Annotated in this window: 178 protein-coding genes and 4 pseudogenes (1 of these 182 cut by a window edge); 89 read left to right on the top strand and 93 right to left on the bottom strand. The window is 73.8% G+C overall.

Annotated features, from left to right (window positions below; translation table 11 throughout):
- On the top strand, positions 1-2226 hold a 2226-nt coding region (locus tag ACFVXH_RS14560), incomplete at its 5' end, for a tetratricopeptide repeat protein (protein WP_387823325.1).
- On the opposite strand, the gene ACFVXH_RS14555 is transcribed toward ACFVXH_RS14560, so the two are convergent.
- Together ACFVXH_RS14555 and ACFVXH_RS14550 are read right to left on the bottom strand one after the other, a co-directional pair.
- On the bottom strand, positions 2154-2993 hold the full coding sequence (locus ACFVXH_RS14555; RefSeq protein ID WP_241852881.1) for a helix-turn-helix domain-containing protein: 840 nt from the start codon (positions 2991-2993) through the stop codon (positions 2154-2156). The genes ACFVXH_RS14560 and ACFVXH_RS14555 overlap by 73 nt on opposite strands.
- A gap of 68 nt (positions 2994-3061) precedes the next feature.
- A complete protein-coding gene (locus ACFVXH_RS14550; RefSeq protein ID WP_074002532.1) occupies positions 3062-3841 on the bottom strand; it encodes an SDR family NAD(P)-dependent oxidoreductase in 780 nt (259 codons plus the stop codon).
- 195 nt (positions 3842-4036) lie between these two features.
- Here ACFVXH_RS14550 and ACFVXH_RS14545 point away from each other — a divergent pair, with 195 nt between their 5' ends.
- Complete coding sequence (locus ACFVXH_RS14545) at positions 4037-4699, top strand: NADPH-dependent F420 reductase (protein WP_387823321.1); 663 nt, start codon at positions 4037-4039, stop codon at positions 4697-4699.
- A 28-nt stretch (positions 4700-4727) separates the two neighbouring features.
- Here the strand turns inward: ACFVXH_RS14545 and galK are convergent, their stop codons facing one another.
- Both galK and galT read right to left on the bottom strand, forming a co-directional pair.
- A complete protein-coding gene (galK, locus tag ACFVXH_RS14540) occupies positions 4728-5855 on the bottom strand; it encodes a galactokinase (protein WP_387823318.1) in 1128 nt (375 codons plus the stop codon).
- Positions 5852-7024 carry a galactose-1-phosphate uridylyltransferase gene (galT, locus tag ACFVXH_RS14535; RefSeq protein ID WP_387823315.1) on the bottom strand — a complete coding sequence of 391 codons (1173 nt, stop codon included), beginning with the start codon at positions 7022-7024 and terminating at the stop codon, positions 5852-5854. The genes galK and galT overlap by 4 nt, the downstream gene beginning before the upstream one ends.
- A 111-nt stretch (positions 7025-7135) precedes the next feature.
- Between galT and ACFVXH_RS14530 the strand changes: the two genes are divergently transcribed.
- Entirely contained in the window at positions 7136-7963 is an 828-nt protein-coding gene (locus tag ACFVXH_RS14530) for a DeoR/GlpR family DNA-binding transcription regulator (protein ID WP_387823312.1), read from the top strand.
- A gap of 14 nt (positions 7964-7977) precedes the next feature.
- Here ACFVXH_RS14530 and ACFVXH_RS14525 read toward each other — a convergent pair whose 3' ends face one another.
- From ACFVXH_RS14525 to ACFVXH_RS14505, 5 genes are all read right to left on the bottom strand, one after another.
- A complete protein-coding gene (locus ACFVXH_RS14525; RefSeq protein ID WP_074002529.1) occupies positions 7978-9042 on the bottom strand; it encodes a LacI family DNA-binding transcriptional regulator in 1065 nt (354 codons plus the stop codon).
- 71 nt (positions 9043-9113) lie between these two features.
- Complete coding sequence (locus ACFVXH_RS14520) at positions 9114-10949, bottom strand: glycoside hydrolase family 36 protein (RefSeq protein WP_387823307.1); 1836 nt, start codon at positions 10947-10949, stop codon at positions 9114-9116.
- A gap of 2 nt (positions 10950-10951) precedes the next feature.
- Positions 10952-11779, bottom strand: coding sequence for a carbohydrate ABC transporter permease (locus ACFVXH_RS14515; RefSeq protein ID WP_053111977.1), 828 nt, complete (start codon positions 11777-11779; stop codon positions 10952-10954).
- Entirely contained in the window at positions 11776-12609 is an 834-nt protein-coding gene (locus tag ACFVXH_RS14510) for a carbohydrate ABC transporter permease (RefSeq protein WP_387823304.1), read from the bottom strand. Before ACFVXH_RS14510 ends, ACFVXH_RS14515 begins: the two co-directional genes overlap by 4 nt.
- A gap of 187 nt (positions 12610-12796) precedes the next feature.
- Positions 12797-13075: a hypothetical protein gene (locus tag ACFVXH_RS14505; protein ID WP_387823301.1), complete on the bottom strand. Its 279-nt coding sequence runs from the start codon at positions 13073-13075 to the stop codon at positions 12797-12799.
- 365 nt (positions 13076-13440) lie between these two features.
- Here ACFVXH_RS14505 and ACFVXH_RS14500 point away from each other — a divergent pair, with 365 nt between their 5' ends.
- Together ACFVXH_RS14500 and ACFVXH_RS14495 are read left to right on the top strand one after the other, a co-directional pair.
- The gene (locus ACFVXH_RS14500; RefSeq protein WP_380662667.1) at positions 13441-14298 is read left to right on the top strand and encodes a helix-turn-helix domain-containing protein; all 858 of its coding nucleotides are present in this window, start codon (positions 13441-13443) and stop codon (positions 14296-14298) included.
- Entirely contained in the window at positions 14298-14519 is a 222-nt protein-coding gene (locus ACFVXH_RS14495) for a DUF397 domain-containing protein (protein ID WP_380777496.1), read from the top strand. Before ACFVXH_RS14500 ends, ACFVXH_RS14495 begins: the two co-directional genes overlap by 1 nt.
- A 139-nt stretch (positions 14520-14658) precedes the next feature.
- On the opposite strand, the gene ACFVXH_RS14490 is transcribed toward ACFVXH_RS14495, so the two are convergent.
- Positions 14659-15135 (bottom strand): GNAT family N-acetyltransferase, encoded by a 477-nt coding sequence (locus ACFVXH_RS14490; protein WP_387823296.1) that lies wholly within the window; start codon positions 15133-15135, stop codon positions 14659-14661.
- A gap of 124 nt (positions 15136-15259) precedes the next feature.
- Here ACFVXH_RS14490 and ACFVXH_RS14485 point away from each other — a divergent pair, with 124 nt between their 5' ends.
- The gene (locus ACFVXH_RS14485) at positions 15260-16000 is read left to right on the top strand and encodes an ArsR/SmtB family transcription factor (protein WP_387823293.1); all 741 of its coding nucleotides are present in this window, start codon (positions 15260-15262) and stop codon (positions 15998-16000) included.
- 88 nt (positions 16001-16088) lie between these two features.
- Here ACFVXH_RS14485 and ACFVXH_RS14480 read toward each other — a convergent pair whose 3' ends face one another.
- The 3 genes from ACFVXH_RS14480 to ACFVXH_RS14470 all read right to left on the bottom strand — a co-directional run bounded on the left by ACFVXH_RS14480 (position 16089) and on the right by ACFVXH_RS14470 (position 18833).
- The gene (locus ACFVXH_RS14480; RefSeq protein WP_074002521.1) at positions 16089-16874 is read right to left on the bottom strand and encodes a DUF2785 domain-containing protein; all 786 of its coding nucleotides are present in this window, start codon (positions 16872-16874) and stop codon (positions 16089-16091) included.
- Positions 16875-17240: 366 nt separating this feature from the next.
- Positions 17241-18608, bottom strand: coding sequence for a diaminopimelate decarboxylase (lysA, locus tag ACFVXH_RS14475; RefSeq protein ID WP_387823290.1), 1368 nt, complete (start codon positions 18606-18608; stop codon positions 17241-17243).
- Positions 18609-18659: 51 nt separating this feature from the next.
- Entirely contained in the window at positions 18660-18833 is a 174-nt protein-coding gene (locus ACFVXH_RS14470) for a hypothetical protein (RefSeq protein WP_158077702.1), read from the bottom strand.
- 314 nt (positions 18834-19147) lie between these two features.
- Here ACFVXH_RS14470 and kdpB point away from each other — a divergent pair, with 314 nt between their 5' ends.
- Both kdpB and ACFVXH_RS14460 read left to right on the top strand, forming a co-directional pair.
- The gene (gene kdpB / locus ACFVXH_RS14465) at positions 19148-21334 is read left to right on the top strand and encodes a potassium-transporting ATPase subunit KdpB (protein WP_079272120.1); all 2187 of its coding nucleotides are present in this window, start codon (positions 19148-19150) and stop codon (positions 21332-21334) included.
- A gap of 189 nt (positions 21335-21523) precedes the next feature.
- Positions 21524-22009 (top strand): universal stress protein, encoded by a 486-nt coding sequence (locus ACFVXH_RS14460; protein WP_049650056.1) that lies wholly within the window; start codon positions 21524-21526, stop codon positions 22007-22009.
- Between the two features lie 37 nt (positions 22010-22046).
- On the opposite strand, the gene ACFVXH_RS14455 is transcribed toward ACFVXH_RS14460, so the two are convergent.
- The gene (locus tag ACFVXH_RS14455) at positions 22047-23213 is read right to left on the bottom strand and encodes an alpha/beta hydrolase (RefSeq protein WP_380742947.1); all 1167 of its coding nucleotides are present in this window, start codon (positions 23211-23213) and stop codon (positions 22047-22049) included.
- Positions 23214-23731: 518 nt separating this feature from the next.
- Between ACFVXH_RS14455 and ACFVXH_RS14450 the strand changes: the two genes are divergently transcribed.
- Positions 23732-24196 carry a hypothetical protein gene (locus tag ACFVXH_RS14450; protein WP_117487037.1) on the top strand — a complete coding sequence of 155 codons (465 nt, stop codon included), beginning with the start codon at positions 23732-23734 and terminating at the stop codon, positions 24194-24196.
- Here the strand turns inward: ACFVXH_RS14450 and ACFVXH_RS14445 are convergent.
- From ACFVXH_RS14445 to ACFVXH_RS14420, 6 genes are all read right to left on the bottom strand, one after another.
- Positions 24184-24807, bottom strand: coding sequence for a hypothetical protein (locus ACFVXH_RS14445; protein ID WP_380742944.1), 624 nt, complete (start codon positions 24805-24807; stop codon positions 24184-24186). The genes ACFVXH_RS14450 and ACFVXH_RS14445 overlap by 13 nt on opposite strands.
- Positions 24808-24898: 91 nt before the next feature.
- Positions 24899-28690 (bottom strand): ATP-binding protein, encoded by a 3792-nt coding sequence (locus ACFVXH_RS14440; protein WP_387823283.1) that lies wholly within the window; start codon positions 28688-28690, stop codon positions 24899-24901.
- Between the two features lie 55 nt (positions 28691-28745).
- The gene (locus ACFVXH_RS14435; RefSeq protein ID WP_387823280.1) at positions 28746-29150 is read right to left on the bottom strand and encodes a cupredoxin domain-containing protein; all 405 of its coding nucleotides are present in this window, start codon (positions 29148-29150) and stop codon (positions 28746-28748) included.
- Entirely contained in the window at positions 29150-29605 is a 456-nt protein-coding gene (locus tag ACFVXH_RS14430) for a hypothetical protein (protein ID WP_049650061.1), read from the bottom strand. The genes ACFVXH_RS14435 and ACFVXH_RS14430 overlap by 1 nt, the downstream gene beginning before the upstream one ends.
- 274 nt (positions 29606-29879) lie before the next feature.
- Positions 29880-30077, bottom strand: coding sequence for a DUF397 domain-containing protein (locus ACFVXH_RS14425; protein ID WP_387823277.1), 198 nt, complete (start codon positions 30075-30077; stop codon positions 29880-29882).
- Between the two features lie 13 nt (positions 30078-30090).
- Positions 30091-30942, bottom strand: coding sequence for a helix-turn-helix domain-containing protein (locus ACFVXH_RS14420; protein ID WP_387823274.1), 852 nt, complete (start codon positions 30940-30942; stop codon positions 30091-30093).
- Positions 30943-31131: 189 nt separating this feature from the next.
- On the opposite strand from ACFVXH_RS14420, the gene ACFVXH_RS14415 reads away from it, so the two are divergent.
- Positions 31132-31476, top strand: a complete 345-nt coding sequence (locus tag ACFVXH_RS14415) for a hypothetical protein (protein WP_387823271.1) — start codon at positions 31132-31134, stop codon at positions 31474-31476.
- Positions 31477-31485: 9 nt separating this feature from the next.
- Here the strand turns inward: ACFVXH_RS14415 and ACFVXH_RS14410 are convergent, their stop codons facing one another.
- Positions 31486-32367 carry an alpha/beta fold hydrolase gene (locus tag ACFVXH_RS14410; protein ID WP_387823268.1) on the bottom strand — a complete coding sequence of 294 codons (882 nt, stop codon included), beginning with the start codon at positions 32365-32367 and terminating at the stop codon, positions 31486-31488.
- Positions 32368-32423: 56 nt separating this feature from the next.
- Here ACFVXH_RS14410 and ACFVXH_RS14405 point away from each other — a divergent pair, with 56 nt between their 5' ends.
- From ACFVXH_RS14405 to ACFVXH_RS14395, 3 genes are all read left to right on the top strand, one after another.
- The gene (locus ACFVXH_RS14405; RefSeq protein WP_387823265.1) at positions 32424-33023 is read left to right on the top strand and encodes a TetR/AcrR family transcriptional regulator; all 600 of its coding nucleotides are present in this window, start codon (positions 32424-32426) and stop codon (positions 33021-33023) included.
- Between the two features lie 55 nt (positions 33024-33078).
- The gene (locus tag ACFVXH_RS14400; protein ID WP_310593110.1) at positions 33079-33309 is read left to right on the top strand and encodes an e9imm peptide; all 231 of its coding nucleotides are present in this window, start codon (positions 33079-33081) and stop codon (positions 33307-33309) included.
- Between the two features lie 112 nt (positions 33310-33421).
- A complete protein-coding gene (locus ACFVXH_RS14395) occupies positions 33422-34042 on the top strand; it encodes a plasmid pRiA4b ORF-3 family protein (RefSeq protein WP_387823262.1) in 621 nt (206 codons plus the stop codon).
- A 104-nt stretch (positions 34043-34146) separates the two neighbouring features.
- On the opposite strand, the gene ACFVXH_RS14390 is transcribed toward ACFVXH_RS14395, so the two are convergent.
- Entirely contained in the window at positions 34147-34641 is a 495-nt protein-coding gene (locus tag ACFVXH_RS14390) for a hypothetical protein (protein ID WP_387823259.1), read from the bottom strand.
- A gap of 148 nt (positions 34642-34789) precedes the next feature.
- On the opposite strand from ACFVXH_RS14390, the gene ACFVXH_RS14385 reads away from it, so the two are divergent.
- Complete coding sequence (locus ACFVXH_RS14385; protein WP_387823256.1) at positions 34790-35155, top strand: hypothetical protein; 366 nt, start codon at positions 34790-34792, stop codon at positions 35153-35155.
- Between the two features lie 172 nt (positions 35156-35327).
- Complete coding sequence (locus ACFVXH_RS14380; RefSeq protein ID WP_049650069.1) at positions 35328-35867, top strand: GNAT family N-acetyltransferase; 540 nt, start codon at positions 35328-35330, stop codon at positions 35865-35867.
- Positions 35868-36001: 134 nt separating this feature from the next.
- On the opposite strand, the gene ACFVXH_RS14375 is transcribed toward ACFVXH_RS14380, so the two are convergent.
- Positions 36002-36919 carry a phosphorothioated DNA-binding restriction endonuclease gene (locus tag ACFVXH_RS14375; protein ID WP_074002505.1) on the bottom strand — a complete coding sequence of 306 codons (918 nt, stop codon included), beginning with the start codon at positions 36917-36919 and terminating at the stop codon, positions 36002-36004.
- Positions 36920-37082: 163 nt separating this feature from the next.
- Here ACFVXH_RS14375 and ACFVXH_RS14370 point away from each other — a divergent pair, with 163 nt between their 5' ends.
- A complete protein-coding gene (locus tag ACFVXH_RS14370) occupies positions 37083-37511 on the top strand; it encodes a DUF5959 family protein (protein WP_387823251.1) in 429 nt (142 codons plus the stop codon).
- On the opposite strand, the gene ACFVXH_RS14365 is transcribed toward ACFVXH_RS14370, so the two are convergent.
- The gene (locus ACFVXH_RS14365) at positions 37503-37889 is read right to left on the bottom strand and encodes a hypothetical protein (RefSeq protein ID WP_387823248.1); all 387 of its coding nucleotides are present in this window, start codon (positions 37887-37889) and stop codon (positions 37503-37505) included. The genes ACFVXH_RS14370 and ACFVXH_RS14365 overlap by 9 nt on opposite strands.
- 206 nt (positions 37890-38095) lie before the next feature.
- Between ACFVXH_RS14365 and ACFVXH_RS14360 the strand changes: the two genes are divergently transcribed.
- Positions 38096-38347, top strand: coding sequence for a hypothetical protein (locus tag ACFVXH_RS14360; protein WP_387823246.1), 252 nt, complete (start codon positions 38096-38098; stop codon positions 38345-38347).
- Between the two features lie 79 nt (positions 38348-38426).
- Here ACFVXH_RS14360 and ACFVXH_RS14355 read toward each other — a convergent pair whose 3' ends face one another.
- The 3 genes from ACFVXH_RS14355 to ACFVXH_RS14345 all read right to left on the bottom strand — a co-directional run bounded on the left by ACFVXH_RS14355 (position 38427) and on the right by ACFVXH_RS14345 (position 42466).
- Positions 38427-39092: a lysophospholipid acyltransferase family protein gene (locus tag ACFVXH_RS14355; protein ID WP_387823243.1), complete on the bottom strand. Its 666-nt coding sequence runs from the start codon at positions 39090-39092 to the stop codon at positions 38427-38429.
- Between the two features lie 109 nt (positions 39093-39201).
- Positions 39202-40803 (bottom strand): purple acid phosphatase family protein, encoded by a 1602-nt coding sequence (locus ACFVXH_RS14350; protein ID WP_387823240.1) that lies wholly within the window; start codon positions 40801-40803, stop codon positions 39202-39204.
- Between the two features lie 151 nt (positions 40804-40954).
- A complete protein-coding gene (locus tag ACFVXH_RS14345; RefSeq protein WP_387823237.1) occupies positions 40955-42466 on the bottom strand; it encodes a purple acid phosphatase family protein in 1512 nt (503 codons plus the stop codon).
- A 574-nt stretch (positions 42467-43040) separates the two neighbouring features.
- On the opposite strand from ACFVXH_RS14345, the gene ACFVXH_RS14340 reads away from it, so the two are divergent.
- Entirely contained in the window at positions 43041-43652 is a 612-nt protein-coding gene (locus ACFVXH_RS14340) for a transglycosylase family protein (RefSeq protein WP_387823235.1), read from the top strand.
- Between the two features lie 143 nt (positions 43653-43795).
- On the opposite strand, the gene ACFVXH_RS14335 is transcribed toward ACFVXH_RS14340, so the two are convergent.
- From ACFVXH_RS14335 to ACFVXH_RS14320, 4 genes are all read right to left on the bottom strand, one after another.
- Positions 43796-45817, bottom strand: a complete 2022-nt coding sequence (locus ACFVXH_RS14335) for an amino acid transporter (RefSeq protein WP_375877115.1) — start codon at positions 45815-45817, stop codon at positions 43796-43798.
- Positions 45818-46066: 249 nt separating this feature from the next.
- Positions 46067-47710 (bottom strand): multicopper oxidase family protein, encoded by a 1644-nt coding sequence (locus ACFVXH_RS14330; RefSeq protein WP_387823231.1) that lies wholly within the window; start codon positions 47708-47710, stop codon positions 46067-46069.
- Between the two features lie 146 nt (positions 47711-47856).
- Positions 47857-48369, bottom strand: a complete 513-nt coding sequence (locus ACFVXH_RS14325) for a hypothetical protein (RefSeq protein WP_387823228.1) — start codon at positions 48367-48369, stop codon at positions 47857-47859.
- 94 nt (positions 48370-48463) lie between these two features.
- Positions 48464-49357, bottom strand: coding sequence for a LysR family transcriptional regulator (locus tag ACFVXH_RS14320; RefSeq protein ID WP_387823225.1), 894 nt, complete (start codon positions 49355-49357; stop codon positions 48464-48466).
- A gap of 143 nt (positions 49358-49500) precedes the next feature.
- Between ACFVXH_RS14320 and ACFVXH_RS14315 the strand changes: the two genes are divergently transcribed.
- Complete coding sequence (locus ACFVXH_RS14315) at positions 49501-50574, top strand: YncE family protein (protein ID WP_387823222.1); 1074 nt, start codon at positions 49501-49503, stop codon at positions 50572-50574.
- A 37-nt stretch (positions 50575-50611) separates the two neighbouring features.
- Here the strand turns inward: ACFVXH_RS14315 and ACFVXH_RS14310 are convergent, their stop codons facing one another.
- On the bottom strand, positions 50612-51658 hold the full coding sequence (locus ACFVXH_RS14310; protein ID WP_387823219.1) for a VanZ family protein: 1047 nt from the start codon (positions 51656-51658) through the stop codon (positions 50612-50614).
- Between the two features lie 401 nt (positions 51659-52059).
- Here ACFVXH_RS14310 and ACFVXH_RS14305 point away from each other — a divergent pair, with 401 nt between their 5' ends.
- From ACFVXH_RS14305 to ACFVXH_RS14260, 10 genes are all read left to right on the top strand, one after another.
- Positions 52060-52200, top strand: a complete 141-nt coding sequence (locus ACFVXH_RS14305; protein ID WP_387823216.1) for a hypothetical protein — start codon at positions 52060-52062, stop codon at positions 52198-52200.
- Positions 52201-52235: 35 nt separating this feature from the next.
- Positions 52236-52553, top strand: a complete 318-nt coding sequence (locus ACFVXH_RS14300) for a hypothetical protein (protein WP_387823214.1) — start codon at positions 52236-52238, stop codon at positions 52551-52553.
- 173 nt (positions 52554-52726) lie between these two features.
- Positions 52727-54367 (top strand): Rieske 2Fe-2S domain-containing protein, encoded by a 1641-nt coding sequence (locus tag ACFVXH_RS14295; protein WP_387823211.1) that lies wholly within the window; start codon positions 52727-52729, stop codon positions 54365-54367.
- Positions 54368-54378: 11 nt separating this feature from the next.
- Positions 54379-55449, top strand: a complete 1071-nt coding sequence (locus ACFVXH_RS14290; protein WP_117487059.1) for a glycosyltransferase family A protein — start codon at positions 54379-54381, stop codon at positions 55447-55449.
- The gene (locus ACFVXH_RS14285; protein ID WP_380777314.1) at positions 55446-56543 is read left to right on the top strand and encodes an NAD-dependent epimerase/dehydratase family protein; all 1098 of its coding nucleotides are present in this window, start codon (positions 55446-55448) and stop codon (positions 56541-56543) included. The genes ACFVXH_RS14290 and ACFVXH_RS14285 overlap by 4 nt, the downstream gene beginning before the upstream one ends.
- 20 nt (positions 56544-56563) lie before the next feature.
- Complete coding sequence (locus ACFVXH_RS14280; RefSeq protein ID WP_375877123.1) at positions 56564-57583, top strand: decaprenyl-phosphate phosphoribosyltransferase; 1020 nt, start codon at positions 56564-56566, stop codon at positions 57581-57583.
- Positions 57577-58740 carry an endonuclease/exonuclease/phosphatase family protein gene (locus tag ACFVXH_RS14275; protein WP_387823206.1) on the top strand — a complete coding sequence of 388 codons (1164 nt, stop codon included), beginning with the start codon at positions 57577-57579 and terminating at the stop codon, positions 58738-58740. Before ACFVXH_RS14280 ends, ACFVXH_RS14275 begins: the two co-directional genes overlap by 7 nt.
- On the top strand, positions 58733-59752 hold the full coding sequence (locus tag ACFVXH_RS14270; protein ID WP_387823202.1) for a glycosyltransferase family 2 protein: 1020 nt from the start codon (positions 58733-58735) through the stop codon (positions 59750-59752). Before ACFVXH_RS14275 ends, ACFVXH_RS14270 begins: the two co-directional genes overlap by 8 nt.
- Entirely contained in the window at positions 59749-60807 is a 1059-nt protein-coding gene (locus tag ACFVXH_RS14265) for a lysylphosphatidylglycerol synthase domain-containing protein (protein WP_387823199.1), read from the top strand. The genes ACFVXH_RS14270 and ACFVXH_RS14265 overlap by 4 nt, the downstream gene beginning before the upstream one ends.
- Positions 60782-61741: an aldo/keto reductase gene (locus ACFVXH_RS14260; protein ID WP_074002486.1), complete on the top strand. Its 960-nt coding sequence runs from the start codon at positions 60782-60784 to the stop codon at positions 61739-61741. Before ACFVXH_RS14265 ends, ACFVXH_RS14260 begins: the two co-directional genes overlap by 26 nt.
- Positions 61742-61805: 64 nt before the next feature.
- Here ACFVXH_RS14260 and ACFVXH_RS14255 read toward each other — a convergent pair whose 3' ends face one another.
- The 3 genes from ACFVXH_RS14255 to ACFVXH_RS14245 form a co-directional block, all read right to left on the bottom strand.
- A complete protein-coding gene (locus tag ACFVXH_RS14255; protein ID WP_049656999.1) occupies positions 61806-62783 on the bottom strand; it encodes a helix-turn-helix transcriptional regulator in 978 nt (325 codons plus the stop codon).
- Positions 62784-62960: 177 nt separating this feature from the next.
- The gene (locus ACFVXH_RS14250) at positions 62961-63779 is read right to left on the bottom strand and encodes a hypothetical protein (RefSeq protein WP_074002485.1); all 819 of its coding nucleotides are present in this window, start codon (positions 63777-63779) and stop codon (positions 62961-62963) included.
- Positions 63776-64309 carry a SigE family RNA polymerase sigma factor gene (locus tag ACFVXH_RS14245; protein WP_049661368.1) on the bottom strand — a complete coding sequence of 178 codons (534 nt, stop codon included), beginning with the start codon at positions 64307-64309 and terminating at the stop codon, positions 63776-63778. The genes ACFVXH_RS14250 and ACFVXH_RS14245 overlap by 4 nt, the downstream gene beginning before the upstream one ends.
- 228 nt (positions 64310-64537) lie before the next feature.
- On the opposite strand from ACFVXH_RS14245, the gene ACFVXH_RS14240 reads away from it, so the two are divergent.
- Entirely contained in the window at positions 64538-67936 is a 3399-nt protein-coding gene (locus ACFVXH_RS14240; protein WP_079272116.1) for a S8 family serine peptidase, read from the top strand.
- Between the two features lie 218 nt (positions 67937-68154).
- On the top strand, positions 68155-68556 hold the full coding sequence (locus tag ACFVXH_RS14235) for a YccF domain-containing protein (protein ID WP_074002484.1): 402 nt from the start codon (positions 68155-68157) through the stop codon (positions 68554-68556).
- A gap of 79 nt (positions 68557-68635) precedes the next feature.
- Here ACFVXH_RS14235 and ACFVXH_RS14230 read toward each other — a convergent pair whose 3' ends face one another.
- The 8 genes from ACFVXH_RS14230 to ACFVXH_RS14195 form a co-directional block, all read right to left on the bottom strand.
- Positions 68636-69067, bottom strand: coding sequence for an SRPBCC family protein (locus ACFVXH_RS14230; protein WP_049656735.1), 432 nt, complete (start codon positions 69065-69067; stop codon positions 68636-68638).
- A gap of 64 nt (positions 69068-69131) precedes the next feature.
- On the bottom strand, positions 69132-70763 hold the full coding sequence (locus ACFVXH_RS14225) for an AMP-binding protein (protein WP_074002483.1): 1632 nt from the start codon (positions 70761-70763) through the stop codon (positions 69132-69134).
- Between the two features lie 141 nt (positions 70764-70904).
- Positions 70905-71144: a chaplin gene (locus ACFVXH_RS14220; protein WP_079272115.1), complete on the bottom strand. Its 240-nt coding sequence runs from the start codon at positions 71142-71144 to the stop codon at positions 70905-70907.
- A gap of 98 nt (positions 71145-71242) precedes the next feature.
- On the bottom strand, positions 71243-71599 hold the full coding sequence (locus tag ACFVXH_RS14215; RefSeq protein ID WP_074002481.1) for a hypothetical protein: 357 nt from the start codon (positions 71597-71599) through the stop codon (positions 71243-71245).
- On the bottom strand, positions 71596-74166 hold the full coding sequence (locus ACFVXH_RS14210) for an Hsp70 family protein (protein ID WP_074002480.1): 2571 nt from the start codon (positions 74164-74166) through the stop codon (positions 71596-71598). Before ACFVXH_RS14210 ends, ACFVXH_RS14215 begins: the two co-directional genes overlap by 4 nt.
- A 31-nt stretch (positions 74167-74197) precedes the next feature.
- Positions 74198-74965 (bottom strand): nucleotide exchange factor GrpE, encoded by a 768-nt coding sequence (grpE, locus tag ACFVXH_RS14205; RefSeq protein ID WP_074002479.1) that lies wholly within the window; start codon positions 74963-74965, stop codon positions 74198-74200.
- Entirely contained in the window at positions 74962-75384 is a 423-nt protein-coding gene (locus ACFVXH_RS14200; RefSeq protein WP_049656716.1) for a hypothetical protein, read from the bottom strand. Before ACFVXH_RS14200 ends, grpE begins: the two co-directional genes overlap by 4 nt.
- Positions 75385-75510: 126 nt before the next feature.
- The gene (locus ACFVXH_RS14195) at positions 75511-79737 is read right to left on the bottom strand and encodes a hypothetical protein (RefSeq protein WP_387823189.1); all 4227 of its coding nucleotides are present in this window, start codon (positions 79735-79737) and stop codon (positions 75511-75513) included.
- A 292-nt stretch (positions 79738-80029) separates the two neighbouring features.
- Here ACFVXH_RS14195 and ACFVXH_RS14190 point away from each other — a divergent pair, with 292 nt between their 5' ends.
- On the top strand, positions 80030-81826 hold the full coding sequence (locus ACFVXH_RS14190; protein WP_074002477.1) for a protein kinase: 1797 nt from the start codon (positions 80030-80032) through the stop codon (positions 81824-81826).
- Between the two features lie 45 nt (positions 81827-81871).
- Here ACFVXH_RS14190 and ACFVXH_RS14185 read toward each other — a convergent pair whose 3' ends face one another.
- A complete protein-coding gene (locus ACFVXH_RS14185) occupies positions 81872-82414 on the bottom strand; it encodes a hypothetical protein (RefSeq protein WP_074002476.1) in 543 nt (180 codons plus the stop codon).
- 162 nt (positions 82415-82576) lie between these two features.
- Entirely contained in the window at positions 82577-84823 is a 2247-nt protein-coding gene (locus tag ACFVXH_RS14180; protein WP_387823185.1) for a heavy metal translocating P-type ATPase, read from the bottom strand.
- A gap of 311 nt (positions 84824-85134) precedes the next feature.
- On the opposite strand from ACFVXH_RS14180, the gene ACFVXH_RS14175 reads away from it, so the two are divergent.
- Both ACFVXH_RS14175 and ACFVXH_RS14170 read left to right on the top strand, forming a co-directional pair.
- Positions 85135-85416, top strand: coding sequence for a metal-sensitive transcriptional regulator (locus ACFVXH_RS14175; protein ID WP_049651130.1), 282 nt, complete (start codon positions 85135-85137; stop codon positions 85414-85416).
- Between the two features lie 66 nt (positions 85417-85482).
- Entirely contained in the window at positions 85483-86382 is a 900-nt protein-coding gene (locus tag ACFVXH_RS14170; RefSeq protein WP_074002473.1) for a hypothetical protein, read from the top strand.
- Between the two features lie 139 nt (positions 86383-86521).
- Here ACFVXH_RS14170 and ACFVXH_RS14165 read toward each other — a convergent pair whose 3' ends face one another.
- Positions 86522-87223 (bottom strand): NAD(P)-dependent oxidoreductase, encoded by a 702-nt coding sequence (locus tag ACFVXH_RS14165; protein ID WP_074002472.1) that lies wholly within the window; start codon positions 87221-87223, stop codon positions 86522-86524.
- Positions 87224-87346: 123 nt separating this feature from the next.
- Here ACFVXH_RS14165 and ACFVXH_RS14160 point away from each other — a divergent pair, with 123 nt between their 5' ends.
- Positions 87347-88063, top strand: coding sequence for a TetR/AcrR family transcriptional regulator (locus ACFVXH_RS14160; protein WP_074002471.1), 717 nt, complete (start codon positions 87347-87349; stop codon positions 88061-88063).
- 224 nt (positions 88064-88287) lie between these two features.
- Here the strand turns inward: ACFVXH_RS14160 and ACFVXH_RS14155 are convergent, their stop codons facing one another.
- The 4 genes from ACFVXH_RS14155 to ACFVXH_RS14140 form a co-directional block, all read right to left on the bottom strand.
- Positions 88288-88788 (bottom strand): hypothetical protein, encoded by a 501-nt coding sequence (locus ACFVXH_RS14155; RefSeq protein ID WP_380745557.1) that lies wholly within the window; start codon positions 88786-88788, stop codon positions 88288-88290.
- A gap of 135 nt (positions 88789-88923) precedes the next feature.
- A complete protein-coding gene (locus tag ACFVXH_RS14150) occupies positions 88924-89319 on the bottom strand; it encodes a contact-dependent growth inhibition system immunity protein (RefSeq protein WP_380745555.1) in 396 nt (131 codons plus the stop codon).
- Between the two features lie 46 nt (positions 89320-89365).
- Positions 89366-90295 carry an SDR family NAD(P)-dependent oxidoreductase gene (locus ACFVXH_RS14145; RefSeq protein ID WP_380745553.1) on the bottom strand — a complete coding sequence of 310 codons (930 nt, stop codon included), beginning with the start codon at positions 90293-90295 and terminating at the stop codon, positions 89366-89368.
- Between the two features lie 40 nt (positions 90296-90335).
- On the bottom strand, positions 90336-91223 hold the full coding sequence (locus tag ACFVXH_RS14140) for an SDR family NAD(P)-dependent oxidoreductase (RefSeq protein ID WP_380745551.1): 888 nt from the start codon (positions 91221-91223) through the stop codon (positions 90336-90338).
- Between the two features lie 72 nt (positions 91224-91295).
- Between ACFVXH_RS14140 and ACFVXH_RS14135 the strand changes: the two genes are divergently transcribed.
- Positions 91296-92234, top strand: coding sequence for a LysR family transcriptional regulator (locus ACFVXH_RS14135; RefSeq protein ID WP_387823177.1), 939 nt, complete (start codon positions 91296-91298; stop codon positions 92232-92234).
- 24 nt (positions 92235-92258) lie between these two features.
- Here the strand turns inward: ACFVXH_RS14135 and ACFVXH_RS14130 are convergent, their stop codons facing one another.
- The 3 genes from ACFVXH_RS14130 to ACFVXH_RS14120 all read right to left on the bottom strand — a co-directional run bounded on the left by ACFVXH_RS14130 (position 92259) and on the right by ACFVXH_RS14120 (position 94322).
- Entirely contained in the window at positions 92259-92582 is a 324-nt protein-coding gene (locus ACFVXH_RS14130) for a hypothetical protein (RefSeq protein ID WP_380745547.1), read from the bottom strand.
- A gap of 50 nt (positions 92583-92632) precedes the next feature.
- Complete coding sequence (locus tag ACFVXH_RS14125; protein WP_380745545.1) at positions 92633-92797, bottom strand: hypothetical protein; 165 nt, start codon at positions 92795-92797, stop codon at positions 92633-92635.
- A gap of 88 nt (positions 92798-92885) precedes the next feature.
- A complete protein-coding gene (locus tag ACFVXH_RS14120) occupies positions 92886-94322 on the bottom strand; it encodes an MFS transporter (protein ID WP_380745131.1) in 1437 nt (478 codons plus the stop codon).
- A gap of 279 nt (positions 94323-94601) precedes the next feature.
- Between ACFVXH_RS14120 and ACFVXH_RS14115 the strand changes: the two genes are divergently transcribed.
- Complete coding sequence (locus ACFVXH_RS14115; protein ID WP_387823174.1) at positions 94602-95507, top strand: NADP-dependent oxidoreductase; 906 nt, start codon at positions 94602-94604, stop codon at positions 95505-95507.
- Positions 95508-95610: 103 nt separating this feature from the next.
- On the opposite strand, the gene ACFVXH_RS14110 is transcribed toward ACFVXH_RS14115, so the two are convergent.
- Positions 95611-96744 (bottom strand): CU044_5270 family protein, encoded by a 1134-nt coding sequence (locus ACFVXH_RS14110; protein WP_387823171.1) that lies wholly within the window; start codon positions 96742-96744, stop codon positions 95611-95613.
- Positions 96741-97433 carry an RNA polymerase sigma factor gene (locus ACFVXH_RS14105; RefSeq protein ID WP_387823168.1) on the bottom strand — a complete coding sequence of 231 codons (693 nt, stop codon included), beginning with the start codon at positions 97431-97433 and terminating at the stop codon, positions 96741-96743. The genes ACFVXH_RS14110 and ACFVXH_RS14105 overlap by 4 nt, the downstream gene beginning before the upstream one ends.
- A 129-nt stretch (positions 97434-97562) precedes the next feature.
- Between ACFVXH_RS14105 and ACFVXH_RS14100 the strand changes: the two genes are divergently transcribed.
- Positions 97563-99149 carry a serine protease gene (locus ACFVXH_RS14100; protein WP_387823165.1) on the top strand — a complete coding sequence of 529 codons (1587 nt, stop codon included), beginning with the start codon at positions 97563-97565 and terminating at the stop codon, positions 99147-99149.
- A 177-nt stretch (positions 99150-99326) separates the two neighbouring features.
- The gene (locus ACFVXH_RS14095; protein WP_387823162.1) at positions 99327-99680 is read left to right on the top strand and encodes a hypothetical protein; all 354 of its coding nucleotides are present in this window, start codon (positions 99327-99329) and stop codon (positions 99678-99680) included.
- Positions 99681-99760: 80 nt separating this feature from the next.
- Here ACFVXH_RS14095 and metF read toward each other — a convergent pair whose 3' ends face one another.
- Entirely contained in the window at positions 99761-100693 is a 933-nt protein-coding gene (gene metF / locus ACFVXH_RS14090) for a methylenetetrahydrofolate reductase [NAD(P)H] (protein WP_387823159.1), read from the bottom strand.
- A 231-nt stretch (positions 100694-100924) separates the two neighbouring features.
- On the opposite strand from metF, the gene ACFVXH_RS14085 reads away from it, so the two are divergent.
- The 3 genes from ACFVXH_RS14085 (at position 100925) to ACFVXH_RS14075 (ending at position 102046) form a co-directional block, all read left to right on the top strand.
- The gene (locus tag ACFVXH_RS14085) at positions 100925-101245 is read left to right on the top strand and encodes a heavy-metal-associated domain-containing protein (RefSeq protein ID WP_387823156.1); all 321 of its coding nucleotides are present in this window, start codon (positions 100925-100927) and stop codon (positions 101243-101245) included.
- A gap of 117 nt (positions 101246-101362) precedes the next feature.
- On the top strand, positions 101363-101644 hold the full coding sequence (locus ACFVXH_RS14080) for a metal-sensitive transcriptional regulator (protein ID WP_375875564.1): 282 nt from the start codon (positions 101363-101365) through the stop codon (positions 101642-101644).
- A 99-nt stretch (positions 101645-101743) separates the two neighbouring features.
- Positions 101744-102046 (top strand): hypothetical protein, encoded by a 303-nt coding sequence (locus ACFVXH_RS14075; RefSeq protein WP_387823154.1) that lies wholly within the window; start codon positions 101744-101746, stop codon positions 102044-102046.
- A gap of 11 nt (positions 102047-102057) precedes the next feature.
- On the opposite strand, the pseudogene ACFVXH_RS14070 reads toward ACFVXH_RS14075, so the two are convergent.
- The 3 genes and pseudogenes from ACFVXH_RS14070 to ACFVXH_RS14060 form a co-directional block, all read right to left on the bottom strand.
- Positions 102058-102513, bottom strand: a pseudogene (locus tag ACFVXH_RS14070) (MOSC domain-containing protein); the annotation flags it as partial.
- Positions 102514-102686: 173 nt separating this feature from the next.
- Positions 102687-102773: pseudogene (locus ACFVXH_RS14065) on the bottom strand (MOSC domain-containing protein); the annotation flags it as partial.
- A 92-nt stretch (positions 102774-102865) separates the two neighbouring features.
- Positions 102866-103261 (bottom strand): DUF4345 domain-containing protein, encoded by a 396-nt coding sequence (locus tag ACFVXH_RS14060; RefSeq protein WP_387823151.1) that lies wholly within the window; start codon positions 103259-103261, stop codon positions 102866-102868.
- 101 nt (positions 103262-103362) lie between these two features.
- Between ACFVXH_RS14060 and ACFVXH_RS14055 the strand changes: the two genes are divergently transcribed.
- Together ACFVXH_RS14055 and ACFVXH_RS14050 are read left to right on the top strand one after the other, a co-directional pair.
- Positions 103363-104001 carry a TetR/AcrR family transcriptional regulator gene (locus ACFVXH_RS14055; RefSeq protein ID WP_387823148.1) on the top strand — a complete coding sequence of 213 codons (639 nt, stop codon included), beginning with the start codon at positions 103363-103365 and terminating at the stop codon, positions 103999-104001.
- 102 nt (positions 104002-104103) lie between these two features.
- The gene (locus ACFVXH_RS14050) at positions 104104-105363 is read left to right on the top strand and encodes a cytochrome P450 (protein ID WP_387823145.1); all 1260 of its coding nucleotides are present in this window, start codon (positions 104104-104106) and stop codon (positions 105361-105363) included.
- Positions 105364-105464: 101 nt separating this feature from the next.
- On the opposite strand, the gene ACFVXH_RS14045 is transcribed toward ACFVXH_RS14050, so the two are convergent.
- Positions 105465-106691 (bottom strand): Dyp-type peroxidase, encoded by a 1227-nt coding sequence (locus ACFVXH_RS14045; RefSeq protein WP_387823142.1) that lies wholly within the window; start codon positions 106689-106691, stop codon positions 105465-105467.
- Between the two features lie 31 nt (positions 106692-106722).
- Between ACFVXH_RS14045 and ACFVXH_RS14040 the strand changes: the two genes are divergently transcribed.
- Positions 106723-108084 (top strand): right-handed parallel beta-helix repeat-containing protein, encoded by a 1362-nt coding sequence (locus ACFVXH_RS14040; protein WP_387823139.1) that lies wholly within the window; start codon positions 106723-106725, stop codon positions 108082-108084.
- Positions 108085-108142: 58 nt separating this feature from the next.
- Here the strand turns inward: ACFVXH_RS14040 and ACFVXH_RS14035 are convergent, their stop codons facing one another.
- Positions 108143-110677, bottom strand: coding sequence for an SdrD B-like domain-containing protein (locus tag ACFVXH_RS14035; protein ID WP_387823136.1), 2535 nt, complete (start codon positions 110675-110677; stop codon positions 108143-108145).
- Positions 110678-110969: 292 nt separating this feature from the next.
- Here ACFVXH_RS14035 and ACFVXH_RS14030 point away from each other — a divergent pair, with 292 nt between their 5' ends.
- The 3 genes from ACFVXH_RS14030 to ACFVXH_RS14020 all read left to right on the top strand — a co-directional run bounded on the left by ACFVXH_RS14030 (position 110970) and on the right by ACFVXH_RS14020 (position 113862).
- Entirely contained in the window at positions 110970-111704 is a 735-nt protein-coding gene (locus tag ACFVXH_RS14030) for a sulfite exporter TauE/SafE family protein (protein WP_117487094.1), read from the top strand.
- A gap of 177 nt (positions 111705-111881) precedes the next feature.
- Entirely contained in the window at positions 111882-113153 is a 1272-nt protein-coding gene (locus ACFVXH_RS14025; RefSeq protein WP_387823133.1) for an MFS transporter, read from the top strand.
- 121 nt (positions 113154-113274) lie between these two features.
- Entirely contained in the window at positions 113275-113862 is a 588-nt protein-coding gene (locus ACFVXH_RS14020; RefSeq protein ID WP_387823130.1) for a hypothetical protein, read from the top strand.
- 94 nt (positions 113863-113956) lie between these two features.
- Here the strand turns inward: ACFVXH_RS14020 and ACFVXH_RS14015 are convergent, their stop codons facing one another.
- A complete protein-coding gene (locus ACFVXH_RS14015) occupies positions 113957-115165 on the bottom strand; it encodes an MFS transporter (protein WP_387823127.1) in 1209 nt (402 codons plus the stop codon).
- A gap of 433 nt (positions 115166-115598) precedes the next feature.
- Between ACFVXH_RS14015 and ACFVXH_RS14010 the strand changes: the two genes are divergently transcribed.
- Entirely contained in the window at positions 115599-115817 is a 219-nt protein-coding gene (locus tag ACFVXH_RS14010; protein ID WP_049652169.1) for an MbtH family protein, read from the top strand.
- Positions 115818-115921: 104 nt separating this feature from the next.
- Entirely contained in the window at positions 115922-116932 is a 1011-nt protein-coding gene (locus tag ACFVXH_RS14005; RefSeq protein WP_117487099.1) for an ArsR family transcriptional regulator, read from the top strand.
- A gap of 68 nt (positions 116933-117000) precedes the next feature.
- On the opposite strand, the gene ACFVXH_RS14000 is transcribed toward ACFVXH_RS14005, so the two are convergent.
- The 3 genes from ACFVXH_RS14000 to ACFVXH_RS13990 are packed head-to-tail and all read right to left on the bottom strand — an operon-like array spanning position 117001 to position 120458.
- Positions 117001-117570, bottom strand: coding sequence for a flavin reductase family protein (locus tag ACFVXH_RS14000; protein WP_387823123.1), 570 nt, complete (start codon positions 117568-117570; stop codon positions 117001-117003).
- Positions 117567-118877 carry a cation:proton antiporter gene (locus ACFVXH_RS13995; protein WP_387823121.1) on the bottom strand — a complete coding sequence of 437 codons (1311 nt, stop codon included), beginning with the start codon at positions 118875-118877 and terminating at the stop codon, positions 117567-117569. The genes ACFVXH_RS14000 and ACFVXH_RS13995 overlap by 4 nt, the downstream gene beginning before the upstream one ends.
- A gap of 30 nt (positions 118878-118907) precedes the next feature.
- Complete coding sequence (locus ACFVXH_RS13990; protein ID WP_074002444.1) at positions 118908-120458, bottom strand: tryptophan halogenase family protein; 1551 nt, start codon at positions 120456-120458, stop codon at positions 118908-118910.
- A 294-nt stretch (positions 120459-120752) separates the two neighbouring features.
- Between ACFVXH_RS13990 and sbnB the strand changes: the two genes are divergently transcribed.
- The 4 genes and pseudogenes from sbnB (at position 120753) to ACFVXH_RS13970 (ending at position 124291) form a co-directional block, all read left to right on the top strand.
- A complete protein-coding gene (gene sbnB / locus ACFVXH_RS13985) occupies positions 120753-121835 on the top strand; it encodes a 2,3-diaminopropionate biosynthesis protein SbnB (RefSeq protein ID WP_387823116.1) in 1083 nt (360 codons plus the stop codon).
- Between the two features lie 310 nt (positions 121836-122145).
- Positions 122146-122946, top strand: a complete 801-nt coding sequence (locus ACFVXH_RS13980; protein ID WP_387823113.1) for a BTAD domain-containing putative transcriptional regulator — start codon at positions 122146-122148, stop codon at positions 122944-122946.
- Between the two features lie 13 nt (positions 122947-122959).
- A pseudogene (locus ACFVXH_RS13975) lies at positions 122960-123343 on the top strand (LysR family transcriptional regulator); the annotation flags it as partial.
- Positions 123344-123346: 3 nt separating this feature from the next.
- The gene (locus ACFVXH_RS13970; protein WP_241852889.1) at positions 123347-124291 is read left to right on the top strand and encodes a substrate-binding domain-containing protein; all 945 of its coding nucleotides are present in this window, start codon (positions 123347-123349) and stop codon (positions 124289-124291) included.
- On the opposite strand, the gene ACFVXH_RS13965 is transcribed toward ACFVXH_RS13970, so the two are convergent.
- The 4 genes from ACFVXH_RS13965 to ACFVXH_RS13950 form a co-directional block, all read right to left on the bottom strand.
- Positions 124183-125541, bottom strand: coding sequence for an FtsX-like permease family protein (locus ACFVXH_RS13965; RefSeq protein ID WP_049652161.1), 1359 nt, complete (start codon positions 125539-125541; stop codon positions 124183-124185). The genes ACFVXH_RS13970 and ACFVXH_RS13965 overlap by 109 nt on opposite strands.
- On the bottom strand, positions 125541-126368 hold the full coding sequence (locus ACFVXH_RS13960; RefSeq protein WP_387823109.1) for an ABC transporter ATP-binding protein: 828 nt from the start codon (positions 126366-126368) through the stop codon (positions 125541-125543). Before ACFVXH_RS13960 ends, ACFVXH_RS13965 begins: the two co-directional genes overlap by 1 nt.
- 78 nt (positions 126369-126446) lie before the next feature.
- The gene (locus ACFVXH_RS13955) at positions 126447-126674 is read right to left on the bottom strand and encodes a hypothetical protein (protein WP_387823107.1); all 228 of its coding nucleotides are present in this window, start codon (positions 126672-126674) and stop codon (positions 126447-126449) included.
- 66 nt (positions 126675-126740) lie between these two features.
- Positions 126741-127082 (bottom strand): winged helix-turn-helix domain-containing protein, encoded by a 342-nt coding sequence (locus ACFVXH_RS13950; protein ID WP_049652158.1) that lies wholly within the window; start codon positions 127080-127082, stop codon positions 126741-126743.
- Positions 127083-127243: 161 nt separating this feature from the next.
- Here ACFVXH_RS13950 and ACFVXH_RS13945 point away from each other — a divergent pair, with 161 nt between their 5' ends.
- From ACFVXH_RS13945 to fabG, 8 genes are all read left to right on the top strand, one after another.
- On the top strand, positions 127244-127504 hold the full coding sequence (locus tag ACFVXH_RS13945) for an acyl carrier protein (protein ID WP_049652157.1): 261 nt from the start codon (positions 127244-127246) through the stop codon (positions 127502-127504).
- A 37-nt stretch (positions 127505-127541) separates the two neighbouring features.
- Positions 127542-128783, top strand: a complete 1242-nt coding sequence (locus tag ACFVXH_RS13940; RefSeq protein WP_049652156.1) for a beta-ketoacyl synthase — start codon at positions 127542-127544, stop codon at positions 128781-128783.
- A complete protein-coding gene (locus ACFVXH_RS13935; RefSeq protein ID WP_387823103.1) occupies positions 128780-129583 on the top strand; it encodes an alpha/beta fold hydrolase in 804 nt (267 codons plus the stop codon). The genes ACFVXH_RS13940 and ACFVXH_RS13935 overlap by 4 nt, the downstream gene beginning before the upstream one ends.
- The gene (locus tag ACFVXH_RS13930; protein WP_380742025.1) at positions 129580-130545 is read left to right on the top strand and encodes a hypothetical protein; all 966 of its coding nucleotides are present in this window, start codon (positions 129580-129582) and stop codon (positions 130543-130545) included. Before ACFVXH_RS13935 ends, ACFVXH_RS13930 begins: the two co-directional genes overlap by 4 nt.
- Positions 130542-131663: a beta-ketoacyl synthase N-terminal-like domain-containing protein gene (locus tag ACFVXH_RS13925; protein WP_387823100.1), complete on the top strand. Its 1122-nt coding sequence runs from the start codon at positions 130542-130544 to the stop codon at positions 131661-131663. The genes ACFVXH_RS13930 and ACFVXH_RS13925 overlap by 4 nt, the downstream gene beginning before the upstream one ends.
- A gap of 103 nt (positions 131664-131766) precedes the next feature.
- Positions 131767-132162 carry a hypothetical protein gene (locus ACFVXH_RS13920; protein ID WP_049655096.1) on the top strand — a complete coding sequence of 132 codons (396 nt, stop codon included), beginning with the start codon at positions 131767-131769 and terminating at the stop codon, positions 132160-132162.
- On the top strand, positions 132159-132656 hold the full coding sequence (locus ACFVXH_RS13915) for a 3-hydroxyacyl-ACP dehydratase FabZ family protein (RefSeq protein ID WP_049655093.1): 498 nt from the start codon (positions 132159-132161) through the stop codon (positions 132654-132656). The genes ACFVXH_RS13920 and ACFVXH_RS13915 overlap by 4 nt, the downstream gene beginning before the upstream one ends.
- Positions 132656-133390: a 3-oxoacyl-[acyl-carrier-protein] reductase gene (gene fabG, locus ACFVXH_RS13910; RefSeq protein ID WP_049655090.1), complete on the top strand. Its 735-nt coding sequence runs from the start codon at positions 132656-132658 to the stop codon at positions 133388-133390. The genes ACFVXH_RS13915 and fabG overlap by 1 nt, the downstream gene beginning before the upstream one ends.
- Positions 133391-133590: 200 nt before the next feature.
- Here fabG and ACFVXH_RS13905 read toward each other — a convergent pair whose 3' ends face one another.
- Positions 133591-133890, bottom strand: a complete 300-nt coding sequence (locus tag ACFVXH_RS13905) for a helix-turn-helix domain-containing protein (protein WP_387823095.1) — start codon at positions 133888-133890, stop codon at positions 133591-133593.
- A 161-nt stretch (positions 133891-134051) separates the two neighbouring features.
- Between ACFVXH_RS13905 and ACFVXH_RS13900 the strand changes: the two genes are divergently transcribed.
- Positions 134052-134765, top strand: coding sequence for a 2-hydroxychromene-2-carboxylate isomerase (locus ACFVXH_RS13900; RefSeq protein WP_387823092.1), 714 nt, complete (start codon positions 134052-134054; stop codon positions 134763-134765).
- Positions 134766-134837: 72 nt separating this feature from the next.
- On the opposite strand, the gene ACFVXH_RS13895 is transcribed toward ACFVXH_RS13900, so the two are convergent.
- Positions 134838-135566 carry an aspartate/glutamate racemase family protein gene (locus tag ACFVXH_RS13895; RefSeq protein WP_053112228.1) on the bottom strand — a complete coding sequence of 243 codons (729 nt, stop codon included), beginning with the start codon at positions 135564-135566 and terminating at the stop codon, positions 134838-134840.
- A 187-nt stretch (positions 135567-135753) separates the two neighbouring features.
- Between ACFVXH_RS13895 and ACFVXH_RS13890 the strand changes: the two genes are divergently transcribed.
- From ACFVXH_RS13890 to ACFVXH_RS13830, 13 genes are all read left to right on the top strand, one after another.
- The gene (locus ACFVXH_RS13890) at positions 135754-136482 is read left to right on the top strand and encodes a DUF4097 family beta strand repeat-containing protein (RefSeq protein WP_049655082.1); all 729 of its coding nucleotides are present in this window, start codon (positions 135754-135756) and stop codon (positions 136480-136482) included.
- Between the two features lie 111 nt (positions 136483-136593).
- A complete protein-coding gene (locus ACFVXH_RS13885; protein WP_049655080.1) occupies positions 136594-137523 on the top strand; it encodes a 3-oxoacyl-[acyl-carrier-protein] synthase III C-terminal domain-containing protein in 930 nt (309 codons plus the stop codon).
- Positions 137523-138914 carry a hypothetical protein gene (locus ACFVXH_RS13880; RefSeq protein WP_387823087.1) on the top strand — a complete coding sequence of 464 codons (1392 nt, stop codon included), beginning with the start codon at positions 137523-137525 and terminating at the stop codon, positions 138912-138914. The genes ACFVXH_RS13885 and ACFVXH_RS13880 overlap by 1 nt, the downstream gene beginning before the upstream one ends.
- On the top strand, positions 138911-140197 hold the full coding sequence (locus tag ACFVXH_RS13875; RefSeq protein WP_387823084.1) for a type III PLP-dependent enzyme: 1287 nt from the start codon (positions 138911-138913) through the stop codon (positions 140195-140197). Before ACFVXH_RS13880 ends, ACFVXH_RS13875 begins: the two co-directional genes overlap by 4 nt.
- Positions 140198-140240: 43 nt before the next feature.
- A complete protein-coding gene (locus tag ACFVXH_RS13870) occupies positions 140241-140510 on the top strand; it encodes an acyl carrier protein (protein ID WP_049655074.1) in 270 nt (89 codons plus the stop codon).
- A gap of 2 nt (positions 140511-140512) precedes the next feature.
- Positions 140513-141418 (top strand): hypothetical protein, encoded by a 906-nt coding sequence (locus tag ACFVXH_RS13865; RefSeq protein WP_387823081.1) that lies wholly within the window; start codon positions 140513-140515, stop codon positions 141416-141418.
- On the top strand, positions 141415-142110 hold the full coding sequence (locus ACFVXH_RS13860) for a hypothetical protein (RefSeq protein ID WP_387823078.1): 696 nt from the start codon (positions 141415-141417) through the stop codon (positions 142108-142110). Before ACFVXH_RS13865 ends, ACFVXH_RS13860 begins: the two co-directional genes overlap by 4 nt.
- Positions 142107-143261, top strand: coding sequence for an acyl-CoA dehydrogenase family protein (locus ACFVXH_RS13855; RefSeq protein WP_387823075.1), 1155 nt, complete (start codon positions 142107-142109; stop codon positions 143259-143261). Before ACFVXH_RS13860 ends, ACFVXH_RS13855 begins: the two co-directional genes overlap by 4 nt.
- 191 nt (positions 143262-143452) lie before the next feature.
- Positions 143453-144472 carry a 2,3-diaminopropionate biosynthesis protein SbnA gene (gene sbnA, locus ACFVXH_RS13850; protein WP_049658253.1) on the top strand — a complete coding sequence of 340 codons (1020 nt, stop codon included), beginning with the start codon at positions 143453-143455 and terminating at the stop codon, positions 144470-144472.
- Complete coding sequence (locus ACFVXH_RS13845) at positions 144472-159429, top strand: amino acid adenylation domain-containing protein (RefSeq protein WP_387823072.1); 14958 nt, start codon at positions 144472-144474, stop codon at positions 159427-159429. Before sbnA ends, ACFVXH_RS13845 begins: the two co-directional genes overlap by 1 nt.
- Positions 159423-160241: an ABC transporter permease gene (locus tag ACFVXH_RS13840; RefSeq protein ID WP_049649277.1), complete on the top strand. Its 819-nt coding sequence runs from the start codon at positions 159423-159425 to the stop codon at positions 160239-160241. The genes ACFVXH_RS13845 and ACFVXH_RS13840 overlap by 7 nt, the downstream gene beginning before the upstream one ends.
- A 56-nt stretch (positions 160242-160297) precedes the next feature.
- Positions 160298-161551 (top strand): cytochrome P450, encoded by a 1254-nt coding sequence (locus ACFVXH_RS13835; protein WP_387823068.1) that lies wholly within the window; start codon positions 160298-160300, stop codon positions 161549-161551.
- 95 nt (positions 161552-161646) lie between these two features.
- Positions 161647-162588, top strand: coding sequence for an ATP-binding cassette domain-containing protein (locus ACFVXH_RS13830; RefSeq protein ID WP_117487111.1), 942 nt, complete (start codon positions 161647-161649; stop codon positions 162586-162588).
- 17 nt (positions 162589-162605) lie between these two features.
- Here ACFVXH_RS13830 and ACFVXH_RS13825 read toward each other — a convergent pair whose 3' ends face one another.
- The 3 genes from ACFVXH_RS13825 to ACFVXH_RS13815 form a co-directional block, all read right to left on the bottom strand.
- Positions 162606-163604, bottom strand: coding sequence for a Gfo/Idh/MocA family protein (locus ACFVXH_RS13825; RefSeq protein WP_387823064.1), 999 nt, complete (start codon positions 163602-163604; stop codon positions 162606-162608).
- A 51-nt stretch (positions 163605-163655) separates the two neighbouring features.
- Complete coding sequence (locus ACFVXH_RS13820) at positions 163656-166292, bottom strand: tetratricopeptide repeat protein (RefSeq protein ID WP_387823061.1); 2637 nt, start codon at positions 166290-166292, stop codon at positions 163656-163658.
- 149 nt (positions 166293-166441) lie between these two features.
- A complete protein-coding gene (locus ACFVXH_RS13815; protein ID WP_074002428.1) occupies positions 166442-166636 on the bottom strand; it encodes a hypothetical protein in 195 nt (64 codons plus the stop codon).
- A 228-nt stretch (positions 166637-166864) separates the two neighbouring features.
- Between ACFVXH_RS13815 and ACFVXH_RS13810 the strand changes: the two genes are divergently transcribed.
- Together ACFVXH_RS13810 and ACFVXH_RS13805 are read left to right on the top strand one after the other, a co-directional pair.
- A complete protein-coding gene (locus tag ACFVXH_RS13810; protein ID WP_074002427.1) occupies positions 166865-167221 on the top strand; it encodes a hypothetical protein in 357 nt (118 codons plus the stop codon).
- A 142-nt stretch (positions 167222-167363) separates the two neighbouring features.
- Complete coding sequence (locus ACFVXH_RS13805; RefSeq protein ID WP_049649284.1) at positions 167364-167792, top strand: hypothetical protein; 429 nt, start codon at positions 167364-167366, stop codon at positions 167790-167792.
- Between the two features lie 165 nt (positions 167793-167957).
- On the opposite strand, the gene ACFVXH_RS13800 is transcribed toward ACFVXH_RS13805, so the two are convergent.
- The gene (locus ACFVXH_RS13800; protein ID WP_387823057.1) at positions 167958-169574 is read right to left on the bottom strand and encodes a tannase/feruloyl esterase family alpha/beta hydrolase; all 1617 of its coding nucleotides are present in this window, start codon (positions 169572-169574) and stop codon (positions 167958-167960) included.
- 656 nt (positions 169575-170230) lie between these two features.
- Between ACFVXH_RS13800 and abc-f the strand changes: the two genes are divergently transcribed.
- From abc-f to ACFVXH_RS13785, 3 genes are all read left to right on the top strand, one after another.
- Complete coding sequence (gene abc-f, locus ACFVXH_RS13795) at positions 170231-171865, top strand: ribosomal protection-like ABC-F family protein (protein WP_049649298.1); 1635 nt, start codon at positions 170231-170233, stop codon at positions 171863-171865.
- A gap of 85 nt (positions 171866-171950) precedes the next feature.
- Complete coding sequence (locus ACFVXH_RS13790; RefSeq protein ID WP_387823569.1) at positions 171951-173657, top strand: ABC-F family ATP-binding cassette domain-containing protein; 1707 nt, start codon at positions 171951-171953, stop codon at positions 173655-173657.
- On the top strand, positions 173654-174217 hold the full coding sequence (locus ACFVXH_RS13785) for a CGNR zinc finger domain-containing protein (RefSeq protein WP_380741129.1): 564 nt from the start codon (positions 173654-173656) through the stop codon (positions 174215-174217). The genes ACFVXH_RS13790 and ACFVXH_RS13785 overlap by 4 nt, the downstream gene beginning before the upstream one ends.
- 87 nt (positions 174218-174304) lie before the next feature.
- On the opposite strand, the gene ACFVXH_RS13780 is transcribed toward ACFVXH_RS13785, so the two are convergent.
- Both ACFVXH_RS13780 and ACFVXH_RS13775 read right to left on the bottom strand, forming a co-directional pair.
- Positions 174305-174505 (bottom strand): hypothetical protein, encoded by a 201-nt coding sequence (locus ACFVXH_RS13780; protein WP_074002423.1) that lies wholly within the window; start codon positions 174503-174505, stop codon positions 174305-174307.
- Between the two features lie 14 nt (positions 174506-174519).
- Positions 174520-175698, bottom strand: a complete 1179-nt coding sequence (locus ACFVXH_RS13775) for a glycosyltransferase family 2 protein (RefSeq protein WP_079272107.1) — start codon at positions 175696-175698, stop codon at positions 174520-174522.
- Positions 175699-176138: 440 nt separating this feature from the next.
- Here ACFVXH_RS13775 and ACFVXH_RS13770 point away from each other — a divergent pair, with 440 nt between their 5' ends.
- Entirely contained in the window at positions 176139-177125 is a 987-nt protein-coding gene (locus ACFVXH_RS13770) for a glycoside hydrolase family 16 protein (protein ID WP_387823052.1), read from the top strand.
- A gap of 193 nt (positions 177126-177318) precedes the next feature.
- On the opposite strand, the gene ACFVXH_RS13765 is transcribed toward ACFVXH_RS13770, so the two are convergent.
- The 3 genes from ACFVXH_RS13765 to rpe form a co-directional block, all read right to left on the bottom strand.
- Positions 177319-177930 carry a hypothetical protein gene (locus ACFVXH_RS13765; protein ID WP_387823049.1) on the bottom strand — a complete coding sequence of 204 codons (612 nt, stop codon included), beginning with the start codon at positions 177928-177930 and terminating at the stop codon, positions 177319-177321.
- A gap of 175 nt (positions 177931-178105) precedes the next feature.
- The gene (locus ACFVXH_RS13760; RefSeq protein ID WP_387823046.1) at positions 178106-179065 is read right to left on the bottom strand and encodes a pirin family protein; all 960 of its coding nucleotides are present in this window, start codon (positions 179063-179065) and stop codon (positions 178106-178108) included.
- A gap of 179 nt (positions 179066-179244) precedes the next feature.
- Entirely contained in the window at positions 179245-179928 is a 684-nt protein-coding gene (rpe, locus tag ACFVXH_RS13755; protein WP_049649291.1) for a ribulose-phosphate 3-epimerase, read from the bottom strand.
- 316 nt (positions 179929-180244) lie between these two features.
- On the opposite strand from rpe, the gene ACFVXH_RS13750 reads away from it, so the two are divergent.
- Positions 180245-181096: a hypothetical protein gene (locus ACFVXH_RS13750; RefSeq protein WP_049649292.1), complete on the top strand. Its 852-nt coding sequence runs from the start codon at positions 180245-180247 to the stop codon at positions 181094-181096.
- Between the two features lie 97 nt (positions 181097-181193).
- Here ACFVXH_RS13750 and ACFVXH_RS13745 read toward each other — a convergent pair whose 3' ends face one another.
- From ACFVXH_RS13745 to ACFVXH_RS13720, 6 genes are all read right to left on the bottom strand, one after another.
- The gene (locus tag ACFVXH_RS13745) at positions 181194-181868 is read right to left on the bottom strand and encodes a C39 family peptidase (RefSeq protein ID WP_387823041.1); all 675 of its coding nucleotides are present in this window, start codon (positions 181866-181868) and stop codon (positions 181194-181196) included.
- A gap of 61 nt (positions 181869-181929) precedes the next feature.
- Complete coding sequence (locus ACFVXH_RS13740) at positions 181930-182469, bottom strand: DUF4188 domain-containing protein (protein WP_049649301.1); 540 nt, start codon at positions 182467-182469, stop codon at positions 181930-181932.
- Between the two features lie 93 nt (positions 182470-182562).
- On the bottom strand, positions 182563-183210 hold the full coding sequence (locus ACFVXH_RS13735; protein ID WP_380777825.1) for a TetR/AcrR family transcriptional regulator: 648 nt from the start codon (positions 183208-183210) through the stop codon (positions 182563-182565).
- A gap of 109 nt (positions 183211-183319) precedes the next feature.
- Positions 183320-184306, bottom strand: a complete 987-nt coding sequence (locus tag ACFVXH_RS13730) for an aldo/keto reductase (RefSeq protein ID WP_387823037.1) — start codon at positions 184304-184306, stop codon at positions 183320-183322.
- Positions 184307-184376: 70 nt separating this feature from the next.
- Positions 184377-185216 (bottom strand): ABC transporter permease, encoded by an 840-nt coding sequence (locus tag ACFVXH_RS13725; protein WP_079272106.1) that lies wholly within the window; start codon positions 185214-185216, stop codon positions 184377-184379.
- Positions 185216-186202, bottom strand: coding sequence for an ATP-binding cassette domain-containing protein (locus ACFVXH_RS13720; protein WP_375875524.1), 987 nt, complete (start codon positions 186200-186202; stop codon positions 185216-185218). The genes ACFVXH_RS13725 and ACFVXH_RS13720 overlap by 1 nt, the downstream gene beginning before the upstream one ends.
- 104 nt (positions 186203-186306) lie before the next feature.
- Between ACFVXH_RS13720 and ACFVXH_RS13715 the strand changes: the two genes are divergently transcribed.
- Positions 186307-187092: a TetR/AcrR family transcriptional regulator gene (locus tag ACFVXH_RS13715; RefSeq protein WP_234348181.1), complete on the top strand. Its 786-nt coding sequence runs from the start codon at positions 186307-186309 to the stop codon at positions 187090-187092.
- On the opposite strand, the gene ACFVXH_RS13710 is transcribed toward ACFVXH_RS13715, so the two are convergent.
- The 4 genes from ACFVXH_RS13710 to ACFVXH_RS13695 all read right to left on the bottom strand — a co-directional run bounded on the left by ACFVXH_RS13710 (position 187089) and on the right by ACFVXH_RS13695 (position 191661).
- Positions 187089-188465, bottom strand: coding sequence for a pyridoxal-phosphate dependent enzyme (locus ACFVXH_RS13710; protein WP_380780519.1), 1377 nt, complete (start codon positions 188463-188465; stop codon positions 187089-187091). The two genes, ACFVXH_RS13715 and ACFVXH_RS13710, sit on opposite strands and share 4 nt — an antisense overlap.
- Positions 188466-188633: 168 nt before the next feature.
- Positions 188634-189365, bottom strand: coding sequence for a hypothetical protein (locus ACFVXH_RS13705; protein WP_387823032.1), 732 nt, complete (start codon positions 189363-189365; stop codon positions 188634-188636).
- A gap of 483 nt (positions 189366-189848) precedes the next feature.
- A complete protein-coding gene (gene zapE / locus ACFVXH_RS13700) occupies positions 189849-190925 on the bottom strand; it encodes a cell division protein ZapE (RefSeq protein WP_387823029.1) in 1077 nt (358 codons plus the stop codon).
- 370 nt (positions 190926-191295) lie between these two features.
- On the bottom strand, positions 191296-191661 hold the full coding sequence (locus ACFVXH_RS13695) for a hypothetical protein (RefSeq protein ID WP_049654214.1): 366 nt from the start codon (positions 191659-191661) through the stop codon (positions 191296-191298).
- A gap of 141 nt (positions 191662-191802) precedes the next feature.
- Between ACFVXH_RS13695 and ACFVXH_RS13690 the strand changes: the two genes are divergently transcribed.
- The 3 genes from ACFVXH_RS13690 to ACFVXH_RS13680 are packed head-to-tail and all read left to right on the top strand — an operon-like array spanning position 191803 to position 193567.
- Complete coding sequence (locus tag ACFVXH_RS13690; RefSeq protein WP_049654212.1) at positions 191803-192162, top strand: hypothetical protein; 360 nt, start codon at positions 191803-191805, stop codon at positions 192160-192162.
- Positions 192159-193181 carry a hypothetical protein gene (locus tag ACFVXH_RS13685; protein WP_387823024.1) on the top strand — a complete coding sequence of 341 codons (1023 nt, stop codon included), beginning with the start codon at positions 192159-192161 and terminating at the stop codon, positions 193179-193181. The genes ACFVXH_RS13690 and ACFVXH_RS13685 overlap by 4 nt, the downstream gene beginning before the upstream one ends.
- Positions 193178-193567 (top strand): roadblock/LC7 domain-containing protein, encoded by a 390-nt coding sequence (locus ACFVXH_RS13680; protein ID WP_049654211.1) that lies wholly within the window; start codon positions 193178-193180, stop codon positions 193565-193567. Before ACFVXH_RS13685 ends, ACFVXH_RS13680 begins: the two co-directional genes overlap by 4 nt.
- 192 nt (positions 193568-193759) lie before the next feature.
- Here the strand turns inward: ACFVXH_RS13680 and ACFVXH_RS13675 are convergent.
- Positions 193760-194470, bottom strand: a pseudogene (locus ACFVXH_RS13675) (vWA domain-containing protein); the annotation flags it as partial.
- A 119-nt stretch (positions 194471-194589) separates the two neighbouring features.
- On the bottom strand, positions 194590-195156 hold the full coding sequence (locus ACFVXH_RS13670; RefSeq protein WP_181970525.1) for a hypothetical protein: 567 nt from the start codon (positions 195154-195156) through the stop codon (positions 194590-194592).
- Between the two features lie 151 nt (positions 195157-195307).
- Between ACFVXH_RS13670 and ACFVXH_RS13665 the strand changes: the two genes are divergently transcribed.
- Complete coding sequence (locus tag ACFVXH_RS13665) at positions 195308-196450, top strand: serine hydrolase domain-containing protein (RefSeq protein ID WP_387823021.1); 1143 nt, start codon at positions 195308-195310, stop codon at positions 196448-196450.
- Positions 196438-197004, top strand: coding sequence for a hypothetical protein (locus ACFVXH_RS13660; RefSeq protein WP_074002410.1), 567 nt, complete (start codon positions 196438-196440; stop codon positions 197002-197004). Before ACFVXH_RS13665 ends, ACFVXH_RS13660 begins: the two co-directional genes overlap by 13 nt.
- An 88-nt stretch (positions 197005-197092) precedes the next feature.
- Here the strand turns inward: ACFVXH_RS13660 and ACFVXH_RS13655 are convergent, their stop codons facing one another.
- A protein-coding gene (locus ACFVXH_RS13655) for an alpha/beta hydrolase (protein WP_375875518.1) crosses the window boundary here: on the bottom strand, positions 197093-197255 show its final stretch. The gene runs 1232 nt beyond the window's last position; 163 of the gene's 1395 nt are visible here — the last part of the coding sequence; its start codon lies beyond the right edge, outside the window; its stop codon occupies positions 197093-197095.

The raw sequence follows: 197255 nt of genomic DNA, 5'->3' as shown, positions 1-197255 counted from the left end.
GCCGCAGCCGGGCGCCGAACTCCCGCCAGGCGTCCTGCCCCCGGCCGGTCGGCGGGGCCGGCCCCCCCCCCCCCCGGGCGCCACGGCAGCGCTGTTTCCGGATCCCATAATGGACGCCACGACACGCAGGGCGGCGGGGGCGAGCAGGTGCAGCAGGGGTGGCAGGTCGGCAACGGTATCGACGGCGGGACCGTCAACGGCGATGCCTTCCAGGCGGGAGAGATGACCTTCAACCAGTACGCCGCACCGAGTAACGAGGTGCGGTGGCCGGTGGTGATCGGGCGGATTCCGCCGAAGGCGACCGCCTTCCAACCCCGGGAGCAGCTGCGGCAGGAGATCGACGCGGCGCGCGGGCAGTACGGGACGGTCGTGCTCAGCCAGGTGCTGGCGGGTGGCGGGGGCGTCGGGAAGTCCCAACTCGCGGCGCACTACGCGCGCGAGGCCGTCGAGGCGGGCACCGACCTCGTGCTGTGGGCCGACGCCGCCGAGCCCTCCGCCGTCACCGAGCTGTACGCCCGGGCCGCCGTCGAACTCCGGGTCCCCGGGGCGAACGGCGAGGCCGAGCAGGACGCCGAACGCTTCCTGGCCTGGCTCGCCACCACCGAGCGCGGATGGCTGATCGTCCTCGACAACACCACCGAGCACACCCCGGAACAGCTGTGGCCCGTCACCAGCCGGGGCGGACGCGGACGGGTCATCGCCACCACCCGCCACCGGGGCGCCGCCAGCACCGGCGGCGACCGGACACTCATCGACATCACCACGTACTCCCCCGCCGAATCCATCAGCTACCTGAGCGAGCGCCTGGAGCGGGCGAAGTGCACCCGCTTCCTCGACGAACACACGGCCGAACTCGCCGAAGAACTGGGCCACCTGCCACTCGCGCTGGCCCACGCCGCCGCCTACATGGTCAACACCCGCCGCACCTGCGGCCGTTACCTCGGGCTCTTCCGCGACCGCACCCGCAGCCTGGACGCCGTCCTCCCCGACCGCACCGGCGCCGACGGCTACCAGGGCCCGGTGACGGCGGCCCTGCTGCTGGCCCTGGACGCGGCGCAGCAGGAGGAGCCGGTCGGGCTCGCCGGGCCCGTGCTCCATGTGGCCGCGTTGCTCGACCCCGCCGGCCATCCGGAGAACGTGTGGAGCACCGAGGCCGTGCTGGATCACCTCGGTAACGCCCACGGCACGCCCGTCACGTCCGACGACGTGCTCGACGCACTCGCCGTACTGCACAACTACAGCCTCGTCACCCTCACCGAGACCCCCCACCGGGAGGTGACGCTCCATGCGCTCACCGCCCGGGCCACCCTCGACATGGGGCCCGACACGTCGCGATCCAGCCGGGCGGTCGCTGATGCCCTACTCAAGCTGTGGCCGAAATCGGATTACAGCGTGCAGGGATTGGCGACGACGCTTCGGGCCAACACCGAGGTGCTGGCCGGGCACGGTGCCAAGGAGCTGATCAAACCGTCATCAGGGGTTCACGATCTCCTGTTCCGGTGTGGGAAAAGCCTCGTGGACGCAGGCCTGTACACCACCGGAGTTCAGTACTGGAGCAATCTCTCCGCCACGAGCACGCGGCTTCTGGGCGACAAGCATCTTGATGTCCTCACCGCCCGCCACAACCTCGCGCACTCGTACTGGGAGGCCGGACACACCGACAAGGCCGTCAGCATCCAGGAACAGGTCTTGTCCGACCGCCAACAGATCCTCCCCGGCGATCACCCCGCCATCCTCATGGCCCGGAACAACCTCGCCGCCACCTATCTGGAGACCGGCCGGACCACCGACGCGATCAGCCTCCTGGAACAGGCCCTCACCGACCACCGACGCATCCTCGCCACCGACCACCCCGACACCCTCCTGGTCGGGAACAACCTTGCCGTCGGTTATTTGAGGGCCGGACGCACCACCGACGCGATCGGTCTCCTGGAACAGGTCCTCGCCGGCCGCCAGCGCCTCCTCGGCGGAGATCACCCCGATACTCTCGCGACCCGCAACAACCTCGCCGTCATGTACCGGGATTCGGGGCGCCCGGATCAGGCGGTGCACATGCTCCACCAGGCGGTGGCCGACCTCGACCGTGTCCTCGGGCCGGACCATCCGTCCACCGGTCTGGTCAGGAGAAACCTGCTCGATGTGACCCGGGAAGGTCAGCCCGAGGCCGCCCACGACAGCAGTACCCGCAGCCCGTCGTCCGAGGCCGAGCCCGGGTCGGCGGTGTAGGTGACCAGCGCCTGTCCGGAGTCGTCGGCGGGCCGCAGCGTGTCGTAGGCGAGGTCGAGCGTCCCGGCGAGGGGGTGGCGGAAGGACTTCCGGCCGGAGGTCTTGTCGGCGACCGGGTGGTCGGCCCACATCTGGCGGAACTCCTCGCTGCCGAGGCAGAGTCGGCCGACCAGTTCGGCGAGCAGGGGGTCGTCGGGGCGGCGGCCGGCTTCGAGGTGGAGGAAGGCGACGTTCTCGCGTGCGCAGCCCGCCCAGTCGGCGTAGAGCTCGCGGGAGGCGGGGTCGAGGAAGGTGATGCGGGCGATGTTGCGGTCCTCGACGGGCAGGGCGCCGTAGTCGCCGAACAGGGCGACGGCGGCGCGGTTCCAGGCCAGGATGTCCATCCGGTGTCCCATCACCACGGCGGGGGTGTGGTGGAGCTGTTCCAGCAGGTGCAGCAGGGAGGGGCGCGGCTGCTGGCGGACGGCGGGGCGGCGGCGCGGCCTGGGCGTGGGGCGGGCGAGGCGGTGGAGGTGGCCGGACTCGTCGGGGGCGAGGCGCAGGGCGCGGGCGACGGCGTCGAGGACGGCGTCGGACGGGTTGCCGACGCGGCCCTGTTCGAGGCGGGTGTAGTAGTCGACGCTGACGCCGGCGAGGTGGGCGAGTTCCTCGCGGCGCAGTCCGGCGACGCGGCGGCGGCCGCCGTAGTCGGGGAGGTCGACGTCCTCGGGGCGCAGGCCGGCTCGGCGGGTGCGGAGGAATTCGCTCAGGGCGCTGCTCGGGTTCACGTCATGGATTCTCACCCGGACGGGTGCCGCCGTGCCTGGTCCTGCCAGGACCAGGCACGAAGAGGCACTCAGCCGGTCAGCGACGGGAAGGCCGGGACGAGCCCGCCGTCGATCACGACGTCCTGACCGGTGATGTAGGAGGAGCGCTCGGAGAGCAGGAAGGCGACCGTCTCCGCGACGTCCTCGGCGGTGCCCAGCCGGCCGAGTGGGACGTGGCGGCGGATCGGCTCGTGGTCGGCCGGGTCGGGGACGGCCGCGTGGAACATCTCGGTGACGATGTAGCCGGGGCTGACCGAGTTGACCCGGATGCCGCGCCCGGCCAGTTCGCTCGCGAGGGTGCGGGCGAGGCTGAGGACGGCGGCCTTGCTGGCGGCGTAGACGGCGGCGCCGGGCAGGCCGCGGTGCGGGGTCCAGGAGGCGTTGAGGACGACCGATCCGCCGCCGGCGGCGTCCAGCAGCGGCAGGGCGTGCTGGACGGTGAAGAACACGCCCTTGAGGTTGGTGGCGACGATCCGGTCGAACTCGGCCTCCGCCACCTCGCCGACCGGTTGGAAGCCGGCCACGCCCGCGTTGGCGAAGACCCCGTCGAGGCGGCCGTACCGCTCACCCACGGTGTCGGCCAGCCGGGCGAGGTCGGCGGGTACGGAGGCGTCGGCGCGGACGGTGAGCAGCCGGTCGCCGGCGTCGAGGCGGGCCGCGGCGCGGGCGAGCCGGTCCTCGTCGCGGCCGGTGATGACGACCCGGGCGCCGGTGCCGAGGAGGTGGCGGGCGGTGGCGAAGCCCATGCCGCTGGTGCCGCCGGTGACGAGGACGGCGGGGGTGGTGGCGTCGGAGGAGATGTTGTTCATGGCGTCCACCCTCGTGACCGGTGCCGGGCCGGCACCAGGCCCGGTCCGACCGTGGGTCCCGGAGGACCACCCTCCGAAAGACACCTCTGGAGAACGGCTCCGGAAAACCGCCCTCCCGACCGGGAATCGGAGCGATCACCGGGTGGTTGGGCCAAGGCGACGGTCCACTACGGCACTCGCGAAGAAGGACTTCCCATGAAGATCGGCATCATCGGCGCGGGCAACATCGGCGGCAACCTGACGCGGCGGCTGACCGCGCTGGGGCATGAGGTGGCGGTGGCGAACTCCCGCGGCCCGGAGACGCTCAAGGCGCTGGTCGACGAGACCGGGGCGACGGCGGTGACGGTCCCCGAGGCCGCCCGCGGGGCACAGGTGGTGGTGGTGACGGTGCCGCTGAAGAACGTGCCGGACCTGCCCGCCGGGCTGCTGGACGGCGCCGCCGAGGGCGTCGCGGTGATCGACACCGGCAACTACTACCCGAAGGAGCGCGACGGCCGGATCGACGCGATCGAGGACGGCGGGCTCACCGAGAGCCGGTGGACGGAGCAGCACATCGGGCACCGGGTGGTGAAGGTGTTCAACGGCACCTACGCCCAGGACCTGCTGGAGCGTCCGCGCCCGGCGGGCGACCCGGAGCGGCTGGCCGTGCCGGTCGCCTCGGACGACGAGGCGGCCAAGCGGGTGATCCGGGCGCTGGTCGACGAGTTGGGCTTCGACACCGTGGACGCGGGCGGCATCGACGAGTCCTGGCGCCAGCAGCCGGCCACCCCGGTGTACGGGCTGCGCGCCGGCGTCGAGGCGGTCACCCGGGCGCTCGCGGAGGCGTCCCCGGAGCGCCCGGCGGCCCACAAGGCCTGACCCCGCCCAAGGAGGCGGAGCCGGCAGCTCACCGGAGCCGGCGCGCCCCCTCCGCCGGGACGGCGGTGAGGGTGCGCGGCTCCGCGTACCCGGCCGCGCGGAACGCGGCGGTGACCTCGGCGGCGACGTGTCCGGCCGCGTCCGCGTCCACCAGGGCGATGACCGAGCCGCCGAAGCCGCCGCCGGTCATCCTCGCACCGTGGGCGCCGGCGACCACGGCGGCCTCGACGGCGAGGTCGGTCTCCGGGCAGGAGACCCGGTAGTCGTCGCGCAGCGAGGCGTGTCCGGCGGTGAGGATCGGGCCGAGCGCGGCGGGGTCGCCGGCGTCCAGAAGGGCGACGGCGGCCTCCACCCGGGCATTCTCGGTGACCACGTGCCGCACCAACGGGACCAGCTCCGAGGGGAGTTGGGCGAGCGCGTCGGCCAGCCCGGACGGCTGGAGCGAGCGCAGCGCGGACAGCCCGAGCAGGGCGGCGGCCCGTTCGCAGCCGGCCCGCAGCGCGGCGTAGGCGCCGTCGCCGAGGTCGTGCTTCACCCGGGTGTCCAGGACCAGCAGGGCCAGGCCCGCGCCCGCCAGGTCGACGGGCACCTGACGCATCGTCAGATCCCGGCTGTCCAGGAACAGCGCGGCCCCGGGGCGGCAGCACATGGAGGCCATCTGGTCCATGATCCCGCAGGGCACGCCGACGAAGGCGTTCTCGGCCCGCTGTGCGAGCACCGCCAGCTCGGCGGCCGAAAGGCCCAGCCCGTACAGGTCGTTGTAGGCGGCGGCGACGACGCACTCCAGGGCGGCGGAGGAGGACAGCCCGGCGCCGCTGGGCACGTCGCTGTCCAGCCGGAGGTCCGCCCCGCCGACCGGGTGCCCGGCCTCGCGCAGCGCCCAGACCACCCCGGCCGGGTAGCCGGCCCAGCCGGGCACGGAGCCCGGCGCGAGGTCGTCGACCGGGAGCGCGACGAGTTCCCGGCCCTGGGCGGACCAGAGCCGCAGCAGTCCGTCCCCGCTGCGGGCGGCCTGGGCGCGGACGGTCTGCGGCAGGGCGATCGGGAGGACGAACCCGAGGTTGTAGTCGGTGTGTTCGCCGATCAGGTTCACCCGGCCGGGGGCGGCCCACTCCCCCTCGGACGGACGGCCGTACAGCTGCGCGAAGTCGTTCATGCGGTGGCCTCCCGCAGCCGGCGGGCCGCGTGCTCGGGGGTGACGTCGTTGACGAAGGCGTCCATGCCGGATTCCACCCCGGCCAGGTACTTGAGCTTGTCGGCGGTGCGGCGGATGGTGAACAGCTCCAGGTGCAGGGCGAGTTCGTCCCGCTGATCGGCGGGGGCCTGGTGCCAGGCGGAGATGTACGGGGTGCGGCCGGTGCCGAAGAGCCGGTCGAAGCGGCGCAGCAACTCCAGGTAGAGGGTGGGGAATTCGTCCCGCTGGTCGGCGTCCAGCGCGGTCAGGTCGGGCACCCTGCGGTGCGGGTACAGGTGCACCTCGTACGGCCAGCGGGCGGCGAAGGGGACGAAGGCCGTCCAGTGCGTCCCGGCGAGGACGACGCGCTCGCCGTGGGCGCGTTCGGCGGCGAGCAGGTCGTCGAAGAGGTTGCGGCCGGCGGTGGCGCGGTGCTCGGCGGCGCGGGCGGCCATCCGGGCGGTGCGCGGCGCGGTGAAGGGCAGGGCGTAGATCTGGCCGTGCGGGTGGGCGAGGGTGACGCCGATCTCGGCGCCCCGGTTCTCGAAGCAGTAGACCTGCCGCACGCCGGGCAGGGCGGAGAGTTCGGCGGTGCGGTCGGTCCAGGCGTCCAGGACCAGCCGGGCCCGCTCGGGGGTGAGGTCGGCGAAGGAGGCCTCGTGGTCGGCGGTGAAGCAGACCACCTCGCAGCGCCCGGCGCCGGGGCCGCTGGTCCACAGGCCCTCGGCGGCCCGGACGGGCTCCGCGGGCGGGCCGGCCAGCGAGGGGAAGCGGTTCTCGAAGACGGCCACCTGGTAGTCCGCGGTCGGGATCTCGCTGTGCCGCCCGTCCCGGGACGGGCAGAGCGGGCACTCCTCGGGCGGCGGCTGGTAGGTGCGTGCCTGGCGGTGGGCCGCGATGGTGACCCAGTCGCCGGTGGCCGGGTCGAGCCGGACCTCGGAGCCGGGGGTCTGCGGGTCGAGCGGCCGTTCGTCCACGGCGTCGCGGCGGGCGGCCGTGCCGCCGTCGCAGGCCGTGCCACCACCGCAGGCCGCACCGCCGTCACAGGCGGCGTCGCAGGCCGCGCCGCTGTCGTAGTAGATCAGTTGCCGACCGTCCGCGAGGGTGGTCACGGTCCTGACGGTGGGCTGGGTCAGGGACGTCCCGGGCATGGCCCTTCTTCCTCTGAGCTCTGAGTGGAACACCGGAATCAACAGAAAGCTACAATCTCAAACATTATCCACCAGGACCACGCACCGGACGTGGTCGAAGGAGGCCTCCCGATGGCTGACAGCGCCCAACCGCTCGCCGGACAGCGCCGCGTGCTGATCCTGGAGCAGATCCGCGCGCGCGGCGGGGTCCGGGTCACCGAACTGGTCCGCGACCTCGGGGTCTCGGACATGACGGTCCGGCGCGACCTGGACGCGCTGGCCCGCCGCGGCCTGGTGCACAAGGTGCACGGCGGCGCGGTCCGGGTCGAGGCACCGGCCACCGGCGAGCCCGGGTTCGAGACCAAGGCGCACTGGGAGCTGCCCGCCAAGGAGGCGATCGCCCGGGCCGGCGCCGCACTCGTACCGCCGGGCTCGGCGGTCGGGCTGGCCGGCGGGACGACCACCTACGCGGTCGCCCGGCGGCTGCGCGCGGTCGAGGGCCTCACCGTGGTGACCAACTCGCTGCCGATCGCCGAGCTGCTGGAACAGCCCGCCGAGGACGGCACCCCGTCCACCGCCACGGTGATCCGCACCGGCGGCGTGCGGACCCCCTCGGACGCGCTGGTCGGGCCGGTGGCCGACCAGGCGATCCGCTCCCTGCACGTCAACCTGCTGGTCCTGGGCTGCCACGGCCTCTCCCCCGAGGCCGGGCTGACCACCCCGAACCTGGCCGAGGCGGAGACCAACCGCGCCTTCCTCAGCTCGGCCCGCCGGGTGGTCGTGGTGGCCGACCACACCAAGTGGAACGCGGTCGGCCTGGCCTCCTTCGCCGACCTGGACCAGCTGGACGTCCTGGTCACCGACGACGCCCTGCCCGCCGAGCAGCGGGCAGCCGCCGCCGGACTGGTCGGCGAGCTGATCGTGGCCGCGACGGCGGACCACACGGGCCGAACCGGCTGACGGATCCGAAGGATTCAGCCGGGCCGGCCCGAACTCCCCCGCACCACCAGCTCGGTGGGCAGTTCCAGCCCTTCCCCCGCCGCCGCCTCCCCGCGCACCTGGTCCAGCAGCCGGCCGACCAGCGCCGTGGCGATCGCCCGCAGCGGCAGCCGGACCGAGGTCAGCGCGGGGTGGAGGTGGCGGCAGAGCGGCGTGTCGTGGAACCCGGTGACGGCCACCCCGCCGGGCCCGACCACCAGCCCCTCCGCCCGGACCGCCTCGTACACGTCCAGCGCCAGCAGGTCGCTGCCGGCCGCGAAGGCGGTGGGCCGGTCGGGCCCGCGCAGCAGCGCCCGTACGGAGGCCACCACGGAACCCGCGGCGGCCGTACCGGAACTCCCCGCCCCGGAAGCCCCCACCGCCACCGCGGACAGGCCCAACCGGCGTGCCTCGGCCAGGAATCCGGCCCGCCGCGCCGCCATCCAGGGCAGCTCCTCGGCGGCCCCGAGGTAGCCGATCCGGCGGTGGCCGAGCGCCGCGAGGTGCCGCACCACCTCGGCCATCGCCGCCTCGTTGCCGATGTCCACCCAGCGCTGGGGCTCGCCGGGCCCGGTCCGGCCGAAGCTGGCGAACGGGACGCCGAGCCGGGCCGCGTGGGCGATCCGGACGTCCTCGTGCAGGACGTCCGCCAGCACCAGTCCGTCCACCTGACGGGCCGCCACCAGTTCGTCGATGGCGGCCACCGGGTCGGCCGCGCCCTGCCCCGGCCGGAACAGCAGCACCCGCTGCCCCGCCGCCCCGGCCGCGTCGACCAGGGCCTCCAGGAAGCCGGCCATCAGCGGGTTGGGGTCGAGCGGGTCGTCCACCGGGGCGAGGTAGCCGAGGGTGCGCCGGGCGCCGCTGCGCAGCGAGCGGGCCGACTGGTCGGGCTGGTACCCGAGTTCGCGGATCGCCGCGTTCACCCGGTCCAGCGTCTCCGGGCGGACCCGCCGCGGCGCGTTGAGCGCGTTGGAGACGGTCTGCCGGGAGACCCCGGCCGCCCGGGCGACCTCCTCGATCGTGGTGGCGCCGCGGCGCGGCCGGTGCGGTCCCTCGGGCATGCGGTTCTCCAGACGTGGTCGGTGCGCGGAGCGGGCCGGGGCCCGGGGCCGGCCGGCGGCCCCGGAGGCGGTCAGCGACGCAGGGTCAGCAGCCCGCCGCGCGGCACCGGGATCACGTCCGCCCGGTCCAGCTCGACCTCGCCCTGCCGGACGATACGCCCCCGGGAGTCCTGCACCGTCACCGCCACCTGCCCGCGGCCGCCGGTGAGCCGGACGTCCGGGTCGGCGTCGGCGTTGGCCACCAGCAGGGTGCGCCAGTCGTCGCCGGAGGCGTCCACCGGCAGCGCGGCGTACCGGGCCACGGCCACCGTGCCGGTGTCGGTACCGGCGCCGGTACCGCCGCCGGTGCCGCGCGCGGTGACCATCGGGTAGCCGAGGTCCGGGCGGGCCGGGAGCAGTTCGCCGAGCTGGAGGGTGTCGGCGTGCTCGCGGAAGACGCCGAGCCAGAAGGCGATCGCCTCGCGCTGCTCCTCGCTCTGGGCGGCGAGGTCGACGGAGATCTGCGGCACCGAGAACAGCACGTTGATCAGGTGGCAGGCGACCTGCTCGGCCGGTTCCTCCCGGTGCCACATCAGCATGTCGGCGTGGACCGGGACGGGCCCGGCGGCCAGCCGCACGTCGATGGTCCGCTGCCGGTTCTCCTGCGGGCTGAGCGGGCAGTCGGTGGCGCGGATCATGGTGGCGTACGGCCACAGGCCGGGGCTGACGTACGGCTGGCGGTGCTCGATCATCGCCTCCGGGTTCGCGGCGGTGATCCGGCCGCGGATCGCGGCGAGCAGCCGCTCCACGCCCTCGTCCACGCTCGCGCAGTCCGCGCCGGGGCGGGCCGCCGGGGCGTCGTCGCGCTCCGCGGCCCGGGCGAACCAGTCGACGAAGTCCACCTTGAGGCCGTCCATGCCCCACTCCTCGACGGCCCGGACGAGCCGGTCGGTGAGGAAGGCCCGGACCTCGGGGTGGCGCGGGTCCGCGACGATCGCGCCCATGTGGGCGGCGTCGGCCAGCGCGAGGTGGCCGATCTCCCGGTACGCGGCGCTGTCCTTGCCGATGAACGGCAGCGCGTACCAGAGCATGTAGCGCACCCCGAGCTCGTGCACCCGCCGGACGTGGGCGGCGGTGTCGGGCAGCGAGACCGGCTCCCAGTCGCCGCAGTGGGCGTAGCCGCGGGTGCGGTCGGCGGTCATCCAGCCGTCGTCCACGATGATCACGTCCAGGCCCAGCTCCTTGCCGAGCGCGGCCTGGGTCTCGACGCCCTTGGGGGTGATGTCCTGGTGCATCGAGTACCAGGTGGAGTACGCGGGACGGCGGGCGGCCTCCGGGATGTCGGCCGTACGGCCCTCGCCCCACCAGGCGGCCAGGTCGGCCAGGGCGCGCCCGAAGTGCCGGCGCGAGGTGTCGATCCGGACGGTGAGCCGGTCGGTGGCCTGGGCCCAGAACCGGAACTCGCCGGTCTCCTCGACCACTCCGGCCCCGGCGAGCACGTCCGGGCGGCCGGCCGCGAAGGCGCTCAGGGCGACGTCGCCGGTGCCGACCAGCGCGGCGATCGGCGCGCCGTTGGCGAGCGAGGTGCGGCGCGGGGCGCTCCAGGCGGCGGGCAGCCAGCCGGTGCCGCGCGGCTCGGGGGTCCAGAGGGCGGTGGCGTCGACGCAGGGCACCCGCCACTCGATCCGGACCTCGCCCGGGCCCTCGGCCGTCACCTCCACCACCCCGTCGGCGACGCCCCGGGCCGTGCCCGTGCCGCTCACCCGCAGGTCCAGCCCGTCGGCGTACAGCGGGCGCAGGCCGCCGGCGGCGGTGGGGGCGTGCGGCTCCCAGACGTCGGCCGCCGCCGCGCCGGCCGTCGTCCCGCTCGTACCGGCCGTGGCGCCGGCCGTGCTCACGGTCGTGCCGGTGTCGTTCGTCTCGGTCATGGTCAGCCCTTCGTGGCGCCGGCCAGCAGGCCGGAGATGAACTGCCGCTGGAGGACCAGGAAGAGGACCATCATCGGCAGGGTGGACAGCGCGGTGCCGGAGAGGATCGCGCCGTAGTCGGTGTTGGACTTGTTGCCGTGCAGCGTCGCCAGGGCGACCGGCAGGGTGTGCATCTCGGGGCTGCGCAGGGCGATCAGCGGCCAGACGAACTGGTTCCAGGAGCCCAGGAAGAGGAAGATCGACAGGGCCGCGAGCACCGGCCGCATGACCGGCACCACCACGCTGAACAGCACCCGGAGTTCGCCCGCGCCGTCGACCCGGGCGGCGTCCAGGAGCTCGTCCGGCAGGCTGCTCAGCGACTGCCGCATCAGGAAGATGGCGAACGGCACGCACAGGCCCGGCAGGATCAGCGCCTGGTAGGTGTCCAGCAGGCCGAAGTCCGTCATCATCTTGAACAGCGGTACCAGCACGACCTGTTCGGGCACCACGAGGGTGGAGAGCAGCAGCGCGAAGAGCAGGGTGCGGCCGCGGAAGCGGAACTTGGCGAAGGCATAGCCCGCGAGCAGCGCCACGACCAGGGCGCCCAGAGTCTGGACCCCCGCCACCAGCAGGGAGTTGCCGACCACCCGGAGCAGGCCGATCTTCTGTTCCAGGTGGCTCAGGTTCTCGCCGAGGCTCCCGCCGGGCAGCAGCTTCGGCGGCCAGTCGAAGACCTCGGTGTCCTTGCGGGTGGCCGAGACCACCAGCCAGTAGAAGGGGGCGATCGACAGCCCGGTGACGCCGGCCAGGAAGAAGGTCAGCGGCCAGCCGCGCAGTTTCTTGAGGTTCACTTGTCCTTCTCCCCCATCAGGCGCATCTGGACGGCGCCGAGCACCGACACGAGCAGGGTGAGCGCGTAGGCGATGGCGGAGGCGTAGCCGAAGTCGAAGTACCGGAAGCCGTTCTGGTACAGGTACATGGAGACGGTCAGGGTGGCGTTGTCCGGCCCGCCGCCGGTCAGCACGTACGGCTCGTCGAAGAGCTGGAGCGTGCCGATGGTCGAGAGCACGACGGTGAACAGCAGCACCGGGCGCAGCGCGGGGACGGTGATCGAGGTGAAGCGGCGGATCGGGCCGGCCCCGTCGACCATCGCGGCCTCGTACAACTCCCTTGGTATGGACTGGAGTCCGGCGAGGTAGATGACGGCGTTGTAGCCGGTGTAGTGCCAGGTGAGCACCACGACGACGGCCATCCGGGCCCAGACGGGCTGCATCATCCAGGCCAGCGCCGCGCGCGGGTCGTCCTCGTGGCCGGGCAGGTCGAAGGCCTCCGGCCCGAGCCCGAGGCCGTCGCAGAACCACTCGGGCCGCATGCTGATCCGGTAGTGGGCGTGGCCGGCCAGCCGGAACGCCGGAAGCCGGGCGATGACCGACGTCGTCTCGATCCCGAAGGTGTCGGAGATCCGCCGCATCCTCCGCCCCACCACGGCCCGGATGTCCGGCACGTACGCGTCCTCGGCCACGAGGTGGATCAGGTCGAGGTTGGAGACGACGTCTCCGTCCGGCCCGGTGCGGTGGTCGCCACGCGCGAGTGAACCGGTCGCCGCCACCGACATGCCGGTGACGTCGGCGAACTCACGGGCCAACTCCTGGAACAGCAGGGGGACGTCTTCGGGTCTCACGTGGCTCCTCAGGTGTCGGCGGCGACGGCGAGGAAGAGAGCTTCACGCGCTCTTCCAAGTCCTTTTACATCGTGGAGAGTTCGTATTCAGGCGCGCAGCCTAACAGCGGCTCACCACAAATGGTCACGTTCGCATCAACTACCCCATGCGATATGACCGATACGCCGACAGAATCATTCATATCCGGTCAATCGAAGGCCACTCGACGCACGTAGACCGGGAACGGGTCGGGCCCGACGAACGCGACCGCCCCCACCGCACCGAAGTGGTACAGCCGGTGGCCGATCTCCCCGGCGGCCCGAGGGCCGAACCGGCTGTTGAGGTCGGCAGCCTGGTCCGCGTCCAGCGCGAGCAGGGCGAGTCCGGCCCGGAGGACGTCGAGGGCGTCGAAGAGGCTGTCGAAGACGGTGGGCTTGGTGAGGCCCACGATCTCGACGCTCACGGAGAAGGGGAACCCGTCACTCACCGCGAGCCTCCGATCCGCACCCGGCCGCGGGGCAGCTTTCTTGCGATGGTGAGGGACTGGCGGCAACGGGGCAGCTGGCAGGAGTACTTCTTCGACGTTCCGGGCATGGCAGGGCCTCTTCCGGTATGGGGAGGGACGATCGCAATCGAGGGCCGGTAAGAGGCATGGGAATGCCCGGTCCATCGGCACCGAGATCACGCTGCGTGGTGCATCGAACTACGGGAAGTAGCATGCCCTGCGTTGGCCAGTCGGTGCAACGGAACCCAAGAATGTGCATATGTCTTTTGAGATTGGATGTGACGAGCCCGCTGCCATCACGTCAGACTGTGGGCCGACGACAGAGTGCGACGAGGGGAGGTCGGAGCGTGGCCGCAACACCGACGGTCCGCCGACGGATGCTGGGCGGGGAACTCCGAAAGATCCGCGAGGGACTCAACCTCAAGGTTGATGACGTAGCAGTCCGGCTCGGCTGGCATCAATCCAAGGTCAGCCGGTTGGAGAACGGCCGCCACGGAGTGCGCGCGAACGAGGTCGGGATACTGCTCGACGTCTACGAAGTCACCGACCCGGAGATGCGGGAGGCACTTGAGACGCTGGCGCGCGAGGGCAAACGCCGGGTGTGGTGGCAGCCGTACTCGGATGTGATCTCGAAGCACTACGCCTCGTTCATCAGCTTCGAGGCGGAGGCTGTATCGATCCGGAACTTCGAATCATCGCTCGTGCCGGGGCTGTTCCAAACTGCCGACTACGCGCGTGCACTGATCCGACAGCTTGAGCCCGAGGCCACACCCGACGAGATCAACGCACTGGTCGACGTTCGCTTGGCGCGCCAGAACGCGACGCTCCGGAGAGAGGAACCTCTGAAGCTATGGGCGATCGTGGATGAGGCCGCGCTTCGCCGCCTGATCGGCAACCAGAACATCATGGCGAGGCAGTTGCAGCAGCTCGTCGCCGTCTCCAGGGAACCGCACGTCACCGTACAGGTGGTGCCCTTCTCAGCCGGCGCCCACGCGGGCGTGCACGGGTCGTTCGCGATTCTGAGCTTTCCTGTTCGAGGAGATCTCGACGTGGTGTACACCGAGGCCTTGACCAGTAGTCTCTATCTCGAACGAGATGACGACGTCGCAGCCTACGACCAGGCCTTTGACCGGCTTCGGGCAGCTGCCCTCGACGTCGCGCCGTCACGGCGGCTTATCGCGCAGATCGCAAAGGAACTTGAGTGATGATCACCGATCGGAGCGAAGTGAACCTGGCTGGCGCCACCTGGCGAAAGAGCAGGTACAGCGCCAACCAGGGCAACTGCATCGAGGTCGCCGACGGCTTTGCCGGCACCGTTCCCGTCCGGGACTCCAAGGACCCCGGCGGCCCCGCGCTCGTCTTCCCCGCCGACGCGTGGTCCGCCTTCCTCGCCGCCCTCAAGACCGGCGAACTTCCCAACACGTGAGCACACCCGCGCGAGAAGTCGGCCCAGCCGACTTCTCATGCAACCGATCAGCCAGGACGCCGCCCGCCGCACGACTGACCGGAGCAACAGCCGGAAGGTCCTGCTCCGGCATGACCCGCCCCGGTGCGGCCCGGCGGCTTCAGGGGGCCGCCGGCGGGGCGAGGTCCTTCGTCATGAAGACCCTGCTGGTGCCCGGCGGGTCGCACGGGACGTCGCCCAGGCGTCGCCAGCCGTGCTTCGCGTAGAACACGGGCGCCTGGAAGCTGATCGTGTACAGCACCGCCGTGCGGCAGCCGCGTGCGCGGGCCTCGTTCTCGGCCCGGTGCAGGATCTCGCTGCCCAGGCCGCCACCGCGCAGCTCGCGCGGCAGGAAGAACAGGTCGAGGAAGAACAGCCCGAGTGAGGTGCGACCGGTCAGACCGCCGATCACCCGGCCGGTCCGGGAGTCGCGTACCAGGACGGCCAGCGGGCGGCGGTCGTCGATGGCGGTCGTGTCGGTGTTGAACCGGTCCAGGGCATCGGAGACGAGCGATACGTCGGTGGGCTCCGGGGCATCGGTGACCGTGAGGCCGATGCCGGGCCAGGGGTTCGGTGGGGTGATGTCGGTGGCGGGCATGAGGTTCCCAGGGCGGTTGGCGGAAGGGGTACGGGCGGAGGACGCGGTGGCCTCGGCCGGTACGGGACGATAGGGCGCGGACGCTTCGGCCCGACCCGAATCGAGACCGACGACAATCGAAGGCATGGACGATCAGCGCGAGAGCCGGGACGTCGGTGTGGACCTGGCCGTCGTGGCCAGGCTGCTGGCCGACGGCACCAGGGCGGACTTCTGTCTGGCCCTGCTGGACGGCCGGGCCTGGACGGCCAAGGAACTGGCCCGCCACGCCGGTGTCGCGGCCTCGTCCGCGACCGAGCATCTGAACGTGCTCGTACGCGGCGGACTCCTCGTCGAGGAACGGCACGGGCGCCACCGCTACCTGCGAATGGTCGATCCGCGCGTGATGGCCCTGATCGAGAGCCTCGCCGCGCTCGCGCCGCACCGCGCCCCCGGACCGCGTTCGCTGTCGGGCTCGGGGCGGCAGCGGGCCCTGGCCCGGGCCCGGCTGTGCTACGACCACCTGGCCGGGGAACTGGGCCTGGCCGTCACCGACTCGATGGCCGATCGCGGCCTGCTGGACTGGGGCGCCGATCCGTCGCTCACCGCCAAGGGGGCGGCGTGGCTCGGAGACCTGGGCATCGCACTGCCCGACGCCTCCCGCAGGCCGCTGGTACGCGCCTGTCTGGACTGGACCGAACGGCGCCCGCACCTGGGCGGGGCCGTCGGCGCCGCCGTCTGCGGGCACGCCCTGGCCGCGGGGTGGCTGACCCGGATCGGAACCACCCGCGCCCTCGCCGTCACGGATCTGGGCAGACGTGAACTGCGCGAGCACCTCGGACTGCCCGCGACCACCGACATGCCATCCCGGGACCAGGAGGCGGACTAGCCTCCCCGGGACGCTCGGGGCCGGGCGCGAACGGGGCCCGCGCGAGGAGTCGGCCGGGCCGACTTCTCGTGCTCCCTGCCGCGCAGCGCTACGGGAGCACCGGGCGCAGGACCTCGGCCACCCGGGCCTTGACCACCTCACCGTGGACGAGCGGGACGGGCCGGCCCCCGCGCTCAACCGAAACACCGAGGTCCGCCAGCACGTACAGGGCGCGCAGGGTGCGCACCGTGTTGGAGGCCCAGACCGGCATCGGCCCGCGCTCGTACGGGGCGAGGGCCTCGGCGATCGGCGACAGCCAGGCGGTCGACCGCTCCGGCGTCAGGTCGGGGCGGGTGAGGACGAGGGCCACGGCCTTGGCGAGCCGGTCGTCCTCCCGCTCCGCGAACAGGTACTCCGTCGGGGCCAGCAAACGCTCGGCGGCGAGCGCGAGCAGCGGTTCGGGGTCGACCTCGGGCCGCAGGCCGAAGGCCCCCAGCAGGTCCGCGCCGTGCGCCACCGCGTGCAGCCACCCGAGCGCGTCGTCACGGCCCCGCAGGTCGGCCTCCGCGCGGTACCAGCCGGCGAACGCGTCGACCCACTCGGACCTGACCCCGTCCTGATCCACGATCATCCGCAACACGAGCGGGGCGAACGTCCTGGCCTCGATCCGCGGATCGCTGAAGCGCCCCGCCATCAGGTCCCCGAGCGCCAGACACCGCTCGCCGTCGATCACCCCGCCCCGTATCCAGGCGTCCAGCACCGCGTACGGGTAACCGTCCCTGACCTCCGGGTCCGGATCCCCCAGAGCCACCGCCAACTCCGCGGTCAGTTCGTCCAGCCCGCGCCCCGGGGGAAGAGCGCAGTCGTTCTCGTAGATCTCACGCCAGTTCGTCACGGCCGGACCCTATCCGTGGCCGCCGAGCCCTTTCACCTGCATTTTCGCCCTCGCCGGCAAGGCCCCGACCGCTTGGATCCGATCAGCACCCGCGCGAAAAGGATCATCACTCCGATAAAATCGAGTCCGTCGAGCACAGGGACGACAAGCGGCTGGACCTGTCCAACGACGCGAACAAGTTCACCGCCTCGGTCGTGATGGGCGATCCCGGCACGGCGCCGGACACCCTGCACCTGACCGTCGTCGCCCCCTGCGTCCCGCGCGGCGCCGGCCGGGGGGCCTCCGCGAGCGGCTGACGGCGAAGCCCCGCCCGGTCCCGTGTGGGAAGTCGGCCGGGCCGACTTCCCACGCGGCCGCCGTCCGCCGTCAGCGGCCGACCTCGCGCAGGCGGAAGTCCTCGACCGTCTCGCGCCGGATCAGCAGGCGGGCCCGGCCGTCCTTCACCGCGATCACGGCCGGGCGGCCGACCAGGTTGTAGCCGGACGCCATGGACAGCTGGTAGGCGCCGGCCGCCGGCATCGCCAGCAGGTCGCCGGGGCGCAGGTCGGCGGGCAGTGCGGCGTCCCGGACGAGCACGTCCCCGGCCTCGCAGTGGCGGCCGACCACGTCCGCCCGTGTCTCCCCCGCCTCCGAGCGGCGGCCGACCAGCCGCACCGTGTACGGCGATCCGTACAGGGCCGGGCGCGGGTTGTCGCTCATGCCGCCGTCCACCGCGACGAAGCAGCGGCCGTCCGCCGTGTGCTTGACGGACAGCACCCGGTAGACCGCCACGGCGGCCGGTCCGGCGATCGCGCGGCCGGGGTCGACGATCAGCCGGGGCACGTCCAGGTCGGCCTCGGCGCAGCGCACCGCCAGCCGGTCGGTGACCCGGACGGCGAACTCGGCGAGGTCCAGCTCCTCGTCCCCGGGCAGGTACCTGATGCCGTGGCCGCCGCCGAGATCCAGTTCGGGCAGTTCGACGCCGTGCCGGTCCCGGGTCTCGGCGAGCAGCCGCACCACCGCGTCCACCGCCTCCAGGTACGGCTCGACCGAGGTGATCTGCGAGCCCAGGTGGCAGTGCAGGCCCGCCAGTTCGAGCCCCGGCTGGTCGAGCACCCGGGCGATCGCGTCGGCCGCGTCGCCGCCCTCGACGGGGAAGCCGAACTTCTGCCCGCCGACCCCGGTCCGCACCGCCGCGTGGTGCCCGGCGGCGATCCCCGGGACGATCCGGACCAGCACCTTCTGCGGCGTGTCGGCGGCCACCAGGGCGGCCAGCCGCGCGATCTCCGCCGGGCCGTCGATGACGATCCGCCCGACCCGCAGCCGCCGCGCCAGCCGCAGTTCCTCCGGGGACTTGGCGTTGCCGTGCAGGAGGATCCGCTGCGCCGGGAAGCCTGCCGAGACCGCCAGCCACAGCTCGCCCGACGAGCAGACGTCCAGGCCCAGCCCCTCCTGCTCCACCCAGTCGGCCATCGCGCTGCAGAGGAAGGCCTTGGCCGCGTACAGCACCTCGGCGTGCGGCAGCGCCCGCCGGTACGCCCGGGCCCGCCCCCGGGCCTCGGCCTCGTCCAGCACGTACAGCGGGGTGCCGAACCGCTCGGCGGCCTCGGCCAGCCCGACCCCGCCGATCAGCAGATCGGCTCCCCGGCCGGGCCGCGCCGTGGCCGGCCAGGGGCCGCCGAGCACGTCGGCGGAGACGGCTCCAGGGGCGGTCCCGGGGGTGGTGGGGACGGGCGGGGCGATGAGCTGGGTCATGGCGGCTGCTCCTCTGGGTGGGCGCGTGGGCGGCGGACGCCCTGACGGGTGTCAGTCCTCGTAGTGCATCGCGAAGCGGCAGTTCGCCGGGCGGGTGCGGTCCCGGTCGGCGGCCGGGGACGGGTCCGGCGGCTCGGGGCGGTCCCGGCGCCAGGCGGCGGGCACGAGGCGGACCGTCCGCTCCAGCGGCTCGTCGACGTCGATGACGGCGGTGACAGTGGTCATGGCGGGGTCCCTCCAGACGACGGCCCGGGCGGCCGCACCCCTCCAGTGGAGACCCTCCGCACACCGACCGCACCCGCCCTTGACGCAGGGCGTACGGCCCGGGGCCCGTCCTTGACGCCTTCCTGACAGCCGTCCGGCGGTCGGCCGGCGGCGGTGTCAGAGCTCCGTCAAGGACGGGGGTTTCGCCGCCAATCCTGTGTCAAGAGCGGCATGTCCCCCGGTTCTCCGGTGGTGGGCTGTCCGCCGTCCCCGCAGCCCCACCCGAACCCGCCGCCCCCGACGAACCGGGGCGGCCCGGAAGGTCCCCCGAGACGATGCGCCGTTCGGCCCTCACCACCCCGGACAACACCCCCGACCAGCAGAACTGGTTCCGCCGCCCGGAGCGCACCGCGGCCCCCGCGCCCGAGCCGCCGCCGAGCCACCGGCCCACCTCGCCGGGCGGCCGCCGCCGGCTGATCACCCGCCGCCAGCTGGCCGAGGCGCTGCCCGCCGCCGTCCGCAAGCTCCATCCACGCACCATGATGCGCAACCCGGTGATGCTGGTGGTGGAGACGGGCTCCGCGCTCACCACGATCAGCGCCGTCCTCCACCCGGGCGTCTTCGCCTGGGTGATCTCCTTCTGGCTCTGGCTGACCGTGCTGTTCGCCAACCTCGCCGAGGCCGTCGCGGAGAGCCGCGGCAAGGCGCAGGCCGAGTCCCTGCGCCGCGCCCAGTCCGCCACCACCGCCCGGCGGCTGCTGCACTGGCGGGTCGGCACCCGCGATCACCGCCACGAGGTCATCCCCGCCGAGCAGTTGATGGTGCACGACATCGTGCTCGTTCCGGCCGGCGAGGTGGTCCCGCGGGACGGCGAGGTGGTCGAGGGCGTCGCCACGGTCGACGAGTCGGCGATCACCGGGGAGTCGGCTCCCGTCATCCGCGAGTCCGGCGGCGACCGCACCGGCGTCACCGGCGGCACCAGGGTGCTCTCCGACCACCTGGTCGTCCGGGTCACCTCCCGCCCCGGGCAGAGCTTCGTGGACCGGATGATCGCCCTGGTCGAGGGCGCCGACCGACAGAAGACGCCGAACGAGATCGCGCTCAACATCCTGCTGGCCTCGCTGACCATCGTCTTCCTGCTCTCGGTGGTCTCGCTCCAGCCGATGGCCGTCTACGCGCACGCGCCCCAGACCACCATCGTGCTGGTCGCGTTGATGGTCGCGCTGATCCCGACCACGATCGGCGCCCTGCTCTCCGCGATCGGCATCGCCGGGATGGACCGGCTGGTGCAGCGCAACGTGGTCGCCCTCTCCGGCCGGGCGGTGGAGGCCGCCGGGGACGTGGACGTGCTGCTGCTCGACAAGACCGGCACCATCACCCACGGCAACCGACGGGCCGTCGCCCTGCACCCGCTGCCCGGGGCGACCACCGAACAGCTCGCCGAGGCAGCCCAGTTGGCCTCCGTCGCGGACGGGACACCGGAGGGGCGGTCACTGGTCGAACTGACGAACCGTCAGTACTGGGTGCCGCCGCGCTCCCCCGGCGAACTCGGCGAGCAGCAGCCCGTACCGTTCACCGCCCACAGCCGGATGAGCGGCGTCGACCTCACCTGGCCGGACGGCACCACCTGCCTGGTCCGCAAGGGCGCGGCGAACGCCGTCGCCCGCTGGGTCGCGGACTCCGGCGGGCGGCTGCCGGCGGAGGCCGAACCCCTGGTGGACCGGATCGCCGGGGCCGGCGGCACCCCGCTGCTGGTCGCCGTCCACGACCGGCACGGCGCACGGGCGTTGGGCGTGGTCGAGCTCAAGGACGTGGTGAAGGAGGGCATCGCCGAACGCTTCGCCGAGCTGCGGCGGATGGGCATCCGTACCGTCATGGTCACCGGGGACAACCCGCTGACCGCGCGCGCCATCGCCGCCGAGGCCGGGGTGGACGACTTCCTCGCCGAGGCCACCCCGGAGGACAAGCTGGCCCACCTGCGACGCGAACAGGCCGCCGGGAACATGGTCGCGATGACCGGCGACGGCACCAACGACGCCCCCGCCCTCGCCCAGGCGGACGTCGGCGTCGCGATGAACTCCGGCACCCCGGCCGCCAAGGAGGCCGGCAACATGGTCGACCTCGACTCCAACCCGGCGAAGCTGATCGAGATCGTCCGGGTTGGCAAGCAACTCCTCATCACCCGGGGCGCGTTGACCACCTTCTCGATCACCAACGACGTGGCCAAGTTCTTCGCGATCATCCCCGCGATGTTCGCGAACGCCTACCCCGGGCTGCACCACCTCAACATCATGGAGCTGCACAGCCCCACCTCGGCGATCGCCTCCGCGATCATCTTCAACGCGCTGATCATCGTCGCCCTGATCCCGCTCGCCCTGCGCGGCGTGCGCTACCAGCCGGCCTCCGCGACCGACCTGCTCCGGCGCAACCTGCGGGTGTACGGACTGGGCGGGCTGGTGCTGCCGTTCCTCGGCATCAAGGCGATCGACCTGATCGTCCAGTTCGTCCCGGGGCTGGGCTGAGCGATCGGCCGGGGGATCCCGACCGGCCCGTCAGAGCGCTGTCAAAATGTGGGCGACCCGCGTCATGGTGGTGTCAGCGGCGGTACGGACGGCTCCGTTCCGGGGTTCACTGGAGACATCCGAAGCAAGGAGTTCCGAACCGGCGGAGCCCGATGGAGAGAGCCGCCGGAGAGACGGAGGCGAACGGCCATGACCGGGACCACCCGAGTGATCGTCGGCCTGAGCGGATCACTGAGCAGTCTGGCCGCCCTCTACCACGCCGTCGGCGAGGCGGCCCGGCACCAGGCGGTGCTGGTGCCCGTGGCCGCCTGGGCCGCCAACGAACGGGACGGCCTACGGCCGCTCTCCGAACTGGAACACGCCGCCCGGCGACGCCTCGACGTCGCCTTCGACCAGGCCTACGGCGGCTACCCGTCCGACCTGGTCATCCACCCGCTGGTGGTCAACGCCGAGCCCGGCCCCGCCCTGGTCGGCGCCGTCACCGGCCCGGCGGACCTGCTCGTCCTCGGCGCCGCCACCCGCCGCCGCCTGGACCGCCTGCGGCACGGCTCGGTCGCCCGCCACTGCCGCCACCGGGCCGGCTGCCGGGTGGTCGAGGTCTCGCCCTCGGCCCTCCTCACCCGCCTCGAACTCCCGGCCCGCACCGGCGCGCCACTCCCCCTGCTGGCCCGCTGACAGATCGTCACCGGCCTTCTGCTGAGGCCCACTTGTGCTACTCCGGGACGCGCAGGTGGGCGCTCAGCCAGCCGAGGGCGGGCGGGATGAGCCGGCCCCAGGTGGTGAAGTTGTGGCCGCCGGTGTCGACCGTCTCCTGGTCGACCACCAGCGGCGGACGGGCCGCCGCCGCGAAGGCGCTGGAGTCGGCGTAGGTGCTGCCGTCCTCCTTGCTGTCCGCGAGCAGCACCGCCAGGGGCGGCATCGGCAGGTGGGCCAGGCGCCAGTCGAGGTCGGCCTCGGCGCGGCGCTGCGGGTCGCCCGCGAAGAGGTCGCCCGTCGTGACGTCCTCCGCCGCCTTGAAGTAGCCGGAGAGCGAGACGGCCGCCGGGAAGGTCCGCGGGTGCTCCATGCCCAGCTTGACCGCGCAGTAGCCGCCGGTCGAGTCGCCGACGATCCCCAGGCTGCCGGTGCCGTCCAGCACCCGGTAGGAGGCCCGCAGGTCGGCGGGCACGTCGGTGGTGAAGTAGCGCTGCGCCTGCGGCCCGTTCGGGATGTCCTCGCACTCGCTGTCCCGGGGCATGGTCGGCGAGGGCCGCATCAGCACCAGGACGGTCGGCTGCATCGACCCCTTGCGCAGCAGGTCGAGTTCGGCCGCCGGGTAGCGCAGCTTGGTGACCAGGTTGGCGGCGTCGCCGGGGAAGCCGGTCAGCACCAGCACGGCCGGGAAGTGCCGCGCCTCGCCGCCGGGTTGGAAGTACTGCGGCGGCAGGTAGACGTAGCCGTCGGAGCTCAGCCCGGTGGTCGCCCCGGGCAGCCGCACCCGGTCGAGCCGCCCGATCCGGGCCGGATCGCGGCCGACCGCCCCCGCGCCGGTGATCTCCGCCGGACCGAGCACCTGCACGCCGGCCGCGCCCGCACCGGTGCCGCTGCCCGCCGCCGTACCACCGCCCCCCGTACCACCGCCCGTCCCCCGGATCACCCCCGCGCCGTGCTCGCGCCCCAGCAGGTCGGACCAGCTGCTGTAGAACACGAAGTAGTCGTTGACGGCGAGCCCCAGCGTGACCAGCAGGGCCAGCTGGGTGACGGCGATGGTGCCGAGCCGCAGGAACATCGCGGGCCAGCTCCGGACGGCCAGCCGGGGCCAGACCCACAGCGTGCCGAGCACCGTGAACACCGCGAGCAGCGCCGTCAGCGCCAGCAGCTTGTGGTTGGTGAGCCCCATCGGCCCCGACCTCCCCTACCGCCGTGAATCCCGGCCGTGGAACCCGGCTGTGGCACCCGGCCGTGGAACCCGGCGCTGTGGAACCCTGCCGCGAAGGCCGGCCGCGGAACCGGAGCTCCGTACTCAAAGTAGCCGGTCGGACACCTCCGGGCACGCCACCGCGAGCCCGGGTTCCGCAACTTCGACAAGCCTGTCGAAGTTGGCATGCCCAGGCTATGCTGACCCGAAGCCCGCCCCTGGTCGGGCCCCTCGCCCCGTCGACGCACGCACCGCCCAGGTGCGCCCGACCGGAAGGAGGTGCGGTCACAGCCTCCGCCAGACGGCCCACCCGGCCGGCCCTTCCCGATCGGCCAACAAGCCGTCCACATCGCCTTCTTGACGGTCCGTCAATTCTCATCCGCGATTTCACCGCCTGAACCGTGACGCGTGCCCCGGGCCGCCCACCGCCCGTTGTACGGAAGGTGAATCGCCGCGCCCGCCCGAAACCCCCGGCCGCCCCGCCGAGGAAGAGGTTCCGCATGACGACGTCCCGGACCCACCCGCGCCCCGCCGAAGCCGCGGTGCTGCTCACCGTGCTCGGCCTGCTCGTCCTGGAGGAGATCGCCCTCGGCATGGCCGAGGAGGAGGACCGCCCCGTCATCGGCGGCATCCTGATCGGCGCCTCCGGCACCGGCCTCCTGGTGGTCGGCGCGGTCCTGCTCAGCCGCTGGATCGACCTCCGCCGCCCACTCCCGCTACCCCCACCCGGCCCCAACGGCCGCGAGTACAGCGCCCGCGCCCTCGAAGGCTTCCCGATGGAGGCCGTCCGCCCCATACTGCTCGCCGAGAACGCCCCCCAGCTCGGCCACCTGTACTCCGCCTGGATGCTCGCCCGGGCCGGCCGCCCCGCCCCCTGGATCGCCCGCCGCCTGGCCATCCCCCCGGACGCCGCCCAGCTCCTCGTCGACGCCGCCCGCACGGCGAGACTCGATCAGCGCCGCTGACCAGGCGCCGCACTCGCCTGCGCCACCAGGTACGGCACCAGCCCGCGCTCCGCCAGCGCCGACCGCCAGGCATCCCGCGCCAGCACCAGCTCCCCCGGCCCGTCCGCTGCCTCCCCGGCCTCCGGCCCCCTCGATCGGGCCGCCCCCAGCAACCCCAGCCCGCCCACCAGCAGACTCACCGCACCCGCCCCGGCCGACACCCATCCGGCATCCACCAGCGCGTGCGCCAGCACCTCCATGTCCTCGACCAGCCCCAGCACGGAACCCAGCAGCAGGAAGACCACCGCCGCCCCCACGGCGATGATCGGCACCACCACCCCCAGCACCCCCCACCACCCCGACGCCCGCTCCCTGGCCGGCACGTCCACCGGCAGCCGCGCCACCGCGTCGGCATCCGCCCGCAACGCCGCGTACCGCTCGTACTCCGGCGCCGCCGCGGCCAGCACGAACTCCGCGTTCTCCCGCGCCGTCCGCCGCAACCGCTCCACCCCCCGGGCCTCCTCCCCACTCGCCCGCAACGCCGCCCGCACCTCCGGCGCCGAGAGCGCCCGCCCGAGCTCCGTCTCGAAGTCCGCCCGATCCTGCTGCGGCAGCCGAAGCGGCCTGTCCATGCTCGTCCCCGATCGCCGTGCGTAATGTTCTACAGAACTGTAGAACAAGGAGGCACGTTGCAGCAGCCCTGTTCACGGGTGGATTCGGTGCTCAGGAGGGGTCGGCCATCGGCACCCGGGCGAGGGCATCGCGGATCAGCTCGGCAGGGTCGGGGGCCTTAAGGCCCCACTCGCGGTACCACTCGGCGATCCGAGCCATCGGGTACCCCGTCCTCAGCGACGCCTTAAGCAGCCTGGCCAGGTCGACCTTGCTGACCCACAGCATGTCGATCGACAAGGGCCGACCTCCGGCAAGAAGGTCAACCGCCTCATTCACCGTGAGCCCGGCCGGCAGATCGTCACACGACGGCACGATCCCGCGGGCCCTCAGATGGCGGGCCAGATCTCCAGGGCTACGTTGCAGTTTTCGCGCCCCCATGATCAAACGCGCGAACGGCACCACGTCCCCCACCAGCACGTTTCCCCAGTCCATTCCGCTGTCGGGCGAGAACAACTCCTCGTCCAACCGAGTGAGCTTGCCCGACAGAACGATCGGGACCTCCACGCCATAGGCCCTGAAGCGGTCGAGGACTTCGTACAGTGAGCAGTTCCTCAATCCGGGCAGCTCAAACAGCCGCCTGAGGGTCAGGTCGGCCACGTCAATCCGCCGCCCCCTGTCCATGAACAGCTCCAGATCCGCCGGACACACGTCCTTCGGCATGCGCGGAAGCCTGAACCCGGCGGTCCCGAGCACCTCGGCAGCCCGGTCCGGCGCGATCCCCAAGTCCTTCTCTGCCCAGAGAAGGTGATCCACCGGCATCCCTTTCGACCGCGTCAACCACGGCCCGGTGCCGTTGAGGTTCCGGCTCAACAACATCAAGGTCTCATCCGAGGGGAACGGCGGCAGCCCCTTCACATCCGCCTCAAGACCGTACCTCGCCATGGCTTCGGCGACTCGTCCCACCGGAATTCCGTGCACTCGACCGGATTTGGCCAGGAATCCCAGTGGGACCTCGCTTCCCGGCTCCGGCCCACCCCAAATCGTTCCACCCCCGGAACGCTTCCAGAGGAAAATCGGATCGGTGTCGACAGCGATGGCGAGATCCAGCACCTCGCGGGTGACCTGTCGGCCCGCACCCTCCCAGACACCTGCCGCAGCGGCCGCTGGAATTCCCCGCAGATCGGCAATGATCAGCAGGTCACTGACGTGTGCGAACCGGCGGCCGTCCTCCTCCCGGAAGTGCGAACCTCGTTCACGGGGAATACCGAACTCGGCGGCCCTGGTACGAGCGGTCTCGGACGTGACGCCGAGATCGCGGGACAGTTTCGTGAGCCAATCGCCGTGATGCGCCAAGGACCACGACCTCAGGTCGTCCTTGATGACCGGCGCCAGAACGCCGATGTCAGAGGGGATCGCCGGGCGCACCCTCCTCTCCCCGATCAGCTCGGCGCAGATCTGCGATATCTCGGGCAATGACGGTTCCAGTGCGTGGGCCAATATCCGCCAGAGCGCCACGTTGTCCGGAAGGCTTCCCACAACGCTCTCCCTGGCCGGTTCATCCGCTTTCTCGAACCACGCGAGGACGTCACCGTCCGCGAGAAAGCAGCCGGTACGACGAGTGTCGTAGTCGACCCCGCCGAAACTCAGCGGTCGTCCCTGCCGGATGACCTCAACAGCCACCAAGTCGGCGAACTGGTAGCTCTCCCTCGTCACCCGGTGGATCCACTCCATGCTCAGCACGGCCGAGTCGCCGCTCACGAACTCGGCCACCGCAGCCTCCAACAGCCCTCTGACCGTGTCTGACGGGTCGCTGATGATGCGACGGCGGTCGACGGACAGCTTGCCCGGCGACAGGCCTCCCGTGAGGTTCACCACTGCGCCGGGCAGTCCGCGCATCGTGATGACCCCGCGGGCGACTTCCGGCTCTACCACCAGGCCGTCCACCAGCAGAGCACCGCCGTACTCGCACCAGGCCACCTGCACGCCGTCCGGGGCATGGGCCCAGGGTGTCATCCCGCCCCAGGCATTGAAGCCGAAGGTTTCATCCTGAGGTGCCTCGCGAGCCTTCAGAACTCCGACCTCCCACACCGTTTTCCGCTCGTCGCGTACCGCCGATGTAGAGAACTCTGCGACGGCCAGGAGGCGTTCGAGAACATCTACACACGACCACGAATCCGCCATCTCAATGTCGTCCCGCAAGTACAATCGCACGGTGGTGCCGGGCTCGCCATCCTGATCCGAACGCTTAGTGACGCGGAAGAGGTGGCTCGGGCCGTAGATGGAGACATCCAACCGCGGGCCCAACTGGCCGGAGGCATCCAGACGGCAGGTGGTGACCCGGATCTCGTCGGCGAGCATGAAGTAGCTCAGCACGCCGATGCCGAAGCGGCTGTTGGGGTGCAGCTCGACGGGCGGGTCGACCTTGCGCCACTCGGCGCGTTCGAGCTTGAAGTCCAGCTGCTCCGCGAAGCGGGCGCCGGCGTTGGAGAAGACGCCCCTCAACTCCTCCTCCCCCATGCCGACGCCATTGTCCTGGCACTCCAGGTAGGCGCGGCCGTTCTCGTCCACGCCCTGGCGGAACTCGATGCGACCGTCGTAGGTGAAGGTCGCGATGGGGTTGGTGCGGTCCAGGTACTCCGTGCGGGCGCGGCGGTAGCGGCAGGCGTCGAGGGCGTTCTGGTAGAGCTCTCTGACGGCCAACTCCCGGTCCCGGTAAAGCTCTACGCCCATCAGCAGGCTGCGGACCCTGCGTTCGTCCATGCGGAAGCGTGCCCAGCCGGTGAAGGCGCCGGCGGCGGGGGCGGCTTCGTCGGAGGTGAGGCGGGTGGGAAGTGGGTGCGTCGTGAGGACGCGGCGGACGGCGTGGAGGAGTTCGTCCGCCCGGGCGGTGTACTCGCGCAGGCCTTCGACCACGGCCTCGTGATGGCACTCGGCGCGTAGTACCGGCAGGTCGTAGGAGCCACCCCACGCGGCATCGTCCAAGGTCCGACGCAGCTCGGTGAGGTCGACCTCGTGCGGGATGCCGAGGTGTTCGGCCACGATCTCGGGTAGCGCCGTCATCTCGATGGCGGTCCCGTACGCCAGCGCGAGCAGGAGCGCCAACCGGGGCTCCCGGACATGCTGTTCGCCCGGGGCCCGCAGGTGGTCGTCGGCGCTGAGGCCGGCCAGGTAGTCGCGGTTGCCGACATCGGGGCCTCGACGGAGACCGTGCAGCAGGGCGCAGACGCGCTTGAGGGCGAAGGTCTCGCCGAGGTCGGCGAGCATTGGCAACTGGTCGACGATCTCCTGGACGCCCTCGGGGTCGGCGAGGTCCTCGTGCTGGTCGAGCCAGCGATGGAAGAGCCACCAGCCGAGTGTTGCGGCAGAGGCGGGTCGGGTTCGGGTGCGGCCCACGAGCAGGTCGTAGGACTCGATGAACTGCTCGTACGCCGCCCGGTCGGGGTCAGGATCAGGTGTGCGCGCGAGGTCAGTTGGACGCACAGAAGCGCGGACCGCTGTCAGGCGCAGCGAGCGGACCCGGTAGAGGAACGGCAGGACGGCCAGCAACGCGGCCTCGGCCGGGTAAAGGTCGAGCCGATCGTCGCCGAGCAGCCAGTCGACTCGGGAAGCAAAGCGCACCGCGATCCCGGGGTCCTGCCACGGGTCTTCGGCGAGCACCGTCTCGTCCCGCAGCCGGGCCAGTTCACCGGCGGCCTTCAGGACGACGGACCGGTACGGCTCGGCGTCCCGGTCCTCCCGGACGTGCTTCCAGACACGCGACTCGGCAGCGGCCTTCACCCACTCGTCGGCCCCTTCCGGTACGGCCGGGGGCTGACTCCCGCCCATGTTCAGAACGCCGATGCTTCCGGTCTGCACGACCGTCCCGTGCACCCTGTCCGCCGAGTTCGACGTGCTGTCGACCATCCCTCGTACCCTCCCCGTCCCCATGTGCAGGGGACGAGCGTAGGGCAAGCGCCCCTCATGCCACGGTCAGAATCCCGCGCATGAAGTGGTGGAACGTACAGAGGTACGAGTACCCGCCCGGCTGCGTGGGAGCGATAAGCGTCGCGCTGCCGCCCGGGGCGATCGGGCCGGTGTCGAAGGTGCCGTCCTGGGCGGTGAGGGTGTGGGCGGTGGTGCCGGTGTTGGTCACGGTGACCGCCGTGCCCGGGCTGAGGGTGAAGTCGGCGGGCTCGAAGGAGAAGTCGCGGATCGTCACCGTCCCCGTGAAGGGGCTGGGCGACGGCGGGGCCGTGGATGGCGACGGCGGCGCGACGGTACTGCTGGTCTCCTCCGGGCCCGGCACCATGAACGAGCTGACACAGCCGGTCAGTACGGGGGCCGCGGCGAGCAGGAGGGCCGAGGCCCGGAGGAGGGTCCGCATCAGGCGGGGGTGGCGAGCAGCCTGGCCCGCTTGGAGTCGGCGGCGGCCGACGGGGTGGCGCCGATGTTGGAGACGGTGGTGGTCAGGATGGCGTCGACGTCCGGGATCCAGTTGGTGGTCTTGGACTGGACGAGGACCTGCCGGGTCTGCGGCGTGCCGTCGCAGATCACGTCCGCCTCCGCGGTCCGGCTGGAGCCGAAGGCGACGACGGTGTTGTCCTCCGGGTCCTTCTGTTCGACGGAGACGGTGAGCGAGCGGGCCTCGTCCGCGATCGAGCAGAGGTACTCGACCTGCACCCGGACCCGGCCGGGGAGCTTGGGGTCGATGACGGCGTCGCCGAGGGTGACGGTGGTGGGGACCGGCTCGTCGGCCCGGGCCGGTACGGCGGCCCCGGCGGCGCCGGTGAGGCCGGTGAGGGCCGAGGTGAGTACCGTCAGGATGATCCACCGCTGCACTGAAACCTCCGGTCTGAGGACGTATAGGCGTACGAACGCATTGCGGCCGACGTTAACCGCCCGGAGATCCACCCGCGCGCCCAACCGTCCGAACGTCATACCAACAGCCCAGCGCCCAGTCCGCGACCCTCGCCAGCCGGTCCCAACCGCCCCCCACCCGATGGTGTGCGTGAGAAGTCGACCTGGCCGACTTCTCACGCACGCAAGGGGAATGACGCCGGCCCGTGTCCCAGGACACCTGGGGCACGGGCCAGAAGGGTGCACACCGCGCAGATCACGTCGTCAGGTGGTCGAACTCCCCGGCCTTGACGCCGCACAGGAGTGCGCCGAGCGCGCCGGGCGAAGTCGAGAGGACGGTGTCGGGGTCATCGCTCTCACGAATCCGGACAGTGGCGTCGGCAACTGCTGAGACGTAGATGCAGTTGGCGGTGTCGCCGCTGAACGAGGACTTCTGCCAGCTCTGAACGGCCATGGTTCTTCCCGTCTCACATGCTCTGGGCGGTCCGGCGGATCAGGTCGCGGGACGCGTCGGGCTTGAGCGCACTCGCCTCCAGCCGATCCAATACGGCTCGATACTTGATCAGCTGCGGCTCGGTGTCAATGAACTCGAATCGGTCCCCATCGACCTGGACACTGTCCAACCGCGCGACCTCTGCTGCGAAGTACACGATCCCGGCACCGGAACTGGGGTAGCTACCGGTGCCGAACGGGATGACACGAAGATCGATGTGCGGGTGTTCACTCATGGTCAACAGATATTCGAGCTGATCACGGGCAACCTTGCGGCCCCCAAAGCCCATACGCAAGGCCGTCTCATGGACGACGGCCGACAGCGGCATCGGATGGTCGCCGAAGAGCACCGCCTGTCGCTTGATGCGGTGAGATACCAGGTGCTCCACTTCGGGCGGGGACAACGGCGGGACTACGTCCCGGAACAGGGCACGAGCATGTTCAGGGGTCTGGAGAAGACCAGGGATGTGGACCACTGAGACGATCCGCATCGTCTGCGTGTGGTGCTCGAGTTCCGCCAGGTCGAGCGCTCCGGCCGGGAGGATCTCGCGGTACTCCTCCCACCAGCCACGCGTGCGGCCGCCGGTCATGTGCGTCAGTGCCTCGATCAGGGCGTCGTCCGCGCAGCCGTAGAGACGCGCCAGGGTCCGTACGCGGTCCGCGCTCACCGGGTACCCGCCGGATTCGATGTTGCTGATGCGGGACTGCGGGGTGCCGTGCAGTTCCCCGGCTCGTGTGACCGAGAGTCCCGCCTGCTCGCGCAACCGGCGCAGCTCCGCGCCGAGTCGCCGCTGCCGGATGCTCGGCGGAGTCTTGCTGGGCGGCATCCGCTGTCTCCTCGCTCTCGGCCGCCATCGTCGGCGCCCGTCACCCATGGGAGTGGTAGTGATACAGATTCCTCAAAGGCGGTGGACTACATACTACCGACTGGCTACTTTTGACTCTGCGTCATGGATGCCCGCTGCCGGCGGTGACAGCAGCGCGGCGTCCAACTCCCCTACATGTAGGAGACTTCCATGAGCGCTACGCCCTCGCCAAACTCCCGCCCGACCACGCTCCGCCCGCCGGTCGAACCGACCTTCGACCAGGAGCTGTGCGGGCTCGTGCTCGACACCGCACCCCGGCTGTTCGCCGTCGTCCAGGTGTGCGGCAACGACGCTGACGGGTGGGTCGCGGCCTGGGGGCTCGCCGACTCGGACGGCCGGAGCCACGTGATCAGTATCGATGGGCGGACGCGGATGACCCTCCCCTCGCCCGAGCGGGCCGTGCGCCACTTCTCCAGGCGGCCGGGCATCACCGCCCGACTGATCTGGCTCTCCCCGCCGGAGGCCGCCACCGTGAGCCATGCCGCTGCGGCCTGAACCTCCCCCCTACTCCCGCTCGACAAAGGCCAGCAGGCGCTCGTTGACCAGCTCGGGCTGCTCCAGGTTGAGTCCATGCCCGGCACGTTCCAGAATCTCCGCCCGCACGCCGGGGATCAGGCGGGTGACCCGCTCCACCACCTGGCGCGGCCGCAGCAGCGCACTGCGCCTGCCCACCAGGACGAGCACCGGCAACTCGATCGACGCCAACTCCTCGTCCGTGAAGGGCCGGGCCGGCGGGCGGCTGCCCGGCTTGTAGCTCCGCATGGCGAGCATCAGCGGTGCGATCATCTCGCGCGGCGCGCTCAGTGCCGGGTTGGCCAGCAGCCGGCCGACGGCCGGGCGGAGCGGGCGCGGGGCGAGCATGCCGAACAGGCCGCCGACCATGTGGGCGTAGAACCGCGCGGGGACCTTCTCGATCCCGCCCGGGTCGAGCGGCGCGACCGAGGCCAGCCGCTCGGGCGCGTGGATCGCCTGGTTGAGCGCCAGCCAGCCGCCGTACGACACCCCGACCAGGTGGACCCGCTCCAGCCCGAGGCCGGCCAGCACCTCCCCGAGCCAGGCCGCGTTCTCCTCCGACCCGGCTGCGACGGCGCGTTGCACGCTGCGGCCCGGGTCGTCCAGGGTGTCGATCGCGTAGACGGGGTGCCGCTCGCCGAGCGCCGCGATCTGCGGGTACCAGTTGGACGGGTGCCCGGCGTGGCCGTGCAGCAGGACGATCGGCTCGCCGGTCGTCGCGCCGTAGCGGTGGACGTGGACGCTTCCGTACGCGGTCTCGACGTCGAGTTCCCGGCGCGGGCCCGGCCAGAGTTCCATCGCCCGGTCGTACGCCTCAAGGAACTTCGCCCGAGCCGGCTCGCTGACGAAGTGTCCGACGCTGGTCCTGGTCATGATCCCTCCCTGTTTGATGGTATGGTTGTACCACAAAAAGATCCGGAAGGAACCCGATGCCGAAGCTGGTGGATCACGAGGAGCGGCGGGCCCACATCATCGACGCCCTGCTCCGCTCGGCGGCGAACAGCGGCCTGCACTCCGTCACCATGCGGTCGGTGGCCATCGAGGCCGGCGTCTCGGTCCGCCTCGTGCAGTACTACTTCGACACCAAGGAGCAGTTGCTGCTCGCTGCCATGACCCGGCTGACGGCCCGCATGGGCGAACGCGTCCAGCGGCGCGTCCGCGCGAGCGGGGCCACCGACCCGCACGGCATCATCGAAGCCGTCCTGCTCGAAGCCGTCCCCACCGACGAGGAGAGCCGGGCCTTCCACCTCATCCACACCGAGTACGCGGTGCTCTCCGTCACCGATCCGGCCCTCGGCGGGCCCCAGTTCCTCGCCGCGCCCAACGAGATGGAGGCCTTCCTCACCGCCCAGCTGACCGCCGCCCAACAGACCGGAACCGCCGACCCGCAGCTGGACCCCCGCCAGGAGGCCGTCGTCCTCCTCGCCGTCTCCGCCGGCCTCGGCCTCAGCGTCCTCCTCGGCCAGCGAACGGCGGAGGCCGCCACCACCGTCCTGCGCTACCACCTCGGGCGGCTCTTCCCCGGCTAGGAATCTGTCCGGTCGATCACGTGACTCACTAGACTCTCTCCTCATCCTGGAGGGGGTGGCTGAAGCAGTGATGACTCGTGAGTCGGCCCTTGCGATGGTGCAGAAGATCATGGATGGGGACTGCTACAACGACGCCGAGATCGACCGCACGCTGGAGGCACTGGACAGGGGCCTTGGCTGTCCGAGTGGCTACGTCAGCGACTTGATCTACTCGGCCGACGGGCCGGAGCCGACAGCGGCCGAGGTCGTCGAACTGGCCCTGGCCCACCGACCGTTCGCGCTGTGAGAACGACAACCGCTCGGACCTGCTTCAGCCAGTGCAGCGCATTGTCACGCGGGCGGGTGAGCCGACGGCCGACGCCCGTACGGGAACCGGTGCCGCTGGCAGGATGGCGGCCATGTCGAACACCAGGTGCGTGAAGCCGCCCACCCGTTCCCGGACCGCCCCGGGAACGTCCGTCCACACGATCAAGGTCACCCTGTCCGGCTCCAAGCCCCCGATCTGGCGTCGCCTGCAGGTGCCGTCGGGCACGGATCTGCGGCGGCTGCACGACCTGGTCCAGGCCGCGTTCGGCTGGGAGGACTACCACCTGTGGGCCTTCGAGACCGGGCGGGAACGGTACGGCGTCACCGATCGGGACCTGGGGATCCGCGACGCGACGGCGATGCGCCTCGACCAGATCGCCCCCGGCGTCGGCACGCGGTTCCGCTACATCTACGACTTCGGCGACAACTGGGAGCACGACATCCTCGTCGAGGCCGTAGGAGACGCCGAACCCGGTGTCTCCTACCCTCACTGCCTCACCGGCCGACGGGCCGGCCCGCCCGAGGACTGCGGCGGGATCTGGGGATACGAGTACCTCGTCGAGGTTCTCACCGACCCCGGCCACGAAGAACACGAGGAACGACTCGAATGGCTCGGCCTCGACTCGGCCGACCAGTTCGACCCCGCCGCGTTCGACCCAGCCGAGATCAACACCGCCCTGGCCGACTACACGGCCGTACTCATCCACGACTGAAACCGGACCGCGCCCAGCCGATCGCGCCCCCAACCCCGCCGGGGGGGGCGATCAAGACCCTCGCAGGATCAACGCGGTGCTGCACCGGGTCTCGATCGCGGTCGTCAGAAGTAGCCGAAGAAGCGGTCCGACCAGGTGGGCCGCTGGATGTACGAGGGCAGTCGGCTCGGCCCGTCGTAGTCGCTCTCCAGTAGTTCCTCGGCAACCACGACATAGCCGAGTTCGACCAGCGCCCGGTTGACCCTGGCGAGGTCCTCGCCGTCCAGCTTGCCCTCGGTCCGTGCTTCCTCCGTTCCGCTGAAGGCGCCCGGGTTGTCGGCGCAGACCAGCGCCAGTGAGCCGAACTTGCTGACGCAGACGACGATCCGGGTTCCGCAGACGGTCGCGTGCCCGGGAACGACGACGCGTCCGTACTCGCTGGAGTCCTGGGCGTCCTGCTCGGCCGGGCAGGGAGCAGCGAAGTCGCCTTCGAGTCGAGCCACCAGAGCACCGAAGCGAACCGCGGTCCCGCGACGGTCGTAGCGCTGCGGCCACTCCAGCCACGCCGGATCATCGAGCTCGCGCAGCAATGCCGGCAGGTCCGCTTCGCTCTCGGTCATGCGCTCATCCTGGCGTGGCAGCCGCCCGCGGAACAGTCCGGGGCACCGGCACACTCACCGCTCCCCGACCTCACCCGCCCAGGTTCAGTAGCATCAGGGATTCCGATCGTGAAGGAGTGCCGACCGCGTGAGACTCGTCAGCGACCCCGTGTACGGCGAAGTGGATCTGACGGCGTCGGCGGAGGAGCTGAACCGTCTGGCGGACGCGGTGGCCGAGGGCAAGGGGCTTCTCGGCTCTACCCCCTCGCCGGACGCCGACGCCCTGGCGGGGATCGAGGTGAAGGGGACCGCCGGCCCCGGTGTCCTTGTCCATCTGGACCCCGAGCGGCAGTTCCTCGTGATCAGCGGTGACTCCGCCGGCCGGGCGGTACTCGCGGACAACCTGCGCGGCATGGCTTCCGCCGAGGACGGCGGCCACCTCCACATCGACTACTTTCCCGGGCACTTCTACCTTGCCGAGGGTTCCCTGCCGCTGGTGGTCAACAGTCCGCACGGAGGCATGCCGACCCGCTGAACCGGCCGTTGGTTGTCTGTGGTGACCGAGGATCCGATCAGCGGGATGCCCGCCGGGGCGGTGGTCGCTTCGTCAGTCCTGGAGCCGGCCGAGCAGTCCCCTCCTGAGCGGCGGTAGCGGTCCCGGAGAAAATGGATTGCCTTGGGGGCGGCGCTCACGTTGGCTGGGCAGCATGGCTGAACTGCGTACCGATCGCCTCGTGCTCCGTCGATGGCAAGACTCCGACCTTGAACCGTGGGCGGCTATGAATGCCGATCCTGAGGTTCGGGAGCACTTGGGCGACCTGCTCACCCGTGAACGGAGCGATGCCTCCGTGGCGCGCTTCCAGGCCGAGTTCGACCGGCGAGGCTACGGATGGTGGGCGGTTCAAGTGCAGGCCACGGGCGAGTTCATCGGCTTCGCGGGCTTGGACCAGGTGGATGATGACATGCCGTTCACGGGGGTAGAGATCGGTTGGAGGCTCGCTCGCTCGGCCTGGGGCCAGGGTTACGCCACCGAGGCCGCCCTGGCCGGTCTTGCCTTCGGCTTCGAAACGCTTGAACTTCCCGAGATTCTTGCAGTGACGACTGCTACCAACATCCGTTCCCAAGCAGTGATGCGCCGGATCGGCATGACCCGCGACCCGGCTGACGATTTCGACGACCCCACCGCGCCCGAAGGGCCACTGCGCCCGAACGTGCTGTACCGAATCGCGCGTGGTGTGAGGGCCTGACGCGCTCCCTCCTGGTCGGTCAACCTGCGCACGCGGACAGGCTCAGCCACCACAGCCCCAACGGTCGCATCGGACGTCTCCGGACATCCAACCGCTCGAACCGCCGATCCGGCGAACCTTCCCCGTCAGTACAACTAGACCAAGGCCCCCTGCTCCGCGGGCTGGCGCGGGACGCCGTGGAACACCTGGCGCGTGTGCCACTGCCGGTGGCGGTCGGCGACCGGGGGGCGGCCGGGCTGGGGGCCGATGAGCGGGCGGCCGGAGAGTGCGAGCACGTGGCGGCGGCTGGCCTCGCTGCGGCCGACGAAGCGGTCGGAGACCAGGATGCGATGGCCCTCACCGAGGCCCAGCACGCCCTTGTCGAAGAGCTTGTGGTGCAGTGAGCACAGGCACAGGCCGTTGTCGACCTCGTCCGGCCCGTCGTGCGACCACCAGCGCACGTGCGCGGCCTCCAGCCCGACCGGACTCGCCCCGAGGGCGCCGTCGTAGCCGCAGAAGGCGCACTGGAACTCGTAGGCGGTGAGTATCAGTTCACGCATCCGCCGGTCGCGCTGACGCCGGGCCGCGGCCTCGGGCCCGCCCACGGCCCCGGTCTCGGCCCGCTCCAGGTCGAGGCCGACCGCCTCGCAGAGGTCGGCGTGCAGGGACGTCGGGAAGTGGGCGTCCAACAGCACCCGGGCCATCCGACCCAGCAGGGCCGGCTCCTCGCCGAGCGCGGCCCGCAGCGCGGGCGCGAGCCTGCCGGCGGCCCCGCTCGCCCGGAGGACCCCGACCCCGCTGCCGGGGCTCCCCGGCCCCTGGTCGGTGCGGACCTCCCACACCCCGTCGCTGACCAGGTGGTGGAACGGGTAGGCGGGGGTCGTCGGACGCGGCGGGCCGTACTCGACGAGCAGCCGCTTCAGCTCCTCCTCGACCGCGCTGTACCGCAGTTCGCCGCCGGCGTCCCGCTGGTAGCCGCCGAGCGCGTAGAGCAGCAGCAGCGGCTTGTGCGGCGCACGCTCGCCGCCCTTCGTCCAGCGCCTCAGCCGCGCCACCCGATCGAGCCAGTCCATGCCGGCCAGCGTAGTTCGCGGCACGACGAAGGGATCACCCGGGCCGACGGGTCTGCCCCCGGCTCCCCGAGCCGGTCGAGGTCACTCCGGCCGGAATGCGCTGGCCTCGAGCGTGACGGGTGAGCCACGATGCCCTCTCGTGCCGGTTGAAGGAGGGAGAGTCATGGCCGAGGTGGCTCCGATGGATCTTGTCGTTCTCGCTGACGATGAGGGCAACGGCGTCGGGGTCACCGTCCTGGGTCGGCACCCGCGATGGTCCGGCGGGCTTGCCGCCGAGATCGCCGTGGCGACGCCCTTCGTCAGTGGGCGCATCGACCTGGTGCTGTCGGCCTCGAAGTTGGAGGAGTGGGGCCTGGCCCTGGACAGGCTCGATGCCGGCCAGGACATCGAGTGGATGGAGATGGACAACGGACCGTCCGTCTTCATCCAGCTCACCGGTGAGCGCGGGTGCCCCGAGGTGGTTGTCGAGGACGAGTCGGGCTCGATGGTCACCGTGCGGGTTCCGATCGACCTGCCGGAAGGGTGGATCGCGGACCACCGCGAACGCCTCCGGAACCTGCTGGACTCCTGGAGCCCGATCCCGTCAGTGTAGGGATGGCAACGGCCCGGCCTGCTGTCGGCCGGAGGCGAACTGGTCGTACTGGTCGAGGAGTTCGGCCGTCGCGGCTTGGTCCGGCGCGACCTCCAGGGCTGCGACGAGGTGGTGGCGCGGCGGGCGGGGCCGGATCGAAGGATCGGTGGAATTTTTTTTCCGGATCGACCGGATGCCAACCACCCAGCGGCGGCAGGCATTGTCGGCATGCCATCCAAAAGTGCCCACGAGAGCGGCCCGTCCCGCAAAGTTCGGACTTTCGGGCTGGAACGGCGTCGAAATGTGGCGCGCTTCTTTCTGCGGCGATTTCACGAATTCGCAGGTGGAGATGTGTGGTCCGTAGACGAAACCATGGCTCTGACCTGCGGAGATCAGCAATAATTTATATCAATCTGCACTACTCCAACGGCCGGTACAGGACCGTCGCTTCGGAATCAGGAGGCGGTCCACACCCTGCCCGAGCGTGGGTATCCTCGTCACCGGACCCGCAGACGGGCATGAAATGGGCGCCGCCCCCTCGCCGGAACGGCGCCCGTATGCCTCATCGGGTTCGAAATCCGTTATCCGATCCGGAAGGCATTGCCATGCTCTCACAGGAAACACCCGCACCGACCCCGCCCCGGTCCCGGCGACTGCACCTGCGGGTGACCGCCGGCGGTCTCGGCAGCCTGGCGACGACGGTCGACCTGGGCCTCGGGTGGCGTCTCGTCCGGGCCGGGATGGGCGCGCCCCAGGCCGGGGCGATCTGCTTCGGCCTCCTGGCCGTCCCGGTGTTGGTGGCGCTGGCCGCTGTCCTGTGGTCCGCGGACCGGCTGGAGGCCTCTCCCCGGAGCTGACCGAACAGGGATGGTCCGAGCACCCAGTAACGTTACTGGGTGCTCGGACTGCCCTTGCCTGGAGGGGAGTTGTCATGGATCACGTGATCCATGACCTACCCGGCCCGCCGCACCGCCGCTGCGCCGTGCGCCAGGCGGCGGTGACGGCCCGGTGGGCGGCGGCGGTGGCCTCGGGGATGTCGCCGGGCAGGTGGAGCGGGGCGCCGAGGTGGACGTGCAGGGCGGGGCGGCGCAGGGGGGCGGTGGCGAGTCCGGCGAGCTGTTTGGCGGTGCCGCCCGAGCTGAGGCGGCGGGCGCCGCACTGGCCGAGCGGCACCACGGGGGCGCCGGTCGCCGCCGCGAGCCGGGCGAGGCCGGTGCGGAAGGCGCCCGGTTCCGCGTCGCGGGAGTCCCGGTGCTTGGGCAGGCCGCCCTCGCCGTAGATGAGGACGACCCGGCCGGCCGCGAGCGCCGCGGCGGCCGCGTCGAGGGCTTCGGCCGCCCGGGCCGTGCCGCGGTGGACGGGGATGTGCCCGCCGGAGCGCAGCACTCCGCCGAGCACCGGTACCCGCCACAGTCCGGCGGTCGCCATCACCACCGGCTCGGTGCCCAGGCGGCGCAGCGCGGCCAGCACCACGCCGGGGTCGGCGGCCGAGGTGTGGTTGGCCGCGACGACGCTGCCCGGGGCGACCGGGCCGGGTGTCTCGGAGGTGACGGAGAGGCGCCCGAGGACGGGCACCAGGGCGGCGGCGATCCGGCTGAGCATGGCGGGCCCTCCGTGGCCTCCGGCGTCGTGGGACCGCCATCGTCCCGGCACACCGGCCCCGCCCGCCTGAGTAGCGGTACTCAAACGGGACCGGGTGCCGGCCGCCGGGTCAGCCGCGCTGTACGGTGACCCGGTCCACGGCGGTGCCGTCCTCGGTGAGCGAGCGCACCTCCATCCGGGCGGGCCTGCCCGCGACGGCGGGGGTCACGTCGATGGCCACCAGGCAGTAGCCGGTGTACCGGACCCTGGACCAGGTGACCTTGACGGTCTGGTTGTGGCCGCTCCGGTCGGAGACCACCATCGGCACGGGCTTGTCGTTGGCGCTCTCGTGCCCGAGGTAGGTGTCGGCGGCGGGGAAGGAGTAGAGCCCGCCGCCACCGCCGCCCGCGACGACGTAGGTGGTGCCGTCCTTGACCGGGTCGACGGTGTCGCCGGAGGCGACCTTGCGGGTGGGCTTGCCGGCCCGGATGGGGTCGGTCCGCTCGTAGACGTGGTTGTGGCCGCTGAGCACCAGGTCCACCTGGTACTTGTCGAACAGCGGGGCCCAGTCCTGCTGCGCGCCGAGTTCGGCCCCGTTGTCGTGGCAGGTGGAGTACGTGCACTGGTGCAGGTAGACGACGATGAAGTCGATGCCGGTGTCGGCGCGGAGCGCGGCGAGCCGGCTCTCCAGCCACTTCTTCTGCTTGCCCTTGGTGTAGTCGAGGTTGGCGGGGGTGTTGTAGCAGACGTCGTTGCCGTCGAGGCTGATCAGGCCGACGTTCTGGTAGCGCCAGGAGTAGATGCCGGTGGACTGGCTCCAGGCGTTGTCGGGCGTGGTGAAGCGGGCGCGCATGCCGCCGTAGCCGTCGGTCCCGTACCAGGGCTCCATCTCGTGGTTGCCGATCGCCGGCATCCACGGGGTCCGCGCGGCGACGGGTTCGTTCTGTACGAAGAAGGAGTCCCACAGGCGGGCGTCGTACGCGTCGCTGGTCTTGCCGCTGCCGCCGGCGTTGGCGTAGGAGAGGTCGCCCATGTGGAGGTGGAAGGCGGGGTCGAGGCCGGCGATCAGGTTTCCGGTGGCCGCCGCGTTGTACCCGATGCCCTGGTCGCCGAAGGCGGTGAAGGTGAATCCGGCGCCGCGGCCGGGGGCCGGTGCGGTGCGGAAGCTCGCCACGTCGCCGAGCCGGGCGCCCTGGCCGGCCGGGTCGTAGCCCTGGTGGCCGACCACGTAGTAGTAGGTGGTGTCCGGGATCAGCTGGTCCAGCCGCGCGTGCAGGTAGTACTGGGTGACGGTGGTGGGCTTGACGAGGGGCTGGTCCTCGACCGGCTTCTGCCAGGAGAGCTTGCTGACCAGGGTGCGGACCTCGGCGGCGATCGGGGCGCCGTAGTCGCCGGGCTGGACGCCGATGCGGACGAACGGCGCGGTCACCGCGTCCGGCACCTGCCAGGAGACGACGACCTGCTGGGACGGGTCGGCCCCGTAGGCGAGGTGCCGGCCGAAGGGCCGCAGCGCGGACCCGGCGGTCCGCTCGCCCCGGGGCGCGGGGACGGTCGGGGCGGCGGGGGAGGTCGGGGTGACGGGGAGGGTCGGGGTGGCGAGGGCGGTCGGGCGCGGGGCCGCCAGGGCGGTGCCCGGCAGCAGCAGGCCGCCGGCCGCGAGGGCCGCTCCGCCCGCCGCGCCGGCTCGGAGGAGGTCGCGCCGGGAGTGCCGTGGGGTCTCGGTCTCGGACATGACATCAAGTTAGGAAACTTCCCTAACCTTTGACAAGAGGTCCGGCATCACCGGACGTGTTTTCGATTCCCTTTCACGGTAGGCGAGTTGGTACGACAGCGAGGACCCGCCGCGCACCGGGCGGCGCGGCGGGCCCTCGACGACGGGTGCGCTACCGGCGGGCGCCGGCGACCGACCGGCCCTGCGAGCCCTCGCCCTGGGAGTCCTCACCCTGGTCGTCGTCGCCCCAGCCGTCACTGCGGTCGCGGTACAGGGTGAAGCGGTCGTACAGCACCGGCGTCGGGAGCGGGGCGGCGGCGGTGGCCGGGACAGAGTGGTAGTAGCTGACGGTGATGGCGGTCCGGCCGCCGGGCACCGTCCCCGGGTCGACGTCGAAGACCGCGACGCCGTAGGGGTAGCGGGTGTCCGGGTCGGTGACGGCGGACCAGTGGGCCTTCTCCTTGGCGTCCGGGTCGGCCTTGTAGGTGAGGCGCTGGGTGCGGACGGAGGCCTCGCGGACGCCGTCGGCGTCGGCGGGCAGGTAGACGTCGTCGTGCCCGGCGGTGCCGCCGCCGCCCAGGATCAGGTGGACGGTGCCCTGCGAGGTGTCGATCTGCCGCAGGTCGTCGTCGGCGACGGCCGGGGTGAGCAGGCCGCCGGGGGCGGTGCCGCGCACCGGGTGGGTGCGCTCGTAGTCGTGGTCGTGGCCGGCCAGCACGAGGTCGACGCTGTGGCGGTCGAGCAGCGGCAGCAGCTTCTCCCGGATGCCCATGTCGCCGCCGTGGCTCTGGGCGGAGGAGGACATCGCGAACTGGTGCAGGTAGACCACGATCCAGTCCACCGAGCTGCCGCCGCGCGCCCGCGACAACAGCCGGTCCAGCCAGCGGAGTTGGGCGCCATCGCTGTACCCGCTGATGTAGATCGACTGCCCGGTGGCCGGGTCGATGCTGGCGTCGTCCTCGACCGCGATCTCGTTGCCGTCCAGGCTGACGAAGAGCACCGAGCCGATCTGGAAGCCGTACCAGGTGCCGCAGTGGTCACGCGTGCCGTTGTCCGGCAGCTCGAAGCGGGTCAGGTAGGAGGCGTAGCCGAGCTCCCCGCCACCCGCCTCGACCTCGTGGTTCCCGGGTGTGGGCATCCACGGGCGGCGGGCGGCCGATCCGGCCATGTTGTTCATGAACGCGTTCCAGGCCTGCGGCTGGCGCTGCGGGTTGTTGTTGGCGTACGCGAGGTCGCCGTTGAGCAGGTGGAACAGCGGGTCGAAACCCTCGACCTGACGGACCGCCGCCGCGCCGTGGATGGAGGACTTGCTGAACACGTTGTCGCCGGTGCCGAGGTCGCCGAAGCTGGTGAAGCGGAACGCGGCCCGGCCGGGCGCGGGGGCGGTGCGGAAGGTGCCGCGGACCGGCGGGGCGCCGTCGTGCAGCACCTCGTAGACGTACGTCGTGTCGGGCCGCAGGCCGTCCAGGCGGGCGTGGTGGGTGAAGGTCTCGACCTTGTTGAGGCCGTCCACGTAGCTGCGGCTGCGCGCGTGCACCGTCCGGCCGGCGCCTTCGCGCGGGGTGCCGATCCGCACCCGGGGACGGTTCACGGACGCCGCCGTCGCCCAGGAGACCGTCATCTCGCGGGAGGGCTCGTCGCCCCACTGGAGGTGGAGCTGCTCCGGACCGGGCGTGCCGGCCACCGCCGGCTGGGTCCACAGCAGGGTGGACGCGGGCAGTGCGGCGAGCGCACCGGCCGCCGCACCGGTGCGAAGGACCGTCCTTCGAGACGTACGGGATGTGCGGGAAGTACGAGAGGGTTGTGCCGCCACTGCCGCCTCCTGGGCTCGGGGAAACGCCGAGGAGGCTCCCAGCCGCACCGCACGGCCGGGTCACGCCCAGCCGTGCGGACGGCGAACGGCAGCCGAACGGCGGGTGGCCGGGAACCCTCGGTGCACGACCTTGTCCCCGGTCGGCCGGGCGGCGCGGGAGCCCCGAGGTCGCGGCGCGCGGGCCGGGGCCGCGACGACGGCTGCCGGCGCCGGAAGCGGGCGGCAGGCGCACCAGCGGCGAGGTGACGAGGCACCAAAGCGACGAAACGGCAAGGCGACGAGGAGTACGGCCGGTCGGCCGCCGACCACCGGGGTGGCCCCGGGCCGCCGCGCGGGTGACCCGTCGGACGTGTCGTCCACGGAACGCACCGTCCGGCGTGCATGGGTGGGAGTGCGCCGCCCCCGTGGACGGCGCCGGTCTTGTCCCCGAGTCTGAGAGCCGCCCATGCCTCCCACCGTTCGCCTGCGCCGCATCGTCCCGACCGCGCTCTGCGCCCTCACCGTGGCCCTCGCCGCCCCCGCGGCCCACGCCGCGCCGCCAGGCCGCGACAGCCGGTCCGACCCCGGGAGGGAGGGCGGCGGCTCGTACGACTGGGACCGCGTGGCGGCCTGCGAGAGCAGCGGAAACTGGCGCATCAACAGCGGCAACGGCTACTACGGCGGCCTCCAGTTCGACCAGCCCACCTGGCGGGAGAACGGCGGCCTCGGCTACGCCCCGCGCGCCGACCTCGCCAGCCGCGAGCAGCAGATCGCCGTCGCCCAGCTCCTGGCCGAACGTCGCGGCCTCTCCCCCTGGCCCGTGTGCGGCGCCCGCGCCACCCACGGCCAGGGCCGCGACAACGCCCCGCCGCCCCCGGCCCACACCCACACCCACGCCGCCCCGGTCGAGTCCGAGGACGGCACCTGGACGGTCCGCGAGAACGACACCCTCGCCGACCTCGCCGAGTCCCTGCGCGTCCCCGGCGGCTGGCCGGCGCTCTACGAGCTCAACCGCGACGCGGTCGGCGAGGACCCGGACCTCATCCATCCCGGACTGGTCCTCGAACTCCCCTCCTAGGACCGGTCGAACCCGACCGCCGCCCGCGCCCGCCCAGGCGCGGGCGGCGGTCCGTCGTTCCGCCCCGGACACGCCGCCGGCCCGTCCGCTCACCAGGAGCGGACGGACCGGGGCGTTACGGGCTTTGCAGCAGAAGCAGGCCGTCAGCCGACGTGGACGCGCGGGCGGCGCGAGCGGTCCGGCTCGGCCTCGCGCAGCACCTCGCGGGTGACGGGGGCGACCTCGCCCTGTCCGAACAGGAAGAACCGCAGGAACTGGGCGAAGGGGCTGCCCTCGGTCCACTCGAAGTAGAGGTGCGGCTGCTGCCCGGTGCGGTCCCGGATGTTGAGCGCCAGCGCGGCGAGCGCGTTCGGGATGCTGGAGCTCTCCAGGGTGAGCACCCGGTAGCGGCCGTGCAGCACCTCGCCGCGCACGGTCAGCGCGGCCTCGAAGTCGGAGGCGTCGCGGACGGTCACCTCGACGAAGACCAGGTCGTCCTCGCCGGGGATGTCGTTGTCGGCGCGGATCTGGTGGATCTTGTCGCGGTACTCGGCGAGGTCCCGGCTGTTCGGCTCGTTGGCGATCAGCCGCAGCGGCCGGTGGGCGTAGTCCCTGATGAAACGTTCCGCCACGTCGTCCAGGGCCACGCTGGTGACACGCAGCTCGAAGGCGCGGCGCAGCCGGGAGAGCAGCGAGACCAGGACGATCCCGGCGATGAAGCAGGCGCCGATCTTCAGGCCGTCCGGCCGCTCCAGGCAGTTCAGCACGGTGGTGTAGAGGAAGATCGCCGCGATGACCGCGAAGGCGACCGTCCAGCCGCGCTCGCGCTTCTTGTGCGCGGCGATGGTCACCGCGATGGCGGCGGAGCTGATCAGCACCAGCACGCCGGTCGCGTACGCGCCGCCCTGGGCGTCCACGTCGGCGTCGAAGATCCAGGTGACCAGGAAGCCGATCAGGGTCAGCACGATCACCATCGGCCGCACCGCGCGGGCCCAGTGCGGGGCCATGCCGTAGCGCGGCAGGTAGCGGGGCAGCAGGTTGAGCATGCCCGCCATGGCGGAGGCGCCGGCGAACCAGAGGATCGCGATGGTGGAGAGGTCGTAGACGCTGCCGAAGGCGCCGCCGAGGTACTCGTGGGCCAGGTACGCCAGGGCGCGGCCGTTGGCGTCGCCGCCGGCCTTGAACTGGTCGGCCGGGATGAGCAGCGTGGTGATGAAGCTGGTGGCGATCAGGAAGCAGCTCATGATCACGGCGGCGGTGGTCAGCAGCTTGCGGGTGCCGCGGATCCGGCCGGCCGGGTTCGCCTCGGTGTCGTCGGGGTCGCCCTTGATGTGCGGCATCACGGCGACGCCGGTCTCGAAGCCGGACAGGCCGAGCGCCAGCTTCGGGAAGGTCACCAGGGCCACGCCGACCATGACGATCGGGTTGCCGTGCTGGGCGGTCAGCGCGTCCGTCCAGTCGGTGACCACGTGCGGCGCCGAGACGATCTTCCAGAGGCCGACGGCCACCACGACCACGTTCAGCACCAGGTACGTCCCGACCAGGAACACCGCCAGGCCGATCGCCTCGCTGAAGCCCTTCAGGAAGACCGCGCCGAGCAGGGCCACCAGGACCAGCGTGATCACCACCTGCTTGCCGCCGAGGAAGCCGGTCAGGTGCGGGTTCTCCACCAGGTGCGCGCTCGCGTCGGCGGCGGACAGCGTGATGGTGATCAGGAAGTCCGTCGCCGCGAAGCCGAGCAGCGCGAGGACGAACAGCTTGCCCTTCCAGAACGACAGCAGCCGCTCCAGCATCGCGATCGAGCCCTCGCCGCGCGGGCTCTCCTTGGCCACCCGCCGGTAGACCGGCAGCGCGCCCAGCAGGGTGACCACCACCAGCACGATGGTGGCGATCGGCGACAGCACGCCCGCGGCCAGGGCGGCGATGCCCGGCTGGTAGCCGAGCGTCGAGAAGTAGTCCAGGCCGGTCAGGCACATCACCCGCCACCAGCGCTGGCCGGCGGGCGTGCCGTGCGCGGCGGAGTCCCCCGCCGCCGCGCCCCCGGTCGGCGCCTCCGGGGCGCCCTCGTCGGCGGACTGCCGCGCGGGCTTCTCCGCGGTCACGTCCTCCAGCAGCCAGCTGCGGAGGCGTATTCGCGCCGACGGCGCGTCCGACTCCGCCGTCTCCGTCGAACCCGACGAAACCACCTTGCACCTCTTGTTTAAAGACCCCGTAAAAACGCCGTCGGGCGACGGCAGTGCGTCAGGCTATGCGACCGGCGTTAAGGATCCGCTACCGGGCCGCGTTAAGAAATCGTCATGACGCCGCAGGTCGGTGCCGGTGGCACGCCGGAGTGCGCCGGGTGCCGGAGACGGCGGGCCCCCGAACCGCCGGAGCGGTTCGGGGGCCTTTCGGGGTGGAACCCGGGCACTTTCGCGCGGGGGGGGAGTCCGCGATCAGGCCCGGTAGCCGAGGACGGTCATCATGCCCGTCTCCCCGTGGTAGACGTTGTGGCAGTGCACCATCCACAGGCCCGGGTTGTCGGCGTCGAAGTCGACGGCCAGGGTCGTGCCCGGCAGCACCACCGCGGTGTCCTTGCGCGGGCCGTCCCCGGGCAGCGCGAAACTGTGACCGTGCAGGTGGACGGGGTGCCACATGGCGGTGCTGTTGCGGAACTCCAGCCGCACCCGCTCGCCCGCCGCCACCGGGTAGCGCTGCGCCGGGTCGTACCGGCGGCCGTTGAACGCCCAGTCGGCCTTCGCCATCCCGCCGGTGAGCTCCAGCCTCACCGTGCGGTCCGGCGTCTTGGCCGGCAGCCGGACGTCCGGGGCGGCCCTGAGCTGCCCCGCGGTGACCAGCCGGCCGTCCAGCTCGGCCGGGCGGACGGCGGCGTCGGGCGCGGCGCCGCCGCCGGTGCGCAGCACGGCCAGGGCGGTGGCGTTCTTGCCCTCGGCCAGCGCGGTCAGCGGGAAGGCGCCGTCCTTGGCGGTCACCAGCACGTCGTAGCGCTCGCCCATGCCGAGCAGCAGCGCCTGGGTGGTGGCCGGTTCGACCGGGAAGCCGTCGGTGTGGGTGACGGTCAGCTCGTGGCCGCCGAGGGCGACCCGGTAGGCGGTGTCGCCGCCCGCGTTGACCAGCCGGATCCGGATCCGGTCGCCGGGCTTGGCGGTGAAGGTCTCGGGCGCGGTCGCGAGCCGGCCGTTGACCAGGTGGAACGGGTACGCGACGTCACCGGCGTCGCCTCCCAGCAGCGGGCTCTGAGCGCCCATCAGCATCCGGGACGGGCCGGCGGCGTTCGGGGTGCCGCCCGGGGCGCTGCCCGTCCCAGTCATCCCCGCCATGTCGTGGCCCGGCATCCCCGTCATCCCCGGCATGTCGTGGCCGGAGCCGCCCGAGTGGTCCATCCCGCCCATGCCCCGGGCGAGTTCGGCGAGGACGGCGTCCGGGGTGCTGCCGTCGACGCCGTCCACCCAGTCGTCCAGGACCACGACCCACTCCTTGTCGTAGGCCAGCGGCTCCCTGGGGTCCTCGACGATCAGCGGGGCGTACAGGCCGCGGTCCTGTTGGACGCCGGAGTGCGGGTGGAACCAGTACGTGCCCGGGTGGGCGAGCGCGAAGCGATACTCGAAGGAGGCGCCGGGCCGGACGTCGGCCTGGGTCACGCCCGGCACGCCGTCCATGTCGTTGCGCAGCGCGAGGCCGTGCCAGTGCAGCGTGGTGGGCTGCGGCAGGTGGTTGGCGAGGGTGACGGCGAGCGTGTCGCCGAGGGTGGCGCGCACCTCCTGGCCGGGCAGGCGGTCGCCGTACGCCCAGCTGCGGACGGTGCGGCCGCCGAGGTCCAGGGTGGTCTCGGTGGCGGTGAGCGCGACCTTCCGCTCCGGGCCGGGGTTGCGCCGGGCCTCGGCGGCGGCGACCTCGGGGCCGTTCGGGGCGAGGTAGCCGGCCGGGGCGGCGGCTCCGGTCGTGCCGCTCGTGGGGCCGTGGTTCATGGACCCGTGGTCCATGCCCTTCATGGAGCCGGAGGAGCAGGCGGTGAGCAGGCCGGTCCCGGCGGCGGCGAGCGCGGCGCCGAGGACGGTACGGCGGGTGGGTGTGCGCATGGCGGAGTGCACCTCGTGCGGTGTGTGGGTGTGCAGGACGTCGCGTCGGCCGTTCCGTGCGCGGGCGCTGCGGGGCGCGAGCGGGCGCGTGGACGTGCGCGCGGGCGCTCCAGAGCGGGCGCGGGCACGGGACGGCGGGCGCGCGCCTACTGGCGCAGCACCGAAAGCCGGGTGAGGAGTATCCGCCCGCCCCCGGGCGGGGGCAGCGCGCGGACGGCCCGCAGCAGTCGGGCCCGTACCTCGGCGGCGGCGTCGCCGCTGCGGCGCAGCAGCGGGCCGGCGAGGAGCAGCACCAGGGTCCAGCCGGCCAGGACGGCGAGGCAGACCGCCATCGGGTCCATGCCGCCGGCGATGGTCGGGTCGACGGCGGAGGCGGCCAAGATGGCGGGGTCGACGGCGGAGGCGGCCTCCATGGGCGCGGCGGCCGGGCCGTGGTGGACGGCGGCCGCGGGGTGCGCCGGGTGCACGGCCGAGGCATGCGTCCCCGCTCCCTCGTGCCCGCCGGAACCACCGTGTCCGCCGTACCCGCCGGAACCACCGTGCCCGCCGCCCGGATGGCCGAGCGTGTGCATCGTCACGATGCCGAACAGCAGCGCGGCGAGCAGCAGCAGGCGCGGCGCCCACGGCACCGGCGGACCGAACGGCCGTGACCGCACCATCCTCCGCCTCCTGTCCCCAGCCGCCGCCATGTACCCCGGCAGGGTATCCCGACAACACACCGCGGACCGAGCCGGGGCGCACCCCCGCAGGGGGCTACTCCCGCCCCAGCACCGCGGCCGCCACGTGCTCGCGGAACCAGCGGTGCCCCGGATCGGCCGAGTTGCGCGGGTGCCAGGCCATCCCCAGCTCCAGCGGGGCGAGTTCCAGCGGGATCGGGAAGGTGCGCAGGCCCAGCGCGGCGACGGTGTCCGGCAGCCAGTCCTCGGGGACGAGGGTGACCAGGTCGCTGTCCCGGGCGAGCAGCATCGCGCCGGTGTGGCTGGGCACGATGACCGCCACCCGGCGCCGAAGCCCGAGGTCGGCGAGCCCGGCGTCGATCGGGCCGAGCCGTTTGCCGCGCCGGGAGACGCCGATGTGGTCGGCGGCGGTGAACCGGCGGGCGGTGATCCGGCGGCCGTCGAACAGCGGATGGCCCGCCCGGGCGAGGCCGACCAGGGGAACGCGGAGGAGGTGCCGGGTGCGGACCTCCGTGTCCAGGTGGCCGAGCACGCCCAGTTCGACGTCCACCAGCCCCTGCCGCAGCGCCGGCCCGTCCTCCAGCGCCTCCGGCAGGAAGACCACGTCCACCCGCGGGGCCTCCGCCCGGACCCGCTCGACGAGGGCGCCCGCCGTCCGTACCAGCATCAGTTCACCGGCCTGCAGCGTGAAGGTCCGGTCGAGGTGGACGGGGTCGAAGCCGGCGCCGGGGCGCAGCACGCTGTCGCAGCCGCGCAGCAACGCGCCGACCTCCTCCCGCAGTTCGAGTGCCCGCGGGGTCGGGACGAGGCCCTGCCCGGCGCGCACCAGCAGCGGGTCCTCGACGGCGCGGCGCAGCCGGGCCAGCATCCGGCTGACGGCCGCCGGCGAGGTGCCGAGCCGCTCGGCGGCGCGGGTCACGCTGTTCTCCTGGAGCAGGGCGTCCAGCGCCCGCAGCAGGTTGAGATCCATCGGCCGTCCGCTCCTGACCTGGGTCTTTGCATTCCGGGCAACTATCCGATGCCGATCCTTGCATGGCTCCCGCCGCGGCTGCCGACGACAGTGGAAACGACCGCGAAACCGCGAGACCGCGAAGCCCTCCCCGAGGAGTCCTCATGTCGCAGCCCTCCCGCACCGACCGCACCGAGCGTGCCGACCGCACCGACCGCTCCGGCGACGTCCTCGCCGTCGTCAGCCAGAGCGGCTCGAACATCCTGTTCTTCGACGCCGCCACCGACCGGCACCTCGACACCGTCCGGGTCCTCGCCGAACCGCACGAGCTCTGCTTCGACCCGATCCGGCGGCTGCTCTGGTGCACCAGCGCCTACCGCTCGGGCTACTACGGCGCCAACAGCGGCCGCCGCACCGAGGTGACCGTCATCGACGCCGACACCCGGCGGGTCGTCGACGTGGTCGACCTCGCCCCCGAACACGGCCCGCACGGGCTGGCCCTGGACACCGCCCGCGGCCGGCTGTACGTCAGCGTGGAGGGCGGCCCGGACCGGCCCGGCGGCGTCGTGGTCATCGACACCGAGACCCGCCGCCCGCTCGGCCGGATCGACACCGAGGCGCCCGGTCCGCACTGGTTCGCGATCACCCCGGACGGCCGGAAGGGCTTCGCCACCAACAAGGAGGCACCCTTCGTCTCGGTCGTGGACCTCGACCGGGGCGTGCTGACCGCCAAGGTCGAGGTCCCCGGCAGCGAGGGCCTGGCCGTCTCCCCCGACGGCGCCCGGGTCTACGTCGCCGGCCCGTACTTCTCGACCACCGCCACGCCCGCCCCGACCCCCGGCATCCGTGTCATCGACGTCGCGACCGCGTCCGTCACGGACGTCCTCCCGACGGACTCCCCGGCCCTGCCGGTCCACCTCACCCCGACCGGCAGGCTGCTGGCCGGCGAGGTGCGCAGCGTCCCCGAGGCCGGATCCCCCCTGGGGCGCCAACTCCCCGGCCGTCTCACGGTCTTCGCCGCCGACGGCCACCAGCGGCTCGGCTCCGTCGAGGTGGGCCTCTTCCCGCTCACCGTCACCTCCTCCCCCGACGGCCGCCTCGCCTACGTCTCCTGCGCCGTCTCCTCCACCGTCGACGTCATCGACCTGGAGGCGCTGGAGCCGGTGGCCCGACTGGAGGTCCCCCGGCTCGGCGAGGCGGGCGCGCACGGTCTGGCGTACCTGCCCCGTCCTGCCTGAATCCCGGGACGGACCACGGGAGTTCGAGGACCAGGGACTACGAGGAAGCTGTCAGGATGCGGCCGTCGGCGCCCACGGTCAGGTCGAGGCGCACCGCCGGCTGCCCCGCGGCCGTACCCTCGCGGCGGTAACCAAGCGTGCGGGCAGCGCCGTTCGGGCCGGCGGGGGTGACGGTCGGGGTCAGGCCGGCGATCCGGTCGGCGAACCAGGTGTCGGCGAAGGCCCGGCCGGCGGCGACGACCTGCTCCGGGGTGAGGGCTGGCGAGCCGGCCGCGTCGGCGGAGGGCGTGGCGGCGGCGACGGCGAGCAGACGGCCGCTGGGCTGCTCGATCCGGAGGTCGCCGCGGTCGGTGCTGACGTCCATGATCTGCTGGGTGAGCCCGGGGTCGGCGGTGGTCGTGGTGGTGTCCACCAGCGTGCGCGGGCCGAACACGCCCTCCGCCACCCGCTGCGCCGTCGCGATGTCGTCGGACGGCGGGGCGAAGAGGCCCGGCGAGTCCCGGTACGTGCGGATCCCGAAGTGGACCACCAGCCCCGCCCCCGCCAGCCCGACGGCGCCCAGCACCAGCCCGTGGACCAGGTCCCTGCGCAGCCTGGGCAGCCCGCGCCGCCGCGCCAGCAGCCAGCCGACGGCGAGCAGCGTCCCCAGCAGGGCGCCGGCCGCGTTGTCGACGAAGTCCGCAGCGTCGCAGGCGCGTCCGGTCCCGAGCAGGGTCTGGACGACCTCGGTGACGGCGGACAACACCGCGCAGCCCGCGAGCACGGTGACCGGCCGTCGGAAGAGCAGCACGCCGAAGAACGCCAGTGGCAGGTAGAGCGCGATGTTCATCAGCCCCTGCTGCGCCGTCGCGTCGGCCCACACGCCGGGCCCGATCGTGCAACTCGGCTGCCCCGAGTACCCGGTGGCCGTCGGTGTCAGCGTCACCGCCAGCTCACCCGCCAGGCTCAGCCCCCACAGCACCGCCGTCGGGACCGCCATGCCTCTCCGGTGGGCCCACCGGGCGGCTCCGAGGGCGAGCGCCGACCCGAGGACGGCGAACACGAGCAGGAGGGCGGGGACGGCCGAGTAGCTTGCTTCGATCATCAGGTCTTCCGGGTCAAGGGTAGGCAAAGGAACGCTACCCCAGCCGTGGCACCGGCCTGCTCCGGCCCCGGACCCACCCTCAGGTCCCTCGCGAGACCGAGCCGTCCACGCGAGGGACCTGCACGTATTCCCTCCCGGGGACGGCCGCCGGGCGTCCACATCGCGGAACGCGGGACGGCGGCGGGCTGACACCTTCCGCCTGACCGAAACCTGCCAAGTCGACTGCCGCGCAGCTCATCCGGGGTCGGCGCGACGTCCCCTTCCTGGCCCGAAGCTGCCACGCGTTTGGTGTCACCCTGAACCCGTGTGAGCGCGCCGGGGCCCGTGCGAATCTTGGGACCACCGAGGCCGCGGACGAACGAGAGCGGCCCGAAACCCCCCAGGATTCGGAGGACTTCCCCATGTTCACCTCCGCGCGTTCCCGCGGCCCCGTACGCCGGACGACGACCGGGCTCGCCACCGCACCGGTCGCCCCGCTTCCCTTCCGCCCGTTTCCGCAGGCCTTCCCGGCCGCGGTGGGCAGCGGCTTCTCCTGGGGCTGACCGGCCGGTTCCCCCCAGAGCTCCCAGGACTTCCGGTGCACCTCGTCGGCGTGCTGCTGACCGCCGCGACAGGCGGGTCGGCAGGCGCCCGGCCGACCGTCGGGGCCGTGCTCTCGGCCCTGGACAGCGTCACGTCCGCCCGCGACGGCGTCGAGCACCTCCACGTCCACATCACCCCCCGGGGTGTCCGGTTGACCTTCTACCTCGCCGGCTGCGACCTGACCGACGCCGTCGGCCGCGCCATCGCGATCGCCCACCGGGCCGTCGCCGGCCCGACGGCGCTCGCCCGGTTCGCCGTCGCGGACTTCAACGTGCTCGACCGGCCCGCCGGCCCGCGGCGCGACGCCCACTGACGGCCACTAACGGCCGCCGACGACCGCCCACGACCGCCGACAGGGCCCACGGACGGCCACTGACACCCGCCCGGACGGCACCGCGGCCGCTCCCCCAACGGTGGCTCCCCCCACGGCCGTTGCCTCTCCCCGGCCGCCTCCTCCTGAAGTCGCTCGACCGCCATTGGAGACTCATGCGCATCACATCCGTCGGCCACGCCGGCCTGCTCGTGGAGACCAGTGCCGGGCGCATCCTCTGCGACCCCTGGTTCAATCCGGCGTTCTTCGCCTCGTGGTTCCCGTTCCCCGACAACGAGGCGATGGACACCGCCCAACTGCACACCGCGGAGTACCTGTACGTCTCCCACCTCCACCACGACCACTTCGACGCCGAGTGGCTGCGGACCCGGATGTCCAAGGACACCGTCGTCCTGCTGCCGGACTACCCGGTCCGCGACCTGCGGACGTCCCTGGAGGACCTCGGCTTCCGCCACTTCGTCCAGACCCGGGACCTCGAACCGACGCAACTGGACGGCGGCGTCCAGGTGATGGTCAACGCCCTCACCTCGCCGACCGACGGCCCGATCGGCGACTCCGCGATCCTCATCGACGACAACGGCACCCGGATCCTCAACCAGAACGACGCCCGCCCGGTCGACGAGCCCCGGATCAGGTCCTTCGGGCCGCTCGCCGGGCACTTCCTCCAGTACTCCGGGGCGATCTGGTACCCGATGGTGTACGACTTCCCCGCCCGGATGAAGCAGACCGTCGGCCGCCGCAAGCGCCGCAACGGCATGGCCCGCGCCCTGAACTACGTCGAGCAGTACGGCGCCGAGCACGTCTTCCCGTTCGCCGGGCCGCCCTGCTTCCTGGACGAGGAGCTCTTCCACCTCAACGACCTGGACGGCGACGACGCCAACATCTTCCCCGACCAGTGGGTCTTCCTCGACTTCCTCCGCGAGCGCGGGGTGACCAACACCCACCTCCTCCTGCCGGGCACCGTGGCCGAGTTGGGCCCGGACCGCAGCTGCCGGCTGGAGCAGGTCGACGAGCGGACGGTCGCCCGGATCCGCGACGACCGCACCGGCTACCTGCGCGAGTACCAGGCCCGCCGGGCCGACCGGATCCGCGCGGAGAAGGCCGGCTGGCCGACCACCCGCACCGACCTGCTGACCGGCCTGCGGGAGTGGGTGGAGCCGCTGCTGCAGTACGCCGACCGCACCTGCGAGGGCATCAACGGCCGGGTCCTGGTCGAGGTGGTGGACACCCCGGACGCGACCGGAGCCGAGGAGGGGGCCGACGGCGGGACCGGAGCCGGGGCCGCACCCACCGAGCAGATCCTGTTCGACTTCCTGGACCGCCGGGTGGCCCGCTGGGCGGGCGAGGAGTGCCGCTACCGCTTCGAGCTGCCCCGGCCGCTGGTGGAGCGGATGGTCGCCGAGCGCTGCCCCGACTGGGCCAACGAGCTGTTCCTGTCCTGCCGTTTCAAGGCCGCCCGCAAGGGGCCCTTCAACGAGTTCGTGACCACCTTCTTCGCTTCTCTCTCGACCGAGCGGATGGCCTATGTCGAGGGCTACTACGCGGAGTTGAGCCAGACCGAGGAGCGCGCCCGGGCCGGCGACCACGTCGTCCAGCGGCTCTGCCCCCACCTCAAGGCGGACCTGGTCCGGTTCGGCTCCCACCGGGACGGCATCCTCACCTGCCGCCTGCACGACTGGGAGTTCGACCTGGCCACCGGCCGCTGCCTGACCAGTGACGACCGGAAGATCATCAGCGAGGCGCGGGTCAACCCGTCCGACGATGACCCGGACCTGCCCGAGATCCCCGCGGCCTGAACAGGACAGACATGACCCTTCCCCTGGTGTCGGTGGTCATCCCGCTCTACAACGACGCCCGCACACTGCCCGCCTGCCTGGACGCGGTGACCGCCCAGACCTACCCCAACCTCGAGATCGTCGTGGTCGACGACGCCAGCACCGACGACTCCGCCCTGGTGGCGGAGAAGTACCCGTGCCGACTGGTCCGCCAGGAGCGCAACGCGGGGCCCGCCGAGACCCGCAACCGCGGTGCCCGGGAGGCCCGCGGCGAGATCGTGTTCTTCCTGGACGCCGACGTCGGCCTCTCCCCGACCTCGGTCGCCGCCGCGGTGGAGCGCCTCGCCGCCGACCCGGAGACCGGGTCGGTGTGCGGCATCACCGCCAAGGAGCCGCTGCTGCCGACCACCCGGGTCGGGGACTACCGGATCCTCCAGTCGTACTACTGGCGGATCAGCTCCGAGGGCACCGTCACCCCCTGGTTCTCGGCCCTGGCGGCCATCCGCCGGTCGCTGTTCCTGGACTCCGGCGGGCTCAACCCGGCCCTGCGCCAGACCGAGGAGATCGACTTCGGCGTACGGCTGTCGGCCACCCACCGGATCGAGCTCAGCTCCGCGGTGGTCGGGCGGCACAACGACGAGGAGCAGCTGTCCGGGCTGGTCCGCAAGCTGTTCCGCCGGGCGCGCCTGCGGGTGCCGCTCTACGTGGACCACCGCGGCTTCATGCGCGGGTTCGAGACCCGCTCCCGGGCCGTCGCCGCGCTCGCCGCGGCCGGCGCGGTGGCCTCGCTGCCGCTGGCCCTGGTGTCCCGCCGGACGCTGCCCGCCACCGCCGCCCTGGCGGCCGGCGCCGTGCTCGCCGACCGCGGCTTCCACGCCTTCCTGGTCCGCGAGCGCGGGGTCCCGACGGCGGTCGCGTACACCGCCCTGCACTTCGCGGCGGGCACCGCGGTGACGGCGGGCGCGGCGGTCGGGGCCGGCCAGTGGCTGCTGAGCCCGCGGTTCCGGCGGCTGTACCGGCGCCAGGTGCCCCCGGCGGGCGCCGCCCGTCCGCCGCTCGCCGGTGCCCCCGGCCCGACCACCCCGCCGGCAGGCCGCCCGTGACCACCGACAGCCCCGTGACGCCCGACGGCCCCCGCTCCACCGCCCGCCCCCAGCGCGTACTGCTCACCGGCGCGGCCGGCTTCCTCGGCAGCGCGCTGGTCCGGCGGCTCGGCAGCTCGCCCGTCCACCGGGTGGTCGCCCTCGACCGCCGCCCGCTGCCACCCGGACTCGCCGCCCTGCCCTCCGTGGAGGCGGTGGTCGGCGACGTCCGGGACCGCACCCTGCTCGGCCGGCTGGCGGCCGAGGCGGACGTGGTGGTGCACGGCGCCGCCGCCCTGCCGAGCCACCCGGCGGCCGAGATCCGCTCGGTGGACGTCGACGGCACCCGCACCGTCCTGGACGCCGCCCGGCGGGCCGGGACCGACCGGGTGCTGCACATCTCCTCCACCGCGGTGTACGGCCTGCCGGAGCGCACGCCGACCCCGGAGACCCACCCGCTGGTCCCGGTCGACCCGTACAACGCCGCGAAGATCGCGGCCGAGCGGCTGTGCGCCGACTACCGCGACCGGGGCATGTGCGTGCCCGTCCTGCGCCCGAAGACCTTCATCGGCCCGGGCCGGCTGGGCGTCTTCGCGATGCTCTTCGACTGGGCGCTGGACGGCCGGGGCTTCCCCGTCCTCGGCGGCGGCCACACCCTCAACCAGATGCTGGACGTCGAGGACCTCTGCGACCTGGTGACCGCGGTGCTGACCCTGCCGGGCGAGCGGGTCAACCGGGAGTTCAACGTCGGCGCGGCCGAGTACGGCTCGTTCCGCGAGGACTGCCAGGTCGTCCTGGACCTCGCCGGCCACGGCAAGCGGGTCGTCCCGCTGCCGCTCGGCCCGGCGAAGGCCGCCCTGCGGACGCTGGCCGCGCTGCGGCTGTCCCCGGTCTACGGACGCCTCGTCCAGAAGCTCACCCGGGACTCCTGCGTCGACATCACCGACGCCCGCGAGGTGCTCGGTTTCACCCCCCGCCACTCCAACGCGACCGCCATCGAGCGCAGCTTCACCTGGTACCGCGCGAACCGGTCCGCCGTGGCCGGCACCACCGGCCGGACGCACTCCGACCGCTGGCGCGAGGGTGCCCTGCGCACGGTCAAGGTCCTCTTCTGACAGCAGCGAAGGGAACGGAAGTGAGTACTGCGAGCGAGTACCGCAAGGGCCTCGTCGGCCCGCCGGTGCATCCGCCCGACGGGGCCACCGGCCCCCCGCCCGCCGACCTGCCCGAGGAGCCCGGCGGGTCCGGGCTGCCCGGGGAGCCCCGGCGCGGCTCGCTGGTGCGCGGCCTGCTCCGGCTGGTCAGACCGTTCCAGTGGCCGAAGAACGCGGTCGTCCTGGTACTGCCCCTGCTGGCGTCCGGCGCCTCGCCGTGGCCGGCCGTCGCCGACGCCCTGCCCGTCCTGGTCCTGTTCGTCCTCGCGTCCTCGGCCACCTACGTCGTCAACGACCTCGCCGACCGGGAGCGGGACCGCCGCCACCCGGTCAAACGCCACCGCCCGATCGCCTCCGGGGCCGTCCCGGTCCCGGTCGCCATCGTGCTCGGCGCCGTCCTCTACCTCGCCCTGCTGGCCGGCTCGGCGGCCGCGGGGGCCGCCGCCGTCCCCGTGCTCGTCTACGCGGTCACCAACATCCTGTACAGCTTCGTCCTCAAGCACGTCTCGGTGGTCGACGTCTTCGTCATCGCCACCGGCTTCGTGCTGCGGGTCTGCGCCGGCGCCATGGCGGCCTCCGTCCCGATCTCCTCCTGGTTCCTGCTCTGCGTCTTCTCGGTCTGCATCCTGCTCGGCTTCGGCAAGCGCCGGCACGAGCTGACCTCGGTGCAGGGCGGGCCCTCGGAGCTGCACCGGCCGGCCCTGCGCGCCTACTCCGTCCCGTTCCTGAACAGCATGGTCACCTTCGCCGCCTCGGTGACCGTGCTCGCCTACGTGTCCTTCCTGCAGAGCGACGCCGCGGCCGGCGGCATGCGCCAGCTGCGGATCCTGCTCTCCACCCCGCTGGCGGTCTTCGCGATCGCCCGCTACCTGCAGATCCTGCTGGTCAGCGAGGGCGGCGGCGAACCGACCCGGACCCTCTTCACGGACCGGACCATGCTCGCCGTCGGCGGACTGTGGCTGACCGGCTTCGGACTCCTGCTGGCGGTGCAGTCATGGTGACGGCCCCTCAGCCCGGGCGCTTCGCGCTCCCCCGGCCCCGGCGGTCCTGGTTCCTCGCCGACCGGGCCGCCACCTGGCCGGTCCGGCTGCTGGCCGCGGTGAGCGCCGGGTGGCTGCTGTTCTGCGCGCTCCAGGAGGCCCTGACCGGCCGGGCCTGGTTCTGGGTCGTCCCCGGGGCCGCCCCGCCCCCGGTCCTGCTCGGCGTCCCGCTGCTGGTGCTGCTGGCCGCCCTCGCCGTCCGGCTGCGCCGCGGCCGCGGCCGGGTGCGCTGGCCCGCCGTCATAGGCGTGCTCTCGCTCGCCGTCGGGCTGGACCAGTCGGGGCTGACGCTGGCCGCGGCGACGGCCGACCGGACGGTGCCGCCCGGCGCGATCCACGTCGTCGCGCAGAACACCGAGTACTGGGGCTCCGACGTGGACCCGGACCGGTTCTACGCCTACCTCAAGGCCCAGAACGCCGACGTGTACCTGCTCCAGGAGTACCTGCACTGGGACGACGCGGCCGGCGCCGACGGCGCCCGCGAGGTGGACGACACCGCCCGGCTGAAGCGCGAGTTCCCGGGCTACCAGGTGGTCACCCGGGGCGAGTTGGTGACCCTCTCCCGGTTCCCTGTGGTGGCGCAGCCGCCGGTCGGCCCGGACCAGGAGCTGCGGGCGCGCGGGGAGGGCGACTGGTCGCGCGTCTTCGCCGGGGCCAAGGTGCTGCGCACCGACCTCGCGGTCAACGGCTCGGTGATGTCCTTCTACAACGTCCACATGCTCGTGCCGGTCGCCTACGGGATGCCCCCGCAGGACTTCCCGGCCGACGTGCACCGCCGGCAGCGGGAGCGCCGGCAGCAGTTCGACGGGCTGGTCCGGGACGTCCGGGCCAACCCCGACCCCCTGTTCATCGCCGGCGACTTCAACACCAACGCCGGCATGGGCGACCTCAACGAGCTGCGCGGCCTCACCCAGGACGCGGCGGACGCGGGCGACACGGTCCTGCCGATGTCCTGGGACGCCGGCAGCTGGCACGACTGGTGGCGCTTCGACTGGGCGTTCACCGCACACGGCTCCCGGACCCACCGCTACTCGCTGAGCAGCCCCGAGGGCACATCCGACCATCTCCGCCAGGACGCCTGGATCACCGGGCCCGCAACGGGAGGCACACATGGCTGATCCGGACGCACGCACGGCCGAGGCACGACCAACGGTGTCGGTGATCATCCCCAACTACAACTACGAGAAGACCATCGCGGCGGTCGTCGAGTCCGCCCTCGCGCAGACCTACCCCGTGCACGAGGTGCTCGTCGTCGACGACGGCAGCTCGGACCGCTCCCCGGAGATCGTCCGGCGCTACCCCGTCCGGCTGATCACCCAGCGCAACGGCGGGGTGTCCGTCGCCCGCAACCGCGGGGCGGCCGAGAGCACCGGGGAGATCCTGTTCTTCCTGGACTCCGACATCGCGCTGGACCCGGACGCGGTCGCGAACGCCGTGGCCCTGCTGACGGAGCAGCCCGACCTCGGCTGCGTCCACGGGGTGGTCGGCAAGCGGGCGCTGTTCGACGACGGCCCGGTCGAGCGCTACCGCGTCCTGCACGAGTACTGGTGGCGCCGGCGGGCCACCGGCCGGGTGCGCACCGTCTTCTTCGCCATGTGCGCCATCCGGCGGGAGGTGTACGAGGAGATCGGCCCGCTGGACGAGACCCTGCGGGAGTCGGAGGACGTGGAGTACAGCGAGCGGCTGGCGGCGAAGTACCCGATCCTGCTGACCGAGCGCATCACCGGCCGGCACGACGACGTGGAGCGGCTGGGCGCGCTGCTCGGCGAGCAGTACCGGCGCTCGCAGCTGCTGGTGGCGTTCGCCGGCGCCCACCGCTTCAGCCCCGGGGCGCTCAAGGCGAACCGGATGCCGGGCGTGCTGGCCACCGCCGCCACCTGGGGGAGCCTGCCGCTGCTGCTGCTCACGCCCAAGGCGGCCGTCCTCCCGGCGCTGGGCGTGGCCTGGTTCGCGGTGGCGGACCCGGGGCTGGCCCGGTTCGTGGTGCGCGACCAGGGGCTGCGGTACTACCCGGTGTTCGTCGGCTACCACTTCCTGCTGCACACCGCGCTGGTGGCGGGCGTCGCCCGGGGCGCGGTACGGGCGCTCACCGAACGCGGCTTCCGGCGGCCGCGGCACCCGGCGTCATGACGGACGGTGTCACGAAGGACGGCGTCGCGACGGACGGTGTTACAGCGGACGCGTCCGGAGGCGGTCCGGCCGGCCCGCCGCGGGGCCGGCGGCGGCTGCTGACCGCCGTCCTCCTGGTGGCCGGCATCGCGGGCCTGGTCGCGGTGGCCCGCAACGACGCCTGGAGCCTGGTGACCAGGATGGCGGACGGCTGGTCCCTGGCCCTGCTGGCGGTGTCCGTACTGACGAACGTCGGCGGGCTGCTGCTCGGCCTGCTGTCCTGGCGGGCCGTCCTGGACGACCTGGGGCCGCCCGTCGGGCTGTTCGGCAGCGCCCGGATCTTCTTCTGCGGGCTGCTCGGCAAGTTCCTCCCGACCCCGGTCTTCGGGCTGCTCGCGCACATCCAGCTGGGCGCCGAGTACGGGGCCACGGCCGGACGGATGGTCACCACCTACGTGGTCAGCCTGGGCATCACCATGCTGACCGCCTGCCTCGCCGCGCTCGGCATCGCGCCCGCCGTGCTCGGCGGCAACACCTGGTGGCTGGCCCTGCCGGTCCTCGTCCTGCTCTGCTTCGTGGTCCGTCCGGGCCTGATCGGCGCGGCGGTGGAGCACGGCGCCCGGCTGTTCCGCCGGCCGCCGCCGTCCGGGCGCAACTCGCCCCGCGCGGTGCGGGTTTCGCTCGCCCTGGCCCTGCTGTCCTGGTTCTCGGCCGGCCTGCACCTGTGGCTGATCGTGGTCGCCCTGGGCGGGCCGCCCGGCCGCTCGCTGGCGGCCTGCGTCGGGGGGTTCGCGCTCGCCACCGTCGCGGGCACGCTGACGATCGTCCTCCCGGACGGCCTGGGCGCCCGGGAGATGGTCCTGGTGCTGTCGCTGTCGACGGTCGTGCCGGTCTCCACGGCCGGCGCGGCCGCGATCGTCTCCCGGCTGGTCTGCACAGTGGCCGAACTGGGCACCGCCGGGGTAATGATTCTGGTGACCAGGTCGCGGCGGGGCACTGCCCCGGCCGCGCCCGGCGACACCACTGCCGATCCCCCTGGAGGGAAGACTGATGCGGTACCGCAGCCTCGGAGTTGACGGCCAGTCGGCCAGCGTTCTCTGTCTCGGCGCGATGACCTTCGGCACCACCGTCGACGAGGAGACCGCGACGGCGATCCTCGACCGGTTCACGGAAGCCGGTGGGACGTTCATCGACACCTCGAACAACTACGCCTTCTGGGCGCCCGGCGCGAACGGCTACGAGAGCGAGGAACTGCTCGGCCGCTGGACGGCCCGCCGCGGCAACCGCGACGACCTGGTGCTCGCCACCAAGCTCGGCGCCCGCCCGGTGCCCGGACTGCCCTTCCCCGAGCACATCGAGGGCCTGTCCGCCCGCGCGGTGCGGGAGGCGGCGGAGGGCAGCCTGCGCCGCCTCGGCACCGACCGGCTGGACCTGTACTACGCGCACGTGGCCGACCCGGCCACACCGGTCGAGGAGACCATGGGCGCCTTCGCCGGGCTGGTCGCCGACGGCAAGGTCACCGCCCTCGGGTGCAGCAACCACAGCGCCGCCCAGCTGGCCGACGCCAACGACCTTGCCGCCGACCGGGGTTGGCCCGGCTACCGGTGCGTCCAGCAGCGCCACAGCTACCTGCGGCCGAGGCCCGACGCGGACTTCGGCGTCCAGAAGCACGCCGACGAGGCCCTGCTCTCGTACCTCACGGCGCGGCCCTCGATGGCGCTGCTCGCCTACTCCCCGCTGCTCGGCGGCTCGTACTGCCGCCCGGACCGCCCGCTGCGCGCGGAGTACGAGCGGCCGGAGACGAAGGCCCGGCTGGCCGTACTGGCGGAGGTGGCCGAGGAGACCGGCGCCACCGTCAACCAGGTGGTGCTGGCCTGGCTGATCGGCCACCCCGTCCCGACCGTCCCGGTGGTCGGCGCCAGCTCCGTCGCCCAACTGGAGGAGAGCCTGGGCGCGTTGGACCTCGTCCTCGACGAGGAGCAGCGCCGACGGCTGGACACCGCGGCCTGACCGGACCTCCCGCCAGCCGTCGGGGCCTGTCGTGCGGGACAGGCCCCGGCCCCGTGCCCGTCGGTCAGAGCCAGCCCTCCTTCGCGGCGCGCACCCCCGCCTCGAACCGGCTGCGCGCGCCCAGCCGGTTCATCAGCTGGGAGCTCATCCGGCGCACCGTGCGCAGCGACAGCCCGAGCCGCCGGGAGGCCACCTCGTCGGTGCAGCCGATGCTCAGCAGGAGCAGCAACTCCCTTTCCTGGGGCGTCAGATCGTGCTCGTTGCGGCGCGGGTCCTGGCCGAACGGCGTGCCCGCCGCCCAGAACTCCTCGAACAGCAGGGCCAGCGCGCTCACCACCCCCGGGGTCCGGACCTCCAGCGCGCCCGCGCGGCCGTCCTGCGGGTCGATCGGCACCAGCGCGGTCTCCCGGTCCACCACCACCAGCAGCAGCGGCAGGAAGGGCACCGTGCAGGCCTGCCCGCCGAGCCGGGTGAACCAGCGGACGTACTCCAGCGTCGCCGGGTCGTTGCGGAAGCTCTCCTGGTAGACGCTCCTGATCCGCACCCCGCGTTCCAGCGCCTGCCGGTCCAGCGGCTCGCTGGCGTCCATGGTGTCCGGCAGCTGGGCGCCGCCGGGCAGCAGCGACAGGCACTCGCGCTCGGCGGTGGAGGCCAGGTCCTCCAGCCGCTTGCGGACCATGTCCAGCCCCTCCAGCCGGTGGATGACCTCGTACCGCGAGGCCCGGTTGGCGTTGAACCGGGCGCTCAGCGCCGTCACCGCCTGCTCGGCGGACTCGATCTGCCGCTGGCGCCGGCTGAGGTCGGCGGTGGCCCGCGAGAGCAGGAACCCGAACCCGACGTCCGGGTTGAACGGCACCGCGTCCCGGCAGCCGTCCTCCAGGTTCACCAGGTCCAGCTCGGCCAACCGGTTCAACGCGACCCGCACCCGTTCCTCACTCCACCCCAACCGCTCGGCCATGTCGACGACCCGGAACCCCGGCTCCTCCACGATCAGCCGGTACACCGCCTCCGCCGACGGTTCGATGCCCAGCACCTCAAGCACAGCAGATACCCCCGTATGGTCCCGCTCGTCACCACAGGGAGGCTAAGCCAGCTAGCCGACTAGGTCTATACCAATATTTCTCGGATGCCCACCGTCCCGCCCCGGGGGCCGACAGCACGGGTCACGCCCCGCCGGGCAGGCGCACGGCGGGGCGGACGCGTCCCGGGCCGCGGCCGGTCAGAAGCGCCAGGCGGGGTCGTCGGCGATCGCCAGCAGCTCGTCCGTTCCCAGGCCCGCGCCGGACGCGCCGGCCCACTGCTGGAGCGTCACCGTCCGACCGTCGGCACGCTGCACGCGGACGTACTGGGAGACGCGGCCGCCCTGCGGGAAGGTCAGCGTCATCGCCTCGCCCCGGGCGCCGCCCGGGAGTTCGGCCACCTGGCAGTTGGTGCGCGGGGCCGCCTCCTGCGGCGAGGGCACGCCGGGGCGCGGCGTGACCTTGGGCAGGGCGATCGTGGCGCAGAGCGGTACGTTCGGGGCGTCGGCGGTCCGGTCGGCGCCGCCGACGAGCTCCACCTGGCCCACCGGGGACGCCCAGTCGACCCGGAAGGTGCGGCCGGGAATGTCACCGCCGCGCACCGTCGTGCCGCCGCCCGCCGGAAGGAGCCCGGCCAGGGTGGCGCCCAGCTGCTCGCTGCTCCAGCCGGTGGGCCGGCCGCCGCCGGGGCCGAAGGAGTCCGGTCGCAGCGGTTGCGGGGCGTCGCCGGCCGCGCCGGCCAGGGTCAGCGGGCCGGTCAGCGGGTCGGCGGCCACCGCCGTGCCGCCCGGGTCGTGGGCGGCACCGCCGGTCGGCAGGCCCCCCAGCAGGGCGGTCAGAGCCGCGGCGGCTGCCACCCCGGCGCCGGCCCGCACGGCCAGCCGCACGCCGCTGCGGCGTCGTCCGGCGGCCACTGCCGCGTCCACCGAGTCGGCGGGCAGTGGCGGTTCGGTGCCGAGCCCGGTGGCGAGCAGGGCCCGCAGCTCGTCCTGCCCGTCGAGGGCGTGGTCATGTGTCACAGCAGTTCCTTCAGGGGGGTAGGGGTGACGGCCAGTTCGTCGAACGGGTCGGTCTCGCCGAGCAGCTCGCGCAGCCGGGCGAGAGCCCGGAAGGTGTGGCTCTTGACCGTGCCGGCGGTGCAGCCGAGCGCCTTGGCGGTGGCCGCGATGTCCAGGTCGACCCAGAACCGCAGGACCACCACGGCCCGCTGACGCGGCGGCAGCGCGGCCAGCGCGGCCCGGACCTGGAGGCCCAGCGAGGGGTCGGCTCCCTGGCCGGCCCGGTCGGGCAGCACGGGCGTCGGGTCCTCGCGCCGCCAGCGGCGCCGGGTGTGGTCGATGCAGGACCGGGTCAGCACCCGGTGGGCGTAGGCCTCCAGGTTGGCGATCCGGTGCCGCCTTCCCCACACCGCGTACAGCTTGGTCAGTGCGGTCTGCGTGATGTCCTCGGCGTGGTGCCAGTCGCCGCACATCAGGTACGCGGTCCGCCGCAGGTGCGGCAACCGGTCCTCGGCGAAGCCGCGGAACTCCTCCAGGTCTGCGCTACGCACAGGGCGTGCCCTCCGTTCGTCTCTGCCCTCTCCGACGGAGCGGACCCGCTGCCGGGATGTCACCGGAGGGGGAAAACCCGAGGGATCTTTCTGACGGGCCGTGACATCCTCTGCGGCCCCCTGCTCCGTCGATCCAGTGGCAGGGCCGGCGAGCGGCCCGCCGAATCCAGGGCGTCGCCCCACCGAGAGGACACTATGCAAGGCATACACAGAAAAGGCCCGAGGCGGGTGGGCCGGTGGCCGGCCGTCGCGCTGGGCGCGGTGCTGGCGGGCACGGCCGTCGCCCCGGCCGGCTGGGCGTCGCCGGCCGAGGCACCCGCCGGGGGCTCCGCACCGGCGGCGGGCCGGCCGGTCCGGGTGACCCTGGTGACCGGCGACCGGGTCACCGCCCTGGTCGGCACCGACGGCGGGGTGTCGCTGGTCGCCGTACAGCCCGGGCCCGGACGCGAGGACGTGACCTTCACCCAGCGCTCCGGCGCCCCGGGCACGCTCACCCTGCTCCCCGCGGACGCCGTCGAGCCGCTGAGCACCGGGCGGCTGGACCCGCGGCTGTTCGACGTCGCCGGGCTGATCGCCCAGGGCTACGACGACGCGGGCACCGCCGAGCTGCCGCTGATCCTCGGCTCGGACCGACCCGGCGCCAAGGGGTTCGCCGCCGCCGCGCCGCCGGCCGGGGCCACCGTCGTACGCACGCTGGAGAGCGTGCACGGCGTGGCCCTGCGCGCCCCGAAGGCCCGCACGGGCGAGCTCTGGCAGCAGCTCGCCCGGCCCGGCGCCGGGCTCGCCGCGAGCGGGGTGGACAAGGTCTGGCTGGACGGCAAGGTGACCGCCGCGCTCGACCGGTCGACCGCGCAGATCGGCGCCCCGCAGGCCTGGTCGTCCGGCTGGACCGGCAAGGGCGTCAAGGTCGCGGTGCTGGACAGCGGCATCGACCGCGGGCACCCCGACGTGGCCGGCTCCCTCGGCGAGAGCTCCGACTTCACCCTCGCCGACCCGGCCCGGGAAGGCCCCACCCCAGTGGCCTCCGACGCGGACGGCCACGGCACGCACGTCGCCTCGATCGTGGCGGGCACCGGCTCCGCCTCCGACGGCCGGTTCAGGGGCGTCGCCCCCGAGGCCCGGCTGCTGGTCGGCAAGGTGCTGGACGACGAGGGCAACGGCCAGGAGTCCTGGGCGCTCCAGGGCATGGAGTGGGCCGCGGCCCGCGCGCCGATCGTCAACACCAGCTTCACCGGCGCCGCCACCGACGGCACCGACCCGCTGGCCCAGGCCGTCAACACGCTCTCCGCCCGCTACGGCACGCTCTTCGTCGCCGCGGCCGGCAACAGCGGCCGGCCCGGCACCGTCGGCACCCCCGGCTCGGCGGACGCCGCGCTGACCGTGGGTGCCGTCGACCGCGACGGCTCGCTGGCCGGCCTCTCCAGCCAGGGCCCTCGCACCGGCGACCACGCCGTCAAGCCGGACCTCACGGCCCCCGGCATCGGCATCGTCGCCGCCCGCGCCGCCGGGACGGACGGCCAGAACCCGGTCGGCGACCGGTACACGGCCATCTCCGGCACCTCGATGGCGGCCCCGCACGTCGCCGGAGCCGCCGCCCTGCTCCTCCAGCAGCACCCGGACTGGAAGGGGCCGCAGCTCAAGGCCACGCTCGTGTCCTCCGCCGCCCCGCTGGCCGGGCGCGGCGCGTACGAGCAGGGCGCCGGGCGGGTCGACGTCGCCCGGGCCACCACCCAGGAGGTGTACGCGACCGCCGAGGGCACCGGGATCCGCCTGGACGACGCGTCCGACGCGGCCCCGACCAGCCGGACCGTCACGTACCACAACGCCGGCGGCACGCCTGTCACCCTGGACCTGGCCGCCTGGTCCACCGGGCCGGCCGGCGGGTTCACCGTCGCCCCCGCCCGGCTGACCGTCCCGGCCGGCGCCAGCGCACCGGCCACCGTGACCGTGGACCCGGCCCGGATCGCCGCGGGCGCCTCGCTGACCGGCCGGGTGACCGCGACCGGCCCCGGCGGCACCGCCGTCACCACCCCGTACGCGCTCACCCGCGAGGCCGTCCGGCACGACGTCACCGTCACCGCGGTCGACCGCGACGGCGCTCCGGTGGGACCGGGCACCTGGATGACCCAGTCGATGATCGGCCTGGTCAACCTGGACACCCGGGAGTCCTTCCCGCTCCGGTTCACCGGCGGCACCGCCACCGCCCGGGTACCCGAGGGCCGCTACAACCTCGGCGGCAAGCTGGTCACCCCCGGCGCCGGGACCGCAAGCCCGACGTCCACCCTGTTCCTCCAGCCCGAGCTGGAGCTGCGCGGCGACACCAGGATCGCCGTCGACGCCCGGCAGGGCAGGCAGCTGACCGTCACGGTGCCCGGCCGCGCCACCACCGGCTGGTCGCTCTCCGCGGCCTACTGCTACCGCACCGGCGGCGACGAGGGGTGCGCCGACTCCTTCGCGGCCATCGGCCGGCCCGGCAACCTGTACGTCATCCCAGGCGGCCGACCCGGCGCCGGCCGGCTGGACTTCACGGCGCAGAGCGTCCAGAACGGCCCGCAGCAGCAGAACGGACGGCTGCCGGACCGCTACGACCTGCTGGTGCACACCACCGGCGGGCTCCCGGACCCGGCCTTCACCGTCGACCCCGGCGAGCTGGCCACCCTCAACACCCGCTACTTCGCCCAGGCCCCCGGCACGGCGGGCGACTTCAGCAGCTTCGCGGAGGCCGGCGGCGTCGGCGGCCTCAGCATCGCGGAGCCGAACTTCGCGCTGCCGGCCGTCCGCACCGAGTACTTCACCGTCAAGGACCAGCGCCGCGAGACGACCTTCGGCCAGAACGCCGGGCCCGGCGGCGAGATGGTCCCCTCCACGGTGAGCCAGAGCGGTGCCCTGCGCTGCGCGGCCGGCGAGACCTGTGCCGAGCGCTGGAACGCCGCCGTCATCGGACCCGGCCTCGCCCCCGGCCAGGGCGGCGCGGCCACCATGGCCCGCACCAGCGACGGCTTCCTCACGCTGGCGCCGCAGCTGTTCAGCGACGCCTCACCCGGCCACATCGGCTCACCGTGGACGCGGCGGCTGGACGACACCGTCCGGATCGACCTGGAGCGGGACGGCAAGCGGATCGGCAGCAGCGCACGGGAGTCCGCCGACTTCGCCGTGCCGGCCGGCGACGCCACCTACCGGCTGACCGCGAAGGCCACCCGGTCCGAGCCGTGGGCCGCGCTGTCCGGCACCGTCGAGGCGGTCTGGACCTTCCGCTCGGGAGCCGTCGCACCGGGCCCCGGCGGCGCCCCGCGCAGCACCCCGCTGCCGATCCACGCGGTCCGCTTCACCGCCCCGGTCAACCCGGACAACCAGGCGCCGCGCAAGCAGCACACGCTGCTCGCCGCCGTGGAGCGGCAGAGCGGCGCGCCCGCCGCGACCGTCGCCAGCCTGGAGGTCCAGGTCTCCTTCGACGACGGCGCCAACTGGCGCAACGCCCCGGTGCAGCCGGGCGACAGCGGCTACCGGGTCACCGTCGACCCGCCGGCCGGGACGGGCGGCTTCGTCTCGCTCAGGGCCGTGGCCCGGGATGCCGACGGCGGCTCCGTCGAGCAGACCGCGCTCCGCGCCTACCGGCTGACACCGTGAAGCGGGCTCGGTGGCCCGGGGTCTCCCCCGCGCCACCGAGCCGTCGGGCCGCCTCGCACCCGGCCCCCTTCGGCGGGCGCCGAACCCGAAGGAGTCCCTGTCCGGGACTGCTACCCGGACCGATCCCTGAGGCGCGACCCCTAAGGGCGTAGACACGCTCACCAGCGGGCATGGCACGGTTGCAGTGCAACGTCATCAGCCGTGAGAAGGTACCGATCATGAGTGCAGTGAAGTTCATCCTCAATGTCATCTGGTTGGTTTTCTGCGGCATTTGGATGGCTCTTGCCTACGTGCTCGCCGGAATCATCTGCTGTGTACTGGTCATTACCATCCCGTTCGGCATCGCCTCCTTCCGGATCGCCGGCTTCATCCTGTGGCCGTTCGGGCGGACGGCGGTGGAGCGGCCGGACGCCGGGCCGGCGTCGTGCGTCGGGAACGTGATCTGGCTGGTCTTCGCCGGGTGGTGGCTGGCGATCGGGCACCTGATCACCAGCATCCCGCTGTTCCTGTCGATCATCGGCATCCCCTTCGGGTGGGCCAACCTGAAGATGATCCCGATCTCGCTGATGCCGCTCGGCCGCGAGATCGTGCCGACGGACCGGGAGTGGGGCGCGCGGTAACCGGGACACGGACCTCGACGGCCGGCGACGGGCAGCAGCCCGCGCCGGCCGTCCGCGTTCGCGCGCGGGGGGGCGGGCGTCAGCGGCCGAGGCGGGACTCCAGGGCGCGCAGGTCCGCGGTGAGGGCGGACCGCACCGGGCGGGACATCAGCGGGCCGGCCAGGCGGAGGCCGCCGCGGACCCGGATGCGGGCGAAGGTGCCGGTCCGGGTGGGCTCGAAGGTGTAGGTGACGCGCATGGGCATCGGCCCGGCGACGGAGACCATGTCGAGCACCGTCGGCGGGTCGTGGCGCGACACGCGCAGCACGTACGAGAAGGACCGGCCCAGGAAGTGCGCGGTCCGGGTGACCTCGGCGCCCGCGCCGAAGCCGCCGGTGTCGGCCTCCCGGGTGAGGGTGGCGCTGCGGATGCCCCGGGTCCACTCGGAGTCGTGGCGCCAGTCCATCGCGTAGGCGGCGACCGTGGCGGGCGGGAGGGGGATCAGGCGTTCCACTGTGACGTCGAGCATGATCACACTCTCCCGCCGGGCGAGCCGGCGCGCTCCCCGGACTCGCCCGGGCGGAGGCGGGCCCCGGTCAGAGCCCCAGGATCCGCTGGGCCTGCGCCCGCATCTCGACCTTGCGGATCTTCCCGGTGACCGTCATCGGGAACTCCTCGACGACGTGCACGTAGCGCGGGATCTTGACGTGGGCGAGCCGGCCCGCGCAGTACCCGCGGACGGCCTCGGCGGTGAGCGGCTCGGCGCCCTCCCGCATCCGGATCCAGGCCATCAGCTCCTCCCCGTACTTGGCGTCGGGGACACCGATGACCTGGACGTCGAGGATGTCCGGGTGGGTGTGGAGGAACTCCTCGATCTCGCGCGGGTAGAGGTTCTCGCCGCCGCGGATCACCATGTCCTTGATCCGGCCGGTGATGGCGAGGTAGCCGTCCTCGTCCATCACCGCGAGGTCCCCGGTGTGCATCCAGCGGGCGGCGTCGACGGCCTCGGCGGTGCGCTCCGGCTCGCCCCAGTAGCCGAGCATGACGGAGTAGCCGCGGGTGCAGAGCTCGCCGGGTTCGCCGCGCGGGACGGTACGGCCGGTGGCCGGGTCGACCACCTTGACCTCCAGGTGCGGGCCGACCCGGCCCACCGTGGCGACCCTCCGCTCGACCGGGTCGTCGACCCGGGTCTGGGTGGAGACCGGCGAGGTCTCGGTCATGCCGTAGCAGATGGAGACCTGCGCCATGCCCATCCGCCCGATGACCTCCTTCATCACCTCGCTCGGGCAGGGCGAGCCGGCCATGATGCCGGTGCGCAGGCTGCCGAGGTCGTAACGGTCGAAGTCCGGGTCGGCCAGCTCGGCGATGAACATGGTCGGCACGCCGTACAGCGAGGTGCAGCGCTCGGCGGCGACGGCGGCCAGGGTGGCGCCGGGCTCGAAGGAGGGGGCGGGGATGACCATGCAGGCGCCGTGCGAGGTGGCGGCGAGATTGCCCATCACCATGCCGAAGCAGTGGTAGAACGGCACCGGGACGCAGATCCGGTCCTGCTCGGTGTAGGCGAGCAACTCCCCGACGAAGTATCCGTTGTTGAGGATGTTGTGGTGGGAGAGCGTCGCACCCTTGGGGAAGCCGGTCGTCCCGGAGGTGTACTGGATGTTGATCGGGTCGTCGGGCGCCAACTCGCCCTGCCGTTCGGCGAGTCGGGCCGGGTCGGCGCGCCGTCCGGCGGCGGTCACGGCGTCCCAGTCGGGGCCGCCGAGCAGCAGGACGTGCTCCAACTCCGGACAGCGGGGCCGCACTTCAGAGATCATCCCGGCGTAGTCGGAGGTCTTGAAGCGCTCGGCGGCGACCAGCAGCCGGATGCCGGCCTGGTTCAGCACGTACTCCAACTCGTGGGCGCGGTAGGCCGGATTGACCGTGACCAGGATCGCGCCGAGCTTGGCGGTGGCGTACTGGGTGAGCGTCCACTCGGCGCAGTTGGGGGCCCAGATGCCGACCCGGTCCCCCTTGGCGATCCCGAGTTCCAGCAGGCCGAGCGCCAGGGCGTCGACGTCGGCGGCGAGTTCGGCGTACGTCCAGCGGCGGGCGGTGGCCCGGTCGACCAGGGCGTCGCGCCCGGGGAAGGCGCGCACCGCGCGGTCGAGGTTCTCCCCGATGGTGTCGCCGAGCAGCGGGACGTCCGAGGTGCCGGAGGCGTAGCTGCGCGGGGTCGGCGTGGTCGGCACGGGCGGGCTCCCTGGGGACGGCGGTGCGGGACGGGGTCCATGGTCGCGGGCGCCGGCCCCGCGCCGCCACCCCCGAACGGGGGTACGGACACGGCGCTGGGGCCGCCCGTCACGGTCGACGGACGGCCCCAGCGCGCGGGGTCACTTGTTGATGCAGGTGTTGCCGAACGCCGGGTTGAGGAGCCCGATGATGTCGATCGAGTTCCCGCAGACGTTGGCCTCCAGGTTGATCGGGACCTGGATCACGTTGCCGGACAGGATGCCGGGCGAACCGATGGCGGCCCCGTTGGCGGTGGCGTCGCCGGCGGACGCGGTGCCGGCCCCGGCGAGGACCGTCACCGCGGCGAGGGCGGTGGCGGCGAAGGTGGTACGCATACGCATTGCGTCACTCCTTGTGAGCAGAGCGGGTCGAAGTGTGACGATCACACCTCGCCCACGATCACAAGGGATGCGCTCCTCCGCACGCCGGATTCGCCCGTCTAGGGCGTGTCGCCCTCCCGACCCACCGGCTCCCCGCCCTCGGGACCGGCGCCACCGAGCGATTCCAGCAGGTCCCGGGCCGGACGCAGGCCCGGCTCGGCCGCCACCGCGCGGTGCAGCAGCCCGAGGGCGAGCGGCCCCTCCCCGGCCGCCAGGGCCTCCAGTGCGCGGTTGTAGTCGATCCGTCCGGCGTAACGCAGCCGGAACAGCACGGACAGGTCCTCCCGGCAGGACGGGCAGCGCAGGGTCACCGGGTCCGCCGGAACCCTGCACAGCGGGCACGGCACCGGCGGGGCCCCAAGGGCCGCGACAGCGCCCCCGGCGCCCGGGACGGACACGGCGTCCACGGCGCTCATCGCGGCCCCGCCTCCTCCGGCCGGACCGGGCCGAGCGACTCCTGGGCCGGCTCGCTGCCCAGCTCCCGCTGCGCCTGCGCGTACAGGGCCAGCAGGTTCGACATGTGGGTGTTCACGTCCGCCATGTTGGGCGCCTCCACGGCCTCGTCCAGGCCGCGCAGCTCGGCCATGATCAGCTGGGCCAGGGCGGGCGAGACCATGCTCTGGGTCACGTAGATGTTGCACATGGTCAGCATCCGCATGGTGTGCCCGAGCGAGTCGCACAGCTCGTCCGCCTTGCGGGCCGAGCGCACCGCGCCGTCCCAGTCGGCGGCCTCCCGGCGCAGCCGCAGCTCGGCGGCCACCGACCGCAACCGGTCCAGGTCGCTCGGGTCGAGGAGCTTCTCGCAGTAGTGGATGAACAGGCTCAGGTACGCCTCCGAGCCGCGCACCCAGCGCTGGGCCTTGAGCTGCTGCTGGGCCCGCTCCAGCGCCGCGTCCACCGACTGGCCGCGGGTCTGCCCGGCCGCCAGGTCGTCCAGGGTGTCCATCAGCCGCTGCGCCTCGCGCATCTCGGCCTCGGTCAGCTCGCCGCCCCAGCGGTCGGTGAAGGACTCGATCTGCCGCTGCTGCTCCTCCACCTGCACCTTCAGCTCCGGGTCGAGGGTGACCCGCTCCAGCTTGACGGTCTTCTCGGCGCCGCCCTGGATCCGCACCGACAGCGTGATGGTGCGGTCCCGGTCGAGGCCGAAGGCGACCTCCACCGGGGTACGGCCGCCCAGGCCCTCGGGCAGCCGCAGGGTGAGGTGGCCGATCAGCTCGTTCTGCTGGGCGATCTCGTGCTCGCCCTCGTAGACCGCGACCTCCAGCCGCTGCCGGCCGCTGCCGGAGACCACGAACTCCCGGCTGACCGGCGAACTCGTCGGGTAGCTGGTGTTCTTGGGGATGATGACGGCGAGGCGGCCGTCGTTCAGCTCGATGCCGAGGTTCTTCGGGGTGATGTCGAACGGGTTGGTGACCTGCGCCAGTTCGCCGCAGCCCGGGCAGACCTCGCAGCCCGGCGGGTTCACCAGGCCGCAGGAGGCGCAGCGCAGGCCGACGTCCTCGGCGGCGGTGGTGGCCACCCTGGTGTGGCCCGGGGCGGCCGAGTTGAGCGGCTCGCCGCACAGCTCGCAGGCGGTGACGCCGGGGGCGGCCGGGGTGCCGCAGCGCGGGCAGTTGCCGCCGTGCACCACGGCGGTGGCCCGGGTGGCCTGCCGCGGGACCGTCCCGCCGCCGCCCGAACCGTCCAGCGCCTGCTCGCACTTGGGGCAGGAGGCCGCCCCGGCGTCGACCGGGAGGTGGCAGGTCGGGCAGGAGACCCGGTCGCCGCCGAGCAGGCCGGCGGCGCAGTTGGCGCAGTTGGAGGCGGACAGGTCGCCGGGGGCCCGGCACTCGGGGCACTCCACCTCGCCGACCAGCGCGGACTGCACGGCCGCGCCGAGCGCCACGCACTGCATCGGGTTGACGCCGCGCCGGATCCGGCGGGGGCCGAAGACCTCGCCGAGCCGGCGGGCGACCAGCGGGATCGCGGTCGAGCCGCCGACCAGCACCACCTCGTCGATGTCCCCGACGGTCAGGTTGGCCTGCATGATGGCCTTGTGGGTCAGCTCGATGGTGCGCTCGATCCGGGCCTCGATCAGCTCCTCGAAGCGGGCCCGCTCGAACTCCGTCTCCAGCACCAGCTGTCCGGCGCCCAGGCCCGGCAGGATGACCTCGGAGGACTCCTGGTGGGAGAGCTCGATCTTGATGGTCTCGGCGGTGGCGGCGATCTTCGGACGGTCGCGCAGGTCGGGCTGGTACTCCGCGCCGTACTCCTCCCGGATGTCCTCCAGCAGCGCGGTGGTGATCCCCCGGTCGAAGTCGTCGCCGCCGAGCAGGTTGTCGCCCTCGATGCCGAGCACCGAGACCGAGCCGGGCACCAGCAGCAGGATGGAGATGTCGAAGGTGCCGCCGCCGAGGTCGTAGACCAGGACGGTCTTCCCCTCCTCGCCCGCCTCGGAGGTGATCCCGTAGGCGAGGGCGGCTGCGGTCGGCTCGTTGATGATCCGCAGCACGTGCAGGCCGGCCATCCGGCCCGCCTCCTGGGTGGCCGCGACCTGCCGCTCGCCGAAGTACGCGGGGACGGTGATGACGGCGCGGTGGAAGGGCTCGCCGAAGCGCTGCTCGGCGTCCTCCTTGAGGCGGCGCAGGATGATCGCGGAGATCTCGATCGGGGTGTACGAGCGGCCGTTGAACCAGACGTTGACGTCGCCGTCGGTGCCCGCGGTGACCTTGTAGTCCACCTCCTTCAGGGCCGCCTGGACCTGCGGGTCCTTGAACTTGCGGCCCATGAAGCGCTTGACCGAGCGGATCACGTTGGCGCCGTCGACGGCGATCCGGCTGCGCGCGGTGGAACCCACCAGCAGCTCGCCCTTGCGGCCGCTGCCGACCACGGAGGGCGTCGCCTCCTGGTTCTGCCGGTTGAAGATGATCTCCGGCTCGCCCCGGCGCAGGTGGGCGACCACGGAGTTGGTGGTGCCCAGGTCGATGCCGAGTGTGCGGTACATGTCGTTCCCCTCTTGCCCCTCGTGGTCCTGGCTACTTCTTGCGCTTCGTCTGCCTGGCCTGCTCGGCCACGGCCTTGGCCCGGCGGCGGGCCCGGGGCGGGGCCGCCTTGGGCTGGGCCCGGGTGACCGGCGTCGCGGCTTCGGGTGCGTCGTCCGCCTCGGGTGTCTCGGGTGTCTCGGGCTTGACGGCCTCGGTGGCTTCCGTTGTCTCGAAGGCTTCGACGGTCTCGACGGTCTCGGCGACCTCGGGTGTCTCCGGCTCGGAGACCGCGGGCTCCGGGTACGGGTCCGGGTGCGGCTCCGACTCCGGTGCGGCGACCACCACTTGGGCCCGGCGCAGCACCTCGTCCCCCCAGAAGAACCCGGTCACCACCGTCCGTACCACCGTCTCCGGCGCCACCCCGGAGCGGGCCTCGGTGCCCACGATCTCGGTCAGGTCCGGGTCGGCCGTCATGCCCTCCAGCCGCATCGGCCGCACCCTGGCCTTGGCGAGCTGCCCGAGCAGCCGGCGCCGGGTGGCCTCCAGGCCGGCGCCGCGCCCGAGCGCCACCAGCTCGCGGTCCAGGCCGAGGGCGGCGAGCGCGTCGTCCACCTCGACCAGGATGCCCAGCAGTTCGCGCTGCTCGGCCCGGGCGGCCTGCTTCTGCTCCGTCAGCTTGCTCCCCAGCAGGGACGCCCGGAAGAGCAGTCGGCCGAACGCCTGCTCCAGGTCGACGTCCTCGACGCCGGGCGGGATCTCCAGCGGCCGGTGGCCGTCAACCAGGGCTTCGGCGGGTGCGTCGGTGGGTGCGTCGGTCATTCGGGGACCTCGATCTGCGGCAGCACGGACAGGTCCGCCGCGTAGCGGGCGGGGACGGGCGGTTCGGGGTCGGCGCCGCCGGGGGCGGGCTCGGTGAAGTCGGCGGCCAGCTCGGCCCGGTGGAGGGCGGGCAGGGCGGCGGGCGGCAGCGGCGGGCGCTCGATCACCAGGAGCGGCTCGACGAGTGCGGGGGCGAGCAGCTCGGCGGCCTGGTCGACCGGCTCCGGCGGGAGGGGCCGCTGGAGGTCCGCCTCCAGGCGCCGGTCCGGGTTGCGCAGCAGCGCGGCGGCCTCCTGGATCTGCTGCCGGGTGTACCGGCCGGCCCGCATCGCCGGTCCGACGGCGAGGTTGATCTCGCGCACGCCGGCCGTGAGCGGGATGCCCAGGACCTCGTACGGCGACGGTTCGTGCAGTGGCATGGCGGGCGGTCTCTCTCCTCACGGTGGCGGTGGCGGTTCGGTCGGCGCTTCGGGTGACGGCTCGGCCTGCGGCGTACGGTCTTCGGCGTACGGTCCAGGACGCTCCCGACTGCCGTGCGGTTGCCGTCAGTAGAGCGACCTGATCCGCATCTGCATGGCGTGCAGCTCAGGGTCGTCCGGGCTGTACTCGACGGCCGTGCGGGCCAGCTCCTTGGCCTCGCGCAGTTTCCGGGCGTTGGCCTGCTGGACGGCGAACGAGCCGTAGACGATGCCGAGTTCGCGGCACAGCTGGTCGGTGTCCTCCTGGGTGCCGGACAGTTCGAGCGCCTCCTCCAGCAGCTTGATCGCCGCCCGGTAGCGGCGGGCCTCGTAGTGGCTGATGGCCTTGCCGCGCCAGAGGCTGACCATCAGGCGGCGGATGTCGGTCGAGTCGTCGTAGGACCTGGCCTTCTCGAGCATCGCGGCCTGGTCCGCGAACGGCTTGTCCTGCATCGCATCCACCACGTGGTTGGCGATCAGCACCGAGACCCGGCGCGGGGCCTCGTGCTCGACCCCGCCCTCCCACTCCGGGTCGGCGCGCAGCGCCTCGGCCATCCACGCGACGGCGCGCCGGTGGTCGTCGGCGAAGGCGGCCGAGCGGGCGAGCTGGCGCAGGACGAAGATCAGGCCGATCCGGTGGTCGGGGTCGGGGTTGAGTTCGACGAGCGCCCGCCAGGCGCCGGCGGCCTCCTCCAGTTCCGCGTCGGTGGCGTCGGGGTGGCTGAGCTGGCCGGCCCGGTTGCCGAGGGCGGCCTCCAGGAAGTGCCGGGCGGTCGGGTCGCCGGGGACCAGCTCCAGGCTCTTCTCCAGCAGCCCGAGGGCGCGGGAGTAGTCCTTGTCCTCGTTGTTGATCTTGCGCGCCCACTGCGCGTAGGTGGCGCCGAGGTCGCCCCGCACCTCGGGGTCGTCGGGGGCCAACGCCAGGGCCTTCTCCAGGAGTTCGGCGGCTCCGGCCTGGTCGTCCAGGCTGTTCTTGAGCAGCGCGCGGGCGGCCCGGACCCCGGACTCGGCGGCGATCGCGGCGGCGTCGGCGGGCAGCCTGGCGCCGGGGACGGCCCGGGCGCGGGAGAGGCTGTCCAGGGCCTCGCGCCAGTCCTGGTTGCGGTGGTGCTCGCGGGCCTGGCTGACCAGGGACTCGCCGAGCAGTTCCTGCCAGTCCTCGCCGCGCCGCTGCTCGGGCACCGCGTCCAGGGCGGCGACGGCGGCGGCCTGCCGGCCCTGGAGCTGCAGGTAGCGCTGCGGGCCGAGTTCGCCGAACAGGCCGAGGGCCCGGGTGGGAGCGGGCGCGTCGGGGCCGGCCGGGCGCTGCCGCCAGGGCCGGACGGCCTGCTCGAAGGCCTCGGCCCAGCCGTCCGCTCCGGGCTCGGCGCGCAGCAGCCGGTCGAGGGTCGGGCCGAGCGCGAGGCGGCGGGCCGGGCGGCCGGGCAGGGTGATCCGGACGTCCTCCTGGGCGAGCGCGTCCGCGCAGTGGGTCTCCAGGCCGAGGCGCAGCGTCCAGGCGGTGACCTCGTCCCCGCTGCGCCCGGCGGCCCGGTCCAGGGCGCGCAGGTCGTCGCGGAGGCGGTCGAGCAGTCCGGTACGGGCGGCGGCCAGCCGCTGGGGCTCGGCGGTGCGGCCGGTGGTCCGGGCGGACTCGGCCCACAGCTCGGGCTGGTGCAGGGCGGCGACGAGGCTGCCGATCGTCCAGGCCCAGACCTCCTGGCCAAGGGCGTCAGGACCGTCGGCGGCGGCGTCGGCATCGGAGGCGGCATCGGCGGTTTCGGCAGCATCGGAGGCACCGGCGGCGAGCCGGTAGCCGGCCAGGCCGAGCGCGTGCAGCACCCGGGGGTGGGCCGGGTCCCTGAGCAGCAGCTCGCGGTAGGCCTCCCAGGCCTCGCGGTGGCGGCCGTCGAGGACGGCCTGGTGCGCCTCGTGCTCGGCGAGCAGGGCGAGCGCGCCGGCCACCCGCTCACGGCCCGGCACCTCACGCCCCGGCACCCCGTCGCCGGGGACGGGCTGGAGCGCCTGGCGCAGGTCGACGGCGGCCTGGCCGAGCCGACCGGCGGCGAGGGCGGCGCCGGCCCGGCGGACCAGGACGGCCGCGCGGGCCGCCCCGGCCTCGGCGGGCACCCCGGCCAGGGCCTCGTCCAGGCGGCCGAGTTCGGCGCGCAGCAGGGCGAGGTCGGTCCGGACGGGCACGGCCGCGGCGCCGTCGCCGAGCGCCACGGCCCAGCGGGCGAGCACCGGTTCGGCCTGCTCGGGGGTGCCGGCCCGGCGGGCGCAGTCGAGGACGGCGCGCAGCGCGGGGGCGGAGCAGCGGACGCAGCGGGGCGGGGCGGCGGCCTCGGGGGCGTGCTGGTGGTCGGGGCAGGCCTCGCGGCCGCAGCCGCCGCAGGTGCCGGTGGCGGGGCGGTCGCAGAGCGCGCAGTCGCCGGCCGGCTCCGCCGCGGCCGTGCCGGAGGTGAGGAAGTGCCGGTACCAGTCCAGGGCGGCGGCCCAGTTGCCGGCCCGTTCGGCGAGCAGGGCGCGCAGCCGGGCGGTCGCCGGGTCGCCGGCCGGGTCGGGCGGGCCGAGCAGGGCGATCGTCCGGGCCGGGCGGCCGGCCAGCAGGGCGACGGCGGCCAGGTGGTAGCGGTCGCGCGGGCCGTGGTCGGCGTCGAGCAGGGCGGCGACCGGCTCCGGGGTGCCCTCGGCCAGGGCGAGGGCGGCGCGCAGCCGGGCCTGGCGGTGGGTGAGGGCGCCGGGCAGGGTGTCGGCGAGGGCGAGTGCGGCGGCGGCGCGGCGGCGCGGTTCGGCGTGGTCGCGGTCGGTGACCAGCAGGTGGGCGGCCTCGCGCAGGGCGGCTTCGCGCAGCGCGGCGCGGTAGCCGGGGGCGTCCGGGTGCTCGGCGGTGGCCCGCTGCCAGAGTTCGCGGGCGGCCGTCGGGTCGGTGTCCAGCCGGGTGCGGGCGAGCCGGTCGCGGGCCAGGGCCCGGCGGGGGCGCAGGTCCTCGTCGTCCAGTGCCTCCCAGCGGGTGAGGGCGCCGGCCGGGTCGCCGGTGCGGGCGAGGGCGAGGCCGTGGTGGAAGGCGGCGACGGCGGTCCAGCGGGTGCCCGGTTCGGTGCCGGCCCGGGTACCGGCGGCGGCCCCGGCGGCGGCCCCGGTGTCGGCCTCGGCGCGCAGGAGCGGCTCGGCCTCCTCGGCCCGCCCGGCGGCGAGCAGGGCGGCGCCGAGCCGGACCCGGGCGGGGCGCCAGTCGGGGGCCGCGCCGAGGCCGGCCCGGTAGTCGGCGGCGGCCTCGGCGGGGCGTTCGGCGCGCTCGTGCACCAGGGCGAGGCCGAACCGGGCCGGGGCGAAGCCGGGCCGGACGGTCAGGGCGGCGGTGAACTGCTCCCGGGCCCGCTCGTCGGCGCCGAGCAGCAGGGCGAGCCGGCCGAGGGCGTAGCGGGGGCGGGGGTCGGCCGGGCTCTCGCCGGCGGCGGCCGCGAGGTCGGCCCAGGCCGCCTCGGTGGCGCCGAGGCGCTGGCGGGCCAGCCCGCGGAAGAGCAGGCCGTCGGTGCGCAGGGCCGGGCCGCGCCCCCACGGGGAGGGTTCGCCGGGGCCGCGGCGCAGCGCCTCGTCGAAGGCGGCGACGGCGGGTTCGTCGCGGTGCAGGGTGTAGAGCTGGGCGCCCCAGCGGAACCAGAGTTCGGCGCTGCCGGAGGGGGCCGCGGCGGCGAGCAGGGCCTCGGCCTCGGCGGCCCGGTCGGTGGCGCGCAGCAGGGCGGCCCGGGCGAGCACCGGCCAGTCCCGGCCGGGCAGGGCGGCGAGGGCGCGGGCGGTGGTGTCCTCGCGCTGCTCGGGGGCGCCGTCGCGGCAGCGGTGCTGGAGCCAGTCGACGGTGCGGGCGACGGTCTCGGCCTCCGCGCCGGGCTCGGGGCCGGCGGCGGTGGCCTGGAGGTGGGCGAACAGCGGGCCGAGGTCGCCGTCGGGGGCCCGCAGCCGCTCCTCGGCGAGCAGGCGCAGGCTCCACCGGGGCAGTTGCCGGGCCGGGTCGGCGAGCAGCGGGTAGGCCTCGCGGTGCAGGGCGAGGGTGGCCTCCTGGTCGCCGGTGGGGACGGTGGCCTCGGCCTGGCCGAGCAGGGCGAGGCCGCGCTGCGGGCCCAACTCCCCTGGCGCGTCGGCGAGTCGGCGGGCCAGCCGGGCGTAGCGGCGGCGGGCCTGGGCGTCCCGGCCGGCGGCGAGCCGGGCGGCGGCGGCGGCCAGTTCCCTCGCCACCGTCGCGGCGTCCAGGGCCCGACGGCGGCGGGCCAGCACGACGGCGGCCGCCGCACCGGCCAGCGCCACCACGACCAGCAGCACCGCTAACAGCGCCATGCACCGTCCCCCTGGGTTCGGACACCATCCATCCCATGACCAACTGGCTTCTGGAGATCATGAGTTGACGTCGTGTCGTGATGTTGCTCGGGCGCCATCAGAATAGGCCCTCGATCGGACAGCCGAACAGGAAAGCGCACTATCCTGGGCAGCGCGGCAGCCGTACGACAGCAGCACAGCAGCAGCTCGTCGGGAGCGGAACGGCAGCACAGCCAGCAGCGCACCGGCGGTACCTGAACCGGCGCGTCAACAGCGGTCAACCGTCGGGGGTCGAGTGTCGGAGTCGCGTTGGGTGCCCGGGCTCCGGTTCGGGCCGGAGTTCGACCCCGAGCAGTACGAACTCCTGGAGTTCCACCACCGGGGCGGCGAGGCCGAGGTGTGGCGGGCGGTCCGCACCGGGCACAACGGGCGCAAGGAACTGGTCGCCGCGAAGATCATGCTGGAGCGCGACCCGGGCGAGGTGCGGCGCTGGCTCGGCCGCTGGGACGACGTCTCGCACAACGCGCACCGGCTGGGCGTCACCGACCTGGTCGTGCCCAGCTTCCTGCTCGGCCCCTCCCCGCACCGGCCCGGCACCCCGCCCGGCGGCGCGCTGCTGGGCTACCAGATCTCGCCCTGGGTCGAGGGCGTGCCGCTGCACACCTGGGCGCGCGGCCAGCGCGGCGGCCCGCCGGCGGTGGCCGAGGTGCTGGCCCGGCTCTGCCGGATCGTCGACGAGCTGCACCGCAAGCGCTGGGTGCACCGCGACATCTCCCCCGCCAACGTCCTGGTGGACGGCCAGGGGCAGGTCAAGCTGATCGACCTGACCTTCCTCGCCCCGCTGGACCACGCCCTGACCGTCGCGGTGTTCACCCCCGGGCACGTCCCGCCGGAGGCCGAGCAGGTCGGCGGCTTCCCGACCACCGCCAAGGACCTGTTCGCGGTCGGCACCCTCGCCCGTACCCTGTTGCTGCCCGACCACGGCCGCCTGGACCACCGGCTGGCCGCCGAACAGGCCCGCGCCGAACTGCTGGCGGCGGGCTACGGCGAGGAGTTGGCGCGCTGGGCCTGCGAGCCGCTGGCCCGCGACCCGGACCGCCGCCCCGCCCCGCTCGGCCCGTGGGCCGCCCGGGGCCGTGAACTGCTGCGCGCCCACCGGCCGGTGGCCCGTACCGCAGGCCTGGCCGTGCTGCCCGACCCGGCCGGGCGCCCGCTGGTGGTCACCGGCGGCGCCGACGGCACCGCGCTGACCGGGCCCGGCAGCCCCGGCCGGGCCCTCCCGGCAGGCCAGGGCCTCTCCGCCGTACGGGAGTTGACGGCCGGCTGGGCCGGACACCCGGGCGAGCTGGTGGTCTGCGCCGAGGACCGCGGCGGCACCCTGTGGGTCGGTACGGCCGCGGGCTGGTGGGAGGCCGCGCGCGGGGTCAACGGCCTGGCGGGCGCGGTCGGTTCGGCCGGGGAGATGACGGTGTGGGCGGCCGTCGGCGGCGCGCTGCGCTCGTACCGCTGGGCGCCCGGCCGCACCCTCACCGGCCAGGAGCACCCCGGCTGCCCGGCCGACCGGGTGCTCGCCGCCGAGGAGGAGCGGCCCGGCAGCTGGCTGCTGCTGGTCGAGCACCGCGAACGGCTGCTGAGCTGGCGGCCCGGCGCCGCCCGACCGCCCGTCCCGGTGGGCCCGGCCGGTCCGCTGCGCGCCGGGGCGCTGGCCCGCACCTCCGCCGGACCGCAGGCCGCCGTGCTGCGGGCGGACGGCTCCGTCCAGCTGCACACGCTGGGCGCGGGGGCGGGGACAGCCGGGGCGGGAACGGAGGCCGGAACGGAGATCGGCGACGGCGAGCCCTCGCTCGGCCTCGCCATGGTGGGCCACCGCGGCGGCCCGACCGTCGCACTGGCCGGAGCGGGCGGCGTACGGCTGCGGCTGCCGGCCGGCGGCGCGTCCCGCCGGCCGCGCTGGTGGCGGCCCACGCTGCGCCCGGCCACCCGGGTCGCGCTGGCCATCGGCGACGACTGGCGGCTGTGCCTGGCGGCGGTGGTGGAGGGCGAGTTGCAGGTGTGGCAGGAGGACGCGGCGTACCGCTGGCAGGCGGTGGAGCTGCCGGAGGAGGGTTAGCGTCGGTGCGCTTCCGGGCAGCCCTGGAGCAGTTCGTCGGAGGGGTCAGGCCGTGGCTTCCGGGCAGCCGTGGAGGAGCTCGGCGAAGGCCGCCCTGGCGGCGTCCCGCGGGAGGATCCGTTCCGCCCGGCGGCCGTCCGGCGTGCTGATCACGTAGCGCTCGGCGTGGTACGAGAAGTCGTCCCAGGGCTCCCAGGTGTGGGCGCGCAGCAGGGTCCGGCCGCAGCGGGTGCAGCCGATCCACGGGACGAGGACCAGGTCGGCCAGCTCCGGTTCGCTCCATCCCGTCACCACCTCGGCCTCGTCGCGCTCGCCGTCCAGCAGCCGTACCGGGGCGGGCGCGCCGTCGCCCGGGCAGCGCAGCAGGCCGGGGGCGAGCCGCTCGCGCTCCCCCCACTCCTCGGTGAGCACGGAGATCTGCGCCCGGTCCGTGCCGCCGATCGGGATCTGGCGGGCGAGCAGGCCCTCGACCAGCAGGCCGAGCCCGCTCTCCTGCTCGCCGACCGCCCGGCAGTCCTTGACGCCCTGGGCGGCGTCGGCGGGCAGGAGGTCGGCGATCCGGTGCCAGAGCGCGGTGTCTTCGTCCATGGGTCGGACTCTAGTCGCGGGCGATCGGCGCTGGTCGGCCAGGGTCTGCGGCGGCGGCGCGCACCGAGGCCCCGGAACCCTCGTGGGGTTCCGGGGCCTCGGCCCGGCGGTGGGAGCGGCCCGGCGGTGCGGACCGGCCCGGCGGCTCCGCGGCTCAGCTGCTCAGCGGAAGCGGCGCAGCCGGAGGCTGTTGCCGACCACGAAGACCGAGGAGAAGGCCATCGCGGCCCCCGCGATCATCGGGTTGAGCAGACCCGCCGCGGCCAGCGGCAGGGCGGCGACGTTGTAGCCGAAGGCCCAGAACAGGTTGCTCTTGATGGTGGCCAGGGTCTTGCGGGAGAGCCGGATGGCGTCCGCCGCGGCCAGCAGGTCGCCACGGACCAGGGTGAGGTCGCCGGCCTCGATGGCGGCGTCCGTGCCGGTGCCCATCGCCAGGCCCAGGTCGGCCTGGGCGAGCGCGGCCGCGTCGTTGACGCCGTCGCCGACCATCGCGACGACCTTGCCCTCGGCCTGCAGCCGCTTGACGGTGTCGACCTTGTCCTGCGGCATGACCTCGGCGATCACGTGCTCCGGCCCGATGCCGACCTCGGCCGCCACGGCCTCGGCGACCAGCCGGTTGTCGCCGGTGAGCAGCACCGGGGTCAGGCCCAGGGCCCGCAGCCTGCCGATGGCCTCGGCGCTGGTCGGCTTGACCGCGTCGGCGACCTCCAGCACGGCCCGGGCCTCACCGTCCCAGCCGACCGCGATCGCGGTGCGGCCGGCCGCCTCGGCGGTGCGCTTGGCCTCGGCCAGCGCCTCGGGCAGGTACTGCGACCACTCGTTCAGCAGGGCCTCCCGGCCGGCCACCACGGCGTGGCCGTCCACCACGCCCTGGACGCCCAGGCCCGGGACGTTCTCGAAGCCCTCGACGGCGGGCAGTTCGCCGGCCTTGGCGGCGGCGGTGGCGATGGCCCGGGCGATCGGGTGCTCGGAGGCGTGCTCCAGGGCGCCGGCCAGGCGCAGCACCTCGGCCCGGTCCACGCCCTCGGCGGTGTGCACGGCGAGCAGGGTCATCTGGCCGGTGGTGACGGTGCCGGTCTTGTCCAGGACGATGGTGTCGACCTTGCGGGTGGACTCCAGGACCTCCGGGCCCTTGATCAGGACGCCCAGCTGGGCGCCACGGCCGGTGCCGACCAGCAGGGCGGTCGGGGTGGCCAGGCCGAGGGCGCACGGGCAGGCGATGATCAGCACGGCGACGGCCGCGGTGAAGGCGGCGGTCCAGCCTTCGCCGGTGCCCAGCCAGTAGCCGAGGGTGGCCACCGCGAGGGTGATCACGATCGGGACGAAGACCGCGGAGATCCGGTCCGCGAGGCGCTGGGCGGCGGCCTTTCCGTTCTGGGCCTCCTCGACCAGCCGGGCCATCCGGGACAGCTGGGTGTCGGCGCCGACCCGGGTGGCCTCGACCACCAGCCGGCCGCCCGCGTTGACGGTGGCGCCGGTGACGTTGTCGCCGACCCCGACCTCGACCGGGACGGACTCGCCGGTCAGCATCGAGGCGTCCACCGCCGAGGCACCCTCGACCACCGTGCCGTCGGTGGCGATCTTCTCGCCCGGCCGGACCACGAAGCGGTCGCCCACGGCGAGGTCGGCGATCGGGATGCGCACCTCGGCCCCGCCGCGCAGCACCGTCACGTCCTTGGCGCCCAGTTCCAGCAGCGCCTTGAGCGCGGCCCCGGCGGTGCGCTTGGAGCGCGCCTCGAAGTAGCGGCCGGCCAGGATGAAGGCGGTGACCCCGGCCGCCGCCTCCAGGTAGATGTTGGACGAGCCGTCGCCGCGGGCGATGGTGAACTCGAAGCCGTGCCGCATGCCCGGCATCCCGGCGTCGCCGAAGAACAGCGCCCACAGCGACCAGAGGAACGCGGCGGTGGTGCCGAGCGAGACCAGGGTGTCCATGGTCGCGGCGCCGTGCCGGGCGTTGGTGAACGCGGCCCGGTGGAACGGCCAGGCGGCGTAGGTGACGACCGGTGCGGCGAGGGTCAGCGACAGCCACTGCCAGTTGTCGAACTGGAGGGCCGGCACCATCGCCATCGCGATCACCGGCACCGCGAGCGCCACGGCGGTGAACAACCGCTGGCGCAGCGGGGCCAGTTCGTCGGCCGGCTCGGCCTGCCCGGCGCCCGAACCCCCTTCCGCGGCCGGGGGCTTGGGCAGCGCGGCGGTGTAGCCGGTGGCCTCGACGGTGGCGATCAGGTCGGCGACCTCGACCCCGCCCTCGAAGGAGACCTTCGCCTTCTCCGTGGCGTAGTTGACGCTGGCCGTGACCCCGTCCATCCGGTTGAGCTTCTTCTCGATCCGGGCCGCGCAGGAGGCGCACGTCATGCCGCCGATCGAGAGTTCCACCTCCGCTGAGGCGGGTGCCTGCGTAGTCATCGTCGCTCCTCGTGACGTCGTCGTGCGGTACGTTCGGCGGCCGGGCCCTCGTACCCATGGGGGGTATCGGGCGGTGCCGGGTTCATTTATACCCCTGAGGGGTATCGTCCGCAAGACCTGACGGATACCCCCTGCCCGTATTTTTCGGGGGCGGCGACTGCTTGACTTGATACCCCCATGGGGTATTCACTCGTGGGCATCGAGCGGCGTCGAGCCGCATCGAGACGCACCAAGGCGCACCAAGGCGCGTCGAGCCGCATCAAGTCGCATCACGTCGCACCGAGCCCCCGCCGGAACCCGAGGAGGACCCCATGGCCGGCTACCACAACGACAAGGACCAGCTCCTGCGCCGCCTGCGCCGCGTCGAGGGCCAGATCCGCGGCCTCCAGCGCATGGTCGACACCGACACCTACTGCATCGACACGCTCACCCAGGTCTCCGCCGCCACCAAGGCCCTCCAGTCCGTGGCGCTACAGCTGCTCGACTCCCACCTCGCCCACTGCGTCCACGACGCCATCGCGGGCGGCGGGGCCGAGGCGGACGCCAAGGTCGCCGAGGCCACCCAGGCCATCGCCCGGCTCATGCGGGCCTGAGCGCCCGGCCCGTCCCCCTTCTGTCCTGCCGTCCTGCCGTCCCGCATCACGAGGAGAAACGCCGCCATGAACACCCCGCTGCGCATCACCGCCTTCACCGCCGGGCTCGCCGCCGCCTTCGGCCTCGCCCTCGGCGTCGGCCACGCCACCGGCAACGGCCCCTCCCCCAAGCCCGCCACCGCCGCGCACGGCGGGCACGCCGGGCACGGCGCGGAGCCGACGGACGGCGGCGCCGAGCACCTGCCCGGCGGGCTGCAGGTCTCCGAACGCGGCTACACGCTCAGCGTCGAGAACCCGTTCGTGACCGCCGGCTCCCCCACCGACCTGCGCTTCCGCATCCTCGGCACGGACGGCAAGCCCGTCACCGCCTACCAGCAGCAGCACGAGAAGGACCTGCACCTGATCGTCGCCCCGCGCGACCTGTCGACCTTCCAGCACCTGCACCCGACCCTCGCCGCCGACGGCACCTGGAGCGCCCAGACCGCCGTCCCCGCCGCCGGGGAGTACCGGGTCTTCGCGGACTTCACCCCGGCCGGGGCGACCGAGGGGCTCACCCTCGGCGCCGACCTGCACGCCGCGGGCGACCTGCGGCCCGCCCCGCTGCCGGAGACCGGACGGACCGTCACCGTCGACGGCTACACCGTCACCCTCGGCGGCGACCTCACGCCCGGGCGCAGCGGCACGCTCACCCTCGGCGTCAGCAAGGACGGCCGGCCGGTCACCGACCTCCAGCCCTACCTCGGCGCGTACGGCCACCTCGTCGCCCTGCGCGCCGGCGACCTCGCCTACCTGCACGTCCACCCGGACACCGGCACCCCGGGCCCGGAGATCGGCTTCACCACCACCGCCCCGAGCCCCGGCAGCTACCGCCTCTTCCTGGACTTCAAGCACCAGGACACCGTCCACACGGCGGCCTTCACCGTGACGACGGAAGGCGCCGCCGCCCCGGCCGGCCACCAGCACTGAGCGGGCCCGTACGAGAGGTGCCGGGCGATCCCGCGGGGGGATCGCCCGGCACCTCTGCTGTTCACCCGATCGGGTGTGGAGCGGCTTGCCGGAGCACGGCGAGGAGAGAGGTTCCCGGGTGGATCTCGACTACGACCTTTCAGTACCCCACCGTGAAGCGGCGCTGGACGAAGCGCGGCAGCTCCGCCTCGTCGACCAGGGCGATCGCGGCGTCCTCCACCGATATGCGACTGCGTCCGTCCGCGTCCAGGACGAATTGGTCACCACCGGTCCGGAAACGGCCGGTACGCTCGCCGGGAGCGATGTCCTCGGCCGGGCTGAAGTAGGTCCACAGCCGATTCGAGGTTCGCAGGACGGTCAGGGCGTCCCGGTGGCCGCGCACGGCGGCCGCGTACTCCCGGGGCAGTCCGAGCGCGTCGAGGCTCTCATGGATCAGCTCGTCATGGTCGGCGCGCACCACGCCCGGTTCGACCTCCAGGCTTCCGGCACCGCCGATCACGAGCAGGCGCGTCCTGGGGTGGCTCTCCAGTGCCGTCAGCAGCGCGCGGGCGGCAGTCGCGTAGACCGTGGGGTCGGCGATGGAGCGACGGACGGTGTCGGCGAAGTCCTTGGCGGCGTTGCCCGGCTGGAATCCGCTGATCAGCACGTCCAGGCCGGGCAGCACGGCCGCGATGCTCGCCGCGTCGAGGACGTCGACGTCGGCCCAGGTGATGTTCTCGCGGGTCTCCTTGATCCGTGAAGTGTCCCGACCGAAGGCCGAGACCAGGTGTCCGCGCTGAAGCGCCTCGGTGACGACCCGGCTGCCGATGCCGCCAGTGGCGCCGATGACTCCGATGTGCATGGTTCTCCCCTCAACCCGCCTGCGAATACGGCGACATGACGGACCGTCGGTCGCCACGGCGAAAACTATACGGCGTGAAGTTTCGATACGCCAACCAATCTGGTGACACTGTAGAGTGTCCGCATGGCGGCTACCGGGACCACAGGACGACGCGAGCGGCTGCGCGCCGAGACGACGGCCGAAATCAAGAGCGTGGCATTGGCGCTGATGGCCTCAGGCGGCCCCGACGCCATCACGCTGCGGGCCATCGCCCGAGAGATGGGCATGACCGCCAACGCCATCTACGGCTACTTCGCCACCCGCGACGATCTGGTCACCACGCTCATCAACGACGTGTACACCGCGCTGGCCGACGCCGTGGACGCGGCCTGGGAGGCCGCCCCCGCCAAGGACCCGGCGGTCCGGATCCAGGCATGGGCCACCGCCTTCCGGAACTGGGCCGTCGCCAACCCCGAGGGCTTCCGCCTCGTCTACGGTGACCCGGTCCCCGGCTACCACGCCCCCGAGGGCGGCGCCGCCCCGGACGCCGCGCGCCGGGTGTGCACAGGACTCGCCGCACTCGCGGCGGCTGCCTGGCCCCACACCGAACACCTCTACCGAGACAGCACGTTCGAGTGGCCCGACTTCGACCCCGGGCTCCGCGACAAGGTGCGCGAGGCCTTCCCGGATCTGCCCCCCGCCGCCGTCGCACTCGCCCTGCGCATCTGGGGACACCTGCACGGCCTGGTGTCACTGGAGATCTACGGCCACCTCCACACTCAGATGGCCAGCCCGGACAAGCTCTTCCGCGAGGAACTGGCCCAGCTCGTCCGAGCACTGGGCATCCCTCACCAGGGCTGAGCGGCTCCGCCGCGCAGCCCGGATCGGGCTTGTCCCGCGGCCCGGTGAGGGTGAGGAGGAGCGGAACACCGGTTCAGGACCTCGTGCGGGTCGGGGGCCTCACACCTGTCCGCAGCCACCAACACCTGAAAGCAGTTGCGCGAGAAGTCGGCCTGGCCGACTTCTCGCGCAAACCTTCCCGCCTCACGCCACCTGCCCTTTGACGGGCCGGAGCCCTGGCCCGATCAGCGCTGGATCTCGGCCCGCGCCCGCTCGTCCGGCGTGCCGATGTCCCAGAAGCGGACGATTCCATGCGCGCCGGCGTAAGCGCCCGTACCGCCGGTGACGGCCATGTCGAGCGGGGCACTCGATCCCTTCGTCCAGAGCGACTGCATCGCCAGGGAGCCGCCCTCGACCTCCATGGTGATGAGGCACTGCTTCGTCACCTCCCCACCGTGGAGCTGGACGACCTGGCACGATCCGCCCCCGCGTCCGACGCTGCGGCCGCCCTGAACGGTGGCGCCGGAGTAGACGTCCATGTCGCCCAGGCTCGGCCCGGCCTGGCCGAGGTCCAGCACCTCGTACTGGTCGTTCTGGACCTTGAGTTCGAGCACCTCGACGCGTCCCTTCCGCAGGCTGTCGGCGTCCGCGGTGCCCACGGCGGCGAATCCGATCGCGGCCGTGGCCAGCGCGGCGGCGACGAACCTCCTGGCCGTCAGGTACCTGCTGCTTCCGTTGGTGCCCATGCTGGGTCCCCCTTCGCTGTGAACTCGTGCGCGAACTCCCTCGACGCTATGACCCGCGAGCCGGCCTTTTCCAAGACCAATCCCGTTATCGCGCCATACCTTCGCGGGCATGATCGGCTCACAGCGGAGCAGGTCCTACCAGGACAGGAACCCCTCGACGTCGCGTTTCAGAGGCTGCGGCACCTCGGCCAGCTCCGAGACGATCGAGCGCACCTCCCACCTGAGTTCGGGGCGCTCCCGCCAGACCGCCTCGCCCCTGGTGAGCACGGCGGCCAGCAGATCGCCCTCGTACATGTCGCCTGCCGCCAGCGGGTCGGCCCGCAGGACCTCCACCGCCAGCGGCAGGAGGTGGGCAAGGCCGACGTCCTGCCTGATCAGCAGCCGCAGGTCTTCGACGGTCAGGCCGCCGATCGGCCGGCGCCGAAGCTCGCGCGCGGTCGCCACGAGCCGGGTCTCGCCGCCCGAAGGGGCCGGCCGGCGGTCGTGCTCAAGTTCCTCGAGCGAGCGGTCACGGTCCACGATGCGAGTCACCGGCCGATCGTCCCATGTCGGCTCTCGAAAGCTGTCCGAGCGGCGGTCAGCCGGAGGACTTCACCGACTCCTCCGACAGGTCCCAGAGCCTCCGGGCGTTCTCGCCGTCCAGCGCGTAGCGCGCGACGCCTTGCAGCGGGACGCCTCGGCGGTCGAGCACCTCGGCCTCGTCGCAGTCGGCGAAGTAGCGGCCGCCGACGCCGTCCAGGAGGGGTGAGACGGCGAGCAGGACGGAGGTCGCCGCTCCCTGGGCGACCGTCTTCATCAGCTCGGGCGGGATGGTCCCGCTGCCCTGGCCGTCGGTGTGGCGCTGGAGGTTGGTGAGGATCGCGCCGGGCATCAGGGCGTTGGCGGTGATGCCGTCGCCGGCCCAGCGGCGGCTCGCCTCGACCGCGAACAGGACGTTGGCGGTCTTGGACTGGGCGTAGGCGAGCCACGGGTCGTACGGGCGGAAGGCGAAGTGGACGTCGTCCCACACGATCGGCGACCGCTGGTGGGCGCTGGAGCTGACCGAGACGATCCGGGCGGCGCCGTCGGCGGCGAGCGCGCGGTGCAGGCCGGTGGCGAGGGCGAAGTGCCCCAGGTGGTTGGTGGCGAACTGCCACTCCCAGCCCTGCTCGGTGTACCGCTCCGGGCAGGCCATCACGCCGGCGTTGTTCACCAGGATGTGCAGCGGGCCCTGCCAGGCCTCCGCGAACGCGGCGACGGAGGCCAGGTCGGTGAGGTCCAGCCGGCCGACGTGCACCTCCCGGTTGCCGGTGGCCGCGGTGATCTCCTCGGCGACCCGCCGCCCGGCCGCCACGTCGCGGACGGCCAGCGTGACGGCGGCGCCGGTGCCGGCCAGCACCCGGGCGGTCTCCGTGCCGAGGCCGGAGGCGGCGCCGGTCACCACGGCGCGGCGGCCGGTGAGGTCGACGCCCTGCGCGACCTCGGCGGCGGTGGTCGCGAAGCCGTACGGCGTAATGATCGCGTTCATCGGTGAACTCCTCTTCGGGGAAAGGGTGTTGTCGACGCCCTCACGGTACGAGCAGGCGGTCCTGCTCGGTCGGCGGCGTGCCGCCGTACCAGTCGAGCGGGCGGCCCGCGCGGACGAGTTCGCCGTACAGGGCCGGGTCGACGGGCTCTGCGAACACCAGGTCCAGGATGTCCGCGGCCGCCACCGCGGGCGGGCGCGCCTCGCGGTAGTCGCCGAACCAGGGGCGCGAGGTCGCGGTGTCGACCATGCCCGGGCAGACGGAGGCGATCAGGATGCCGGCGGCGAGGTCGCGCTCGCGCCGCTCGGCGGCGACCGCCCGGACGGCGGCCACCTGGGCCACCTTCGAGGGCACGTTCAGCCAGCGCGGCCAGCCCGCCTCCCCGGCGGTGCCGTGGTGGATCGCGGCGCGCCAGGACTCGACGGCGTACTCCACCTGGTCGAGGGTCGCGCCGTCGAACAGGTGCCGCAGCCGGGGGTCCAGGTGGCCGAGGGTGCCCAGGCTGCTGGCCACCACGAGCAGTCGGCCGCCGGGGCGCAGCACCGGGGCGAAGTCGCGCAGCACGGCGTGGGTGGCGGTGTTGGAGACGTCGATGAACTCGTCGGCGCGCTCGGACTGCGACTCGCCGGGGAGCAGCCGGGCGACGGCGTTGGACAGGACGATGTCGACGCCGCCGTGCTGCTGCCGGAGTTCGTCGGCGAGGCGGGCGAGGGCCTCGGTGTCGGTGACGTCCAGGACCCGCCCTTCGACGCGGCCGCGGGTGTCGGTCGACCGCGCGACCTGGTGGGCGGCCTCGGTGACGCGCTGCTCGCTGCGGCCGGTGAGCAGGACCAGGTCGGCCGGCCGCAGGCGGGCCGCCAGGCCTTCGGCGAGGGCCCGGCCGAGGCCCTGGTTGGCCCCCGTGACGAGGGCGGTGCGGGGATCGCTCATACCGACCACGGTAGGAACCGGCGCCTCCATGAGTCCAACGAAACTCTCGCACCTCTGCTATGCGTAGACGTCATGGACTTCACGGACGTCTCGCTGACCGCGCTGCGGGTGTTCCGGGCCGTGGCCGAGCAGGGCACCTTCACGGCGGCCGCGCAGTCGCTGGGGTACACCCAGTCGGCGGTGTCCCGGCAGATCGCCTCGATCGAACGGGCCGCGGGCGCGGAGCTGCTGGAACGGCGCCGCGAGGGCGTCCGGGTGACGGCCGCCGGGCGGGTGGTGATGCGGCACGCGACCGTCGTGCTGGACGAGATCGACGCGGCGGCCCGCGAACTGTCCGGCCGGCCCGAGGAGGGCGGGACGGTCCGGCTCGGCTGGGTGCCGACCGCCGGCACCACGCTCGTCCCGCAGGCCCTCGCCGCGCTGCGGCGCAGCGCCCCGGGAGTACGGGCGACCAGCCGCGAGGGCGGCACGGCGACGCTGGCGCGGGCCCTGCGGGCGGGCGGCATCGACCTCGCCCTGCTCTCCTCGGCCCCGCCGTTCCGCGCCCCGGACACCGAGTCGCCGCCCCTGGTGCTGCAGACCCTCACCGAGCGCGCCCTGTGCCTGGCCGTGCCCGCGGCGCACCCGCTGGCCCGCGGGGAGTACGTCGACGTGGCCGACCTGCGCGGGCAACGGTGGATCGCCGGGCCGTCCGCCGGGGCCGACCGGCTGATGGGGGTGTGGCCGGGGCTGGACGAACGGCCCGAGATCGCCCACACCGCCCGCGACTGGCTCGCCAAGCTGCACCTGGTGGCGGCCGGCGGCGGGCTGACCACCGTCTCCCCCGCCATGGCCGCCGCCGCACCGCCCGGCGTACGCGTCCTGCCGGTACGCGGCGGCCCGCAGGAGGTGCGGCGCCTCCTGCTGGCCCGCCTCCCGCAGCCGCCCACCGACCCGGTCCGCCGCCTGGCGGCGGCACTGCGCGCGGCAGCGGTGGCGGAGGCGAACGGCGGTTCGCAGGAGGCCCGTTGAGCCCCGCGAGCGTCAGTCTGCGGGTCAGTCCGCGGCTCGTCGGTCCGCCCCGGGCGGCGGGACGGGCCCGAGGTCGGCCTCGGGCTCGCGGGTGAGGACGGCGAGCAGGGCCGGGTCCGCGTACACCTCGGCGCTGTGCTGCCACTGGGTGAGCAGGAGCTCCACCGGGGCGAGGTCGTCCGGGGCCACCGCGCCGCGCGCCGTGTCGACCAGTTCGGTGATCAGGGTGTCGAGGTCCCCGTCGGGCAGGACGGTGCACCAGGGCAGGGCTACGGGCAGAGCCTGCCGCAGTGCGGCGGCGTCTCCGGCCCGCGCGAGCTCGGCGAGTGCTTCGGGGGTGAAGTCCACGACTGAGGAGCGTACTTGAGGCGGGGAGGATCGAGTGCGGGCGCGAGTGGTCAGCGGCCCGGGCGGCAGGGGGCGGGGGTGCCACGGGTCGGGTCGGCGGTGACGGCCGCCGTGACGGCGGCGGCCAGGCAGGCGATCAGGCAGCGGGTGACGGGGTGGCGTACGGCGCGCAGCAGGGCCGGCGGGCGTGTGGCGGGGGCCGGGTGGTGTGTCATCGGGGGCTCCTTCGCGTGGGGGTACGGCCGTCGGGGGCCGCGTCGGTGGACGCGGCCCCCGGCGGGGCGGGCGGGGTGGTGGGCGTCCTCACGCGGCCGTCGCGGACTTCGTCCCGGCGGCGTCCGCGCGCCCGGGGCGCGGGGTGCGCAGGGTGGCCGCCGCGAGCAGGCCCCCGGCCACCGCGATCGCCGCGGCGCCGAGGAAGGCAGCGGAGAAGCCCGAGGTCAGACCCTGGACGGTGGCGTCCGGGGTCCGGGCGCCGGCCAGTGCGGTCATCGCGGCCAGGCCGAGCGCCGAGCCCACCTGGTAGCCGGTGTTGACGATGCCGGAGGCGAGGCCGCCGTCCTCCGGGGGCGCGCTGGAGATCGCGGTGCCGAGGGAGGGGATGAAGGCGAGCGCCATGCCGGTCGCGGCGAGCAGGGAGGCGGGCAGCACGTCGGTCCAGAAGTTGCCGTCCGGGCGGGCCAGCGAGAGCCCGGCCAGGCCGGCGCCGAGGGCGAGCATGCCGGTGACGACCAGTGCCTTGGGGCCGAAGCGGGCGATCAGCCGGGGCGCCAGGGTGATCATGATGCCCATGATGGCGACGGTCATCGGCAGCAGGGCCGCGCCGCTGGCGAAGGCGCCGAGGTGGAGGACCTGCTGGAGGTAGAGGTTCAGGAAGAACCACATCGGCACCCAGGCCGCGGCCAGCAGGAACTGGGCGAGGTTGGCGGCGCCGAGGTTCGGCACCCGGAAGATGCCCAGCCGCATCAGCGGCTCGCGGCGCCTGCCCTGGACGACCAGGAAGGCGGCCAGCAGCACGGCCGCGCCGGCCAGGGTCAGCAGGGTCGACGCGGAGGCCCAACCCGCCTCCGGGGCACGGACGACGGCGTACACGGCGGCGGCCAGTCCGGCGGTGACGGTGAGCGCGCCGACGAGGTCGATGCCGCCGCGGCGCCGGGGCGCGGAGGGCATCAGCGCGGGAGTGGCGAGCAGCGCGACCACGGCCACCGGGATGTTGATGTAGAACACCCAGGGCCAGCTGACGTACTGGGTGATCAGGCCGCCGAGGAAGACGCCCGCGGTGCCGCCGGCCGGGGCCGCCGCGCCGTACAGGGCGAAGGCCTTGGTCAGTTCCTTCGGGTTCCCGCCGAAGAGCGTCATCAGCAGGGTGAGCGCCGAGGGGGCGATGAGGGCGGCGCCGAGGCCCTGGACGCCGCGGCCGGCCAGCTCGGTGGGCACGTTCCCGGCGAGGCCGGCGAGCAGTGAGCCCGCGCCGAGGACCGCCCAGCCGGCGCTGAACAGGCGGCGGGCGCCGAGCAGGTCGGAGAGCCGTCCGCCGAGCAGGAGCAGGCCGCCGAAGGCGACCACGTACGCGTTGAACACCCAGGACAGGTCCTCCTGACCGAAGCCGAGGGCGTCCTTCATCCTGGGCAGGGCCACCCCGATGATCGAGGTGTCCATGATCACCACGAACTGCGCGGCGGCGATCAGCGCCAGTGCGCGCCACCTCCGGGGGTCGGGCCCGGTGCTGTCGGTTGCCATCTCTTACTCCCTGTCTGTGAGGGGTATCGGCCGGGGGCGGTGCCTCGCGGCGATCGCCGAGGATCGCCAACTCGCAGGACGGGCACGGTGGATGTGCCGGTCGACGACCCCGGTGAGGACGACCGAGAACATACCCTAGGGGGGTAGGGTTTAGTCAACGGAGCCGGGGCGGCGGGGAACGGGGCCCGGCGGCGGGAGGCAGCCCGCGAGGGCGGGGAATCCGGCGTCCACCGGCGGGGTTTCACCAGGCGTCAGCACCCGCCTCGTGAAGGGCCCTCCGTGCGCGCCATCCAGATCGACCGTTTCGGCACCCCCGAGGTCCTCGACCTCGTCGAGACCCCCCGGCCCGCGCCCGGCCCCGGGGAGGTGCTGGTCCGGACCGTCGCGAGCGGCATCAACCCCGTCGACGACAAGACCCGGGAGGGGGCCATCGGCGAGGGCGCTCCCCCGCTGCCGACGACGCTCGGCTGGGACCTGGCCGGCGTCGTCGTCGACGGCGGCGACAGCCCGCTGGAGGCGGGGGAACGGGTCATCGCCATGTCCCACCAGCTCGGCACCACCCGCGGCACCTGGGCCGACCTGGTCGTCCTCCCGGCGGAGGCGGTGGCCGTCGCGCCGCGGGCGGTCAGCCTGGTCGAGGCCGCCACGCTGCCGCTGCCCGGGCTGACGGCCCTGCAGACGCTGGACTGGCTGGCGGTGTCCGCCGGCGAGCGGCTGCTGATCGCCGGTGCCGCCGGCGCGGTCGGCGGGCTCGCCCTGCAGATAGCCCGGGCGCGGGGCGTCGAGGTCGACGCCCTGGTCTCCCGTGACGCGCAGGCCGGCTTCGCCCGCGAGCACGGCGCGGGGCTCGTCTCCACCGACCCCGCCGCCTTCCGGGGCCGCGGCTACCACGCGGTCTTCGACACCTTCGGGGCCTTCGTCACCGACGCGGTCGCGGACGGCGGCCGCTACGCCTCGATCGCCACCCAGGCCGGCCCCGTCCCGGACCTCTCCGCCCGCGGCGTGCGCACCACCGTCCACCAGGTGCGCGAGGACGGCGCCGGGCTGGCCGAGTTGGCCCGGCTCGTCGACGACGGCGCCCTGCGGCCGCGGGTGCACGCCACGTACGGGCTCCAGGAGATCCGGGCCGCGCACGAGCGGTTCCGCGAGGGCGGCCTGGCCGGGAAGATCGTCGTGACGTTCTGACCGCCGCCCTCGGCCGCCTCACCCGCGAGCGGCCCTCGGCCGGGCCGCGCCCACCGCACCGGGGCCCTCATGGAGGAACCCGGTGCGGTGGGCCGGCACCGGACTACCGGGCTGGCGGCGGGAGTTCGCCGACGCGGTCGGCGGCGGCCCGGGCGAGGACCGCGGAGGTGCCGACCACCGTCCCGGCCGGGCCCGCCTCGCCGTCCTCGGCGAGGACCGTGCGCTCGCCGAGGAACGCGTACGTGCTCCGGTCGAAGACCCACTGCGTCTGCCGCCCGTACGCCGTACGGGCCACGGCGACGCCCTCGCGCCCGGCGGCGTCGACGGCCGAGGCGACCACCGTGACCCCGGGGATCCGCTCGGCCGCCCGGTAGAGCTCGGCGGCGACCTGCGGCGGTGCCCAGGTCTCGGCCAGCAGGTCGCCGATCGCCGTGAACGCCCGCTGGTCCGGGTCCTGGCCCTGGCCCCGGGTCTGCTCCCTGACCAGCCGCAGCAGGGCGTCCGGGTCGGTGGGCAGCGCGGCGACGAAGGCGTGGGTCGGTTCGCCGACCGACGGACCGCTCCCCCCGCCGGGCACCTCGGGCCGGGCCGTCGCCCCCGGCTGGTCGAGGTGGAGGACCGGCCCGTCCTCGCCGAGCCGGCTGTCCGGCCCGCCCTCCTCGCGCAGCAGGCCGGGGCGGCTGCCGTCGGCGGACAGCCACACCTGCCGGGTGTGCGCGGGCGCCATCGTCACGGGGCCGCCGCCCGCGCTCTGCGCCGCGTAGGCGACCCTGCTCTCGATGTAGACGAACTGGTCGGCGCGGACCGCCGGTTGCTCCGATCCGGCGGCGGCGAGGGCGATGCGGTCGAGCAGCCGTACGGCTTCGGAGCCGCCGGTCGCACCGCCTCCCGCCACCGCCGCGTGGTCGCGCCCGGGCGTCCCCGCGCCCCCGAGGTCCGACGCCACGACGCCGACCACCGCCAGGGCGCAGGCGAGCGCAGGCACCGCGATCCGGAACCGGGCCGAACGCCTGGCCGGGCGCCGGACCGGGCACCCGGCCGGACGCCGGAGCGGGGCTCGCAGAGCGGGGCGGCCCTGCGGCTCGGCGGCCTGGCGCAACAGTGCCTCCCTCAACAGCAGTCGGCGGTCCGCGTGCAGGCCGGGCACCGCCGGCGGGGGCAGCAGCCCGGCGAGTTCACGGCGCTCCGACTCCTCGGACGCCGGGCGCTGCGCGGCTCGCCGTGGGGTGGCGTTCATCCGTGGCTCTCCTGGGTCGACGGCCGGAGCGCGGGGAGGCGGCCCGGTACGGGCAGGGCGGGGGCGGCGGCAGCGGCGACGCGGACAGGGACGGGAGCGGGAGCGGGGACGGCGGCGCGGGCCCTGGCTTCGGCCTTCGCCTTCACTTTCGCCTCCGCCCTGGCCTCGGCCTCGGTGAGTTCGCGCAGCCGGGCCCGCGCCCGGGACAGCCGCGAGCGGACGGTCCCGACCGGCGTGCCGAGCGCCTCCGCCGCGCTCGCGTAGTCCAGCCCGGCCCACACCACCAGCGTGAAGACCTCCCGATCCCGGCGCCGGAGCCGGGCGAGCGCCCGGCGCGCGGCCCGCAGCTCCTCGACGTCCGCGAGGTGCGCGACCAGGTCGTCGGAGAAGTCCGGGACGGCGCCGCGCTCCGGGATCCGGGCGAGCGCGAGGTCGCGGCGCCGCCGGGCGCGGGCGTTGCGGCGCATGACGTTGGTCGCGATCCCCAGCAGCCACGGGCACAGGCCGTCGCCGTCGGGGTGCAGCCGCTCCCGGCCCCGCCACGCCTCCAGGAAGGTCGTCGAGACGACGTCCTCGGCCTCCGCCCAGTCGCCCGTCACGCGCAGGGCGTAGCGGTACAGCACCTGGGCGTGCTCGTCGTAGAGCTCGCCCAGGACGTCGGGGTCGCCGCGGCGCAGACGCGTTCTCATGAGTGCTTCCACACTCTGCCCTGCCCGGTCCGGCACCCGGGTTCCGGTGACGTGCGTCACATGCCCCGACCCACCGTGGATGTGGCCCGGCTCACAGGAACTCCGGTGCCCCTCCGAGCAGTACAGGACATGACCACAGCTTCCGCTCCCCGCTCCGTTCCCCGCCGGAACGCCCTCCGGGCCCTGGCCGTCGCCGTCGCCCTGGCCGGCGCCCCGACTCCCGCCCTCGGCGGCCCGGCCTTCGCCGCCGAGCCGGAGACGTACACCCTCACCGTCCGGCACCTGGACCGCGCCGGCCAGGCGACCGCGCCGTACCGGACCAGCGTCACCGGGATCTCCGGCCCCGGCGCCGACACCTCGGTCCGGCTGGACGCCCCCTCCGGCGTCACCACCGTACGGCTGCCCAAGGGCCGGTACGTGCTGGACAGCAACCTGACCTCGGGTCTGGAGCCGGGCGGCACGATCTGGACGGACTGGATCGTCCAGCCGCGCCTCGACCTCGACCACGACACCACCGTCACCGTCGACGCGCGGACCACCGCCCTCGTCGACGTCCGGCCCCCGGACGGGTCCGCGCGCTTCCGGCACAGCGGGATGTTCGTCGAGGTCACACACGAGGGTGCCACCAGGACCGTCAACGTCGCCAACGGGTCGCCGAACCTGCGCGTCGCCCACCTCGGGCCGCAGACCGAGGCCGGGGCGGTCAAGCAGTGGTTCGACGTCAACTGGGACACCGACACCGGCGGCTACCTGCTCGGCCGGACCTCCACCGGCACCCGCGCGCTGACCGGGCTCAGCAAGCACTACTCCGCGCAGGAGCTGGCCACCGTGAACATCCGCGGCGCCGCCGGACCGGGCGGCGCCGCGACCGCGCTCGTCAGCCTCCAGCCGAGCGACGGAGCGAGCATCGGCGAATCCCGGAGCGTCACCACACCCGGCACCGCCACCTTCCACATCGCACCCGAACGCGGCACCTGGGACATCGGCGTCACCGTCCCCCGCGCCGACGGCAGCCGGCCGACCTACTACACCGAAGACCGCGTCGCCGTACGGGCCGGGGCCACGACCACCCGGACCTTCGACGGCCCGGTCTTCGGCCCCGCGCTCACCGACCGCCCCGCCGTCTCCCGCGACGGCGACCGGATCACCGCGGACGTCCCGCTGCTCGCCGACGGCGACGGCCACGTGCCGTGGACCCCCTCGTTCGACACCGCCTACACCTCGCTGTACCGCGACGGGGTGCTGGTCGGCGCCGCCTCCGACGCCGCCGGGCGCGGCGAGTTCACCGTCACCCCGGGCACGGCGGGCTACCGCCTGGCCACCACCGTGACCCGCAAGGCCGCGGCCGGCGCGACCACCCGGGTGACCGCGTCCTGGACCTTCGCCTCCGCTACCACCGCCGCCCCGACCGCGCTCCCGGTCAGCGTCGTACGGTTCGCCCCCGAGCTCGACCCGACCGGCACCGCGACGGCCGGCAGCGCGCTGCGCATCCCGGTCACCGTGCAGGGCGCCGCCGCGGACGGCCGCGTCCGCTCGCTCACCGTCTCCTCCTCCACCGACGGCGGCGCCTCCTGGACCCGCCTCCCCGTCGACGCCGGCGCCGTCACCGTCCACAACCCCCCGGCCGGCACCGCCGTCTCCCTGCGCGCCGAACTGACCGACACCGACGGCAACACCCTCGACCAGTCCATCACCGAGGCCTACCGCACCCGCTGACCGTCCCGTTGCGCCGAACCCTGAGCGATCCTCACCGAGGCCTGACGGATCACACCGTGTCTCATCGAAGGTCAAGCAGGCAGAGCAGGGCCCTGCTGTGCCTACCGGATCCGAGATCGGCTCGGCCGGGATCCCGGCCGAGCCGGTTCGCTCACGCCTCTGGCCACGGTGGAGTCGGTGGAGGACAGGGTTCGCGCGCCTGCCGGCCCACAGTCGGTCGGCCCCGTGGTCCTTGAGAAGATCTCGTTCATGAGTGAGGATCCGAGGGCCCGAGAAGCCGTGTGGGCGGATGGAAAGAACCTGTACGACGTCGTCCCCGCTCTCGACGCTGTCATCGGGATCATCGGGCGGGATCTGGTCCTGGGCGAGTACTCGCTGGCGCATGCCACGGCGCACATGGCAGCGGAAATGATCGTGGAGCAGAGGGAATCGACAGGGATCCACGACGAGGGGACGGCATTGCTCGTCGTCCGTGCACTCGCCGAGTCGGCCGCCGCGACGGAACGCGCGAATGATGGACTCCGTTCGTAGCGAGGCGCCCTCCGGCGCCGGCCTCCTCGGGTGGGGAGGCCGGCGGCGGACTGGTTCGGCTTCGCCGTTCACCGCAGGGGTCAGGCCGCGGTGGGGGTCAGGGGGCGGGGGGTCGGGGTGGTGAGGGCGAGGTTGCGGTGGATCTCCAGGGCGGCGGTGGAGCGGTTCAGGGTGATGTAGTGGAGGCCGGGCGCGCCCTCGTGGAGGAGGCGTTCGGCCATCCTGGTGGCGTGGTCGACGCCGATGCGGTGGGCGGTCGCCCGGTCGCCGCGGGCCGCCTCCAGTTGTCGGGCCAGTCCGGTGGGGAAGGAGGCGCCGCTGAGTTCGGCGAAGCGGCTGATCTGGCGTACGTCGGTGGCGGGCATGATCTCGGGGATGACCGGGGTCGCGCAGCCGGCCGCGGCCAGCCGGTCGCGCAGCCGCAGGTAGTGCTCGACGTCGAAGAACATCTGGGTGACGGCGTAGTCGGCGCCGGCCCGGCACTTGGCGACGAAGTGCCGGATGTCGTCCTCCCAGTCGGCCGAGCGCGGGTGGCGCTCGGGGAAGGCGGCGACGCCGACGGTGAACGCGCCGCACTCCTTGACGAGTCGGACGAGTTCGGCCGCGTAGCGCAGGCCCTGCAGGTGGGGCTCCCAGCGGCCGTTGGGGTTGCCCGGCGGGTCGCCGCGCAGGGCGAGGACGTCGCGGATGCCGACGTCGGCGTAGCGCCGTAGGACGGCCTGGAGTTCGGCGGTGGAGTGGCCGACGGCGGTGAGGTGGGCCACCGGGCGCAGGGTGGTCTGGGCGGCGATCAGTTCGGTGGTGCCGATGGTGCGGTCGCGCGAGGAGCCGCCGGCGCCGTAGGTGACCGAGACGAAGGTCGGCGCGACCGCCTCCACCCGCCGGATCGCCGCCCACAGGGCGCGTTCGCCGGCCTCGTCCTTGGCGGGGAAGAACTCGAAGGAGTAGGTCCGTTCGCCGGCCGCGAGGATGTCGCGCAGGCCGCGCGGGGTGCGCCGGGTGGTGTGGTCCATGGGTTCACCTCAGGTGGTGGGGTCGGTCGTCCGGGGATGCGGGGGAGCTCCTCCACCCTGCCCCGGCACCCGCAACAGGACTGTCACATCGGGTCGTTGACGGCCCACTCCGGGCGGCGGAAGGTGCTCCGGCAGCTCTAGCAATTACCCTAGGGGGGTATGGTATGTTCGAAAGGAAGCAGCCGCCCGGGCAGTCCGGCCGGCGCCGGGCACCACGACAGGAGCACACCCATGAGCGAGACCACCGTCACCGTCGAGTCCGCCGCCGCCGAGGCCACCTCCTGCTGCGGCTCGTGCGGCACCGGCGCCGGCGCGGCACCGGCCGCCGAGTCCGGCCTGACCTCGGTCTTCCAGGTGAAGGGCATGACCTGCGGCCACTGCGTCTCCTCGGTGACCGCCGAGTTGAAGAAGCTCGACGGCGTCGAGGAGGTCGCCGTGGACCTCGCCACCGGCCGGGTCACCGTCGGCAGCACCCTGCCGCTCGCCGACTCCGACGTGGCCGCCGCCGTCGACGAGGCCGGCTACGAGCTGGTCCGCCGCGTCGAGGCCTGAGCCTCCGACGTCGGCCCGGACGGGAGGGCGCCACCCCGCCCGTCCGGGCCGACTCCCCCTCGGCACGCCCCCGGTAGAGTGAGCGCACGCCTCACCGCACAGGAACCGGAGACGGCCATGGCCGGCTACAGCTCGCACAAGGACGACTTCCGCAAGCGGCTCCGCCGCATCGAGGGCCAGATCCGCGGCCTCCAGCGCATGGTCGAGGAGGACACCTACTGCATCGACGTCCTCACCCAGGTGTCCGCCGCCAGCCGCGCTCTCCAGTCCTTCGCCCTCCAACTCCTCGACGAGCACATCGAATGCTGCGTCCGGGACGCCATCGCCGAGGGCGGCCAGGAGGCGGGCACCAAGATCCGCGAGGCCAACCAGGCCATCGCCCGCCTGGTCAGGTCCTGACCGCGTTCCAGCGGTGACGGTTCCTCCGACGGCCCCCGGGGGCCGTCACCTTTACGGGGTGGGGGTATCTCGCCGGGGCATTCCAGGAGGGGATCAGCCGTGTCCGCGATCGAGTTCGTCCGCCGCCTGGACGGCCTGGTCTACCGCTTCGACCTGAACGGCACCGCCAACGGCCGCCCGTCCTACAAGCGGCGGGACCTGGACCTGTGGTGTCGGTGGACGCCGGAGCGGGGCTGGTGCGTCGTCGACGCCGAGGGCGTGCCCAACTCCGGTCCGCTGCTGGGCGAGGACCGGCACCGGGAGCTCCCGCCGACCGGGCCGTGGCGCAGCTGGAAGGCCGGCCGGTCGTACCTCTACGACCTGCGCCGCGTCGATGGAAACGGGGACGGCGACGCGTCCTGAGGCCCGCGGGGTCAGACCCGGTCGAGCGGGCGGTGCGGGCCGTCCGGCAGCTCGACCGCGACGGCGTCGCCGGGCCGGACCGGGCCGCCGGTGCGGACGACGCCCATGATGCCGGCGCGGCGCACGATCGTGCCGTCCTCGGCGCGACCGACGACCTGCTTGAGCAGGCCGGGCCGGTAGGCGTCGATCTGGGTGCACGGGTTGCGCAGGCCGGTGATCTCCACCTCGGCCTCCGGGCCGATCCGCAGCACCGCGCCGACCGGCAGGCCGAGCAGGTCGACGCCCTCGGTGGTGATGTTCTCGCCGAGGGCGCCCGGCGTGACGTCGAAGCCCGACTCGCCGAGTTCGGTGAGCAGTTCGCGGTGGATCAGGTGGACCTGGCGCAGGTTGGGCTGGGTCGGGTCCTGGGCGACCCGGGACCGGTGCCGGACCGTCACCCCGGCGTGCACGTCCCCTTCGACGCCCAGGGCCTGTCTTCGAACTCCCGTCGTCCGCCCGGAGGGCGGGCGGGGCGGCGTTGGGGTGCGTGCATCGCAAGGCGGAGGAGGGAGCCACTGCGGAGCATTGGCGACCGACGACAACGCGGCGAGGTGCGTGCCCCGGCGTCGCCCCGCAGACGCGAGTTCGAAGACAGGCCCTAGCCGGCGAGCAGGGTGATGCCGTTCCGGTTCGGCTTGGTGAACGAGTACTCGGCGTTGCTGCTGACCGCCACCACGGTGCCGCTCATGCTCCGGACCCTCCTCGCGGACGTACGTTCGATCGCAGGAGCAGCATAGCCGCCGCTGACGACCGGCCCCCCGATGATGGAACCGGGGGAGCTCAGGACCGCAGGTCCACGTGCGCCCGCTCGTCCGCGTCGGCGACCCACAAGTACACGGGTGCGAGCCCGAGTTCGATCCCCATCAGCACGAGCTGGAACCAGTGCGGACGGCCGTCGACGACGAGCGACAGCACCCGCGCGAGGCCGCCCAGCAGGAGGACCGCCGCCAGCCACCGCACCGGCCGGGCGGGCACCGGCGTCTGCCGGGCGGCGTGGATCCAGGCCGCCCCGTACCCGGCGAAGACCGCGCCCATGAAGCGGCCGAAGCTGCCGACCGTCGGGCCGGCGTCCGCGATCCCGGGCATCGCGGAGTTCCCCAGCAGGATGTGGAGGAAGCCGATCGCCACGCAGGCGATCCCCATCGTCCACGCGAGCACCCGCAACGCCTTGGCCATGGCCCGTCCACCCCTCACAGAGGTCTGGTTGACACGTGTCTACTACGTTGCCCACCACGCTAGCGCCGGCAAGTAGACACGTGTCAAGTAGCCTGGCCCGCATGCCAGTCCACGAACGGCGCCGCCGGCTCTCCCCCGCCGAGCGACGCGCCCAGCTGCTCTCCGTCGGTGCCCGGCTGTTCGCCGAACGGCCGTACGAGGGGGTGCTGATGGAGGAGGTCGCCGAGCGGGCCGGGGTCTCCCGCGCCCTGCTCTACCGGCACTTCGCGAGCAAGCACGAACTCTTCGCCGCCGTCTACCGGGAGGCCTCCGCCGACCTGCTCGCCAGGAGCCGGTTCGACCCGGGCGACACCCTGGTCGAGCAGCTGGTCGAGGGCATGGACGCCCACCTCGACTACTTCATCGCCAACCGGCACGCCGTGCTCGCGGCCAACCGCGTGCTGGCCGGGGACCAGGTGATCCAGACCATCATCACCGAGGAGCTCGACGCCCTGCGCGGCCGGCTGCTCGGCGTCCTCCCGCTCGCGGACGAGCAGGCGCGACTGGCGGTGTCGCAGGTCCTGCGCAGCTGGCTGGTGTTCGTCCGGGTGCTGGTCATCGACTGGCTGACCGAGGAGAGCTGCTCCCGCACCGAGCTGCGGGACGCCTGCATCGGCGCCGTGCTGGGCGCGCTCCGGCCGCTGCTGCCCGTCGATCCGGCACCCGGCTGGGGGCACCGAGGGCATACCATCGGGACGTAAGGGGAGAAGCTCCGCAAGCGCCCAATTCCTCATGAACATATGACAATTGGATGCTCTGACTCCCCTCGACCAGTCGGACCTCCGAACCCCGCGAAGGGACCCATGGACTCCGCCGCAGCCGACACCGGGACCACCCTCCCCCCACTCCACCGGCTCCCCACCACCCCTGCCCAGCCGCCCCACCCCACCACCCTCCCGGACGGCACCCCCGCGTGGCTGATCACCCGCTACCACGACGTCCGGCAGGTCCTCGGCGACCCCCGGGTCACCCGGGCCGACCTGCATGACGTCGGCACCGCGGGCGCCACCGCCGACGTGGCCGCCAACCCGGCGTCCCTGTTCAACCAGGACGGGCCCGCCCACCGCCGGCTGCGCGGCACCGCCCAACGGGCCTTCACCCCGCGCGCCATCGCCGGCTGGCAGCCGTGGGTCGCCGCCGCCGTCCAGCAGTCCGTGGACCGGCTGGTCGCCGCCGGCCCGACGGCCGACCTGGTCCCCGCGTTCGCCCGGCCGGTGCCGTTCGCCGTCACCACCCGGCTGATGGGGCTCGACGGGGACGGGCCGGACCACCTGGACGAGGAGCGGCTGCGGCGCTGGACCCGCGCCCTGCTCGCCCAGGGCGAGGACCAGGGCGGCGAGCCGGCCGGCGGTCAGGACGGCGCTCAGGACGGCGGACAGCAACCGGGCACGGACCCCGACCACGACGCCACCCTCGCCGAATTCGGCTCCTTCATGGGCGAGTTGGTCGCCCGCCGGCGCCGCGAGCCGGGCGACGACCTGGTCAGCCGGCTGGTCCGGGCCGCCGACCAGGACGGCGGCGTCCCCGAGGAGTCCCTCGTCTTCCTGGTCGCCGGGCTCACCGCCAGCGGCAACGAGAGCGTCGCCGGCGCCCTCGCCAACGCCCTGGTCTACGTGCTCGGCGAACGCCCCGAGCACTGGCCGCGCCTCGCCGACCCGGACACCGCCGAGCGCACCGCCGAACGGCTGCTGCACTACATCCCACTCGGCGACGACGAGGCCACCATCCGCCGCACCACCGCGCCGGTCGAGGTCGGCGACGTGACCATCCCGGCCGGCTCGGTCGTCGCCGTCAGCCTCGGCAGCGCCAACCGCGACCCGGCCGTCTACCCCGAGGGCCTCGACGCCGACCTGGGCCTCCCGCTCCCCGCCCCGACCCTCGCCTTCAGCTCCGGCCCGCACTACTGCATCGGCGCCTGGCGGGTCCGGCTGGAGATGCGGGAGTCCCTGCACCGGCTCGCCACCGCCCTGCCGGGCCTGCGCCTCACCACCCCGGTAGCGGACCTCGCCTGGCAGCTCGGCGGCACCACCCGGAGCCCGGCCCGCCTCCCGGTCGACTGGTAGGTCGACCGGGAGGCGGCACCGGCGGTCGGCCGGGAGCCGGCACCGGCGGTCGGCCGCCCGGCCTCAGCCGTCGGGCAGGGCGGCCGACCACCGCCCCCGGCTCACCCGAACAACCCCTCCCCCAGCGTCCCGCCCTCCGGCGCGCCCGGCAGGACGTAGGCCACCGCCGAGGCGGTGTGCTCGATGAAGGTGTTGAGGGCGTCGCGCGCCGCCAGGCGGTTCTGGACGCGGGTGAACTGGGCCGGGTCGCGCATGAAGGCGCAGAACAGCAGGCCGCGGTCGCCCGGGCCGTCGTCGTAGTTGTAGCCGCGCCGCAGCATCCGGGCGCCGCCGTCCAGCCGGGGGCTGGAGAGGCGGACGTGCGCGGTGGCCGGGATGAGGTACGAGCCGTCCGGGTTCTTGGCGTAGATGTCCGGCTCGTCGTGCTCGGCCGTGCCGGTGAGCGGGGCGCCGTCGCCGACCCGGCGGCCCATCACCTGCTCCTGGTGGTCGACGGGGAGGGCGGCGAAGGCGGCGGTGTCCATCCGGATCCGGCGGTAGACCAGCACCGTCCCGTGCTCGTACGGCCCCGGCGGGCCCCAGACCCACTGCCCGCTCTCGGTTCCGTCCGGGTTCGCCGTGCCGTCCTTGAAGCCGAACAGGTTGCGCGGGGTGGCGCCGCCGGCCGTCCGGGCCAGGAAGCCGGACTGCGTCCACCGCGCGGTCGCGCCCGCCGCCCGGGCCGCCGCGTCGACCTGCTCGGCGACCACGGACAGCGGCCAGCGGTCGGCCGCGCACAGCTGGACCACCAGGTCGCCGCCGCCGCGCGCCGGGTCGAGCCGGTCCCCGGGGAAGGCGGGCAGCTCGGTCAGCAGGGCCGGCGGAACGTTCAGCCCCAGCCGGGCGGCGAGGCCCGGCCCGACGCCCACCAGGCTGCTGAGCCGGGCCGGTTGGCCGCCCTGCAGCCGGGCGTCGGCCGGGCTGCCGCCGGTCGCCCCGGCCAGCACCCGGGTCAGCTCGCCGAGCAGGCCGCGCAGGGCGGCCCGCCCGTCCGAGGTCGCGGCGGGCGCCAGGTCGAGGGCCAGCAGCTGGGTGGCCGGCTGCTGCGCGGTCGTCACCCCGGCCTGCCGTTCGCCGTGGAAGGGGACGGCCGGTGGCTCCGGTGCCGCCGCCGGTCGGGCGCCGCGGCCGTGCCCCCGGACGCCGCTGGTGCCCATGGCCAGTGCCGTGACCCCCGCGCCGAGCCCGGCGGCCACCACCGCCCCGCCCGCGAGCAGCCCCCTTCGATCCACCCCGGCGCCCCGCGCGGTCGGTGGCTGGTCCTGCGCCTTTCCGGTTTCGGCATGCATGGGCGACATTGGAGACGATAGAACACGCCGTATGCAACTTTTGACCACACGTCACCCGCGGTCCGGCACGACACCCCCACCCGGGGCCCGCGTCGCCAGGCGCCTGCCCGCCCTGCTCGCCGCCGCCGTCCTGGCGCTGGCCGGCTGTTCCTCGGGCGGCTCGTCCTCCTCCGACGCCAAGCACCCGGACGGCACGGTCATCCGCGTCCCGCAGCACTTCCCGACCATCCAGCAGGCCGTGGACGTCGCCCGCGAGGGGGACACCGTGCTGGTCGACCCGGGCACCTACCGGGAGAGCGTGCGCCTCACCAAGCCCCGGATCGTGCTGCGCGGCACCGACCGCAACACCGTGGTGCTGGACGGCGGCCTGCGGCTGGTCAACGGCATCACCGCCTCCGGCCCCGGCTCGGTGGTGGAGAACCTCACCGTCCACGGCTACCTCGCCAACGGCGTGCTGTTCACCGGCGTCACCGACGAGAAGCTCCAGCAGCACGGCGCCGGCGGCTCCGCCTACAACCCGCTGGACACCGTGCGCTTCCCGGTGGTCGAGGGCTTCCGCGCCAGCAGTGTCACCGCCTACAACAACGGCCTGTACGGGATCTACGCCTTCGACGCCCGCGGCGGCGTCATCGAGGACTCGTACGCCTCCGGGGGCGCCGACTCCGGCATCTACGTCGGCCAGTGCAAGCCCTGCGACACCCTGGTGCGGGGCAACACCGTGGAGCGCAACGCCGTCGGCATCGAGATCACCAACGCCTCCGACGGGCTCACCGTGGTCGGCAACCGGGTCACCGGGAACCGGGTCGGCGTCACCGTCAACTCCAACGACCTCGAAGCCCTCGCCCCGCAGCACGGCGCGGTGATCGTGGGCAACGTCGTCACCGACAACAACGCCACCGACACCCCCCAACAGGCCGACGGCGCCTACGGGATCGGGATCGGGATCGGCGGCGGCACGGCGAACCAGGTGCAGCGCAACCTGGTCCAGGGCAACCGCGCGGCCGGCATCGTCATCACCGACCCGCCCGGGCACCCGGCGAGCGGCAACCGGGTCGAGGGCAACCGGGCCACCGGCAACGGCACCGACCTGGTGCTGGCCTCCGTCGACCCGGGCAACTGCTTCACCGGCAACCAGCCGGCCGTCCAGAGCCCGGACGGCCTGGAGACGCTGGCGGGCTGCGCCGCCCAGGGCCGGAGCGCCCCGCCCTTCGGCCGCACCAGCCCCGTCCAGGCGCCGCCCGGCATCCCGTTCAGCCAGGTGTCCGTCCCGCCCGCGCAGCCCTCGCTGCCGGACCCGACCGCGCCCGGCCGCCCGGCGACCGACCTCCCGGGGCCGGTCGACCCGGGTGCCTACCCGCTGCCGGAGTCCGCGGACGCCGTCCCGAAGCACTGACCGGCCGCGCCGGGCGGGCCCGCGGACTCCTGCTCCCCGCGGGGCCGCCCGGCGCCGGTCACCGGTCGTGCGGCAGCCAGGGGCCGGGGATCAGCCGGTTGACCACCGTCACCGTGATCCCGTCGCCGAGGTTGTCGCAGGTGAGCACCAGCGGTCCGAAGACCGTCCGGTCCGCCGCGTAGCCCTCGGGCGGCCTCAGCTCCACCCAGTAGTACGTCCCCGGTCCGCCGCTGCCCCGGCAGATGCCGTCGGCCCCGGTCGTGCAGGGCTCGCCGACCGGCGTGTCCCCGCGCTCGCGGCCGGGGCCCGGCCAGCCGAGCCACCCCGGCCACCCCGGTCCGCCGCTGACCCGCCACAGCTGGAACGTCGCCCCGGCCAGCGGCCTGCCGTCCTGGTCCACCTTGACCAGGGTCAGCACGCCCCTCGTCGGGCGGAAGCCGAAGTCGAGGGTGTGGTCGTTCTCGCCCGGTCCGCCGGTGGTCAGTTCCCGTTCGGCGTACTTCCCGCCCCTCGGGACGACGCCCTTGGAGTTGACGAACGGGTCGTCGCCGACGTCGTGCCGGGTGGGCGCCCACTCGAACAGCGGGCCGCCCTCGGCGTAGTCGGCCGGCTCGTCCAGCCGGAGGGTGTACCGGGTGCGCGGCGCGAGGCCGCCGGTGACGTTCGAGTCGTCGAAGTAGTACTCGCCGCGCGCCGAGGTCCTCGTCGTGCCGACCAGCGCGCCCGCCCCGTCGTACAGGTGCACCGTGACGCCGGGGACCGGGCGCCCGCCCGGCCGCTGGATGCCCGTGCGCCCGGGGTCGTACCAGACCCGGTTGCCGATCTGCAGCGGCGCCCGGTCGCAGAGCACCTCCAGGTCGCCCATCGAGGCGCCCTTGCCGAACGGCGCGGGCACGTCCGCCGGGTTGAGCCGCAGGCCGGTCCCCGGGGCCTGCCGGCCGTCCGCCCGCTGGACGAAGGCCGTCCCGTAGCCGAAGGCCGTGTTGTTGGGGTCGTACCCGGAGATCCCGATGGTGCTCTCGACCTTGGACAGCGCCATCCCGGCGTAGTCCGCGTTGTGGTGGACGCCGAACCGGCTGGTGTCGAAGAAGCGGGTGCCCCGGGGCGAAAGCCCGCACCCGTTGTTGGTGTCCAGCACGTACGTGCCGTTCTCCGCGCAGGCCTTGTCCAGGTCACCGCCCGACAGCACCTCGCCGACCGCGGCGCCCGAGGCCGACTGGCCCGTCGCCCGGTCGGCCAGGCGGTCGCGGAAGGCCAGCAGCATCGAGCCGTCCGTCTCGAAGCCGACCTCGGCCAACTCCGGTTCCGGCTGGGCCCGGTAGCCGGAGCAGGCCTGGCCGTTCTGCGAGGTCGGATAGGTGTCCGTCCACGGGAACCAGCCGGCGCCGTCGCACGGGCCGCTGCCCACGGTCGACTGCCGCGGGTAGTCCAACGGCTGGTCCAGGACGGCCGGTTGGAACAGCCCGGTGGCGGGGTCGAAGGGCAGCACGACCGCCCGCAGGTCCGAGGCCCGGCCCGTCGACTCGCCCGAGCAGACACCGCCCAGGTAGCCGACGCCGTCCTGGAGGCCCAGGCCGAACGGCCGCCAGTCCCCGGCCGAGGGGCAGCCCGGGTCCGGGACCGGGTAGACGGCCGTCGGCGTCGCGGCCGTCGCCGCGGTGGCGTCGTAGCGGTACAGCGCACGGGAGTTGAGGTTGACGACGAACAGGTCCCGGCCGTCCTCGGTGACCTTGAGCCCGCCGAGGCTCTCCTTGCCCGGCACGGTCAGGAACGCGTCGTCCGACCCCGGCGCGTGCGCCGTACCGCCGGCGTCCGGGACGGTGGCGAACAGCGTGGTGGTCTTCCGCGCCGGGTCCGTCACGTAGATCCCGCCGGCGCCGCCCGGACCGTAGTCGGTGGTGCGCTTGGCCGCCGCCGAGGAGAACACCCGCTGGTCGGCCTTGTTCCACGCGACGCCGAACAGCGTGCCCGTCTGCGCGTCGGTGGCGATGCCGGTGACGTCGACGTCCACGCCGTCCTGGCCGCGCGCACTGTACGGGAACGACACCAGCGTGCGCTGCGCCCCGCCCTGCCAGGTGGTGTTCTGACAGGTCGTCACCAACGGGGCGTTCTTCTGGCAGTAGTCGCCCGGGTACCAGAACCCGGTGGTGTACGCGACGTTCCGGCCGTCGGAGAGGTCGACGAACTCCTCGTTGGAGCTCAACTGGTTCGGCGCGCCGTCCAGGCCCTGGCGCGAGGCGAAGGCCGGGAAGAGCGTGCCCGGCTTCGGATTCACCGCCCGGACGCGGTACTTGCCGTCGGTCGCCGCGCTCGCGGCCGGGGCCAGCGTCACCGTGCCGTCGGTGCCCGTGGCGCCCTCGGTCCTGGTGCCCGCGTCATCCGTGAGCGTCACCGTCACGCCCGCGATGCCCGGTTCCAACGCGGGCGTCCACACACCGGTGGCGTCCACCGCCCGGACCACCCGGACCGTCACCGCCCCGACACCGCCCTGCGCGGAGGCCGGCGGGGCCGCCACGAGTCCTCCGCCGGCCAGCACGACGGCGAAGGCCGCCGTCAGCGCGGCCCGGCGCGTCCGTCTTCTCGTCCTCTTCAAGGTTCCGTCTCCCCTCACCGACGGGCGCAGGCCCGATCCGGACAGGACCCCCAGGACAGCGGCCACCGGTCGCCCACGTCCCGCACTCACCCCGCGTTCACCGGCGCGGGTGACGGAAAGCGCCGGGAAATCGCATCGAGTTCGGACACGGCCTCACTAGTTCGCATACTTCCCGACCACATCTCCGGGCCGTCCCCGATGAGACCGACGGCACGCCCGACCCGCCTGTGCGGCATGATCGGTACGCACCGCCCGCCGACGGCGGAGCCCGCCGAGAGGGAGGCCGCGCCCGATGCCCGACGGCTTGACCACCGACCTCGTACTGGGCTGCACCGTCCTGCTGGGCGCCTCCGTCCAGCGGCTCGCCGGGATCGGCTTCGCCCTGGTCGCGGCGCCCGTCCTGGTGCTGCTGCTCGGGCCGGGCGACGGCGTCACGCTGTCGAACCTCGCCGCCGGGGCCATCAGCGCCGTCGGCCTGCTGGGCAGCTGGCGGCAGGTACGGCTGGCGGCGATGCTGCCGCTGATCCTCGCCGCGGCCTGCACGGTGCCGGCCGGGGTCTGGGTCGCGGCGACGGTTCCGACGCCCGGACTGCTCGTCGGCATCGGCGCGCTGGTCACCCTGGCCTCGCTGCTGGTGCTGCGCGGGGTCCGGGCGGCCGCGCTGCGCGGGGTCGGCGGCGCCCTGGTCGCGGGCGCCACCAGCGGGTTCATGAACTCGGCCGCCGGGGTGGGCGGTCCGGCCGTCTCCCTGTACGCCGTCAACACCGGCTGGACGGCGCGCGAGTTCCTGCCCAACGCCCAGTTCTACGGCGTGGTGGTGAACGCCTTCTCCCTCGCGGGCAAGGGGCTGCCCGCGCTGTCCGGGACCGCCTGGTGGCTGGTGGCCACCGCGCTCGCGGGCGGCGCGGCGATCGGCCGGCTGCTCGCCGCCCGGGTGCCGGAGGCCCGCGCCCGGCTGGTCGTGCTGGGCCTGGCCCTGGCGGGCGGGCTGACCACCCTCGTCAAGGGCGTCTCGGGGCTGGGCTGAACGCGCCCGGCCCTCCACCGCCGTCCGACGAACCACCGGAAACCGGCTGAAACCCACCGGACACTCCGGACGCCCCCGGACGAGCCCGACACCCGTACCGACACGGACAGTTCGGGACGCCCCGGGCACTTCGGAAACCGCCCGAACGGCCCTCCGCGGACATGACATACTGCCTCGGTGACCTCAGCAGACCTGGCCGCGAAGCCGTCCAAAAGCCGTCCCCAACTGGGCCGGAAGTTCAACCTGCTGTGGTCCGCGTCGGCGATCTCATCGGTCGGCGACGGCATGCGGGACTCCGCCCTGCCGCTGCTCGCGGTGGCCGTCTCCGACTCCCCCAGCGCGGTCTCCGTGGTCTCCGTCTCCGCCTCGCTGCCCTTCCTGCTGATGTCCCTCTACGGCGGGGTGCTCGCCGACCGGGCCGACCGGCGGCGGCTGATGTGGACCATCGACGCCGCGCGCGCCGTCGTCGTCCTCGGCTTCGCCGCCTGGGTCTTCCTCGCCGACCCGCCGCTGGTCGCGCTCGCCGCCCTGGCCTTCCTGCTCGGCTGCGGCGAGACGGTCTTCTCCAACGCCGCCACCTCCGCCGTCCCCGAGCTGGTCCGCCCCGACCAACTCGACGCCGCCAACGGCCGGATGCAGGCCAACATGCTGGTCGGCGGCAACCTGATCGGCCCGCTGCTCGGCTCCGCGCTGTTCGCCGTCGCCGCCGCCCACCCCTTCGCCGTGGACGGCGTCTCCTTCGCGCTCGCCGCCGTCCTGGTCGCCGCCACCGGCCGCTCCACCGCCCCCAGCACCCGGGCCGACCGCCGCCCGGTGCTCACCGAGATCCGCGAGGGCGTCGACTGGCTGCTCCGCCACCGCGACGTGCGGATGCTCGCCGTGCTCTCCACCCTCGGCGCGCTGGCCTGCTTCATGGGCACCACCATGATGGTCCTGATGGTCACCAAGGTCATCCACGCACCCGCCGCCTCCTACGGCATCGTGCTCGCGGCCGGCGCCATCGGCGGCACCGCCGCCAGCACCCTGGCCGGCCGGCTCAGCCGGCTGCTCGGCCGGGGCACCCGGATCGCCCTCGCCTTCCTGCTGATGGGCGTCTCGCTGATCCTGATGGGCCTGAGCACCTCGGTGGCCGAAGTCGCCGCGCTGTACGGCGTGATCGGCTTCGGGATCGTCACCTGGAACATCCAGGCGATCTCGCTGCGCCAGCAGGCCGTACCGAAGGAACTGCTCGGCCGGGTCAACAGCTGCTACATGCTGCTGAGCCGCCTCGGCATCATGGCCGGCGCCGCCCTCAGCGGCTGGATCGCCTCCGTCGTCAGCATCCGCACCCCGCTGCTCGTCGGCGGCGGGCTGCTGCTGGTCCTGCTGGTCGCGGTGCTGTTCCTGCTCCCGCGGATGACCGCACTGGAGACCGTCCCGGCCGCCTCGGAGCCGTCCGACGTCGGGTAGGTCCTCTGGGCCGTTGCGCGTCCTCCCGCCCAACGGCCGCTGTCCGCCGGTATGGTGACCGCGGGGGGTGTGCCGGGAAGTCTGGTCGGCGGGCAGCTGCTCGCCCGTCCTGAGGAGAGCCATGAACACCGACCGCCCCGCCGCCTCCGGTACCGCCGCGCCGCCCGTCGGGGCCGGCCGCGACCTCGACCCCGGGCTCGGCCCGCTGGTGCGGGTCGACGGCAGCTGGTACATCGGCGACCACGAGAGCAAGGCGTATCTCGCCGTCCTCCCCGAGGGGTTCGAGCACCGCGTCACCGGACGGGAGCCCTTCCTGGTCCCGTGGAAGCGCCTGATGAGCCTGAAGCTCGGGGTCACCAGCGGCCGGTTCCTCAGCACACTGGCCGGCGGACTCCTGACCGGTCACCACGCGCCCCACGAGGCGATCGGCACCCACGGCTCCTGCCTGAGTGCCATGGTCCGGCACCCCTACGACCTGTGGAGCCCCCGGTTCGTCCACCACCGGCGGTGGTACCCGGCTCCCGAGATCACGCTGCTGCACCAGCTGCTGGGGAACATCGTCGACCTCGGCCGGGTCGAACGGCTCGGCGACGACGCCTGGCTGACCTCCGTCGTCGAGGAACTGGCGGCGGACCGCCTCCTCCGGAAGTGGCGCACCAGCAAGGCCGTCGCGGACGGCGTACGGGAACTCATCGCGCGCGGGGCGTGACCGCCGGGTTCGAGCGCCGCTCCGTACTCCGATGCGCCGCCCAGGCCCCGGAGGCCGCGCGGGCGGGTGCTGCCGCCCGCGCGGTGGCCCGGCATCAGGCGGGCAGGCGATCGGGCGGGGTGGTGGGACGGGGCCGGGCGGTGCTGAGGGCGGCCAGGGCCGGGGTGGCGGCGAGGGCGAGGCAGAGGGGCAGCGGCAGGTGGTCGGCGAGCAGGCCGGCCAGCGCGGTGCCGCCCGAACTGCCGGCGTTGAAGCACGTGTTGACCCAGGCGCCGGCGCGCGTCCGGTGGCCGGGCTCGGCGAGTTCGTCGGCGAGCAGGTAGGCGGTGGTGAGGGTCGGGGCCACGGTGAGGCCGGCCAGGGCGGCGACGGCCGCGAGGAGCGGGACCGTCGGGGCGAGGGCGGTCAGGGTCAGAGCGCCGGCGAAGGCCGCGGTGAGGACGGCGAGCCGCCGCCGGGCCGGGGCCCGCCAGTCGAGGGCGCCGAGGGCGAGGCCGCCGGTCGCGCTCCCGGCCGCCAGCGCCGCCTCCACCCAGGCGGCGTCGGCCGCCTGCCCGTGCCGCCGGGCGAAGACCACCGTCAGCAGGGCGAACGCACCGAGTCCGGCCCCGGCCCCGGCGGCCGCGGCGAGCGGCAGGCCGGTCCGGGCCGGCGGCCGCCAGGGGCGCGAACGGCCGCCGGTGGCGGCGGAGTCGGCCTCGGCGCGGTCCGGCCCGACACCGCGGACCGAGGCGGCCAGGGCGAGGGAACCGGTCAGGACGAGGGCGGCGCCCAGCACCAGTCCGAGCGCCGGGCGGGCCGTCGCCGCGATCACCCCGGCCAGCAACGGGCCGGTGATGTACAGGAGTTCCTCGGCGACGGTGTCCAGACTGTAGGCCCGGCGGCGCAGCCCGGGATCGGACAGCAGGGCGCTCCACCGCGCCCGGGTGACCGGGCCGAGGGGTGGCGCGAGCACGCCGGCCGCCACGGCGAGGGCGAGCAGGACGGGGTACGGGACGCCGGGGCGCCAGGTGGCGGCGGCCAGGCCGAGCAGCACCAGCGCGTACCCGGCCGCCATCGGCGGCAGTGTCCGGCGCGGGCCGTGGCGGTCGACCAGCCCGGCCCGGGCGGGTGAGAGCAGCACGTTGGAGGCGGCGAACAGCGCCGTCAGCCAGCCGGCCCGGGCGTACGAGCCGGTCGTGGCGGTGACGGCCAGCAGGAGCGAGAGCGGGACGACACCGTAGGAGAGGCGGCCGGTCAGGGCCGCGCTGAAGAGCCGGACCGCGCCGGGGGTGCGCAGGACCGTCGCGTAGGACGAAGACATGGAGGGGTTCCTCTGGAGCTGGCGCGCGCCGCGCGCCGGTGGACCGGGACGCCGAAGGACCGCACCACCGGGGTGCGGTCGCCGCGCGGGGCCCTAGTCACGGAAGAGGAACACGGGGCCATGGTAGGGCACGTCCGTGCGGGGGCCCGTCGGGACGTCGGCCGCACCGGCTCCCCGGCCGGGCTCCGCGCCGCCGGCCGCAACGGTGCGGAACGCCGGTATCGGAACGGACGGTGTGTCATATTCATTGTGACCAAGGAGAGTTCACCGCCCCTCCTGGGTTCCGGCGGGCTCGCCGGAGCCCCATCAGGGTGCGGTCAGCACCATGTCAGCGAGCCGAGGGAGCATGTGCGGAGCGGGCCCACCCGGTTGTCCCGCGTGCGCCGATGACCCGAGGGCCGCACCGCGCCCTACCCGGAATGGAGTGTGCGACATGTCGAACCCCTTTGACGACGCGGACGGGACCTTCCTGGTGCTGGTGAACGACGAGGGCCAGCACTCGCTGTGGCCCGCGTTCGCCGAGCGGCCGGACGGCTGGGCGGTGGCCCTGGCCGAGGGGCCGCGCGAGGAGGCGCTGGCCTACGTCGAGGCCAACTGGACGGACATGCGCCCGCGCAGTCTGCGCGAGGCCTCCACCGCCCGGGCCTCGTAGCGGCGACGTCCGATCCATCCGAGGAAGGGCCCGGCCTGCCCGCGTGGCGGCGGCCGGGCCACGTCGATTTCTCCCTCATCGACACGGAAACGGGGACCTTCATCGTGCAGAGGATTCACTTCACCGCAGCCGACCTCGCCAGAACCCGGCTGAAGAGCACCATGGGCCCGCTCGTGGAATCGGCCTTCGCCTGCGACCTGCTGGACCGCGGCGTGAGCGCGCCGTACGCCCGGTGGCGAAAGCAGGTGAACGAGCGCCTCCCCCGGCGGCCGGTGCCCCGCCCGCGCAGCCGTCCCGAGCACGACGTGGACTCGCTGCTCCGGCAGGCGCTGCGGTACGCGGAGGCGCCCGACGCGCCGCCCGAGCCGTCCGGGCCGTTCGACGCGTCCGAGGCCGCCGAGCTGCCGCAGCGGCCCGGGGCGGGCGTGGACGCCTGCCTGCTGGAGGCCTGGCAGCTGGCCGTGGCGCCGTTCTGGCAGCACCTGCACGCCTACCTGGTGGCCGAGTGCGAGGCACGCGGCCGGATCGTGATGGCCGGCGGGGTGGAGCTGCTGCTGTCCACCGCGCACCCCCGGATGACCTGGCGGGCGCCGGTCCTGGAGATCCCCGGCGGGCCGGACCAGGACATCCGGCTGGGCGGCCGGGGCCTGGTGCTCACCCCCTCGGTGTTCCTCAATCACCGGCCGGGCCTGGCGATCGACGCCGAGGGGCCGGACGCGCAGGTGGTGCTGGTGTTCGCGGCCCCGCCGCACGCCCGCAAGGGGGCCCAGCTGTGGCAGGAGCGGGACAGCGGCTCGCGGCCGCTCGGCGCCCTGGTGGGCCAGACCCGGGCGGCCGCCCTGCGTACGCTGCGGGCGAGTTGCACGACCAGCCAGCTCGCCGACCGGCTGGGCATCTCGGCGGCCAGCGCCAGCCAGCACGCGGCGGTGCTGCGCCGGAGCGGGCTGATCACCACCCGCCGGGTGCGCAACACCGTGCTGCACTCGGTGACGCCGCTCGGGATGGCGCTGCTGGACGGCGGGCCGGTACGGCCGGCGGCGACGGGCTGCGACCGGTCCGAGCGGCCGGCCCGCGGGGCCCGGCCGCGGAGCGCCTCGCACCTCCTCGCCTCGTAGGCACAACGGGCTGGACCCCCGGCCGCCGTCCGGTGCCGGGGGTCCTCGCCCTTCCCGCCGTTCCGGGATCAGCTCCGCGGCCAGGCCCGGAACTGGCGCAGCCCGTACAGCAGCGGCCGCGGGTGGTGGCGCCGTACGACCCGGCGGATCTCGCCGTAGACGGTGACGTGGTCGCCGACCCGCTGGGCCAGCACCACGTCGCAGTCGGCCACCGTGTGGGCGTCGCGCACCAGGTGCGGGCCGGCCGCCTCCGGGGCCTGCTCCCAGGGGAGCAGGCCGAACCGGTCCGGGTTGCCGGAGGCGAACAGTTCGGCGGTCCCCTGGGCGTCCTCGTGCAGCAGGTTGACCGCGAACAGGCCGCTGTCGGTGACCGCTTCGAGCGTGGGACTGCCGTCGCGCAGGCAGACCAGGAGGGTGGGCGGGTCGAGTGAGACGCTGCACACCGCGGAGCAGGTCATGCCCCTCGGGGCGCCGTCGGGGCCGGTGGCGGACACCACGCTCACGCCCGTGGGGAACCCGCTCATCATGGCCCGGAACTCGTCGGGGGTGGCTCCCGCCGTCCCCACGGCTCCGGAGGCCCCGGAGGCCCCGGAGGCCCCGGCCGGTAACCGGGCCCGGTCGCCCGCGTACTCGGTCATCTCGCACCGCTTTCTGTCTCGACGGACTCCACCGGCGCCATGGCCGTCGCGCTGATCCCCTCGGCCGCCGGGCGGCCCTCCATCCGGTCGAACAGCTCCAGCAGCGGCCCGGTGGCCGCCGTGGTGACCAGTGCCATCACCACCAGGGCCAGGACCAGCGGCGCGGGCAGCACCCCGGAGGCGAAACCGGCCTGGAGGACGATCAGTTCGGTGAGGCCGCGGGTGTTCATCAGCGCGCCGATCCGCCGGGCGGTCCGGGGCGGCTGGCCGCCGACCCGGGCCCCGAGGTAGCCGCCGAGGCCCTTGCCGAGGAAGCCCAGCAGGACGGTGCCGACGATCAGCACCCCGGAGGTGGCGGAGAAGGCGCCGGTGAGCACGGTGACCCCGGTGACCACGAAGAAGGCGGGGGTCAGGAACTGCCCCGACCGGGAGACCGTGGACACCACCCGGGTCCACGGGCCGCCGTCGTCGTGCGGGACCGCCAGCCCGGCCAGTGCCGCGCCGAGGATCGACGTCATGCCGAGGTGCTTCATGGCGAAGGCCACCGCGAGGGCGGCCACCGCGACCAGGACCGCCATCACCCGGGGCGAGCGGCCGCAGAGCCGGGACGCGGTCCGGGTGCCCAGCGCGTAGCGGATGGCCAGCGCGCAGACCACGCCGACGGCCAGGGCGCGCAGCGAGTGCAGCGAGCGTGCCGGGTCCCCGGCGCCCAGGCTGATCGCCAGGGAGAGCAGCAGCCAGCCGCAGGCGTCGATGACGACGGCGGAGGCCAGCGAGAGCCGGCCCGGGACGCCGTCGCTCATCCCGCGGTCGGCCAGGATGCGGGCCATCACCGGGACGGCGGTGATGGACATGGTGACCGCGACCATCAGGAGGAAGGCCGGCAGCGGGGCGCCGCCGCGGGCCGCCCGGTCGCCGGTGAGGGCGATCAGCCCGACCAGCAGGCCTCCGGTGGCCAGCGGCGGCACCAGCGCCCCGACGGTGATCCAGGTGGTGGCGCGCCGGGGCAGCCGGTCCCGGCCGCGGCGCAGTTTGTGGGCGAGGCCGACCAGGAAGAGCACCAGGGCGGCCTCGGCGACGGTCTTGACGAGGTCGAACACCGGCCCCGGCAGCACGGCGTCGAAGGCGGGCCGGCCGGCCAGGGCGATCACGGCGGGCCCGGCCAGCAGGCCCCCCGTGATCTCCCCGATCACCTCCGGCTGCCGGAGACGGCGCGCGACTCTCCTGCCCGCCACGGCGATCAGCAGCACGACGCCGAGGACGGCGGCCGCGTGCACGACGCGTGTCAGGAGCTGGAGGACGTCCATGACGAACGGGCCCCTTTCCCGGGATCGTGGTCAGCGCATCCGGGCGAAGTAGTCGTACGCCTTGGGCAGCGTCGCGACGAGCCGTTCGGTCTTCTCCCGGATCTGGGCGAACTCCCGTTCCGCGGCGGCGCCGTCGGAGAGGTCCAGGGCCGGGGAGTGCGCCACCTCGATGCCGCCCATCCCCAGCAGGACGCTCATGTAGGAGTACGGCGGCAGGCCGTGGTAGTAGGGGAAGACCGTTTCGGAGTCCGGGAGTTGGGCCTTCCAGAGTTCGAGCCGCTCGGCCAGCGAGTCGGGGATCTTCCGGGTCTTGGTGTCCCGCCAGTACTGGGTGTCGGTGCGCTTGGCGGCGACGTAGTGCAGGACCAGGAACTCCCTTACCCCGTCCATGACGTGGGCGACGGCCCGGTTGTAGAGGTCGCGCCGGACCGGGTTCCAGTCCTGCGCCGGGAAGTACTTGACCAGTTGCTCGATGGCGTGGTGGATGAAGAAGATCCCGGTGGACTCCAGCGGCTCCACGAAGCCGCTGGCGAGGCCGACGGCCACGCAGTTGCGGGACCAGGAGTTGCGGCTGCGGCCGATCCGCATCCGGATGTGGTTGGCCTCGACGTCGGCGGCGGCGGGGCCGACGAAGGCGCGCAGGGTCCGCTCGGCCTCCTCCGGCGAGAGGTAGTCCTTCGCGTAGACGTACCCGGTGCCGACCCGGCCCATCAGCGGGATCGTCCAGATCCAGCCGGCGTCCTGGGCGGTCGCGGTGGTGCAGGGCAGCACGCCGCGCTTCGCCATGTCCATCGGCACCTGGAGGGCGACGGCGCTGTCGTTGGGCAGGGTGTCCTGGTAGGAGATGAACGGCTCCTCCAGCGCCTTGTTCAGCAGCAGCCCGCGGAAGCCGGTGCAGTCGATGAAGAGGTCGCCGGTGAGCTCGCCGTGCTCGGCGGTGCGCAGTCCGCTGATCCAGCCGCGGTCGTCGAGCCGGACGTCCTGGACGTCGTCGACGATGCGCTTGACGCCTCTGTCGGTGGCGTACTGCGTCAGGTACTTGGCGAGCAGCGCGGCCTCGAACTGGTAGGCGTACGGGAACTGGGTCTTGCCCTGGTGCTCGGACATGGTGAGGCCCTGCATCTCGTCCGCGCCCTCGTCGAAGGGCTGGTCGATGAGGGCGCCGTCGAGGTGGCGGGGGCTGAGGCCGGCGTCGATGACCGAGGCCATCACGAAGCAGTCCTTGTCGAACCGGCTGGTCGGCCCCTGCTTGAGCCACCAGTCGGTGAGCGGGAAGCCGTTGACCGAGCGCATCTGCTCGAACGGGTGGTAGAAGTAGTGGCCGGGCTCGCGCCAGTCCTCGAAGCGGACGGCGAGCTTGTACGTCGCGTTGCAGGCCGGCATCCAGTCCTTCTCCTTGAGTCCGAGGAACTCGAAGAAGTGGCGGATGTCGCTGAAGGTGGCCTCGCCGACGCCCACGGTGGAGATGTTGCCGGATTCCACGAGGGTGATGTCCACCCGGTCCTCGAACGCGGCCTTCAGGTACGAAGCCGTCATCCAACCCGCTGTTCCGCCGCCTACGATCACAACCCGGTCGAGCACTGGTGACTCCTCTTCGGTGGTCCACGTGTTTCCGGCAGGGGAGGTGCCGGATACCGGCCGAGGTGGCGCCGTCGGTCGTCACCCCGCTGGTAGAAGCTGAGGGCGGCGCCACCAGAGAGTGACTCTAGGCATCCTCGTAAGGTCCGACCAGGTCATTTGGCACTGGTCGAAAGTCGCAGGTCGGGTTGACCCGTACCTGTCGGACCATTCGAACGCCTGACGGGTCATCAGCGCGGTGTCAGCGCAGGTCAGCCACACTGCTGTGGCCAGATCTCCCCCGAGACGGAGCCACTCATGACGCAGCAGAGGCAGATCCCGCAGTTCGCCGTCGTCCCCGGCGCGCAGGTGCACGGCGTGCTGTCCGGCAACGAGAAGCAGACCGTCGACCTGGTCGCGGCGACCTACCGGGTGCACGGCGAGGGGGACACGGTGAACCCGCCGTCGTACTTCCTGCGCTTCCCGGACCGGCCCAGCTCGCGCATCATCGCGCTGCCGGCCTCGGTGGGCGGCGGCACGCCGGTCGACGGGATCAAGTGGATCTCCAGCTTCCCGGAGAACGTGGCCGCGGGCCTCCCCCGGGCCTCCGCGGTGCTGGTGCTCAACGACCCCGCGACCGGCTACCCGATCGCCTGCCTGGAGAGCTCGATCATCAGCGCCGCCCGCACCGCCGCCTCGGCCGCGCTGGCGGCCGACCGGCTCTCCGCCGGCCGGCCCCGGCCGCGGCGGGTCGGCTTCATCGGCACCGGGCTGATCGCCCGGCACATCCACACCTATCTGGCCCGCACCGGCTGGGAGTTCGACGAGGTCGGGGTGCACGACCTGTCCGCCGAGCACGCGGCCGGCTTCCGCTCCTACCTGGAGCGCGCGGACCCGGAGCGGGCCGACCGGGAGCAGGCCGGCGCCTCGCCCCGGATCACCGTGCACGGGAGCGCCGAGGAACTGGTCCGCACCTCGGACCTGGTGGTCCTGGCGACCGTCGCCGCGAAGCCGCACCTCACCGACCCCTCGTGGTTCTCCCACAACCCGGTGGTGCTCAACGTCTCGCTGCGCGACCTGGCGCCCGAGGTGCTGCTCGCCTCGGCCAACGTGCTGGACGACGTCGAGCACTGCCTGAAGGCGGAGACCTCCCCGCACCTGACCGAACAGCTCACCGGCAACCGGGACTTCATCGACGGCACGCTCCACGAGGTGATGGCCGGAAAGGTCCGGGTGCCGACCGACCGGCCGGTGGTGTTCTCGCCGTTCGGGCTCGGCGTGCTCGACCTCGCGGTCGGCCGGTACGTCTACGACGCGCTGGCCGCGCGGGGCGAACTCGCCGTCGTGGACGGCTTCTTCCACGAGCTGGACCGCTACGGCCGGGGCGCCGGGCAGCCGTAGCCGCACCTCCGACTTCCCATGGACAGCTCAACCCGCCACCTGTAGCATTCTTCTGACAGGTCGACAGATACGGGCCCGCCGTCACGGTGCGTCCCCGTCGGCCCGTCCCGGGTGGCGCGGCGAGGCCGCACCCCCGCCTCCGAGCCGGGCGCCGGATCGCTCCCCCGTCGATCCGGCGCCCCTCCGGGTGTCATGCACAGGGCGTGTCATACCATCCGCCCCCGGCCGCCCCGCCCGGCTGGTATCTCCCGGTCCGCACCGGCGTCGCGCAGACTCACCTGGACGGCTCGGAAAATCATGGGGTGCTGCTGTGGAAATCAAGCTTCTCGGTCCGCTGATCCTGTCACACGAGAACGTGCACTACACCATGGCGTCGAAGCGGACCAGCGTCGTGCTGACCCTGCTGGCGACCTCACCGGGGATCCCGGTCCCGTTCGACGAGATCGTGGACGAGTTATGGGGCGACCAGCCGATGGCCAATGCCCGCAACGCCCTCCAGGCGAATGTCGGCCGACTGCGCCGGCTGCTGGAATCCGTGACCGGCCGCAAGGGCGACGAAACCCTCCGCACCGCCAACGGCGGCTATCTCCTCGACGTCCCGACGGACGCGATCGACGCGCACCGTTTCCTGCGGCTCGCCGACGCGGGCGGCGATCTCGCCCGGCGCGACCCGGACCGCGCGATCGCGACCCTGGAGGAGGCGCTCGGCCTGTGGCGCGGCGGCGCCCTGATGGACTCCTGCGACGGGCTGCGCTGCCGGATCCGGGCGGCGCACCTGGAGGAGCGCCGGATCAGCGCGTACGAGGACCTGACCGCCGCCAAGCTCGCCGTGGACTCGGCCCGGGTCCCGGTGTCCGAACTGCGGCAGCTCGCCGTCGAGCACTCCGAACGGGAGCGCCTGAGCGAGCTGTTGATGCTCGCGCTCTACCGCGACGGCCGGCAGGCCGAGGCGCTGGAGGTCTTCCACAGCACCCGCCGCCGGCTCGCCGACGACCTGGGGCTGGAGCCCGGCCGCGCGCTGCACCACGCCTACCAGGCGATCCTCCGGCAGGCCGACCTGCTCGGCGAGCCGCGGCGGGTGCTCGACTTCGCCGGGCCCGTACCGGCCTGATCCCGCTCGGCATATGCCCGTTCCGGAAAATCCCGGAATACCGGTTTCCGATCACCGGCCGCGCCGCGCATTCCCCCCTCCCGACCCCCGTCCCGTTCCGGCCCGTTCACGCCGCTTCCGACTGTGGACGGTCAAGGATCACTCTGTTAGCGTGGTGACCGCCTTGGATTTTTCCTGGTGGCTACGCGAGGAAGTCGGAATCGCGGACGGGGGCCCAGTGGACGTTGAGTTGAGGCATGCCAAGATCGTTACCACCATCGACCGGCTGGGCAGCATTTCCAGAGCCGCCGCCCAATTGAGCCTTCCCCAATCGAGCCTCACCGCACAATTGAAGCGGATCGAAAGAGCCGTGGGCGGCGAGCTGTTCGTACGGACCAGAACCGGAACCATTCCGACCGCCTTGGGGGAAAGGCTCATCCCGATTCTGGCCGAACTCGTCCAGCACGCGGACCGGGTGATCGCCGAGGCGGCCGCGCACTTCTCGGAGGTGTTCCGGTTCGGGAACGCCGAGTGGACGCCGCCGTCGCTGCGCAGCGCGCTCAAGTCCGCGCTGCCGGTCAAGGAGGTGCAGACCGAGACGCTCAGCCCCGACGCCGCCATCGCGCAGGTGTCCCGCGGCGCCCTGCACGCCGCGATGGTGCCCGGGGTCGCGCTGGCCGCCTCGGCCGAGGCGGACGAACCCGCCCTGGCCAGTACGGTGATCGTGCGGGAGCCCGTCTGGGTGGCGCTCCCGCACGACCACCACCTGGTCGGCCAGGAGGCGGTGAGCCCGGCGCAGCTCGCCTCGCTGCGGTGGGTCCGCTACACCCGCGACCACTGGTTCCACCCGATCGAGAAGCAGCTGTTCGCCGCCGTCGGCCGGGCCGACCTGGAGGTGCTGCACTACGTCGACGGCCACCACGAGGCGATGAACTGGGTCCGGGATGTCCGGGCCGCCGCGCTGACGCCGCCCACCGGCGTCACCCGCGAGGTGCGGCTCGTCCCGGTCTCCGTCGCCGAGGGCACCGACATGCTGCTGGTGTGGCGCAGCGACTCGGTGACCGACGACATCCAGCGCAGACTGCTCACCACGCTCCGGCGCTACTACTGCGAGTACGCCCGCACGATCCCCGGGTACTGGTCGTGGGTCACCCGACACCCGGACCAGTTCGCCGAGTTGGAGTCCTTCCTGCCGCCCCGGGTGCAGTGGGGCGGGGCCGGCCGGGCGGGCCCGGAGTGGTCCGGGCCCGGGGCCGGTCACAGGGTGGCGAGCGCCTCGGCCGGCGGCGTCCGCAGGGCGGCGCCGGTGGCCGAGACACTGGCGAGGGCGGTCAGCGCCCCGACGAACCCGACGATCGAGAGGTAGATCCAGACCGGTCCGCGGGGCAGCCAGGAGCCGTCCAGCGCCATCCGGAAGGGGGCGAGCGTGGCCGCGGCGACGAAGGTGCCCAGCACCGTGCCGACGATGGTGACGAGCAGCGACTCGATGCCGGTCATGGCCAGGATCTGGCCGGGGGTGGCGCCGACCAGCCGTTGCAGGGCGAACTCCCGGCGGCGCTCGGCGGCGGCCACCACCAGGGTGTTGACCAGGGAGATCACCGCGTACGCGATGATGCTGCCGGCCAACAGGTAGTCCACCCAGGCGCCGACCCCGTCGCCGCCCTGGCCGGCGGAGAGCGTGGTCTGGAGGTAGATCAGCGCGGTGGACAGCCCGGTGGCCAGCATCACCGGGCTGACCGCGCCCGCGATCCGGATCCGGCGGGCCCGGGCGTTGTCCATCGCCAGGTCCCCGGTCAGGCCGAACAGCGCGCGCAGCGGCCGGTGGAACACCCCGGTGAGCACCTTGGTCAGCCCGGGGCCGAGCAGGGCGATCCCGCCCGCCCAGAGCATCGCCGAGGGGCCGGCCGTACTGGCGGCGACCTCGCCGTTCATCACGGTGCCGGTGACCACCGCCAGCGCGGTGCCGCCGGCCAGGCAGAGCACCGCGAAGGCCAGCCGCGGGCCGCTCAGCCAGCGGTGCTGGAGGCGGGACTCGGCGAGCGCGTCGGCGGGCCGGGAGAGCGCCGCCCGCCGGGAGGCGATGAAGGCCGCGGTCAGCGCGGCGAGCATCGAGGTGCCGCCCGCGGTGACCATCGGGATCCAGCCGGCGTGGTAGGTGATCCCCTTCGTGACCACGCCGCTGGCCGCGATCTGCTCCAGCATCCACCCGCCCGCGAGGTAGCCCGGGACGAGGGCGAGGGCGACGGCGACGAGCGCGACGACCAGGGTCTCCACCACGATCATCCGGCGGAGCTGGCCGGGCAGGGTGCCGATCGCGCGCAGCAGCGCCATCTCGCCGAGGCGCTGCTGGACCACCAGGGCCAGCGTGGAGCCGACGATGAAGACGGTGACCATCGCGGCGATCCCGCCGAACACCGCGGACATCGAGATCAGCCGGCTGGCCGCCTGCTGGGTGCCCGGCGGGACGGCCGCGAACGGGGGCACCCGGTGGCGGATGCCGGTCTCCATCAGGCCGCCGCAGGCGGTGAGGATCACCGCGCCGAAGAACAGCGCGACGGTGGAGGCGATGAAGCTCGTCCTGCGGAACCGCAGGGTCTGCAGGGCCAGGGCGAACATCAGCGGGCCGCCTCTCCGCCGCGGGCGACGGGGGCGCCGGAGGCAACCGCCGTGCCGGAGCCGTCGGAGCTGTCGCCCCAGGCACCGAGCCGGGTCATCCGTTCGGCGATGGTGTCGGCCGAGGCGCCGCTCAGCTCGTCGACGATCCGCCCGTCGGCCAGGAACAGCACCCGGTCGGCGTAGGAGGCGGCGACCGGGTCGTGGGTGACCATGACGGCGGTCTGCCCGTCGTTGTGGACGGCCTGGCGCAGCAGCCGCAGGATCTCCACCGCGGTGCGGGTGTCCAGCGCGCCGGTCGGCTCGTCGCCGAAGAGCACCGCGGGCCGGGTGATCAGGGCCCGGGCGATGGCGACCCGCTGCTGCTGGCCGCCGGACAGCTCGCCGGGCCGGTGGTTGCTGCGCGAGCCGAGGCCGACCTGCTCCAGCACCCGCTCAACGCTCTCCCGGCCGGGCCGGCGCCCGGCCAGCCGCAGCGGCAGGGCCACGTTGTCGGCCACGCTCAGCGCGGGCAGCAGGTTGAAGGCCTGGAAGATGAAGCCGATCCGGTCCCGGCGGAGCCTGGTGAGCTCCTTCTCGCTGAGCCCGGCGAGTTCCATGCCGTCCAGCGAGACCGAGCCGGAGTCCGGCCGGTCCAGCCCGGCGGCGCACTGCAGCAGCGTGGTCTTGCCGGAGCCGGACGGGCCCATCACCGCGGTGAAGGTGCTGCGGCCGAAGCCCACCGACACGTCGTCGAGGGCGACGACCCGGTTGCGCTCGTTGCCGTAGCCACGGCAGACGTTCCTCAGTCGCACGGCATCGTCGATGCCGTGCACGGTGGCGGTGGTCATGGCGACTCCGTGGGTGACCAGGACGGATGGGACGGGATGGCGCCGGACGGCGCGGATGGAACGGGTGGGACGGGTGGTTCAGAGTTCGTCGACGCTTCGCAGCAGGTCCTCGACCGATGCCAACCTGGCGGTCAGCGCCCTTAGTTCACCCCGGAGCGCCTTCTGTCCGGTCAGCGTCTCCTCGGCCAGCTGCCGGTAGGCGGCCATCGCGGCGGCGTCCGCGCGGTGCCGCTGGAGGGTGAAGTACGAGACGATGCTGACGCTGATCCCGCCGATGACGATCAGTGTGATGACGATGGCGATCACGCCGCCGCTCATGAGGGTCCCTTCTGTTCCTTCGGGCGTCGCGCCTTCCTCCGGGCGGCGCCTGGTTCAGGCGTCGCTGCCTTCGGGCGTCGCGTTGCGCCCGTCGACCTGCGCCCGGTCCTCCCGGAGGGCGGCGATGACGGTGTCGACCGTGACGCGGATGTCGAACGGAGTGAGTTCGAAGAACTTCATGGCCTTGCCGTCATCGGAGAGCTCCAGCGCGCCGGCGACCAGGCCGGCGTGTTCGAGCCGCTCCAGGTGCATGTAGAGCAGCGGCCTGGACATGCCCAGCCGCCGGGCCAGTTCACTGACGTGGACCCGGCCCTGCGCCAGTTCGCCGATGATCCGCAGGCGCTGGGTGTGCCCGACGGCGGCGAGCAGGGCCAGTAGTTCCGCGCTTGTCGGCACCCCCACCCTCTTCCTCCTACCTGAAAGTTGAGACTGACAGGTGTTGGCGAGCACTGTCAAGCCGATCAACGACCGTCAGTTGCACGTCAGTTGTCCGTCAGCGCGGGCGAGAAGAATTCAGATCATCATCTGTCGCACCCACCCCCTCACCGGGAGGCGAAATGCCCAGCACCGCGGTCGTCACCACCGAACAGCGCGCCCAGATCAAGGAGATCGTCTGCGACATCCTCGAACTGGAGGCCGACGAGGTCACCGACACCAGCCGGTTCAAGGAGGACCACAACGCCGACTCGCTGGGCGCCATCGAGATCCTCTCCTCGCTGGAGCGGACCTTCTCGATCGAGATCGACCAGGCCGAGCTGATCCGGATGGTCAACCTGGACGGTGTCGTCGCCGTCGTCCAGGAGAGCCTGTCCAAGTAGCCCGCCGCAGCGCCGAGTCGACAGAACGGAGTCAGCAATGGTGGGCAGCGGAGACCGGGAACCGCGCCGGGTCGTCATCACCGGGCTGGGCGCGGTCACCAGCATCGGCACCGGGGCGGCCGAGTTCCTCGGCGGGCTCCGCAGCGGCCGCAGCGGCGTCAAGCCGATCACGTCCTTCGACACCACGGGCTACGCCCACGCGAACGGCTGCGAGATCGACGACTTCGACCCGGCCCAGTGGATCGAGCACGGGGATCCCGAAGAGCTGGGCCGGGCCAGCCAGTTCTCCGTCGCGGCGGCGAGGATGGCGGTGGCCGACGCGGGCCTCGCCCTGGAGGAGCTCCGCGCCAGGCGCGTCCTGGTCTCGGTCGGCACCACCGACGGCGAGTCGCGCGACCTCGACGCCCTGACGGAGCACCAACTCCACCACGGACCCGAAGGGTTGCCCGCCGTGGTGGCCCGCCGGTCGGCGGCCGGCCTGCTGTCCAGCAGCGTGGTGCGCGAACTGGAGCTCACCGACGTGGAGGCCGTCACCATCGCGACCGCCTGCGCCGCGGGCAACTACGCCATCGGCTCCGGCTTCGACGCGATCCGCTCCGGCGAGGCGGACGTCGCCCTGTCCGGCGGCGCCGACGCGGTCTGCCGCAAGACCTTCACCGGCTTCTACCGGCTCGGCACCATCGCGCCGGAGCTGAGCCAGCCCTTCGACGTCGACCGCAAGGGCATCCTCACCGGCGAGGGCGCCGGCATCCTGCTGATGGAGAGCCTGGAGTCGGCGCTGGCCCGCGGCGCGGGGATCTACGCCGAGGTGCTCGGGTACGGGCTCAACTGCGACGCCCACCACCCGGTCGCGCCGGACCGCGACAGCCTCGCCGCCTGCATCGAACTGGCCCACCGCAACGCCGGGGTGAAGCCGGAGGACATCGACTTCATCTCCGCGCACGGTACCGGCACCAAAGCCAACGACGTGACGGAGGCGGGCGCGATCCGGCAGGTGTTCGCCACCCCGCCGCCGACCGTCTCCATCAAGTCCATGCTCGGCCACACCATGGGCGCGGCCAGCGCCCTCGCCTCCGCCGCCTGCGCGCTGGCGATCAAGGAGGGCTTCATCCCCCCGACGATCAACCACCGGCAGACCGACCCGGAGTGCGGCCTGGACCCCGTCCCCAACCGGGCCCGCCCCGCCGAGGTGCGCATCGTGCAGAACAACGCGCTGGCCTTCGCCGGCAACAACGCGGTGCTCATCCTCGGCGCGTACCGAGCGCACCCGGACGCATGAGCGCGCCCACCCCCCGGCTGCGCAGGGCCGCCGAGAGCCCCGACCCGGTCCGGGTGCTGCTGCTGCACGGCCTGGGCGGCAAACCCTCGGTGTGGAGCCCGCTGGTCCGGCGGGCCGGGGCCGCCTTCGAGCTGTGGGACGTCGAACTGCCCTGGCGCGCCCAGTCCGAGGGCGACGGCTGGGGCGCCCGGCCCGACCCCGGCCGGTTCCTGGTCGAGCTGCTGGACGAGCGCTTCGACGCCGTCGTGGCCCACTCGTACGCGGCGAACCTGGTCGTCGAGGCGACCGCGGCCGGCCGCACCGCGCCCCGGCCGACCGTGCTGATCAGCCCCTTCTACCGGCCCAGCCCCAAGGACTTCGACTGGTCGGTGATCTCGTACTACCTCAACGACTTCCACCGCGTCTTCGAGGAGGCGCTGGAGGTCGGCGAGACCGCGCGGTTCGCCCGGTCCCACCGCGACTGGATGGCGCGCCAACTGCGCGACCAGGTCGGGCCGTACGGCTGGATGCGGTTCTTCGAGGCCTACCTGCGCTCCCCCACGCTCGACCTCGGCGCCGTCGGCTCGCCGCTGCTCGTGCTGTCCGGGCAGCGGGACACCGCCGCCCGGCCCGAGGACGGCCGGGCCCTCGCGGCCCGGGTGCCCGGGGCGCGGTACGAACTGCTGCCGGACTGTCGGCACTTCCCGATGGTCGAGCGGCCCGACCTGGTCACCCGGCTGGTGTGCGAGTTCCTGCGCGCCGCCGTGCCCGGGGCGCCGCACGCCGACGCCACCACCCTCTCACCCCAGGAGTTGCCATGACCAGCAGTGCCCCCGCCGCCGACCCGACCACGCGGGTGCGGCTGCGCCCCCGCTACGAGGGCTCGAACATCTGCACCTGGATCGGCTTCAAGCACGTCAACTACCTGGTCGAGGAGGCGGTCTACGACCACGCCCGGCAGCACGGGTTCCCGCCCGGGGAGCTCTTCGAGCGGTACGGCCTGGGCGTCGACCTCACCGATCTCGACACCAAGATCCTCACCGCGCTGCACATCGACGACGTGGTGACGGCCACCGTGCGCCGGCTGCCCGCCCAGGACGGCGGCGGGCTGCGCCTGGGCGTGGAGCTGACCGTGGAGCGCTCCGGCGAGACCGTGAAGGCCGTCGCCGCCAAGGCCACCGTCCACCTCCGCTCCGACCCGCGCGGCCACGCCGTCGCCGAACCGCCCGCCGAGCTCGTCGGGCTCACCGTCGACCGGCTGGGCGCGGGCGCGGCGCCCGTCCCGCTGGAGCCCGGCACCGACCCGCTCGAGCAGCTGACGGCGGGCCGCAACGCCTTCGGCTGGGCGTGGCGGATGCCGTACTTCTACTGCCACTTCACCGAGCGGGTCCAGATGTCCGGGTACCTGCGGCAGATGGAGGAGGTCGTCGACCTCTTCCTGGCGGACCGCGGCGTCTCCATCAAGACCCTGCTGGACGAGCAGGACTGGATCCCGGTCGTCCCGCACTCCCGGATCACCCTCCTCGACGAGGCGCTGATGGAGGAGACGCTCTACACCGTCTACACCGTCGAGAGCGTCTTCAAGCGGCTGACCTACACCGCGCGGATGGACGCCTACGTGCTGCGCGACGGCGTCCTGGTGCCGACCGCCACCGGCCGGATCACCCACGGCTGGGCGGTGATCGAGAACCGCCGCGACTGGAGCCTCGTCGACTTCGACGACCGGCTGACCGACGCCCTGACCGGCAAGGCGGGCAAGGCCCTCGGCCGGGGCCGGGCATGACGGCGACCGACAGCCGGGCCCGGGCCCGGCCGGCCGGCCCGGACCGGGCGGTGCCCGAGCCGGTGTTCTCCGCCTGGTCGGCGGTCTCGCCCTTCGGGGTCGGCGCGCAGGCCTTCGGCGCGGGGCTGCGCGCGGGCACCGGCGCCGTCGCCGCACTGGACCGCACCGCGTACCCCGGCCCCTACGAACAGGCCGCCCTGGTACCGGACTTCAGCGCCGCCGCGGCCCTCGGCCGCAAGGGCACCAGGACCATGGACCGGGTCACCGCGCTCGCCGTGCACACCTTCGGCACCCTGCTCGACGGCTGCGGGCCCGGCCTGCTGGACCGCCCCGAACGGGTCGGCCTGGTCCTGGGCACCGGCTCGGGCAGCGTGCAGAGCATCATGGACTTCACCAAGGACTCGCTCACCGGCGACCGCCCCTACCTGGTCGACCCGGCCAGGTTCCCGAACACCGTGATGAACCGGGCCGCGGGCCAGTGCGCGATCTGGCACGGCATCAAGGGCCCCAACAGCACCATCGCGGGCGGCTGGTCGGCCGGCCTGCTCGCCCTCGGCTACGCCGCCCGGCTGTACCGCGGCGGGCACTGCGACCGGGTGCTGTGCGGCGCCGCCGAGGAGTACTCGGTCCAGCGCGCCTGGCTGGAGTGGCACAGCGCGGGCGAGGACGGCCGGACCCCGCTCGGCGAGGGCGGCGTCGCCTGGCTGCTGGAGTCCGCCGAGCAGGCGCGCGCGGCGCACCGCCCGGTCCTGGCACGGCTGCTCGGCACCCGCTTCCGCGCCTACCACCGGCCCGAGCAGGCCGCCGGGGCGCTGACCGACTGCGTGCGCGCGGCGCTCGCCGAGGCCGGCGCGGACGGCCGGGACGTACGCCTGGCGGCCCCGCTCGGCGGACCGGACGAGGAGGCGGCGGTGCGCGCGGCCCTGCCCGCCGGGGCGGAGCCGCAGTGGCTCCGCTGCCGGCCGCTGCTCGGCGACGCCTCGGCGGCCGCGACCGGCCTCCAGCTGGCGGCGGTGCTGGCCGCGGCCGGCGAGGGACGGCTGCCCGAGGGCGGGCTGGCACTGGTGACCTGCGTCGACCGGGACGGCACGGTCGGCTGCGCGCTCCTGGGCGGCTGACCGCGGCGGCCCGGACACGGCGGGGCCCGGTCGCGGCAGGCCCGGCCCCGGCGGGGCCCGGTCGGCAGGCCCGGACGGCCCCGACACAGAGGAGGGACAGACCATGATGCTCACAGCGTTGACCGTGGCGGAGCCGGACGGCCGCCCGGAACCCCCCGGCGCGGCCGGCGAACCGGTGGCGCGGCACGTCCGGGGCACCGTCGTGCTGACCGCGGCCGAACCGTTCCTGCGCGGGCACTACCCCGGACTGCCGGTGGTCCCCGGCTTCGGCCTGGTGCAGTACGTCCACGAGCTGGCGGCCGCGGCCGCCGTCCCCGGCCCCGGCCGGGCCGAGCTCACCCGGGCGCGCTTCCTGAGCCCGGTGCGGCCCGGCGACGAGATCGCCGTCGACGCCCGGATCCAGCGCGACCACGACGGGGTCCGGGTCTGCGCCCAGGTCCACGCCGACGACCGACTCGCCGCCGAGATCACCCTGTTCTACCCCCGGGAGGCCCTGTGAAGGACATCGCCGCCATCACCTCGGTCGTCCCGCACCGCCACCCCGCGCTGCTGGTCGACCGGATCGCCGAGATCGAACCGGGCCGCCGGCTCGTCGCGTACAAGGCGGTCACCCTCGCCGAGCCCGCCTACCGGGACGTGCCCGAGGACGCCGCCAACGAGGAGTACGACTACCCGCTCGGCCAGCTGCTGGAGTCCTGGGCGCAGTGCGCGGTGCTGCTGTCCTGTTGGGAGCGGCCGAACGCCAACGTGCTGGACGGGCAGGTCGTGCTGCTGGCCCGGACCCGGGACGTCCGGGTGCTCGGCCCGGTCCGCCCCGGCTCGGTCGTGGTGCACGAGGTCACCATGGTCCGCGCCCTGGGCGACTCCTTCATCACCTCCGGCCGCAGCACCGTGGACGGCCACCCGGTGCTGGAGGTCGGCCAGTTGACGCTGGCGCTGCGCCCGGCGGAACTCCTCCGGGCCCCTGGAAGCACGACCGACGGGAGGTCCTGATGTCCGCACGACGGGTCGCCCTGGTGACCGGAGGGTCCCGGGGCATCGGACGCAGCGTGGTGGCCCGGCTCGCCGCCGACGGCTACGACGTGGCGTTCTGCTACCAGTCCCGGGAGGAGGCCGCGGCGGAGACCGCGAAGGAGGCCGAGGCGGCCGGCGCCCGGGTGCTGGCCCGGCGGGTCGACGTGGCCGACCGCGCCCAGGCCGAGGCCTTCGTCAAGGCCGCCGAGCAGGAGCTGGGGCCGCTCCACGCGGTCGTCTCCTCGGCCGGCATCGTCCGGGACAACCCGCTGGTGCTGCTCACCGAGCAGGCCTGGCAGGACGTCATGCGGGTCAACCTGGACGGCACGTACCACGTCTGCCGGGCGGCGGTGTTCGCGATGATGAAGCGCCGCGCCGGCGCCCTGGTGACGATGTCCTCGGTGGCCGGCGTGTACGGCAACGCCACCCAGACCAACTACTCGGCGTCCAAGGCCGGGATCATCGGGTTCTCCAAGGCACTGGCCAAGGAGGTCGCGCCGCGCGGCATCCGGGTCAACTCCGTGGCGCCCGGCTTCATCGAGACCGACATGACCTCCGCCCTCGCCGAGGGCGCCGACCTCACCGGACGCATTCCGCTGGGCCGCCTCGGCCGCCCCGAGGAGGTCGCCGACCTGGTCTCCTTCCTGCTCTCCGACCGCGCCTCGTACATCACCGGGCAGGTCTTCGGCGTCGACGGCGGGCTCGTGCTTTGACATCCTCCCCACCCTAATGAATGGGGATTCCTCCCACGCCTGCGGCACGGTTGCCCGTGGGTCGCAAGTCGCCGAGGTGGGTTCCCCGTTCGACGGGCCGTGCCCGGCGTGGGATTGCCACGCCGGGACTGACCGGCCCTCCAGGGGCGTTTAGCCTGTCCGCCTACCCGGCGGCCAGGATGTTCCGAGCAGCATTGAGGTCACGACCATGCAGCACGCGGTGTCCGCACCGCGACGGCCGCATCCAGGTCCCTCAGCGATTGGATCAACGGGTCCACCCCGACCGAAGCAAGCCAAGCGCGCTCCGGTGTCCCCTTCGCCGCCGTGATGACCTGCTTCTGCAGGTCCGAGCTCCTGGGGTACGGAAAGCCGCTCTTGCGGGCGTCCTTCCGTGCCGCCAAGGCGTCGTTGTACACAACCCGCGCACACCCGAACGTACGGGCCAGAGCCTCGCGCTGACCAACCGTCGGATAGATGCGATAGGAGTACCGAAGATGCACACGATCAACCTATCGAGGACCACTGACAACGACCTCCGCCCGAACCCGCGCAGCTCGCTCCGTCGTATCGCGGCTCCAAACCAAGGAGCGTCCCCCACTCCCTGGGCGGATGGACCCCTGTCTCCCCGGCTCGAAAGCCGGGGCCTTGTGGGAGACCCGAGGTGAGCGGGCCCGGCAGGGCTCCGCGGTTCTACTTCTCGCTGCGCAGCCCGTACTCCTGGCTCGCCTACCGCGAGCTGCTGGAGCGGCACCCGGACGTCGCCGGGGCGGTGGAGTGGCGGCCCTTCTTCGAGCCGGACGACACCAGCGAGCGGCTGCTGGCCGAGCTCGGCGGCTCGTTCCCGTACACCGCGATGTCCCGCGCCAAGCACCTGTACGTCCTCCAGGACGTGCGGCGCCTCACCGCCGCGCGGGGGATCGCGTTCCGCTGGCCGGTGGACCGCGACCCGGTGTGGGAGGTCCCCCACCTGGCCTATCTGCGGGCCCTGCGCGGGGGTCTCGGCCCGCAGTTCGTCGCGGCCGCCTACCGGGCCCGCTGGGAGCAGGGCCGGGACATCTGCGACCGGACCGTCATCGCCGGGATCGGGGCCGAACTGGGCCTCGACCCGGCGGAGTTGGCGGGTGCGAGCGACGACCCGGAGCTGCGCCGGCAGGGGGCCCTGCTACTCAAGGACATCTGCGACGACGGGGTGTTCGGCGTCCCGTTCTTCGTCCAGGGCTTCAACCGCTTCTGGGGGCTGGACCGGCTGCCGGACTTCGTCGCCCACCTGCGGGCCCGGGCCGGCGGCGACGGGGCGCTGCCGCCGCCGGCCGCCCCGGCGGTCGGGCTCGGCGCCCGGGCCGTCGACGACGGCCACGCGGGCGGCTGCGGCTGACCGGCCCGCACGCTTACGGCACGGCCCCGGCGGAGGAACGCCGGGGCCGTGCCGTACGCGTACGCGCGCGCCTCAGGACCGCACCGGGACGCTCCGGTACAGCTCGGCGATGCAGGCCCGGGAGAGCGCGGCCAGGCTGGAGACCATCAGCTCCGGCGGCAGGCCCGCGCTCCGGTAGGCGAGCGGGAGTTCGGTGCAGGCCGCCACCACCGGCAGCCGCCGGCGCCGCCAGAGCCGTCCGACGGCCTCCCGGAAGGCGGCGCCGGCCTCCTCGGCCCGTCCGGCCTTCACCCGTTCGGCGGCCCCGTGGACCGCCTCCTGCGTCCCGCCGTCGGGCACCAGCAGCCGGTAGCCCCGGGCCGCGGCCCGCCGCTGGTAGAGGCCGCTGCGCACGGTCCCGGTGGTCGCCGTGAGCCAGCCGCCGTCCGGGCTCAGCCGGACGGCCTCGTCCAGGGTGGCGTCGACGATGTCGACCACCGGGACGGGCGAGGTGGCGGCGAAGCCGTCCAGGAAGACGTGCGCCGTGTTGCAGGGGACGGCCAGCAGGTCCGCGCCCCAGCCGGCCAGCGTGCGCAGGCACTCCCGCACCCGCCGCCCGGGCTCGTCGTCGCCGCCGAGGATCGCGGCGGTGCGGTCCGGGATGCCCGGCTCGGACAGCAGCAGCAACCGGGGGTGCTGCTGGTCCCGGGAGGCCGGCGCGTCGGCCGCGAGCAGCCGCAGGAACTCCGCGGTCGCCGCCGGGCCCATGCCGCCCAGTACGCCCAGGGTCCGCTCGGGAGCCCGTGCCGTCAGCGCTGTCATGCCTCGACTCTGGACGGCTGCGCTGACCCGGAACTGACATTCGCCTGACATCCACCGTTTGGGGGAACTCCCCCTCAGGAGACGGGGGTTAGCCCCATGGTCCCCGGCTTTCCCAGCGGGATAGCTTCGTGGGGTCCGCCCCGCGACGGGGCCTGTCCAGGAACGTCCTTCAGATCTGGGGAATGACATGCGCCAGCAGTCCGGCCGTCTCGCGTCCTTCGTCGTCCTCGCGGCCGCCGTGGGCGGTCTCAGCGCGTGCGGGTTGGCTCCCGACAACAACTTCGACGACGACGCCACGGTGAGCGACAAGATCACCGCCGTACGGCTCGACACCACCTCCGGCGGCGTGACCCTGCGCGGCAAGGACGGCCTCGACAAGGTCTCCGTGCACCGGTCGGTCAGCTACAAGAACGACAAGCCCGGGGTGACGAGCCGGGTCGAGAACGGCGTCCTGGTGCTGGGCGGCTGCGGCCAGTACTGCTCGGTCACCTACACCGTCGAGGTCCCCCCGGGCCTGCCGGTCAGCGGCCAGACCAACTCCGGCTCGGTCAACCTGACCCAGGTGGGCAACGTGCAGGTGTCCACCCACTCCGGGGCGGTCAGCCTGGACGGGGTGAACGGCACCACGGAGGTGAAGACCACCAACGGCGCCATCACCGGCCGCGGGCTGAACGGCAGCCGCATCCAGACCGAGACCCACAACGGGGCGATCGACCTCGTCTCGACCAAGCCGCAGGACGTCTCCGCGTCGACGTCCAACGGCGCCATCACCCTGGTCGTGCCGAGCGCCACGTACAAGGTGTCCGCGAAGACCGGCAACGGCCACAAGGACATCGGGGTCTCCGACGACCCGTCCGGCCGCTACCAGCTCGACCTGAGCACCAGCAACGGGCGCATCCAGGTCAAGCAGGCCTGACAACCCGCGCAACGGGCTGCCGTCCGGCGATCAGCCGGGCGTCAGCAGCCTGTCAGCGTTCCCGGCGAATCTGGTGGGGCTCCGATCCTTGTCGCGAGGAGGCCCCGTCGCATGACGTCGATAGAAGCGGTATCGAGCTACCTGCCACCGACGGTCTCGGTCGAACAGCTGCGGGAGCCGCTGGGGCTGACCGACCAGCAGGTGCGCCGGTTCACCAGGCTGTACGGCCTCGACCGGATCTGCCAGGCGCCCGACCAGTCCGAGGCGGAACTGCTGGCCACCGCGGCGGGCAAGCTCGACGCCCTCGCCGGGCAGGAGGACCGGATCCGGTACGTGGTGCGCGCCAAGGGGCTGCGCACCACCGCACCGTACCCGGTCAGCCCGCTGCGGACGGTCTGCGAGTCGCTGGGGCTGCGCCGGGCGAAGGTCTTCTCGGTGGCCGACCACGGCTGCGCGACCGGACTGCTCGCGGTGGACGCGGCCGGCACCCTGCTGGCGGCGGACGGCGACCCGGACGCGCTCGCGCTGGTGCTGGCCGGGGACAAGACGCTCACCCCGTTCTCCCAGTGGGTCGAGGACGTCTCGATCATGGGCGAGGGCGTCACCGCCGTGCTGGTGGGCGCCGGCGGCGACCGCAACCGGGTGCTCGGCTACCACGCCCGCATCCACGGCCGCGAGGACGGCGTCATCGACCTCGACGCCGAGGGCGCCCGCGAGGCCAAGCGGATCTACCAGGACGCGATGGCCGAGGTCATCGACGGCGCCCTGGCCGCGGCCGGCCTGGCCGTCGGCGACCTCGACCTGGTGCTGCCGCACAACGTCAACCGGGTCTCCTGGACGGTCGCCGCCAACGCGCTCGGCATCGACCGGGACCGCATCTTCCTGGAGAACATCGGCCGGACCGGCCACTGCTTCTGCGCCGACCCCTTCATCAACTACCAGTCGGCGCTCGAACTCGGCCTGCTGCGGCCCGGGGACACCTACCTGATGACCTCCGCGGGGCTCGGCCAGTCCTTCGCCGCGATGGTCGTGAGGCACTGATGGGCGCCCGCGACGGGGGCCGGACCCCCGATGCCGCCGACCGGCTGGCCCTCGCCCTGACCGGCTCCCCCGACGCCCGGCTGCTCTTCCTGGGCAACTTCGAGGTGGAGCAGCAGTGGGCGCTCGGCGAGCACACCCTGCCCCGGCTCTCCGCCGCCACCTCCAGCGCCGTGGTCAACCGGATGGACGAGTTCGCGCTGCTGCTGGCCGGCGGCCGGGACCACGTGGTGCTCAAGACCCGGCCGGACGGCGACTACCTCGGCTACCTGGCCGGGCTCGGCCTGGACCTGCCGCACGTCCACGTCCCCGCCGCCCAGGACCCGCAGCGCACCGTCACCGAGGACGCCCTGGCCGACCCGGCCCTGCTCGCCGAACTGGCGGGCCTGGCCGCCGACGGCTGCCGGATCGCCGCCCACGGCGTGTCCGAGCCGGAGGAGCGCCTCGCCGCGGCCACCGGGCTGCGCCTGGCCGGGCCGGACGCGGCCACCTGCAAGGCCGTCAACAGCAAGGTCTACAGCCGCCGGATCGCCGACGAGCTCGGCCTGCGCCAGCCCCGGGGCTGGGCCTGCGAGACGCTCGCCGAACTCGCCGACGCCTTCGCGGCGGTGGACGCCGAGCTCGGCGACGGCCGGGCCGTGGTGAAGGAGGCGTTCGGCGTCTCCGGCAAGGGCATCGCCCGGCTGACCAGCCGGCGCCGCGGCGAGCGGATCCTCGGGCTGATCGCCAAGCAGGTCGAGGCCTCCGGGCGGCCGCGGATCGCCATGGTGGTCGAGGAGTGGGTCGCCAAGAGCACCGACCTCAACTACCAGTTCACGGTGGGCCTGGACGGCTCGGTGGCGTTCGACTTCGTCAAGGAGCAGCTCACCGAGGACGGCGTCCACAAGGGCCACCGGATGCCCGCCCGGCTCGGCGCCGACCAGGTCGACGAGCTGCGCACCGCCGCGGACCTGCTCGGCAAGCGGCTGGCCTCGGACGGCTTCCACGGCGTGGTGGGCGTGGACGCCATGGTGGACCCGGACGGCGGGATCTACCCGGTCGTGGAGATCAACGCCCGCAACAACATGTCCACCTACCAGGTCCGTCTGCAGGAACGGTTCGTCAAGCCGGAACAGGTCGCCGTCGCCCGCCACTACCCGCTGCGGCTGACCGAACCGCTGGCCTTCGACGAGCTGCGCCGGCTGCTCGACGGCCTGCTGCTCGACCCGGCCGGCGGCACCGGCCTGCTGGTGAACAACTTCGCCACCGTCAACGCGGCGTTCACCGGCGGCGACGCCCCGGTCGACGGCCGGCTGTACGGGATCGTCCTCGCGGACTCGGCGGAGGAACTGACCACCATCGACGCGGAGATCGCCGACCGGCTCGACCGGCGGGAGAGAGGGGACCGGCCATGAGCGACGTCTTCGAGATCCAGGGCACACCCGTCACCGAGATCGCCCAGCGGTACGGCACCCCGCTCTTCCTCTACGACGGGGACGCCCTGACCGGGCGGATGCGCGACCTGCGCGAGCACCTGGACCCCAGGCTCCAGGTGTTCTTCTCCCTCAAGTCCAACCCCAACCTCGCCATCTGCGCCCTGCTCCACGCCCACGGCGCCCGCGCCGAGGTCTCCTCGCTCACCGAGCTGCGCACCGCCCGGCAGGCCGGGGTGGCCGGCCGGGACATCCTCTTCCTCGGGCCGGGCAAGAGCCGGGAGGAACTGCTCGCCTGCCTGGACGAGGAGATCGCGGCGATCGTCTGCGAGTCCCTCCAGGAACTCGCGCTGATCGACGAACTCGCCTGCGAGCGCGGCACGGTGGCGCCGGTCGCGCTGCGGGTCAACCCGAGCTTCTCGGTCAAGGGCTCCGGCCTCACCATGGGCGGCAAGCCCCGCCAGTTCGGCATGGACGAGGCCCAACTCCTGGCCGACCCGGGGCTGGTGGCACGCCACCCGGCGGTGCGGGTGATGGGCGTCCAGGTCTACATGGGCACGCGCATCCTGGTCGAGGACACCATCGTCGAGAACACCGAGCGGATCTTCGACCTGGCCGAACGCCTCAGCGCCGCCCTGGACTTCGAGCTGGAGCTGGTGGACGTCGGCGGCGGGCTCGGCGTCGCCTACTTCGACGGCGAACGGGACCTCGACCTGCCGAAGCTCGCCGCCGGGATCAACCCGCTGGTCGCCGCGTTCGCCGAACGCCACCCCGGCACCCGGCTGGTGATGGAGCTCGGCCGCTACCTCACCGCGCTGGCCGGCACCTACGTCACCCGGATCCGGTACGTGAAGGAGTCGCTGGGCGAGCGCTTCGCGGTCGCCGACGGCGGCACCCACCACCACATGGCGGCGGTCGGCATCGGCTCCTTCGTCAAGCGCAACTTCCCGATGCTGCTGCTCAACCGGCTCGACGAGCCCGCCACCGAGGTCTGGAACGTCACCGGCCCGCTCTGCACGCCCAACGACACGCTGGCCAAGAAGGCCGAGCTGCCGCCGGTACGGCCGGGCGACCTGCTCGGCGTGCTGCGCTCCGGCGCGTACGGGCCGACCGCCTCCCCCGTGCACTTCCTCAGCCACGGCTACCCGGCCGAGGTGCTGGTGCTCGACGGCGAGGCGCACCTGGTCCGCGAGCCCGACCGCCCGGAGGACCTGCTGCGCCACCAGCGCCCGATCGCCCCCGAACTCCTCGGCCGCTCCAGCTAGTTGTCGCACGTCCCACCCCCAACCCCCGGAAGGAGTGCCGACCATGACCGGAGCCACCGGCACGGACCGCGCGCGGATCGTCACCGAGATCTCCGCCGCCCTCGGCGAGGTGCTCGACTACGACCTGCCCGAACTCACCGAGGAGTCCCGGCTCTTCGACGAGCTCGGCCTCGACTCCACCGGCGTCTTCGAGCTGCTGATGCGGCTGGAGGAGTCGCTGGACGTCGAGTTCGACACCGACTCGCTGGAGATGGCCCACTTCGCGAGCGTCCGCTCGCTGGCCGACTTCGTGGCCACGGAACTGGGCGGCTGAGCATGCCGGTCCGGACCGTACCGACGAAGGGCCCCTGGGAGGCGCCCGCCGTCTTCCCGCTCGGGCTCGCCGCGATCACCCACCGGAGGTTCCCACCGGGCCGGGCACGGATCGACGACGCCTTCTCGCTGCGCCACTTCGCCGACCTGACGGCCGCCTACGGCGTCGACCACCGGCCGGAGCTGGTCCGGGAGGCGGCCGGGAACACCTTCGCCGACATGGCCGGGGAGCTGCTCGCCGCGCTCGACCCGCGAGACCCGCGAGACGCGCGTGAGCCCGGAGTCGCGCAGGCGCCGCCGATCGACCTGGCCGTGGTCGCCCACGCCACCCCGGACCTGGACTGCCGGCTCGCCGCCGTCACCAGCCTCTCCGAGCGCGTCCTCGGCGGGCCGCTCTCCTTCGCCGTCTCCGAGTGCGGCTCCAACGCCCCCTTCGCCGCGCTGCGCCTGGCCGACGCCTACGCCCGGCGGCACGACCTGCGCAGCGTCGCGGTGTTCGTGCTCGACCAGGCCACCTTCCCGTACGAGACCGGACGGGACCTCGCCGGGGACGCCGGCCTGGCGCTGCTGCTGACCGACACCGGCTCCCTCGGCCGGCTCACCCTGTGGCAGCGCACCGGCACCGGACCGGACGACGTGCCGGCCGCCGTCCGCACCGCCCTGGCCGAACTGGACGCCACCGGCTGCCCGTTGGTCCTCGGCGCCGCCCTCGACCCGGCGCGCGACCTGCCCGGCCACCCCGGCCGGATCGTACGCACCCCGCCGGGCCGCCCGGCCTCCGGCACCCTCACCGCCCTCGCCGCCGACCCCGCCTGGTCGGCCGGGAGGGAGGAGCGGATCGCCGTCGTCGACCACGAGCCCGACACCGGCGACCTGGCCGTCTGCCTGATCGAACGGGGCGGGCGGTGACCACCGTGACGCACCGGGACACGGACCTGTGGCCCCGCTGCCAGGACGCCGCCCGGCAGCGGGGCCTCGCCCCGGCGCTGCGGCTGCTCGCCTCCGCCCTGACGCCCGGCCTGCTGCCCTGCGGGCCGGGCGGGCACACCGTGGCCGACGCCCGGACCTTCGCCGAGGCCGGCGGGCTCTGGGTGGCCGGCGCCACCCGGCCGCGCCGCCCCGCCGACGAGGCCGTGCTGTCGCGCACCGCGCTGCCCGGCGGCGAGGTGGTCGCCGCCACCGTCACGACCGCGCCGCCGGCCCGGCGCGGCGCGGCCGAGCGGGAGGCCGGCGCCGCCTTCGTCCTGGGCCTGGCCTGGGTGCGGCTCGGCCTGTCGGAGTCGCTGCGCTCGGCCTGCCTGGGCTACCTGGGCCGGCGCCGCAGCGGCGACTCGTACCTGTTGCAGCAGCAGCTGGTGAAGGGCACCGTCGCCGAGGCGGTGGCCGACCACCTGGAGGTCCGGGCGGTGCTGTCCGGCGCCGGGCCGGGCGACCTGCCCGCCGCGGTGCTGGCGGACGTCCACGCCCGGATCACCGCGGCCGACCGGGAGCAGGTCCGGCTGCTGGGCGCCAGCGGCTACCTGCGGGACGGCCCCGGGATGCCCTGCTACCTGTCGGAGCTGCTGGCGGAGGTCCACGTGACCGGGGAGGAACCGCGATGACCGGGCCGGACGGGCACCTGGCCGCGCTGCGCGCCAGGGCCCGCGAGTGGGGCGCCGGGCTGCGCCCGCTCGCGCTGGAGATCGACCGCGACCCGGAGGCGATCCGGCAGCACCTGGACCTCCCGGCCGTGCGCTACCTGGCGACGATGGGCATCCCGACCGCGTACGGGAACGAGCCGGAGAAGATCGACGGGCAGCGCCACTGCGGCGACTCGGCACTGGAACGCGCCGTCGTCATGGAGGAGCTCGCCCGCGCCGACGTCGGCGCGATGGTCGCCTCGCCGGGCCCGTTCCTGGCCGGCGTCGCGGTCGGCCTGTGCGCCGACGAGCGGCAGAAGGAGTGGTTCTACGGCCGGATGCTGCGCGAACCCCTGTGGACCTGCTTCGCGCTGACCGAACCGGACCGCGGCTCGGACGCGACGGCCCTGACCACCGCGCTGACCCCCGCCCCGGGCGGGGCGCTGCTCAGCGGCGAGAAGCGCTACGTGGGCAACGCCTCGCGGGCCCGGCTCGCGGTGGTCTTCGCCCGCACCCGGCCCGGCCCGCTCGGCATCACCGCCGTCCTGGTCGACACCGACACCCCCGGGTTCCACGCCGAGCCGCTGGACATGCTGGGGCTGCGCGGCGCGCGGATCAGCGCGGTCCGGCTGGAGTCGGTGGCCGTCCCCGAGGAACACGTCCTCGGCCGCCACCTCCCGGCCAGCCGGCGCGGGGTCTGGTCCTTCGTCCAGATCTTCAACCAGCTGCGCCCGGGCGTCGCGGCGATCGCGGTCGGGATCGCCCGCGCCGCCCACGACTACGTGACCGCGCACCGCGGCCCGCTGCGCACCGCCGAGCAGGAGCGGCTGGACGCGATCGGCCGCCGGATCGACGCCGTCCACCGCCTGGTGCTGGACGCCGCCGCGACGGTCGACGCCCGGCCGGCCGACGGCCACCTCGCCTCGGCCGCCAAACTGCGCGCCGCCCGGCTCGCCGAGGACGTGACGCTGGCGGCCTGCGGCTTCTTCGGGCCCGGGGCCCGGCTGGCGCACCCGCTGCTGGACAAGCTCGCGCGCGACGCCCGGGCGATGGAGTTCCTCGAGGGCGCCGCCAACATCCACCGGCTGAACCTCTTCCAGGGACTGCTCACCGGCAAGGTCGGGCGCGCCTAGCAGCGCCTCCCGGGGCCGCCCCGGCAGGCGCCCCCGGCGGCGCCCCGGGGCCCGTCCCGGGCCTCTGACCAGGGCCTTCGCCCCATCAGTTGCGAATCAGTGCGACGTCAGTGTGTTCGGAAACCATGGGGCCATCGCTTCGGACCGATTGGGCACCCGCTACCACGGAACGACCGGGTGGGAGTAGACGCATGCCAGTTATCACGACACCGCAGGAATTCGACGTCGAGGACCTGTACGTCGACCTCCGACGGATGATCGGCCGTCCGCTGTACCTCAAGTGCGAGGGCTTCAACTTCGCCGGCTCGGTCAAACTGCGGGCGGCGGGCGAGATGGTGGACTCCGCCTTCCGGTCCGGGGCGCTGCGGCCGGGGATGACCATCGTGGAGAGCTCCTCCGGGAACCTCGGCGTGGCGCTGAGCCTCGTCGCGGCGAGCCGGGGGCTCACCTTCGTCTGCGTCACCGACTCCCGCTGCACCACCGTCTCCCGGCGGCTGATGCAGCGCCTGGGCGCCGACGTGCGGGTGGTGACCGAGCCCGACCCGCAGCGCGGCCTGCTCGGCGCCCGGCTCGACCTGGTCGCCCGGCTGTGCGCCGAGCACCGGGACTTCCACTGGCTGAACCAGTACGCCAACCCGGGCAACTGGACCGCCCACTACCGCACCACCGGGCCGCAGATCGCCAAGGCCTTCCCGGAGCTGGACGTGCTGTTCGTCGGCGCCGGGACCACCGGCACCCTGATGGGCTGCGCCCGGTACTTCCGGGAGAACAACCCGGGGGTGACGATCGTCGCGGTCGACGCCGTCGGCTCGGTCAACTTCGGCCACGAGCCGGGCGGCCGGCTGATCCCCGGCATCGGCACCAGCGTCCGGCCCGCCATCCTCGACGAGTCCTACGTGGACGACACCGTGCTGGTCGCCGAGACCGACACCGTCCGGGCCTGCCGCGCCCTGCTGCGCGAGGGCTTCCTGCTCGGCGGCTCGACCGGCACGGTGCTCAGCGGGGCGGCCCGCTGGCTGGGCGCCAACCGGCCGGACGAGGAGCTGACCGCCGTGGCCATCGCGCCCGACCTCGGCGAACGCTACCTGGACACCGTCTACGACGACGCGTGGGTGCTGGAGTCCTTCGGCCCCGACGCCCTGGCCGCCGAGGCGGCCGCCCCCGGTACCGGCCTCGCCTCGATCGGCCCGACCTCCGTTGGGAGCCTGTGATGACATCGGTCCTGGGGACCTCGCTGCCGCTCACCGCCGGCCAGACGGAGATCTGGCTCGACGTCAACGGGGCCGGCGGGAGCAACGCGTACAACTCGGCCGGCTACCTGGACGTCCGCGGCCCGCTGGACCGGGCCCGCTTCCGCACCGCGCTGGGCCGGCTGGTCGAGGAGGCGCAGTGCCTGCGCGCCCAGTTCCTCGACGTCGACGGCGAACCCCGCCAGCGCCTCCGCGAGGTCGGTGAACTCCCGCTCGACGAGCTGGACTTCGGCGCCGAGCCCGACCCGTCCGCGACGGCGCTGGACTGGATGCGGACGGACCTGGCGAAGCCCTACGACCCCGCCGGGTTCCCGCTGTTCCGGCTCGCCGTCCTCACCCTGGGCCCGGACCGGGCGCTCTTCTACCTCTCCGTCCACCACCTGCTGTGCGACGGCTTCAGCCAGGTGGTGCTCTGGCGCCGGCTGGCCGAACTGTACGAGGCCGACGGCGGGGACGCCGGCCCGGCCCTGCCCCCGCTCGCCGACCTGCTCGCCGCCGAGGCCGCCTACCTCGGCTCCTCCCGGGCCCGGCGGGACGCCGAGTTCTGGCAGCGCCGGTTCCCCGAGCCGCCCGAGCCCGCCGACCTCTCCCACCGGGAGCCCGCGACGGCCGCGCCGCAGGGCTTCCTGCGCCGCACCGCCGCCCTGTCCGCCGACACCAGCGCCCGGCTGCGCGCGGCCGCCAGCCGCGCGGACGTCACCTGGCCGACCGCGGTGATGGCGGCGGTCGCGGTGTACACCCAGCGGATGACCGGGGTCGAGGACGTCCTGCTGACCCTGCCGGTGACCGCCCGGCCGACCGCCCACGAGCGGTCGATCCCCGGCATGCTGGCCAACTACCTGCCGCTGCGGGTGCCCGTCCGCCCCGCCCTGACCAGGGCCGGGCTGCTGCGCCAGACCTCCCGGGAGCTGGCCCAGGCGCTCCGCCACCAGCGCCACCGGGTCAGCGCGATCCGCCGCGCCATGGGGCTGCGCAGCGACGACCGGCGGCCCTTCGGACCGTTCGTCAACCTGCTGCCGCAGCAGGCCGAACTGGCCCTCGGCCCGTGCACGGCGCGGGTGGTGAACCTGTCGACCGGGCTGATCGACGACCTGATGGTCACCGTGGTCGAGACCGCCGGGGCCGGCATCGAGCTGCACCTCAACGGCAACCCGGACCGCTACACCGACGCGGAGATCGACGGCCACCTCGCCCGGCTGGTGGAGTTCCTGGACCGCTTCGCCGAGGTTGGGGACGAGCAGCCGGTCGGCGGCCTGGCCGTGGACACCGGGGACCGCGCCGCCTGGGTGCGGGAGTCGAGCGGGCCCGAGCGCCCGGCGGGCTTCGACTGCGCGGTGGCCCGGATCCGCGAACTCGCCGCCCGGCGGCCCGAGGCCGTGGCGGTCGCCGAGGACGGCGGCACGACCACGTACGCCGAGCTGGTCGGCCGGGCCAGCGCCCTCTCCCGCCGGGTCGGCGACGCCGGCCTGGTGGCCCTGCTGGTCACCCCGGGCTCCGACTTCATCGCCTCGGTGCTCGGCGTGATCGGCGCCGGTGCGGCCTACGTCCCGCTGGACCCGGGCGCGCCCGAGGCCAGGACCGTCGCCCTGCTCACCGACAACGGGATCACCACCGTGGTCGCGGACGCCGCCCACCGGCCGCTCGCCGAACGGGTGGCCGCCTCCGCCGGCCGACCGGTCCGGCTGCTGGAGGTCTCCGCGCGGGAGCGGGACGCCGCCGACGACCTCGCGCCGATCCTCGGCACCCCGCTGGACCTGGCGTACGTGATCTTCACCTCCGGATCCACCGGGGCGCCCAAGGGCGCCATGGTGCACCGCGCGGGGATGGTCAACCACCTGCTGGCGAAGGTCGACGACCTGGCGCTGGACGCGGCCGACAGCGTGGTGCAGAACGCCCCGGTCACCTTCGACGTGTCGGTGTGGCAGATGCTCGCGCCGCTGGTGGTCAGCGGCCGGGTCCGGGTGGTGCGCCGGGAGACCGCGGCCGACCCCGACCTGCTGTTCGCCCTCGCCGACACCGAGGACGTCACCGTCCTGGAGGTCGTCCCCTCACTGCTGCGCGCCGCCCTGGACGCCTGGGACCTGGGCGCCGGCGCTCCCGTACTGGCCGCGCTGCGCCACCTGGTGGCGACCGGCGAGGCGCTGCCCGCCGACCTGTGCCGGCGCTGGACGAGCCGCTACCCGCTGGTCGGGCTGGTCAACGCGTACGGGCCCACCGAGTGCTCGGACGACGTCACCCACGCGCACCTCGGCCACGGGCTCCCGGAACACGGCGCCGTCCCGATCGGCCGCCCGGTCCGCAACACCCGGCTCTACGTGCTCGACGACGCCCTGCTCCCGGTCCCCCAGGGCGCGCCCGGCGAGCTGTACGTCGGCGGCGCCGGCGTCGGCCGCGGCTACCTGGCCGACCCGGCCCGCTCCGCCGCCGCGTTCGTGCCCGACCCGTACGGCCCGGCGGGCAGCCGGATGTACCGCACCGGCGACCGCGTGGTGCGCGGCGCGGACGGGCAACTGGTCTTCCTGGACCGCCGGGACAACCAGGTGAAGGTGCGCGGCCACCGGATCGAGCTCGGCGAGATCGAGGCGGCGCTGCGCGCGCTGCCGGACGTCTCCGACGCGGCGGTACGGGCGGTCGGCGGCACCGGCGGGAGCACCCGGCTGGTCGGCTACTGCGTCCCGCGCGCCGGGGCCGCGCTCGACCCGGCAGGGGTCCGCGAACGCCTGGCCGCCGTCCTGCCGGAGTACATGGTGCCGCCGAACGTCCTGCTCCTGGACGCCCTGCCGCTGACCCCGCACGGCAAGGTCGACCGCCGGGCGCTGCCCGACCCGGCACCGGCCGGCGCCGAGGCCCCGGCCCGGCCGGACACGCCGCGCAGCCGGGCCGAGGAGATCGTCTGCGCCGCGTTCGCCGAGGTCCTCGGCGTGCCGGAGGTCCGCCCCGGCGACAACTTCTTCGAGCTGGGCGGGGACAGCATCAGCGCCATCCTGGCGGTCGGCCACGCCCGCCGGGCCGGACTGACCGTCACCCCGCTGCAGATCCGCACCCACCACACCCCCGCCGCCATCGCGGCGCTCGCCGCACCGGGCGGCCCGGCCCGCCCGGCCGCCGCGCCGGACGACACCGGCGAGGTCGAACTCCTGCCGATCGCCCACCAGTTGCGCGAGGACCTCGGCGTCCTGGACGAGCGGACCAGGGAGTACAGCCAGTACCAGGTGCTCACCACCCCGGCCGGCCTGGACCTCGACCGGCTGACCGCGGCCACCGCCGTCCTGCTGGACCACCACGCCGCGCTGCGGTCGCGGCTGACCGTGGTGGCACCGGGCCTGTGGTTCCTGGAGGCCCTGCCCAGGGGCGCCGTCCGGGCCGCCGACGCCGTCCGCCGGGTCGACGTCTCGGCGCTCGCCGACGACCCGGCCGCGCTGGCCGCCGCCGTCGACGAGCAGATCGCCGCGGCCCGCACCGGGCTGGCCCCCGAGGACGGCGCGGTGACCCGGCTCGTCCTGCTCGACGCCGGCCCCGGCCGCCCCGGCCGGCTGGTCTGGCTGACCCACCACCTGTGCGTGGACGGGGTCTCCTGGCGGGTCCTGGTCGCCGACCTCGCCGCCGCCTGCCGGGGCCTCGCCCCGGAACCGGTCGGCACCTCCTACCGCCGCTGGTCGCAGCTGCTCGGCGAGCAGGCCCGCACCGCCGAGCGGGTGCGCGAATTCCCGCTGTGGGCCGAGCAGTCGGCGGCCGCGGAGCCGCTCGGATCCCGTCCGCTGGACCCCGAGCGGGACGTGTACGGCTCCGCCCACCGGCTCCGGCTGGAGCTGCCCGCGGACACCACCGCGACGCTGCTCGCCGCCGCCCGCCGGGTCTACGGCGGGGAGATCAACGACCTGCTGCTGACCGGCCTCGCGCTCGCCGTCGCCGACTGGCGCCGGCACCGCGACCGCCCAGCCGGCGCCGTCACCGTCGAACTGGAGGGCCACGGCCGCGAGCCGTTCACCGACGAGGCCGAACTCTCCCGTACGGTCGGCTGGTTCACCAGCGTCTTCCCGGTACGGCTGGACCCGGGCGACGCCGGGCGGGAGCCGCTCGACGCGGCCGTGCGCCGGGTCCGGCAGCAGCTCGGCCGGCTGCCCGACCACGGGCTCGGCCACGGGCTGCTGCGCCACCTCAACCCGCAGACCGTCACCGCCCTGGCCCGGAACGGCGTGCCGGAGCTCGGCTTCAACTACCTCGGCCGGTTCCGGACCGACCGGGACGAGAGCGCCGGGGACTGGCTGCCGGACGCCCGGCACGCCGTCGTCGGCACCGGGGTGCACCCGAGCATGCCGCTGCGGCACGTGCTCGCGGCCACGCCCGTCACCGAGGACCGGCCGGACGGGCCGCACCTGGTCGCCGACTGGCTCTGGGCCCCGGAGGCACTGGCCGACGCCGACGCCGAGCACATCGCCCGCGCCTGGTTCCGCGCCCTCGAAGCCCTGGCTGCCCACGCCGAACAGGCCGAGCAGGCCGTCCCCGGCGAGCAGGACGGGGCGGCGGACGGCGAGGCGCTGGAGCTGTCACCGCTCCAGAAGGGCCTGATCTTCCAGACGGAGTTCGACAAGCAGGGCATGAACTCCTACCTGATGCAGGCCGTCCTCGACATCGAGGGGCCCTTCGACCCGGCCGCGCTGCGCACCGCGGCCGGCGCGCTGCTGGCCCGGCACGCCGGCCTGCGGGTGCACTTCCCCGAGCGGTCCGCCGAGGACGCCCGGCAGGTCGTGGCCGCCGCGGTGCCGGTGCCCTGGGAGGAGGTCGACCTGTCCGGGCTCCCCACCGAGGCGGAGCGGACGGCCGAGGCCGAGCGGCTGACCGACGCGGACTGGACCCGCGGCTTCGACCTGGCCCGGCCCCCGCTGCTGCGCTTCACCGTGCTCCGGCTGGCCCCCGACCGGGTCCGGCTGCTCTGGACGCTGCACCACCTGCTGGTGGACGGCTGGTCGATGGGCGTGATCGCCCAGGAGCTGTTCACCCTGTACGCCACCGGCGGCGACCCGGCCGTCCTGCCCCCGGCGCCCTCCTACCGGGCGTACTTCGACTGGCTCGCCGCCCAGGACACCGAGGCCGCCCGCGCGGCCTGGCGGCAGGCACTGGACGGGCTGGGCGAGCCGCTGCGGCTCGGCACGGCCGACCGGCCGGGCGACCCGGGGCTGCCCGAGGCCGTCGACCTCGCCCTGCCCGAGGAGCTCACCGCCCGGCTGGTCGCCTGGGCCCGCTCGGAGAACCTCACCCTCAACACCGTCCTCCAGGGCTGCTGGGCACTGCTGCTCGGCCGGCTCACCGACGCCCCGGACGTGGTGTTCGGCGCGGTCAACTCGGTGCGGCCGCCGGAGCTTCCGGGCATCGAGTCGCTGGTCGGCCTCTTCCTGAACATGCTCCCGGTACGGGTGCGGCTCGACCCGGACCTGCCCGTCGCCGCGCTCCTCCACCGGATCGACGAGCAGCAGACCGCCCTGCTCGACCACCGGCACCTCGGCCTGGCCGAGGTGCAGCGGATCGCCGGGGCCGGCGAGCTGTTCGACACCGTGTTCAGCTACCAGAACCAGCCGCAGGCCGACGTCGGCCGGCTCAACGCGCTGGTGCCCGAGCTGCGGCTGGGCAACGCCCGCACCCGGCTGGCTGGCGAGCGCGGCCTCGCGGTCCTCGCCTACCCGGACACCCAGCTGACGCTGAGCGCCCAGTTCCGCCCCGACCGCTACGACCGCGACGAGGTCGTCCGCATCCTGGACCGCTTCGCCCACGTGGTGGAGAGCGTCCTGGCGGCCCCGGACGTCCCGCTCCGCCGGCTGCCGCTGCTCACCGACGAGGAGCACCACCGGATCCTCGGCGACTGGGCCGGACGGGCCGCCGCCGCCCCGCGCACCGTCGTCCCCGCGCTGTTCGCCGCCCAGGTCGCCCGGGCGCCCGAGGCCGTGGCCGTGGTCTTCGAGGACCGCGAGACGACCTACCGCGAGCTGGACGAGCGCTCCAACCGGCTGGCCCGGCTGCTGATCGCCCACGGCGTCGGACCGGAGCGGATCATCGCGCTGGCCGTACCCGACCCGGTCGAGATGACCTGCGCCGTCCTGGCCGCGCTCAAGACCGGCGCCGCGTACCTGCCGATCGACCCCAAGTACCCCGCCGACCGGATCGCCTTCATGCTGGCCGACAGCCGGCCCGCCGTCCTGCTCACCACCGCCGCCCTCGCCCCGCAGCTCGCCGGGGCCGACTGCCGCACGGTGCTGCTCGACGACCCGGCCACCCTGGCGGAGCTGGCCGGCCTCCCGGCACATGCCCCGCAGGACGCCGAGCGGACCGCCCCGCTGCTGCCCCGGCACCCGGCGTACGTCATCTACACCTCCGGATCGACCGGCCGGCCCAAGGGCGTGACGGTCGACCACTCCGGCTTCGCCGCGATGGTGGCGAGCCTGATCGAGCGCTTCGGCGTCGGCCCGGACACCCGGGTGCTGAAGTTCGCCTCGTTCAGCTTCGACGCCTCGGTCTGGGAGCTGAGCCTGTCCCTGCTCGGCGGCGGCACCCTGGTGGTCGCCGACGAGGAGTGCCGGGTCCCCGGCCGGCCGCTGGTCGACCTGATCCACCGCCACCGGGTGAACCTCGCCGGGCTGCCGCCGGTGGTCGCCGCCGCGCTGCCGGACGGCACCCGGCTGCCCGCCGACCTGACCATGGTCGTCGCCGGGGAGGCCTGCCCGCCGCACGTGGTGGACCGCTGGTCCGGGCAGCTGCAGATGATCAACGGCTACGGGCCCACCGAGGCCGTCCTCGCCTCGACGGTGAGCGAGCGGCTGGGTGGCGGCGCACTGCTGGACGGCGAACGGCTCAGTGGTGGCGAACGGCCGGGTGGCTCGGGCCGGCCCCCGATCGGCCGGCCCACCCGGGCCCACCGGGTCTACGTGCTCGACTCCGCGCTGCGGCCCGTCCCGGCCGGGGTGGTCGGCGAACTCTACGTCGGCGGCAACCTGGCCCGCGGCTACCTGGACCGGCCCGGCCTGACCTCCGAACGCTTCGTCGCCGACCCCTTCGGCCCCGCCGGCGAGCGGATGTACCGCACCGGCGACCTGGCGAGCTGGCGCCCCGACGGCCAACTCGACTACGCCGGACGGGCCGACGACCAGGTGCAGCTGCGCGGCTTCCGGATCGAACTCGGCGAGATCGAGTCCGTGCTGACCGGCCGGCCCGAGGTGGCGCAGGCCGCCGTCGTGGTCCGCACCGACGACGGCGAGGACCGGCTGGTGGCCTACGTGGTCGCCCGGCCCCCTGCCGTACCGGACCCGGCCGCGCTGCGGGATCGGGTCGCCGAGGCCCTGCCCGAGTACATGGTCCCGGCCGCCGTCGTCGTGCTCGACGCGCTGCCGCTCACCCCGCAGGGCAAGCTGGACCGCCGGGCCCTGCCCGCCCCCGACAGCGCCCCCGCCCCGGCGGGCCGGCTGCCGCGCACCCCGGTCGAGGAGATCCTCGGCGGGATCTTCGCGGACGCGCTCGGCCGGACCGCCGTCGGCATCGACGACGACTTCTTCGACCTCGGCGGCCACTCCCTGCTGGCCACCCAGGTGATCAGCCGGGTCCGCTCCGCCCTGGGCACCGAGGTGCCGATCCGTACGCTCTTCGAGCAGCGGACGGTGGCCGGCGTCGCCCGGGAGCTCGCGGCCGGCGGCGCGGTCCGGCCGCCGCTGCGGCCCGCCGTCCAGGGCGACCGTTCCGGTGAACTATCGTTCGCCCAGCGGCGGTTGTGGTTCCTGAACCGACTGGAGCCGGGTTCGGCGGCCTACAACGTGACCTTCGCGGTCCGGCTCTCCGGGGCCCTGGACACCGCCGCGCTGGACGCGGCGCTGGCCGACCTGGTCGAGCGGCACGAGGTGCTGCGCACGGTCTTCCCGGAGACCGACGGCGAACCCCGCCAGGAGGTCCTCGGCACCGAGGCCTGGACCGGGCTCACCGTCCGGGAGGCCGCCGAGGCCCCGGCGGAGGACGCCCGCGGTTTCGACCTGTCGACCGAACTCCCGCTGCGGGCCACCCTGTTGCGCACCGGCCCGGCGGAGCACCTGCTGCTGCTGATCGTCCACCACATCGCCTGGGACGGCTGGTCCGCCGCACCGCTGACCCGGGACCTCTCGCGGGCGTACGCGGCGCGGGCACGCGGTGCGGCCCCCGCATGGGAACCGCTGCCGGTGCAGTACGCGGACTACACCCTCTGGCAGCAGGACCTCCTCGGCGAGGACCACGACCAAACCTCCCTGGCCGCACAGCAGTTGGCGTACTGGACGGAGAACCTCGCCGACCTCCCCGAGGAACTCGCCCTGCCCTTCGACCGCCCCCGCCCCAAGGTCGCCACCCACCGCGGCGGCACCGTCCCCTTCCGCGTCCACCCCGACACCCACGACCGCCTCGCCCACCTCGCCCGCGACAACGGCGCCTCCCTCTTCATGGTCCTCCAGGCCGCCCTCGCCGCCCTCCTCACCCGCCTCGGCGCCGGCCATGACATCCCGATCGGCTCCCCCATCGCCGGACGCACCGACGACGCCATGGAAGACCTCGTCGGCTGCTTCATGAACACCCTCGTCCTGCGCACCGACACCAGCGGCGACCCCGCCTTCACCCAACTCCTCGACCGCGCCCGGGAAACCGCCCTCAAGGCCTACGAACACCAGGACATCCCCTTCGAACGACTCGTCGAAGTCCTCGACCCCGCACGCTCCATGGGCCGCAACCCGCTCTTCCAGGTCATGCTGGTGCTCCAGAACAACACCCGTCCCGAGCTGGCCCTGCCCGGCGTCCGGGCGGCCTTCGAGCCGCCGGCCGCCGACTCGGTCAAGTTCGACCTGAACTTCTTCCTGGCCGAACAGCAGGACGCCGGTGCCGCCCCGGCCGGCATCGACGGCTTCCTGGAGTACAGCGCCGACGTGTACGAGCCGGCCACCGCCGAGGCCCTGGTCACCCGCCTGGTCCGGCTGCTCGACCAGGTCGCCCGCGACCCGGGGCTCCCGCTGGGGCGGCTGGACCTGCTGTCCGAGCGCGAGCACCGGCAGGTCCTCACCGAGTGGAACGACACCGCCGGCGGCCACCCGGGCACCACCGTCGTCGCCCTCTTCGAGGCCCAAGCCGCCCGCACCCCCGAGGCCGTCGCCGTCCGCAGCGACACCACCGCCCTGACCTACGCGGAACTCGACGCCCGGGCCAACCGGCTCGCCCACCACCTCATCGGCCGGGGCGTCGGACCGGAGAGCACGGTGGCGCTCGCGGCACCCCGGTCGCCGCACATGGTCGTCGCCCTGCTGGCCGTGCTCAAGGCCGGCGGCGCGCACCTGCCCGTCGACCTGGCGTACCCGGCCGACCGCGTCCGGCTGATGCTCGACGACGCCGCGCCCGTCCTCCTGCTGACCGACAGCGCGACCGCCGGACAGCTGCCGGAGACCGGCCTGCCCCGCCTGCTGCTGGACGACCCGGCACTGGAGCGCGCCACGGCCGCCCTCCCCGGCACCGCCCCCACGGACGCGGACCGCACCTGCCCGCTGCTGCCCGACCACCCGGCGTACGTCATCTACACCTCGGGCTCCACCGGCCGGCCCAAGGGCGTGCTCGGACTGCACCGCGCCCTGGTCAACCGGCTGACCTGGTTCGCCGAGGAGCTCCCCGAGCAGCGGGAGGCCGCGATCCTGGCGAAGTCGCCGGTCAGCGTCATCGACGGGATCACCGAGCTGCTGGCGCCGCTGCTGTCCGGCGGCTCGACCGTCCTAGTCGACGCCGACACAGCCCGGAGCGTGCCCGAGCTCGCGGCGGCCACGGCCCGGCACGGCATCGCCCGGCTCACCGTCGTGCCCAGCCTGCTGAACGCCTTCCTGGACAGCGCCGAGCCAACCGCCGTCGCGGGCTGCGCGGTCTGGATCTGCAGCGGCGAGCAGCTGCCCGCCGCCACCGTCCGGGCGTTCCGGCAGGCCCTGCCCTCGGCCCGGCTGCTCAACTTCTACGGCGCCTCGGAGGCCGGTGCCGTCGCGACCCGGGGCGAGGTGTGCGCCGGGCCGGACGGCGCCGACACCCTGATCGGCCGTCCGATCTGGAACATGCGGGCGTACGTGCTGGACGACGGGCTGCGGCCGGTGCCCCCGGGCGTGGCCGGAGAGCTGTACCTGGCCGGCGCCGGACTCGCCCGCGGCTACGCCGGACGCCCCGGCCTCACCGCCACCCGCTTCCTCGCCTGCCCGTTCGCACCCGGCGAGCGCATGTACCGCACCGGCGACCTCGTCCGCTGGACCCCCGACGGCCAGCTCGGCTACCTCGGCCGCGCCGACACCCAGGTCAAGATCCGCGGCTTCCGCGTCGAACCCGGCGAGATCGAAGCCGTCCTCACCACCCACCCCACCGTCCGCACCGCCGTCGCCATCGCCCGCACCGACGGCCCCACCGGCCCCGCCCTCGTCGCCTACGTCACCCCCACCCCCGGCACCGCCCCCGACCCCGCCGCCCTGCGCGACCACACCGCCGACCACCTGCCCGACCACATGGTCCCGGCCGCCGTCCTCGTGCTCGACGAACTCCCCCTCACCCCGAGCGGGAAGATCGACCGCAACCGGCTGCCCGCCCCCGACTTCACCCCCGCCGCCGCCCGGCCGCCCCGCACCCCGGCCGAGGAGCGCCTCTGCGCCCTCTACGCCGAGGTCCTGGCCCTGCCCCGGGTCGGCATCGACGACAGCTTCTTCGACCTCGGCGGCCACTCGCTGCTGGCGACCAGGCTGGTCAGCCGGATCCGTACGGCACTGGGCTCGACCGTCTCGATCCGGGACGTGTTCGAGGCGCCGACCGTGGCCAGGCTGGCCGGCCGCCTCCACCGGGACCGCTCCGCACGGCCCGCGCTGCGGCCCGGACCGCGCCCGGCCGCGCTGCCGCTGTCCTCCGCCCAGCGGCGGCTGTGGTTCCTGAACCGGCTGGAGCCCGGCTCGGCGGCCTACAACATGGCCTTCGCGGTCCGGCTCTCCGGGGCACTGGACGTCACGGCGCTGGACGCGGCGCTGGCCGACCTGGTCGAGCGGCACGAGGTGCTGCGCACTGTCTTCCCCGAGACCGACGGCGAGCCCCGCCAGGAGGTCCTCGGCACCGAGGCCTGGACCGGACTCGCCGTCCGGGAGACCTCCCCCGCCGAAGCCCCGGCAGAAGCCGCCCGCGAGGCGGCCCGCGGCTTCGACCTCGCGACCCGGCTCCCCGTCCGCGCGACGCTGCTGCGCACCGGCCCGGCGGAGCACCTGCTCCTACTGGTGGTCCACCACATCGTGGCCGACGGCTGGTCCGCCACGCCGCTGGCCCGGGACCTCTCGCGGGCGTACGCGGCGCGGGCACGCGGCACGGCCCCCGCGTGGGAACCGCTGCCGGTGCAGTACGCGGACTACACCCTCTGGCAGCAGGACCTCCTCGGCGACGACCACGACCAAACCTCCCTGGCCGCACAGCAGTTGGCGTACTGGACGGAGAACCTCGCCGACCTCCCCGAAGAACTCGCCCTGCCCTTCGACCGCCCCCGCCCCAAGATCGCCACCCACCGCGGCGGCACCGTCCCCTTCCACATCCACCCCGACACCCACGACCGCCTCGCCCACCTCGCCCGCGACAACGGCGCCTCCCTCTTCATGGTCCTCCAGGCCGCCCTCGCCGCCCTCCTCACCCGCCTCGGCGCCGGCCACGACATCCCCATCGGCTCCCCCATCGCCGGACGCACCGACGACGCCACCGAAGACCTCGTCGGCTGCTTCATGAACACCCTCGTCCTGCGCACCGACACCAGCGGAGACCCCGCCTTCACCCAACTCCTCGACCGCGCCCGGGAAACCGCCCTCAAGGCCTACGAACACCAGGACATCCCCTTCGAACGACTCGTCGAAGTCCTCGACCCCGCACGCTCCATGGGCCGCAACCCGCTCTTCCAGGTCATGCTGGCCCTCCAGAACAACACCCAACCGTCCCTGGACCTCCCGGGGTTGACGGCGACGGAGCAGCCGGTCGGAGCGGACGGCGCCAAGTTCGACCTGTCCCTGGCCGTCACCGAGCGCCGCCGCCAGGACGACTCCGCGAGCGGCTCCACGGGCGACTCCGCAGACGACTCCACGGGCGGCTCCGCGGCCGGTCTCGTCGGCACCCTGGAGTACAACGCCGACGTGTTCGAGCCGGCCACCGCCGAGGCCCTGGCCGCCCGCCTGGTCCGGCTGCTCGACCAGGTCGCCCGCGACCCGCGGACGCCGCTGTCCCGACTGGACGTCCTCACTCCGGAGGAGCACCGGCAGGTCCTCACCGAGTGGAACGACACCGCAGCCGACGACCCCGCCCTCACCGGTACCGCCACCACCGTCGTCGCCCTCTTCGAGGCCCAGGCCGCCCGCACCCCCGAGGCCGTCGCCGTCCTCACCGACACCACCGCCCTCACCTACGCCGAACTCGACGCCCGGGCCAACCGGCTCGCCCGCCACCTGGTCGACCGCGGGGTCGTCCCGGACCGGCCGGTGGCCCTGTCGCTGCCCCGGACGGCGGAGATGGTGGTGGCGCAGCTGGCCGTCCTGAAGAGCGGCGCCGCCTACCTGCCGGTCGACCCGGCGCTCCCGGCCGACCGCGTCCGGCTGATGCTCGACGACGCCGCGCCCGTCCTCCTGCTGACCGAACTCGCCATCGCCGCACGGCTTCCGCGCACCGGCGTGCCCACGGTCGTGCTGGACGACCCCGAGGTCGACGCCGCGCTGGCCGCCCTCGACGGCCGGCCCCTGACCGACGCCGAGCGGGCCGCCCCGCTGCACGGTTCCCGGCTGGCCTACCTGCTCTTCACCTCCGGCTCCACCGGGCGGCCCAAGGGCGTCATGGTCGAGCACCGGTCGCTGCTGAACCTGCTGGTGTCCACCCGGGAGCGCTTCCCGCTGGAGGCCCACGACCGGCTGCTGGCCGTCACCACCTGGTCCTTCGACATCTCCGGCCTGGAGGTCTACCTGCCGCTGCTGTCCGGCGCCGGGCTGGTCGTCGGCGCGGAGGGCGTCGCCCTGGACCCGGCCGCGCTGGCCGCCTCCCTCGAACGCGACGGCATCACGATCATGCAGGCGACCCCGGCGCTCTGGCAGGAACTCGTGCTCCACCGCCCCGAGTCGGTGCGCGGCCTGCGCGTCCTGATCGGCGGCGAGGCGGTCCCGCCCGCCCTGGCCGACGCCCTGGCCGCCCGGGCCGACACCGTCACCAACCTGTACGGTCCGACCGAGACCACCATCTGGTCCACGGCGGCCGGGCTGGCGGGCGACGGGGTCGTGACGCTGGGCCGCCCGATCCGCAACACCCGGGCGTACGTGCTGGACGACGGGCTGCGGCCGGTGCCCCCGGGCGTGGCCGGCGAGCTGTACCTGGCCGGCGCCGGACTCGCCCGCGGCTACGCCGGACGACCCGGCCTCACCGCCACCCGCTTCCTCGCCTGCCCCTACGAGCCCGGCTCCCGGATGTACCGCACCGGCGACCTCGTCCGCTGGACCCCCGACGGCCGACTCCTCTACCTCGGCCGCGCCGACACCCAGGTCAAGATCCGCGGCTTCCGCGTCGAACCCGGCGAGATCGAAGCCGTCCTCACCACCCACCCCACCGTCCGCACCGCCGTCGCCATCGCCCGCACCGACGGCCCCACCGGCCCCACCCTCGTCGCCTACGTCACCCCCACCCCCGGCACCGCCCCCGACCCCACCACCCTGCGCGACCACACCGCCGACCACCTGCCCGGGTACATGGTCCCCGGCGCGGTCGTCGTGCTCGACGAACTCCCGCTCAACCCCAACGGCAAGATCGACCGCAACCGCCTCCCCGCCCCCGACTTCACCCCCGCCGCCGCGCGCCGCCCCCGCAACCCCGTCGAGGAAGCCCTCGGCGCGCTCTTCGCCGAGGTCCTCGGCCTCCCCGAGGTCGGCATCGACGACAGCTTCTTCGACCTCGGCGGCCACTCGCTGCTGGCGGTCCGGCTGGTCGGCCGGGCCCAGTCGGCCGGGCTCCGGCTGGCGGTGGCGGACGTCGTCCTGCACCGCACCGTCGCGGAACTGGCCAAGCGGGCCCGCCCGACCGCCTCCGCCGAACAGTCCGCGGACGCCTTCGCACCCGTCCTGCCGATCCGGCCGGACGGCGACGCGCCCCCGCTGTTCCTGGTGCACAGCGGACTCGGCTTCAGCCTGCCCTACCTGGGCCTGGCCCGGTACCTCGATCCGCGCTACCCGCTGTACGGCCTCCAGTCGCCCGCACTGGACGCCGCCGCCCCGCTGCCCGAGTCCATCCGGTCGGTGGCAGCGGACTACGTCCGGACCATCCGGCGGCTGCGGCCGCACGGCCCGTACCGGCTGCTCGGCTGGTCCTACGGCGGCGTGCTCGCCCACGAGATCGCCGTCCGGCTCCAGGAGGCCGGCGAACAGGTCGACTTCCTGGCCGACCTGGACGGCTATCCCGGCCGCACCGGCCGCGACGAGAGCGGCCAGGACGACCGCGAACTCCTGCTGCGCGCCCTGGAGGCGCTCGGCCACCGGCGCGACGAGCTGGCCGGCCCCGGCCGCACCCGCGCCGCCCTGCTCGACCTGCTGCGGCGCGAGGCCGGCCCGCTGGCCGACCTCGACGAGGAGTCGCTGCTGCGGCTGCTGCGGCTGTCGCGCCACCACGGCGCGCTGATGGAGCGCTTCACCCCCGGCCGGTTCACCGGGGACCTCCACCTGTTCGCGGCCGCCGAGGAGTGGACCGCGGACCAACTCGCCGACCAGACCGGCCGATGGGAGCAGCACGTGAACGGACGGGTGGTCGTCCACCGGATCGCCGCCGGCCACGAGTACCTGATGCACGCAGGGCCGCAGGCCGTCATCGGACGGCTCGTCGACGCCGAGCTGCGCCTCCTGGACGGGAGCCCGGAATGCTGACCGCCGTCACCCCCCGCCCCCGCTCGGCGCCGCTCGCCCTGCTCCTCGAATCCGTCACCGTCGCCGGACGGCGCCTGCGGCGGCTGCGCCGGGCACCCGGCCGGCTGATCGGCATCGTGATGAACCCGCTCATCTCGATGATCGTGCTCGGCTACCTGTTCCAGGGCTCGCTGTCCTTCTCCGGCCGCGGCAGCTACCAGGAGTACATCTTCGCGGGCGCGGCCGCCCAGGTCGGCCTGGCCGGGATCGGCCCGACCGCGGTCGCCGTCGCGGCGGACCTGCGCGGCGGCCTGGTCGACCGGTTCCGCAGCATGCCGATCTCCAGACCGGCCGTCCTGGTCGGCCACACCCTCGGCGACCTGGTCGTCGGGCTGATCGGCCTGGCCGTGGTCACGGCGGCCGGCCTGGCGTTCGGCTGGCGCCCGCACAGCGGCGTGCTGCCCTTCCTCGCCGGACTCGCCCTGCTCACCGCCTTCATGTACGCGATGCTCTGGGTCGGCCTGATGCTCGGGATGTTCTCCCGCACCATGGAGACCATCAACGTCGTCGCCGGGCTGGTCACCGTCCTGCTGACCTTCCTCTCCAACGCCTTCCAGTCCGTCGACCGGCTGCCGGGCTGGCTGCGGCTGGTCGCCGAGTGGAACCCGGTCAGCGCCGTGGTGACGGCCCTGCGGCGGCTGTGGGGCAACCCGGACGCGGCCGGCAGCGCCGCCACCCCGAGCCTCTCGCTCACCATCGCCGCCTCGCTCGGGACCGTCTTCGTCGTCACCGTCCTGCTGAGCCTGCGCCGCTACCGGTCCGCGGTCTCCTGACCCCGCCCTCCCGGCGCCGTCCTCCTGACCCGCCCCCGTCACAGAAACGGCCGACCATGCCCCTCCAGCCCCCGACGGTCGACGGAGCCTCCCCGCCCGTCGACCTGGCCACCGTCGACCTCGCCACGATCGACCTCACCGACCCGCACACCTACCTCGACCTCGACGTCCGCGCGATGTGGGCCCGGTTCCGCGCCGAACAGCCCGTCCACCTGCACCCGGCGACCGACCAGGGCCCGCCGTTCTGGGCGGTCTCCCGCCACGCCGACGTACTCGCCGTCTACCGCGACAACAGGCGGTTCACCTCCGAGCGCGGCAACGTGCTCGCCACCCTGCTGCAGGGCGAGGACTCCGCCTCCCGCCGGATGCTCGCCGTCACCGACGGGCCGCGGCACCGGGAGATCCGCAACCTGATGCTCCGGTCCTTCTCGCCCCGGGTGCTGGCCCCGGTGGTGGCCGGCGTGCACGAACGGACCGCCGCGCTGCTCCAGGAGGGCCTGGCCCGCGGCTCCTTCGACTTCGTCACCGACCTCGCCGACCACATCCCGATCAACACCATCGGCGACCTGATGGGCGTCCCGGTCGAGGACCGCGAGCGCCTCGTCCACTGGAACACCCAGACCCTCTCCCGCACCAGCGCCGAGCACACCGCGACCGAGGAGTGGCTGGCCCGCAACGAGATCCTGCTCTACTTCTCCGACCTCGCCGCCAAGCGGCGCAAGCACCCCGGCGACGACGTGATCAGCGCCCTGGCGACCGGCACCGTCGACGGCGAGCCGCTCAGCCAGGAGGAGGTCGTCTTCAACTGCTACAGCCTGATCCTCGGCGGCGACGAGTCCAGCCGGATGTCCTCCATCGGCGCGCTCATCGCCCTCTCCCGGCACCCCGAGCAGTGGCGGGCGCTGAAGGACGGCTCGGTCGGGCTGGAGCCGGCCGTGGAGGAGGTCATGCGCTGGACCACCCCGGCCATGCACTTCGGCCGGCGCGCCCTGACCGACGTCGAACTCGGCGACCGGACGATCCGGGCCGGCGACGTCGTGACGCTCTGGAACAGCTCGGCCAACTTCGACGAGGAGGTCTTCGACCAGCCGAACCGCTTCGACCTGGCCCGCACCCCGAACAAGCACGTCGCCTTCGGCTACGGCCCGCACTTCTGCCTGGGCGCCTTCCTCGGCCGGACCCACGTCGAGGCGATGCTCGCCGCCCTGCGCGGCACCGTCGGCGGGATCGAGCTGCTCGGCGAACCGGTCCGGCTCTACTCCAACTTCGTCCACGGCTACAGCAGCCTCCCCGTCCGCCTCACCGCCTGACCCTCCCCCTCCCTCCCCTCCCCTTCCTCCCCCCTTGCCCCTCCTCCCTTGCCCCTCTTGCCTCGCCCCTCCTCGCCACCGACCGGGAGCCCCACATGGACATGGCCATCCGCGCCGAGGGCCTGCACAAGCGCCACCGGGACGTCGTGGCGATCGCCGACATCCACCTCGGCGTCCGGACCGGCACCGTCCTCGGCCTGCTCGGACCGAACGGCGCCGGCAAGACGACCACCGTGCAGATCCTCACCACCCTCACCACCCCGGACGGCGGCCACGCCGAGGTGGCCGGCTACGACGTCGTCCGCCAACCGCACGAGGTCCGGCGCCGGATCGGACTGGCCGGCCAGTACACCGCCGTGGACGAGGTCCTGACCGGCCGCGAGAACCTCGTCCTGCTCGGCACCCTGCTCCACCTCGGCCGCCGCGAGGCCCGCCGCCGGGCCGACGAACTCCTGGAACGCTTCCGCCTCGCGGACGCCGCCCACCGCCCCGCCCGCGCCTACTCCGGCGGCATGCGCCGCCGCCTCGACCTCGCCAGCTGCCTGATCACCGCGCCCCCGGTGCTCTTCCTCGACGAACCCACCACCGGCCTCGACCCGGTGAGCCGGATGGAACTCTGGGGCCAGGTCCGCGAACTCGTCGACGGCGGCACCACGGTGCTCCTCACCACCCAGTACCTGGAGGAGGCCGACTACCTGGCCGACCAGATCGTGGTCGTCGACTCCGGCCGCGTCATCGCCGACGGCACCCCCGACGAACTGAAGCGCAAGGTCGGCAGCGAATGGCTGGAGCTGACCGTCGCCTCCCCCGCCGACGTCACCCCGGCCCTCGCCGCCCTCCGCCCCGCCCTCACCGCCGAACCCACCGTCGACACCCAGAAGGGCCGGCTCTCCATCCCCCTCGACGACGGCCTCAACGACATCGCCACCGTCGCCGCCGTCCTGCGCCGCGCCGACATCCCCGTCGCCGACTTCACCATGCGCCGCCCCACCCTCGACGACGTCTTCGCCCACCTCACCGGCCACCCCACCCCCTGACCACCCCGCCTCGGGCACTACTCCGCCTCGGGCACCCCCCGGTGGATCTCGCTGATCACCGCCGCCGCCTCGAAGCCGAGCACCGGGCCGGGCCGCCCGGCGAGCAGTCCGGCGTAGAGCGGGCGGTAGTGGGCGACCTTCCGCCCGGTCCTGCCGTCGTTGCCGAAGGCCGCCAGCAACTCGCCGCCCCGGGCGGCGAATCCGGTCATGGCGGTGTGGTCGATCCACACCTCCACCCCGGAGCGGCCGAGCACCAGGCTGCTCTCCTTGCTGCTGGAGCCGGTCAGCCAGCTGCTGCGCAGCCGGGCCGTACCCGCCTCGCCCCGGGAGCGGAACTCCACGACGCACCAGGCACTCGCGCCGCCGTCGGTCTGCCGCAGCGACGTGAGGCCGACGAGGTCGACGAAGCGGGTGAGCATGCTGAGCTGGTTCACCCCCGAGTCCGTCCAGCTGGAGACGTACGAGGCAAAGGCCTCCGGTCCGCGCAGGACGTACGGGTCGTAGAACGCCGAGGTGATGGTCGTGACCGGCCCCCAGTCCGGGTGCGCGGCGATCAGCTCCGCCGCCCAGTCGACCTCCGGGGAGAAGGCGAAGTGGTGTGCGGTGAACACCCGGCCCCGTACGTCGGCCGTCCCGTCCAGCTCGCGCAGCGCGGCGAGGGAGGCGCGGTCGTGGACGAGCGGCTTCTCCACCAGGATCCTGGCCGTACTGCCCAGCAGGGCTTCGGTCACCAGCTCGGCGTGCGTCGGCGTCGGGGTGGCGAGGACCAGCAGGTCCGGCCGGTGCCCGGCGAGCGCGCTGCCCAGGTCGCCGTAGTGCGGCGGCTTCCCGCCCCGGAACACGACCGGCTCCACCACCTTCGGGTCGACCGTGAACTCCAGCTCCACGTCCGGCCGTTCGGCGAGGACGGCGAGGTGGGTCCCGGCGATGACACCGAGCCCCACCAGCCCGACGCGCACCGGGTCCACGTGCGGCGAGTCGGTGTGCTCCGGGTCGGCGTGCTCCTGCTGGGCCATCTTCGCTCTTCCCCTCGTCCGTACCGGCCCCGCCCACCGGGGCCCCACGCCTCATCCTCGCGCGGCGACCTCCGCCCAGCGGCCCAACGACTCGGCCGGCCCGTCCACCCACTCGACCCGCGGGTCGTGCTCCGCGGCCTTCGGGACGCCCTCGAGCCAGCTGGTCACGATCGGGACCCAGTAGGTGTTGCCGCCCGACCTGCGGGTCCGCGCGTCGAGTTCGGCCCGGGTCCGGCGGGCACCGTCCCGGTCGTCGCCGAGCACCCCGATCAGGATCTGGGCCACGTCGGCCAGATTGTGGCCGCCGCGGTAGCCGATGCCGTCGGCGAGCTGCCGCGTGCTCCTGACCGCCTCCACGGCGGCCCCGGCCTCCCCGGCCACCGCGTGCGCGACCGCCTCGGCCGAGCGGATCTTGACCAGTTCGACCGGGTTGGGGACGAGATCGAGCAGGTCCCTCGCCCGGGCCGCCGCGTCCGCGACCGCCGCCGTGTCACCGGCCCAGCAGGCGGTCTGCGCCAGGTTGGCCAGCGCCTTCGCCTCCGCGGCGGCGAGGCCCTCCCGCCGGGCCAGGTCGATCGCCTCGACGTAGACGGCGGTCGCCTCGTCGAAGCGGGCGTTCACCCGCCAGATGTGCCCGATCAGCCGCAGCCGTTCGCCCTCGTCCTCCGGGCCCCGGCTGCGCTGCTCCCGGAGCGAGCCGAGCGCCGTGCCGAAACGCCCGTTGAGGTAGTCGAAGTCGCAGAGCCAGTAGCGGGCCGCCGCGTCGAACTCGCCCTCCAGCAGGCTGCGGTAGATCTCCGCGGCCTCGGTGTAGTCGCCGTGGTTGCGCAGGGCGTGGGCGAGGTGGATGCGCACCAGCTGCGCCGTCGGGCTGCCGAGCCGCACGCCCTCCCCGGCTCCGCCGAGCAGCTCGACCGCCTCCGCCGCACGGCCCGTGCGGCGCAGTTGGACGCCCCGTACGGCGGCGAGCACGGCCCGGTACTCCGGTGTCCCGGCCGGGTCGGTGGCGAGCCCGGCGCCCAGCTCCGCCCACTGGCCCGCCTCGACGAGGCGCTGGGTGGCGCGGGCCATCCAGTCCTCGAAGACCCCGTACGCCGCCGAGAGCTTGAGGCCGGTCTCGAGCGTCTGGGCGATGGCGACCCGTCCGGTGGACGGCCCGACGCGCCGGCCCAGCCAGGTGAGCAGTCGGGCGGCGACCTCGCTGCGGTCCCGGTCGGTCCAGCCGTCCGGGAGCGTCCGGTCGGCCTCGCCGATGGCGTGGCGCAGCGCCGCGTGCAGGGCGTACGGCAGGGCGTAGGCGTCGTCGTGGGTCAGGAACGGCCTGCGCAGGAACCGTGCCACGCTGCCGTTCGAGACGTGGGGCTGCCCGGCGCGCAGCAGTTCCGCCCCGACCCGGTCGATGAGCGCCGCGGTCCGGACGAGGTCGCGCTCCTCCCGGGGCAGGTCGCGGATCGACCGGGTGGCCACCGCGGTGAAGGTGCCGCCGAAGTCCGCCGGCGACGGCCGGCCGCCGCGGGCGAGGAGCGCGGCGAAGTGCGACACCGAGAGGTCCAGGTACAGCGGCAGCCCCTGGCCGCCCGCGATGATGCGCCGGCGGACCTCGGCGGGCATGACCGGCTCGCCGTCCCGGGTGAGCGCCTCGCTGAGGTAGCTGTCGGCGTCGGAGTCCGACAGGTAGCCCACGAGGTGTTGGCGGGGCTCCTCGGTGTCGTTGCTGTAGTGCAGGTTGGGCCAGCACTGCGGGCCGGTGAAGTCCAGCTCGCCGCCCGCACCCGCGTCGGCCCAGTCGACCCGGTTGCGGCCGGTGATCACGAACAGCACGTTCGGCATCAGGTACGCGCACCGCTGGATCAGCCGCTCCACCGTGCGGTCGGCACGGCCGTTGACCACCTCGAAGGTGTCGAGGAACACGCACACGGTGGGCCGCCGGACCGGCCGGCCCCGGGGCGGCAGCCGGTCCAGGTCCCAGGCCAGCAGGTACGGGAAGTAGGAGAGCGTCTCGTAGTCGGCGTCGGCCTCGACCAGTTCGGCGAACAGCTCGCAGTCGGCCAGCAGCCGCCCCTCGCGGACCCGGTCCCGCACGGCGCGGTAGGTGGCGAGGGCCGCCCGGTGCGCCAGTCCGGTCAGACCGCCGAGGCCGGCCGGGTCGAGGTCCTGCACGGTCTGGGCGATCTGGTCTCCGAGGCCGATGCCCCGGGAGGCCCGGCGCAGGGCCGGTGAGGCGTCGAGGAAGTCCTGGAGGGCCTCGCCGGGATGCGCGCGGGCCCAGTACGAGGCGAGCGCCAGGTCGAAGGCCTGCCAGCGGCTGCCCAACTGGCCCAGCCCAGCCCGCAGGCGCAGCAGCAGGCCCTCGATGTCGCAGGCGCCGTCCTCGGCGAGGTCGACGCGGACGGCCACCACGTCGTCGCGCCCCTCGGCGGTCGCGGCCGCGAGCAGCCTGCGCTCCAGCTCGTGGGAGAGCGTCGACTTGCCTATCCCGCCGACCCCGTAGAGCGTCAGGACGTTCCGGCGCCCCTGTGCCCGGTCCACGACCGGCGACACCTCGGCCTCCTCCAGCGTCCGCCCCAGGCGCTCCACCGACCGCTCGAAGGCGGCCACCTCGTCGACCCGGTTGGTGAAGACCTGTTGCGCCGTCACGGTCGACGACAGCCCGCTCATGAACGCGGCCCGCAGGTTCACCCGTGCCATCCCGCCTCCTCCTCCGCGGCGCCCCGGGAGGAGACACGTCCGCATCGGCCCGGGTACGCGACCTGAGATACTGTCAGCTCCCCGCGAGGTCCCACAAGGCGCCACCGGCGCGTCGGTCTGCGGGAAGTCGGGGCTTCGGGGCTGCGGAGCTACGGGGCCAGGTCGACGGCCAGGCAGTTGTAGAAGGTCCAGGAGCGCTCGGGGTCGTGGGCGGTGTTCGCCGCGCTGCCCGGGCCGGTTGCCGCCTCCTCGGTCATGTCCTCGAAGCGGATGCGCTCGGGAAGGGTTCCGTAGCGTGCGTGCCGCGCTTCGGCGGCGGGATCGACTGCGGGCCGCTCGGCCATGGCCACTCTCCTCGTCGGCGATCGCGGGCGGCTTTCAGGGTGCATTCCGCACAGTCACCTGTCAAGGCGGTGACGAGAACGCGCCTATCGCTCCCGCCTGCGCGCGCTTGGCCGATTCTGCCCTCGCGGCGCTTTGTTGAAGATGCAATGATCTTCCCTCGAGCCGGAACCGCCCGACGAGCCACCGGCCGATCCGGCAGTTCCCTCCCACCCGAGAAGGCGGATCGCATGTTCACACCCGAGACGAAACTCCGCGGCCCAGCCGTCGCCGCAGCCCTGGCCGCGACCCTGGTCGGGCTCGGCGCCGGGACGGCCGACGCCGCGGGCTGGCCACCCCTGCAGCCGGGCGCGCGCCTCTACTCCTCCACCTACGGGCAGGGGTTCGCCACCACCGTCGACCTCACCGACCTCGGCACCTGCCACACCCTGTGGCCCGGCGCCCGCTCGGTGCAGATCGCCAACGGGGGCACCACGCTGGCGCTGTACGCCGAGGCCGACTGCAACGGCCCCGGGTGGCTCAGCGGAACGCTGGCCCAGGCCAACCTCCCGCGGACCGCCCTGAGCTACCGGGTCCTCCAGGCGTAACACCTCCCGGCGCGGCGCCCGCCTCCTCGGGCGCCGCGCCCACGCATGTCCTGATGTCGTCACCCCTTTGACAGGTGACGCAGGCGCGTGGAAACCTGTCGTCACCGGCTGGAGCAGTTACTTACCGATGAGGACACCCACCATGGCAGTCGTACGCTTCCATCTCGTCTCCACGCTCGGCACGGAGGACGTCCTGGCGGTGCTGACCGACTTCGGCCCCTCCCGCGCCGAGGCCTGGCCGACGATCGACGCCGAACACTTCGAGGTCCACGCGCTCGGCGACACCTGGGCCGAGGTCACCGAGGGAACCGCCGCCGCCTGGGAGCGCGCCCGCTACGAGTGGGAACCGGGCGGCCGCACCGTCACCGTCACCACCCTCGACTCCAAGCTCTTCGGCCCGGGCGGCGGTTGGGTCTTCCGGATGACCCCCGAGGGCGACGGAACCCGGGTCGACGTCCAGCTGACGCGGCAGCCGAGCACCCTCAAGGGCAGGATGCTCGCCGCGCTGCTCCCCGTCGCCGCTCCGCCGGCCCTGCGCAAGTCCTTCGCGGGGCCGCTGCGGGTCCGGTGATCCACCGCACGGACTGATCCACTCCCGAAAGGGGCCGACAGCACCCGCTGTCGGCCCCTTCGCCATCCCCCGCCCGCCCCCGCACGACGTGCGAAGGCCCGGCCCGCGCCGTCGGGCGCGGGCCGGGCCGGGGCGGCACCGCAGGGGATCAGTGCCGGGCAGGGATCAGTGCCGGGAGGGGAGGACGCAGCGGAAGCTGGAGGCGGCGGCCGGGTCGCCGTGGCCCCGGTAGCGGGACACCTCGGGGTAGCGGCACAGGTCGCGGTCGACGCTCCGCCCGGTGGCGTCGAGCAGCGTGGCGGGCAGCGTCTGCGGCGCCTTGCCCTGCTCGACCCAGGCCGTCAGGGCGGCGAGGTCGTCGGTCGTGCCGCCGCCCTTGTTGAGGCCGCAGTGGGCCGTGCCCGGGGCGAGGAAGAGGCGGTAGAAGTCGTCGACCCGCTTGCCGCCGCCCATCGTCCGCTCGACCTGCCGGCGGTAGTCGACGGTGCCCTGGGCGGGGATGAACTGGTCGGCCTGGCCGTGCCAGGTCAGGAGTTTGCCGCCGGCGTCGCGGAAGGCGGACAGGTCGGGGTCGTCGGTGCCGATGATCCGGCCGTACTCGGTCCGCGACTGCTCGAACAGCCGGGTGAACTGGTCGTAGGTGATCGTCGAGACGTCGAACGAGGGCTGCTTCTTCAGCCAGTTCGTGACCCAGAGCCGGGGCACCGGGAACGGCGCGCCCCGCACCTGGCCGTCCGCGTCGGGCGCGGTGGTGCCGGCCAGCCCCGCCAGGTCGGCACCGACCGGGACGCCGGACCAGAGCCTGCGGCCCGTGGCGGTGCGCGGACCGTCCCAGATCTTGCGGACGACGGCGGCGTCGGCGGCCGTGATGGTCAGCTCCTTCCCGTCGCAGACCACCGTGGTGCCGATCAGCCGGCGCGGGTCGAAGTCGCACCGCGACGCGTCGTTGACCAGCTTGTCCTCGGCGCCGTCGAGCGGGTCGCAGGCAGCGACGGCGGCGTCCGTGAAGGCCTTGAACGCGCAGGCGGACGGGTAGGTCTTCTCGTTGTTCATGACCACCTGCGGCCACAGGGTGGCGACTTCGAACTCGTCCCAGCTGACGGCGGGCGCGTTGGCGAGGATGCCGTCGAAGTCGTCGGGGTAGCGCTGGGCCTCCAGGTAACCCTGGCGCCCGCCGGTGGAGCACCCGTTGAAGTAGGAGTAGGAGGCCGGGCTGCCGAAGTGCGCGGCGACCACCTGCTTGCCGACGATCGCCGCCTCGTGCTGGGAGCGGGACGCGAGGTTGTTCAGCAGCGCGGTGTCGACCTCGCCCTTCGCGTTCAGCGCCCAGTCGGCGTCCACGGCATCGGCGAGCCCGCCGTCGGTGGTGGTCGCGGCGTAGCCGTTCTTGACCGCGGTGCCCATCCCGACGCCGTTGTCCCCGGCGGCGAAGGCGCTTCCGCCGAGCGCCTGGAAGCGGCCGTTCCAGCCGCTGACGGGCAGCCAGGTTCGCACCCTCGCATGGTCGTTGTCGCCCGGGTGGGTCAGGGTGACGGTCACCTCGCAGAAGGCGGGGACACCGGTGACCGTGCCGCCCACCACCCCGGTTCCGTCTATGGTCCCGCCCTCCCGGCGGGCCGCCGTCACGGACTCCACCGCCGTACCGGCGGGGGCCCGCACGGCCGGCGCCGAACAGCCGGACGGCGCGGGCAGGGAGCCGTACGGGGTCTCCGCCACTGCCGCCGGCAGGTGCACCGCGGCCAGCGCCGCGCCGGTCGCGAGCACGATCAGGAATCTCTTCATGGGTATCCGTCCAGGGGAAAGGTGGGCGTGCGCCCGGCCGCGAAGGAGCGTGTGCGGGGCGGCCGGGCAGGGCTGGTCGAAGGACAAGGTGTTTCCGGTCGAGGTGGTGACGATCCGACCGGTGACGGCTGCGGGCCGACGCCCCTCGGGCAGTCGCCGCAGATGGCGGTGATCAGCCGAGATTTGACTCAAGAAGTCGGCGCGCAGGGGCGGCTCTCCCGCGTGCGCCGGGTCGAGCCGCTCTCATGTACGTCACCGGTTCAGCCGGTGATGATGCTGGCACGGTCGCGCCCAGCCTGTCAACGAGACGGCGAAGGGGCCCCGGCGGCACCGGCCGGTGCGGGAGCCTGAGCGAAAGGAGCCGTGGCAGAGGGCAGTTGCCGGCCGCCGCCCGCTGGGCGCGCACATATCCGCTGCCGGCTGTCGGCGGTGCCTGCTACAGTCGCAGCGACCTGTAGTCGTGTGATCGAGGAGTGGCAGACGTGGCGGGTGACGACGACATCTCCGGGTGAGATCCGGATCTGACGGCCACCGGCCGGTGCTTCAGGAGCGCCGCCGAGGTGGTCCGTTTCGTCGCACCCCTTCTCCGCACGTCTGCCCAGGGCAGAGGTCTACCTTCCTGCCCTCATCCCTTCGAGGTCATCCCCATGTCCAACGTGTCCAACGCCGCCGTCGTCTGCTCGAACCTCTCCTTCGCCTGGCCCGACGACACCCCGGTCTTCCAGGACCTGTCCTTCACCGTGCCCGCGGGCCGGACGGGCCTGGTCGCCCCCAACGGCGCCGGCAAGAGCACCCTGCTCAAGCTGATCGCCGGCGATCTCAAGCCCGCCACCGGCTCGGTGTCGGTCACCGGGCGGCTCGGCTACCTCCGCCAGAGCCTGCCCCTGACCTCCGACCTCACCGTCGCCGAGGTGCTCGACGTCGCCGCGGTCATCCGGGCCATCGACGCCGTGGAGTCCGGGGACGTCGACGAACGGCACTTCACCACCATCGGCGACGACTGGGACATCGAGGAGCGCACCCGCGCCCAGCTCGACCGCCTCGGCCTGACCGACCTCACCCTGGACCGCGGCCTGAGCACGCTCAGCGGCGGCCAGATCGTCTCCCTCGGCCTCGCCGCCCAGCTGCTCAAGCGCCCCGACGTGCTGCTGCTCGACGAGCCGACCAACAACCTCGACGCGGAGGCCCGGCACAAGCTCTACGACGTGCTGGGGGAATTCAACGGCTGCCTGCTGCTGGTCAGCCACGACCGCGCTCTGCTCGACCGGATGCAGCACATCGCCGAGCTCGGCAACGGCGAACTGCGCTTCTACGGGGGTGACTTCACCGCGTACGAGGAGGCCGTCCGGGCCGAGCAGGAGGTCGCCGAGAAGAACGTCCGCAACGCCGAGCAGGAGCTGAAGCGGGAGAAACGGGAGATGCAGCAGGCCCGCGAACGCGCCGAGCGCCGTCAGAGCAACGCCGCCCGCAACCTCAAGAGCGCCGGCCTGCCCCGCATCTTCGCCGGGAACATGAAGCGCGGCGCCCAGGAGTCCGCAGGCCGGGCCGGCCAGATGCACGCGGCCCGGGTCGGCGAGGCCAAGGCCCGGCTGGACGAGGCCGGGCGCGCCCTGCGCGAGGAGCAGCGGCTCTCACTGGAGCTGCCCGACACCCAGGTGCCCGCCGGGCGCAACCTCTTCCTCGGCGAGGGCCTGCAGGTCCACCACGCCGGCCGCCCGGTGTTCGCCGACGGCGGCGTCGACCTGAGCGTCCGCGGCCCCGAGCGCATCGCGCTGACCGGGCCCAACGGCGCGGGCAAGAGCACCCTGCTGCGCCTGGTCACCGGCGAACTCACCCCGGACAGCGGGGAGATCAAGCGCAACGACGGGCGAATCGCCTACCTCTCGCAGCGCCTTGACCTGCTGGACCTCGACCGCACCGTGGCGGAGAACTTCGCCGCGTTCGCCCCGGAGCGGCCCGAGACGGAGCGGATGAACCTGCTCGCCCGCTTCCTGTTCCGCGGCGCCCGCGCCCATCTGCCGGTCGGGGTGCTCTCCGGCGGCGAGCGGCTGCGCGCCACCCTGGCCTGCGTGCTGTGCGCGGAGCCGGCCCCGCAGCTGCTGCTGCTCGACGAGCCGACCAACAACCTCGACCTGGTCAGCGCCGGGCAGTTGGAGAGCGCGCTGAACTCGTACCAGGGCGCCTTCCTGGTGGTCAGTCACGACGAGCGCTTCCTCGCCGAGATCGGGGTGAACCGCTGGCTCCGGCTGGCCGACGGCACGCTGCGGGAGACGGGGGCGCCCGCGGTGTGACCCGCCGCCGTGTGACGCGGCCCGCCCGAGGCTCGGTGTCCGGGCGGGCCCACCCCCTCACGTCGGAAGGTTTCCCGTGTTCCCCCTGCCCCAGAACGCCCTGCTCGCCCATGACCTCGTCCGCGTCCTCGGCGGTCGTCGCGTCCTCGACGGCGTCGGCCTGACCGCCGCCCCCGGCCACCGGATCGGCCTGATCGGGGAGAACGGCGCCGGCAAGTCCACCCTGCTGCGGGTGCTCGCCGGCGTGGACGAACCCGACGCGGGAAGCGTCTCCCGCCCCGATGACCTCGGCTTCCTGCACCAGGAGATGCCCTTCGACCCCGCCGCGACCGTCGCCGCCGTCCTGGACGACGCGCTGCGCGAGGCCCGCGAGGACCTGCTGGAACTGGACCGGCTCGGCGCGGAGATCGCCCGGCTCCCGGAGTCCGACCCCGGCCACCCGGAACTCCTGGACGCCTACGGCAGGCGGCTGGAACAGGCCCGGTACCGGGAGTCCTGGGACGCCGACCGCCGTGCCGCCCTGGTCCTCGACGGGCTGGGCCTCGGCTCGCCGGCCCTCGGCCCGCTCGGGCACGACCGCACGCTCGGCTCGCTGTCCGGCGGGCAGCGCGGCCGGCTGGCCCTCGCGGCGCTGCTGGTCCGACGGCCGTCCGCGCTGCTGCTGGACGAGCCGACCAACCACCTCGACGACGGCGCCGCCGCCTTCCTGGAGGAGCAGGTCCGCGCACTGCCCGGCACCGTGGTCGTCGCCGCCCACGACCGGGCGTTCCTCGACGCCGTCTGCACCCACCTGATCGACCTCGACCCGGCGGTGGACGGACCGGTCCGCTACGGCGGCAACTACAGTGCCTACCTGGGCGAGCGGCGCGCCGAGCGGGACCGCTGGGAGCGGCGATTCGCCGAGGAGCAGCAGGAGTTGACGCAGCTGCGCCACGCGGCCGGCGTGACCGCGCACCTGGTCGCACCGGACCGGGGGCCGCGCGACAACGAGAAGATGGGCTACGGCCACCGGGCGGGCCGGGTGCAGAACCAGGTCTCCCGACGGGTGCGCAACGCCGCCCGCCGACTGGAGGAGCTGGAGCGCGCGCAGGTCCCCGAACCGCCACGCCCGCTGCGGTTCGCCGTCGCGGCCCTGGCGGCGGACACCCACACGCCGTCCGACACCGGTGAGGGCCTCCGGCCCCTGGTGTCGCTCCGGGACCTCCGGGTGCCCGGCCGGCTCGCGCTCGAAAGCCTGGACGTCGCCCCGGACGACCGGCTGCTGGTCACGGGCGGCAACGGGACGGGCAAGTCGACGCTGCTCGCCGTACTCGCCGGCCACCTCACGGCCGAGGGCACGGTGCACCGGCACCCCGGACTGACGGTCGGACTGCTCACCCAGGACACCGAGTTCGACCGGCCCGACCGCACCGTCCGCGACACCTACGAGCAGGCGCTGGGCGCGGCGCGCGCCGAGCGGGTGCCGCTGGGATCGCTCGGCCTGCTGCACGCGGCGGACCTGGACAAACCCGTCGGCCGGCTGTCCGTCGGGCAGCGCCGCCGGCTCGCACTGGCGCTCCTGGTGGCCGAACCGCCCCGGCTGCTGCTGCTCGACGAACCCACCAACCACCTCTCCCCGCGCCTCTGCGACGAACTGGAGGAGGCCTTCGGCACCGGTCCCGGCGCGATCGTCCTCGCGAGCCACGACCGCTGGCTGCGCCGACGCTGGCAGGGCCGCGAGCTGCGGCTCGACCCGGCGGGCGCCACCCGTCATTGCCCCCCGGCACAGTCACCTGCCAGCATGGTGATGTGAACCTTGACCATGTCTTCGTCTGCGGGCACCCCGCCCTGGACTTCGCCGCTACGCTCCGTGCACGGCGCACGGTCCGGTTCGAGATGTTCGTGACGCCGGAGCGCCTGAACGCCTGGTACCTGGACTGCGGCCTGGTGGACACGATCACTCCCGGTGACGAGCAGGACGTCCGCGAGGCGACCACCGTCCGCGAGGCCGTCTACCGGCTGATCACCAACCGCCGGCTCGGCGAGCCCTTCGACCGCGAGGCACTCGCCGTACTCAACGGCGCCGCGCGCAAACCGCCCGTGACACCGCAGCTCACCCTGACCGGACGGCACAACGAGGCGACCCCCGAGCAGGCGCTGGCAACCGTCGCGCGCCAGGCGGTCGAACTCCTCAGCGGCCCGGACGTCCCCCTGCTGAAGGAGTGCGGCAACCCGGAGTGCACCCGGGTCTACATCGACCGCTCCCGGGGCATGCGCCGCCAGTGGTGCGGCATGGACTCCTGCGGCAACAAGATCAAGGCCGCCGCCTACCGCGCCCGGAAGAAGACCCCGTCCGCCACGACCGCCCGATAGCCCCCTCCGGCCACGGCCCCGCAGCGCGGGCCGTGGCCGTTCGGCGTCGAACGCGCTCGGCGGGGCTGTCCGACCGGTCAGGTCCCCTCAGGCCCGGCGGCGGCCGCCGCCGGCGAGGCGGCGGTCCCGGCGGCTGCGGCGGACGGACGCCCCGAAGGTGACGATGGAGATGCTGATGATGGTGACGCTGACGACCAACAGGACGAGGTCGGCGTTGGGCACCTGGGTCATGGCGACGGTGACGGCCGCCAGGAGGATGCAGACGCCCAGGCCTTTGAAGACGTTCATGGTGTTCTTTCGGGCTACTTCCACGCGGAGACGCGTGTCATGTACGACTTGATGACGGAGGAGACGAGCCAGTAGGTGCGGACCACCGTGAAGACGAGTTCCGGGATCAGCAGGGCCTCGACGATCATGGCCTTGGGGCCGAGCTTGCGAACCCGGAGCGCCGGGTAGAGGACCCAGAAGCCGATCATCGCCCAGAACAGCGGCGCGTGGCTGACGCCGAACCGCGCCATCGCGGCCACCTGCTTGGTGCCCCAGCCGAGGATGTAGGCGGAGGCGATGAGCCCCATGATCAGGGTGCTGATCGAGTGCCAGGTGAACTTCGTCCAGCCGCGGGCGCGCAGGGTGTCGACCGTGCCCCGGGACCAGCGTTCGCGCTGCTGGATGAGCTCGCGCAGGGTGGGCATCAGGTCGGTGTAGGCGATGCACAGCTCGTTGGCGGTGACCTTCCAGCCGGACTCCTTGAGCGCCAGCGTGGTCTCGTAGTCCTCGACGAGGTTGCGGTGGTCCTCCCAGAAGACCTCGCCGCGCCAGTCGATGAGGGTCTGCAACGCCTCGGCCCGGTAGAAGCTGCCGGCCCCGGACATGGTGTGCACGTCGGCGCGGTAGCGGGCACTGGCCGCCCGGCCGTACTCGATGATCTGCATGCCGAGCAGGTAGCGCTGCCAGGGGTTGCGCCACAGGCCGGTGCGGCCGAGACAGGAGGCGCTGACGCCGCCGAGCTCGGGGTCGGAGGAGATGACGTTGCGGGCCCGCTCGATGAACCGGTGGTGCAGTTCGGTGTCGGCGTCCATCACCAGGACGTGGCGCACCGCGCCGGTCAGGCGTCCGCCGACCGCCTCCCGCAGCCACTCCAGTCCGTGGTTGAGGGCGCCCGCCTTCTTGTGCGGGTTGTTGTCCAGATTGAGCACGACCGTCGGCGGGGTGCGCTCGTCGTCCGCGAACCGCTGGGCGAACTCCCGTGTGCGGTCGGTGGAGTTGTTGACGACCACGATGATGAGGTCGGGGCGCCGGCTCTGCTTGGCCAGGGAGTCCAGCGACGTCAGGACGCCGACCTCCTCGTTCCGGGCGGGAACGAGGATCACCGTGTCGTAGAGGGCGGTGCCGGCCGCGGGGGCCACCCGACCCCGACGGTGCCGGCTGCGCGAGGACCGGGCCTCCTCGATGGGCGCGCTGGGCGCGGCGGTACCTGACACGGTACGAACTCCCCCGTTTTGACGGCGCGGTAGTCAACGCCGTTCACTCTGTGTGCATCCTGTGATGGTCCGGGAGAGGATATCGCCCCAAAATGTAGATGGTTCAACGGCCCGGCGCGACACACCCCAGCGGGGGAAACGCAGCGCGACCACACGCTCCCCCACCGTGATATCGGCTGCTCAGACGCTCAGCCAAAGGACGCCAAATCGGACAGATCACCCCCGGCGTTAACGTCCGCGAACGTGGCCGACACCACATATCCATTCCTTCCCCCACCTGCCTCTGGGAGGCATTAATGCCGATCCAACCTCGTTCAAGCACCTTAAAAGAGGAGTCAAGGGCATGGATAAGATGAGCCCGAATTGATCGATCCGATGCGAAGCGTGTACGTACTGACGCCTTCCGCATCCCCCTGTGCATCCCCCTCGGAGGAGCAGTCGTGACCCGTCCCACCCCGCACACCCGCACGCGGGCCGCACTCGGGACCGCCCTGCCTCTGGTCATGCTCGCCGTCGGCGCGGGCGCCTGCGCGTCCGACGGCAAGCCGTCCGGACCGGCGGCCGCCCACGGAGCGGAGAAGCAGCAGGCCCCTGCCGCGACTCCCGTCCCCACGCCCACCGCCCCGCCCGGCCCACCCGGCGTCCTGTTCGACGCCTTCCACTACACCGGTGCCGAGGACCCGGCCCTGGCCTCACACGGCTGGACCGTCCGCACCGACGGCGGCGGCCCCGGCATCCGCGACACCTGGTCCAAGGAAGGCCTCTCCTTCCCCACCGTGGCCGACGCCCAGAGCGGCCAGGCCATGCGGCTGCGCGTCACCACCGACGGCACCCCCAAGGGCACCAAGCAGGTCGAGGTCGGACGCACCGCGGGCGAGTCCCTCAACGGCACCATCGCCGCCCGGGTCTTCTTCAGCGACAAGCCCACCGACGGCCGCGACGGCGACCACATCATCCAGACCGTCTACGCGATCTCGCCCGACCACAACTCGAAGAAGTACAGCGAGTTGGACTTCGAGTACATGCCCAACGGCGGCTGGGGCGCCCCCGGCCCCCGGCTCGACACCACGAGCTGGCGCAGCGCCGCCCAGAACGACCGGGACACCCTCGCCACGAACAAGAGCGTCGCCGGCTGGCACACCCTGATGCTCACCGCCGACGCCGGGAAGGTCACCTACTCCGTCGACGGAAAGACCCTGTACAGCAGCGGCAGCAAGTCCTACCCGCGCGAGCCCCTGAGCATCCGGTTCAGCTCCTGGCTGATCGACCTCCCCACGGCGGTGACCAGCACCCGGACCTGGGACATGAACGTCAACTGGCTCTACTACCAGGCCGACAAGAAGGTCCCCCTCGCCGAGGTCGAGAAGGCCGTCGGCGGCTTCTACGCCGCCAACACCACGTTCGTGAACACCCTCCCCAAGAACTGATCCCCTGTCCGAAATCCCCGGCCGACAAGAGACAAAGGCCGGGCACGCCACGCGGCCGACCTGACGAAGGACAGCAGGGGACGAGGCCGCCCGCATGGGCGGCCTCGTCCCCTACATGTGCCCCGCGGGTCGGCAGGAGCCTTGACCCGGAACGCCACGGAAGCGTCAACGACGCCGGTGAATCCCCCTTGTATTACGGCATTCCGCCGTTCAGACCTCCGTAGTTGGCGGTCAGGGCCGCCGCGAAGGCGTCCGGGATGCCATGGAGCCAAAAGGCCATCGAGACATACGACTCCAGTGCGCCCGACACCTCGAGGAAGGGTCCGAACCGCTCGCGCCATTCGTTCCGCGTGGCCGCATCCGGAAAACCCCGGAAAACCGCGACCTCGGGATCCCTCTCGCCCCAGCACCCCCACCGTCCGGAAGGGCCGGTCACCGCGATGACATTGGCGGAAACCGCGATCGACTCCGCGAAATCATCGTCCGACGTGAAGCCGATCCTCTCCCAGTAGTCGTCCATGCCCGCGTCGACGGACAGCGACACCGCCGGGTACGTCCCACACTCCGGAAGGTAGAACTCGTCGGCACCGGGCTTGAGAACCAGCAGGTCGATGCGGTCGTCGCCGTGCCACCGGGCCATCGCGCAGAGCGTCGGCCAGAACTCCCGGGTGAGGACCGCGTCGAACTCGCAGAACAGCGAATCCCCCGCGTCCTCCCGGAAAACCTGGCCGGGCAGTCTGGCGTCGAGGTCGAAGACGGACGCGCTGCGGGAGCGGACATCGAGGTAGGCGTCGCGATCGACCATGACCGAGTCTTCTGTTGCCACCATTCGTCCCCCACCCTGATCCTGATATCCGCGTTCCTGGATTCCGCATTGTAGTAGTCGGCCGACGGAAATCAGGCTGCCCGCCCCCAGCCGACGCCGTCCCCGTCGGTTCCGGCCGCGAACGGCGCCCTCGCCCACCGCGTGAACCGCCGGGTCAGCGCTCGCGGCCGCGGGCCTTGAGGGGGACGGTGGGGAGTTCCGGGGCGGGGAGGCGGGCGCCGGCGTAGCCGTGGACCTCGCCGAAGCGGGTGCCGGTCATCCAGTCGGTGCGGGCCTGGGCGATGTCGTCGGTGGTGCGGCCGATGAAGTTCCACCACATGACGATCTTCTCGTCGAAGGGCTCGCCGCCGAGGAGGAGGACGGCGGCGTCGCCGTCGGCGCGGAGGGGGAGGTCGGGGCGGCCGCAGCCGAGGTAGAGCATGGAGCCGGGCTCGACCGGGACGCCGTCGACGTCGACGCGGCCGGACATGGCGAGGACGGCGTACTCGAAGTCGGGGACGAGCGGGAGGCGGAGGTCCGCGCCGCCGGTGAGGGCGAGGTCGGCGCCGACCAGCGGGGTGTGGGTGGTGCCGGGCGAGGTGGCGGTGTCGAGGGTGCCGAGGATGACGGTGGCGCGCAGGCCCGGGGCGGTGACCACGGGCAGGTCGGGGTGGTGCTCGAAGGCGGGGGCGAGGTGGAGGCCGGCCTCCGGGAGGGCGACCCAGAGCTGGGCGCCGTGCAGGTGGCGGGCGTGCGGGCGGGGGGACTCCTCGGAGTGGGAGATCGCCCGGCCGGAGGTCATCAGGCCCAGCTCGTACGGCCGGACGGTCTGGAGGCTGCCCAGGCTGTCGCGGTGCAGCACCTCGCCCTGGTGGAGCCAGCTGACCGTCTGGAGGCCCATGTGCGGGTGCGGCGGGACCTGCATGCCGGACTCGTCGGCGATGTCGTCGGGGCCGTAGTGGTCCACGAAGCACCAGGCTCCGACCATCCGGCGGCCGAGGTTGGGCAGCAGGCGGCGGACCACCGTGCCTGCGCCGAGCGGGAACTGACGGGCCGTCAGCAGGTCCTTCGCCGGGCCGGTGCCGGCCTCGCGGCCGCAGCTGGTCGGGGCCGGCTTGAGGTCGAGGTTGCTCATCGCGGTTCCACCACCGTACGGAGAGGGGCCGGGCGGGGTCCTCGGCTCCTCGGAGGACACCGTCACCGATCACGGAGGACACCGTCACCGATCATCCGCCACGGTGCGGGGTTCCTCCACCCGTGCCCGGCCATCCGGCGGCGCCGTCACCGGCGACGGGCCGCCGGACCCCGGGGCGCTCAGTGCCCGCAGGCCCACCAGGCGTCGGCCGCCGCCTTCTCGGCGAGCCCCCGCAGGTTGCGGACCGCCTCGGCCGGGTCCTCGGCCCCGTACACCGCCGAGCCGGCCACGAACACGTCCGCGCCCGCCTCCGAGCAGCGCTCGATCGTGCTCGCCGCGACGCCGCCGTCCACCTGGAGCCACAGCTCCAGGTCGTGCTTGGCGATCAGCTCCCGGGTGCGGCGGATCTTCGGCAGCATGATGTCCAGGAAGGCCTGGCCGCCGAAGCCGGGCTCGACGGTCATGATCAGCACCATGTCGAGCTCGGGCAGCAGGTCCTCGTACGGCTCGATCGGGGTGCCGGGCTTGAGCGCCATCGAGGCGCGGGCGCCCTTGGCGCGGATCTCGCGGGCGAGGCGGACGGGCGCGGCGGCGGCCTCGACGTGGAAGGTGACCGAGCCGGCGCCGGCCTCGACGTACTGCGGGGCCCAGCGGTCCGGGTCCTCGATCATCAGGTGGAGGTCGAGCGGGATGTCGGTGGCGCGGGCGAGCGACTCGACCACCGGGACACCGAGGGTGAGGTTGGGCACGAAGTGGTTGTCCATGACGTCCACGTGCAGCCAGTCGGAACCCCGGACGGCCTCGGCCTCGTCGGCGAGCCGGGCGAAGTCCGCGGACAGGATGCTGGGGTTGATCTGGGCCATGACCGACTACCTTCGTACGAGGGCTTGCGAGGGCTCGGCGCCCCCGGAGCGGGCACCTCATCCCATCATCCCGTGACGTGCCGCCGCCGACCGCACGGCGCCGCCCCCGCGTGACCGTCATCACACCCCCTCGGGGGTTACCGGGGCCTTCCCCGTGGTCATCAGCCCTTGTACGGTCCACGCACCTGCCAGGTGAACGGTCCACGCTCCTGCCGCGTGAACGGTCCACGCATCCGCCGCGGCTCCCGCCGGGCCGTCGTCCCGACCAGCCGAGCGCCCCGGCCCGCCCGGGGCTCCGTCCGAGGAAGGTCCCTCGATGACCGATCTCGTCCACCCCGCCCGCGCGTTGTGGTGGCTCTTCGAGCCGGTGCACGCCGTCACCTACTTCCTGCCCGAGGGCCGATCCGCCTTCGAGGAGGCCGGTCTGCACGGCCGCCTGCACGGCTACTTCGCCACCCGCGCGGCCCCGCTCGGCGCGGTGGACGCCCCGCCGGTCACCGCCGCGTTCTTCAACTTCGCTCCGGCGATGGTCGAGCGGGCCCTGCCGGAGGTGTGGAACCACGCGAGCCCGGAGGAGGCGCTGGCCGTTCGACTGAAGGCCTCGGCGACGATCCTGGGCCGGCTGCTGGAGCACGTGGACAAGAACCAGGTGGAGCTGGTCGCCGAGACCCTGGAGCAGGCCGCCACCCGGCTGGACTGCGCCGGCCGGGTGCTGGCCGCCGCCAACGCCGCGCTCCCCCGCCCGAGCGGCCTCTACGAGCGGCTCTGGCAGGCCGCCACCGTGATGCGCGAGCACCGCGGCGACGGCCACGTGGCCGCCCTGGTGGCGGCCGGGCTGGACGGCTGCGAGGCGCTGGTGGTCCGCTGCGCGATGGACATGCGGCGCGAGATGATCCAGCCGCTGCGCGGGTGGACGGACGCCGAGTGGGAGGCGGCCGCCGAGCGCCTGGTCGAGCGCGGCTGGCTGACCGCCGAGGGGACGGTCACCGAGCTCGGCCGGATCCGCCACCAGACCCTGGAGGCCGCCACCGACCTGGCCGCCGCCCGGGTCTGGGACGACTACCCGCGCGCCGAACTCGACCGGCTGGCGGCGGCGTTGAAGCCGATCTCGGCGCTCTGTCGCAGCGAGCTGCCGATCAACCCGATGGGGCTGCCGGACAACCAGTGACGGCCGGCCCGCCCGGCCCGCGACGTCGGGACGAGGGCGCCGCCAGGGCCCGCCTGCGGCCTCAGGCCGAGGACGCCGCCAAGGCCCGTCCGCGCCCTCAGGACGAGAGCGCCCCGGGCGGGCCGAGCACGATCGCCCGCCCGGCGTAGAACCGCCCGAACGACCGCCACGGCACGCGCGCGAAGGCCTGCGACTCCCCCGGGAACCCGGAGGGGTTGTGGACCAGCAGCGCCGTGTCCGTGGCGCCCACCGCCAGCACCAGGTGCCCGCCGCGCCGCACCGGCTCCGGCCCGTACGGCTCCCGGATCGACGGGTGCACCGAGACCATCACCAGCCGGCCGCCGACCACCTCGGCCGACACCTCCTCGGGCGTCAACTCCCGGGCCCGCGCGGCCAGTCCCCAGCGCCGCTCGACGTACCCGGCGAACGGCGCGTGGATCAGTCCGCGCAGGCCGTCGCCGTCCCGCAGGTACGCGCCGGCCGCCAGGCACTCCTCCGCGAGCGCCATCGCCGCCGGGTTCACGCCCCACCAGTGCGCCAGTGCCATCCGCAGGCAGGCCACCCCGCACAGCCGCCAGGACCACCACGCGTACTCCTCCGCGGTGGCCGCTCCGGACTGCCCCCAGCGCGGGTCGGCGGACGCGTCCAGCCGCCCGTCGACGATCTCCCGCACCAGCTCCGCCGACTCCCACTGCGCGCGGTACGGCACCTCGTGCACCACCCGTACCGGCCGCGCCGGCGCCTCCGGCCGCGCGTCGCCCCGATCCACCATCCCCCGACGCTCTCACGGCGCGGCGGCCGGGCGGCTCACGACACTCCCTGCGCGGCCGTACTCAGGCGCCGGGCCCGGCCTCGGCCGGCTCCACCCCACCGGACTCCGGCTCCCGGTAGGCCAGCCGCTGGGACGCCCGCCGGCCGCGCGCCTCCAGCGGCAGCGAGCCGGTGGCGCCGGCCAGGCCGAACGGCGGCATGTCGAAGTAGATCGCCTCGTACCCGCCCTGCGGCACGATGTACGTCTCGTGCCAGAGCCCGACGTGGCCGCGCGTCTTCCCCTGCCGCAGCTTGCGGTTGACGATGCCCCACACGGTGTGGTGGAAGCCGTCCGGCGCGCTCGCGTAGCCGTACAGCTTCTCCTTCGACTCCCAGTACTGGACGACGTAGTAGGTGCGCGGCGAGGCGGTCAGCAGGACGCGGCCGCGCAGGCCGCGCTCGGGGGCGCGGCGCAGCTCGTACAGCATCCGGAGCATCGAGAACATCACCGGGCCCCAGTGGTGCACGGCCCAGAAGCGGTTGATCCGCATGCCGATCAGCAGCACCACGGTGTCGCCGGTGGCGGCGGCCGTGGTGTAGCCCGGCTGCGGCTTGGCGAACAAGGACATCTCTGCCTCCCGTGCCCGTGCCGATGTAATCGGTGACTACATCAGCGCGGAATGGCCCGGTCAAGGCTCGTCCGGCGCACAATTCGGTTACGGCGAAGGATGGTTGGCGATCCCCTGGCCGAAGGTGTCCATCACCTGGCAGGCCAGCTCCTCCGCCGCCGCGGCCGGCAGGTAGCCGTCCAGGATCATCTGCGCCAGCCCGTACACCAGCGCCTGCCCGGCCAGCCCGACCAGCGCCGGATCCCCGGGGCGCAGCAGGCCCGCCTCCTGGTCCGCGACGATCAGGTCCGTGAACACCCGGTCGATGCCGTCCAGCCGCTCGCTCAGCTCCGGATCCCGCGAGGCGGCGAACACCCGCGAGCGCACCAGCTCGAACCGCCGCGGATGGCGTAGCACGTACCGGACGACCCCCAGCCCGATCGCCCGCATCACCGACCTGCCGTCCGGCCCGGCGGCCGCCACCTGGGCCTCCTGCCAGCGCACGAAGTCCGCCAGCACCCGGTCCGCCAGCGCGGTCAACAGCGCCTGCCGGTCGGCGAAGTGACGGAACGGCGCCCCCGCCGACACCCCGGCCCGGCGCGCCACCTCCCGCACGCTGACCTTCTCCTGCCCCTGCTCGTCCAGCACCTCGAACGCCGCCGCCACCAACGCCTCCGGCAACGCCCCGTGGTGGTACGCCCCCCGGCCCCCGCCCCGCTTCCGCGCCCGCTCCCGTTCCTGCTCCCGCTCCCTCATGCCTGCCTTGCTACCACAGCCGCGCCCCCGGCCAGGCCGTCTTCCACGGCCGCCGGGGGCGCGACGGAGGCACCGGCCGGGGCCGGGCCGAAGCCGGGGCGCGGGCGGACTACCAGGCGTAGTCCTCCGGGGCGGGGCGGTGGCCCGGGAAGAGCTCGTCGAGGTGGTCGAGGGTCTTCTGGTCGAGCTTGAGGTCGAGCGCGCCGACGGCGGCGTCGAGGTGGGCCCGGGTGCGGGGGCCGATGATGGGGGCGGTGACGACGGGGCGGGAGAGGAGCCAGGCGAGGGCGAGGTCGGCGGGGTCGGCGCCGAGTTCGGCGGCGAGGTCCTCGTAGGCCTGGATGCGGTCGCGGTGCTTGGCGAGGAGTTCGCTCGCGAGGGCCATGCCGCTGCGGTCCCGGGTGCCCTCGCGCTCCTTGCGCAGGACGCCGCCGAGCAGGCCGCTGCGCAGCGGGGACCACGGGATCAGCCCGAGGCCGTAGTGCTGGAGGGCGGGGACGACCTCGAGTTCGACCGCCCGGTCGAGCAGGTTGTAGAGGGACTGCTCGCTGACCAGGCCGAGGAAGTGGCGGGCGCGGGCGGTCTCCTGGGCCTGGGCGATGTGCCAGCCGGCGAAGTTGCTGGAGCCCACGTAGACGACCTTGCCCTGGGCGACCAGGACCTCCATCGCCTGCCAGATCTCCTCCCAGGGCGTGGCCCGGTCGATGTGGTGCATCTGGTAGAGGTCGATGTGGTCGGTCTGGAGGCGGCGCAGGCTGGCCTCGACGGCCTTGCGGACGGCGACCGCGGAGAGCCTGCTCTCGTTGGGCCAGTCCCCCATGTCGCCGTAGACCTTGGTGGCGAGGACGGTGCGCTCGCGGCGGCCGCCGCCCTTGGCGAACCAGCGGCCGATGATCTCCTCGGTACGCCCGCGCAGCCGGCCCTCGCGGTCGCGGCCGTACGTGTTGGCGGTGTCGAAGAAGTTGATGCCGTGCTCGTGGGCGGCGTCCATGAGGCGGTGGGCCTCGGCCTCCTCGGTGTGGGGGCCGAAGTTCATGGTGCCGAGGCAGAGGCGGGAGACGGTCAGGCCGGTGCGGCCGAGGTGGGTGTACTCCATGGCGCCCCACCCAAGACCACACCGGCCCCGCTGTCCAGCACATTAGGGGGGCGTGCCGCAAGCTGGCGGATCACCGCCCGTGGGTGGCGAACTTCCGTACGGCGAGCGGCATGCAGCCCGCGAGTAGCACGGCGCTCCAGAGCAGCGCGGCGAGCACGGCGTGCTGCGTCGGCCAGGCGGACCCGGCCGCCGAGGGGTTGCCGAACAGCTCCCGGCAGGCCTGGACGACGGAGCTGACCGGGTTCCAGTCGGCGAGGAACCGCAGCCAGCCGGGCATGCCGCCGGTCGGCACGTAGGCGTTGGTGACCATCGCCAACGGGATGACCGCGGCGGACAGTTGGCCGGCCGCCTCCTCCTTGCCGATGGTCAGGCCGAGCACGGTGCCGACCCAGGTCATCACGAAGCGGAAGAGCAGCAGCAGTGCGAACGCCCCGGCCGCGTCGGCGAGTCCGTGCCGGACGCGCCAGCCCGTGGCGAGCCCGACCAGCGCCAGCAGCGCCAGGACGACGACGCTGACCAGCAGGTCGGCGAGGGCCTGTCCGAGCAGCAGTCCGGTGCGGGAGACGGGCATGGAGCGCAGCCGGTCGGTGACCCCGCGCCCGACGTCGCGGGCGGCGCCGACCATGGTGGGCATGACGCCGTTGGTGGCCACCATGGCGAACAGGCCGGGCATCAGGAACTCCCGGTAGCCGCCGCCCCCGGGGACCTGCATGGCGCTGCCGAAGACGTACCCGAAGACCACCACCATCACCACCGGCACGCCCAGCGAGGCGGCCAACAGGCCCGGCGAGTGGCGGTAGTTGAGCAGGACGCGGAGCATCGAGGTCCAGGTGCCGGAGGCGAGCCGCCGGGCGGTGGACGGGCGCGGGACGGCGGACGGGCGCGGGGGCGCGAGTGCGGCGGCGGTCATCAGGCGGCCCTCCCGGCGTCCGCGGACTCCTGGGTGAGCGCGAGGAACACGTCGTCCAGCGAGGGCGCCCGCACCGCGACGTCCTCGGCGACGACCCCCGCGCCGTCCAACTCCCGTACCAGCGAGGGCAGCAGGACGGACACGCCGGGCGTCGTCAGCACCGTGACGGTCCGCTCGGCGACGTCCACCCGCGCGTCGCCGCCGGTCATCGAGGACAGCACCACGGCGGTGGCGGCGAGCTGCCCGGGGTCGGCCAGGGTGACGGAGACCTGGCTGCCGATCGCGGCCTTGAGCCGGTCCGGCGGGCCGGTGGCGATGGCGGCGCCGTGGTCGATCACCACGATGTCGTCGGCGAGCCGGTCGGCCTCCTCCAGGTACTGGGTGGTGAGCAGCACGGTGGTGCCGGCGTCCGCCAGCTCCTTGACGGTGTCCCAGATCGCCTGCCGGCTGCGCGGGTCGAGCCCGGTGGTGGGCTCGTCCAGGAAGAGCACCGGCGGGCTGGTGACCAGGCTGGCGATGAGGTCGAGGCGCCGGCGCATGCCGCCGGAGTAGGTGCGCACGAGCCGGTCGGCGGCCTCGGTGAGGTCGAAGCGGGTGAGCAGTTCGTCGGCGCGCTCCCGGGCCCGGCGGGCGCCGAGGTGGTGCAGCCGGCCGAACAGCCGGAGGTTGTCGCGGCCGGTGACGCCCTCGTCGACGGCGGCGTGCTGCCCGGCGAGGCCGATGGCGCGCCGGACGTCCTCGGCGGCGCGGACGACGTCGTGTCCGGCGACCCGGGCGGTGCCGCGGTCGGGGGCGACCAGGGTGGCGAGGACGCGGACGGCGGTGGTCTTGCCGGCGCCGTTGGGGCCGAGCAGGCCGCAGACGGTGCCGGCCGGGACGGTGAGGTCGAGGCCGCGCAGGGCCTCGGTGGCGCCGAAGCGTTTCCGCACGCCCGTCATCTCGATGGCGGGCGCCGCGCCGGCGGCGGGTCGGGCGGTGTCGGACATGGCTCTGCCCTTCTCTAGGTACAGCGTACGTAGAAGCGCGCTTGGGCGCCATCGTACTACGTACGCCGTACGTATCTAAGATGGGAGGGCGAGGTGATCTTCCAGTGCCGTCCAGCAAGTCCCCCACCGGCCCCGACCAGCCGGAACAGTCGGAACAGCCCGACAGGCCCACGCCCCCCGAGGCCCCCGAAGTGATCTGGCTGCGCCCCGAGCGCACCGGCCGCGGCCCGCGCCCGGCCCACAGCCGGGACTCGATCGCCGCCGCGGCCATCGCGATCGCCGACGCCGAGGGCCTGGACGCGGTCTCCATGCGCCGGGTCGCGGCGGCGCTCGGCGCGGGCACCATGTCGCTCTACAACTACGTGCCGAAGAAGGAGCACCTGCTCGACCTGATGCTCGACGCGGTCGCCGGCGAGTACCGCTTCCCGCCCGCGCCGAGCGGTGACGTCCGGGCCGACCTCGCCGACCTGGCCCACCAGCAGCTCGGCCTCTCCCGCCGCCACCCCTGGCTGCCCGCACTGGTGCTGGTCCGCCCCAGCATCGGCCCCAACGCCCTGCGCTACACCGACCACTTCCTCGCCGTCACCGCCCCCACCGGCCTCGGCGGGGGCGCCCGGATGGAGGCGATGGCGCTGTTCAACGGCTTCGTCGGCCAGTTCGCCCAGTACGAGCAGACGGCCGCGGCGGGCGCCAAGTGGCAGGCGGAGCTGGTCGGTTACCTCGGCCAGGCGGCGGCGAGCGGCGAATTCCCGCACCTGGCCCAGGCGTTCGCCACCACCGGCCCGCCCGCCGACCCGGACCGGGCCTTCGACCGCACCCTGGACCGGGTGATCTCGGCGATCCTGGCACCCGCCGAAGGGGGCGCCCAGGAGACAGTCGAAGGGGGTTAGGCCACCGCCTCCCTCGGCAGCACCCCGGCCACCCGCCCGTCCACCAGGACCATGACCGCCCGGTGCGTCCTCCCGAGCGCCGTCCGCGCGTCGGCCGCCGACTGCCCGACGCCGACCGTCGGCAGCGCCGGCCCGATCAGCCCGCCCAGCGGGTCGCCCGGCTTGGCGGCGCCGTCCGCGAGCGCCGCCGCCAGCGCGGCCCGGGAGACCGAGCCGACCACCTCCGTCGCGGCCACCCCGTACGGGCGCGCCGCCCGCGCCAGCACCGCCGGGGCCACGCCGCCCGGCGCACCGCCCAGCGCCTCCAGCGCCTCGCCCACGGTCGCGCCGGCGGCCACCGTCACCAGCGGCGCGGCGGCGTCGAGCAGCGGCCGCAGGCCGTCCGCCGCCTCCTCCAGGAAGCCCCACTCCCGCATCCACGCGTCGCTGTGCACCTTGGACAGGTAGGAGCGCCCCGAGTCCGGCAGCACCACCACGACCAGGTCGTCCGGCCCGAGCCGGCGCGCCACCCGCAGCGCCGCCGCCACGGCCGCGCCGGAGGACGGGCCGGCCAGCAGGCCCTCCTCGCGGGAGAGGCGACGGGCGGCCAGCAGCGCCTCGCGGTCCGGGATCCGCTCGTAGGAGTCGATCAGCTCCGTACGCAGGGCCTGCGGCATGCGGTCCTCGACGGTGTCGGGGTGGAGGTAGTGCCCGATGCTCTCGACGTACCACGGGCTGCCGTCGCCGCCCCCGTACGTGGAGGACTCCGGGTCCGCGCCGACCACGGTCACGGCGCCGCCGGAGGTCTCCTTGAGGAAGCCGCCGGTGCCGGTGATGGTGCCGCCGGTACCGACGCCGGCGACGAAGTGGGTCACCCGGCCGCCGGTCTGCTCCCAGATCTCGGGGCCGGTGGTCCGGATGTGGGCGTCCGGATTGGCCAGGTTGTCGTACTGGTTGGCGAGCCAGGCACCGGGGATCTCCTCGGCCAGCCGCTGCACGACGTTGAACAGGTGCCTCGGGTCCTCGGCCGGCACGGCGGTCGGCGCGAGGACGACCTCCGCCCCGTACGCCCGCAGGATGTCCGACTTCTCGGCCGACGACTTGTCGGCCACCCCGGCGATCACCCGGTACCCGCGCTGCCGCCCGACGATCGCCAGGCCGATGCCGGTGTTCCCGCTGGTCGCCTCGATGATCGTCCCGCCCGGCTTCAGCAGGCCGTCCCGCTCGGCGGCCAGCACCATCGAGAGCGCGGCGCGGTCCTTGACGCTGCCGCCGATGTTGAGGAACTCGGCCTTGGCGTAGATCGGCGCGGCGATCCCGGCGCCGAGCCGGGCCAGCCGGATCAGCGGCGTCCCGCCGATCGCGTCGAGGACGGATTCGTGAACTGCGGCCATCATCGGCCCCTTTCGCTAGCACTGTCAGCCCGAGCCTGCCCAGGCCACGGGCTCGGTAGACGGTAGCGACACCGTTCCTCATCCGGCCGAAACATTGTCCGACGGCCGGGATCGGGTACGGGCCGGTGCGAGCAGGGACGGGCGGGCGCAAGCGGGGACGGTCGTCGATCAAGCGGGCAGCCGGCGGGGTCCCCCCGGGGTCCTCCCCCGGTTCCGGCGCCGCACCGCCTCCGCCGCGAGCAGCGCCGCCGGGACGGCCGCGGCCGGCACCGTCCACCACGGCAGGCCGGTCACGGACGCGAGCACCGCGGGCACTCCGCAGGCGAGCAGCGTCCACAGGACGAGCGACCGGGCGAGGTCGAGGGTGACGTCGCCGGGGCGGCCGGTGAACCGCAGCGCGCCCAGGACGGCGGCGAGCACCGCCAGCAGCGCGGCGAACGTGCCCACCCCGGCGGTGAACTGCCCCTCGTCGCGGGGCTCGTCGTACGAGGCCTGCGCGACACCGGCCCGTTCCAGGCGCATCACCCGGCCGCGCCACACCGTGCCGTCCACCCGGTCTCCGGGCTTCAGTGCGTCCAGCAGCGGCCCGCCGTCGGCGAACCCCACCTCGCCGCTCCAGAACGGCGCGCCGTCCAGCGTCGCCCGGAACTCGGAGCTCTTGCCCGCGTTGCGGACGACCGTGCCGCTGACGGTGAACGGCACGGTGCGCACGCACTCCTCGACCCCCGCGCCCGGGCTCCCGGCCGGGCAGGCCACGGCGGCCGTGTACGAGCGGTACCGCTCGGCGTCGTCCGGCAGCACGACGGTGAACACGTACCAGGCGGCCGCCGCCGGGGCCAGCGCCGCGACGGCGAGCAGCGCGCCGCCGGTGCGGGTCCATGGTGAGGGACGGTGGGTCATGACGGTTCTCCCCCCGGTCCGGTGCGCGGCCGGAACCCCCGGGTCGCCGTCGCCGGGGCGTGCCGCCCCGCCCCTTCCGGGGTCGGACGGTACCGGGCGGTCGGAACGCCGGACGGTGTCGCGGTTCTCGGAGTCTGTCCGGAGCTCGCCGAAGCCCCGTGAGCGATGCGTACGGCCTGAGCGGGTCCGCGCGAGGAGCGGCGGGTACCCAGCCGCGGCCGGGCCGGCGGCGCGCCGGCGGACCTCGCGTCGAGCGCCACGCACACCACCCCCGGACCGGCTCGCGGACACAGCTGTCCCTCGATCGCCGACCAGGCTTCCCGGCACTCCTTCGCGCACGCTACCGGACTCCGCCCCGGCCTGGCACGCCGGTTCGCCAAGGCGCCGGGCGAGCAACCCCCCTCCAGGGCCGGCGTGATCGACCGGGCAAGTCCTGGCACTCCGGCAGGACTTCTCCGTTCCCGCCGGTCGCCCGGCGGGCGCTCAGCCGGCGGCCTCCCGAACCGGCGGGCGGAGGAGGGCGAGGCGACTGGCTGTGCGGTCGAGGTCGCGCATGAGGGTGGAGCCGGTGGCGAGGCCGGCGAGCGGATCGGCGCCGATCAGGACCAGGCGGACGTCGCGGTCACAGCAGACGTCGACCAGGTTGGCGAAGCGCCGACGGCCGTCGGGGGACGCCTCGGCGAGCGGTGGGACGCCGTCGAGGACGACGGTGGGGAAGCGGTCGACGAGTGCGAGGTAGTCCGCGACGGAGGTGAGGCCCTCGCACAGCTCCTGGAAGCCGAACCACACGTGGTCCTCGCGGGCCGCCCGGGCCGACAGCTCACGGCGGTGGGCGGCCACCGGACCCGCTTCCTCGGGCCCGGGCGGGGTGAGACCGGCCGAGGGCTCGTCGCCGGGGCGGAGACGGGCGCCGAGGTCGAACCCGTGAGCGCGCTCCGACCGGGGCTGCCGCCGGAAGTCGACCGGCCCGGAGACGTCGAGCACGTCCATCCGCTCCTCGATCAGCCTGATCGTCGGCTCGAAGAGGTGGTGGTACAGCGGGTCGGGCATCAGCCCGGCGGGCGGGTAGTTGGACGTGGTGACAAGGGTGATCCGCCGGTCCAGCAGGGTGCGGAGGAGACGGGCGACCAGCATCGCGTCACCCGCGTCGTGGGCGTGGAACTCGTCGAAGACGAGGATCCGGCAGTTGCCGAGCAGCTCGTCCACGGCCCGGTCCACCGCCGCGCCGTCCGCGCTCCGGCTCTCGGAGTGGTGGGCGACACCCTCGTGCAGTCGGCGGAAGAAGTCGTGGAAGTGCAGCCGCCGCTTGCGCGGGGTCGGCAGCCCCTCGAGGAAGGTGTCCACCAGCCAGCTCTTGCCGCGGCCGACCGGGCCCCAGAGGTAGAGGTGCCGCGGACTGCGGCGCAGCCGCCAGGCCGGGTGGGCCAGCTCGCCGGCCAGCCGACTGAGTCGTTCGACCGGCAACTCCTGGGCGGGATCGAGCGTGAATCCGTGCTGCCCCGCGGCCCGGTGGAAGTGCCCGCGCATCGCCTCGTACTGGTTCCGCACCCCGTCCGTCACGGGTCCGGACCATAGCAGGGCATCAGAACCGTCGGGATCACCGGGAGTTGCCCGGTCCGCGGCACCGCCGAAACACCGGCGCTCCGGCGGTTCGACCACGGTATTCCGGCGCTCCGCCGCCGGCCGGAACAGCCGGGGCGAATATGACGCCCAGTCATCGGAAAGTCACGCATTTCCGTGCCGGGCGCACACCCGCGATATTCGCGGCCCGATTCCCGCGGACGGATCTCCGTAGCCGCTTCGTCACGCCGCGCATTCGCTCCGTCCGGAATTCCGCGCGCGAAACGCGGCCCGCGCGGGCCTTCGGGCAGGGCGTCCGGTCAGGGCGTCCGGACGGGGCGCGGACACCCGGGCGGCCGGCCCGGCCCCGCTAGATGTCGAGAGCGGCCTCGATGCGCTTGAGACCGTGCCGGGCGAGCGCGAGGTTGGCCCGCGAGCGGTCCAGCGCCAGGTAGAGGAAGAGCGAGCCGTGACCGCGGGTCAGCGGGCGGATCAGGTGGTACTGGGTGCCGAGGGTGATCAGGACGTCCTCGATGACATCATCGATCGACAGCGCGGCCAGGGCGCGTATCTTCGCACGAACGACCTCGGTGTTGGCGGCGGCCGCAATCTCCAGGTCGAGCTGCTGCCCCCCGCCGAGGAACCCGAGTGACATACCGCTCTCGTGGTCGGCCACGGCCACTCCGATGGCCCCCTCGATGGCCATCGCGTCCTTGAGTGCCTCGTCAATGTTCATGCGCTGTTCGTCCTTTGCGTGACTTCCGGGCAGAACTCCCGTGTGCGGGAACAAAATAGCAAGAAGCCGCCGGTTGTGGTCGCCTCGTGAAAATGATGGAATAAAGTACGCTGCCGGGGTTCAGAACGTGAAGGGGTACTGGTGCGCGCACTCGACGCTTCCCTCTCCGATGTGCTCGGCTCCCCCGGAGTGGTCGGTGCCGCGCTCGTCGACGCCGTCACGGGTCTCAGCTACCAGTCCGCCGGGGACCACCGGCTGCTCGGGACCGGGGCCGAACTCGCCGAGCTGACCAACCTGATCGGCGAGCGGCTGTACGAGGCAGGGGCGGAGAGCGAGTTGGAGAGCCTGGTGGTCACCAGCACCCGCCATCACCAGGTCGTCCAGGTGCTGTCCCGGAAGGGCGACCCCCTGCTGCTGGCCACCGTGCTGGACCGGGAACGGACCAACCTGGCACTGGCCCTCCGCCAGACCGCCGACCGCGCGCAGGACTTGCTGGCATGACCGACCCGTCCCGCGGCACGGCGCCGCCCGCCGTGCCCGCGACTCCCACGACGCCGGCTCCACCCACCGCGCGCAACGTGCCCGCACTGCTGCTCGCGCTGCGCCGGACGGAGTTCACCGGCTCGGTCACCGTCTCCAGCGCACCGGGCGGCACGATCCACCTGGAGCAGGGTCTGGTCGCGGCGATCGAGACCCCCGGGGCCCCGACCGCCGCGACCCTGCTGCTGAAGTCCCGGCGCGTCGGCGAGGAGGAGTGGGCGTCCGCCGAGACGGCCGCGTCCATCGGCCGACCGACCGACGCTCCCCCGACCTGGGGCGGCGACCTCGGCGCGGCCCTGGTGGCTCAGGGGTCGATCGGCGCCGCCGAGCTCGAAGCCGTCTGCGCCGCCGCCGCCTTCGACGGAGCCTTCGCCCTGGTGCTGAGCCCGCCCGGCAGTTGGGAGACGGCCGAGGCGGCGCCGCCTGCCAGGATCGCGCTGCGCCCGGGCATCGAGCCGGAGCGACTCTTCGAGGAGACCGCCCGGCGGACGGCCCTGCTGACCCGCCTCTGGGGACCGCCCGGCGAACTGGCCCGCATCCGGATCCGTCCTGCCGCCCGGGCCGAGTCCGGCGCGCTGCGGATCCCGGTCCGCTACCGGGAGATCCTGGCCGCCGCCACCGGCCGCCGCACCGCGCGCGACCTCGGCTTCGCCCTGGGACGCGGTGTGTTCGCCGTGCTCCTCGACGTCGTACGGATGGACGCCCGGCACCTGCTCCACCGGGAACCGGCTCACCCGGGGCCCCTGGCACCGAGCGTGGCCCCGCGCACGCCGACGAGCGAACCGCCGCCGGCCGACACCGGGCCGCTGCCGCGCCGCGTCCGCAGCGGACGCGGCGCGGGTGGTCCGGGCGGCCCCGGCGGCCTGCCCGCCCGATCCGAGGGAGCGGCGGCCGCTTCCGACGGTCCACCGAACGCACACCGCGCCGAGCACACCGCGCGTACCGAGACGACCGAGCAGAGCGAGAAGAGCGCACCATGAGCAGCCAGACACCGACCGCCGTGCTGGTCGACGAGTTGAAGTCCCTCCGCGACCGGGTCATGGGCATCTCGGAGAGTGTCGTCTCCACCACCGACGGCCTGTTGGTGGCCGCCGACACGGCCGCCGTCCACCCCGAGTCGGCCGCCGCCCTGTCCGCCGCCATGCTCGGCCTCGGCCGGCGCACCGCGGCCGAGGTCGGCGTGGGCGGCCTGCGCGACGTGGTCACCCGCTGCACCAGCGGCTACGTCGTGGTGCTGGCGATCGGGGAGCAGGCGCTGCTGATGATTCTGGGAGACGAGGGCCTCGACATCGCCGGCCTGCACCGCGAGTCGCCCGCCACGGTCCGCCGCCTGAGCGAGCTGCTCGGGATGGTCCCCGCGGTCTAGGCCCTCTCTTTCGGATCATGCCGGGCGCGCGGCGTGATCCGGAAGAGAGCGCCTGGTCCCGACGCCGTCGGGTTACCGACCGCGGCGGCCCCGCTTCCCCAGTCCCTCGGTCAGCGTGGCCCAGAAGCCCCGGCGCTGCGGCTGCTCCTCGGCCGCGGCGCCGACCGGCGGCCGCAGCGCCGGGCCGTCCGGGACGATGCCCTGGGCCCGGGCGGCCACCAGCCAGCTCGGCAGCTCGGTGAGCAGCAGGTCGTACAGCTCGTCGTCGGAGACCGTCCGGGGGTCGCGCCCCAGGTGGACGAAGCCCGCGTTGTCGATCGGCCGCTTCTCCGGGACGGGCAGTTCGTCCAGCTTCCGCAGGAAGTCGAACTGCCGGCTGTCCGGGTCGCCAAAGCCGATGAACTGCCAGAAGATCGGCAGCGTCGCCGCCTCGCAGAGCTTCTTCTCCGCCGCGGGCTTGCTGATCGGGCCGCCGTCCGTCTGGAACAGCACGAAGGCCGGGTCCGTTGCTCCGCTCTCCCGGTAGTGCCGGATGACCGCGTCCATCGCCAGGTGGTAGCTGGTCCTGCCCATGTGGCCGAGGCCCGCGACGATCCGGTCGATCCAGCCCGCGTGGTCCTCCAGGGCGATCTCGGCCTGGGCGTCGACCTCGGTGGAGAAGAAGACGACCGGCACGGTCCCGTCGTCGTCCAGGTGGGCCGACAGCCCCAGGACCCGGTCCGCGAGCGCCTGGACGCTGCCGTCCTTGTAGTAGGGCCGCATCGAGCCGGAGTAGTCGACCACCAGGTACACCGCCACCCGCTGGCCGTTCAGCCCGCGCCGCTCCACCGAGGCGCCGGCCGTCTTGTAGAGGCTCACCAGCGCGGGCGCGCTCTGCTCGACCTTGCTCAGACTGACGGCCATGTGTCGCTCCCTCGCTCACTGCGGCAGCCGGGCTGCCGGGGCGCGTGATCGTCAACGCGCTCCGGACACTGTGCGCGGCGGACGGCGGTGAGGGCAAGCCGTCCGCCCGGCGCGGCCGCTCACAGGCCGTTCGGGTGCCCCGACAGCCACCCGGCGTGCCGCTCCTTCAGCCGGTCCCGTTCCTCCGTCGACGCCAGGTAGACGTCCGCCCCGCCGTCGTACGGGTGGTACAGCCGCCGCAGGCCGGGGCCGGCGATGATCACCCCGCCCTCCCGGTCGTCGGCGACGCGCCGCAGCAGCCCGTCCAGGCCGCCGCGCCGCCACCGCCGCCGCTCCACGAAGACGTGGCAGTAGGTGCGGAACTCCGGCTCGGGGTCGTCGGTCTGGAGCCAGGTCCGCCAGTGCTTCGCGTCCCGGCGCATCCGGGGGGCGCTCTCCCGACTCGACCACCGCGGGGTGAGGACGTACACCTCGGCGCCCGCGAACAGCTCGTCCAGCACGGTGTTGTGGCGCTCCAGCACGATCGCGTACTCGCGCTCGTCGTCGGGGTAGCGCTTGGACTCCGGCAGGCTGTGGAACCGTACCCAGACGTCCCGCGCCCCGCCGAGCTCGTACCCGACGGGCTCCGTGCCGGGCCACCGCCGCTCCCAGAGCGCCGTGAGCGCCGTCCGCGCCTCGCGATCCACCCGCTGTCCTCCTCCTCATCGACCGGCGAGTCTGCCACATCCGTCCCACCCGTCCCGGCCTGGTGAAATCCCCTCGTCAGGGGCGCCGGGCTCCCGTAGCGTGGTTCGGTCGATCTTGAGGGCGGAACTGGGCAGAACGGGGCACCACATCATGCAGCAGCACCAGGGCTGGGCCGACGAGCGCTTCGGCGCCGTCGCGGACGTCTTCGCCGCCAACTTCGCCGGGTTCCCCGAGCTGGGCGCCGCCGTCACGGTGTTCGCCGGGGGCCGGAAGGTGGTCGAGCTGTGGGGCGGCACGGCCGACGAGCGCACCGGGCGGGCCTGGACGCAGGACACCCTCGTGCCCGTCTTCTCCTGTGCCAAGGGCCCGGTGAGCATCAGCGCCCACCTGCTCGCCGAGCGGGGCCGGCTCGACCTGGACGCGCCGGTCGCCCGCTACTGGCCGGAGTTCGCCCGCAACGGCAAGCAGGACGTCACCACCCGGATGATCCTCGGCCACCGGGCCGGCATCCCCGCCCTGGACGCGGCGCTCTCCTTCGAGGAGGTCGCCGCCTGGGATCCGGTGGTCCGGGCGATCGAGGCGCAGCAGCCGCTCTGGGAGCCGGGCACCGCGTACGAGTACCACGGCCATGTGCTCGGCTTCGCGGTCGGCGAGGTGATCCGCCGGATCACCGGGCTGACCCCGGGCGCGTTCCTGCGCAAGGAGATCGCCGAGCCGCTCGGCCTGCCGGTCTGGATCGGCCTGCCGGAGAGCGAACTCCCCCGCCTGGCCCGGCTGGTGGAGGCCGAGGGCCGCCGTCCGATGCCCGGCCCGGAGCACCTGCTGACCCGGATCGTCACCATGAACGGCGCCCTGGTCTTCCCCGGCCTGGATGTGCCGCACGGCTGGAACGACCCGGCGCTGCACGCGATCGAGCTGCCCGGCGCGGGCGCCGTCGCCTCCGCCACCGGCCTGGCGGGCCTCTACGCGGCGGCGGCCACCGGACTGGACGGCGCGCCCCGCCTGCTCTCGCCCGACACCGTGACCGGCGCGGTGCGCGAAGTCTCCTCCGGGGCGGGCTTCCTGGGCTTCGACATGGGCGCCCGCTGGGGCTCCGGGCTGCTGCTCGACTCCCCCGCTTTCCGCCCGCTGCTCGGCGCGCGCAGCTTCGGCAACGACGGCGCCGGCGGCCAGTTCGCCTTCGGGGACGACGAGTTCGGCGTCGGCTTCGCCTATGTCGCCAACCGGATGATCGGCCACGGCGACGCCCGGGCGAACCGCCTGATCGAGGCGGTGCGCGAGTGCCTGGGCTGACCGGCTTCCTCCCGCTCGTCACCGTCCTGGCCACCACCGGCGGCCTCGGCGAGCTGCGCTACGGCGCCTCGCTGCCCGAACTCGCCGTCCACTACGGCGATCCGTGGGACGGCGGCGGCATCCACCGGGGCGACCGGTGGCCGCACGCCTTCTGCTGGGGCGATGTGCGGACGGTGTTCTGCCGCTGCCGCCGGCTCCACTCGCTCTCCCTGCCGGTCTGGCAGGGAGAGCTCGACCTCCCGCAGCCGGGCGGCGGTTCGGCGACGCTCGACACCCACGTCTCCGAGGCCGACCTGATGGCGGCGCTGACCGCCACCGGCCACAGCTGGCAGACGGTGACGTACGAGAACCTCCCGGACCAGCGGAATCTGCTGTTCTCGCCGGCCGAGGAGGTCCGGGTGGAGCTGGTCCTGACGAACCGGGCGTCCCAGGACGGGCCGCCGCTGGAGGCGTGGGCGCTGCACAAGGCGTTGCTGTGGGGCTACGAACACCTCGACTGCCCCGAGCCCGACCGCTCCCTGCCCGACGACGGCTGGGGCGCGGCCGGGCCGTAGCGCGGCGGCGAGCCGTTCCGTCCCCTGCTCGGAACGGCCCACCGCCGGCGGCGGTCCACCGTCGGCCGCAACCCGCCGACGGCCCCCGCTACTTGAGCAGGAAGTCGTACACCGCCTGCCGCCCGGCCGGGTCGGCCGCCCGGGTCTGCACCGAGTGCGCCGCACCCGGGACGATCACGACCTGCGGGTCGTGCGCCAGCTCCGCCTGCTGGTACAGCCACTCGTTCGGCGTGGACAGGTCCCGGTCGCCG

The organism is Kitasatospora sp. NPDC058184 (assembly GCF_042883725.1).
Lineage (GTDB): Bacteria > Actinomycetota > Actinomycetes > Streptomycetales > Streptomycetaceae > Kitasatospora.
This window is presented reverse-complemented; position numbering and strand designations above follow the sequence as displayed.

Bases quoted from the DNA above. Each gene is read 5' to 3' on its own strand.
- ACFVXH_RS14550 (WP_074002532.1), bottom strand. From the start codon at position 3,841: ATGAACAACATCTCCTCCGACGCCACCACCCCCGCCGTCCTCGTCACC.
- ACFVXH_RS14545 (WP_387823321.1), top strand. From the start codon at position 4,037: ATGAAGATCGGCATCATCGGCGCGGGCAACATCGGCGGCAACCTGACG.
- galK (WP_387823318.1), bottom strand. From the start codon at position 5,855: ATGAACGACTTCGCGCAGCTGTACGGCCGTCCGTCCGAGGGGGAGTGG.
- galT (WP_387823315.1), bottom strand. From the start codon at position 7,024: ATGCCCGGGACGTCCCTGACCCAGCCCACCGTCAGGACCGTGACCACC.
- ACFVXH_RS14530 (WP_387823312.1), top strand. From the start codon at position 7,136: ATGGCTGACAGCGCCCAACCGCTCGCCGGACAGCGCCGCGTGCTGATC.
- ACFVXH_RS14525 (WP_074002529.1), bottom strand. From the start codon at position 9,042: ATGCCCGAGGGACCGCACCGGCCGCGCCGCGGCGCCACCACGATCGAG.
- ACFVXH_RS14520 (WP_387823307.1), bottom strand. From the start codon at position 10,949: ATGACCGAGACGAACGACACCGGCACGACCGTGAGCACGGCCGGCGCC.
- ACFVXH_RS14495 (WP_380777496.1), top strand. From the start codon at position 14,298: ATGATCACCGATCGGAGCGAAGTGAACCTGGCTGGCGCCACCTGGCGA.
- ACFVXH_RS14490 (WP_387823296.1), bottom strand. From the start codon at position 15,135: ATGCCCGCCACCGACATCACCCCACCGAACCCCTGGCCCGGCATCGGC.
- ACFVXH_RS14485 (WP_387823293.1), top strand. From the start codon at position 15,260: ATGGACGATCAGCGCGAGAGCCGGGACGTCGGTGTGGACCTGGCCGTC.
- lysA (WP_387823290.1), bottom strand. From the start codon at position 18,608: ATGACCCAGCTCATCGCCCCGCCCGTCCCCACCACCCCCGGGACCGCC.
- ACFVXH_RS14470 (WP_158077702.1), bottom strand. From the start codon at position 18,833: ATGACCACTGTCACCGCCGTCATCGACGTCGACGAGCCGCTGGAGCGG.
- kdpB (WP_079272120.1), top strand. From the start codon at position 19,148: ATGCGCCGTTCGGCCCTCACCACCCCGGACAACACCCCCGACCAGCAG.
- ACFVXH_RS14460 (WP_049650056.1), top strand. From the start codon at position 21,524: ATGACCGGGACCACCCGAGTGATCGTCGGCCTGAGCGGATCACTGAGC.
- ACFVXH_RS14455 (WP_380742947.1), bottom strand. From the start codon at position 23,213: ATGGGGCTCACCAACCACAAGCTGCTGGCGCTGACGGCGCTGCTCGCG.
- ACFVXH_RS14450 (WP_117487037.1), top strand. From the start codon at position 23,732: ATGACGACGTCCCGGACCCACCCGCGCCCCGCCGAAGCCGCGGTGCTG.
- ACFVXH_RS14445 (WP_380742944.1), bottom strand. From the start codon at position 24,807: ATGGACAGGCCGCTTCGGCTGCCGCAGCAGGATCGGGCGGACTTCGAG.
- ACFVXH_RS14440 (WP_387823283.1), bottom strand. From the start codon at position 28,690: ATGGTCGACAGCACGTCGAACTCGGCGGACAGGGTGCACGGGACGGTC.
- ACFVXH_RS14435 (WP_387823280.1), bottom strand. From the start codon at position 29,150: ATGCGGACCCTCCTCCGGGCCTCGGCCCTCCTGCTCGCCGCGGCCCCC.
- ACFVXH_RS14425 (WP_387823277.1), bottom strand. From the start codon at position 30,077: ATGGCCGTTCAGAGCTGGCAGAAGTCCTCGTTCAGCGGCGACACCGCC.
- ACFVXH_RS14420 (WP_387823274.1), bottom strand. From the start codon at position 30,942: ATGCCGCCCAGCAAGACTCCGCCGAGCATCCGGCAGCGGCGACTCGGC.
- ACFVXH_RS14415 (WP_387823271.1), top strand. From the start codon at position 31,132: ATGAGCGCTACGCCCTCGCCAAACTCCCGCCCGACCACGCTCCGCCCG.
- ACFVXH_RS14410 (WP_387823268.1), bottom strand. From the start codon at position 32,367: ATGACCAGGACCAGCGTCGGACACTTCGTCAGCGAGCCGGCTCGGGCG.
- ACFVXH_RS14405 (WP_387823265.1), top strand. From the start codon at position 32,424: ATGCCGAAGCTGGTGGATCACGAGGAGCGGCGGGCCCACATCATCGAC.
- ACFVXH_RS14395 (WP_387823262.1), top strand. From the start codon at position 33,422: ATGTCGAACACCAGGTGCGTGAAGCCGCCCACCCGTTCCCGGACCGCC.
- ACFVXH_RS14390 (WP_387823259.1), bottom strand. From the start codon at position 34,641: ATGACCGAGAGCGAAGCGGACCTGCCGGCATTGCTGCGCGAGCTCGAT.
- ACFVXH_RS14380 (WP_049650069.1), top strand. From the start codon at position 35,328: ATGGCTGAACTGCGTACCGATCGCCTCGTGCTCCGTCGATGGCAAGAC.
- ACFVXH_RS14375 (WP_074002505.1), bottom strand. From the start codon at position 36,919: ATGGACTGGCTCGATCGGGTGGCGCGGCTGAGGCGCTGGACGAAGGGC.
- ACFVXH_RS14370 (WP_387823251.1), top strand. From the start codon at position 37,083: ATGGCCGAGGTGGCTCCGATGGATCTTGTCGTTCTCGCTGACGATGAG.
- ACFVXH_RS14360 (WP_387823246.1), top strand. From the start codon at position 38,096: ATGCTCTCACAGGAAACACCCGCACCGACCCCGCCCCGGTCCCGGCGA.
- ACFVXH_RS14355 (WP_387823243.1), bottom strand. From the start codon at position 39,092: ATGCTCAGCCGGATCGCCGCCGCCCTGGTGCCCGTCCTCGGGCGCCTC.
- ACFVXH_RS14350 (WP_387823240.1), bottom strand. From the start codon at position 40,803: ATGTCCGAGACCGAGACCCCACGGCACTCCCGGCGCGACCTCCTCCGA.
- ACFVXH_RS14340 (WP_387823235.1), top strand. From the start codon at position 43,041: ATGCCTCCCACCGTTCGCCTGCGCCGCATCGTCCCGACCGCGCTCTGC.
- ACFVXH_RS14330 (WP_387823231.1), bottom strand. From the start codon at position 47,710: ATGCGCACACCCACCCGCCGTACCGTCCTCGGCGCCGCGCTCGCCGCC.
- ACFVXH_RS14325 (WP_387823228.1), bottom strand. From the start codon at position 48,369: ATGGTGCGGTCACGGCCGTTCGGTCCGCCGGTGCCGTGGGCGCCGCGC.
- ACFVXH_RS14320 (WP_387823225.1), bottom strand. From the start codon at position 49,357: ATGGATCTCAACCTGCTGCGGGCGCTGGACGCCCTGCTCCAGGAGAAC.
- ACFVXH_RS14315 (WP_387823222.1), top strand. From the start codon at position 49,501: ATGTCGCAGCCCTCCCGCACCGACCGCACCGAGCGTGCCGACCGCACC.
- ACFVXH_RS14310 (WP_387823219.1), bottom strand. From the start codon at position 51,658: ATGATCGAAGCAAGCTACTCGGCCGTCCCCGCCCTCCTGCTCGTGTTC.
- ACFVXH_RS14305 (WP_387823216.1), top strand. From the start codon at position 52,060: ATGTTCACCTCCGCGCGTTCCCGCGGCCCCGTACGCCGGACGACGACC.
- ACFVXH_RS14295 (WP_387823211.1), top strand. From the start codon at position 52,727: ATGCGCATCACATCCGTCGGCCACGCCGGCCTGCTCGTGGAGACCAGT.
- ACFVXH_RS14290 (WP_117487059.1), top strand. From the start codon at position 54,379: ATGACCCTTCCCCTGGTGTCGGTGGTCATCCCGCTCTACAACGACGCC.
- ACFVXH_RS14275 (WP_387823206.1), top strand. From the start codon at position 57,577: ATGGTGACGGCCCCTCAGCCCGGGCGCTTCGCGCTCCCCCGGCCCCGG.
- ACFVXH_RS14270 (WP_387823202.1), top strand. From the start codon at position 58,733: ATGGCTGATCCGGACGCACGCACGGCCGAGGCACGACCAACGGTGTCG.
- ACFVXH_RS14265 (WP_387823199.1), top strand. From the start codon at position 59,749: ATGACGGACGGTGTCACGAAGGACGGCGTCGCGACGGACGGTGTTACA.
- ACFVXH_RS14260 (WP_074002486.1), top strand. From the start codon at position 60,782: ATGCGGTACCGCAGCCTCGGAGTTGACGGCCAGTCGGCCAGCGTTCTC.
- ACFVXH_RS14235 (WP_074002484.1), top strand. From the start codon at position 68,155: ATGAGTGCAGTGAAGTTCATCCTCAATGTCATCTGGTTGGTTTTCTGC.
- ACFVXH_RS14220 (WP_079272115.1), bottom strand. From the start codon at position 71,144: ATGCGTATGCGTACCACCTTCGCCGCCACCGCCCTCGCCGCGGTGACG.
- ACFVXH_RS14215 (WP_074002481.1), bottom strand. From the start codon at position 71,599: ATGAGCGCCGTGGACGCCGTGTCCGTCCCGGGCGCCGGGGGCGCTGTC.
- ACFVXH_RS14210 (WP_074002480.1), bottom strand. From the start codon at position 74,166: ATGTACCGCACACTCGGCATCGACCTGGGCACCACCAACTCCGTGGTC.
- grpE (WP_074002479.1), bottom strand. From the start codon at position 74,965: ATGACCGACGCACCCACCGACGCACCCGCCGAAGCCCTGGTTGACGGC.
- ACFVXH_RS14200 (WP_049656716.1), bottom strand. From the start codon at position 75,384: ATGCCACTGCACGAACCGTCGCCGTACGAGGTCCTGGGCATCCCGCTC.
- ACFVXH_RS14195 (WP_387823189.1), bottom strand. From the start codon at position 79,737: ATGGCGCTGTTAGCGGTGCTGCTGGTCGTGGTGGCGCTGGCCGGTGCG.
- ACFVXH_RS14185 (WP_074002476.1), bottom strand. From the start codon at position 82,414: ATGGACGAAGACACCGCGCTCTGGCACCGGATCGCCGACCTCCTGCCC.
- ACFVXH_RS14180 (WP_387823185.1), bottom strand. From the start codon at position 84,823: ATGACTACGCAGGCACCCGCCTCAGCGGAGGTGGAACTCTCGATCGGC.
- ACFVXH_RS14175 (WP_049651130.1), top strand. From the start codon at position 85,135: ATGGCCGGCTACCACAACGACAAGGACCAGCTCCTGCGCCGCCTGCGC.
- ACFVXH_RS14170 (WP_074002473.1), top strand. From the start codon at position 85,483: ATGAACACCCCGCTGCGCATCACCGCCTTCACCGCCGGGCTCGCCGCC.
- ACFVXH_RS14165 (WP_074002472.1), bottom strand. From the start codon at position 87,223: ATGCACATCGGAGTCATCGGCGCCACTGGCGGCATCGGCAGCCGGGTC.
- ACFVXH_RS14160 (WP_074002471.1), top strand. From the start codon at position 87,347: ATGGCGGCTACCGGGACCACAGGACGACGCGAGCGGCTGCGCGCCGAG.
- ACFVXH_RS14155 (WP_380745557.1), bottom strand. From the start codon at position 88,788: ATGGGCACCAACGGAAGCAGCAGGTACCTGACGGCCAGGAGGTTCGTC.
- ACFVXH_RS14145 (WP_380745553.1), bottom strand. From the start codon at position 90,295: ATGAACGCGATCATTACGCCGTACGGCTTCGCGACCACCGCCGCCGAG.
- ACFVXH_RS14140 (WP_380745551.1), bottom strand. From the start codon at position 91,223: ATGAGCGATCCCCGCACCGCCCTCGTCACGGGGGCCAACCAGGGCCTC.
- ACFVXH_RS14135 (WP_387823177.1), top strand. From the start codon at position 91,296: ATGGACTTCACGGACGTCTCGCTGACCGCGCTGCGGGTGTTCCGGGCC.
- ACFVXH_RS14125 (WP_380745545.1), bottom strand. From the start codon at position 92,797: ATGACACACCACCCGGCCCCCGCCACACGCCCGCCGGCCCTGCTGCGC.
- ACFVXH_RS14120 (WP_380745131.1), bottom strand. From the start codon at position 94,322: ATGGCAACCGACAGCACCGGGCCCGACCCCCGGAGGTGGCGCGCACTG.
- ACFVXH_RS14110 (WP_387823171.1), bottom strand. From the start codon at position 96,744: ATGAACGCCACCCCACGGCGAGCCGCGCAGCGCCCGGCGTCCGAGGAG.
- ACFVXH_RS14105 (WP_387823168.1), bottom strand. From the start codon at position 97,433: ATGAGAACGCGTCTGCGCCGCGGCGACCCCGACGTCCTGGGCGAGCTC.
- ACFVXH_RS14100 (WP_387823165.1), top strand. From the start codon at position 97,563: ATGACCACAGCTTCCGCTCCCCGCTCCGTTCCCCGCCGGAACGCCCTC.
- metF (WP_387823159.1), bottom strand. From the start codon at position 100,693: ATGGACCACACCACCCGGCGCACCCCGCGCGGCCTGCGCGACATCCTC.
- ACFVXH_RS14085 (WP_387823156.1), top strand. From the start codon at position 100,925: ATGAGCGAGACCACCGTCACCGTCGAGTCCGCCGCCGCCGAGGCCACC.
- ACFVXH_RS14080 (WP_375875564.1), top strand. From the start codon at position 101,363: ATGGCCGGCTACAGCTCGCACAAGGACGACTTCCGCAAGCGGCTCCGC.
- ACFVXH_RS14060 (WP_387823151.1), bottom strand. From the start codon at position 103,261: ATGGCCAAGGCGTTGCGGGTGCTCGCGTGGACGATGGGGATCGCCTGC.
- ACFVXH_RS14055 (WP_387823148.1), top strand. From the start codon at position 103,363: ATGCCAGTCCACGAACGGCGCCGCCGGCTCTCCCCCGCCGAGCGACGC.
- ACFVXH_RS14050 (WP_387823145.1), top strand. From the start codon at position 104,104: ATGGACTCCGCCGCAGCCGACACCGGGACCACCCTCCCCCCACTCCAC.
- ACFVXH_RS14045 (WP_387823142.1), bottom strand. From the start codon at position 106,691: ATGCATGCCGAAACCGGAAAGGCGCAGGACCAGCCACCGACCGCGCGG.
- ACFVXH_RS14040 (WP_387823139.1), top strand. From the start codon at position 106,723: ATGCAACTTTTGACCACACGTCACCCGCGGTCCGGCACGACACCCCCA.
- ACFVXH_RS14030 (WP_117487094.1), top strand. From the start codon at position 110,970: ATGCCCGACGGCTTGACCACCGACCTCGTACTGGGCTGCACCGTCCTG.
- ACFVXH_RS14020 (WP_387823130.1), top strand. From the start codon at position 113,275: ATGAACACCGACCGCCCCGCCGCCTCCGGTACCGCCGCGCCGCCCGTC.
- ACFVXH_RS14015 (WP_387823127.1), bottom strand. From the start codon at position 115,165: ATGTCTTCGTCCTACGCGACGGTCCTGCGCACCCCCGGCGCGGTCCGG.
- ACFVXH_RS14010 (WP_049652169.1), top strand. From the start codon at position 115,599: ATGTCGAACCCCTTTGACGACGCGGACGGGACCTTCCTGGTGCTGGTG.
- ACFVXH_RS14000 (WP_387823123.1), bottom strand. From the start codon at position 117,570: ATGACCGAGTACGCGGGCGACCGGGCCCGGTTACCGGCCGGGGCCTCC.
- ACFVXH_RS13995 (WP_387823121.1), bottom strand. From the start codon at position 118,877: ATGGACGTCCTCCAGCTCCTGACACGCGTCGTGCACGCGGCCGCCGTC.
- sbnB (WP_387823116.1), top strand. From the start codon at position 120,753: ATGACGCAGCAGAGGCAGATCCCGCAGTTCGCCGTCGTCCCCGGCGCG.
- ACFVXH_RS13965 (WP_049652161.1), bottom strand. From the start codon at position 125,541: ATGTTCGCCCTGGCCCTGCAGACCCTGCGGTTCCGCAGGACGAGCTTC.
- ACFVXH_RS13960 (WP_387823109.1), bottom strand. From the start codon at position 126,368: ATGACCACCGCCACCGTGCACGGCATCGACGATGCCGTGCGACTGAGG.
- ACFVXH_RS13945 (WP_049652157.1), top strand. From the start codon at position 127,244: ATGCCCAGCACCGCGGTCGTCACCACCGAACAGCGCGCCCAGATCAAG.
- ACFVXH_RS13940 (WP_049652156.1), top strand. From the start codon at position 127,542: ATGGTGGGCAGCGGAGACCGGGAACCGCGCCGGGTCGTCATCACCGGG.
- ACFVXH_RS13935 (WP_387823103.1), top strand. From the start codon at position 128,780: ATGAGCGCGCCCACCCCCCGGCTGCGCAGGGCCGCCGAGAGCCCCGAC.
- ACFVXH_RS13930 (WP_380742025.1), top strand. From the start codon at position 129,580: ATGACCAGCAGTGCCCCCGCCGCCGACCCGACCACGCGGGTGCGGCTG.
- ACFVXH_RS13925 (WP_387823100.1), top strand. From the start codon at position 130,542: ATGACGGCGACCGACAGCCGGGCCCGGGCCCGGCCGGCCGGCCCGGAC.
- ACFVXH_RS13920 (WP_049655096.1), top strand. From the start codon at position 131,767: ATGATGCTCACAGCGTTGACCGTGGCGGAGCCGGACGGCCGCCCGGAA.
- fabG (WP_049655090.1), top strand. From the start codon at position 132,656: ATGTCCGCACGACGGGTCGCCCTGGTGACCGGAGGGTCCCGGGGCATC.
- ACFVXH_RS13895 (WP_053112228.1), bottom strand. From the start codon at position 135,566: ATGACAGCGCTGACGGCACGGGCTCCCGAGCGGACCCTGGGCGTACTG.
- ACFVXH_RS13890 (WP_049655082.1), top strand. From the start codon at position 135,754: ATGCGCCAGCAGTCCGGCCGTCTCGCGTCCTTCGTCGTCCTCGCGGCC.
- ACFVXH_RS13885 (WP_049655080.1), top strand. From the start codon at position 136,594: ATGACGTCGATAGAAGCGGTATCGAGCTACCTGCCACCGACGGTCTCG.
- ACFVXH_RS13880 (WP_387823087.1), top strand. From the start codon at position 137,523: ATGGGCGCCCGCGACGGGGGCCGGACCCCCGATGCCGCCGACCGGCTG.
- ACFVXH_RS13875 (WP_387823084.1), top strand. From the start codon at position 138,911: ATGAGCGACGTCTTCGAGATCCAGGGCACACCCGTCACCGAGATCGCC.
- ACFVXH_RS13870 (WP_049655074.1), top strand. From the start codon at position 140,241: ATGACCGGAGCCACCGGCACGGACCGCGCGCGGATCGTCACCGAGATC.
- ACFVXH_RS13865 (WP_387823081.1), top strand. From the start codon at position 140,513: ATGCCGGTCCGGACCGTACCGACGAAGGGCCCCTGGGAGGCGCCCGCC.
- ACFVXH_RS13855 (WP_387823075.1), top strand. From the start codon at position 142,107: ATGACCGGGCCGGACGGGCACCTGGCCGCGCTGCGCGCCAGGGCCCGC.
- sbnA (WP_049658253.1), top strand. From the start codon at position 143,453: ATGCCAGTTATCACGACACCGCAGGAATTCGACGTCGAGGACCTGTAC.
- ACFVXH_RS13845 (WP_387823072.1), top strand. From the start codon at position 144,472: ATGACATCGGTCCTGGGGACCTCGCTGCCGCTCACCGCCGGCCAGACG.
- ACFVXH_RS13840 (WP_049649277.1), top strand. From the start codon at position 159,423: ATGCTGACCGCCGTCACCCCCCGCCCCCGCTCGGCGCCGCTCGCCCTG.
- ACFVXH_RS13835 (WP_387823068.1), top strand. From the start codon at position 160,298: ATGCCCCTCCAGCCCCCGACGGTCGACGGAGCCTCCCCGCCCGTCGAC.
- ACFVXH_RS13830 (WP_117487111.1), top strand. From the start codon at position 161,647: ATGGACATGGCCATCCGCGCCGAGGGCCTGCACAAGCGCCACCGGGAC.
- ACFVXH_RS13825 (WP_387823064.1), bottom strand. From the start codon at position 163,604: ATGGCCCAGCAGGAGCACGCCGACCCGGAGCACACCGACTCGCCGCAC.
- ACFVXH_RS13820 (WP_387823061.1), bottom strand. From the start codon at position 166,292: ATGGCACGGGTGAACCTGCGGGCCGCGTTCATGAGCGGGCTGTCGTCG.
- ACFVXH_RS13815 (WP_074002428.1), bottom strand. From the start codon at position 166,636: ATGGCCGAGCGGCCCGCAGTCGATCCCGCCGCCGAAGCGCGGCACGCA.
- ACFVXH_RS13810 (WP_074002427.1), top strand. From the start codon at position 166,865: ATGTTCACACCCGAGACGAAACTCCGCGGCCCAGCCGTCGCCGCAGCC.
- ACFVXH_RS13805 (WP_049649284.1), top strand. From the start codon at position 167,364: ATGGCAGTCGTACGCTTCCATCTCGTCTCCACGCTCGGCACGGAGGAC.
- ACFVXH_RS13800 (WP_387823057.1), bottom strand. From the start codon at position 169,574: ATGAAGAGATTCCTGATCGTGCTCGCGACCGGCGCGGCGCTGGCCGCG.
- ACFVXH_RS13780 (WP_074002423.1), bottom strand. From the start codon at position 174,505: ATGAACGTCTTCAAAGGCCTGGGCGTCTGCATCCTCCTGGCGGCCGTC.
- ACFVXH_RS13765 (WP_387823049.1), bottom strand. From the start codon at position 177,930: ATGGTCGATCGCGACGCCTACCTCGATGTCCGCTCCCGCAGCGCGTCC.
- ACFVXH_RS13760 (WP_387823046.1), bottom strand. From the start codon at position 179,065: ATGAGCAACCTCGACCTCAAGCCGGCCCCGACCAGCTGCGGCCGCGAG.
- rpe (WP_049649291.1), bottom strand. From the start codon at position 179,928: ATGGCCCAGATCAACCCCAGCATCCTGTCCGCGGACTTCGCCCGGCTC.
- ACFVXH_RS13750 (WP_049649292.1), top strand. From the start codon at position 180,245: ATGACCGATCTCGTCCACCCCGCCCGCGCGTTGTGGTGGCTCTTCGAG.
- ACFVXH_RS13745 (WP_387823041.1), bottom strand. From the start codon at position 181,868: ATGGTGGATCGGGGCGACGCGCGGCCGGAGGCGCCGGCGCGGCCGGTA.
- ACFVXH_RS13735 (WP_380777825.1), bottom strand. From the start codon at position 183,210: ATGAGGGAGCGGGAGCAGGAACGGGAGCGGGCGCGGAAGCGGGGCGGG.
- ACFVXH_RS13730 (WP_387823037.1), bottom strand. From the start codon at position 184,306: ATGGAGTACACCCACCTCGGCCGCACCGGCCTGACCGTCTCCCGCCTC.
- ACFVXH_RS13725 (WP_079272106.1), bottom strand. From the start codon at position 185,216: ATGACCGCCGCCGCACTCGCGCCCCCGCGCCCGTCCGCCGTCCCGCGC.
- ACFVXH_RS13720 (WP_375875524.1), bottom strand. From the start codon at position 186,202: ATGTCCGACACCGCCCGACCCGCCGCCGGCGCGGCGCCCGCCATCGAG.
- ACFVXH_RS13710 (WP_380780519.1), bottom strand. From the start codon at position 188,465: ATGGCCGCAGTTCACGAATCCGTCCTCGACGCGATCGGCGGGACGCCG.
- ACFVXH_RS13705 (WP_387823032.1), bottom strand. From the start codon at position 189,365: ATGACCCACCGTCCCTCACCATGGACCCGCACCGGCGGCGCGCTGCTC.
- ACFVXH_RS13695 (WP_049654214.1), bottom strand. From the start codon at position 191,661: ATGAACATTGACGAGGCACTCAAGGACGCGATGGCCATCGAGGGGGCC.
- ACFVXH_RS13685 (WP_387823024.1), top strand. From the start codon at position 192,159: ATGACCGACCCGTCCCGCGGCACGGCGCCGCCCGCCGTGCCCGCGACT.
- ACFVXH_RS13680 (WP_049654211.1), top strand. From the start codon at position 193,178: ATGAGCAGCCAGACACCGACCGCCGTGCTGGTCGACGAGTTGAAGTCC.
- ACFVXH_RS13665 (WP_387823021.1), top strand. From the start codon at position 195,308: ATGCAGCAGCACCAGGGCTGGGCCGACGAGCGCTTCGGCGCCGTCGCG.